210 protein-coding genes, 1 tRNA gene and 9 pseudogenes (2 of these 220 cut by a window edge) are annotated in these 228,696 nt (G+C 70.0%); 126 read left to right on the top strand and 94 right to left on the bottom strand.

The genetic code is table 11. From position 1 onward, the window contains the following. The 9 genes from QFZ67_RS07220 to QFZ67_RS07180 all read right to left on the bottom strand — a co-directional run. Positions 1–359 carry the 5' portion of a phosphatidylserine decarboxylase gene (locus QFZ67_RS07220; RefSeq protein WP_307660262.1) on the bottom strand. It extends 289 nt beyond the left edge of the window, so only the first 359 of its 648 coding nucleotides appear in the window; the start codon lies at positions 357–359; the stop codon falls past the left edge of the window. Between the two features lie 170 nt (positions 360–529). Then, the gene (locus tag QFZ67_RS07215) at positions 530–1,735 is read right to left on the bottom strand and encodes an acyl-CoA dehydrogenase family protein (protein ID WP_307660261.1); all 1,206 of its coding nucleotides are present in this window, start codon (positions 1,733–1,735) and stop codon (positions 530–532) included. A gap of 2 nt (positions 1,736–1,737) precedes the next feature. Next, positions 1,738–2,265: a MaoC family dehydratase gene (locus QFZ67_RS07210; protein WP_307660260.1), complete on the bottom strand. Its 528-nt coding sequence runs from the start codon at positions 2,263–2,265 to the stop codon at positions 1,738–1,740. A 5-nt stretch (positions 2,266–2,270) separates the two neighbouring features. Further along, on the bottom strand, positions 2,271–3,230 hold the full coding sequence (locus QFZ67_RS07205; RefSeq protein WP_307660259.1) for a CoA ester lyase: 960 nt from the start codon (positions 3,228–3,230) through the stop codon (positions 2,271–2,273). Further along, positions 3,227–5,239 carry a protein meaA gene (locus QFZ67_RS07200; RefSeq protein ID WP_307660258.1) on the bottom strand — a complete coding sequence of 671 codons (2,013 nt, stop codon included), beginning with the start codon at positions 5,237–5,239 and terminating at the stop codon, positions 3,227–3,229. Before QFZ67_RS07200 ends, QFZ67_RS07205 begins: the two co-directional genes overlap by 4 nt. Positions 5,240–5,249: 10 nt before the next feature. Next, entirely contained in the window at positions 5,250–6,587 is a 1,338-nt protein-coding gene (gene ccrA, locus QFZ67_RS07195; RefSeq protein WP_307660257.1) for a crotonyl-CoA carboxylase/reductase, read from the bottom strand. A gap of 364 nt (positions 6,588–6,951) precedes the next feature. Next, the gene (locus tag QFZ67_RS07190; protein WP_307660256.1) at positions 6,952–7,248 is read right to left on the bottom strand and encodes a helix-turn-helix domain-containing protein; all 297 of its coding nucleotides are present in this window, start codon (positions 7,246–7,248) and stop codon (positions 6,952–6,954) included. Between the two features lie 394 nt (positions 7,249–7,642). Continuing rightward, a complete protein-coding gene (locus QFZ67_RS07185) occupies positions 7,643–8,482 on the bottom strand; it encodes a TetR family transcriptional regulator (protein WP_307660255.1) in 840 nt (279 codons plus the stop codon). A 118-nt stretch (positions 8,483–8,600) separates the two neighbouring features. Beyond that, positions 8,601–10,382, bottom strand: a complete 1,782-nt coding sequence (locus tag QFZ67_RS07180) for a 3-hydroxyacyl-CoA dehydrogenase family protein (protein ID WP_307660254.1) — start codon at positions 10,380–10,382, stop codon at positions 8,601–8,603. Positions 10,383–10,703: 321 nt separating this feature from the next. On the opposite strand from QFZ67_RS07180, the gene QFZ67_RS07175 reads away from it, so the two are divergent. Continuing rightward, positions 10,704–11,267: an adenylosuccinate lyase gene (locus tag QFZ67_RS07175; protein WP_307660253.1), complete on the top strand. Its 564-nt coding sequence runs from the start codon at positions 10,704–10,706 to the stop codon at positions 11,265–11,267. On the opposite strand, the gene QFZ67_RS07170 is transcribed toward QFZ67_RS07175, so the two are convergent. Both QFZ67_RS07170 and QFZ67_RS07165 read right to left on the bottom strand, forming a co-directional pair. Then, the gene (locus QFZ67_RS07170; protein WP_307660252.1) at positions 11,264–11,683 is read right to left on the bottom strand and encodes a RidA family protein; all 420 of its coding nucleotides are present in this window, start codon (positions 11,681–11,683) and stop codon (positions 11,264–11,266) included. The two genes, QFZ67_RS07175 and QFZ67_RS07170, sit on opposite strands and share 4 nt — an antisense overlap. A gap of 43 nt (positions 11,684–11,726) precedes the next feature. After that, positions 11,727–12,761, bottom strand: coding sequence for an Rv2578c family radical SAM protein (locus tag QFZ67_RS07165; protein WP_307660251.1), 1,035 nt, complete (start codon positions 12,759–12,761; stop codon positions 11,727–11,729). Between the two features lie 136 nt (positions 12,762–12,897). Between QFZ67_RS07165 and QFZ67_RS07160 the strand changes: the two genes are divergently transcribed. From QFZ67_RS07160 to QFZ67_RS07115, 10 genes are all read left to right on the top strand, one after another. After that, the gene (locus tag QFZ67_RS07160) at positions 12,898–13,341 is read left to right on the top strand and encodes an SRPBCC family protein (RefSeq protein WP_307660250.1); all 444 of its coding nucleotides are present in this window, start codon (positions 12,898–12,900) and stop codon (positions 13,339–13,341) included. 189 nt (positions 13,342–13,530) lie between these two features. Continuing rightward, positions 13,531–15,909 carry an MFS transporter gene (locus QFZ67_RS07155; RefSeq protein ID WP_307660249.1) on the top strand — a complete coding sequence of 793 codons (2,379 nt, stop codon included), beginning with the start codon at positions 13,531–13,533 and terminating at the stop codon, positions 15,907–15,909. 131 nt (positions 15,910–16,040) lie between these two features. Further along, on the top strand, positions 16,041–18,476 hold the full coding sequence (locus QFZ67_RS07150; RefSeq protein ID WP_307660248.1) for a SpoIIE family protein phosphatase: 2,436 nt from the start codon (positions 16,041–16,043) through the stop codon (positions 18,474–18,476). 139 nt (positions 18,477–18,615) lie between these two features. Beyond that, positions 18,616–19,335, top strand: coding sequence for a class I SAM-dependent methyltransferase (locus QFZ67_RS07145; protein WP_307660247.1), 720 nt, complete (start codon positions 18,616–18,618; stop codon positions 19,333–19,335). A gap of 74 nt (positions 19,336–19,409) precedes the next feature. Then, a complete protein-coding gene (locus QFZ67_RS07140) occupies positions 19,410–20,243 on the top strand; it encodes a M55 family metallopeptidase (protein ID WP_307660246.1) in 834 nt (277 codons plus the stop codon). Continuing rightward, the gene (locus tag QFZ67_RS07135; RefSeq protein WP_307660245.1) at positions 20,236–21,570 is read left to right on the top strand and encodes a M20/M25/M40 family metallo-hydrolase; all 1,335 of its coding nucleotides are present in this window, start codon (positions 20,236–20,238) and stop codon (positions 21,568–21,570) included. Before QFZ67_RS07140 ends, QFZ67_RS07135 begins: the two co-directional genes overlap by 8 nt. A gap of 12 nt (positions 21,571–21,582) precedes the next feature. Then, entirely contained in the window at positions 21,583–23,622 is a 2,040-nt protein-coding gene (locus QFZ67_RS07130) for a prolyl oligopeptidase family serine peptidase (protein WP_307660244.1), read from the top strand. Continuing rightward, a complete protein-coding gene (locus QFZ67_RS07125; RefSeq protein ID WP_307660243.1) occupies positions 23,619–24,560 on the top strand; it encodes an LD-carboxypeptidase in 942 nt (313 codons plus the stop codon). The genes QFZ67_RS07130 and QFZ67_RS07125 overlap by 4 nt, the downstream gene beginning before the upstream one ends. 175 nt (positions 24,561–24,735) lie before the next feature. Continuing rightward, a complete protein-coding gene (locus QFZ67_RS07120) occupies positions 24,736–25,110 on the top strand; it encodes a hypothetical protein (protein WP_307660242.1) in 375 nt (124 codons plus the stop codon). Positions 25,111–25,322: 212 nt separating this feature from the next. Next, the gene (locus QFZ67_RS07115; protein ID WP_307660241.1) at positions 25,323–25,478 is read left to right on the top strand and encodes a hypothetical protein; all 156 of its coding nucleotides are present in this window, start codon (positions 25,323–25,325) and stop codon (positions 25,476–25,478) included. Here QFZ67_RS07115 and QFZ67_RS07110 read toward each other — a convergent pair. Further along, positions 25,475–26,572 carry an adenosine deaminase gene (locus tag QFZ67_RS07110; protein ID WP_307660240.1) on the bottom strand — a complete coding sequence of 366 codons (1,098 nt, stop codon included), beginning with the start codon at positions 26,570–26,572 and terminating at the stop codon, positions 25,475–25,477. The two genes, QFZ67_RS07115 and QFZ67_RS07110, sit on opposite strands and share 4 nt — an antisense overlap. A gap of 67 nt (positions 26,573–26,639) precedes the next feature. Further along, positions 26,640–27,389 carry a GntR family transcriptional regulator gene (locus QFZ67_RS07105; protein WP_307660239.1) on the bottom strand — a complete coding sequence of 250 codons (750 nt, stop codon included), beginning with the start codon at positions 27,387–27,389 and terminating at the stop codon, positions 26,640–26,642. A 259-nt stretch (positions 27,390–27,648) separates the two neighbouring features. Here QFZ67_RS07105 and QFZ67_RS07100 point away from each other — a divergent pair. The 5 genes and pseudogenes from QFZ67_RS07100 to aspA form a co-directional block, all read left to right on the top strand. Continuing rightward, positions 27,649–27,852: pseudogene (locus QFZ67_RS07100) on the top strand (DUF5107 domain-containing protein); the annotation flags it as partial. A gap of 226 nt (positions 27,853–28,078) precedes the next feature. After that, positions 28,079–28,816, top strand: a complete 738-nt coding sequence (locus tag QFZ67_RS07095) for a FadR/GntR family transcriptional regulator (RefSeq protein ID WP_307660238.1) — start codon at positions 28,079–28,081, stop codon at positions 28,814–28,816. Further along, a complete protein-coding gene (locus QFZ67_RS07090; RefSeq protein WP_307660237.1) occupies positions 28,813–30,360 on the top strand; it encodes an amino acid permease in 1,548 nt (515 codons plus the stop codon). The genes QFZ67_RS07095 and QFZ67_RS07090 overlap by 4 nt, the downstream gene beginning before the upstream one ends. Before the next feature lie 2 nt (positions 30,361–30,362). After that, positions 30,363–31,415 (top strand): asparaginase, encoded by a 1,053-nt coding sequence (locus QFZ67_RS07085; protein WP_307660236.1) that lies wholly within the window; start codon positions 30,363–30,365, stop codon positions 31,413–31,415. 111 nt (positions 31,416–31,526) lie between these two features. After that, on the top strand, positions 31,527–32,975 hold the full coding sequence (gene aspA, locus QFZ67_RS07080; protein ID WP_307660235.1) for an aspartate ammonia-lyase: 1,449 nt from the start codon (positions 31,527–31,529) through the stop codon (positions 32,973–32,975). A gap of 16 nt (positions 32,976–32,991) precedes the next feature. On the opposite strand, the gene QFZ67_RS07075 is transcribed toward aspA, so the two are convergent. Beyond that, positions 32,992–33,345, bottom strand: a complete 354-nt coding sequence (locus QFZ67_RS07075; protein WP_307660234.1) for a VOC family protein — start codon at positions 33,343–33,345, stop codon at positions 32,992–32,994. 89 nt (positions 33,346–33,434) lie between these two features. On the opposite strand from QFZ67_RS07075, the gene QFZ67_RS07070 reads away from it, so the two are divergent. Beyond that, positions 33,435–33,584 carry a hypothetical protein gene (locus QFZ67_RS07070; RefSeq protein WP_373429960.1) on the top strand — a complete coding sequence of 50 codons (150 nt, stop codon included), beginning with the start codon at positions 33,435–33,437 and terminating at the stop codon, positions 33,582–33,584. Between the two features lie 33 nt (positions 33,585–33,617). Here QFZ67_RS07070 and QFZ67_RS07065 read toward each other — a convergent pair whose 3' ends face one another. The 21 genes and pseudogenes from QFZ67_RS07065 to QFZ67_RS06965 form a co-directional block, all read right to left on the bottom strand. Further along, entirely contained in the window at positions 33,618–34,427 is an 810-nt protein-coding gene (locus tag QFZ67_RS07065; RefSeq protein ID WP_307660233.1) for a class I SAM-dependent methyltransferase, read from the bottom strand. A 239-nt stretch (positions 34,428–34,666) separates the two neighbouring features. Continuing rightward, positions 34,667–35,194, bottom strand: a complete 528-nt coding sequence (locus QFZ67_RS07060) for a transposase (protein ID WP_307660232.1) — start codon at positions 35,192–35,194, stop codon at positions 34,667–34,669. A gap of 205 nt (positions 35,195–35,399) precedes the next feature. Then, positions 35,400–35,687 (bottom strand): annotated as a pseudogene (locus QFZ67_RS07055) (transposase); the annotation flags it as partial. Between the two features lie 304 nt (positions 35,688–35,991). Beyond that, complete coding sequence (locus QFZ67_RS07050; RefSeq protein ID WP_307660231.1) at positions 35,992–36,936, bottom strand: ribose-phosphate pyrophosphokinase; 945 nt, start codon at positions 36,934–36,936, stop codon at positions 35,992–35,994. Between the two features lie 280 nt (positions 36,937–37,216). Beyond that, on the bottom strand, positions 37,217–37,504 hold the full coding sequence (locus QFZ67_RS07045) for an IS3 family transposase (protein ID WP_307660230.1): 288 nt from the start codon (positions 37,502–37,504) through the stop codon (positions 37,217–37,219). A gap of 208 nt (positions 37,505–37,712) precedes the next feature. Beyond that, the gene (locus QFZ67_RS07040) at positions 37,713–38,516 is read right to left on the bottom strand and encodes a lytic transglycosylase domain-containing protein (RefSeq protein ID WP_307660229.1); all 804 of its coding nucleotides are present in this window, start codon (positions 38,514–38,516) and stop codon (positions 37,713–37,715) included. Between the two features lie 471 nt (positions 38,517–38,987). After that, positions 38,988–39,152: a hypothetical protein gene (locus QFZ67_RS07035; RefSeq protein WP_307660228.1), complete on the bottom strand. Its 165-nt coding sequence runs from the start codon at positions 39,150–39,152 to the stop codon at positions 38,988–38,990. Between the two features lie 384 nt (positions 39,153–39,536). Further along, positions 39,537–40,493, bottom strand: coding sequence for a lytic transglycosylase domain-containing protein (locus QFZ67_RS07030; RefSeq protein ID WP_307660227.1), 957 nt, complete (start codon positions 40,491–40,493; stop codon positions 39,537–39,539). A 143-nt stretch (positions 40,494–40,636) separates the two neighbouring features. Beyond that, the gene (locus QFZ67_RS07025) at positions 40,637–41,107 is read right to left on the bottom strand and encodes a hypothetical protein (RefSeq protein ID WP_307660226.1); all 471 of its coding nucleotides are present in this window, start codon (positions 41,105–41,107) and stop codon (positions 40,637–40,639) included. A gap of 12 nt (positions 41,108–41,119) precedes the next feature. After that, on the bottom strand, positions 41,120–41,836 hold the full coding sequence (locus QFZ67_RS07020) for an ABC transporter ATP-binding protein (RefSeq protein WP_307665755.1): 717 nt from the start codon (positions 41,834–41,836) through the stop codon (positions 41,120–41,122). Beyond that, positions 41,833–42,669: an ABC transporter ATP-binding protein gene (locus QFZ67_RS07015; RefSeq protein ID WP_307660225.1), complete on the bottom strand. Its 837-nt coding sequence runs from the start codon at positions 42,667–42,669 to the stop codon at positions 41,833–41,835. The genes QFZ67_RS07020 and QFZ67_RS07015 overlap by 4 nt, the downstream gene beginning before the upstream one ends. Next, positions 42,656–43,759 carry a branched-chain amino acid ABC transporter permease gene (locus QFZ67_RS07010; RefSeq protein ID WP_307660224.1) on the bottom strand — a complete coding sequence of 368 codons (1,104 nt, stop codon included), beginning with the start codon at positions 43,757–43,759 and terminating at the stop codon, positions 42,656–42,658. The genes QFZ67_RS07015 and QFZ67_RS07010 overlap by 14 nt, the downstream gene beginning before the upstream one ends. Positions 43,760–43,821: 62 nt before the next feature. Then, entirely contained in the window at positions 43,822–44,718 is an 897-nt protein-coding gene (locus QFZ67_RS07005) for a branched-chain amino acid ABC transporter permease (RefSeq protein WP_307660223.1), read from the bottom strand. Further along, on the bottom strand, positions 44,715–46,163 hold the full coding sequence (locus QFZ67_RS07000; RefSeq protein WP_307660222.1) for an ABC transporter substrate-binding protein: 1,449 nt from the start codon (positions 46,161–46,163) through the stop codon (positions 44,715–44,717). Before QFZ67_RS07000 ends, QFZ67_RS07005 begins: the two co-directional genes overlap by 4 nt. Further along, on the bottom strand, positions 46,160–47,020 hold the full coding sequence (locus QFZ67_RS06995; RefSeq protein WP_307660221.1) for a hypothetical protein: 861 nt from the start codon (positions 47,018–47,020) through the stop codon (positions 46,160–46,162). Before QFZ67_RS06995 ends, QFZ67_RS07000 begins: the two co-directional genes overlap by 4 nt. A gap of 748 nt (positions 47,021–47,768) precedes the next feature. Then, positions 47,769–48,590, bottom strand: a pseudogene (locus QFZ67_RS06990) (MFS transporter); the annotation flags it as partial. A 310-nt stretch (positions 48,591–48,900) separates the two neighbouring features. Next, positions 48,901–49,374, bottom strand: a complete 474-nt coding sequence (locus QFZ67_RS06985; protein WP_307665754.1) for a transposase — start codon at positions 49,372–49,374, stop codon at positions 48,901–48,903. Positions 49,375–49,423: 49 nt separating this feature from the next. After that, complete coding sequence (locus QFZ67_RS06980) at positions 49,424–49,933, bottom strand: helix-turn-helix domain-containing protein (RefSeq protein WP_307665753.1); 510 nt, start codon at positions 49,931–49,933, stop codon at positions 49,424–49,426. Between the two features lie 168 nt (positions 49,934–50,101). Then, positions 50,102–50,638, bottom strand: a complete 537-nt coding sequence (locus QFZ67_RS06975; protein WP_307665752.1) for a GNAT family N-acetyltransferase — start codon at positions 50,636–50,638, stop codon at positions 50,102–50,104. A gap of 69 nt (positions 50,639–50,707) precedes the next feature. Next, positions 50,708–51,136: pseudogene (locus QFZ67_RS06970) on the bottom strand (N-acetyltransferase family protein); the annotation flags it as partial. Between the two features lie 97 nt (positions 51,137–51,233). Beyond that, positions 51,234–52,733: a bifunctional phosphatase PAP2/diacylglycerol kinase family protein gene (locus tag QFZ67_RS06965; RefSeq protein ID WP_307660220.1), complete on the bottom strand. Its 1,500-nt coding sequence runs from the start codon at positions 52,731–52,733 to the stop codon at positions 51,234–51,236. Between the two features lie 375 nt (positions 52,734–53,108). Here QFZ67_RS06965 and QFZ67_RS06960 point away from each other — a divergent pair, with 375 nt between their 5' ends. From QFZ67_RS06960 to QFZ67_RS06945, 4 genes are all read left to right on the top strand, one after another. Further along, on the top strand, positions 53,109–54,395 hold the full coding sequence (locus tag QFZ67_RS06960; protein ID WP_307660219.1) for an aspartate ammonia-lyase: 1,287 nt from the start codon (positions 53,109–53,111) through the stop codon (positions 54,393–54,395). Between the two features lie 177 nt (positions 54,396–54,572). Then, the gene (locus QFZ67_RS06955; protein WP_307660218.1) at positions 54,573–55,061 is read left to right on the top strand and encodes a hypothetical protein; all 489 of its coding nucleotides are present in this window, start codon (positions 54,573–54,575) and stop codon (positions 55,059–55,061) included. Between the two features lie 125 nt (positions 55,062–55,186). After that, positions 55,187–56,404 carry an aminotransferase class I/II-fold pyridoxal phosphate-dependent enzyme gene (locus tag QFZ67_RS06950; RefSeq protein WP_307660217.1) on the top strand — a complete coding sequence of 406 codons (1,218 nt, stop codon included), beginning with the start codon at positions 55,187–55,189 and terminating at the stop codon, positions 56,402–56,404. Between the two features lie 12 nt (positions 56,405–56,416). Continuing rightward, entirely contained in the window at positions 56,417–57,451 is a 1,035-nt protein-coding gene (locus tag QFZ67_RS06945; RefSeq protein WP_307660216.1) for an MBL fold metallo-hydrolase, read from the top strand. Here the strand turns inward: QFZ67_RS06945 and QFZ67_RS06940 are convergent. Together QFZ67_RS06940 and QFZ67_RS06935 are read right to left on the bottom strand one after the other, a co-directional pair. Then, entirely contained in the window at positions 57,431–58,087 is a 657-nt protein-coding gene (locus QFZ67_RS06940) for a DedA family protein (protein WP_307660215.1), read from the bottom strand. The two genes, QFZ67_RS06945 and QFZ67_RS06940, sit on opposite strands and share 21 nt — an antisense overlap. Then, positions 58,084–58,866 (bottom strand): MBL fold metallo-hydrolase, encoded by a 783-nt coding sequence (locus QFZ67_RS06935; protein WP_307660214.1) that lies wholly within the window; start codon positions 58,864–58,866, stop codon positions 58,084–58,086. The genes QFZ67_RS06940 and QFZ67_RS06935 overlap by 4 nt, the downstream gene beginning before the upstream one ends. Before the next feature lie 116 nt (positions 58,867–58,982). Here QFZ67_RS06935 and QFZ67_RS06930 point away from each other — a divergent pair, with 116 nt between their 5' ends. The 5 genes from QFZ67_RS06930 to QFZ67_RS06910 all read left to right on the top strand — a co-directional run bounded on the left by QFZ67_RS06930 (position 58,983) and on the right by QFZ67_RS06910 (position 63,405). Then, positions 58,983–59,387 carry a hypothetical protein gene (locus QFZ67_RS06930; protein WP_307660213.1) on the top strand — a complete coding sequence of 135 codons (405 nt, stop codon included), beginning with the start codon at positions 58,983–58,985 and terminating at the stop codon, positions 59,385–59,387. Between the two features lie 82 nt (positions 59,388–59,469). Next, on the top strand, positions 59,470–61,578 hold the full coding sequence (locus QFZ67_RS06925; RefSeq protein WP_307660212.1) for a phage holin family protein: 2,109 nt from the start codon (positions 59,470–59,472) through the stop codon (positions 61,576–61,578). A 69-nt stretch (positions 61,579–61,647) separates the two neighbouring features. After that, positions 61,648–62,700 (top strand): zinc-dependent alcohol dehydrogenase family protein, encoded by a 1,053-nt coding sequence (locus QFZ67_RS06920; protein ID WP_307660211.1) that lies wholly within the window; start codon positions 61,648–61,650, stop codon positions 62,698–62,700. Between the two features lie 102 nt (positions 62,701–62,802). Continuing rightward, positions 62,803–63,186: a hypothetical protein gene (locus QFZ67_RS06915; RefSeq protein WP_307660210.1), complete on the top strand. Its 384-nt coding sequence runs from the start codon at positions 62,803–62,805 to the stop codon at positions 63,184–63,186. A 57-nt stretch (positions 63,187–63,243) separates the two neighbouring features. Beyond that, complete coding sequence (locus tag QFZ67_RS06910; protein ID WP_307660209.1) at positions 63,244–63,405, top strand: hypothetical protein; 162 nt, start codon at positions 63,244–63,246, stop codon at positions 63,403–63,405. 27 nt (positions 63,406–63,432) lie between these two features. On the opposite strand, the gene QFZ67_RS06905 is transcribed toward QFZ67_RS06910, so the two are convergent. The 3 genes from QFZ67_RS06905 to QFZ67_RS06895 form a co-directional block, all read right to left on the bottom strand. Next, positions 63,433–63,870, bottom strand: a complete 438-nt coding sequence (locus QFZ67_RS06905; RefSeq protein WP_307660208.1) for a hypothetical protein — start codon at positions 63,868–63,870, stop codon at positions 63,433–63,435. An 88-nt stretch (positions 63,871–63,958) separates the two neighbouring features. Next, complete coding sequence (locus tag QFZ67_RS06900) at positions 63,959–65,371, bottom strand: tannase/feruloyl esterase family alpha/beta hydrolase (protein ID WP_307660207.1); 1,413 nt, start codon at positions 65,369–65,371, stop codon at positions 63,959–63,961. A gap of 33 nt (positions 65,372–65,404) precedes the next feature. Continuing rightward, on the bottom strand, positions 65,405–66,823 hold the full coding sequence (locus QFZ67_RS06895; protein ID WP_307660206.1) for a PHB depolymerase family esterase: 1,419 nt from the start codon (positions 66,821–66,823) through the stop codon (positions 65,405–65,407). A 350-nt stretch (positions 66,824–67,173) separates the two neighbouring features. Between QFZ67_RS06895 and QFZ67_RS06890 the strand changes: the two genes are divergently transcribed. Next, entirely contained in the window at positions 67,174–67,593 is a 420-nt protein-coding gene (locus QFZ67_RS06890) for a hypothetical protein (RefSeq protein WP_307660205.1), read from the top strand. Here the strand turns inward: QFZ67_RS06890 and QFZ67_RS06885 are convergent. From QFZ67_RS06885 to QFZ67_RS06875, 3 genes and pseudogenes are all read right to left on the bottom strand, one after another. Beyond that, positions 67,583–68,419: a helix-turn-helix domain-containing protein gene (locus tag QFZ67_RS06885; RefSeq protein WP_307660204.1), complete on the bottom strand. Its 837-nt coding sequence runs from the start codon at positions 68,417–68,419 to the stop codon at positions 67,583–67,585. The genes QFZ67_RS06890 and QFZ67_RS06885 overlap by 11 nt on opposite strands. A gap of 254 nt (positions 68,420–68,673) precedes the next feature. Further along, a complete protein-coding gene (locus tag QFZ67_RS06880) occupies positions 68,674–69,735 on the bottom strand; it encodes a phosphatidylinositol-specific phospholipase C domain-containing protein (RefSeq protein ID WP_307660203.1) in 1,062 nt (353 codons plus the stop codon). Positions 69,736–69,946: 211 nt separating this feature from the next. Further along, positions 69,947–70,096: pseudogene (locus QFZ67_RS06875) on the bottom strand (TetR/AcrR family transcriptional regulator); the annotation flags it as partial. Here QFZ67_RS06875 and QFZ67_RS06870 point away from each other — a divergent pair. Beyond that, on the top strand, positions 70,038–70,409 hold the full coding sequence (locus QFZ67_RS06870) for an SDR family oxidoreductase (protein ID WP_307660201.1): 372 nt from the start codon (positions 70,038–70,040) through the stop codon (positions 70,407–70,409). The pseudogene QFZ67_RS06875 and the gene QFZ67_RS06870 sit on opposite strands and share 59 nt — an antisense overlap. Positions 70,410–70,570: 161 nt before the next feature. Then, on the top strand, positions 70,571–72,109 hold the full coding sequence (locus tag QFZ67_RS06865; protein WP_307660200.1) for an ATP-dependent DNA ligase: 1,539 nt from the start codon (positions 70,571–70,573) through the stop codon (positions 72,107–72,109). Positions 72,110–72,155: 46 nt separating this feature from the next. Here the strand turns inward: QFZ67_RS06865 and QFZ67_RS06860 are convergent, their stop codons facing one another. Then, positions 72,156–72,662, bottom strand: coding sequence for an FBP domain-containing protein (locus QFZ67_RS06860; RefSeq protein ID WP_307660199.1), 507 nt, complete (start codon positions 72,660–72,662; stop codon positions 72,156–72,158). An 86-nt stretch (positions 72,663–72,748) separates the two neighbouring features. On the opposite strand from QFZ67_RS06860, the gene QFZ67_RS06855 reads away from it, so the two are divergent. The 4 genes and pseudogenes from QFZ67_RS06855 (at position 72,749) to QFZ67_RS06840 (ending at position 74,842) form a co-directional block, all read left to right on the top strand. After that, positions 72,749–73,054 carry a 4a-hydroxytetrahydrobiopterin dehydratase gene (locus QFZ67_RS06855; protein ID WP_307660198.1) on the top strand — a complete coding sequence of 102 codons (306 nt, stop codon included), beginning with the start codon at positions 72,749–72,751 and terminating at the stop codon, positions 73,052–73,054. A 100-nt stretch (positions 73,055–73,154) separates the two neighbouring features. Then, a pseudogene (locus QFZ67_RS06850) lies at positions 73,155–73,571 on the top strand (helix-turn-helix transcriptional regulator); the annotation flags it as partial. A 27-nt stretch (positions 73,572–73,598) separates the two neighbouring features. Continuing rightward, positions 73,599–74,462: a trans-aconitate 2-methyltransferase gene (locus tag QFZ67_RS06845; protein WP_307660197.1), complete on the top strand. Its 864-nt coding sequence runs from the start codon at positions 73,599–73,601 to the stop codon at positions 74,460–74,462. A 20-nt stretch (positions 74,463–74,482) separates the two neighbouring features. Continuing rightward, positions 74,483–74,842 carry a hypothetical protein gene (locus tag QFZ67_RS06840; RefSeq protein WP_307660196.1) on the top strand — a complete coding sequence of 120 codons (360 nt, stop codon included), beginning with the start codon at positions 74,483–74,485 and terminating at the stop codon, positions 74,840–74,842. On the opposite strand, the gene QFZ67_RS06835 is transcribed toward QFZ67_RS06840, so the two are convergent. From QFZ67_RS06835 to QFZ67_RS06825, 3 genes are all read right to left on the bottom strand, one after another. Then, complete coding sequence (locus tag QFZ67_RS06835; RefSeq protein ID WP_307660195.1) at positions 74,832–75,290, bottom strand: RICIN domain-containing protein; 459 nt, start codon at positions 75,288–75,290, stop codon at positions 74,832–74,834. The two genes, QFZ67_RS06840 and QFZ67_RS06835, sit on opposite strands and share 11 nt — an antisense overlap. Positions 75,291–75,401: 111 nt before the next feature. Beyond that, positions 75,402–75,830: a hypothetical protein gene (locus tag QFZ67_RS06830; RefSeq protein WP_307660194.1), complete on the bottom strand. Its 429-nt coding sequence runs from the start codon at positions 75,828–75,830 to the stop codon at positions 75,402–75,404. Between the two features lie 269 nt (positions 75,831–76,099). Beyond that, positions 76,100–76,936: an aldo/keto reductase gene (locus QFZ67_RS06825; protein ID WP_307660193.1), complete on the bottom strand. Its 837-nt coding sequence runs from the start codon at positions 76,934–76,936 to the stop codon at positions 76,100–76,102. A gap of 274 nt (positions 76,937–77,210) precedes the next feature. On the opposite strand from QFZ67_RS06825, the gene pqqA reads away from it, so the two are divergent. From pqqA to QFZ67_RS06765, 12 genes are read left to right on the top strand one after another with little or no spacing between them, the layout of a single operon-like run. After that, positions 77,211–77,321 (top strand): pyrroloquinoline quinone precursor peptide PqqA, encoded by a 111-nt coding sequence (gene pqqA / locus QFZ67_RS06820; RefSeq protein ID WP_307660192.1) that lies wholly within the window; start codon positions 77,211–77,213, stop codon positions 77,319–77,321. A gap of 11 nt (positions 77,322–77,332) precedes the next feature. Next, on the top strand, positions 77,333–78,229 hold the full coding sequence (gene pqqB, locus QFZ67_RS06815; RefSeq protein ID WP_307660191.1) for a pyrroloquinoline quinone biosynthesis protein PqqB: 897 nt from the start codon (positions 77,333–77,335) through the stop codon (positions 78,227–78,229). After that, a complete protein-coding gene (pqqC, locus tag QFZ67_RS06810) occupies positions 78,226–78,924 on the top strand; it encodes a pyrroloquinoline-quinone synthase PqqC (RefSeq protein ID WP_307660190.1) in 699 nt (232 codons plus the stop codon). Before pqqB ends, pqqC begins: the two co-directional genes overlap by 4 nt. Further along, positions 78,921–79,175: a pyrroloquinoline quinone biosynthesis peptide chaperone PqqD gene (gene pqqD, locus QFZ67_RS06805; RefSeq protein ID WP_307660189.1), complete on the top strand. Its 255-nt coding sequence runs from the start codon at positions 78,921–78,923 to the stop codon at positions 79,173–79,175. The genes pqqC and pqqD overlap by 4 nt, the downstream gene beginning before the upstream one ends. Beyond that, the gene (gene pqqE, locus QFZ67_RS06800; protein ID WP_307660188.1) at positions 79,172–80,302 is read left to right on the top strand and encodes a pyrroloquinoline quinone biosynthesis protein PqqE; all 1,131 of its coding nucleotides are present in this window, start codon (positions 79,172–79,174) and stop codon (positions 80,300–80,302) included. Before pqqD ends, pqqE begins: the two co-directional genes overlap by 4 nt. Beyond that, a complete protein-coding gene (locus QFZ67_RS06795; RefSeq protein WP_307660187.1) occupies positions 80,299–81,843 on the top strand; it encodes a glycoside hydrolase family 88 protein in 1,545 nt (514 codons plus the stop codon). The genes pqqE and QFZ67_RS06795 overlap by 4 nt, the downstream gene beginning before the upstream one ends. 7 nt (positions 81,844–81,850) lie before the next feature. Beyond that, entirely contained in the window at positions 81,851–82,633 is a 783-nt protein-coding gene (locus QFZ67_RS06790; RefSeq protein ID WP_307660186.1) for a Tat pathway signal sequence domain protein, read from the top strand. A 10-nt stretch (positions 82,634–82,643) separates the two neighbouring features. Next, positions 82,644–84,593 carry a glycosyl hydrolase family 28 protein gene (locus QFZ67_RS06785; protein WP_307660185.1) on the top strand — a complete coding sequence of 650 codons (1,950 nt, stop codon included), beginning with the start codon at positions 82,644–82,646 and terminating at the stop codon, positions 84,591–84,593. After that, complete coding sequence (locus tag QFZ67_RS06780) at positions 84,590–86,761, top strand: discoidin domain-containing protein (protein ID WP_307660184.1); 2,172 nt, start codon at positions 84,590–84,592, stop codon at positions 86,759–86,761. The genes QFZ67_RS06785 and QFZ67_RS06780 overlap by 4 nt, the downstream gene beginning before the upstream one ends. Then, the gene (locus QFZ67_RS06775; RefSeq protein ID WP_307660183.1) at positions 86,762–88,495 is read left to right on the top strand and encodes a CBM35 domain-containing protein; all 1,734 of its coding nucleotides are present in this window, start codon (positions 86,762–86,764) and stop codon (positions 88,493–88,495) included. It begins immediately after the preceding gene. A 5-nt stretch (positions 88,496–88,500) separates the two neighbouring features. Then, positions 88,501–88,674 (top strand): hypothetical protein, encoded by a 174-nt coding sequence (locus QFZ67_RS06770; protein ID WP_307660182.1) that lies wholly within the window; start codon positions 88,501–88,503, stop codon positions 88,672–88,674. 44 nt (positions 88,675–88,718) lie between these two features. Continuing rightward, entirely contained in the window at positions 88,719–89,822 is a 1,104-nt protein-coding gene (locus QFZ67_RS06765) for a sorbosone dehydrogenase family protein (RefSeq protein ID WP_307660181.1), read from the top strand. A 107-nt stretch (positions 89,823–89,929) separates the two neighbouring features. Here QFZ67_RS06765 and QFZ67_RS06760 read toward each other — a convergent pair whose 3' ends face one another. Beyond that, a complete protein-coding gene (locus QFZ67_RS06760; protein WP_307660180.1) occupies positions 89,930–91,729 on the bottom strand; it encodes a long-chain fatty acid--CoA ligase in 1,800 nt (599 codons plus the stop codon). Between the two features lie 331 nt (positions 91,730–92,060). Continuing rightward, a complete protein-coding gene (locus QFZ67_RS06755) occupies positions 92,061–92,933 on the bottom strand; it encodes a LysR substrate-binding domain-containing protein (RefSeq protein WP_307660179.1) in 873 nt (290 codons plus the stop codon). A 124-nt stretch (positions 92,934–93,057) separates the two neighbouring features. Here QFZ67_RS06755 and QFZ67_RS06750 point away from each other — a divergent pair, with 124 nt between their 5' ends. The 4 genes from QFZ67_RS06750 (at position 93,058) to QFZ67_RS06735 (ending at position 98,329) form a co-directional block, all read left to right on the top strand. Further along, positions 93,058–94,104 carry a bile acid:sodium symporter family protein gene (locus QFZ67_RS06750; RefSeq protein ID WP_307660178.1) on the top strand — a complete coding sequence of 349 codons (1,047 nt, stop codon included), beginning with the start codon at positions 93,058–93,060 and terminating at the stop codon, positions 94,102–94,104. 56 nt (positions 94,105–94,160) lie between these two features. Further along, the gene (locus QFZ67_RS06745; protein WP_307660177.1) at positions 94,161–94,568 is read left to right on the top strand and encodes a (2Fe-2S) ferredoxin domain-containing protein; all 408 of its coding nucleotides are present in this window, start codon (positions 94,161–94,163) and stop codon (positions 94,566–94,568) included. Positions 94,569–94,707: 139 nt separating this feature from the next. Further along, complete coding sequence (locus QFZ67_RS06740; RefSeq protein WP_307660176.1) at positions 94,708–96,615, top strand: LamG-like jellyroll fold domain-containing protein; 1,908 nt, start codon at positions 94,708–94,710, stop codon at positions 96,613–96,615. Between the two features lie 34 nt (positions 96,616–96,649). Beyond that, positions 96,650–98,329 carry a PHP domain-containing protein gene (locus QFZ67_RS06735; protein ID WP_307660175.1) on the top strand — a complete coding sequence of 560 codons (1,680 nt, stop codon included), beginning with the start codon at positions 96,650–96,652 and terminating at the stop codon, positions 98,327–98,329. Positions 98,330–98,405: 76 nt separating this feature from the next. On the opposite strand, the gene fdhD is transcribed toward QFZ67_RS06735, so the two are convergent. After that, entirely contained in the window at positions 98,406–99,245 is an 840-nt protein-coding gene (gene fdhD, locus QFZ67_RS06730; protein WP_307665751.1) for a formate dehydrogenase accessory sulfurtransferase FdhD, read from the bottom strand. A 76-nt stretch (positions 99,246–99,321) separates the two neighbouring features. Then, complete coding sequence (locus tag QFZ67_RS06725) at positions 99,322–100,320, bottom strand: 2-dehydropantoate 2-reductase (RefSeq protein WP_307660174.1); 999 nt, start codon at positions 100,318–100,320, stop codon at positions 99,322–99,324. A gap of 235 nt (positions 100,321–100,555) precedes the next feature. On the opposite strand from QFZ67_RS06725, the gene QFZ67_RS06720 reads away from it, so the two are divergent. The 18 genes from QFZ67_RS06720 (at position 100,556) to QFZ67_RS06635 (ending at position 122,870) form a co-directional block, all read left to right on the top strand. Continuing rightward, positions 100,556–101,503 (top strand): beta-ketoacyl-ACP synthase III, encoded by a 948-nt coding sequence (locus QFZ67_RS06720; RefSeq protein ID WP_307660173.1) that lies wholly within the window; start codon positions 100,556–100,558, stop codon positions 101,501–101,503. A 36-nt stretch (positions 101,504–101,539) separates the two neighbouring features. Then, a complete protein-coding gene (locus QFZ67_RS06715; protein WP_307660172.1) occupies positions 101,540–102,016 on the top strand; it encodes an NUDIX domain-containing protein in 477 nt (158 codons plus the stop codon). 92 nt (positions 102,017–102,108) lie between these two features. Beyond that, on the top strand, positions 102,109–102,786 hold the full coding sequence (locus QFZ67_RS06710; protein WP_307665750.1) for a GntR family transcriptional regulator: 678 nt from the start codon (positions 102,109–102,111) through the stop codon (positions 102,784–102,786). A 356-nt stretch (positions 102,787–103,142) separates the two neighbouring features. Continuing rightward, the gene (locus QFZ67_RS06705) at positions 103,143–104,324 is read left to right on the top strand and encodes an ROK family transcriptional regulator (RefSeq protein ID WP_307660171.1); all 1,182 of its coding nucleotides are present in this window, start codon (positions 103,143–103,145) and stop codon (positions 104,322–104,324) included. A 118-nt stretch (positions 104,325–104,442) separates the two neighbouring features. Further along, positions 104,443–105,966: a sugar ABC transporter ATP-binding protein gene (locus QFZ67_RS06700; protein WP_307660170.1), complete on the top strand. Its 1,524-nt coding sequence runs from the start codon at positions 104,443–104,445 to the stop codon at positions 105,964–105,966. After that, positions 105,963–106,997 (top strand): ABC transporter permease, encoded by a 1,035-nt coding sequence (locus QFZ67_RS06695; RefSeq protein WP_307660169.1) that lies wholly within the window; start codon positions 105,963–105,965, stop codon positions 106,995–106,997. Before QFZ67_RS06700 ends, QFZ67_RS06695 begins: the two co-directional genes overlap by 4 nt. Before the next feature lie 72 nt (positions 106,998–107,069). Further along, a complete protein-coding gene (locus QFZ67_RS06690) occupies positions 107,070–108,116 on the top strand; it encodes a substrate-binding domain-containing protein (RefSeq protein WP_307660168.1) in 1,047 nt (348 codons plus the stop codon). 46 nt (positions 108,117–108,162) lie between these two features. Next, entirely contained in the window at positions 108,163–109,413 is a 1,251-nt protein-coding gene (locus QFZ67_RS06685) for a Gfo/Idh/MocA family protein (protein WP_307660167.1), read from the top strand. 9 nt (positions 109,414–109,422) lie between these two features. Further along, positions 109,423–110,427: a sugar phosphate isomerase/epimerase gene (locus QFZ67_RS06680; protein ID WP_307660166.1), complete on the top strand. Its 1,005-nt coding sequence runs from the start codon at positions 109,423–109,425 to the stop codon at positions 110,425–110,427. A 339-nt stretch (positions 110,428–110,766) separates the two neighbouring features. Further along, positions 110,767–114,456 (top strand): ThuA domain-containing protein, encoded by a 3,690-nt coding sequence (locus QFZ67_RS06675; RefSeq protein ID WP_307660165.1) that lies wholly within the window; start codon positions 110,767–110,769, stop codon positions 114,454–114,456. Between the two features lie 70 nt (positions 114,457–114,526). Beyond that, positions 114,527–115,663 carry an inositol-3-phosphate synthase gene (locus QFZ67_RS06670; protein WP_373429958.1) on the top strand — a complete coding sequence of 379 codons (1,137 nt, stop codon included), beginning with the start codon at positions 114,527–114,529 and terminating at the stop codon, positions 115,661–115,663. A 41-nt stretch (positions 115,664–115,704) separates the two neighbouring features. Beyond that, entirely contained in the window at positions 115,705–116,826 is a 1,122-nt protein-coding gene (locus QFZ67_RS06665) for an SCO3242 family prenyltransferase (protein ID WP_373430210.1), read from the top strand. Beyond that, complete coding sequence (locus tag QFZ67_RS06660; protein ID WP_307660162.1) at positions 116,823–117,695, top strand: sugar phosphate isomerase/epimerase; 873 nt, start codon at positions 116,823–116,825, stop codon at positions 117,693–117,695. Before QFZ67_RS06665 ends, QFZ67_RS06660 begins: the two co-directional genes overlap by 4 nt. Further along, a complete protein-coding gene (locus QFZ67_RS06655) occupies positions 117,689–118,321 on the top strand; it encodes an EboA domain-containing protein (protein WP_373429957.1) in 633 nt (210 codons plus the stop codon). Before QFZ67_RS06660 ends, QFZ67_RS06655 begins: the two co-directional genes overlap by 7 nt. Further along, the gene (locus tag QFZ67_RS06650; protein ID WP_307660161.1) at positions 118,321–119,169 is read left to right on the top strand and encodes a TatD family hydrolase; all 849 of its coding nucleotides are present in this window, start codon (positions 118,321–118,323) and stop codon (positions 119,167–119,169) included. Before QFZ67_RS06655 ends, QFZ67_RS06650 begins: the two co-directional genes overlap by 1 nt. 12 nt (positions 119,170–119,181) lie before the next feature. Next, positions 119,182–120,399, top strand: coding sequence for a metabolite traffic protein EboE (eboE, locus tag QFZ67_RS06645; protein WP_307660160.1), 1,218 nt, complete (start codon positions 119,182–119,184; stop codon positions 120,397–120,399). Then, on the top strand, positions 120,396–121,796 hold the full coding sequence (locus tag QFZ67_RS06640) for a nucleotide pyrophosphatase/phosphodiesterase family protein (protein ID WP_307660159.1): 1,401 nt from the start codon (positions 120,396–120,398) through the stop codon (positions 121,794–121,796). The genes eboE and QFZ67_RS06640 overlap by 4 nt, the downstream gene beginning before the upstream one ends. Positions 121,797–121,829: 33 nt before the next feature. After that, positions 121,830–122,870 (top strand): sugar phosphate isomerase/epimerase, encoded by a 1,041-nt coding sequence (locus tag QFZ67_RS06635; protein ID WP_307660158.1) that lies wholly within the window; start codon positions 121,830–121,832, stop codon positions 122,868–122,870. Between the two features lie 85 nt (positions 122,871–122,955). Here the strand turns inward: QFZ67_RS06635 and QFZ67_RS06630 are convergent, their stop codons facing one another. After that, the gene (locus tag QFZ67_RS06630; protein WP_307660157.1) at positions 122,956–124,227 is read right to left on the bottom strand and encodes an OFA family MFS transporter; all 1,272 of its coding nucleotides are present in this window, start codon (positions 124,225–124,227) and stop codon (positions 122,956–122,958) included. Here QFZ67_RS06630 and sucD point away from each other — a divergent pair. Then, positions 124,212–124,955 (top strand): succinate--CoA ligase subunit alpha, encoded by a 744-nt coding sequence (gene sucD / locus QFZ67_RS06625; RefSeq protein ID WP_307660156.1) that lies wholly within the window; start codon positions 124,212–124,214, stop codon positions 124,953–124,955. The two genes, QFZ67_RS06630 and sucD, sit on opposite strands and share 16 nt — an antisense overlap. 218 nt (positions 124,956–125,173) lie before the next feature. Further along, positions 125,174–126,727 (top strand): aldehyde dehydrogenase family protein, encoded by a 1,554-nt coding sequence (locus tag QFZ67_RS06620; RefSeq protein ID WP_307660155.1) that lies wholly within the window; start codon positions 125,174–125,176, stop codon positions 126,725–126,727. Positions 126,728–126,733: 6 nt separating this feature from the next. Here the strand turns inward: QFZ67_RS06620 and QFZ67_RS06615 are convergent. Continuing rightward, a pseudogene (locus QFZ67_RS06615) lies at positions 126,734–128,045 on the bottom strand (DUF2254 domain-containing protein). Positions 128,046–128,233: 188 nt separating this feature from the next. Here QFZ67_RS06615 and QFZ67_RS06610 point away from each other — a divergent pair. After that, positions 128,234–128,318, top strand: a tRNA-Leu gene (locus tag QFZ67_RS06610). Positions 128,319–128,441: 123 nt separating this feature from the next. Here QFZ67_RS06610 and QFZ67_RS06605 read toward each other — a convergent pair. Continuing rightward, the gene (locus tag QFZ67_RS06605; RefSeq protein ID WP_307660154.1) at positions 128,442–128,852 is read right to left on the bottom strand and encodes a peptidase inhibitor family I36 protein; all 411 of its coding nucleotides are present in this window, start codon (positions 128,850–128,852) and stop codon (positions 128,442–128,444) included. Positions 128,853–129,136: 284 nt separating this feature from the next. Here QFZ67_RS06605 and QFZ67_RS06600 point away from each other — a divergent pair, with 284 nt between their 5' ends. Next, on the top strand, positions 129,137–130,132 hold the full coding sequence (locus QFZ67_RS06600) for a zinc-binding alcohol dehydrogenase family protein (RefSeq protein WP_307665748.1): 996 nt from the start codon (positions 129,137–129,139) through the stop codon (positions 130,130–130,132). Positions 130,133–130,359: 227 nt separating this feature from the next. Here the strand turns inward: QFZ67_RS06600 and QFZ67_RS06595 are convergent, their stop codons facing one another. The 4 genes from QFZ67_RS06595 to QFZ67_RS06580 all read right to left on the bottom strand — a co-directional run bounded on the left by QFZ67_RS06595 (position 130,360) and on the right by QFZ67_RS06580 (position 134,812). Further along, positions 130,360–130,587, bottom strand: a complete 228-nt coding sequence (locus QFZ67_RS06595; RefSeq protein ID WP_307660153.1) for a hypothetical protein — start codon at positions 130,585–130,587, stop codon at positions 130,360–130,362. Positions 130,588–130,609: 22 nt separating this feature from the next. Beyond that, the gene (locus tag QFZ67_RS06590; protein ID WP_307660152.1) at positions 130,610–131,578 is read right to left on the bottom strand and encodes a serine protease; all 969 of its coding nucleotides are present in this window, start codon (positions 131,576–131,578) and stop codon (positions 130,610–130,612) included. 554 nt (positions 131,579–132,132) lie between these two features. Continuing rightward, entirely contained in the window at positions 132,133–133,998 is a 1,866-nt protein-coding gene (locus QFZ67_RS06585; protein ID WP_307660151.1) for a long-chain fatty acid--CoA ligase, read from the bottom strand. Positions 133,999–134,080: 82 nt separating this feature from the next. Continuing rightward, positions 134,081–134,812 (bottom strand): CDP-alcohol phosphatidyltransferase family protein, encoded by a 732-nt coding sequence (locus tag QFZ67_RS06580; protein ID WP_307660150.1) that lies wholly within the window; start codon positions 134,810–134,812, stop codon positions 134,081–134,083. Between the two features lie 141 nt (positions 134,813–134,953). Here QFZ67_RS06580 and QFZ67_RS06575 point away from each other — a divergent pair, with 141 nt between their 5' ends. From QFZ67_RS06575 to QFZ67_RS06555, 5 genes are all read left to right on the top strand, one after another. Then, positions 134,954–135,946 carry a zinc-binding alcohol dehydrogenase gene (locus QFZ67_RS06575; RefSeq protein ID WP_307660149.1) on the top strand — a complete coding sequence of 331 codons (993 nt, stop codon included), beginning with the start codon at positions 134,954–134,956 and terminating at the stop codon, positions 135,944–135,946. 77 nt (positions 135,947–136,023) lie between these two features. After that, positions 136,024–136,422 carry a 6-carboxytetrahydropterin synthase gene (locus QFZ67_RS06570; RefSeq protein ID WP_307660148.1) on the top strand — a complete coding sequence of 133 codons (399 nt, stop codon included), beginning with the start codon at positions 136,024–136,026 and terminating at the stop codon, positions 136,420–136,422. Between the two features lie 53 nt (positions 136,423–136,475). After that, positions 136,476–137,546, top strand: a complete 1,071-nt coding sequence (locus tag QFZ67_RS06565) for a glycosyltransferase family 4 protein (RefSeq protein ID WP_307660147.1) — start codon at positions 136,476–136,478, stop codon at positions 137,544–137,546. Further along, complete coding sequence (locus tag QFZ67_RS06560; protein ID WP_307660146.1) at positions 137,543–138,379, top strand: class I SAM-dependent methyltransferase; 837 nt, start codon at positions 137,543–137,545, stop codon at positions 138,377–138,379. The genes QFZ67_RS06565 and QFZ67_RS06560 overlap by 4 nt, the downstream gene beginning before the upstream one ends. Beyond that, on the top strand, positions 138,376–139,494 hold the full coding sequence (locus tag QFZ67_RS06555) for a lysylphosphatidylglycerol synthase transmembrane domain-containing protein (RefSeq protein ID WP_307660145.1): 1,119 nt from the start codon (positions 138,376–138,378) through the stop codon (positions 139,492–139,494). Before QFZ67_RS06560 ends, QFZ67_RS06555 begins: the two co-directional genes overlap by 4 nt. On the opposite strand, the pseudogene QFZ67_RS06550 reads toward QFZ67_RS06555, so the two are convergent. Then, positions 139,483–139,980 (bottom strand): annotated as a pseudogene (locus QFZ67_RS06550) (RibD family protein); the annotation flags it as partial. The gene QFZ67_RS06555 and the pseudogene QFZ67_RS06550 overlap by 12 nt on opposite strands. Positions 139,981–140,126: 146 nt before the next feature. Continuing rightward, a complete protein-coding gene (locus QFZ67_RS06545) occupies positions 140,127–140,873 on the bottom strand; it encodes a creatininase family protein (protein ID WP_307665747.1) in 747 nt (248 codons plus the stop codon). A 127-nt stretch (positions 140,874–141,000) separates the two neighbouring features. Here QFZ67_RS06545 and ribA point away from each other — a divergent pair, with 127 nt between their 5' ends. Continuing rightward, complete coding sequence (ribA, locus tag QFZ67_RS06540) at positions 141,001–141,654, top strand: GTP cyclohydrolase II (RefSeq protein ID WP_307660144.1); 654 nt, start codon at positions 141,001–141,003, stop codon at positions 141,652–141,654. A gap of 25 nt (positions 141,655–141,679) precedes the next feature. Here ribA and QFZ67_RS06535 read toward each other — a convergent pair whose 3' ends face one another. From QFZ67_RS06535 to QFZ67_RS06520, 4 genes are all read right to left on the bottom strand, one after another. Beyond that, positions 141,680–144,640: an NHLP bacteriocin export ABC transporter permease/ATPase subunit gene (locus tag QFZ67_RS06535; protein WP_307660143.1), complete on the bottom strand. Its 2,961-nt coding sequence runs from the start codon at positions 144,638–144,640 to the stop codon at positions 141,680–141,682. A 1-nt stretch (position 144,641) separates the two neighbouring features. Then, positions 144,642–146,933, bottom strand: a complete 2,292-nt coding sequence (locus QFZ67_RS06530) for an NHLP family bacteriocin export ABC transporter peptidase/permease/ATPase subunit (RefSeq protein WP_307660142.1) — start codon at positions 146,931–146,933, stop codon at positions 144,642–144,644. Then, positions 146,930–147,736 carry an HlyD family efflux transporter periplasmic adaptor subunit gene (locus tag QFZ67_RS06525; RefSeq protein WP_307660141.1) on the bottom strand — a complete coding sequence of 269 codons (807 nt, stop codon included), beginning with the start codon at positions 147,734–147,736 and terminating at the stop codon, positions 146,930–146,932. Before QFZ67_RS06525 ends, QFZ67_RS06530 begins: the two co-directional genes overlap by 4 nt. A gap of 196 nt (positions 147,737–147,932) precedes the next feature. Then, positions 147,933–148,169, bottom strand: coding sequence for a type A2 lantipeptide (locus QFZ67_RS06520; RefSeq protein ID WP_307660140.1), 237 nt, complete (start codon positions 148,167–148,169; stop codon positions 147,933–147,935). A 701-nt stretch (positions 148,170–148,870) separates the two neighbouring features. Here QFZ67_RS06520 and QFZ67_RS06515 point away from each other — a divergent pair. Then, positions 148,871–150,739 (top strand): cellulase family glycosylhydrolase, encoded by a 1,869-nt coding sequence (locus QFZ67_RS06515; protein ID WP_307665746.1) that lies wholly within the window; start codon positions 148,871–148,873, stop codon positions 150,737–150,739. 1 nt (position 150,740) lies between these two features. Here QFZ67_RS06515 and QFZ67_RS06510 read toward each other — a convergent pair whose 3' ends face one another. The 7 genes from QFZ67_RS06510 to QFZ67_RS06480 form a co-directional block, all read right to left on the bottom strand. Next, entirely contained in the window at positions 150,741–151,553 is an 813-nt protein-coding gene (locus QFZ67_RS06510; RefSeq protein WP_307660139.1) for an N-formylglutamate amidohydrolase, read from the bottom strand. Between the two features lie 9 nt (positions 151,554–151,562). Then, positions 151,563–151,769, bottom strand: a complete 207-nt coding sequence (locus QFZ67_RS06505; RefSeq protein ID WP_307660138.1) for a DUF397 domain-containing protein — start codon at positions 151,767–151,769, stop codon at positions 151,563–151,565. Beyond that, entirely contained in the window at positions 151,766–152,623 is an 858-nt protein-coding gene (locus QFZ67_RS06500) for a Scr1 family TA system antitoxin-like transcriptional regulator (RefSeq protein WP_373429956.1), read from the bottom strand. The genes QFZ67_RS06505 and QFZ67_RS06500 overlap by 4 nt, the downstream gene beginning before the upstream one ends. Before the next feature lie 255 nt (positions 152,624–152,878). Next, entirely contained in the window at positions 152,879–153,703 is an 825-nt protein-coding gene (locus QFZ67_RS06495) for an SDR family NAD(P)-dependent oxidoreductase (protein ID WP_307660136.1), read from the bottom strand. Between the two features lie 35 nt (positions 153,704–153,738). Beyond that, positions 153,739–155,199, bottom strand: coding sequence for a hypothetical protein (locus QFZ67_RS06490; RefSeq protein ID WP_307660135.1), 1,461 nt, complete (start codon positions 155,197–155,199; stop codon positions 153,739–153,741). Positions 155,200–155,261: 62 nt separating this feature from the next. Continuing rightward, positions 155,262–155,885: a guanylate kinase gene (locus tag QFZ67_RS06485; protein WP_307660134.1), complete on the bottom strand. Its 624-nt coding sequence runs from the start codon at positions 155,883–155,885 to the stop codon at positions 155,262–155,264. Further along, entirely contained in the window at positions 155,882–156,484 is a 603-nt protein-coding gene (locus QFZ67_RS06480; protein ID WP_307660133.1) for an AAA family ATPase, read from the bottom strand. Before QFZ67_RS06480 ends, QFZ67_RS06485 begins: the two co-directional genes overlap by 4 nt. A 287-nt stretch (positions 156,485–156,771) precedes the next feature. Here QFZ67_RS06480 and QFZ67_RS06475 point away from each other — a divergent pair, with 287 nt between their 5' ends. Next, entirely contained in the window at positions 156,772–157,227 is a 456-nt protein-coding gene (locus QFZ67_RS06475; RefSeq protein ID WP_373429955.1) for an ATP-binding protein, read from the top strand. On the opposite strand, the gene QFZ67_RS06470 is transcribed toward QFZ67_RS06475, so the two are convergent. Next, positions 157,224–157,433 carry a hypothetical protein gene (locus tag QFZ67_RS06470; RefSeq protein ID WP_307660132.1) on the bottom strand — a complete coding sequence of 70 codons (210 nt, stop codon included), beginning with the start codon at positions 157,431–157,433 and terminating at the stop codon, positions 157,224–157,226. The genes QFZ67_RS06475 and QFZ67_RS06470 overlap by 4 nt on opposite strands. Here QFZ67_RS06470 and QFZ67_RS06465 point away from each other — a divergent pair. The 5 genes and pseudogenes from QFZ67_RS06465 to QFZ67_RS06445 form a co-directional block, all read left to right on the top strand. Beyond that, positions 157,386–157,532 (top strand): annotated as a pseudogene (locus QFZ67_RS06465) (alpha/beta fold hydrolase); the annotation flags it as partial. The gene QFZ67_RS06470 and the pseudogene QFZ67_RS06465 overlap by 48 nt on opposite strands. A 260-nt stretch (positions 157,533–157,792) precedes the next feature. Next, positions 157,793–158,605 (top strand): SAM-dependent methyltransferase, encoded by an 813-nt coding sequence (locus QFZ67_RS06460; protein WP_307660131.1) that lies wholly within the window; start codon positions 157,793–157,795, stop codon positions 158,603–158,605. A gap of 92 nt (positions 158,606–158,697) precedes the next feature. After that, the gene (locus QFZ67_RS06455) at positions 158,698–159,603 is read left to right on the top strand and encodes a LysR family transcriptional regulator (RefSeq protein WP_307660130.1); all 906 of its coding nucleotides are present in this window, start codon (positions 158,698–158,700) and stop codon (positions 159,601–159,603) included. A gap of 89 nt (positions 159,604–159,692) precedes the next feature. Beyond that, positions 159,693–160,271 (top strand): cysteine dioxygenase family protein, encoded by a 579-nt coding sequence (locus QFZ67_RS06450; protein WP_307660129.1) that lies wholly within the window; start codon positions 159,693–159,695, stop codon positions 160,269–160,271. After that, on the top strand, positions 160,271–161,326 hold the full coding sequence (locus QFZ67_RS06445) for a YeiH family protein (protein ID WP_307660128.1): 1,056 nt from the start codon (positions 160,271–160,273) through the stop codon (positions 161,324–161,326). The genes QFZ67_RS06450 and QFZ67_RS06445 overlap by 1 nt, the downstream gene beginning before the upstream one ends. 25 nt (positions 161,327–161,351) lie before the next feature. Here the strand turns inward: QFZ67_RS06445 and xylB are convergent, their stop codons facing one another. Beyond that, positions 161,352–162,827 (bottom strand): xylulokinase, encoded by a 1,476-nt coding sequence (gene xylB / locus QFZ67_RS06440; protein ID WP_307660127.1) that lies wholly within the window; start codon positions 162,825–162,827, stop codon positions 161,352–161,354. Between the two features lie 161 nt (positions 162,828–162,988). Here xylB and xylA point away from each other — a divergent pair, with 161 nt between their 5' ends. Beyond that, a complete protein-coding gene (gene xylA, locus QFZ67_RS06435; RefSeq protein WP_307660126.1) occupies positions 162,989–164,158 on the top strand; it encodes a xylose isomerase in 1,170 nt (389 codons plus the stop codon). Between the two features lie 157 nt (positions 164,159–164,315). Here the strand turns inward: xylA and QFZ67_RS06430 are convergent, their stop codons facing one another. From QFZ67_RS06430 to QFZ67_RS06410, 5 genes are all read right to left on the bottom strand, one after another. Continuing rightward, entirely contained in the window at positions 164,316–165,566 is a 1,251-nt protein-coding gene (locus QFZ67_RS06430; RefSeq protein ID WP_307660125.1) for an ROK family protein, read from the bottom strand. Next, positions 165,563–167,008 (bottom strand): NAD(P)/FAD-dependent oxidoreductase, encoded by a 1,446-nt coding sequence (locus QFZ67_RS06425; protein ID WP_307660124.1) that lies wholly within the window; start codon positions 167,006–167,008, stop codon positions 165,563–165,565. The genes QFZ67_RS06430 and QFZ67_RS06425 overlap by 4 nt, the downstream gene beginning before the upstream one ends. Continuing rightward, positions 167,005–168,192, bottom strand: coding sequence for an MAB_1171c family putative transporter (locus QFZ67_RS06420; protein WP_307660123.1), 1,188 nt, complete (start codon positions 168,190–168,192; stop codon positions 167,005–167,007). Before QFZ67_RS06420 ends, QFZ67_RS06425 begins: the two co-directional genes overlap by 4 nt. Before the next feature lie 3 nt (positions 168,193–168,195). Further along, entirely contained in the window at positions 168,196–168,726 is a 531-nt protein-coding gene (locus QFZ67_RS06415) for a toxin-antitoxin system, toxin component (RefSeq protein WP_307665744.1), read from the bottom strand. Between the two features lie 101 nt (positions 168,727–168,827). Beyond that, positions 168,828–169,460: a helix-turn-helix transcriptional regulator gene (locus tag QFZ67_RS06410; protein ID WP_307660122.1), complete on the bottom strand. Its 633-nt coding sequence runs from the start codon at positions 169,458–169,460 to the stop codon at positions 168,828–168,830. 309 nt (positions 169,461–169,769) lie between these two features. On the opposite strand from QFZ67_RS06410, the gene QFZ67_RS06405 reads away from it, so the two are divergent. The 17 genes from QFZ67_RS06405 (at position 169,770) to QFZ67_RS06325 (ending at position 189,925) form a co-directional block, all read left to right on the top strand. Then, positions 169,770–170,789: a helix-turn-helix domain-containing protein gene (locus QFZ67_RS06405; RefSeq protein WP_307660121.1), complete on the top strand. Its 1,020-nt coding sequence runs from the start codon at positions 169,770–169,772 to the stop codon at positions 170,787–170,789. Between the two features lie 333 nt (positions 170,790–171,122). Beyond that, a complete protein-coding gene (locus QFZ67_RS06400; protein ID WP_307660120.1) occupies positions 171,123–171,290 on the top strand; it encodes a hypothetical protein in 168 nt (55 codons plus the stop codon). Positions 171,291–171,475: 185 nt separating this feature from the next. Then, a complete protein-coding gene (locus QFZ67_RS06395; protein WP_307660119.1) occupies positions 171,476–173,296 on the top strand; it encodes a glycoside hydrolase family 15 protein in 1,821 nt (606 codons plus the stop codon). Between the two features lie 80 nt (positions 173,297–173,376). Continuing rightward, positions 173,377–173,577: a hypothetical protein gene (locus tag QFZ67_RS06390; RefSeq protein WP_307660118.1), complete on the top strand. Its 201-nt coding sequence runs from the start codon at positions 173,377–173,379 to the stop codon at positions 173,575–173,577. A gap of 49 nt (positions 173,578–173,626) precedes the next feature. Further along, positions 173,627–175,393, top strand: coding sequence for a fatty acyl-AMP ligase (locus tag QFZ67_RS06385; RefSeq protein WP_307660117.1), 1,767 nt, complete (start codon positions 173,627–173,629; stop codon positions 175,391–175,393). Beyond that, entirely contained in the window at positions 175,390–177,222 is a 1,833-nt protein-coding gene (locus tag QFZ67_RS06380) for an acyl-CoA dehydrogenase family protein (RefSeq protein ID WP_307660116.1), read from the top strand. The genes QFZ67_RS06385 and QFZ67_RS06380 overlap by 4 nt, the downstream gene beginning before the upstream one ends. Then, the gene (locus QFZ67_RS06375) at positions 177,216–178,958 is read left to right on the top strand and encodes an acyl-CoA dehydrogenase (RefSeq protein ID WP_307660115.1); all 1,743 of its coding nucleotides are present in this window, start codon (positions 177,216–177,218) and stop codon (positions 178,956–178,958) included. Before QFZ67_RS06380 ends, QFZ67_RS06375 begins: the two co-directional genes overlap by 7 nt. 30 nt (positions 178,959–178,988) lie before the next feature. After that, positions 178,989–179,318, top strand: a complete 330-nt coding sequence (locus tag QFZ67_RS06370; protein ID WP_307660114.1) for an acyl carrier protein — start codon at positions 178,989–178,991, stop codon at positions 179,316–179,318. Positions 179,319–179,320: 2 nt separating this feature from the next. Beyond that, positions 179,321–182,224, top strand: coding sequence for a beta-ketoacyl synthase N-terminal-like domain-containing protein (locus QFZ67_RS06365; RefSeq protein WP_307660113.1), 2,904 nt, complete (start codon positions 179,321–179,323; stop codon positions 182,222–182,224). After that, positions 182,221–183,273, top strand: coding sequence for a 3-oxoacyl-ACP synthase III family protein (locus QFZ67_RS06360; RefSeq protein ID WP_307660112.1), 1,053 nt, complete (start codon positions 182,221–182,223; stop codon positions 183,271–183,273). Before QFZ67_RS06365 ends, QFZ67_RS06360 begins: the two co-directional genes overlap by 4 nt. After that, the gene (locus tag QFZ67_RS06355; protein WP_307660111.1) at positions 183,270–185,192 is read left to right on the top strand and encodes an HAD family hydrolase; all 1,923 of its coding nucleotides are present in this window, start codon (positions 183,270–183,272) and stop codon (positions 185,190–185,192) included. The genes QFZ67_RS06360 and QFZ67_RS06355 overlap by 4 nt, the downstream gene beginning before the upstream one ends. Further along, positions 185,171–185,398, top strand: a complete 228-nt coding sequence (locus QFZ67_RS06350) for a phosphopantetheine-binding protein (protein WP_307660110.1) — start codon at positions 185,171–185,173, stop codon at positions 185,396–185,398. Before QFZ67_RS06355 ends, QFZ67_RS06350 begins: the two co-directional genes overlap by 22 nt. Beyond that, a complete protein-coding gene (locus QFZ67_RS06345) occupies positions 185,395–186,246 on the top strand; it encodes a 2-oxo acid dehydrogenase subunit E2 (RefSeq protein ID WP_307660109.1) in 852 nt (283 codons plus the stop codon). The genes QFZ67_RS06350 and QFZ67_RS06345 overlap by 4 nt, the downstream gene beginning before the upstream one ends. After that, the gene (locus QFZ67_RS06340) at positions 186,143–187,009 is read left to right on the top strand and encodes a 4'-phosphopantetheinyl transferase superfamily protein (RefSeq protein ID WP_373429953.1); all 867 of its coding nucleotides are present in this window, start codon (positions 186,143–186,145) and stop codon (positions 187,007–187,009) included. The genes QFZ67_RS06345 and QFZ67_RS06340 overlap by 104 nt, the downstream gene beginning before the upstream one ends. Beyond that, positions 187,006–188,262, top strand: coding sequence for an FAD-dependent oxidoreductase (locus QFZ67_RS06335; RefSeq protein ID WP_307660107.1), 1,257 nt, complete (start codon positions 187,006–187,008; stop codon positions 188,260–188,262). Before QFZ67_RS06340 ends, QFZ67_RS06335 begins: the two co-directional genes overlap by 4 nt. Then, the gene (locus tag QFZ67_RS06330; RefSeq protein ID WP_307660106.1) at positions 188,259–189,380 is read left to right on the top strand and encodes an alpha/beta hydrolase; all 1,122 of its coding nucleotides are present in this window, start codon (positions 188,259–188,261) and stop codon (positions 189,378–189,380) included. Before QFZ67_RS06335 ends, QFZ67_RS06330 begins: the two co-directional genes overlap by 4 nt. A gap of 167 nt (positions 189,381–189,547) precedes the next feature. Further along, positions 189,548–189,925 (top strand): DUF4260 family protein, encoded by a 378-nt coding sequence (locus QFZ67_RS06325; RefSeq protein WP_307660105.1) that lies wholly within the window; start codon positions 189,548–189,550, stop codon positions 189,923–189,925. 12 nt (positions 189,926–189,937) lie between these two features. On the opposite strand, the gene QFZ67_RS06320 is transcribed toward QFZ67_RS06325, so the two are convergent. After that, the gene (locus QFZ67_RS06320) at positions 189,938–191,140 is read right to left on the bottom strand and encodes a cytochrome P450 (RefSeq protein WP_307660103.1); all 1,203 of its coding nucleotides are present in this window, start codon (positions 191,138–191,140) and stop codon (positions 189,938–189,940) included. 126 nt (positions 191,141–191,266) lie between these two features. Here QFZ67_RS06320 and QFZ67_RS06315 point away from each other — a divergent pair, with 126 nt between their 5' ends. Further along, the gene (locus QFZ67_RS06315; protein ID WP_307665743.1) at positions 191,267–191,872 is read left to right on the top strand and encodes a DNA-binding response regulator; all 606 of its coding nucleotides are present in this window, start codon (positions 191,267–191,269) and stop codon (positions 191,870–191,872) included. 85 nt (positions 191,873–191,957) lie between these two features. Here QFZ67_RS06315 and QFZ67_RS06310 read toward each other — a convergent pair whose 3' ends face one another. The 4 genes from QFZ67_RS06310 to QFZ67_RS06295 form a co-directional block, all read right to left on the bottom strand. Further along, a complete protein-coding gene (locus QFZ67_RS06310) occupies positions 191,958–193,205 on the bottom strand; it encodes a sensor histidine kinase (RefSeq protein ID WP_307660102.1) in 1,248 nt (415 codons plus the stop codon). 115 nt (positions 193,206–193,320) lie between these two features. After that, positions 193,321–193,974: a YcaO-like family protein gene (locus tag QFZ67_RS06305; RefSeq protein WP_307665742.1), complete on the bottom strand. Its 654-nt coding sequence runs from the start codon at positions 193,972–193,974 to the stop codon at positions 193,321–193,323. Continuing rightward, positions 193,904–195,574: a TOMM precursor leader peptide-binding protein gene (locus tag QFZ67_RS06300; RefSeq protein WP_307660101.1), complete on the bottom strand. Its 1,671-nt coding sequence runs from the start codon at positions 195,572–195,574 to the stop codon at positions 193,904–193,906. Before QFZ67_RS06300 ends, QFZ67_RS06305 begins: the two co-directional genes overlap by 71 nt. Before the next feature lie 7 nt (positions 195,575–195,581). Further along, positions 195,582–195,941 (bottom strand): hypothetical protein, encoded by a 360-nt coding sequence (locus QFZ67_RS06295; RefSeq protein WP_307660100.1) that lies wholly within the window; start codon positions 195,939–195,941, stop codon positions 195,582–195,584. A 292-nt stretch (positions 195,942–196,233) separates the two neighbouring features. On the opposite strand from QFZ67_RS06295, the gene QFZ67_RS06290 reads away from it, so the two are divergent. The 3 genes from QFZ67_RS06290 to QFZ67_RS06280 all read left to right on the top strand — a co-directional run bounded on the left by QFZ67_RS06290 (position 196,234) and on the right by QFZ67_RS06280 (position 198,849). Then, the gene (locus tag QFZ67_RS06290) at positions 196,234–197,055 is read left to right on the top strand and encodes an AfsR/SARP family transcriptional regulator (RefSeq protein ID WP_307665741.1); all 822 of its coding nucleotides are present in this window, start codon (positions 196,234–196,236) and stop codon (positions 197,053–197,055) included. 118 nt (positions 197,056–197,173) lie between these two features. Further along, the gene (locus QFZ67_RS06285) at positions 197,174–197,935 is read left to right on the top strand and encodes a thioesterase II family protein (protein ID WP_307660099.1); all 762 of its coding nucleotides are present in this window, start codon (positions 197,174–197,176) and stop codon (positions 197,933–197,935) included. Between the two features lie 29 nt (positions 197,936–197,964). Beyond that, positions 197,965–198,849 carry an AfsR/SARP family transcriptional regulator gene (locus QFZ67_RS06280; RefSeq protein ID WP_307660098.1) on the top strand — a complete coding sequence of 295 codons (885 nt, stop codon included), beginning with the start codon at positions 197,965–197,967 and terminating at the stop codon, positions 198,847–198,849. Here the strand turns inward: QFZ67_RS06280 and QFZ67_RS06275 are convergent. Then, on the bottom strand, positions 198,733–199,491 hold the full coding sequence (locus QFZ67_RS06275) for a hypothetical protein (protein WP_307660097.1): 759 nt from the start codon (positions 199,489–199,491) through the stop codon (positions 198,733–198,735). The genes QFZ67_RS06280 and QFZ67_RS06275 overlap by 117 nt on opposite strands. Before the next feature lie 23 nt (positions 199,492–199,514). Beyond that, positions 199,515–200,897 (bottom strand): hypothetical protein, encoded by a 1,383-nt coding sequence (locus tag QFZ67_RS06270; RefSeq protein WP_307660096.1) that lies wholly within the window; start codon positions 200,895–200,897, stop codon positions 199,515–199,517. 358 nt (positions 200,898–201,255) lie between these two features. Between QFZ67_RS06270 and QFZ67_RS06265 the strand changes: the two genes are divergently transcribed. The 6 genes from QFZ67_RS06265 (at position 201,256) to QFZ67_RS06240 (ending at position 205,037) form a co-directional block, all read left to right on the top strand. Further along, the gene (locus QFZ67_RS06265) at positions 201,256–202,509 is read left to right on the top strand and encodes an aldehyde dehydrogenase family protein (protein WP_307660095.1); all 1,254 of its coding nucleotides are present in this window, start codon (positions 201,256–201,258) and stop codon (positions 202,507–202,509) included. A 339-nt stretch (positions 202,510–202,848) separates the two neighbouring features. Further along, positions 202,849–203,187 (top strand): TcmI family type II polyketide cyclase, encoded by a 339-nt coding sequence (locus tag QFZ67_RS06260; protein ID WP_307660094.1) that lies wholly within the window; start codon positions 202,849–202,851, stop codon positions 203,185–203,187. Further along, positions 203,184–203,444: an acyl carrier protein gene (locus tag QFZ67_RS06255; protein ID WP_307660093.1), complete on the top strand. Its 261-nt coding sequence runs from the start codon at positions 203,184–203,186 to the stop codon at positions 203,442–203,444. Before QFZ67_RS06260 ends, QFZ67_RS06255 begins: the two co-directional genes overlap by 4 nt. Beyond that, positions 203,441–204,196, top strand: coding sequence for an SDR family NAD(P)-dependent oxidoreductase (locus QFZ67_RS06250; RefSeq protein ID WP_307660092.1), 756 nt, complete (start codon positions 203,441–203,443; stop codon positions 204,194–204,196). The genes QFZ67_RS06255 and QFZ67_RS06250 overlap by 4 nt, the downstream gene beginning before the upstream one ends. After that, a complete protein-coding gene (locus QFZ67_RS06245; protein WP_307660091.1) occupies positions 204,196–204,576 on the top strand; it encodes a SchA/CurD-like domain-containing protein in 381 nt (126 codons plus the stop codon). The genes QFZ67_RS06250 and QFZ67_RS06245 overlap by 1 nt, the downstream gene beginning before the upstream one ends. A 5-nt stretch (positions 204,577–204,581) precedes the next feature. After that, entirely contained in the window at positions 204,582–205,037 is a 456-nt protein-coding gene (locus QFZ67_RS06240; protein ID WP_307660090.1) for a DUF1772 domain-containing protein, read from the top strand. Positions 205,038–205,095: 58 nt separating this feature from the next. On the opposite strand, the gene QFZ67_RS06235 is transcribed toward QFZ67_RS06240, so the two are convergent. Together QFZ67_RS06235 and QFZ67_RS06230 are read right to left on the bottom strand one after the other, a co-directional pair. Next, a complete protein-coding gene (locus QFZ67_RS06235) occupies positions 205,096–206,523 on the bottom strand; it encodes a multicopper oxidase family protein (protein WP_307660089.1) in 1,428 nt (475 codons plus the stop codon). A 10-nt stretch (positions 206,524–206,533) separates the two neighbouring features. Next, on the bottom strand, positions 206,534–206,920 hold the full coding sequence (locus tag QFZ67_RS06230) for a SchA/CurD-like domain-containing protein (RefSeq protein ID WP_307660088.1): 387 nt from the start codon (positions 206,918–206,920) through the stop codon (positions 206,534–206,536). Between the two features lie 180 nt (positions 206,921–207,100). Between QFZ67_RS06230 and QFZ67_RS06225 the strand changes: the two genes are divergently transcribed. The 11 genes from QFZ67_RS06225 to QFZ67_RS06175 are packed head-to-tail and all read left to right on the top strand — an operon-like array spanning position 207,101 to position 216,069. After that, positions 207,101–207,535, top strand: coding sequence for a cupin domain-containing protein (locus QFZ67_RS06225; RefSeq protein ID WP_307660087.1), 435 nt, complete (start codon positions 207,101–207,103; stop codon positions 207,533–207,535). After that, complete coding sequence (locus QFZ67_RS06220) at positions 207,532–208,809, top strand: beta-ketoacyl synthase (RefSeq protein ID WP_307660086.1); 1,278 nt, start codon at positions 207,532–207,534, stop codon at positions 208,807–208,809. The genes QFZ67_RS06225 and QFZ67_RS06220 overlap by 4 nt, the downstream gene beginning before the upstream one ends. After that, on the top strand, positions 208,806–210,044 hold the full coding sequence (locus QFZ67_RS06215) for a ketosynthase chain-length factor (RefSeq protein WP_307665740.1): 1,239 nt from the start codon (positions 208,806–208,808) through the stop codon (positions 210,042–210,044). The genes QFZ67_RS06220 and QFZ67_RS06215 overlap by 4 nt, the downstream gene beginning before the upstream one ends. 50 nt (positions 210,045–210,094) lie before the next feature. Beyond that, positions 210,095–210,562, top strand: a complete 468-nt coding sequence (locus QFZ67_RS06210; RefSeq protein WP_307660085.1) for an SRPBCC family protein — start codon at positions 210,095–210,097, stop codon at positions 210,560–210,562. A 10-nt stretch (positions 210,563–210,572) separates the two neighbouring features. Beyond that, positions 210,573–211,034, top strand: a complete 462-nt coding sequence (locus QFZ67_RS06205) for a DUF1772 domain-containing protein (RefSeq protein WP_307660084.1) — start codon at positions 210,573–210,575, stop codon at positions 211,032–211,034. A 35-nt stretch (positions 211,035–211,069) separates the two neighbouring features. After that, positions 211,070–211,822: an SDR family NAD(P)-dependent oxidoreductase gene (locus QFZ67_RS06200; protein WP_307660083.1), complete on the top strand. Its 753-nt coding sequence runs from the start codon at positions 211,070–211,072 to the stop codon at positions 211,820–211,822. Further along, positions 211,822–212,151 carry an antibiotic biosynthesis monooxygenase gene (locus tag QFZ67_RS06195; protein ID WP_307660082.1) on the top strand — a complete coding sequence of 110 codons (330 nt, stop codon included), beginning with the start codon at positions 211,822–211,824 and terminating at the stop codon, positions 212,149–212,151. The genes QFZ67_RS06200 and QFZ67_RS06195 overlap by 1 nt, the downstream gene beginning before the upstream one ends. Continuing rightward, complete coding sequence (locus QFZ67_RS06190) at positions 212,141–212,452, top strand: antibiotic biosynthesis monooxygenase (protein ID WP_307660081.1); 312 nt, start codon at positions 212,141–212,143, stop codon at positions 212,450–212,452. Before QFZ67_RS06195 ends, QFZ67_RS06190 begins: the two co-directional genes overlap by 11 nt. 13 nt (positions 212,453–212,465) lie before the next feature. After that, positions 212,466–214,202 carry an acetyl-CoA carboxylase, carboxyltransferase subunit beta gene (gene accD, locus QFZ67_RS06185; RefSeq protein ID WP_307660080.1) on the top strand — a complete coding sequence of 579 codons (1,737 nt, stop codon included), beginning with the start codon at positions 212,466–212,468 and terminating at the stop codon, positions 214,200–214,202. Continuing rightward, positions 214,199–214,723 (top strand): biotin/lipoyl-containing protein, encoded by a 525-nt coding sequence (locus QFZ67_RS06180; RefSeq protein ID WP_307660079.1) that lies wholly within the window; start codon positions 214,199–214,201, stop codon positions 214,721–214,723. Before accD ends, QFZ67_RS06180 begins: the two co-directional genes overlap by 4 nt. 2 nt (positions 214,724–214,725) lie before the next feature. Continuing rightward, complete coding sequence (locus QFZ67_RS06175) at positions 214,726–216,069, top strand: acetyl/propionyl/methylcrotonyl-CoA carboxylase subunit alpha (RefSeq protein WP_307660078.1); 1,344 nt, start codon at positions 214,726–214,728, stop codon at positions 216,067–216,069. Between the two features lie 76 nt (positions 216,070–216,145). Here the strand turns inward: QFZ67_RS06175 and QFZ67_RS06170 are convergent, their stop codons facing one another. From QFZ67_RS06170 to QFZ67_RS06155, 4 genes are all read right to left on the bottom strand, one after another. Beyond that, positions 216,146–218,254, bottom strand: a complete 2,109-nt coding sequence (locus QFZ67_RS06170; protein ID WP_307660077.1) for a multicopper oxidase family protein — start codon at positions 218,252–218,254, stop codon at positions 216,146–216,148. Between the two features lie 81 nt (positions 218,255–218,335). Continuing rightward, positions 218,336–218,962: a hypothetical protein gene (locus QFZ67_RS06165; RefSeq protein ID WP_307660076.1), complete on the bottom strand. Its 627-nt coding sequence runs from the start codon at positions 218,960–218,962 to the stop codon at positions 218,336–218,338. A gap of 38 nt (positions 218,963–219,000) precedes the next feature. Beyond that, on the bottom strand, positions 219,001–220,647 hold the full coding sequence (locus QFZ67_RS06160) for an FAD-dependent monooxygenase (protein WP_307660075.1): 1,647 nt from the start codon (positions 220,645–220,647) through the stop codon (positions 219,001–219,003). A 73-nt stretch (positions 220,648–220,720) separates the two neighbouring features. Next, the gene (locus tag QFZ67_RS06155; RefSeq protein WP_307660074.1) at positions 220,721–222,484 is read right to left on the bottom strand and encodes an MFS transporter; all 1,764 of its coding nucleotides are present in this window, start codon (positions 222,482–222,484) and stop codon (positions 220,721–220,723) included. 150 nt (positions 222,485–222,634) lie between these two features. On the opposite strand from QFZ67_RS06155, the gene QFZ67_RS06150 reads away from it, so the two are divergent. Further along, positions 222,635–223,117: a MarR family winged helix-turn-helix transcriptional regulator gene (locus QFZ67_RS06150; RefSeq protein WP_307660073.1), complete on the top strand. Its 483-nt coding sequence runs from the start codon at positions 222,635–222,637 to the stop codon at positions 223,115–223,117. Between the two features lie 79 nt (positions 223,118–223,196). Here the strand turns inward: QFZ67_RS06150 and QFZ67_RS06145 are convergent, their stop codons facing one another. The 3 genes from QFZ67_RS06145 to QFZ67_RS06135 form a co-directional block, all read right to left on the bottom strand. Continuing rightward, positions 223,197–224,258, bottom strand: a complete 1,062-nt coding sequence (locus QFZ67_RS06145) for a methyltransferase (RefSeq protein WP_307660072.1) — start codon at positions 224,256–224,258, stop codon at positions 223,197–223,199. Between the two features lie 29 nt (positions 224,259–224,287). Next, on the bottom strand, positions 224,288–225,295 hold the full coding sequence (locus QFZ67_RS06140; RefSeq protein ID WP_307660071.1) for a methyltransferase: 1,008 nt from the start codon (positions 225,293–225,295) through the stop codon (positions 224,288–224,290). Between the two features lie 93 nt (positions 225,296–225,388). Then, positions 225,389–226,186: an SDR family NAD(P)-dependent oxidoreductase gene (locus QFZ67_RS06135; protein WP_307660070.1), complete on the bottom strand. Its 798-nt coding sequence runs from the start codon at positions 226,184–226,186 to the stop codon at positions 225,389–225,391. 297 nt (positions 226,187–226,483) lie between these two features. Here QFZ67_RS06135 and QFZ67_RS06130 point away from each other — a divergent pair, with 297 nt between their 5' ends. Together QFZ67_RS06130 and QFZ67_RS06125 are read left to right on the top strand one after the other, a co-directional pair. Further along, the gene (locus QFZ67_RS06130) at positions 226,484–227,515 is read left to right on the top strand and encodes a methyltransferase (protein WP_307660069.1); all 1,032 of its coding nucleotides are present in this window, start codon (positions 226,484–226,486) and stop codon (positions 227,513–227,515) included. A 164-nt stretch (positions 227,516–227,679) separates the two neighbouring features. Then, positions 227,680–228,696, top strand: the 5' portion of a protein-coding gene (locus tag QFZ67_RS06125) for a cytochrome P450 (protein ID WP_307660068.1). The gene runs 192 nt beyond the window's last position; 1,017 of the gene's 1,209 nt are visible here — the first part of the coding sequence; the start codon lies at positions 227,680–227,682; the stop codon falls past the right edge of the window.

Here is a 228,696-nt window from a genome sequence, read left to right as displayed (position 1 = left end):
ACGTGCTCGACGGACGTCACAGTGCCCGCGAGGGGAGCGCGGTTGACGTGGACGTTCAGCGGGCTCATGAAGATCGCGACGCGAGTGCGTCCGTCCTTCCACGGCATGATGCTCTGCACCACACCGTCGGCGGGGGAGATGACCCGGCCCTGGGCGATCTCACGCTCGGGGTCGCGGAAGAACCACAGCATGCCCGCCGCGAGCGCGGTTGTGGGCACGGCGATGGCCGCGGCGCGCCTCGAACGGCGCGAGCGGGCCAGGCTGAGTGCAGCGGTGGCGACGGTCGGCAGAAGCCACGGCGATGCTCCGCGCGCAAGGCGGACGCGGCCGCGTGGTGCAGAGGTTTGGCTGTGGGGCATGGATGACCTTCGTAGCGGATGATGCCGCGCTGGCAACGGGGGGACGGCGGCTTTCGGGGGATGCTATCGGTTGTGAGCCACAACTGGGAAAGCCGACGGCCGAGTCGGCGGCCGGAAGACGATGACAGGGTGTGATCCTCTTCGCGGCCGTACCGACTCAAGTGCGACAATCAACCCTGGAACCGGTACTCCTCGAGCAGCCGACGACCGATGATCATTTTCTGGATCTCGGCGGTACCTTCACCGATCAGCAGCATCGGCGCCTCGCGGTAGAGGCGCTCGATCTCGTACTCCTTGGAGAAGCCGTAACCGCCATGGATTCGGAAGGCGTCCTCGACGACTTCCTTGCAGTATTCGGAGGCGAGGTACTTCGCCATCCCTGCCTCCAGGTCATTTCGCTCCCCGGAGTCCTTTTTGCGTGCCGCGTTCACCATCATCGCATGGGCGGCCTCGACCTTGGTAGCCATCTCGGCCAGCTTGAACTGAATCGCCTGGTGCTGAGCGATCGCCTTGCCGAAAGTGTGACGTTGCTGGGCGTATGACACGCCCAGCTCGAAGGCACGCTGCGCGACACCACAGCCACGGGCCGCGACGTTGACGCGGCCGACTTCGACGCCGTCCATCATTTGGTAAAACCCTCGGCCGGTGGTGCCGCCAAGTACCCGATTGGCCGGAATGCGCAGTCCGTCCATGATGAGCTCGGTCGTGTCGACGCCCTTGTAGCCCATCTTGTCGATCTTCCCGGGGATGGTGAGACCGGGGCGGACCTCTCCGAAGCCGGGCTCCTTCTCGACGAGGAAGGTCGTCATCGACTTGTGGGGGGCCGTGCCCTCCGGGTGTCCTTCGTCACTCCGGCACAGAACGGCGACCAGATTGGACGTTCCGCCGTTCGTGAGCCACATCTTCTGGCCGGTGAGGACGTACTCGTCGCCGTCCTTGACGCCCTTGGACGTGATGGCCGACACGTCGGAGCCCAGAGCCGGCTCGGACATCGAGAACGCGCCACGCACCTCTCCCAGCGCCATCCGCGGCAGGAAGGTGTCCTTCTGCTCCTGCGTGCCGTGCTGCTTGAGCATGTACGCCACGATGAAGTGCGTGTTGATGATGCCCGAGACGGACATCCAGCCGCGGGCGATCTCCTCGACGCACAGCGCGTACGTGAGCAGCGACTCGCCCAGACCGCCGTACTCCTCCGGAATCATCAGCCCGAACAGGCCGAGTTCCTTGAGGCCTTCGACGATCTGCGTCGGGTACTCGTCGCGGTGCTCCAGCTCGGTCGCGACCGGGAGGATCTCCTTGTCGACGAAGTCCCGCACGGTGGCCAGGATTTCCTGCTGGACGTCGGTCAGACCGTGAGTCTGGGCAAGTCGGCTCATGGTTACTTCTCCTGCGTCTTCTTCGGAGTGTCCAGCAGCTCCGGGCGGCCGGGCTGCTCGCCGCCGCCCTCCTTGATGTACGTCTCGGTCGGGACCATCACCTTGCGCCGGAAGACGCAGACGAGGGTGCCGTCCTGCTTGTAGCCCTTGGTCTCGACGTAGACGATTCCCCGGTCACTCTTCGAGCGGGAAGGCGTCTTGTCGAGGACCGTCGTCTCGCCGTAGATCGTGTCGCCGTGGAAGGTCGGCGCGACGTGCTTGAGCGACTCGATCTCCAGGTTGGCGATGGCCTTGCCCGAGACGTCCGGGACCGACATGCCGAGGAGCAGCGAGTAGATGTAGTTGCCCACGACGACGTTCTTGCCGAAGTCCGTCGTCTTCTCCGCATAGTTGGTGTCCATGTGGAGGGGGTGGTGGTTCATGGTGAGCAGACAGAAGAGGTGGTCGTCGTACTCCGTGACCGTCTTCCCGGGCCAGTGCTTGTAGACGTCCCCGACGGTGAACTCTTCGTAGGTGCGACCGAACTGCATGATGCTTACGCCTCCGGAGCTTCGAACTTGGACGTGCGCTGCATGCCGGCGGCCCGCCCCTTGCCCGAGATGACGAGCGCCATCTTGCGGCTGGCCTCGTCGATCATCTCGTCGCCGAGCATCGCCGAACCCTTCTTGCCGCCCGCCTCGGACGTGTAGTACTCATACGCGTCGAGGATCAGCTCGGCGTGGTCGAAGTCCTCCTGCGAGGGCGAGAAGATCTCGTTGGCCGCGGCGACCTGGTCCGGGTGCAGCACCCACTTGCCGTCGAAGCCGAGGGCGGCGGCGCGCTGCGCGACTGCGCGGTAGCCCTCCTGGTTGCGGATCTGGAGGTAGGGACCGTCGATCGCCTGGAGGTTGTGGGTCCGGGCGGCCATCAGGATCCGCATCAGGATGTAGTGGTACGCGTCTGCCGGGTAGCCGGGCGGCTGCTCGCCGACGACCAGGGACTTCATGTTGATGGAGGCCATGAAGTCGGCCGGGCCGAAGATGATCGTCTCGACACGCGGCGAGGCGGCCGCGATCTCGTCGACGTTCACCAGGCCCTTGGCGTTCTCGATCTGTGCCTCGATGCCGATCTTCCCGACCTCGAAGCCCATCGTCTTCTCGATCTGGGTGAGGAGCAGGTCGAGCGCGACGACCTGCTGGGCGTCCTGGACCTTCGGCAGCATGATGCAGTCGAGGTTAGGCCCCGCGCCCTCGACGACCGTGACGACGTCGCGGTAGGTCCACTCGGTGGTCCAGTCGTTCACCCGTACGACCCTGGTCTTGCCCGTCCAGTCACCCTCGTTGAGGAACTTCACGATGGTGTGCCGGGCCTCCGGCTTGGCGAGCGGCGCGCAGGCGTCCTCCAGGTCCAGGAAGACCTGGTCGGCAGGCAGGCCCTGGGCCTTCTCCAGGAAGCGCGGGTTCGAGCCGGGAACCGCCAGGCACGAGCGACGCGGGCGGAGACGGTTGACGGTCATGCGGGGACCTCCAGAGGGTCGAGCTTGTTCGCTTTCCGGATCTCGTCGACGATACGGCCGATGATCTCGGTGATGCCGAAGTCCTTCGGGGTGAAGACGGCGGCCACACCCGCCGCCTTCAGATCGGCGGCGTCGGCGTTCGGGATGATCCCGCCGACGATCACCGGAATGTCCGCCGCGCCGGCCTCGCGCAGCCGGTCCAGCACATCCGGCACCAGCTCGGCGTGCGAACCGGACAGGATGGAGAGGCCCACGCAGTGCACGTCCTCCGCGAGGGCGGCGTTGACGATCTGCTCGGGTGTCAGCCGGATGCCCTGGTAGACCACCTCGAAGCCCGCGTCGCGGGCGCGTACGGCTATCTGCTCGGCGCCGTTGGAGTGCCCGTCGAGGCCGGGCTTGCCGACCAGCAGCCGCAGCCTTCCGGAGCCGAGCTCATCGGCCGTACGGGACACCTTCTCCCGTACGACAGCGAGCGGCGTGCCCGCCTCGGCGGTCACCGCGACGGGTGCGCTGGAGACGCCCGTCGGCGCGCGGAACTCGCCGAAGACATCCCGCAGCGCCCACGACCACTCGCCGGTCGTGACACCCGCACGGGCGCACTCCACGGTCGCGGCCATGAGATTCTCGGACCCCGCTGCGGTCTTCTTCAGCGCGGCCAGGGCCTCCGTCGCCCTGGCCTCGTCACGGTTGTCGCGCCACTCGTGGAGCTTCGTGACGACGCGCGCCTCGTTCGCCGGGTCGACCGTCATGATCGCCGTGTCGAGATCCGCGGTGAGCGGGTTCTCCTCGGTGGTCTCGAAGATGTTGACGCCGACGATCTTCTCGTCGCCGGCCTCGATCCGGGCGCGGCGCTCGGCGTGCGAGGAGACCAGCTGCGACTTGAGATAGCCGGACTCGACGGCCGCCATCGCGCCGCCCATCTCCTGGATCCGGCCGATCTCGGCGAGGCACTCGGTGACCAGGGACTCCACCTTGGCCTCGATGACGTGCGAGCCCGCGAAGATGTCCTCGTACTCCAGCAGGTCGCTCTCGTGTGCCAGCACCTGCTGGATACGGAGCGACCACTGCTGGTCCCAGGGACGCGGAAGCCCCAACGCCTCGTTCCAGGCGGGGAGTTGTACGGCCCGGGCGCGTGCGTCCTTGGAGAGGGTGACGGCCAGCATCTCGAGGACGATGCGCTGGACGTTGTTCTCCGGCTGGGCCTCGGTCAGACCGAGGGAGTTGACCTGGACGCCGTAGCGGAAGCGGCGCTGCTTTTCGTTCTCGATGCCGTACCGCTCGCGGGTGACCTGGTCCCAGATGCGGCCGAAGGCGCGCATCTTGCACATCTCCTCGACGAAGCGGACGCCCGCGTTCACGAAGAAGGAGATACGCGCGACCACATCGCCGAACTTCTCGGCGGGCACCTGGCCGGAGTCCCGGACCGCGTCCAGCACGGCGATCGCGGTGGACATCGCGTACGAGATCTCCTGGACCGGAGTGGCTCCCGCCTCCTGCAGGTGGTAGCTGCAGATGTTGATCGGGTTCCACTTGGGGATGTTGGCCACCGTGTACGTGATCATGTCGGTGGTCAGGCGCAGCGAAGGACCGGGCGGGAAGACATGCGTCCCGCGCGACAGGTACTCCTTGACGATGTCGTTCTGCGTCGTCCCCTGGAGCTTGGTGATGTCGTCACCCTGCTCCTCGGCGACCACCTGGTAGAGCGCCAGCAGCCACATCGCGGTGGCGTTGATCGTCATCGAGGTGTTCATCTGCTCCAGCGGGATGTCCTGGAACAGCCGCCGCATGTCGCCGAGGTGCGAGACGGGGACCCCGACCCGGCCGACCTCGCCGCGGGCGAGGATGTGGTCGGGGTCGTAGCCCGTCTGTGTCGGCAGGTCGAATGCGACGGACAGGCCGGTCTGACCCTTGGCGAGGTTGCGCCGGTAGAGCTCATTGGACGCCTCGGCGGTCGAGTGACCGGCGTACGTCCGCATGAGCCAGGGCCGGTCCTTCTGACGCTCAGTCATCTATGAAACCTCAGACATTCCTGAAGCGGTTGATGGCGTCGATGTGCTTCTCGCGGAGCTCCTCGTCGCGCACGCCCAGACCCTCGCGCGGAGCGAGGGCGAGCACGCCGACCTTGCCCTGGTGGAGGTTGCGGTGCACGTCGTAGGCGGCCTGGCCGGTGTCCTCGAGCGAGTAGACCTTCGACAGGGTCGGGTGGATCTTGCCCTTGGCGACCAGGCGGTTGGCCTCCCACGCCTCGCGGTAGTTGGCGAAGTGCGAGCCCACGATCTTCTTCAGCGACATCCACAGATAGCGGTTGTCGTACTCGTGGTTGTAGCCCGACGTCGATGCGCAGGTGACGATCGTGCCGCCCTTGCGGGTCACGTAGACGCTGGCGCCGAAGGTCTCGCGGCCGGGGTGCTCGAAGACGATGTCCACGTCCTCGCCGCCGGTGAGTTCACGGATGCGCTTGCCGAAGCGCTTCCACTCGCGCGGGTCCTGGTTGTGCTCGTCCTTCCAGAACTTGTAGCCCTCGGCGTTGCGGTCGATGATCGCCTCGGCGCCCATCGCGCGGCAGATGTCCGCCTTCTGGTCGCTGGAGACCACACAGATCGGGTTGGCGCCACCGGCCAGTGCGAACTGGGTGGCGTACGAACCGAGTCCGCCGCTCGCGCCCCAGATCAGCACGTTGTCGCCCTGCTTCATGCCCGCGCCGTTGCGCGAGACGAGCTGACGGTACGCGGTGGAGTTGACCAGGCCCGGGGCCGCGGCCTCCTCCCAGCTGAGGTGGCCCGGCTTGGGCATCAGCTGGTTGGACTTGACGAGGGCGACCTCGGCCAGACCGCCGAAGTTGGTCTCGAAGCCCCAGATGCGCTGCTCGGGGTCGAGCATCGTGTCGTTGTGGCCGTCCGAGGACTCCAGCTCGACCGAGAGACAGTGCGCGACAACCTCGTCGCCCGGCTTCCAGGCGTTGACGCCGGGGCCGGTGCGCAGCACGACACCCGAGAGGTCGGAGCCTATGACGTGGTACGGCAGATCGTGCCGCTTGGTGAGCTCGGAGAGCTTTCCGTACCGCTCCAGGAAGCCGAAGGTGGCCATCGGCTCGAAGATAGAGGTCCAGACGGAGTTGTAGTTCACCGAACTGGCCATGACCGCCACCAGGGCCTCGCCCGGGCCGAGTTCGGGCACCGGCACGTCCTCCACATGGAGGGACTTGCGGGGGTCCTTCTCGCGGGTCTCGAGGCCGGCGAACATCTCGACCTCGTCCTTGTGCACGGTCACCGCGCGGTACGAGTCGGGGATGGGGAGTGCGGCGAAGTCGGCGGGCGTGCTGTCCGTCGACTGGATCGCGTCCAGGATTTCCTTCACGGGGTGCCTCCGGCGAAGCGCGTTGCGGGAACGCTGAGGGGAACGTCGGGGTGCTGCTGCTGTGGAGGTGTGCCGTCGGTTCGGCGGGTGGTGCTTGGCAGCGCTGGTGGGCGCGGGAGGTTGCCTGTGACGCAGGCGTCCGGGCGCGCATACACGATGGTTTGCGGGGACAGCCGACGTACGAATGGTCTCTGCACGCCGGCCGCCCGGACTCCTTCAACGTATGGCACGCTGTGCCAGCTCGCAAGACACTGGGTGCCAGGAATTTCTCTCAGCCGTCATCTGGCGGGCACGTATGAGCAACAATGGCCGCCTCTGGAGGGGTGACCGTTACATTCCGTGTGCTGTTGTGTGCGCTCAGATTTCACTCGGGCCGGGTGTCCAGCAGATCCCCAGACACGCCAGATAGAGCGCGATCGCCGCCCCCGGCTCGCGCACCCCGCTGCCCCGACAGCTGATCGATCTTGTCCAGCCGGTACAGCAGCGTATTGCGGTGCACCCCGAGCCGCTCCGCGCGCAGCAGGCTGAAGCCGCCCTCGGCCCAGGCGATCAGGGTCTCGCGCAGCGCCGGCCAGCCGCCGCGCTCGTGCAGGCTCCCGAGCACCGACTCGGTGTACCGGGACCGCTCCTGGCGCACCGCGGCGGCCACCAGCTGTGGCACCCGTAGCTCGGCGACCGCGAAGACCCTCGCCCCCGGGGCCAGCGCAGAGCCGATCCGCAGGGCCGCGGCCGCGAATCCCCGCGCTGGCTGATGAGCAAGGGCCGCGTCGAGGAGGCCAAGGCCGTTCTCAACCGGACCCAGGTCTCGCGGCGACGTTCGACCCGGCGCGGACGGCGCGGAGGCGGCGGGGCGGGCTGACGCCTGCGGCGGGGGTACGGCCTTCGGCCGTGTCCTCAATCTCCCCCAGAGCCCGTCCGGGGGGACCCCCAACGGGCTCCAATGGAGCCCCTCCGGCGATTGAGGAGCGGGGTCTGGGGCAGAGCCCCAGGTCGGACGGGGCCAATTTCAGCCTCGCCGGCGTTTGAGGCGCGGGGTCCGGGGCGGAGCGCCGGGGTCAGCCCCTGCTGTCGCCCAGCGCCCGCTCGATGGTGCGCATGACCTCGTCGAGCGGTGCGTCGGTACGGGCCACCGTCACCAGCACGTCGCCGCTGGTGCGCGTCGACACCGCCGCCGGACCGGTCCGCTCGGTCCGCTCGGGCCGCTCGCCCTGCGGGGCGCGGCCCGCGCCGATGCCCGAGCCGAACGTGTCGCGGACGATCGCGAACGCATGGTCCAGCTGGGACTCCACATCCCCCTGCCCGCCCGCCCGCAGCCAGCGGCGGAGCACATGGTTGTGCGCGGTGACGACCGCGGACGCGGCCACCTCCGCCAGCAGCGGGTCGTCGTTGCCGTCGTGGTGGTCGCGCTCGTCGAAATGGCCCAGCAGATAGCGCGTGAACAGCCGCTCGTAGCGGGCCACCGAGGCGATCTCCCGCTCCCGCAGGGTGGGCACCTCACGGGTGAGGCGGTAGCGCTCCACGGAGACCGCCGGGGAGGCCGCGTACATCCGCATGACCTCCTTGATGCCCCGGCAGACGGTGTCCAGCGGGTGCTCGTGGGCCGGGGCCGCGTTCAGCACCGCCTCGGCGCGTACGAGTGTGTCGTCGTGGTCCGGGAAGATCGCCTCTTCCTTGGAGCGGAAGTGGCGGAAGAAGGTCCGGCGGGCGACCCCGGCCGCGGCGGCGATCTCGTCGACTGTCGTCGCCTCGTACCCCTTGGTCGCGAACAGTTCCATCGCCGCGGCCGCCAGCTCGCGCCGCATCTTGAGGCGCTGCGCGGCGGCGCGACTGCCTGCGGCACTTTCCGGAGCGTCTGACGTGGCTTTGGCACGGGTGGGCTTGGCGGGCTGGGGCATGAGCTGAACGTACTGCATTCGTGCAGCCGAGCGCGCCTGCGGGCCGGGGAGGCCCCCACCCGATGCGGGGGGCGGGCCGTCCGAAGGATCAAGCAGCCCGCCCCAGCCCGCGGTGTGATCAGCGCCGGGCATATTCGCGGAAGCCACGCCCCGTCTTCCGGCCGAGGCAGCCCGCGGCCACCAGGTGCTCGAGCAGCGGCGCGGGAGCCAGGCCCGGGTCGCGGAACTCGCGGTGCAGAACCTTCTCGATGGCGAGCGAGACGTCGAGCCCGACCACGTCGAGGAGCTCGAAGGGGCCCATCGGATAGCCGCCGCCCAGCTTCATCGCGGCGTCGATGTCGTCCAGCGTCGCGTAGTGCTCCTGGACCATCTTGATCGCGTTGTTGAGGTACGGGAAGAGCAGGGCGTTCACGATGAAGCCGGCCCGGTCGCCGCAGTCCACCGGGTGCTTCTTGATCTTCGCGGTCACCGTGCGGACGGTGGCGTGGACCTCGTCGGAGGTAAGAACGGTACGGACCACCTCGACCAGCTTCATCGCCGGCGCAGGGTTGAAGAAGTGCATGCCGATGACGTCCTGCGGGCGCGAGGTGGCGCGGGCGCAGGCGACGACGGGCAGCGAGGAAGTGGTGGTGGCGAGCACCGCGCCCGGCTTGCAGATCTTGTCGAGGGTGGCGAAGAGCTGCTGCTTGACCTCCAGATCCTCGGCCACCGCCTCCACCGCGAGGTCGACCTCGGCGAACGCGTCGAGCGAGCCGGCCGGGGCGATGCGGGCCAGCGTCGCATCGCGGGCCTCGGCCGTCATGCGGCCCTTGTCGACCGAGCGGGAGAGGGACTTGGCGATACGGGACTTCGCCGTCTCAGCCTTCTCCAGGCTGCGGGCGGCGAGCACCACGTCGTAACCGGCCTTGGCGAAGACCTCAGCGATGCCGCTCGCCATCGTGCCTGAGCCGGCGACGCCGACCGAGCTGACGTCGCGGCCGGTCGCCGCCTCGGCCGCCGGCTGCGGGGTGAGGGCGTCCGGGACCAGGTCCGAGGTGCCGGAGGCGGCATAGGTGTAGAAACCGCGGCCCGACTTGCGGCCGGTCAGGCCCGCCTCGCTGAGCTGCTTGAGGATGGGGGCCGGGGCGTGCAGCCGGTCGCGGGACTCCGCGTACATCGCGTCCAGGACGGTACGTGCGGTGTCGATGCCGATCAGGTCGAGCAGCGCGAGCGGGCCCATCGGCAGCCCGCAGCCCAGCTTCATTGCCGCGTCGATGTCCTCGCGGGAGGCGTACTTCGCCTCGTACATCGCGGCGGCCTGGTTGAGATAGCCGAACAGCAGCCCGTCCGCGACGAAGCCGGGCCGGTCGCCGACCGCGACCGGCTCCTTGCCGAGTTCGCGGGCGAGCGCGGTGACGGCCTCGACGGCCTGCGGCGAGGTCAGCACCGAGGAGACGACCTCGACCAGCTTCATCGCCGGTGCCGGGTTGAAGAAGTGCAGGCCGAGCACGCGCTCGGGGTGGGCGGAGTCCGCGGCCAGCCGGGTCACCGAGAGGGCGTTGGTGCCGGTGGCGAGGATGGTGCCGGGGCGCACGATGGAGTCCAGGGCGCGGAAGACCTGCTGTTTGGCCTCGTACGACTCGGACACGACCTCGATCACGAGATCGGCGTCGGCGGCGGCCTGCAGGTCGGAGAAGGTGCGGAAGCGGGCGAGGGTGTTGCGCCGCTCCTCCTCGGTGATCCGCTCGCGCTCGACGGCGCGGGCGGTGGAGGCTTCGAGCGCGGTGACGGCCTGGTGGGCGGCGGCGTCGCTGATGTCGATGCCGATGACCTCACGGCCGGCGTGGGCGAGCACTTCGGCGATGCCGGTGCCCATGGTGCCGAGGCCGACGACGGCAATGGTGTGCAGAGGGGTGTCCATCGGGGGACTCCAGGGATGAGTGACGACTGATGAGGGGCGCGCGCGACCGAGAACGCCAAGGGGGGCGGGGCGCACGCCAATTGCGTGTCGTGGTGCGGGGCCGACGGACTCTGTCCCGGAGTCGCGTCGTACTCACGCATATGCGGAATTCATGTGCAGAACTACCGAACCGACAAGCACTCGCGGCGGCTGCGTCACCAGGCCACCGTGAGCTGTGCGGGGGTTACCCGCTCACTTGAGATTAACCCGCGAGTAACGAGCGCGCCAGACCTGGGCCGGTGTGATCTGGATCGCCGCGGCGTCGCCGATACGCTGGCCACCATGGATGAGGAGTTACGTTCGCTGGCGCGGCGGCTGCGGGCCGAGTCGGGCGGCTCGGTTGCGTACGAACGGCTGCTGGCCACGGAGGACCGGGAGGAGCTCGCAGGAGTCCTCACCGAACATGAACGGCCCCTGTGGGCGCGGGAGATTGCGGCCTTCCGGCTGGGTTGCGGGCGGGACCGGCGTGCCTTCGAGACGCTGGTGCTGCTCCTGAACCACCGCGACCCGGAACGCTGCGTCTCGGCGGCCCACGCCCTGTCCCGCCTGGCGGACCCCCGCACCCCCCGCGCGGCGGCGGCGCTCGCCACGAATGAGCTGCGCGTCGCCTATGCCCTGGTCCCGGTCCGGCTGCTCACCCGCCTGCGGGCCCCGGAGTCGGTCCCAGCACTGATCACGGTCCTCCGCCGCCGCCTGTCCCCGGGCGACCCCCACTGGCGCCTGGCCCTGGCCTGCGTCGAGGGTCTGGGCGCCCTGGGCGACAAACGAGCGGGGGACGTGCTGAGACTGGCACGCACACACCCCAGACTGACGGCAGCGGCGGAGGCGTCGCTGGCCCGCCTCTAGACGACCGGCTGGCCCTCCTCCCCGACCAGCGCGAACGCCTCGATCTCGACGAGCAGTTCGGGCCGGAACAGCGCGGCGACCTGGACCGCCGAGCTCGCCGGGAGCCGTCCGGCGTCGATCACCTCGTCGCGCGCTGCCCGGACCGCCGGGAGGTGTGCCACATCGGTGACGAAGTACGTCAGCTTGACCACGTCGTCGAAGGTCGCGCCCGCCGCCGCGAGACAGCGGCGGAGGTTTTCGAAGACCTGCCGCGCCTGCGCCGCCGGGTCGCCCTCGCCCACCACCTTGCCGTCCTCGTCGAAGGCGCACTGCCCCGATATCGCGACGAACCGCCCGGTCCCCCAGACCACATGGCTGTAGCCGGTACCGGGGGCGACGCCTTCGGGGGCCTTCACATGGGTGAGCTGAACAGTCATGCGGCCATCCTCGCGCACGCCACTGACAATCCGGCCGCCAGGCTCAGAGCAGGGTGAGCTGGGTCGGTTCAGGCCCCGCCGGATCCGGCTCCGGCGGCATCGGGATACGCCGCGGCACACCCCGGTCGGCCGGGCCTATCCCGAACTCCGCGGCCAGTTCGTGGACATGGCGGGTGATCCGGCGCTGGTACCACTTCGGCGCGTACGCCCCCTCCGCGTACAGCCGCTCGTACCGCCGCACCAGATGCGGATGGTGCTGCGCCACCCATGCCATGAACCACTCACGCGCGCCGGGCCGCAGATGCAGCACCAGCGGGGTCACCGACGTCGCCCCGGACGCGGCGATCGCACGTACGGTCGCGCGCAGCTGGTCAGGATGGTCACCGAGGAAGGGGATGACCGGCGCCATCAGCACCCCGCAGCCGATGCCGTGATCGGTGAGAGTGCGTACGACATCGAGACGGCGCTCGGGCGACGGCGTGCCCGGCTCGACCGTGCGCCACAACTCGGGGTCCGTGAAGCCGACCGAGACCGAGATCCCGACCTCCGTCACCTGTGCCGCCTGCCGCAGCAGATCCAGATCGCGCAGGATCAACGTGCCCTTGGTGAGGATCGAGAACGGATTCGCGTGGTCGCGCAGGGCCGAGATGATGCCCGGCATCAGCCGGTAGCGTCCCTCCGCCCGCTGATAGCAGTCGACATTCGTCCCCATCGCGATATGCGCGCCCTGCCACTGCCGCGAGGCCAGCTGCCGGCGCAGCAGCTCCGGCGCGTTGATCTTCACGACGATCTGGGAGTCGAAGCCGAGCCCGGTGTCGAGGTCCAGATAGCTGTGTGTCTTGCGGGCGAAGCAGTACACACACGCGTGCGTACAGCCCCGGTAGGGGTTGACGGTCCACTCGAACGGCATCCGTGAGGCGCCCGGCACCCGGTTCAGGATCGAGCGGGCGCGGACCTCGTGGAAGGTGATGCCGCGGAATTCGGGCGTGTCGAAGGTCCGGGTCGTCACCGCTGACGTACCGAAAAGCGCGGTGTCCCCGGCTGTGGTGGGGTTCTCGACCAGATTGTCCCAGCGCATGGCGCCTCCTGGGTAGCAGTGACCCCAGAATAGAACACTTGTTCCCTTGATCGCTGCAACCCCGATTTCTGTCGGCCGCACCCGAGGTGGTTGGCTAGCCGCAGCCCCCGAAGAACCGAGTGCTGGAGGAACAGGAATGGCGCAGGTCGAGGCCACCACGGAACGGATCATCTCGGCGGACGCGGAGAAGGTGTTCGACGCACTGGCCGACTACGAGAACACCCGCGCGAAGATCCTGCCCGAGCACTTCAGTGAGTACGAGGTCCGGGAGGGCGGCGACGGCGAGGGCACCCTCGTCCACTGGAAGCTCCAGGCCACCAGCAAGCGCATCCGCGACTGCCTGCTCGAAGTGGCCGAGCCCACCGAGGGACAGCTGGTCGAGAAGGACCGCAACTCCTCGATGGTCACCACCTGGACCGTAACCCCGGCCGGCGAGGGGAAGTCCAAAGCCGTCGTCACCACAGTCTGGAACGGCGCCGGCGGCATCGGTGGATTCTTCGAGAAGACCTTCGCCCCCAAGGGACTTGGGCGGATCTACGACGAGGTGCTCGCCAAGCTCGCCGCCGAGGTCGAGAAGTAGCCCGTCGGGATTATTCTCCCGCTCACCGTTTCGAGTGGTTTCCGTACGGGGGTTGTTGTACGCCGTAGGGGCTCCGACCGGCGCATAAGCCGCCACTCATGTCTCCCACAGCAGCTCGTCGCGCTTGCCCGCAGTTGTCGCGTAATGCGAGAAATGGGCCCGCGCAGGCGCGACGAGGGGAGCAGGGACGTGGGCGGGATCACTCTGGTGAAGGACGAGCGGGCGGCTCCGGCCGCGGCCGCACCGCCTCCGCATACCGATCCGGCCGAGGCCACCGCGCTCAGCCCGCGCCGCGTACGCCTCGTCTTCTTCGGCCTGATGCTCGCGCTGATGCTCGCCGCGCTCGAGCAGATGATCGTCGCCACCGCCCTCCCGAAGATCGTCGGCGAGCTCCAGGGCCTGGACCGGATGCCCTGGGCGATCACCGCCTATCTCCTCACCGCCACCATCGGCCTGCCGATCTACGGCAAACTCGGCGACCTCTTCGGCCGCAAGGGCGTCTTCCAGTTCGCGATCGTCGTCTTCGTCATCGGCTCCGCGCTTGCGGGCTGGTCACGCAGCATGGACGAACTCATCGCCTTCCGCGCCATCCAGGGCATCGGCGCCGGCGGTCTCCTGATCGGTGTGCAGGCGATCATCGCGGACATCGTCCCGGCCCGGGAGCGCGGCCGGTTCATGGGACTCATCGGTGCGGCCTTCGGACTCGCGTCCGTCGCGGGCCCGCTGCTCGGCGGCTTCTTCACCGACCATGTCTCCTGGCGCTGGTGCTTCTACTTCAACGTCCCCTTCGGCGTGGTGACCCTGCTCGTCGTCACCGTGGTGCTCAAGCTCCCCAAGCCCGCCGCGCGCGCCCGGCTCGACGTCCTCGGCGCGCTGTTCCTCGCCGCCGCCTCCACCTGCCTGGTGCTCCTGACCAGTTGGGGCGGCACGGAGCACGCCTGGGGCTCGCGCGTCATGCTGGGACTGGCGGCCGGCGCGGCAGGAACCATCCTGCTCTTCACGGTCGTTGAGCACTACGCGCCCGAACCGATCATCCCGCTGCGGCTGTTCCGCGACTCGATCTTCAACATCACCAGCCTCGTCGGCGCGGTCGTCGGCGTCGCCCTCTTCGGCACGGCCGGCTATCTGCCGACCTTTCTGCAGATGGTCGACGGCGTCAGCGCCACCGAGTCCGGGCTGCTGATGTTCCCGATGATGGGCGGCATCGTCGCCGCCTCGATCGTCTCCGGCCGGCTCATCAGCCGTACCGGCCGCTACAAGATCTATCCCGTACTCGGCAGCGCGATCTCGGTGGCCGGCATGTGGCTGCTGTCGCGGCTCGAGGCCGACACGCCCCGGCTCGAGTACAGCATCTGGCAGGCCGTGCTCGGCGTCGGCATCGGACTGGTGCTGCCGGTCCTCATCCTCGCCGTGCAGAACGCCGTGCCGCCGGCCGACCTCGGCGCCGCCACGAGCGCCAGTAATTACTTCCGGCAGGTCGGCGGCAGCGTCGGGGCCGCCGTCTTCGGCACGCTCTTCGCCGACCGCCTCACCGACGCGCTCGCCGACCGCCTCCCGGCCGGCGCGGGCCTGCCCGACCCGCAATCCATCACTCCGCAACTGGTCCACGCCATGCCGCCCGCCCTGCGCGACGGCTACATCCAGGCGTACGCAGACGCGATGCCGCGGATCTTCCTCCATCTGGTGCCGGTGCTCGCGCTCGGCCTCTTCATCGCCTTCTTCCTCAAGGAGAAACCGCTGGTGTCCTACAACGCATCCGCCGCCGAGACCGCATCCGTACCGCAGGCCCGCAGCGCACCCGCGTACACCTCGGGCGTCCCGGTCTGCGGCGTCGTCCAGCACCACGACGGCAGCACAGTGCCGCGCGCCGCCCTCACCCTCATCGACGTACAGGGACACCAGATCGGACGCGGCGCGAGCGGCGAGGACGGACGGTATGCGCTGAGCGTGCCCGGAGCCGGCTCGTACGTCATGATCGCGGCGGCCGGCGGGCACCAGCCACAGGCAGTCACCGTCACCGTCGGAGAGCGGCCGGTCGAGCTCGATGTGGTCCTGGGCGGCGCGGGCCGGCTCGCCGGGACCGTCGTGACGGCGGACGGCGCGCCCGTGCGGGACGCGGCGGTGACTCTCACCGACGTACGCGGCGATGTCGTCGCCACCGCCCGCAGCGGCCGTGAAGGCGGCTATGTGATCACGGAGTTGGTGGCGGGGGAGTACACCCTCGCCGCGAGCGCCCCCGCCTTCAGGCCCGCCGCGCTCCCGGTGAGCGTGCAGGCGGCCCGCGAGACCCGGCAGGACGTCGAGCTGGCGGGTGGAGCGGTGCTGCGGGGCACGGTGCGGGCCGGCGACGGCCGCCCGGTCGAGGAGGCGCGCGTCACGCTGCTCGACGCGGCCGGCAATGTGGTGGACACCCTCACCACGGGCCCCGACGGCACCTTCCGGTTCGTCGATCTGTCATCGGGGGAGTACACGGTGATCGCGGCCGGCTATCCGCCGGTGGCGACAGTCCTGCAGGTCGCCGGGGGCGGGCGCACCGAACGCGATCTCCAACTGGGGCACGAGGACTGATTACTGGTCAGTTGGCGCGGGCGCACGACCTGTTCCGCCTATTCCGCCGTTGCCCCGCGCGCGGACTGCACAGCGCCGTACCGTGGTGACAAGGCCGCAGATCCTGGCGGCGGGGAAGGAGCCCGACACCCATGGACAGTGGTGTTCCGCCGACACCGCCGCAGCAGTACGCCGTCGCCGGCCGGATTCCGCTTGCCGTGGTCGTCGTGGACGGCGACGGCCTGGTGTCGCACTGGTCGACGGGAGCGCGGCGGCTCTTCGGCCCCACCCGGGAGGAGGCGGTGGGGGAGCCCGTCATCGAGTTACTCCCCATCTCCGGCGCACTGGCGAGGGACGGCGAGTACGAGGGGTACGACGCCTACGGCGGTCTTGGCCCCGGACTCGACGCCTCGCTGAACGGCCTCACCGCCTTTCCGGCGGCCGGCCGGGCCCGCCTCTCAGAGCCGGGGCGCGACCAGGTCGACGTGCTGTGGTGGGCGTACCCCATGGTCGGACCCGGCCCCGAGCGACTGCTTGTACTGGCCGCGGACGCCGCGCAGTTCAGGGGCGGGGACGAGAGCGTCGAGCGCATCGCCCCCGGATTCGCCCTGCACACTGAATTCACGGAGTTCCCCGGCTTCGACGAGCTGGCGCGCAGACTCCCCGAGATCCTGCCGAACATGAGTGTCCAGGAGTCGACGCGGATCGTCTCCCAGGTCCTCGATCTGGGCTATCCAGTGCTGGAGTTCAGCCATCACGACCGGGTGCCTGTGACCCCCGACTGGGGTGTGCCACGGCGCGCGGAGCGCAAGGCGCGACAGCGCGCCGCCGAAGCGGCCGCAGCGGCTGGGCAGCCGGTGAACACGGCCGATCTCGAACAGGATCTCGAGTATGCCGCGGTGCGCGAGCGGCTCGAGTTCCTCAACGAGGTCAGCGGACGCATTGGTACGTCGCTCGACCTGGCCCGGACCATCCGCGAGGTCACCAGCGCCGCCGTGCCCCGGTTCGCGGACTTCGCCGGGACGCATCTGCGTGCGGCCGTGCTGGCGGGCGAGGGGTTCCCGGACGGTCCGCCGGGCGTGACGACCATCTGGCACCGCGTGTGGGTCGAGCACAACGACGAACCGAACCGCTGGGACGACACCGTTCCGGTCGGCGAAGCCATCGCCTTCCCCGAGCACACGCCGTTCTTCCAGTGCATGGTCACCGGAGAGCCGGTGCTCATCCCGCTCATCAGCGAGGAGATGGGCAACCGCATCTCCGGGCAGTTCGAGAAGCGGGATCTGCGGCCCCTCATCAACCACCGCTCGATGCTGATCGTGCCGCTCAAGGCGCGCAATGTCGTCCTCGGCTTCATGGTGCTGATGCGGCGGCCGGACCGGGAGGCGTTCAACGACATGGACCGGACGACCGGCGCCGAACTCGCCGCCCGCGCCGGTCTCGTCCTCGACAACGCCCGCATGTACACGTACCAGGAGAATGTGGCCGAGACGCTGCAGGACAGCATGCTGCCGCAGGTCGCCCCGCGCAGGGCGGGCTGCGACGCCGCCACCCGCTATCTGCCGGGCACCCGGCTCGGCCGGGTCGGCGGCGACTGGTTCGACACCATCAAACTGTCCGGCTCGCGCACCGCGCTCGTCGTCGGCGACGTCATGGGTCACGGCCTCAACTCGGCCGCGATGATGGGGCAGTTGCGCACCGCCGTACAGACCATGGCCGCCATGGAACTGCCGCCCGAGCAACTGCTCCGCAACCTCGACGACCTGGCACGGCGGCTCGGCGAGCAGTATCTGGCGACTTGTCTGTACGCCGTCTACGACCCGATCCGTTCCGAGCTTCAGATCTCCAACGCGGGCCATATCCCGCCCGTGCTGGTCCGGGCCGAGGACGGCCGCAGCGAGTTGCTCGAGCTGCCCACCGGCGCGCCCATCGGCGTCGGCGGGGTCCCCTTCGAGACGGTCCGAGTCCAGGTGGCGCCCGGCGACCGCCTCGTGATGTGCACCGACGGACTGGTCGAGGTGCGCGGCGAGGACATCGGAGTCGGCCTCGCCACGCTGTGCGAGTCCGCCGCTCACCCCGCCGCCTCCATGGACGACGCCTGCGACACCATCATCCGGGCGCTGAACACCCGGGGCGGGCGCAAGGACGACGTGGCCCTGCTGATGTCGCGGCTCAACGGCATCGCTGCCGAGGACGTCGCCGAGTGGCGGCTGTCGCCCGAGCCGCGCGAGGTGGGGCGGGCCCGGCGGCTGGTCCGCGAACAGCTCGTCGGCTGGGGTATGGCGGAACTGTCCTGGAACGTCGAGCTCATGGTGAGCGAGCTGGTGACGAACGCGGTGCGGCATGCGCACGAGGGCGATGTGGAGCTGCGTCTGGTGCGTTCCGACACCCTGCTGTGCGAGGTCTCCGACGACGATCACGCCTTGCCGACACTGCTCAGCGCGAGCACCGAGGACGAGTTCGGGCGCGGGCTACGGGTGGTGAGCAGCCTGGCGACGGAGTGGGGAAGCAGCCGCACGGCGGCCGGCAAGGCCGTCTGGTTCGAGCATGCGCTCCCGCGTCCGCAGCGGGGCGGACGCCGAGGGTGAAAGGGAACGCGCGAGGTCCCTTGTACGGTCAACTTCCGGACGGTAGAACGATCTTATCGTGATGTACCGGCGTACATCGGTACGCCGCCGTCGTATCCGTACGTCGTCGTCATCCGTGCCGGACCTGGGGAGCGCACGCATGAATGTGCCAGAGGACTACAGGAACGCGTGGGAAAGCTACTGGCGCGAGACGAGCGACGCGCCGGGCGAGGCCATCTGGGACTCCGACCCGTCACTGACCGCCGAGCCGCACACCGAACTGCTGCTGCCCTACGCGGACACGGCGCTGCCCATGGTGGATCTGGGCTGCGGCAACGGGACGCAGACCCGCTATCTGGCCGGACGGTTCCCGAAAGCGGTCGGCGTGGACCTCTCGCATGCGGCGATCGAGCACGCACGCCGCGCCGACGCCGCGGGGGTCGCTGAGTTCGAGCAGCTCAATCTGGTGGATGGGGCGGCGGTCAGGGAACTGCACCGGCGCCTCGGGGACTGCCACGTCTATATGCGTGCGGTGATCCACCAGAGCAGACCGGAGAACCGGGCGGCGGTCGCCGATGCGGTCGCCGAACTCGTGGGCACGCGCGGGCGCGCCTTCGTCGTCGAGCTGGTCTCGGCGTCCAGGGACGTACTGCGCCAGGCGGCCGAGGGACCCGACGGGCCGCCCCCCAAACTGCGCAGGGTCTTCGCACACGGGCTGAAGCCCGCGGACGCCTCGGACGAGGAGGTGCCTGCCCTGCTGGCGGAGGCGGGCCTGGACATCTTCACGAGCGGCTACACGGCACTCGCGCAGACGGAGTATCTGGCGGACGGCACCCGGATCGAGCTGCCGGCGCGGTGGTTCGTGGTCGGGCGGTCCTGAGCGGTATTCCGGGCGCTCCCGCCACTTATCCACAGGCCTGGTGGGGGTGGGAGGCGCCGCGTAACGTTCCGGGCATGAAGATCCTCATCAGTGCCGACATGGAAGGCGCCACCGGTGTGACCTGGCCGGCCGACGTGCTGCCCGGCACTCCCCAGTGGGAGCGCTGCCGGACCATGTTCACCTCCGATGTGAACGCAGCCGCTCTCGGCTTCTTCGACGGCGGCGCCGACGAGGTGCTCATCAATGAAGCGCACTGGACCATGCGCAATTTGCTGCTGGAGCGGCTCGACGAGCGGGTGGAGATGCTCACCGGCAAGCACAAGTCGCTGTCGATGGTGGAGGGCGTGCAGCACGGCGACGTGGACGGCATCGCGTTCGTCGGCTACCACACGGGTGCCGGCGCGGAGGGGGTGCTCGCCCACACCTACCTCGCCAACTCGATCACGGGGGTCTGGCTCGACGGCGCGCGGGCGAGCGAGGGCCTGCTCAACGCCCATGTGGTCGCCGAGTACGGCGTGCCGGTGGTGCTGGTGACCGGCGACGACCTGACCTGCGTGGACGCCGACGGCTATGCGCCGCAGGCCCGCAAGGTCGCGGTGAAGGACTACGTCTCGCGGTACGCGGCGGTGTGCCGCACGCCGGGCCGCACCGCGTCCGACATCCGCGGCGCCGCGAAGGAAGCGGCGGCCCTCGCCATACGGCACGAGCCGGTGCGGGGCGGCCCGTTCACCGTGGAGCTGGAGTTCGACGCGGAGCATCTCGCGGCGGCCGCCACCGTAGTGCCGGGCGTGGCGGGAAGCGGCGAGCGTCGCGTCGCGTACTCCAGCGAGACCATGTATGAGGGCATTCGCACCTTCAAAGCGGTCACGACGATCGTCTCGGCGGCAGTGGAGGAGCAGTATGGCTGACGTGACAACGCACATCGACGGCCAGGCACTCGACGAGGTGGTGACCTTCACCTCCGAGCTGATCCGTATCGACACCACCAACCGCGGCGGTGGCGACTGCCATGAGCGGCCCGCCGCCGAGTATGCCGCCGAGCGGCTGGCCGGCGCCGGCATCGAGCCCACCCTGCTGGAGCGCACCCCGGGGCGTACCAATGTCGTCGCGCGGATCGAGGGCACCGACCCGTCCGCCGATGCCCTGCTCGTCCACGGCCATCTGGACGTGGTCCCCGCCGAGCCCGCCGACTGGTCCGTGCACCCCTTCTCCGGGGAGGTCCGGGACGGAGTGGTGTGGGGCCGCGGCGCGGTCGACATGAAGAACATGGACGCGATGGTCCTCGCCGTCGTCCGGGCCTGGGCGCGCGCCGGCATCAGGCCCCGGCGCGACATCGTGATCGCGTACACCGCCGACGAGGAGGCCAGCGCCATCGACGGCTCGGGCTTCCTCGCCGACCACCACCCCGGTCTCTTCGAGGGGTGTACGGAAGGGATCAGCGAGTCCGGGGCCTTCACCTTCCACGCCGGACCCGGGATGGCGCTCTACCCGATCGCGGCCGGGGAGCGTGGCACAGCCTGGCTCAAGCTCACCGCGCACGGCAGGGCCGGACACGGCTCCAAGGTCAACCGGGCCAACGCCGTGAGCCGGCTCGCCGCTGTCGTCGCCCGGATCGGCGAGCACCAGTGGCCGGTGCGGCTCACGCCGACGGTGCGGGCCGCTCTGGCCGAACTCGCCGTGCTGCACGGCATCGAGACCGATGTGCACGCGGACGACTTCGACGTGGACGCTCTGATGGCGAAGCTCGGGCCGGCCGCCGCACTGGTCGAGCCGACAGTGCGCAACAGCGCCAACCCGACCATGCTGGAGGCCGGTTACAAGATCAATGTGATTCCGGGGCATGCCACCGCGTACGTCGACGGGCGGATGGTGCCCGGCGGCGAGGCCGAGTTCCGCGAAACGCTCGACCGGCTGACAGGACCGGACGTCGAGTGGGAGTTCCACCACGGCGAGGTGGCCCTGCAGGCTCCCGTCGACTCCCCGACATTCGCCAAGCTGCGCGCGGCTGTCGAGCGTTTCGACCCGGACGGGCACGTCGTGCCGTTCTGCATGCCGGGCGGCACCGACGCCAAGCAGTTCTCCCGGCTCGGCATCACCGGCTACGGCTTCTCGCCGCTGAAGCTCCCGGTCGGCTTCGACTACGCGGCACTGTTCCACGGGGTCGACGAGCGCGTTCCGGTCGAGGCGCTGCACTTCGGCGTGAAGGTTCTCGACCACTATCTGCGGTCCGCATAGGGGGAGTCGGTAATGGTACCCACGGGAGCCTACGGAACCTGGCCGTCACCCATCGACGCGGCGCTCGCCGCCTCGCACGAAGGGCGCCCGGAGTTCCTCGGCATGGTCGCCGACGAGGTGTGGTGGACCGCGCCACGCCCCACCGAGGGCGGCAGGCGAGCCCTGATTCGCCGACGGGCCGACGGCGGCGAGGAGTCGGTGCTCCCCGCCCCGTGGAATGTTCGCAGCAGAGTCATCGAGTACGGCGGGCACCCCTGGGCCGGGGCCGGCCGCGCCGACGGCGGCCCGCTCGTCGTGTTCGTCCACTTCCCAGACCAGCGGCTGTATGCCTATGAGCCCGACGTGCCCGACGCCGTGCCGCGTCCGCTCACCCCGGTGTCGGCGGTCGGCGGCGGGCTGCGCTGGGTCGACCCGCAGCTGCGGCTGGAGCGCGGCGAAGTCTGGTGCGTACTGGAGGAGTTCACGGGCGAGGCACCCACGGACGTACGCCGGGTGATCGCAGCCGTGCCGCTGGACGGCTCGGCTGCCGAGGACCGGGGAGCGGTGCGGGAGCTCTCCGACGACCGGCACCGCTTCGTCACCGGGCCGCGGCTCTCGCCGGACGGGCGGCACGCCGCCTGGATCGCCTGGGACCATCCGCAGATGCCCTGGGACGGCACGGTCGTGATGCTCGGCGAGGTGACGGCGGGCGGCCCGTTCAGCGGCGTGCGGCCGGTCGTCGGGGACACCGACGAGTCGGTTGCCCAGGTCGACTGGGCCCCGGACGGCTCTCTGCTCTTCGTCTCCGACCTCGGCAACTGGTGGGAGCTGCAGCGGATCCGGCCGGAGGCGCTGGTCCCCGGCGTCGCGCCCGGCGTCGTGCCCCGCGTCCCTCCCGGCGTCGTGCCGAGCACCGGCCTCTGTCCGGGCCGCGGCGAGGAGTTCGGCGGGCCGCTGTGGAAGATCGGCCTCAAGTGGTTCCACCCGCTGGACAACGGGCTGATCGCCGTCATCCACGGCAAGGGCGCCACTGCCCTCGGGATACTCGACCCGGAGACCGGCGAGCTCGTCGACGCCGCGGGGCCGTGGACCGAATGGGCGTCCACCCTCGCCGTGCACGGCGACCGGGTCATCGGGGTCGCTGCCAGCCCCCGCAGCGCGTACGAGGTCGTCGAGCTCGACACCGCCACCGGGCGGACCCGGGTCATCGGCTCGGCACACGACGACCCGGTGGACCCGGTGTACTACCCGGAGCCGCAGATCCGCACCTTCACCGGCCCCGACAACCGGGAGATCCACGCCCATATCTATCCGCCCCACAGCCCTGACCGGATCGCGCCCGACGAGGAGCTGCCGCCCTTCGTGGTGTGGGCGCACGGTGGCCCCACCAGCCATGCCCCGCTCGTCCTCGACCTGGAGATCGCCTACTTCACCTCGCGCGGCATCGGCGTCGCCGAGGTCAACTACGGCGGCTCCACCGGGTACGGCAGGGAGTACCGCGACAGGCTGCGTGAGCAGTGGGGCGTCGTCGACGTCGAGGACTGCGCGGCCGTGGCCGAGGCGCTGGCCGCCGAGGGCACGGCCGACCCGGCGCGGTTCGCCATCCGCGGCGGCAGCGCGGGCGGCTGGACCACCGCCGCCTCCCTCACCACCACCGATGTCTACGCCTGCGGCACCATCATCTATCCCGTCCTCGACCTGGTGAGCTGGGCCACCGACCAGACCCATGACTTCGAGTCGCAGTATCTTCAGTCGCTGGTAGGTCCGCTTGCCGAAGTCCCGGGCCGCTACCGCGAGCGCTCGCCGCTGCAGCACAGCGACCGGATCAGCACACCGTTCCTGCTGCTCCAGGGCCTGGACGATGTGATCTGCCCGCCCGTGCAGTGCGAGCGGTTCCTGGCGCGAATGGCGGGGCGCGGCATCCCGCACGCGTACATCGCCTTCGAGGGCGAGGGCCACGGGTTCCGCAGAGCCGAGACCGTGATCCGCGCCCTGGAGTCCGAACTGTCCCTGTACGCCCAGACCTTCGGCATCCGCCGCCCCGACGTCCCGCTGCTGGAGCTCAAGAAGTGACCCACACTCCCCTGACGCCCTTGACCCGCCCGGCGCGACTGCGCCCCGGGGCCAAGGTCGCCGTCGTGGCGCCCAGCGGCCCCGTACCCGGCGAACGGCTCGAAGCGGGCCTGGAGATCCTGCGCGGCTGGGACCTGGACCCGGTCGTACTGCCCCATGTCCTCGACCAGCACCCCGGGTTCTGGTATCTCGCGGGGGCCGACCGGGACCGCGCCCGCGATCTGACGGAGGCCTGGTGCGACCCGTCGGTCTCCGCCGTCATCTGCGCCCGCGGCGGCTACGGCGCCCAGCGCATGGTCGACCTTGTCGACTGGACCGCGATACGCGCGGCCGGCCCCAAGCTCTTCGTCGGCTACAGCGATGTCACCGCCCTCCACGAAGCCTTCGCCGTCCGGACCGGCCTGGCCACCCTGCACGGCCCCATGGTCGGCGCCGCCACCTTCCTCAAGGACGCCCCCACCCAGGAGTCGCTGCGGGCCACGCTCTTCGAGCCCGAGTCGGTACGCACCCTCGGCCTGGACACGGCCCGCACGATGGTGCCGGGACGCGCCCGGGGCATCACTCTCGGCGGCTGCGTCAGCCTGCTCGCCGCGGATCTGGGCACCCCGCACGCCAGGCCGTCCGCCCGCGGCGGCCTGCTGCTGATCGAGGACGTGGGCGAGGAGGACTACCGCCTCGACCGCATCCTCACCCAACTCCTGCGCTCCGGCTGGCTGGACGGGGTAGCGGGGGTCGCGCTCGGCTCCTGGGCCGAGTGCGGTCCGTACGAACAGGTGCGCGCGGTGCTGCTCGACCGGCTCGGCGGGCTGGGCGTCCCGGTGATCGAGGAGCTGGGGTTCGGGCACAGTGAGACGGCGCTGACGATGCCGCTGGGGGTTGCGGCAGTGCTGGACGCGGAGGCGAGGACGCTGACGCTGGACGAGCCCGCGCTGCTCTGACGCCGCTTGCGGGCCGGAGGCGGGCGGCCGCGGGCCCGGCCGGCACCTCGCCGGCAGCCCGCACCTGTTGCCGCGCGCCCCGGGGGGACGCCGGGAATCCTTGAACTACCAGTGGAAGGCGGGGCATTGGGCTGAGACGATGGGCTCGCGGGACTGTGCCGGTTATGGGGGGCCAATGCGGTTACGGGGGCAGGGCATTCCGGAGCATGTCGAAAACAGGTTCTCCGGAGGATCGGTCAGATGGCTCTTCCAGGCCGGCGTGGTCCATATCCATCTCCCGCCGCTGACCGTACGCTCGCTCACCCTCCGGGTGGTCGGCTTGGCGGCGCTCGGCAGCGCCGGCGCGGTCCTGCTCGATCAGCCAGGACTGCCGGGCCGTATTGCAGGCGTCCTGCTGGCGCTCCTCGCCCTGGGGCAGCTCATCGGCCTGCTGCGGGCGGTCCGCACCCGGCGCGAGCTGTCCGTACCGGAGAGCGAACTGACCGCAGCCGTCGCCCTCCTGGCCCGTCGGCTGCGTGAGTCGTACGACAGGGAGGAGCGGATGGGTTGAGGGGAAGGACGAGCCCGTTTACCTGAGGTGGTGGGCCGAGGTCGAGAAGTGCGGTCGGACTGCCTGCCCGGAGAAGCAGAAGGACGCCTTTGTCCGCGACTTCGACTGGTTCCATGTCAAGGACGCGGCGGCCTGGAAGCGGCCCGAGCGGACCATCACCTACACCGAGGCCACGCATGCTGTGGTGCCGAACGCGATGTTAAGGCGTACAGATGCTGCGCGGCTTCTACGTCGGCGACGAGCTCTACTACCTGGCCTTCCGGATGGAGATCGACCCCGCCCACGCCGACGTCGCCCGCAAGACCCTCAATGACCTCGTCGCCCAGACCGCTTCCGTCCAGACCGCTTCCGCCGACACCGGGTCCTAGACCGTGCCCGGGTCCTGGACCGTGCCCTGCTCCCGCAGTGCCGCGTACCCCGGCCGGACCACCTCGTCGATCAGTCGGCGGCGCTCCGGCAGCGGCAGGAACGCCGACTCGACCGCGGCGACCGTGAACGCCTCGAAGACCTCGGGGCCATAGCCGAAGGCGTCCGCCATGTGCTGGAACTCCTCGCTCATGGTGGTGCCGGAGACCAGGCGGTTGTCCGTGTTGAGCGTGATACGGAAACCGAGGCGGCGCAGCAGGTCGATGGGGTGCGTGGCGTAGTCCTTCGCCGCGCCCGTCTGGAGGTTGGACGTCGGGCAGACCTCCAGGGCGATGCGGTTGTCGCGTATGTACGCGGCCAGATGACCCAGGTCCGCCGTGCCGTCGTCGTGCACGGTGATGTCGTCCGTGATGCGGACGCCGTGCCCGATCCGCTCGGCGCCGCAGATCTGCACCGCCTCGTGGATCGACTCGGCGCCGACGGCCTCGCCCGCGTGGATCGTGAAGTGGCAGTTGTGCCGCTTCAGATGTTGGAAGGCCGGCAGATGGCGGGCCGGCGGGTTGCCGATCTCGCCGCCCGCGATGTCGAAGCCGGCGACCCCGCGCTCACGGTGGGCTACCGTCAACTCGGCTATTTCCAGGGAGCGTTCGGTGTGGCGCATGCCGGTGAGCAGGGCGCGGACCGTGATCCGGCCGCCGGCGCGGCGCTCGCCCTCCCGGAAGCCCGCGTTGACCGCGTCGACGACCTCGTCGAGGGTCAGGCCGCGCTCCAGATGCTGCTCGGGGGCGTACCGCACCTCCGCGTAGACGACGCCGTCCGCCGCCAGGTCCTCGGCGCACTCCGCCGCGATGCGCTCCAGCGCCTCGCGGGTCTGCATCACCGCGCAGGTGTGGGCGAAGGTCTCCAGGTAGCGCTCCAGCGAGCCGGAGTCCGCGGCGTCGCGGAACCAGGTGGCGAGCGCGGCCGGGTCCTCGGTGGGCAGCTCGCGGTAGCCGCACTCCCGGGCCAGTTCGATGATCGTGGCGGGGCGCAGGCCGCCGTCGAGGTGGTCGTGGAGGACCGCCTTGGGTGCGCGGAGGATGTCAGACAAGTGCATGCGCCGGAAGTGTACGGCACGCCTGAGAGATGCGCCGTGACGGCGGTCTCCCGCTCCGGCGCAGCGCTCAGTTCGACTGGAGTACGGGCATGGCGGGCGCTCCCGTCGGCAGCATGTGCTTCGCCGCCAGGATCGGGGTGTCCCCGACCCGTACCACCTGCGTGACCAGCACCGCGGGGGTGTCGGGCGCCCGGCCCAGCTGCTCGCCGCGCCGCTGTCCGAGCAGGGTCGCGGTCACCCCGCTGTGACCTGTTAGCGCCACCCCGCGGGAGGCCGCGGCCAGCACCGCGAGCATCGAGGTGGCCGGCGCGGCGGGCGTGGTCCGCAGTGCCTCGGCGAAGGCCGGATGCGCCCGGTCCAGGACCTCCTCGGCCGCCGCCCACTCCTGGCTGAGCGCCGCCGCCGTGGCGTCCCCGGCCAGCAGCGATTCCCAGAACCGCAGCTCGGCTCTGGCCGGGGCGAGCAGATGCTGGGTGGTGAAGTCGGTGGGTTCCTCCACGGCGCGCAGCAGCGGCCGCACCCGGAGCGGCGAGCCGGTGGACAGCAGCTCCTCCAGTGGCTGGATGTGCTCGTAACCACGCCGCGGAGGGCGGTCGTTGACGGTCCGGCCGACCCCCCGGCGTACCGAGAGCAGCCCGTCCTCCTGGAGCAGTAGCAGCGCCTCGCGCAGGGCGGGCCTGCTGACCCCGAGCTCGGCCGCGAGCCGGGGCTCCGACGGAAGTGTGGAGCCGGGCGGATAGGTGCCCTCGTGGATGGCGTCCGCGATCCGCTCGTACAGAACGACGACCGGTCTCCGCTGCTGCCCGCTGACTGCCACTGGCCCTCCTCGGCTCACTTGTCAGCAAGCTATGCGAAGCCCGCGCGGCAGGGCAACGTTGGCTGGACTCGGTATGACCTGCGATTTGTTGTTCATCCGCAATTCACGGCAGGAAGGGCTTGATACTCCACGCGAGTAGAGCGCGGTCGCAGTGTAAACGAACTTGTCTGACAAGGTGGGCCTTGTACGCGGCCATCACGCCGCTCGCGATCGGCTGACGCACCACACGCCTCACCCGTACGGCCCGTCGGCCGCCTTTGCCGAACACCGCTTCCGCCTGATCGACGCCCGACTGCTCATCGCCGAGGGCCGCCCGGAGCAGGCCCGCGCCGTCTTCGACGCGGGCTTCGAGGTGGCGGATCTGCGCGAGGGCGCGGAAATCCTCGGCGAGGTGTGGTCGCAGCTCACCGACGAGCCGCTGCCCGACGCGTACGACTACCGGATGCGGCCTCGGACGCCGTAGCCGTAGCCGTAGCCGTAGCCGTAGCCGTAGCCGTAGCCGTAGCCGTAGCCGGAGCCGGAGCCGGAGCCGGAGGGGGCGGGACGGGGCGGTGCCTCGCCCCGCCCCTCCCTCGCGAGGTCACGAAAAGGTAGTGGGGGTGCGCAGAGGGTAGTGGGTCGCGATCAGGCTCACTCGACTTGGTCCGCAGCCCTTGACAGGTTTCCCTTGTACGGAAGACGATCCCCGAGTGAACCTGTCAGACAGCCAGACAGCTGGCGATGTTCCTCGGCGGATCAGCGCGATGGAAGCGGTGCTGAGCCATCTCCGCGGCGCCATCGAGCGGGGCGACTACGCGGTGGGGGAGAAGCTGCCCTCCGAGGCGGAGCTCTGCCGCCGCCTGGAAGTGAGCAGACCCGTGCTCCGTGAGGCTCTGCGCGCCTTGCAGACGATGGGGCTCACGGCTTCCCGTACCGGCAAGGGCACCTTCGTCCTCTCCAACGGCCCGGTGGAGGACCCGACCTTCGGCGACTACTCGGCGAGCGACCTCCTCGAGGTCCGTCGGCACGTGGAGATCCCGGTGGCCGGGTACGCGGCCGCGCGTCGTACCCCCGAAGACCTCGATCACCTCTCTCACCTGCTGGAACGGATGGAGCAGGAGACCGACACCACCGCGTGGGTGGCGATGGACACCCTCTTCCACCTCGCCGTCGCCCAGGCGGCCCAGAACCCGGTCTTCCGCAGAGTCATCGAGGAGATCCGCGACGCGCTGGCCCGCCAGTCCGCGTTCCTCAACGAACTCGGCGGACGGCGCGAGCAGTCGAACCGGGAGCACCGGGCGATCGTCGAGGCGCTTGTCGACCGTTCCGAGCAAGACGCGGTGGAAGCCATGACGCACCATCTGGCCCGCGTCGAGTCGACCCTGACCAGCATCGTGCGGCCGCCACACCGCACCGACCCCTTCACGGAAGGCGAAGATCAGGCGTGAGCGAGCAATCCCTCCGAAAGACGGAACAGCAACGGCAGCAGGAGTTACAGCAGGAAGGGCAGGACGAACGGCAGCGGCGCGACGGTGGGCACGTCGATGCGGGCGACGCCGGGTACAGCAAGTCCCTGAAATCCCGGCACGTCAACATGATCGCCATCGGCGGGGCCATCGGCACCGGGCTGTTTCTCGGCGCGGGCGGCAGGCTCGCGAGCGCCGGGCCGTCCCTGGCCGTGGCGTATGCGCTCTGCGGCGTCTTCGCCTTTCTCGTCGTGCGCGCCCTGGGGGAGCTGGTCCTGTACCGGCCGTCGTCCGGAGCGTTCGTCTCGTACGCCCGTGAATTCCTCGGCGAGAAGGGGGCGTTCGTCGCGGGCTGGATGTACTTCATGAACTGGGCGACCACCGGAATCGCCGACATCACGGCGGTGGCGACCTACACGCACTACTGGGGCATGTTCACCGATGTCCCGCAGTGGGTGATCGCACTGATCGCGCTCGCGGTCGTGCTGACCGTGAACCTCATATCCGTGAAGATCTTCGGCGAGCTGGAGTTCTGGTTCGCGATCGTCAAGGTCGGGGCGCTGGTCCTGTTCATGCTGATCGGCATCTTTCTGCTGGTCACCCAGCAGCCGGTCGACGGCCACACCCCCGGTCCTTCGCTGATCGTGGACAACGGCGGCATCTTCCCGGCCGGGACGCTCCCGATGCTGTTGGTCATCCAGGGCGTCGTCTTCGCCTACGCCTCGGTCGAACTGGTCGGCGTCACGGCGGGTGAGACGGCGGAACCGGAGAAGATCATGCCCAAAGCCATCAACTCCATCATGTGGCGGGTGGCTCTCTTCTACGTCGGCTCAGTGGTACTGCTGACGATGCTGCTTCCCTGGAACGCGTACTCGGCCGGCGAGAGCCCCTTCGTGACCGTGCTGTCCAACATCGGGGTGCCGGCGGCGGGCGGCGTGATGAACCTCGTCGTCCTCACCGCCGCGATGTCCAGCCTCAACTCAGGGCTCTACTCCACCGGGCGCATCCTGCGCTCCATGGCGATGTCCGGATCCGCGCCGAGGTTCACCGGCGTGATGAACCGCAACCAGGTCCCGTACGGCGGCATCCTGCTCACGTCCTCCTTCTGCGTGCTGGGCGTGGGCCTCAACTTCGTCGTGCCGAGCGAGGCCTTCGAGATCGTGCTGAACTTCGCGGCGATCGGCATTCTGAGCACCTGGGCCATGATCATGGTCTGTCATCTCCTCTTCTGGCGGAAGGCCGAGGCCGGGCAGCTCCGCCGCCCCGGCTACCGGCTCCCAGGCTCGCCGTGGACCGAGATCGTCACGCTGGTCTTCCTCGCGTCGGTACTGGTCCTGATGTGGGCCGACGGCGGGGCGGGCCGCACGACTGTCCTGTCCCTGCCCGTGATCGCGGCGGCGTTGGTCGCGGGCTGGTTTCTTGTACGGGGCCGGGTCGGGGCTGTACGAGAGTCGGCGGCGCACGAGCGTCAGATCACCCAGCACAACAACACGCAGCACAACCGAACCGATAGCACCGAAGGCTGAGTATGAGTCATATCTCCACGCCACGCCGTACCCCGGCAGAGCCGCCCGCCGTCCGCGAACCCGCCCATGTCCCCCTCGCCCACGTAGTGCGCGGAGGCATCATCGAGGGAGTTCACCACGGCTCGGTCGTCGTGCTGGCGGCGGACGGCAGCGTGGAGTTCAGGGCGGGTGACATCGAGGCCTCGTTCTACCCGCGCTCGGCGCTCAAGCCGGTCCAGGCAGTCGGCCTGCTGCGCGCGGGACTGCCGCCGCTGGACGACGAGTGGCTGGCCCTCACCGCGGCCAGCCACTCCGGTGAGGAACGGCATCTGGCCACGGCCCGGCGCATGCTGCACACCGCCGGGCTGACCGAGGACGACCTGCGCAATGTCCCCGATCTGCCGTACGGCCCGGCGGTGCGCGAGGAGTGGATCCGCCGTGGCCTCGGCCCCACCCGGCTCGCTCAGAACTGCTCGGGCAAGCACGCCGCCATGCTGATTGCGGCCCGGGCCCGTGGCTGGTCGCTGGACAATTACCTCGACCCCGGACACCGGTTGCAGTGGGCCATCGCCGCGACCGTGGAGGACCTCACCGGGCAGGGCATCGCACGGGTGACGGTCGACGGATGCGGTGCGCCGCTGTTCTCCGTATCCCTGCACGGCCTCACCCGAGCCGTCGCCCGGCTGGCGACCGCCGCGCCCGACACTCACGAGGGCCGGGTCGCCCACGCCATGCGCGAGCACCCGGAGATGGCCTCCGGCAGCGGGCGGGACGTCGCCAGGCTGATGCAAGCGGTGCCGGGCCTGCTTGCCAAGGACGGGTTCGAGGGTGTGCAGGTCGCGGCGCTGCCTGATGGGCGGGCCGTCGGCGTGAAGATTGCCGACGGCGCCGACCGTGCCCGGATGCCGGTGACAGCGGCTGCCCTCGCGCTGTGCGGAGTCGACCCCCGGATTCTTGCCGGATTCGCGCAAACGCCGGTCATCGGGGGCGGGACGGCGGTCGGGAGCCTGCGGGCGGTGGGCGCGCTGGCCACCCTTTCCGCCCCGTCCGCTCCAGCGCCCTCTTCCGCCGCGTAACGCCCCTCATGTATTGCCCCTCACGTAACGCCCTCGCGTAACACCCCTCGCGTAAGCCGCCCTGCATCCGCGGGAACCACCCTCACCACCTCACGAAGGAACACCAGCACCATGACTCCCGTCGGCCACCGCCGCGAACACGACCTGCTCGGCGACCGCGACGTACCCGCTGATGCGTACTGGGGCGTCCACACCCTGCGTGCCTCGGAGAACTTCCCCATCAGCGGTACGGCGATATCCGCGTACCCGCATCTGATCAACGCGCTCGCCGCCGTCAAGGAAGCCGCAGCCCGCGCCAACGAAGAACTCGGGCTGCTCACACCCGGGAAGGCCGACGCCATCGCCGCCGCCTGCCGGGAGATCCGGGACGACGGCCGCCTGCACGACCAGTTCGTCGTCGACGTGATCCAGGGCGGCGCCGGCACCTCGACCAATATGAACGCCAACGAGGTGATCGCAAACCGGGCGTTGGAGATTCTGGGCCATGGCAAGGGCGACTACGGTCACCTGCATCCGAACGAGGACGTCAACCTCAGCCAGTCCACCAATGACGTCTACCCGACCGCCATCAAGGTCGCCACGATCATCGCCGTACGTCAACTGCTCGACGCGATGGGCGTCCTGCGTGAGGCCTTCGCAGCCAAGGCCGAGGAGTTCCGCGACGTACTCAAGATGGGGCGCACCCAGCTGCAGGACGCGGTGCCGATGACCCTGGGCCAGGAGTTCTCCACGTACGCGGTGATGCTGGAGGAGGACCACAGCCGGCTCGCCGAGGCCGTCATCCTGGTGCACGAGATCAACCTCGGCGCGACCGCCATCGGCACCGGCCTCAACGCCCCCACGGGCTACGCCGAAGCCGCCCGCCGCCACCTCGCCGCCATCACGGGTCTCCCTCTGGTCACCGCGGCCAACCTCGTCGAGGCCACCCAGGACTGCGGGGCTTTCGTCCATCTGTCCGGTGTGCTCAAGCGCATCGCGGTCAAGCTCTCCAAGAGCTGCAACGACCTGCGCCTGCTCTCCTCCGGCCCGCGTGCGGGCTTGGCGGAGATCAACCTGCCGCCGGTCCAGGCGGGTTCCAGCATCATGCCGGGCAAGGTCAACCCGGTGATCCCAGAGGTCGTCAACCAAGTAGCCTTCGAGGTGATCGGCAACGACGTCACCATCACCATGGCCGCCGAGGCGGGGCAGCTGCAGCTCAACGCCTTCGAACCGATCATCCTGCACTCACTGTCGGAGAGCATCACCCACCTGCGGGCCGCCTGCCTCACCCTCGCCGAACGCTGCGTATCCGGCATCACCGCCAACACCGAGACCCTGCGCGCGACCGTGGAGAACTCCATCGGGCTCGTCACCGCCCTCAACCCGCACATCGGCTACACCGCCGCGACCGGAATCGCCCAGGAAGCACTCGCCACGGGGCGCGGCGTCGCCGAACTGGTGCTGGAGCGCGGGCTGCTTCCCGCCGATCGGCTCGCTGCCCTGCTGCGCCCGGAGGAGGTCGCGGGCACGCGCTCTCCGGCAACCGGCAACGAGCCGGCGGCAACGGCCTCTCACAGCTGAGGGGCGACAAGCGAGGTCATTCGGCGGCCCTCCGGTCGACGTACTCGAAGACCGACCCGTCCGGGTGGACGGCGATCAGATTGCGGCCCACCGGGGTCGGCACCGGGCCCGCTACGACTCTGGCGCCGACCTCGGAGAGCGTGGCGTACGCCTCGTCCACGTCCTTCACCGCGATCGTCGCCGTCACCTTGCGCAGCACCTCCAGCTCCGACTCCGGGCCGCTCATCAGCAGGAAGCAGCCGACCGCGGCGACCGAGACCCCGCCGCGCTCGAAGCGCAGTGGTGTGGTGCCGGTGAGGCGTTCGTAGAAGGCCGCCGCGGCCTCCAGGTCGTCGACGCAGATGCGGAGCGTGGTTCCGAGGATCTCCATACGGGCGAGCGTAGTTGGCGGCAGCGGGAGGCGAAATCAGTTGCCCGATTGTGGGTGGCTCGGGCACCCGCGCAGTAGGGTGCCCGACCGTGACCGACCCAGACTTCCTCCGCAGCACCCGTGCGCCCTACGACGCCGTGGCCGCCGACTACGCCGAACGCTTCCGCGACGAACTGGCGGCCAAGCCACTGGACCGGGCGATGCTCGCCGGGTTCGCCGAAGTCGGCCATGACGCGTAGCGATCCCCACGCGGCACGCCGTTGACGCTGCGGTCATGCGCGGCAGAGCAATTCGCCGTGCGGAACCATGAACCAGGCGTCGGCCCGGCCGCCCCACTCCCGCCAGCCGTCGGCGATCGCCGCCAGCTGCCCGGCGGTGGTATGGCCGCCGTCGACCGCGAGCTTTGCGTACGCCGACGCGGTTGTACGGTCCGCCCACAGTCCGCTCCACCACGCGCGCTCGTCCGGCGCGGTGAAGCACCAGGCGGCGGCGGTGGCGGTGATGTCGGTGAAGCCTGCGGCGCGCGCCCAGGACAGCAGCCGGCGACCGGCGTCCGGCTCACCGCCGTTCGCCCGGGCAACCCGCTGGTAGAGCTCCTGCCACTCGTCCAGCGCCGGGACTTCGGGGAACCAGGTGAAGGCACCGTAGTCGCTGTCGCGCGCCGCGACGACGCCGCCGGGCCGGCAGACCCGCCGCATCTCACGCAGCGCTTGCACCGGGTCGCCGACGTGCTGCAGCACCTGGTGGGCGTGGACGACATCGAAGGAGTCGTCGGGGAAGTCCAGTGCGTGAACGTCGGCGACCGCGAAGTGGACATTGTCCAGGCCGCGTTCGGCGGCGGTCTCGCGCGCCTGGTGCAGTACGTCCTCGGCGGCGTCGACGCCCGTCACCTGCCCCGGCGCGACCAGCTCGGCCAGATCCGCGGTGATGGTGCCGGGCCCGCAGCCCACGTCCAACACGTCCAGTCCTGGGCGGAGTTCACCGATGAGGTACGCCGCGGAGTTGGCGGCGGTCCGCCAGCGGTGCGAACGCAGCACCGACTCGTGGTGCCCATGGGTGTAGACGGCGGTCTCCTTCGACATGGCCGGACTCCTTCTGCTGAAGCGGGTACGGCAACGGTACGCCGATGTTCCGCATCGCGAGACCTGCGTCTCGCAATATGGACGGCTCTGGTCGCGGCCGACGGCCCCTAGAAGGCTCATGAAGATCTTGCTCTGGCCGCCCACCTCGCCCCGTATTGCCGGTAAATGTCAATCGGCATGAACTGGTATAAGCCAGGCGTGGTTTCAAGATCTTCAGGACACTTCTAGTGCTGGATTCCTCAAAGGCAGTACACATATCGGCGTCGTAGTTGGCGGGTGGGCGGGGCTGGTCGGCCCCAGATCCATGGTCTGGCACGGGCGTTGAGCTGGGCGGTGGCCACGGCCGTGGCGTGGGTGATGTCGTCCGGGTTGGCGAAGGACCGGCCGGCCAGGGCTGTCTTGCGGAAGATCCGCCACCAGCCCTCCTGCAGGTTGAGCCAGCACGCGCCGACCGGGATGAACGCGTGCCGGATCCGCGGGTGATCCTCCAGCCAGGTCCGGGTGGACAGGCTGTTGTGGGAAGACAGGTTGTCGGTGACGATCCAGATCTCCCCGGTCGGGTTGGCGTCCTCGACCTGTTGCAGGAACTGCTGGTAGAAGGCGCTGTTGCGGGAGGATGCGGCCATGGTGATCTCCTGGCCGTCCCTCACGCGCAGGCCGCCGTATACCCAAGTCTTCTCCGGCCCGCGGCTGTAGTCGATCTCGTTCTTGATGCGGTGCCCGTCCGGCGACCAGCCCGGCGCGGGCGGGAAGGCGCGCGGGATCACCGGCCCAGCTCGTCGGCGCAGACGACCGTCGCACCGTCCGGCGGGTGGGTGTAGAGGCCGATGATCCGCGTCCTTTTGGGGCGAAGTCCGGGTCCTTCGAGCGGGTCCAGGAGCGGGTGCGGCGCCAGCGCACCCCTTCGGCCAGCAGGATCCGGCGGACCTGGGATCGGCCCACATCGATCCCCAGCCGCTGGGCGTCGGCGGCCAGGGAGTCCAACGTCCACTCCGACGCGCCGCCCTCGTCCGCGGCCCACAGGTCCCCGTATGGGTGCATCTCCAGCCTCCCGGGCGGCATCGTCTTCACCAGGGCGATGATCCTCGACCGCTCGGCCTCGGTGATCCGCCGCTTGCGGCCCTGCCCGCCGAGATCTTCCAGGCCCTCCAGACCGGCGCGGTTGAAGCGGTGCAGCCACCTGCGCACCGTCTTCTGACTGCAGCTCAGCTCATCCGCGATCACCGGCACCCGCTGCCCCGCCCAGCTCAGCTCGATCATCCGGGCCCGCATCACCACATCCCGGGGGCCTTGCGGGCTTGCGACAGTCGCACGGTTACAGGAGGTCGTGCAGACCTACCGGGCGAGCGGCGTGCAGGCGCACGCGCACCACGGCGGCGTTCTCGATGACGTGGTGGGGCGTGCGGTGCGGGAGCCGTTGTTCCTCTTCCTGGATCCATGCGGTTTGTGCCTGCCGCAGGACCGGCTCGTCGACGTGCTGGCCCGACGCCGACCCCAGAGGCGGCCGGCGACCGAGCCGTTGATGAACTTCAGCATGTGGAGGCCGGCTGACTGTTTATCGAGATCAGGGCGCGTCGAACAGCGCGCTCACTGATTCGCCGTTGTGGATGCGCCGAACCGCTTCAGCCAACGCCGGGGCGATCGACAGGACCCGCAATTTGTCGGTGCGGTGCTCGATCGGTATGGGCACGGTGTTGGTGCACACGATCTCCAGCACATCGGGCTGTTCTGACAATCGTTTGAGGGCTCCCGCCGAAAACAGTCCGTGCGTACAGGCAACGCGGATAGAACGCGCTCCCAACTCGCGTAGCCGGTCCAAGAGCTCAAGGACCGTACTGCCCTTGGCGATCTCGTCGTCCAACACGATGACATCCCGGTCGGCAATGTCCCCGATGACAGAGCTGATGCTCACCCGGTCATCGGCGAAGCGCTGCTTGGCCCCAGCAGCCACCTTCGTGCCCAACAGCCGGGCGAAGGCTGCCGCCTCCTTTGCGTTGCCCAGGTCCGGGGACACGACCGTCGTATTGGACAGGTCGTAGCGGCGGAAGTGCTGCGCAAGCTCCCTCAGCGCATGCAGGTGGTCCACCGGAACAGAGAAGAACCCGTGCACCTGCGGCGAGTGCAGCGTCAGTGCCAGAACACGACTTGCTCCCGAGGCGACCAGCAAGTCCGCCACCAGGCGTCCGCCGACAGAGATCCTTGGCGCGTCCTTCTTGTCGGACCGGGCATAGGCGTAATGCGGCATCACCACGGTGATACGGCTGGCGGAGGCCCCGCGAGCGGCGTCACACATAAGCAACAGCTCGACGAGGTTCTCCTGCACGGGAGTGACCAGCGGCTGGATCAGGAAGACATCCCGTTCGCGGCAGTTCGCCTGCAGTTGCACCTCGAGACAATCGTTCGCGAACCGGTTCACCCGCACCGGATTCAGAGGAACCCCTAGGTGGGCGCACACCTCGGCCGCCAGTTCGGGGTGGGCACTACCGCTGAACACGGCGATCTCTCGCACGACGCTCCTCGCTTGATCGACTCGGGTCATGCCACATGCTAATGGCCTCTCGACGTGGGCGGCCCCCAGATGGCGCAGCCGACGGCGAACCCTGTTCGTCGTGGGGATAGCCACCCGAAGGGCCCGCACACCTGACCTCGCCAAGCAAGCAGTGCTGTCCCTCGCCCGTCGCAGAGCCAGTGTTCTATGGGCGATGATCCGCGACGGAGCGTGCTACTAAGCTCGCCATGGCCATGCTCCTACTGCGACGCCTCGCAAGAACAGCCCGCTGACCGGCTTTTCAGACACCCTCTAGGCGGCCGCGCACCGCCTGCCAGAACTCGGCGGCCCCCAGCTCCACCGTGCCGTGGCTGACGTGGATGACTGATCCCAGGTCGAGTCCGGCGTGGACGCGGCGGGAGCCGTAGGTGCCACGGGAGGCGAGGTGAATGCCGGTAATGGCCTCGGTCGGCCAGGCGTCCCTGACCGACTGGGCCGAGGGCGGACGGTCCTTCCAGGTGTGGTAGCCCAACTCTGCGACGGGCAAGACGCGGGCGGCCAGCTGGACCGGCAGCCGCTCGGCGGTCATCACGGCGATGGCTGCGTACCGCCTGTGTCCGTCTTCAGGGTTCGCCCGCCAGGGCCGCGACCGCGATCTCACTCGGCCCGCTACCCTCGATGTGCTTGGTGCCGCTCCCGTCGCGCAATCCGCAGCCCGCCGGCACAGCGGTCAAGGCGCGGGCAGACGCGTAACGGGAAGCGGTGGTCAGGTGGCGTCTCATCAACTTCCCAACACATCAACCGGTGGTCCCAGTGTTGATGGTTGGCACAGTCGACGGAGGTGCCGGCGAGGTCGGGACGGGAGCCGGCAGGGTCGGTGCGTTGGGCGACGAAGGCGGGGCACCACCGGGGGCGCCGCCCCCCTCACCGCCCGGCGTACTCGTGCCCGGGGATGGCGCCGGAGCGGGCTGGTTGCCGGCGGGTCGCCCCGGTTCCAGAGTGTTGTCCGCCCTGCGTGGCGGTGGTGCGTGTTCCGGTTGCCGTGCGTGGCGGCGGGGCGCACTCGGTGCGGTGTCAGAATCCGAGCCCGGTGTGTCGGGCACCGCGACAGGGCCGCCGGAATATACGCGCATCCAGGCCAGTACCAGGTTGAGATAGGACTCTGAGTGGTTGTACGCGAGCACGGCCCGCCGCAGCCCCTCGGGTGTGGCCACATCATCGCCGGCCGCGCACAGGTACCCGCCTGCGGCCAGCGAAGCGTCGAAGACGTTGTTCGGATCGGCCCTCCTGTCGGCATTGCCGTCGGCGGCCCAGCTGCGCCAGGTGGACGGGATGAACTGCATGGATCCGACCGCGCGGTCCCAGACGGTGTCGTCGTCGTAGACCCCGTGATCCGTGTCGGCGATCGCCGCCACACCGGGACTGCCGTCCAACCGCGGTCCCAGAATCGGCGTCCGAGTGGTGCCCTGCGCGTCGACATCACCGCCCCGCGCATGCCCGGACTCCACCTTCCCGATCGCCGCCAGCAACGGCAGCTGGAGGTGGCAACCCGGCTCCGATGCCCTGGTGTTGTCCACCGCCCGCTGATAGGCCTGCAGCACCGTCGCCGGAATCCCCTGGACAACAGGCCGCGCCTGCCCCCGGCCTCTCCCGTTCCGCACGGCAGGGCTGTCGGTCACACTCGGCAGATCCGGCAGTGACACGAAATCGGGGTAAGCGGGATAGAGAGGGGTGCTTCCGCCGTCAGCACCCGGGTCCGTGACGACTCTCTCCTCAGCAGCGGCCGGAGCGAGAGCTGCCGAGGAAGGTACGACATGCTGCACCACCAGTATCGTCGACAGCGCTCTGGCCAACTTCTTCCAACGCGTCGTGCGGACATGGCGCTCCGGCCGTGTCGCGTGGGGATCGGACAGCGACATCACAGGGCGTCCGAGGCGGTCGTCATGACCGGATTGCTGCTTTCCTGGTTCCTGCATGGTCAACCTCACAATGTCTCAAGGCACTCGGTCGGCTATCGGCACATCAGGCGGTCGCCCCTGCGGGGCAACCCACTTTTCCTTTGTTCGTTCTCATCACGAACCAGCACCCGCGCCGCCGGCATGACCTGTCGTCAACGGCGTGCGGCCGCATAGTCGTTTGGTGATTTCGGCCGCCTGGCGCGGCAGCCCCGCGATCCGTTTCGCGTATGCCATGGCCTCGGCCAACGGATCGGCCACCACATGGTTGGCGAGCCCCATCGCGACGGCGCGCTCGGCCGGGATGCGTGCGCCGGTGAGTGCGTACTCCTTGGCGAGGAGCAGGCTGGTGTGCAGGGCGAGGTGAGCGGGCCGCCGTCGGCCGCGACCCGCCCGACCTGCACGTGTGGGTCGGCGAGGTAGGCCGTCTCGGTGGTGACCCGCGCCAATTGCACGCGGGGCTTCCCTCTTGATGGTGTACCGGTTTCCGGTACTCGTCCCGGCCGGCCCCGTGGCCGGTGTTCTCTGGCCCGGTCGAGCCGGTCGGGTCACCGCTCGCGCAGCGACCGTAACGCGGCTCGGCGTCGACGCGGCCGGGGAGAGTGGGCACCCTCTTCTTGCCAGGGGCCGGCCCGGCGGCTCCGCCGCCGGGTGCCTTCATACCGGCTACTCATCAGTGGTCAGCGGCAGATCCGGTACCTCCGGCTCGGATGGCTGATCCGACGGAGCGGGCTCGTCCGGCTCATGCCGCTCAGGTGGTCCGTCTGGGCTCGGGGCCGGGCTCTCCTGTCGCGGTGGTTCCTTGCCCTGCCGTGGAGGCTGTCGTGGTGGTTCCTTGTCCCGCCGTGAGAGCTCATCGCTGGGGCGCGGTTCCGGCGGCGCAGTGTGCGTCGGTTGCATGGCCGGCGAGGTCTCGACCGCCGCCGCCTCGCCCGCGTAGACGCGCATCCACGCCAGCACTAGGTCCAGGTACCGCTCGGAGTGGTTGTACGCGAGCACGGCTCGGCGCAGGCCGCCGTCCCGGCTCACGTCTCCTCCCGCGGCGCACAGGTAGTGGGCCGCCGCGAGCGTGGAGTCGCCCACGTTGTGCGGGTCGGCGGTGCCGTCGCCGTTGCCATCGGTTCCCCAACGGTGCCACGTCGAGGGAATGAACTGCATAGGACCGACTGCGTGGTCCCATACGGTGTCACGGTCGTAGACCCCGTTGTCCGTATCGCGGATCGCCGCCACACCGGGGCCGCCGTCCAGTCGGGGGCCGAGGATGGGGGTGATGGTCCTGCCGTCCGCATTGACCCGGCCACCGCGGGCGTGACCCGATTCCACGCGGCCGATCGCCGCCAGCAGCGGCCATCTGAGCCCACAACCAGGTTGCCGCTCGTTCAGCACGGCCACCGCATTCCGGTAGGCGGCCAGCACCCGCGCGGGGATCGCGACGGCCCCTACCGGCTGCATCCGATCCGTACGATCACGCTCGTCGGCGTGCGTCGCCGACGGAGCCGGTGAGGGCTCCAGCAACAGGGCGCCCACCGGTGGCGGCTCAGGGTACAGCGGTCTTCCGCCGTCAACCGCTCCCGCGAAGACCTGGCTGGCTTCGGCCGGCTGCGCGACCTGGTACACCGCCACACCGGTCGCCGCGGTGGTCGCGGCGACCGCCCCCGGCCACCGCGGGGGTGACCTTAATCCTCAACCACGGCCACTTGGTCAGAAGCACGTCAGCGTCTCTCCTCACGAGGCTCTCGTGTTGCGCACTTGTGGCAGGGCCCGCCTCAACCCTGCCGGGCGGGTATCGCAACGCGCGGCGGCGCGCAGACCCGGCAGGGCGCGAGGTTGCGATCGATCGCCTCCTCGATGCCGATCAGCTCGGCCTCGTCCCGCGCCTCCGACAGCTGGCAATCGACGCGGTGGTAGGACGCGGCGCCGGCCACCACGTAGCCGCTGAAGCCCGGACCCTGCGCGCCGGGACCGCCGAGCCCTTGTTTCTCTACGGCGACGGCCAGACGGTCGATCGCCGCCTCCAAACGCACCCGGTCCACCCGGTGGTTCTGCACGATGAGCATCGCGGCGCCCACCACCACGACCGCCAGGCCGATGACGCCGCCGGAGATCAGGTAGGGGAACTGCGCCGGAAGTGAGTTGTAGCTCGCCGCGCCGTTCCAGCCGAGGCACATCAGGACGAAACCGATCAGGCACAGCAGCACACCGAGCTGCCCGCCCAGCCGACCGAAATTGATCTGCATTATGTATTACTCCTATGCACCTGATCCGAGGTACGCCTCGCGCAGGTTGACGGTCCGCAACTCGTCTCCCACGCCGGTGTACACCAACGTTCCCTTTTCCATGATCAGCGCGCGGTCCGCGAACGGCAGCGCGCCTGCGTTCTGTTCCACCATCAGCACCGTGGTGCCGTCGGCCTTGATCCGCGAGGTGACCTCCCAAACCGTGCGCGCCACGGTGGGCGACAGGCCGAGCGAGGCTTCGTCGATCAGTAGCAGTTTGGGGCGGGACATCATCGCGCGCGCCACCGCCAGCATCTGCTGCTCGCCGCCGGACAGCGTGCCGGCGATCTGGTTCTCCCGCTCGGCCAGGCGCGGGAAGTAGTCCAGCACGAGGTCCATCTGCCGGTTGAGCGTCTTGGAGTCGCGGCGGCGGGACCACGCGCCGAGCTTGAGGTTCTGACTCACCGTCAGCCGAGGGAACAGCCGCCGGCCCTCCGGGCTGAGCGAGATGCCGCCGGCCACCCGCTGTGACGGCGAGCCCTTGCGCAGCTCCTTGCCGTCGAAGGTGATGGAGCCGGACTGCGGCTGCAGCATCCCCGCGACTGTGGTGACCGTGGTGGTCTTGCCCGCGCCGTTGAGGCCGAGCAGCACGCAGCACTCGCCCTGCTCGACGTCGAAGCTGACGCCGTGCAGCACCGGGTACTGGTCGTAGCCGACCACAAGGTCGCGCACTTCGAGCAGCGCCATCAGACGTACTCCTCCCTCGCCCGCTCGGTGGCCGGCGCGTCGGCCGCGGCGACCGTGGGTGCCTCAGGTTCCTCCGGGTCCTCGCCCAGGTAGGCGCGCACGACCTCGGGATGCCGCCGCACCTCGTCCGGTTTGCCTTCCGTCAGCACCTGGCCGAAATTGAGGCAGTAGACGTAGTCGGACACCCTGGTGACGAGCGGCACATGGTGGTCGATCATCACGATCGTCACGCCGAACTTCTCGCGCAGTTCGAGCAGCGTGTCGCCGAGCTGGTGGGCTTCCTCCGGGCCCATGCCCGAACCCGGCTCGTCCAGAAGCAGCAGGTCGGGGTCGGTGGCCAGCACCGCGGCGATCTCTACCTTCTTGAGCACGCCGTAGGGCAGGTCGGCCACTCGGGCCTGCGCGACTCCCTCGAGGTTCATCAGCTCGAGGATCTGGTGCGCCCGGTCGGCGAGCCTGCGCTCCTCGGCGAAAGTGGCCGGTCCACCGAGGATGCCGGCGAACGGGTCGTAGTCGGTCTCCAGGTGCTGGGCGGTCACCAGGTTCTCCAGCACGGTGGTGTTCTTCACCAGGCCGACGTTCTGGAACGTGCGGCCGATCCCGAGCTTGGTGCGCTCGTGCACCGGCTTGCCGGTGATGTTCGTGCCCCGGTAGCGGACGCTGCCGCTGGTGGGGCTGTAGAACCCGGTGATGCAGTTGAACAGCGTCGTCTTGCCGGCCCCATTCGGGCCGATGATGCCGACGATCTCCCACTCCCCAACCTTCAGGTCAATGTGCTGCAGCGCCTTCACGCCGCCGAAGTTGATACTGACGTTGTCGACCTCAAGCACGGACATCGGTGACCTCCACGTCCCGCACCTTCCCGGTGTGGATGTTGAATTTCCGGCCGAGCATCCATTCCTTGATCGGCGCGATCTGCTGTCCGATACCGCCCGGGTGGGTGGTCAGCGTCAGGATCAGCAGGATGGGGCCGAGGACATGTGGCACGAAGCTCAGCGGCAACCCGATGCCGTCCTCAATCAGCCAGTCCACGCCGACGGTGTCGAACAGCCAGGTCTTGAACAGCCAGCCGCCCTCCATGAGTGCGAAGAACGCCGAGCCGATCACCACTCCCGCACGGTTCCGCAAGCCGCCCACGACGGTCATCAAGATGAACGACAGCGCCAGCTCAAAGCCGAAGTTCTGCGGGACGATCAGGTCCTTGCCGTGCGCGAACAGCGCTCCGGCCACGGCCGCGAACACTCCCGAGGTGACGAACGCGAGCAACGTGTAGGCCTTGACGTTGATCCCATAGGAGGACGCCACCCTCGGGTTCTCCCGCAGGGCCTGCAGTGCCCGTCCGCCCTTCGTTCTGGTCAAACGCCAATCCAGCCACAGCACCACGACCACGAACCCGAGGCACAGGTAGTAGTAGGCCGAGGGGCTCTGGAACCCCATCGGCCGCGTGACCGCCTTGCCGGCGTCACCGCCCGTGAAGCTGATGATCCCGAAGATGCTCTCCTCGGTGAACACGCCATAGGCGAAGGTGACCAGCGCGAAGTACAACCCGGTGAGCCGCAGCGAAATCGCACCGAGCACCGCTGCCTGCACGCCACCCACGATCGCCGCGATCGGCACCGCCAGCCAGAAGTCGATCCCTAGGTCGACCTCCATGTAGGCCGCCATGAACGCCCCGATTCCCACGAACGCCTGGTGGCCGAGCGAGATGGTGCCGGTGTATCCGATCAGGATGTTGAGCGAGAGCCCGGTGATCACGAACACTGCAGCGGTGATCAGATGTCCGATGTCCTCGCCATCGAGGGCGAAGGGCGACAGGAAGTTGCCGGGAACCGCGAACACGAACCACGCCAGGGCCGCCCACGCCAAGCCGCGGGCGAACCACCCGGCGATGGTCGGCCGGAACCGTGACTCGGGCTTCCCCACCACGCTGGGCAGAACGAGCGTGCTCTCGGCGGACGCCTCCTTGCCGGGCGATGCCTGTACCGCACTCATGCGCCGACCACCTTTCGCGCGAACAGGCCCTCTGGGCGAAGCAGCAGGACTACCAGCAGGAACACGAAAAGGATCGCCGCCTTCGGCCCGGGCAGGCCGGCCAGCGCGCTGAGCGCCCCCAACTGCTCCACGAAGCCCACCAGAAGGCCGCCGGCCAGCGCCCCGGGCATGCTGCGCATCCCGGCGAGCACCGCGGCCATGAGGCCGGGCAGCAGCGCCGCACCGCCGCCGAAGGTGAGGAACGCCGCGGTGAAGGTGTCGTTGGGACCCGACAGGATCCCCGCCAGCCCACCAAGGGCCGCGGCGATTCCCCATGTCATCATCGACACCCGGCGCACGCTGATGCCCACCAGTTCGGCGGCGGTGGCCTCCTGCTGCGCGGCCTGGATCGCCAGCCCGGACGGCGACCGGAAGAACGCCGCCAGCGCCAGCGCCACCGCGATCAGTACCAGCACTGTGATCACCTTCTGGCTGGTGATGGCGACTCCCAGAACCGTGGCGATCGAGCCCTCGACGATCGGCGGCATCTCCCGGATCGGCTGCTCGTTGGTGAGCCAGAACTGGATGCCGATCGCGGTCGTCGCGACACCGGCGGTACCTACCAGCAGCGTCACCTTCGAGCTGTGCTGCAACGGACGGATCACCACTCGCTCCGTCACCAGCCCCATGACGACGGCCACGGATATGCCGAACAGCAGGCCCAGCGCGTAGTCCCAGTGCCACATTTCCACGGCCACGAAGGCTGCGAACAAGCCGGTGGTGCCGAACTCCGTCTGCGCGAAGTTGAACACACCGGTCGCGCGGTACACCAGCACGATGCCCAGCGCTACCAACGCGTACACACTGCCCCGGAACAACCCGTTGACCAGGGCGACGACCAGCTCCTGGCTCACTGCTTGTACCTCCCGGGCCGGGTCTTGTACTGCCGCGAACCACAGTCGGCTTCCAGCAGGTACATCGCGCTGCCGCCGAACTTCTTGTTCGGTGCGAACTTGGCCGACGGGAACACCCCGGAGTCGAAGGTCTTGCCACTGTTGAGCGTCGCCATGAACGTGCGGTGGCTCAGGTTCTTGCCGGCCGCCTGGAGCATCTGACCGACCAGCTTCTCGAGGCCCCAGGCATTGATTGCGATATCGTCCGGATCAGCTCCACCGTTCTTCGCCTTATACGCTTTCCGGAACTCGGGGTCGATCGCGTCTATCCTGTCCAGTTGCGGGAATGACGAGAAGAACCGGGCGCCGTTGATCTGCGGACATCCACCCGTGGCGACCAGGTTCAGCCCGCTCGTGTTCCCGGGACCGTAGAACTTCACGCTGCACGTCAGCGCCTTGGACACATTCACCAGGCCGCCAGGGCTCGCGTTCCACACGACCGCCTTCGCACCGCTGTTGCAAATCTTCGCCGCGATCGACGCCGCTTCGGACTGGATCTTCTTCGGAGCGCGGTCGTTCAGCACGAGTTTGGTTCCGAACGCCTGCTTCAGTGAATTGCCCTGTATCTTCGCGTAGTTGTCCAGATTATCGTTCTCCGCGACGATCAGCCCGACTTTCTGCCCGGAGAAGGCCGCCCTCATCTCACGTGTGATCATCGGCGCCTGCTGCTCGTAGGTGAGGTAGGCCGCGAAGTAAGTCCGCAGCGCGTTCAGTGAACCGAGACGCGGATTGGACTCATGCACACCGCCCGAGATGTAGGGCCACTGCCGGGAGTTCGCGTAGCGCGCGCAGGCGTCGATCTGGTCGGCACCGGCGGAACCGATGACCAGGAAGTACTTCTGTTCGATGAAGCTCTTGCACTTCGATACCGCAGTCGACGGGTCGAAGTTGTCGTTCTCGAGCTTGACCTGGAGCTTCCGCCCGTTGATCCCGCCCTTCTTGTTGATGTAGTCGGCGTACACGCCCACCGCGCGCTCGATCGAGTTCTGGGGGACCGCCGCCGCGCCTGTCACCGGTGCGTGCACGCCGATCTTGATCGGCTCGCCCGGCTTCAGCGGCGTGGCATCGCCGATACCCGGCGGCACCGGCCCGCTGGTGCCGCCACCGCTGCCGCCCCTGTCACCGGTACCCCCAGTGCCCGTCCCGGTCCCGGTACCGGGACCGGCGGCGTCTGTGCCAGCGCCCGCACCCACGCCCTGCGCGCCGGTGTCCAGGGCGCCTGGGTCAACCGGCTGACCGTCCGTACCAACCCCTCCGAGCGCACCTGCAGCGGTGCCCTGTCCACTCGGTCCATTCGGCCCGGCGTAAAGCCCGCTCACGCCCGGCTTCTGCCCGCAGCCCGAGACCACCGCAAACGCCAGCGCCACCGCTGCGATACCGATCTGCCTCGACCGTCGCCGGATCACTGCGCCTCCTTGAAAAACGTCTTGATCACCCGGAGTTGGTCGAGCGCGCGGCCCACACCGTGGCGCGCACCGGACAGCACCGGCTCACCGTTCGGGCCGAGCGCGAACATCACCGCATAGGCGAGCCCGAGCCCGACCGGGATCAGGAAGAGAACTCCGCCGGGGATGTCCTCCAGCATTGAGCCCACGTGCGTCACCGGGGTGGCCGCAGCCGGCGACCGCAGCCCGCTACTGCGGGCCACGTCCTGGGCTTCCGTGGCGGCCGGTGCCGTGGCGTCATCTGGCATGGTTCCTGCATCCGCCGGTACTTCCCCGGAGAAGTCCGTACCGGCACCTGTGTCGACCGCGCCCGAATCGCCCGTCGTCCCGCTGTCCGCCGGTATGGCAGCCGGCGGTTGAGGTGTCGCTCCCCCGGTCGCCACCAGCTTCATGCCGATGCCCTTGTCCGACGGCCCGTCCCAGGTCACCTGGAAACTCATCGGCGCCTCGACCTGCTCCACGAGGGCGATCGAGGTGGGTAGCTGACTGTCCTGTGCTAGCCAGAGCCGTGCGATCGACGTGAGGTCGAAGTGCCAGATCCCGTCCTTGTCGCGTTTGCCGGCAGCAGCGGCGCTTTCACAGTCGTAAGCTGGCCGCGACGACCACTTTCCACCCTCGGCCTTGGCCCAGAACGCATCCGTGACAGGGCACGCCACGACCTTGACGTCCTCGCCGTCGGAGTTCACGTTCGAGTCGGGGGCGGACGATTCCCTCAGCACCACATCGAACGAGGTCACATCCGCGCCCGGGCCGTACTTCAGCGCGAACTCGATGGCCGCGACCATCTCCTCGGCACCATTGACCGCCGCCACGGTCATCGCACCGGCCGGCACATTCGGCGGCGTCGGCTCAGGCCGAGCGACGAGGCCCGATTTGTCGATCTCGTTCTCGTCGTTGCTCCTCCACCACCAACCCGCCTGATAAACCTTTCCTCCGATGGAGGGGCCCGGCTCAACGGCGGGTGCCGCGCTGACCGGTGCGGCCGCACTGAGGAGTACGGCGCACGATGCGGCGAACCCGGCGCCGAGACTGCTGGGATTAGACATCTGTCTCCTTGGCTAGTCCAACTACACTGTTGAACTGAATTGCTTGGAGGCTGGCAAATTATGTAGCGGACCTAGTCGCGTCAACGAACAGTCAAGAGCCCGATTTCGGTCTCCCACGACTTGAGGTAGCACGCTGGCCCGCGGGCATCGAGGAACACCGGGTCACTGAGGCGACCCAGAAGTCTGCCCTCACTGGCGACATCCAGAGCGCATCCGCATCGTGGTCGCGCCGGGCCAGTCGGCGTCTTGCAGGCGACGTGCACCCGGAACTGACATACGCACTGGTCGACAAGGCCGTCGGCTGTTCCAGCATGAGTGGGCGCGCTGCGTACGGCGCCCACCATGGCGTCAGTTACACGCCTGCGACATCTTTTCGTAAAGTGCCGGGTCGTGGGCACAGATGATCGCCAGGTCGGGTTCTGCGCGCCGGTAGAGCTCGGCGATGCGGGCGTTGTTGTCGCGGACCTTGTTCAGGTCGAATGCGACAAGAGTTTCCATGGCGCGCAGGGCGGCGGGTACGGAAGGTGGCGGTATTCACGGCGAACGATCCGCCGGCCAGCAGCACCGTGCCGAGATGCCCGCGCAGGATGGTCCGCAGCATGGAGCTCTGCTCGCTCTTCTCCTTCTCGGTCAGGGCCCGTTCGGCGGCTCGGAACTCGGGAGTCTCCTCGACCCTGGTGTGGATGTAGCAGGCAAGGCCCAGCACGAAGAAACCGACGATGAACGGCACGCGCCAGCCCCAGGCGGCGAAGGCGGTTTCACTGGTGAACGCGCCGGCCAGTAGGAAGACCGAGTTGGCGGTCACGACGCCGATGGGAACGCCGAGCTGGACGACACTGCCGTAGACCCCGCGCTTCCCCTCGGGGGCGTACTCGGTGGCGAGCAGCATCGCGCCGCCCCACTGGGCACCGACGGCTATGCCCTGCATGACGCGCAACACGACGAGCAGCAAGGGGGCGGCGATGCCGATCGTGGCGTACGTGGGGAGCAGCCCGATGCCCGTCGTGGCGACGCCCATCAAGGCCAGCGCGAGCACCAGCATCGGTTTGCGTCCGCGCTTGTCACCGAGATGGCCGGCGATGACGCCGCCGAGGGGGTGGGCCAGGAAGCCGACGGCGAACGTGGCGAAGGAGGCCAGCGCCCCCGCGGTGGGGCTGCCAGCGGGGAAGTAGAGCTCGCCGAGGACGAGCGCCGCTGCCATGCCGAAGACGAAGTAGTCGTACCACTCGACGGCCGAGGCGAGAGCGGCGGCCGTGGCCACCTTGCGCCGTCTCCTTGCGTCGTCGGCCGCGGCCTTGCTGGGGAGGGGGTGAGCGGATACTGCGGAAGGCGCAGTGTCCATGGGTGCACACTCCGGTGGGCGGGGGGAAGGGAGGGGGATGTGGGGGGGGAGCGGGGGGGGGGGGGCGGCATCGCGACTGCAGGGAACGTACTGACCGGACGGTATGTACGTCAACGGGTTGTGCAGGAGTTCTTTCGCCTGTGCGGTATGGGTGGTTCGGGCCAGGACAGCACTGTGGGCCCGGCGTCATGGGACGCCGGGCCGGAGCCGAAGACGACCGCAGGAGGGCACCGCTCGGAGTGCCTGGGCTGAGCGGGCTGGGCGCGTGGACTCAGACGCCATCCGCTCAGAAGCACTAGTGCTGGATTCCTCAAAGGCAGTACACGTATCGGCGTCGTAGTTGGCGGGTGGGCGGGGCTGGTCGGCCCCAGATCCACGGTCTGGCACGGGCGTTGAGCTGGGCGGTGGCCACGGCCGTGGCTTGGGTGATCTCGTCCGGGCCGGCGAAGGACTGGCCGGCCAGGGCGGCTTTGCGGAAGATCCGCCACCAGCCTTCCTGCAGGTTGAGCCAGCAGGCGCCGACGGGGATGAAGACGTGCCGGATGCGGGGGTGGTCCTCCAACCATGTCCGGGTGGACAGGCTGTTGTGGGAGGACAGGTTGTCGGTGATCACGTAGATGTCACCGATGGGGTTGGCGTCCTCCACTTTCTGCAGGAACTGCTGGTAGAAGACGCTGTTCCGTGACGGTGCGGTCATGGTGACCTGCTGCCCGTCGCGGACGCGCAGGGCTCCGTAGACCCAGGTCTTCTCCGGCCCGCGGCTGTAGTCGAGTTCGGCTTTGATGCGGTGTCCGTCCGGCGACCAGCCCGGCGCCGGCGGGACGTCCGGGGGATCACCTGCCCGAGCTCGTCGGCACAGAGGACCGTCGCGTCGTCGGGCGGGCAGGTGTAGAGCTCGATGATCCGCGTCCTTTTCCCGCGAAGTCCGGGTCCTTCGACCTGGTCCACGACCTCGTGCGACGCCACCGCACCCCCTCGGCCAGCAGAATCCGCCGGACCTGGGACCGACTGACCTCGATCCCCATCCCGCGAGCGACAGCCGCGAGGGCATCGAGCGTCCACTCCGGCGCACCGGACTGATCTGCCGCTGCCAGGTCACCACCCGGCTGCACTGTCAAACGTCCCGGAGGCGGCGTCCTGACCAACGCGATAATCCTCGACCGCTCGATTTCGGTGATCCTGCGCTTGCGGCCCTGACCGCCCAGATCCTCCAGGCCTTCCACCCCTGACCTGTTGAACCGGTGCAGCCAGCACCGCACCGTCTTGGGGCTGCAGCCCAACTCCGCGGCGATCCCCGGCACCCGCAGCCCGGACCAGCTCAACTCGATCATCTGTGCCCGCATCACCAGGTCCCGCGGCGCCTTCCGAGCCCGCGCCAGCTTGCAGACCATCGCCTGCTCGTCCTCATCACGGCTCTGCCGTGCCCGTAACACCACCGTCCAGCACCCGCCCCCGAGTACCCGAACCACCCCGCCACCAGGACATATACCCAACCAAAGCGGAATCCAGCACTAGGCCCGGGCCCGGGTGCCAACCGGGAGAGCCGCCTGCCATCTCACCTCGCCGTCCTGTACCCGGTCGGTCGGTGTCAGCCCGGCCGCGGCGGCGACGGCCGCCGAGGCGAGATGGTCCGGGTGCACATGGGCGACCGCCGTGTGGACCGACCGCCCGGCGAGCCAGCCGACGAGCGCCCGCGCCGCCTCGGTGGCGATGCCCCGCCCCTGCCAGGGCGTGCCGACAAGCCAGGCGATCTCGGCGCTGCGGCCGCGTCCTGACGGGCCGACCGTCGCCTGGACCGTGCCCGTGAGACGGGACTCAGCCTCCAGCCTGATGACCCAGTTGCACCAGGACACGGCGGGATCGGGCGCGCCCGCGAGCATGCCGGCGTACCGCGAGCGCAGCGCATCGGCGGTCTCCGGCCCGCCGCCGATGAAGGTGTGCAGGGCCGGGTCGACGAGGACCTTCGCCATCTCGTCCGCGTGCGCGACGGCGAGCGGCAGCAGAACGAGCCGTTCGGTGCGGATGGGCTCGGCCCTGACGGTTCGCAACAGGGGCCGCTGGTAACGCAGTTTGATCAGCGGGCGGCCGCCGGTCGTGTCCACTTCGACCGCGCCGTCCGCACGCCAGCCCGCGGCCTCGTAGAACCGCCGGGCGCGGTCATTGGCCTCCAGCACCCACAGCTGTGCGCGCGTGCAGCCCGCCTTGGTGAGCTGGTCCACGACGGCCGCCAGCAGACGCCTGCCGACCCCCGTGCCCCAGAGCTCCGGCAGGGCGTAGAGCGTGCCGATCTCCGCTGTGCCTTCGGCGCGGGCCGGTGCGTAGCCGGCGAAGGCGACGATCCCCTGGTCGGTCTCGGCGACCAGCACCCCCGCGTCCGACCTGCGGGGCTCGGTGAGCCGGCCCGTCCAGACCAGGGCCTCCCGCGCGGGGGCGAGCGCGTCGAGATGCTCCTGCGGTACGAGACCGGTGAACGCCGCCTGCCAGGACCGTACGTGGACCGCGGCGATGCCTGCTGCGTCGTGAGTCTGTGCGCGGCGTATCTGCATGCGCTCATGGTGCGCGAAGCAGCCTGAGCCCGTCGATCGGGTTTTCCGCGGAAGCCCGCAGCGACCTGCGAGCGCTCGGAGCGGGGCTTGCGGGCGCTCAGAGCAGGGCTTGCGGGCGGTAGACCGTGAGCGCCTCGGCCTCCTTGTCCACCACCAACTCCGGCGGGGCCACCGTGACTTCACCGTCGTAGGCCAGCAAAGTGCCCGGCGCGAGCCCGGAGATCCGCAGCTGCCGCAGCTTCTGCGCCGCATGCACCGGCGAGCGGCTCAGCGGACCGGCGAGCGCGGCGGCCAGCAGCCGCAGCCCCGGCCAGCGGCCGCCGTGCACCACCCGGACATCGAGCAGGCCGTCCGCCAGATCCAGCCGGTGGCCGGGCGTCGGACCCACCCGTTGGTAGATGGAGTTCCCGGCGAACAGCAGCCACATGGGGCGTCGCCGACCCTGGACCTCGGCCTCCAGCGGATGCTCGCCGCGCAGCACAATCGCCGCCGCGAGCACCCCGGCGGGCCAGCCGCCGATCCGCGGCGACCAGCGCTCGCGGATGCGGACCAGCTCCGGATAGACGCCCAGGCTGAAGGTGTTCAGGAAGTGGCCCGCCCGCGTTCCGTCCGGGCCCGGCGTGAAGCGCCCCAGATCGACGCGGACGGCCTCGCCGCCCTCGACGGCCCGGCAGGTGTCGTGGACCGACTCGATGCCCAGGTCGTACGCGAAGTGGTTGAACGTGCCGCCGGGGAAGACGGCCAGCGGAATCCCCTGCGCGGCCGCGACGGTCGCCGCCTTGTTGATCGTGCCGTCTCCGCCCAGGATGCCCAGCGCCCGGCAGCGGCCCGCCGCCTTCTCCAGCTCCGCCGACAGCTCGTCGGGCGCGCACTCCACGACCTCGGCGAGCGGCATCGTCTCGCGCACGAGAGCCGCCGAACCCGCCGAGCCCGCATGCCGGTTGACCACGATCACCAGCCCTTCCCCGCCGGGCAGCGCGGACGCGTCGGTCAACGGCCGGCCCGGGGTGGGCAGCTGCGACCTGGTCGGCACAGCGCCCCGTACCGCGAAGGCCGCACCCACGCCCAGCGCCGCGCCCACCAGCACATCGCTCGGGTAGTGCACGCCCGTGTAGACGCGCGAGAGGGCGACGGCGGCGGCCACGGGCGCGACGACCGCGCCCCAGCCTTTCGACTCCAGCGCGACGCCGGTCGCGAAGGCCGCCGCCGACGCGGCGTGCCCGGACGGGAACGACGTCGTGAACGGCTGCCGCTTCAGCCGCCGTATCACCGGCACCGCGTCGAGCACCGGCCGCGCCCTGAGCACCGAACGCTTGCCGACGGTGTTGATGGTGGCGGAGGCGAGGGCGAGGGACGCCACACCCCGTACGGCGGCGCGGCGCGAGCGTGTCCCGCGTCCCAGCGCCACCATGCCGGCTGCCGCGCCGAACCACAGCAGGCCGTGGTTGGCGCTGCGGCTCAGCCGGGGCAGCACCGGCTCGGCGCCGGGCCAGTGCCGGGAGGCGACGGCGTGCAGGAGTTGCCGGTCCCAGCCGCTGAGCAGCGCCGCAACGTGCGCCCGGACCTGCGGATTTGTGTGTGCGTAGGTGTCGGACATGCATCGCGGGTACCCCGTGGACGCGGCCGCCACGCGGGACGGGTGCCGGCAGCCACCGCGGCGCCGAGGTCCGAGATGGCTTGATCACGCCGCCGTAGCCCTTGACAGCGCCTCCTGATGACCCGCAGGATCGCCCCGTAAACCTGTCAGACAGCCAGACAGGTGGGGCCGGGCGCGCCAGTCGGCGTTTCCCCTCCGAGCAGCGCGACCACGGTCGGCAGCCTGAGAGCTCTCGGGGCACTGGCCCCTGGCCCCCCGTCGTACCGCCGGCCTCTGGACGTAGGCACAGACCCTCGGGTGCAGGACCCGCCCGCAGCACCGCACGCGCAGCACTCGCAGCACTCGCACTACACCCGATCAAGGAGGACTGCACCGATGACTCCCGGCCACCGCACCGAACACGACTTGCTCGGGGACCGCGAGGTGCCCGCCGACGCCTACTGGGGCATCCGGACCCTGCGCGCGTGCGAGAACTTCCCCACCACCGGAACGCCGATTTCCGCTTACCCTCACCTCGTTGACGCGCTTGCAGCGGTGAAGGAGGCCGCAGCCCGCGCCAACGAAGAACTCGGCCTGCTCGCCACGGAGAAGGCACAGGCCATCGTCGCCGCCTGCCGAGAGATCCGGAACGGGCACCTGCACGGCCAGTTCGTCGTCGACGTGGTCCAGGGCAGAGCCGGGACCTCGACGAACATGAACGCCAACGAGGTGATCGCGAACCGGGCGCTGGAGATCCTCGGTCTCGCCAAGGGCGAGTACGGGAGCCTGCACCCGAACGAGGACGTCAACCTCAGTCACTCCACCAACGACGCCTACCCGACCGCGATCAAGGTCGCCACCATCAACGCCGTGAGTGAGCTGCTGGCCGCGATGTCGGTCATGCGCGAGGCTTTCACCGCCAAGGCCGAGGAGTTCCGCGACGTACTCAAGACTGTGCGCACCCAGCCGGAGGACGCCGTGCCGATGACCCTCGGCCAGGAATTCTCGCTGTACGCGGTCATGCTGGAGGAGAACCAGGGTGGGCTCGCCGAGGCCGTCAGCCCGGTGCACGAGATCAACCTGGGGATCACCGCCATCGGCACGGGGCTCAACCTTCCCGCCGGATACGCCGAGGCCGCCTGCCGCCACTTGGCCGACATCACCCGCCTGCCCGTGGTGACCGCCGGCAACCCGGTGGAAGCCACCCAGGGCTACGGTGCCTTCGTCCATCTGTCCGGCGTGCTCAAGCGCTTCGCCGTCAGGCTTTCCATGAGCTGCAACGACCTGCGCCTGCTCTCCTCCGGCCCCCGCGCAGAGCTGAACGAGATCAACCTCCCAGCCGCTCAGACCGGTTCCGGCACCATGCCGGTCGAGGTCACCGCGGTCATCCCGGAAGTCGTCAAGCAGGTCGCCTTCGAAGTGATCGGCAACGATGCCACCGTCACCATGGCCGCGGAGGCCGGACAGCTCCAGCGCAACGTCTTCGAACCGGTCATCTTCCATTCGCTCTCGGAGAGCATCACCCACCTGCGGACCGCGTGCCTCGTACTCGCCGAGCGCTGTGCGGCGGGAATCACAGCCGCCACCGGTGCCATGCGCGCTGCGGTCGTGCACTCCATCGGCCTAGTCACCGCGTTGAACCCGTACCTCGGCCACACCGCCGCCACCGGCATCGCCCCGTAGGCGATGCAAACCCAGACGATACGGCGCATCCATCCGGACCCGCCGGTCCGCGCACACCTGCCGACCTTCCTCTCGGTTGATGAGGCGTCGAGTTCGACGTTGGCCCGGAGGCTGGGGCATGCAGGTCTCGCCCTCGACGCCGCTGTTCGTTGGGGAAGCGAGTCGGCCTGCGCCTCCATGCTGGAACGAAGACCGGCGATGATCCTGCTCGATGTGCCCACGGCGGAGGCTGACGGGCTGGCAAGGCTCGTCCGGGCCGCGTCTTTGATCGCTCCCGTCGCCGTCCTGCGGCACGAAGGGCGGGATGCCGTCGCCGCTTTCACCGCCGGGGCGTTCGATGTCCTCGACCGGCAGAAACCGGCCGCTGAGCTGGCCTGGCGCATCCATGCCGACTTGAGGCGCTGCCCGCCAATGCCGGTGCCGCGTGCGTCCGCAGGGGGCACCGCCAGCCAGCGCCTCCTGTTCAACGTGATCACCAGAGCGCAGGCTCCCGTCTGCTGCCACCATCTGAGACTGCTCCTGGGAGCACCCTGCCTTCCCATGACGCTTCGGGCACTCAAGGCGCGGATCCAACGGCTGCTGCCCGTCTTCGCCGACCACGGACTGGCACTGATCGTGGATCAGCAGTGGGGGCTGGCGACCTACCGCACCCGGGCGGTGATCTGACGCCCGCCCGCCCGTCCGACGCCCGCCCGTTCGAAGCTCCCGCGCGGCGAGGTCGCGTAAACCTCCGTATAAAGGGCTCGTGGGCCGGGCAGTGGTTCCGGGATGCGAGCAGCGGAGGTGACGGCATGCAGCGGACGGCTCCGGAAGACCACGGCCCCGTCCGATACGGACCGCCCGCCCCCGAGTCCGGACTGCCCGTGCTGCCCGAGCTCGCCGCGGTGCTCGCGGCCGCGTCGGACCGGGCCGCCGGCGAGCCGCCCGGCGGCGGCCCCGAACTGCGGGAGGCGGCCTGCGGCTACTGGTGGCGGCGCGGGCTGCGCTCCCACCCCGAGGAGGTGGCGGCGGCGTCCGGCGCGCAGCCCCTGCTGTTCGCGCTGATCGGCGCGTACGGCGGGGATGTGCTGATGCCCCGCCCGTGCCCCGCCTGGTGGACTCCGCAGGCCCGGCTGCTCGGCCGGCCCGCCTACCATGTGCCGACCCCGGCGGAGTGCGGCGGCGTGCCCGATCCGTACGCGCTGCTCGAGACCGTACGCAGAGTTCGCGCCGAGGGCGGCAGACCCCGGCTGCTGCTGCTCTCCGTCGCCGACGACCCCACCGCGACCGTCGCCCCGCCCGAGACCGTGCGCGAGGCGTGCGAGGCCGCGGTGGGCGAAGGGCTGCACATCATCAGCGACGAGACCTGGCGGGACACCATCCACCAGCCGCACGAGACTGTGCTGGTCAGCCCCGCCGAGATGTGCCCCGGCGACGTCACCGTCATCAGCGATCTGGCGGGCGGGCTCACGCCCGACTCCTGGCCGGTGGCCATTGCCCGATTCCCGCCCACCGAGGAGGGCGCCGTCCGGCGGGCCAGGACCCTCGACATCCTCACCGCACTCGGCGCGGTGGTGGCGGAACCGATCGCCGCAGCCGCCGCACACGCACTGGACGAGCCGGGACCGGTCACCGACAGGGCAGAGCAGGCGGCCGCGCTGCACGCGCGCGTGGCGGCCGCGGCGCACCACGCGGTGCTCGTCTCCGGCGCGCTGGCCCGCCCTCCGCAGGCCGGCCGCCATCTGTACGCGGACCTCGGGCCGCTGCGTGCCCGTCTCGCCGACCGGGGCGTCACCGACTCCATGGAGCTGGAGGAGTATCTGACCCACCGCCTCGGAGCGCCCGTGCCCGGCGGACACCGGTTCGGCGACGAACTGGGCGCGCTGCGGGTGCGGCTGGCCACCGGGCCGCTGCTGGGAGCGACTCCCGAGCAGCGGCTGGAATCTCTCACCTCACCGGCACCACTGGAATTGCCGTATGTGGCCGGGGCGTTGAGCATTCTTGGAACGGCCTTCGACGAACTGCGTTGAACGGAGCCCCGGATGACGGAACAGACGGAGCAGACAGAGCACTCGGGACAGTCGACAAGCACACCGGGCGGCGTACGGCCCCGTTCCCGACCCCGCCCCCTCGGCGAGATCCGCCACTGGCCGAGATCCTTCGCCGACCGGCTAACCGCTCCGCTCCCCGGCGTAAGGGCCATGGCCCGCCTCGCCAGAGAGGGCGCGGTGCGCCCCGGCCCCGACGGCCTGAGGGACATTCCGCAGCTGCCCTTCGCTCCGGGGCCGCTGCCCGTCGTGGACACCACGACCGTCGCCGTCACCTGGGCCGGACACGCCAGTTGGGTGCTGAGCATCGGCGGGCTGACCGTCCTCACCGACCCCGTCTGGTCACGCCGGATCTTCGGCACCCCGGCCAGGATCACGCCCGTCGGGGTGCGCTGGGAGGACCTGCCGCCCGTCGACGCGGTGGTCATCAGCCACAACCACTTCGACCATCTGGACGCCCCCACACTCAAAAGACTCCCGCGCCATACGCCGGTGTTCGCCCCGGCCGGGCTCGGCCGCTGGTTCCGGCACCGCCGCTTCACCCGGGTGACCGAACTCGACTGGTGGGAGGGCGCGGAACTGGCCGCCGTCCGTTTCGACTTCGTACCGGCCCACCACTGGTCCAAGCGCACCCTCATCGACACCTGCCGCTCGCTGTGGGGCGGCTGGGTGCTCACCGACCCGCTCGGCCAGTCCGTCTACTTCGCGGGCGACACCGGATACGGCCACTGGTTCAAGGAGATCGGCCTCCGCCACCCCGGCCTCGACCTGGCACTGCTGCCGATCGGCGCCTATGACCCGCGCTGGTGGCTCAGCGATGTGCACACCGATCCGGAGGAGGCGGTGTGCGCCTTCGAGGACCTCGGAGCGCGGAACATGGCCCCGATGCACTGGGCGACGTTCGTGCTCTCCGCGGAGCCGGTCCTTGAGCCCCTCACCCGGGTGCGGGCCGCCTGGGAGCGCACCGGCCGCCCGCGCGAGCAGTTGTGGGACCTGCCGGTCGGCGGCTCACGCCTGCTGGCCGGGTGACCGCCGCACCCTGCGCCACAGCGCCGGAGCCCCGCTGATCACCACCGTCAGCGCCACCGCCGCCACCACACCCTTCCACGGCTCGTCGAACAGCGAGCCGCCCAGAATCCCGATCAACTGGTACGTCGCCGCCCACGCGAGGCACGCCGGGACGTCCCCACGGACGAACCGGCGCAGCGGCATCCTGGCGAGCAGACAGGCCAGCATCACCGGTATCCGCCCGGCCGGCACCAGCCGGGAGACCACCAGCACCGTCACCCCGTGCTCGTCCAGCTTGCGCCGCGCCTGCTCGATCCGGTCGGGCGCGGCACGGTCGCGCAGCGCGGCCAGCCACCGGGAGCCGTTCTTGGACCGGGTCCCGCGCTGCCCGAGCCAGTAGAGCGACACATCCCCCAGGAACGCGGCGAACGACGCCACCAGAAAGACGAACAGCAACGCCAGCGGAGCCGTTTGATGGAAGGCCACCACCGCCGCCGAACTCACCACCGCCCCGGTCGGCACCACCGGCACCAGCGATCCCAGCGCCACCAGCAGAAACAGCGACGGGTAGCCGACCGCCTGCTGTGTCGACTCCGGCGGCAGCCCGCCCACGACTTGCGACAGCTGCCCGAGGACATCCGACAGCTTGGAGCTCACCGGGCGGCCTCCGGTCTGACCCGCTCGCCGTGGACCAGCCGGTGCACCGCCACCTGCGGAGCCAGCCGCGCAGCCTTGCGTACGAACTCCTCGCCCGGAGCGTAGAACTCGTGCGGCCGGATCCCGTCCATCCCGATCGGCCAGTACGTGCCGTAGTGCACCGGCACGGCCGCGCGCGGCGCGAGCGAGGCCAGCGCCTGCGCCGCCCGGTCCGGGTTCAGATGCCCGTGCCCGAGATAGGGCCCCCAGCCGCCGACCGGCAGCAGCGCCACATCCACCCGGCCGACCTCATTGGCCATCGAGTCGAAGAGCCCGGTGTCCCCGGCGAAGTACGTACGCGCCTCACCGCTGATCACATAGCCGAGCGCGGGCGAACGGTGCGGCCCGACCGGCAGCCGCCGCCCGTCGTGCAGCGCCGGCACGGCCCGCACCACCAGGTCCTCGACCCGCACCTCGTCGCCCGGCGCCATCTCGGTGACCCGCAGCCCGGCGGAGCTGACGAGCCGCCGCAGCCCCGGCACCGAGCGCCCCGCACCGCTCGGCACCACCAGACGGGTTCCGGGCGCGAGCCGGGCCAGTGACGGCAGATGCAGATGGTCGGAGTGGAGATGGGAGACGAGGACGGCCTCGGCTCTCGCGGCCTCGGGCGGCGGCAGCTCACCGCGCCGCCTGCGCAGATGCGCTAGCCGGCGAACGAACAGCGGATCGGTCAGCACCCGGACGCCGGAGTCCTCGACCGTGCAGGTGGCATGACCCCACCAGGTGACCTCCACCGGCACGCAGTGCCTCCTCGTTCCCGCTCGCGATCCCGTTCGCCCGTCCCGTTCCTCGTACTCGTACGAGCGTAGATGCGGAGTAGGGTCGGCGGCGACGGCGAGCGTACGGGGGGATGTCCATGGGCGGCTTACAAGTGGCGGCGATCGCCAGCCTGACGCCCCTCGAGGAACTCGACCGTGATCCATTTCTGGTGGACACCCGCACGCAGCACGCGATGTGCGCCCGCTGGGCCGCCGACAAGGGCTTCGTCGTCACCCGGCAGCTGTTGTTCTACGGGCTGCGGCCCGACCACTGCGGGCTGTGGACCGATGTCGCGGCCGGCCACGTGGACATGTTCGTCGCGCCCAACGAGCGCGTGCTCGCACGGGCGTTGACGTCGGTGCGGGGCTTCGTCGCGGAGTGCGAGCGCAGAGGCGTGCCGCTGGAGACCGCGGGCCTGGACGAGCCGGCGTACGACGCGGCGATGAAGGCCAGTGTCCATCGCAGACTCTCCATGCCGACGGCCGGTTACGACGGCTGCTGAAGGTGCCGCCGGGCGCGCCACCGGATCGCGCCCGCCCCTGTGCCAGGCTGGAGGCCTGATCACAGGGTGAGGTGAAGACAGCGTGGGCGAAGGGCGATGGCGTACGGCCGGCAGAGCCCTGTTGCGCGTGATCGTGGTGTGGGCGGTGTCCACGCTGACGATGCTGGCGCTCGCCGGGCTGCTGCCCGACTTCCAGCTGCAGTCCGACGACGGCGACAGCATCACCAGGACCGCCGTCACCGCCGCCTGGGGCGCCGGCGCCTTCGGTCTCCTGACCGCGCTGGTCTGGCCGGTCGTCGTACGGGCCCTGCTGCTCGTATCCGCCCTGGTGCTCGGCCTGTTGGTGTTCTTCCTCAACGGCTCGCTGCTGCTGATCGCGCTCTGGCTGATCCCCGACGGGCGCGGCGCGGCCGACCCCGAGACCGCTGTCGTCGTCGCCGCCGTGATGTCCGCCGTCGCATCCGCGACCTCCACCGCGCTCGCCGTCCGCGACGACAACGCCTACCGGCGCAGGCTCTCCCGGCTCGCCGACCGGCGCAGACGGCGACGCGGCGAGGACGGCAGCCGTGCGGGACCCCCCGGCACGGTCTTTCTGCAGCTCGACGGGGTCGGGCACGAGGTCCTGCGGGGCGCGGCCGAGGACGGTCTCATGCCCACCGTCGCGGGCTGGATCGGCACGACCCACCGGCTCAGCCCCTGGCGCACCGACTGGTCCAGCCAGACCGGCGCCAGCCAGCTCGGCATCCTGCACGGCTCCAACCACGACGTCCCGGCCTTCCGGTGGTACGAGAAGGACAGCGGCCGGGTAATGGTCTGCAACCGGCCCGCGAGCGCCGCCGAACTCCAGCGCCGCGCCATCGAGCGCACCGGCGACGGCGGGCTGCTCACCGTCGACGGCGCCAGCCGCGGCAATCTCTTCAGCGGCGGCGCCGATGAGCTCGCGCTCGTGCTGTCCATGACCGCCAGACGCGGCCGGCCCAACCGCTCCAGAGCCGGCTACTTCGCGTACTTCTCCGACCCCGCCAACGCCGTGCGCACTGCGCTGTCCTTCGTCGCCGAAGTAGCCCGTGAGGTCGGCCAGTCGACGCGGGCGCGGCTGCGCGGCGACCGGCCGCGGGTCGGGCGCGGCGGGCTCTACCCCTTCATCCGGGCGTTCGCGACCGTCGTCGAGCGGGATGTGGTGGTCGCCGCGGTGATGGGGGACATGCTCGCCGGACGTACCGCCGTCTACGCCGACCTCGTCGCGTACGACGAAGTGGCGCACCACTCAGGGCCGCACAGCCGGGACGCGTCGCTGGTGCTCGAACGCCTCGACCGTTCGATCGCGCTGATCGCGAAGGTCGCTGAACATGCGCCCCGCAGCTACCGGATCGTGCTGCTTTCCGACCACGGCCAGAGCCCGGGGGAGACCTTCGAGGGCGCATACGGACTGACCCTCAAGGACCTCGTGCGCGCGGGTTGCGGACTGCCCGTCTCGCGCCGGGCGGAACGTTCCAAGAGCGGCGCGGAGGCCCGCGACGCGGCGGGCGACGCCCTGCGGAGCGCGCTGCACCGGCGGCTGGCGGATGGTGAGGACGAGCGTCCGGAGCCGGGCTCCGACCCGATCGTGCTCGCCTCCGGGAACCTCGCGCTGATCTCCTTCCCCGACACGGCCGAGCGCCTCAGCCGCGAACAGATCGAGCGCCGCCACCCGGCGCTGCTGAGCACGCTCGCCAACCACCCGGGCATCGGCTTCCTGCTGGTGGGCAGCGAGGAGCACGGCTCGCTGGTGCTCTGCCCGGGCGGCGCGGAGGTGCCCGTCACCGAGCTGTCCGACGACGGGCCGCTGGCGGCCTTCGGCCCGGGCGCGGCCGAAGCCGTACGCCGTACCGACAGCTTCCCGCACGTCGCCGACATCATGGTCAACTCGATGTACGACCCCGGGCGGGGCAACGTGCACGCCTTCGAGGAGCAGATCGGCTCGCACGGCGGGCTCGGAGGTGAACAGTCCCAGCCCTTCCTGCTGTCGCCGCTCGACCTGTCGGCGCCCCTCTCGCCGGGCGCGCCGGGTGAGCCGGGCGCGGAACTGGTCGGCGCCGAGCGCGTACACCGGGTGCTGCGGCGCTGGCTGCGCGAGTGCCAGGGTCCGCAGGTGCCGATCGGGCCGCTGGAGGCGGCCAGGCAGGACGGGCCAGGTCAGGGACTGCCGTAGAACCATCCGTCCGGATACGTTGAGACGGTTGAGCCCAGGCAGGATCCCCTGGACGAAGGAGTTGCCCCGTTGCGTGCTGTGGTGTTTGAGGAGTTCGGGAAACCGCTCGAGGTACGAGAGGTGCCAGAGCCTGTGCCGTCCCGCGCCGGTTCCGTGATCAGGGTCGAGGCGACGGGGCTGTGTCGCAGCGACTGGCACGGCTGGATGGGGCACGACACCGACATCACCCTCCCGCACGTCCCCGGCCACGAACTGTCCGGAGTGATCGAGTCCGTGGGTGACGACGTCGCCAATTGGCTCCCCGGGGACCGGGTCACGGTGCCGTTCATCTGTGCCTGCGGCCGGTGCGCGGCGTGCGCGCGCGGCGCCCAGCAGGTGTGCGAGCGCCAGGAGCAGCCCGGCTTCACCCACTGGGGTTCCTTCGCCGAGTACGTCCCCGTCCACCACGCCGACACCAATCTGGTCGCCCTGCCCGAGTCGATGTCGTTCGCCACGGCCGCGAGTCTGGGCTGCCGGTTCGCGACCGCCTTCCGGGCCGTTGTGGGCCAGGGCCGAGTGCGGCCGGGGGAGTGGGTCGCCGTGCACGGCTGCGGCGGAGTGGGCCTGTCCGCGGTGATGATCGCCGCGGCGTGCGGGGCCAGGGTCGTCGCGGTCGACGTCTCGCCGGGCGCGCTGGAGCTGGCCCGGACGTTCGGCGCCCAGGCGTGCGTGGACGCCTCCGCGCTCACTGGAAGCGTCGCCGATGCGGTCCGTGAGGCGACCGGCGGCGGCGCGCATCTCTCGCTGGACGCCCTTGGCGCACCGGTGACCTGCGTCAACTCCGTCCAGAGCCTGCGCCGCCAGGGCCGCCATGTGCAGGTCGGCCTGCTGCCCCAGGGCGTACAGCTGCCGATGGACCGAGTGGTTTCGCTGGAGCTGGAGATCCTCGGCAGCCACGGCATGGCGGCGCACGCCTACCCGGAGATGATGGCGATGGTCGCCTCCGGCGCTCTCCGTCCCGACCTGCTGGTGACGACGGCGATCGGCCTGGACGATGTGCCCGCGGCGCTGGCCGCCCTGGGCAGCGCCTCGGGGACCGGCGTCACCGTGATCACCCCGCACGCGGCGGTGAATTCGGCGTAATGGGTGTACCCCGGTAGGGCGGATCTCGGCCCTACCGCGGCACGGCGGGGCACTTCTCGGGCAGGCATGGGGCAGTGGACGCATCCAGGAGGTCGCGTCGCCATGAACCAGCCCCACTCCCAGCCTCTCGCCGCCTTCACGGCCCGCGCGGCTACGCGCCGGACCGTGGCGGTCGTCGTGCTGGTGCTGCTGGCTCTTTTCGGTACGTCCTTCGGCTCCGGCGTCGCGGCGGCAGGGGGCGCCGCGACCTGGGCGCCCGCCTCCGCGCCGTCCGGCCCGCCGGGCGGTGACCAGCCGGAGGAGGCCAACACGGACGTGTCGCCCTCGGGCCCGGTGAGGGCCCGTCCCGCGGCACGGTACGTGGCGCCGGACACCCATACGGATCCGGCGACGGCCGAGCCCGTCCCGTACCGCCCTGGCAGGAGCCGCTGGGCGGAACTCGCCCTCCCGCTGCGCGCCGTGCGCTGTGTGGTCCTGCGCTGCTGACAACCACCGAAAGCAGTCCGCAGCCATCAGCCACTTCACACCGCGAGGTGCACAGCCATGCCCATCGACCCTCTAGCAGCGCTCAACGCCATGATCCGCGCCGAAGCCGCCCGCTCCACGGAACCGGAGGACGGGCCCCATACCGCCGGTCCCGATACCGAAGCCGGCGGATCGGCGTCCGACGAACGCCGCGCGACATCCGACGACGGCGCCCCCTGACACCGGCGGCCATCGGCGGGTACTCCCTCACCCGGGGGTCGGGCCGCCTCTCGCGCCCAACGCCGGCAGCCTGAAGCCGGGGAGTGGCCACCACACCCCTGCCGTGGCCACTCCCCGCGTCGAGGGGCCGTTCTCCCACGCCTGCCATGCCGCGGCGGCTCCCGTATGGAAGACGAACCGTGGATCGTGGTCCGGCTCCCATCGGAGGCCGCCGGCCGGGCCGATGACGTGGAACCTCAGCTTCTTGCCGCTCGGAAACACGTCCCGTATCTCATCGAGGGTCAGCTCCCAGTCGTCGGCGAGGGTGCTGACATCCACGAAGAGCGCGCTGAACCCCTCGGCCTCACGGAGCCGCAGCAACTGCCTGAGCATCGGAGCCGTGGACCTGGCCAGTCGGCCGCTCACGGCGATCCACACCTGTGGCCCGTCCACCGCCAGTACTCGTACCCGTATGGTCGCTCGCACCTGTGCCCCCAGCAGCCGGGTCCGGCGCACCGCCGACCGGCGCGCTGCCGCACGACTGGTATTCGGGGCAGGGCGTGCTCGGGATTGCTCAGGATCCGGCCGCCCGGCGGCCGGGCGTACCGCCGAGCGGACAGTCGGTGAGCAGCGTGCGCGGATCGGCCGGTTCCGGGCGGGCCAGCGTGCGGCTGGACACCGGCTGCCTGCCGTGTCCGATCCAGGTCTCCAGGGCAGTGAACGCCGAGCGGTGACAGGGGGTCAACGGCCTCAGCCTGTCCGGAAAGACGTCGTAGAGCGAGTCGACGTGCGTGCCGCCTTCGACGCGGTAGTAGCGGAAGAGCCCGCCGCGTCCGGCTTCGCGCACCATCGTTGCGTACACATCGGAGTCACGGCCGATGGGCAGCAGCACATCGAGGGTGCCGTGCAGGGTGATCAGCGGTTTGCCGATCCGGCCGGTCAGCCCGATCGACGCTACGGCCCGGCGCACCTCGGGCGGCCGCGACGCGTAGTCGTAGTCCGCGTCGCACGCGTGCGTGCCAGGTGCGCAGTACGGAGTCCCCGCCTCGGTCTTGCCGTCGTAACCCGGGTCCAGCTCCTCCCGGTAGATCCGCTGGGTCAGGTCCCAGTAGTACTGATGGTGGAAGGGCCACAGAAACTCCGACCCCTCCGGATACCCGGCGGCGACCACTGCCCTGTGCGCCTCGTCCGCACCCGGGCCGCCGGAGGCGTACACGGGATAGTGGCGCAGCGCGGGCGGCAGGAAGGTCAGCAGATGCGGTCCGCTCGCCCGCCAGAGTGTCCCCTCCCAGTCGACGCCGCCGTCATACAGCTCGGGGTGGTTCTCCAACTGCCAGCGCACCAGATAGCCGCCGTTGGACATGCCGGTGGCGAGCGTGCGGGACGGTGGGCGGTGGTAGCGCTGGGCGACGACCGCGCGGGCGGCCCTGGTCAACTGCGTGACCCGGTCGTTCCATTCGGCGATGGCCGCGCCCGGCGCGGCGCCGTCGCGGTAGAAGCCCGCGCCCGTGTTGCCCTTGTCGGTGGCGGCGAACGCGTAGCCGCGGGAGAGGACCCAGTCGCCGATGGCGCGGTCGTTGGCGTACTGCTCGCGCACGCCGGGGGAGCCCGCGACGACCAGGCCGCCGTTCCAGCGGTCGGGCAGCCGGACGACGAACTGCGAGTCATGGCTCCAGGCGTGGTTGGCATTGCCGGTCGAGGTGTCGGAGAAATAGCCGTCGATCTGGATGCCGGGCACCCCGGTGGGCGTGGCCAGTCCCGCCGGGGTCAGCCCCGCCCAGTCGGCCTGATCGGTATGGCCGGAGGCGACCGTACCCGCCGTCGTCAACTCGCCCAGACAGGAGACCTCTTGGCGCTCGGCGCCGGGCACGTGCAGCCGCGCGATCCGCGCACAGTGGGTCTCCGTCTCCGGCTGCTGCCGGGCGACGGCCGGTGCGGCGGTGACGGCGAGCAGCAGTGCGGCCGCGTACGGAAGGGCGAAGCGCACAGGGAAACCTCCTGGGGGTGTACGGACCGTGGGTCAGGGGCAGTTGCCGTCGGCGACGACGTAGTAGTCGGCCGGGGATTCCTTGAGCGTGTGGGTGACGAAGGTGTTGTAGAGGCCCATGTTCTGCGCGGATCCCTTGGCGTACGCATAGCTGCCGTCGGTGGTGGCCCGCCCCGCCGCCACCTGGCGGTAGTTGTCGGCCGTCCAGCAGGCCGCCGCGGAGCCCGTGGTGGCAGCCGTGACCAGGCCGGAGCGTGTGCCTTCGGCCCCTGCCTGGTCGCGGGCGGCCACGCTGTAGCCGTGGCCCGTGCCCGGGCTCAGCCCCGTGTCCGTGAAGGGCGAGCCCGCCGGAGTGCCGACACGCGCCCCGTCCCGGTACACCGCGTAGCCCGCCGCGCCCTCAACCGCATTCCAGTTCAAGGTGATTGAGGTGTCGGTTGCTCCGGTGGCGGCGAGCCCGGCCGGGGCCGGCAGGCCGCCGGGATCCGGCGTGGAGCCGCCCAGGCCGAAGAACTCGGTGATCCAGTAGCTGGAGCAGATCGAGTCGATGAAGTTCGCGGTGCCGGTCTGCCCGCACTGCTGCGGCCCGCTGCCCGGATCCACCGGCGTGCCGTGGCCGATGGCGGGCACCCGGTCGACCTCGACGACGACCCTGCCGTCGGACCCCAGATACTGCTCCCGGCGCGTCTGGTCGGGCCCGATCGTGGACGTGCGGTCCGGATTCTGGTCCACGCCGTGCACAGCGGTCCACTGGTCCCGCAGCTCATCAGCGTTCTTCGGGACGACCTTCGGGTCATTGTCGCCGTGCCAGACCGCCACCCGGGGCCACGGCCCGGCGTACCCCGGATAGGCGTCGCGGACCCGCTGCGCCCACACCGCCGGCGTACGGTCCACGCCCGGGTCCATGCAGGTGAGGGCCCCCGTGTCCTTGGTGCAGTCGTACGGCAGCCCGGCGATCACCGCGCCCGCCTCGAAGACGTCGGGGTAGGCGGCGAGCATGACCGCGGTCATGCCGCCCCCGGCCGAGAGCCCGGTGACGTACGTACGCGCCGCATCGGCCCCGTACGCACTCTCCGCATGGGCGACCATCTGCCGGATCGACGCGGCCTCGCCCTGCCCGCGCCGGTTGTCGGTCGTCTGGAACCAGTTGAAGCAGCTGCTGATGTTGTTCGCCGACGTAGTCTCGGCGAGCACCAGCACAAACCCGTGCCGGTCGGCGAACGTCGTCAGTCCGGAGTTGTCGGCGTAGACCTGGGCGCTCTGGGTGCAGCCGTGCAGGGCGACCACGACCGGGGGATGCGCGGGGAGGGCGGCCGGCCGGTATACGTACATGTTCAGACCACCCGGATTGGCACCGAAGTTGCCCACCTTCTCCAGGGGTACGGCCGCATGCGCGGCGGGCGCGGGGGCGAGCCACAGAAGGGCCGCGAGCAGAGCGAGGACAGTGCCCATGCCGGCCGGCTTGGGGTATTTGCATGACCGCATCCGAGACCTCCCGCAGGCGTACCGATGTGCCGGTCACAGTAGGAACCGGCCGGTTGCCCGCGGAATGGTGACGCGACCCATAGCGAGGGCCGCGGCCGGCGGTGCGCGGACCGTTGCCCGTGCGGCGTACGCCTGCTAAGAGGGCGGCTCGCCTCCGCTCACCCATGAGCTGTCCGTCCCCTCGTCATTACCTCGCGAGTAATCGACGCCCCCTGCTTCGCTCGGCACCCTTGCGGTACCGGAACTCGGGCGGCGCACTCCGTCCGAGCTCCGGGTCCCCGACCAGCCCGTACGACCTCGATGGAGGCTGATCAGCCATGTCCGCAACTCTGCTCGCCGGGATCTCCCGCACCACCGAGCCGCAGACGATGCTGCGCCGGTTCCTTGCTCTCGACGCCCTCGTCACCGGCGTCAACGGACTGGCGTATGTCGCGGCATCCGGCCCTCTCGGGCGGTTCCTCGGCGTCGATGCCACCGTCCTGGTCGAACTGGGCGTATTTCTCGTGCTGTTCGGGGCCGGAGTCGGCTTTCTCGCCTACCGCCGGCAGCCGCCGCAGCTGCCTGTGAAGCTCGTCGTCGACGCGAATCTGCTGTGGGCCGTCCTCAGCATCGCCGCGCTCGCGCTCTGGCTCGAGCCGACGACCGCCGGTGCCGTCTGGATCCCGTTGCAGGCGCTGACCGTCGCCGGTTTCGCCGTCCTGCAGTGGTCCGCGCTGCGCGCTGCCACTACGGCGTGAGCGACTGCAGATACTTGGCCGTCGCAGGTTCGGCCGGGAGGAACGTCTCGATGGCCAGCTCGGCGACGGTCACATCCAGCGGGGTGTTGAAGGTCGAGATGGACGACACGAAGGACAGCACCCGGCCGTCGTGCTCGATCTGCAGCGGAAGCGCGAAGTAGGGATACGGGGTGGGGTCCTCCCGGTCCTCGGGACCGGCGCCGGTCTCCGTAGTCTTCGTAATCTCCGGGATCTCCGGAAGGGGATAGGCGGCGACCTCGTCGTACAGCTCGCGCAGCGGCTCGGAGCGGGCCAGTGCGATCTCGCGTTCCATCTGGGTCAGCAGATGGCCGCGCCACTCCCGCAGATTGCGGATCCGCGAGGACAGCCCCTCCGGGTGGAGCGTGATCCGCATGGCGTTCAACGGCGGCGTGAGCAGATGCTCCGGCAGGCCTTCGAGGAGCATCGTGATACCGCGGTTCGCGGCGACCACGGTGTACGTGCCGTCGACGACGACCGCCGGATACGGCTCGTAGCCCTGCAACAGCCGCTCCATGCCCTCGCGCAGCGCCCCCATCGCCGGGTCGTCGAGGGCGGTCTCGGCATACCGGGGCGCGTAACCGGCCGCCAGCAGTAGGGCGTTGCGCTCCCGTACGGGGACATCGAGGTGCTCCGCGAGGCGCAGGATCATCTCCGCGCTCGGGCGGGAGCGTCCCGTCTCGATGAAGCTGATGTGGCGTGCCGACGAGTCGGCACGCATGGCCAGCTCCAGCTGGCTGATCCGGCGCCGCTCGCGCCAGCCGCGCAGCAGCGGCCCTGCTCCCGTGCCGGACGCGACAGTTGTCATACCCCGACGGTAGTACGGCAGGAAAAGCCCCGGCCGGACGGGGGTTTCCGGCCGGGGCGGCAAGAGGTGGGCGCGGATGGCGGTCGCCTCTCGGCGAAACGCTCCACAGGGCTTCAGCCGAACGATCGTCCCTGTGGGCAAAAGGTGAGGCCCGGGGACACTGTCCCATCCACACCCACGTGTAGATGAACGGTAAACCATCGTGCTCTGTTCCGCGGGACCCCCGGGCCCCGCTGTGACATGCGTTACGCCCGTTACTGGCCGCCGCCTCGCTGGACCACAGTCGCCAGCGCCGACGGCAGCGGGTACCAGTCGGCCGAGACCACGCTCGCGTGGTGGCCCGCCAGCAGCGCGACCCGGTCCCTGGCCTGCGTCTCGGTCGGGTTCGTGCCGTCGATCGCGGGCGCCACATTGTGTGCGTCCGTCATGACGACGAGGTAGTGGTTCCGGTCGTACCAGCCGGTGTCGACGGTGCCGCCCGCGTACGTACCGGCGTCCCCGTCGAAGAGGACGAACCAGGGGCGGATACCGGCATCGGCGTACCGGGTGCGGGGGTCGCCGGCGGCCGCGCCGTGGACGGCCGGGAAGGCGGCCGCATCCCGGAGCTTGCCCGCGGCCGCGAGATTGCGCAGGTGGGTGGCGTACTCGCGGTCGGTCCACAGGGTGTCGGCGGGGTTGCCCTCCTCGACCGTGCCGGGGATCAGCTCGACCGCGAACTTGCCCGCGAGGGCGGACCGTGCGGGCCAGCCGTTCGTGCGTACCGCCGTGTCGAGTTCAGGGTGAGAGCCCGCCAGGTCGGCCGGGCGGAACAGGGCGTTGCCGAGTCGGGCGGAGAGCAGCGCGTCGAGCGCGGCGGGTCCGCGTCCGTTGTTGTTCTGGAAGCCGTCCTTCATCTCGATCTTGATCAGAATCGGACGATGGCCGGGGTGGGCGTCGTGCCACGCCTTCATGTCCGCGAGGCAGCCGCCGAGGTCCTGGTTTCTGGACTTGGTGCGCAGTTCTGCGGCGTTCGCCGCGTTCTCGCAGTTGTTGTTGTTGCCGAGAGGATTGTTGTGCGAGACCCGCCACGACCGGCCGAACGCATTGGTCCAGACGTCGAGTTCGAGCATTCCGGCGCCGGAGTCGAGAGCGTCGGCGAAGTACGAGTACTTCCCCTTCTCGTAGGCGTTGTGAACGCCCACCCAGGTGGCGGAGGAGTAGGGCAGTTGCCCCGGGTCCGCCGACCGGGGCGTGGCCGCCTCCGCCGGGGCGAGTGCGGCGGCGAGCAGCCCGGCCGCGACTGTCGTCGTCACGGCCGCGCGCGTGAGCTTCCCCATAGTCCCCTGCCTTCACGTCGGTTCGATCGTCTGATCGATCAAGTCGACGGAAGACTAGGGGAGTTGAGTGAACCCTGGGGAGACTGGACTCGGCCGTTACGGATGGGCTGAATGCGGGCCGTGGCCCAGGAATTCGTCGCGGCGATGAGCGTCACGAGCCCGGCCGGCCGGGCGAAGGGTGGCGCGTCAGGAACTCAAGACCGCCACGGTGTCAGTGCCTGTTGGTGCTCAGTCCGTCCAGGGTGAGGTCGAGGAGGCGTTCGGCCTGCTCTCGCTGTTCGGGTTTTCCGGAGGCGAGAGCGATGCCGGTGAGGCCGGCGAACATGTCGGTTGCGCCGATGTCCGACCGGATGGTGCCGGCGTACGGCGGCGCGAAGGCCGCGGTGCGCAATTTCATCCGGGCCTGGATCCAGGACATCAAGGGGTCAGGCATCCGGATGAACGTCCTCAGCCCCGGGGCGGTCGACACCGAGTCTCTCCGGCATGCTCTGGGGATGGCGCAGGGTGCCGATCAGGTCGACCCCGCGATCAAAGCCATGGGGGAGGGCAACCCGACCGGGCGGATCGCGGATCCCCGCGAGATGGGCAAGGCCGCGGTGTTCCTCTCCAGCGACGCGTCGAGCTTCATCACCGGCGTGGAGCTTTTCGCGGACGGCGGCATGGCGCAGGTGTGAGGCGTCGGCTCCCGCAAGCCGACCGGGTGCCGGTCCGGGGCACTCGCGGCCCCGCCCCGTCCTCGGTCCAGCTACTCCGTAACGCCCGCCGGGCAGCACGGCCCGCCCACCGGGCCCGCGCAACACGTGCGTCCCCCGCCCCCACCGTGCACCATGGCCACATGCTGCTGGCCCGGCTCGTCGACGTGTCCCGAGAAGTCGCCGCCACCTCCGCGCGGTCGCGGAAGATCGCCGCGCTCGCCGGGTTGTTCGCCGACGCGCAGCCCGACGACGTCGCCCTCGTCATCTCGTACCTCGCCGGGCGCGTCCCGCAAGGCCGCATCGGCGTCGGCTGGAGCGTGCTCAAGGAAGCCGTACCGCCCGCCGGCGTCCCGAGTCTGAGCGTCGCCGACGCGGACGCCGCGTTCACCCGTCTCGCCGAGGTCACCGGATCCGGGTCCCAGGCCGAGCGCAAGCGCCTCGTGCGGGAGCTCATGGCCCGCGCCACCGCCGAGGAGCAGGAGTTTGTGATGCGGCTGCTGATGGGCGAGGTACGACAGGGCGCGCTCGACGCGATCGCGCTGGAGGGCGTCGCCCAGGCCGCCGGGGCGCCCGCCGCCGATGTGCGGCGGGCCGTGATGCTGGACGGATCGCTGCCCCGCGTCGCCCGCGACCTGCTCGCCGAGGGGCCCGCCGCGCTCCAGCGGTTCCAGTTGCGCGTCGGCAGCCCCGTGCTGCCGATGCTCGCCCACACCGCGAAATCGGTCACCGAAGCGGTCGACGCGCTCGGCACGGCCTGCGTGGTCGAGGAGAAGCTCGACGGCATCCGCGTCCAGGTGCACCGCAGCGGTGAGGACATCCGGATCTACACGCGGTCCCTCGACGACATCACCGACCGACTCCCCGAAGTCACGGACGCCGCCCGGCAGATGACGGGCGACCGGTTCATCCTGGACGGCGAGGTGATCGCCCTGGACGCCACCGGCCGGCCCGTCCCCTTCCAGGACATCGCCTCCCGTGTCGGCTCCCGCGTCGACGTGGACGCGGCACGCGCCGTGCTGCCCCTGTCGCCCGTCTTCTTCGACGTCCTCGCCGCCGACGGGGAGGCCACGCTCGACCTGCCCGGCAGCGAACGGCGCACCGTCCTCGCCCGCCTCGTCCCCGAGCCGATGCGCGTGCGCCGCGCGGTCGTCGAGGACCCCGCATCCGCCCAACAGGTCGCCGCCGCCGAGGAGTTCTTCGCCGAGACGCTGCGCCGCGGCCACGAGGGCGTCCTCGTCAAAGCCCTCGACGCGCCGTACGTCGCGGGCCGCCGCGGCCGCTCGTGGCTCAAGGTCAAACCCGTCCACACCCTCGACCTCGTCGTCCTCGCCGCCGAGTGGGGCCACGGCAGACGCACCGGCCTGCTCTCCAACCTCCACCTCGGCGCCCGCGCCGCCGACGGTACGTACGTCATGCTCGGCAAGACCTTCAAAGGCCTCACCGACGAGATGCTGCGCTGGCAGACGCAGCGACTGCGCGAACTGGCCGTCGACGACGACGGGTTCACCGTCACGGTCCGTCCCGAACTCGTCGTGGAGATCGCCTTCGACGGCGTGCAGCGCTCCCCCCGCTACCCGGCCGGCGTCACCCTGCGCTTCGCCCGCGTACTGCGCCACCGCCCCGACAAGCCGGCCGAGCAGGCCGACACCATCGAGCAGGTCCTGGACACGCGCGGCTGAACCGCGCAGGTCCTGGACACGCGCCGCTGAACCGCACCCCCCGGACTCAGCGCAGGCCCATCACCTTGTCGGCAAAGGCGGTGAGGTTGCCGACCGTACGGGTGATCCGCTCATCCAGTGTGAGGGTCTCCTCGTGGAGGCCGCCGCGCAGCTTGGGCTGCCTTCTGCCGCGGATGTACAGCGAGCAGGCGAGGTCCGCACAGAGGTACGTGCCCACGGTGTTCCCCTCCCGCCCCGCCGCGCCGGCCAGCGGGGCGGCGAAGAGCGTCACCCCGGACGAGGCGTGTCCCGTGAGGCAGGCATGGCACATGCTGGACTTGACGGCGCTGGTCCGTCCGGTCGACGGCACCCGCAGGGTGACGCCGACAGGGCCGTTTGCCCGGGGGAGGACGATATGGGCCCGCAGCGGGGCACCCGGATCGGTCCAGCCGAGGAAGTCGAGCTCCTCCCAGGGGAGTTCGGCGAAGTCCATGGGGAGCTTCAGGCGGGTCGCCTCGCCTTTCGTGCAGTTGACGAAGGATCCGCGTATCTGTTTTTCGGTCAGAGCTTCCACCGGTGGAACGTACACAGAGCGCCGTCGGACGGGCATCCCATTTATGGTGGCCGAAGCCGCCGCCGTTTTCTGAAGGGATCCTGGTCATGCCCACAGAGCCGCTGTCGCAGAAGGACATCGAGGACCGCCTGAGCGAACTTCCCGGCTGGTCCCTGGAGGGCGACCGCATCGCCCGCACGTACCGCCTCGCCACGCACTTCGCGGCGACCGCGATGGTCGTGCACATCGCGCAGATCCAGGACGAGCTGAACCACCACTCGGATCTGACCCTCGGCTACAACACACTCGCGCTGTCGGTGAACTCCCATGACGCGGGCGGCGCGGTCACCGAGAAGGACTTCGAGCTCGCCCAGCGGGTGGAACAGATCGCCCCGGGGCACGGCGCGAACTGACGAGCCGCACGCGGCCGAGCGGTACGCCTCCGGATGCCGGTCAGGGGCCCGGGCCAGTACGGGCCCGGGCCCCCGCACCCTCCTGTCAGGCGTTCCACGCGTGATCGCCGTGGTGCGGGCCTGGTTCTCGCGCCCGGACGCCGCGGCCCCGGCCTGGTATCTGGCGATGGGCGACCCGGTGGTCGGCCGGGCGCTGCGGCTGCTGCAGGACGATCCCGCCCACCCATGGACGGTGGCCTCGCTGGCCGCCAAGTGCGGGGTCTCCAGAGCGGGACTCGCCCGCCGCTTCGACGAGTTGGTCGGGGAGCCCCCGATGGCGTACCTCACGGGCTGGCGGCTCGCGCTCGCCGCGGATCTGCTGCGGGACACGGACGCGACGGTCGAGGCGGTGGCCAGGAAGGTCGGCTACAGCGGCTCGTTCGCGCTGAGCGCGGCTTTCAAGCGGGTACGCGGCATCAGCCCACAGGAACACCGTGGAGGGGCCGTTTTGCCGGAACCGCAACAACAGTCGCCATAACCGCACCGCCGCGCGAACCTTGAGCCTATGAGCCATCACCACGACACGACGCATATCGACTGGGACGAACTCGGCCCGCTGCTGGAGCGCGGCGCGGAGCTCCAGAGTCCTCTGTACCGCCAGGCGGCGGCCTGGCTGGGGGAGCTGCTGCCTGCGGCCGGCGTCCGGCGGATCCTCGACATCGGCAGTGGCCCGGGAGTGCTGACCACGCTGCTCGCCGAGGCGTTCCCGTACGCCGAAGTGGTCGCCGTGGACGCCACCGAGCCGCTACTCGCCCGGGCCCGCGCACGGGCCGAGGGCGCCGGACTCGGCGACCGCATCCGTACACGCCATGCCGAACTCCCGGACGGAATCGAGGAGTTGGGCGAGGCAGACCTGATCTGGGCGGGCAATTCGGTGCACCACATGGGCGACCAGCGGGCCGCGCTCGCCGACTTCGCCCGGCTGCTGCGCCCGGGCGGGCTGCTCGCGGTGGTCGAGGGCGGGCTGCCCTCGCGCCACCTCCCGCGCGACATCGGCATCGGCCGGCCGGGGCTCGAGGGCCGGATCGACGCGGCCGCGGGCGAGTGGTTCACCCGGATGCGGGCGGAGCTGTCCGGCACGAAGGACGAGGTCGAGGACTGGCGGGCGCTGCTCGGCGCGGCAGGTCTCACGTCGAGCGGGACCCGTTCCTTCCTGCTCGACATCCCCGCGCCGGTGCCTGAGGTGGTGCGCGAACAGCTGGTCTCCGCCTTCGCCTGGCAGCGCAAGATCCTGGACGGCCTGCTGCCGGCCGAGGACCTCGCGCTGCTCGACCGGCTGCTGGACCCGGAGGACCCTCAGGGACTGCGGCATCGCCCGGACGCGTATCTGCTCACCGCGCGCACGGTGCACACCGCTCGCCGGGGCTGAATCAGGTGCAGGATGACCTCATGGCCAAGAAGTGCAAGAAGTCCACCAGGTCCATGAGGTCCACATCGCTGCTGTCCCTCTGGTCGCAGGACTCCGTGCTGTCGATCGGCTCCGTCGGGTCGGTGCTCTCCATCGGCTCCGTCGGCTCGGCGCTGTCGGTCGGCTCGGTCGGCAGCGCGCTGTCGGTCGGCTCGATCGGATCCACCCAGTCGCTGTTCTCGGCGGGGTCATGGATGAGCACGGGGTCGCTGCTGTCCGCGCAGTCGCGGTGGTCCGCGCTCTCCTGGCGCTCCTCCCACGGCTTCCTGGCCGCGGGTGCGGTCGGCGCGGGTGTGCTCGCCGTAGCCGTCGCCGGAGCGGTGCTCCTGGTCAGGGAGTGACGGGCTCCAACTGCCACCACTGTCCGGGCGAGTCGGTGTCCTCCCACTGCTGCACATTCGCGCCGTCGTCCGTGCTGCCGTCGGCGACCTCGAGCAGCAGCCCGCTGATGAAACTGACGATGGCGACGGTGCCCGGCGCGTCCAGGTGCTGCTCGATGATCCACTCCTGGGCGCCGAAGTTATTGGCCTTCCACTGCTGGATGTTGACGCCGTTCTCGGTCGCAGCGCCCGCGACGTCCAGCCGCTTGCCGCTCCCGGCGTTCACGAAGTGGTAGAGCCCGCTGCCGCCTGGCACGGGGTCGATCTGCCACTGCTGGGCCGGGGCCCCTGTCTCCTTGCCCTGCTGGACATTGGCGCCGCTGCCCTTGGCGCCGCCGTACACCTCGAGCAGCAGCCCGCTGCCGACATTGCGCACCAGGTAGCGGCCAGGTGTCAGTGCCCCGCTCAATGTCCGTACTCCTCGGTCGGCTGTGTGGCATGCGCGCACACCATGAACGTAACCCTCGCCGCCGCAAGGCGTTCGGCGAGGGCTACGTCCGCGCGATGAGCCGGGCCGGCCTCAGCGCACCGTGACCGTGAACTCGGGCGAGACGGTGCCGCCGCCGACGATCCGGAGCGTGTTGTAACCCTTGATGCCGAGGAGGACGCGCATCTTGAAGGTCGACTTGTGTGTCGTGTTCATGGACGCCGGCAGGGTCACCCACTCTGTGCCCTGCTTCTGCTGGAGAGTCACCTTGGTACCCGGGGGCAGGAGCTTGGTGGCTCCGTACACCCGGAACTGATGCCACGCCGGGACTTCGCTCACCGCGACTCTCGCCGACAGCTCTGGTCGTTCGGCCGCTGGTCGCTCATTGCCCGAACTGCCCGAGCCGTCGGCTGTCTGTACGGGAGGTGTCGGGGCGGCCACGGGCATGGCCATGCCGACCGACCCGGCCAGCACAACGGCTGTCGCGATTCCTGTCACCGACGCGCGTCTGAAACGCTCCATTTGGACTCTCTCCATGGGGAAGGGACTGCGGATCACCAACCCTAGGCGTATGGGTCGTAAATATGAGGAATCGACGCGCTCAGCTCGAAATGGCCTTTGGTTGCATTACGGATCAACAGTGCGAGCTGAGGATGGCTTGGGCGCGCGTCAACCGTCGTCGACGTGCCCTACCGACTGGATTCCGCCACCCGGCAGGCAGGAGCGCGCCCGCGAGAACGACATCGCCGCCCGGCACGAGCCGGGCGGCGACGGGGTCGTTCAGGCAGCGATCAGGCGCCGTAGGCGAACGTCGCAGGGTCGGGGCCGAGACGCTTGCCCTCGTCCAGCGCGGCGAAGGCCGCCAGATCGTCGGCGTCCAGCTCGAAGTCGAACACGTCCAGGTTCTCCTTGATCCGGGACGGGGTCACGGACTTGGGGATCGCGACATTGCCGATCTGCAGATGCCAGCGCAGCACCACCTGGGCGGGGGTGCGGCCGTGCTTCTGCGCCACGGCGACGACCGTCGGGACCTCCAGGAGGCCCTTGCCCTGGCCCAGCGGGGACCAGGCCTCGGTCCTGATGCCGTGCCTGTCGTGGAAGGCGCGCAGTTCGCCCTGCTGGAGCTGAGGGTGCAGCTCGATCTGGTTCACGGCCGGGACGACCGAGGTCTCGCCGATCAGGCGCTCAAGGTGCTCCGGAAGGAAGTTGGAGACGCCGATCGCCTTGGCGCGGCCGTCCGCGTAAATCTTCTCGAAGGCCTTGTACGTCTCCACATAGGCGTGCTTGGACGGCAGCGGCCAGTGGATGAGGTACAGGTCGATGTAGTCGATGCCCAGCTTGTCCAGCGAGGCGTCGAAGGCGCGCAGGCTCGAGTCGTAACCCTGGTCGCTGTTCCAGAGCTTCGTGGTGATGAAGAGTTCCTCGCGGGGGATGCCGGAGGCGGCGACGGCACGGCTGGTGCCCTCTTCGTTCTCGTAGATGGCCGCAGTGTCGATGCTGCGGTAGCCGGCCTCCAGGGCCGTGGCAACCGCCTTCGCCGCCTCGTCATCCGGCACCTGCCAGACACCGAAGCCGAGCTGCGGCATGGCGACGCCATTGTTGAGGGAGATGGAGGGGACCTTGCTCACGAGCGGTCGATCCTTACGTTGTCGATTGGTACTCCCACAGGATCAACGATCAACCCTGCGGACGCATTCCCGACCCCGAAGTTGGCCTGATACAGCTCCGACCTTATCGGTCCGGACCATTGACCGCGTCTCATCAAGACGCAACTCTATGGCACATAACTGAACGCCGGACACTCATGTGAACGGGCGTTCAGTCTTGCTCAATCATGCGTTACAGAGCAATCACTCCTGAATCACTCCTGACCCCCACATCTCAGGAAGGCAGGTACAGCTCATGCACGACAGCAAGGAAACATCGGAGGAGACCATCAACTGGCAGACTCCCGAGTTCGAGGTCGTCGAGACCGCGCTCGAAGTCACCGCCTACGCGCTCACCGACCGGTAGACCCCGCCGCCATGCTGCTGCAGGTGCTCGGCACCGCGGCGGGCGGCGGACTGCCCCAGTGGAACTGCGCGTGTCCCGGCTGTGCCGGGGCACGCGCACACCCGCACCGGCGCCGTCGTCATGCCTCACTCGCCCTTCGCGCGGACGAGGGCCGCTGGTATCTCGTCAACGCCACACCCGACATCGGCGACCAGATCGAGGACAGCCACGCGCTGCGGCCCGGGCCCGGGCCGCGCGAATCCCCGGTGGCCGGAGTGATCCTCACCGACGCCGAACTCGACCACACCCTCGGCATCGCCCGGCTGCGCGAGGCCGACGGCTTCGACATCCTCGCCACCCGGCCGGTACGGGACGCACTGCTCGGCCGGCTGCGCCTGGACGAGGTACTCGCCCCGTACACCCGTATCGAATGGCGCGAGTTGGGCCGCGAAGCGGAACCACTCGTCAAGGGCGGCACCGTGGAAATAGATGCCGTACCCGTTTCGGCCAAACGGCCGCGGTACGCCGCCGCCGGCGGACCCGACGAGCGCACCTGGGTGGTCGCGCTGCGGCTGCGCGAGACCACGACCGGCCGCAGCCTGCTCTACGCGCCCGCCCTCGCCCGCTGGACCGACGAGTTGCAGGAAGCGGCCGAGGAAGCCGACTGCGTCATCCTCGACGGCACCTTCTGGGACGACGACGAGCCGGTACGGACGTCGATCTCGGCCAAGACCGCAACCGGAATGGGTCATCTGCCGATCGCCGGGCCGAACGGCACCGCACGACGGCTCGCCGGGATGAACGCCCGCTGCCTCTATACGCACCTGAACAACACCAACCCCCTCGCCGACCCGGACGCCCCGCAGCACGCGCTGCTCGGCGAATGGGGACTCGAGGTCGCCGCCGACCGAATGGTGATCGAGCTGTGAGCACCACGATCTGGAGCCGGGAGGAGTTCACGGCGCGGCTGCGCGCCGTGGCCACCGAGCGCTACCACGACCGCCACCCCTTCAACGTACGGATGCACGAAGGCGCCCTGACCCCGGCCGAGTTGCGCCGCTGGATTCTCAACCGCTTCCACTACCAGCGCCACATCCCCGTCAAGGACGCCCTGATCCTCGCCAAGTTCGACGACTCCGAGCTGCGCCGCTCCTGGCTGCGCAGGATCCAGGACCACGACGGGGAGAAGGACGGCGACGGCGGCATCGAGCGCTGGCTGCGGCTCGGCGAGGCCGCCGGAATCGATCGCGCGCGGCTCGAATCGGGAGACGAAGTACTGCCCGGCGTACGGCTCGCGGTCGATGGATACGTCAACTTCTGCCGGCTCCACGGCCCGCTGGAGGCCGTCGCCGCCTCGCTCACCGAGCTGTCCGCGCCCGGCATCATGCGTACCAGGATCGCCGCGTTCGAGGAGCACTACCGCTGGATCGACGCCGACGGGCTCACCTACTTCCGCAACCGGATCGGGCAGGGCAGCCGGGACAGCGAGGAGGCGCTCGCGCTGGTCCTTGCGTGGGCTCGCACCCGGGATCAGCAGGAGGCGGCCGTCGCGGCGCTCGCCTTCAAGTGCGACGTGCTGTGGTCGCTGCTCGACGCCGTCGACTGCGCCGGGGAGCGGCCATGACCTGGAAGCCCGTGCTCTCGCTGTCCGTGGTCTTCCGGCACGACCGCGTGCGCGGCGCCGATCTGCTCGTACTGCCCGAGCGGGTGGTCGTACTCCAGGGCAACGCCGGATCCATCGTGCGGCTCTGCGACGGCCTGCGCGACGTCGACGCGATCGTCGCGGAGCTCGCCGAGCAGCATCCGGGAGCGCCCGTGGCCGAGGAAGTCCCGGTGTTTCTGGGGCGGTTGCGCAAGGAGGGCTGGCTGAAATGACCGATCGCACCGGAGTCACCCGAGTCAGCCGAGTCACCGGAGTCCAGCCACCGTGGGCACTGCTCGCCGAGCTCAGCCACGGCTGTCCGCTGCACTGTGCCTACTGCTCCAATCCCGTCCAACTGGTCGGTCGGTCAGATGAGTTGACCACCGCACAGTGGGCCGAGGTGTTCCGGCAGGCCGCTGACCTGGGCGTCGTGCAGTCCCATCTGTCCGGCGGAGAGCCTCTGTTGCGCCGCGATCTGACCGAGATCGTCGCAGCCGCTGACGACGCGGGCATCCACACCCAGCTCGTCACCAGCGGTGTCGGGCTGCACGAGAAGCGGCTCGCGGCCCTGACGGCGGCCGGTCTGCGCAGCGTGCAGCTCTCCGTCCAGCATGCCGACCCCCGTGCCTCGGAACTCATCGCGGGAGCCCGCTCCTTCGCCGCGAAGGAGCGCGCGGCCCGGCTCGTACGGGAGGCGGAACTGCCGCTGGGCCTCAATGTCGTACTCCACCGGGCCAATCTCGACGCGCTCGACGACCTCGTCGAACTCGGCCTGGCCTGGGGCGCGGAACGGATCGAGCTCGCCAACACGCAGTTCTACGGCTGGGCCCTGCGCAACCGGGACGCCCTGCTGCCGGACCGCGAACAGATCGCGCGGGCACGCGAAGGCGTCGAGCGGTGGCGGGGACGGCTGGCCGGCCGGATGGAGCTGGTGTGGGTCGTGCCCGACTACGTCGACGGCACCGCCAAACCCTGCATGGGCGGCTGGGGCGCGCTCTCGCTCACCGTCGCGCCCGACGGCACGGTCCATCCCTGCCCCGCCGCCGCCGCGCTGCCGGGACTGGACGCGCCGAACGTCAAGGACCACTGCCTGGAGTGGATCTGGCGCGAGTCGAAGACCTTCAACATCTACCGCGGCGAGGAGTGGATGCGGGACCCGTGCCGCAGTTGCGAGCTGCGCACCAAGGACTTCGGCGGCTGCCGCTGCCAGGCGTACGCCCTCACCGGCGACGCCACCCGCACGGACCCGGCCTGCCACCTCTCGCCGGACCACGCGCTCGTACGCGACCTCGTCGACCGCACGCGGATCCCCGAGCCGGTTGCCGCGCCCGCGTACGCCTACCGCAAGGAAGGACCATGAAGGGATTAGCCCCCCTGCTGCTGGCGGTCGCGCTCGCCGGCAGCACACTGTCCGCCGTGCCCACGGCGGCGGAGCCCGCCGCCTCAGCAGCCGTACGGTACGAAGCCGAGGACGCCGTCGTCCACCAGGGCGTCGTGGAGAGCAACCACACCGGCTTCACCGGATCCGGATTCGTCAACTACGCGAACACGGCCGGGAGTCACGTCGAATTCACCGTCGAATCCGACCGGGCGGGCACCACCGCGCTGGGCCTGAGATTCGCCAACGGGACGTCGGCGGACCGCCCCCTCGACATCACGGTCAACGGCCAACTGGTCGCAGGCGGCCTGGCCTTCGGCTCCACCGGCAGCTGGACCGGCTGGCAGACCAGGAACGTCACCGCCACTCTGAAGGCCGGGACCAATACCGTACGAGCCACCTCCGCCGGCGCGACCGGTGGCCCCAACCTCGACTCGCTCACCGTCGGCGACGGGCCGTCCGTCACGGACTGGTCGGTCGCGATGGTCGAGTCCACGATGGCGCGCTACTCACCCAGCTCCATCGGCGGCTGGTCCTATCCGGTCGGGCTGTATCTCTACGGCCAGTACCTCGTCTATCAGCGCACCCACGACGCCCGCTATCTCGCCTACATCAAGAGCTATGTCGACCGCTTCGTCGACAGCGCCGGAAACATCGGGCAGGGCTTCAACAATCTCGACAGCATGCAGGCGGGGCGGCTGCTGAACATCCTCCACCACGAGACGGGCCAGCCGCGCTACCAGAAAGCGGCGAAGAAGATCCGGGACCGGCTGAACAGCTATCCGCGCACCGCGGAGGGCGGCTTCTGGCATTCGACATCGGATTCCCGGCGCAGCCAGCTGTGGGCCGACGGCGTCTACATGGTGAATCCGTTCCTCGTCGAGTACGGAAAGGAATTCGGCGACGCGGCGTACGCGAGCAACGAGGCGACCAAACAACTCGCCGTCTACGGGAGCCATCTGCAGGTCGCGAACGGGCTGCTGAAGCACGCCTGGGACGAGTCGCGCGACGCGAGCTGGTCCGACCCGAAGACCGGTCTCGCGCCCGAGCACTGGTGCCGCGCGATCGGCTGGTACTCCATGGCGATCGTCAATGTCCTGGACGCCGTGCCGGCCGACCATCCGCGCCGCGCCCAGCTCCTCACCCTGCTGCGGAATCTCGCAGCCGGCATCGAGAAGTACCAGGACCCGGCCACCGGCCGCTGGTTCCAGGTGGTCGACAAGGGTTCGCACGGCGACAACTGGACCGAGACCTCCTGCTCCTCCATGTTCACCTTCGCCCTGTCCCGCTCGGTGCAGCAGGGATATGTCGACGCGCACTACGCACAGGTCGCGCAGCGCGGATATCAGGGTGTGCTGGGAAAGATCTCGGTCGGCGACGACGGCCGTACCAATCTCACCGACATCTCCATCGGAACGAATGTCGGGAACTACGGCTACTACATAAAGCGCGACCGGAAGACCAATGATTTCCACGGTCTCGGCGCCTTTCTCATCATGAACGAACAACTCCGGGCGAGGTGAAGGGAAAATGACCGCATCACGCAGAGCCGTACTGGGCGCAGCCATCGGCGGCGCCGTCACGGCGGGACTGCCGCAGCTCGCGACCCCGGCGAGCGCCGCCTCCTGGCAGCTGCGCTGGTCGCCGTCCGCGAGCAGCGACAAGCTCAAGGCTTTCGAGACCATCGAGGACGACCGGGCGGACTCCCACCCGGCCGCGGCGCCGCACATCTTCGCCGAGGGCGACAACTTCCGGTTCAACATGCACACCCAGGACCGGGACACCAGCACCGACCGGCAGCGCCACGAGGTCACCGGCTGCCGCACCGGCAGCTCCTACCTTCAGTGGAAGTCCGGCCAGACCTGGCGGGTCACGTACTCGATGTACATCCCCGGCACGCTGAAGGCGACAACCAGCTTCACGCACGTCATGCAGATGAAGCAGCCGGGCACCGGCTCGTCGCCGATCGTCGTGCAGTCGCTGCGACGCGTCAACGGAGTGCAGACCATCGAGCTCAAGGTCATCGAGGGCGATGTCCTCGTCGGCCGTACGGACCTGGAGCCGCTGCACAACAAGTGGACCGACGTCGACTTCCAGATCAAGATCGGCAACGGTACGTCGGGATCTGTCCGCTGGATCCTCAAGAGCGGCGGCACCACGGTGATCGACAAGTCGAAGTCCGGCGTCGACACCTTCCTCGCGGACCGGGTGCGCCCCAAGTGGGGCATCTACCGCTCCCTCGGCGACAGTTCGGGCTCCCTGCGGAACTGCCACATGCTCCTCACCAATCTGCGCGGCTATCAGCTCGTCTGAGGAGGACGACATGACCAGCTTACGGAGAACAGCCGCTACCGCCTTACTGGGCTTCCTGGTCGCGCTGGGCGTCGCCCAGCCGCCGGCCGCGGCCGAGCCGCCCGTACCACCCCCGCTCGCCGCACCGGCGGCCGCGACGGCACCCGCACCCGCCGCGGCCGAATTCAACGTCCGTGACTACGGCGCGGTGGGCAACGGCTCCACCAACGACACCTCGGCCATCAACAAGGCGATCACCGCCGCCAACACGGCCGGTGGCGGGATCGTCCGCTTCCCCTCGGGGACGTACGAGTCCAAGAACACCATCAAGATGAAGAGCAATGTCACCCTGCAACTGGACGCCGGGTCGACGATCAGCGGCAACGGCGCGGACACCTATGACCCGCCAGAGTCGAACCAGTGGGACGACTACCAGGACTACGGCCACAGTCACTTCCACAACGCCATGATCTACGGCGACAACCTCACCAACATCGGTTTCACCGGCTCCGGCGTCATCGACGGCGACGGCGCGCTGATCACCGGCAACCCGAAGTCGGGCGAGGCCGACAAGATCATCTCGCTGACCCGCTGCAAGAACCTCACCCTCAGCGGCATCACCCTGCGCGAGGGCGGCCACTTCGCGGCGCTCATCAACAACTGCGACAACGTCGTCTCCGACCGGCTCGTCATCGACACGGCGATGGACCGAGACGGCTGGAACATCATCTCGACCACCAACGTCGAGATCACTAATGCCCATCTGGAGGCCAACGACGACGCGCTCGCCTTCAAGAGCGACTACGCGCTCGGCGCCAAGCTCAACAACGGGCATGTCACCGTCACCGACTCCTATCTCTCCGCCGGCTGCTGCAACGCCCTGATGTTCGGCTCCGAGACCTGCGGCGACTTCACCGACTACCGCTTCGAGCGGATCACCATCAGGGGCTCCGACAAGTCCGGCCTCGGTCTGGTCTCCATGGACGGCGCGAAGATCTCCGACGTCCACTACAAGGACATCACCATGACCGACGTCCGCTCGCCGATCATGCAGAAGGTCGGTACGAGAAAACGGTGCGGGAACAACCCCGGCGTCGGCTCCATCAGCAACATCACCTACACCAACATCAAGGCCACCGGCACCACACCGTCCTTCTCGCCCACCCTGTGGGGTGAGTCCGGCAGCGGCCGCATCCACGACATCACCTTCACCAACGTCGACATCACCGTGCCCGGCGGCAACGGCACCATGTCCACCAACCCGCCGGGCAACGACCCCAAGGACTACAACCCCAAGGCGATCGGCACCCGCCCCGCCTACGGCTGGTACATCCGGAACGCCGACAACGTCCGCTTCATCGACAGCGAGGTGCGGTTCGCGGCCAACGACGGCCGGCCCGCCGTCATCGCCAACAACAGCACCGGCATCCGCTTCGACCGCTTCACCGCCCAGCGCGGCAGCAACAGCCCGTCCGACCTCCTCTTCCAGACCGTGAACGGCTACTGCGTGGCAAACAGTGCCAACACCGGCGGCGGCGCGCTGCGCGTCAGCCAGACCGGCTCCAGTCAGAACTGCGACGGCGGCGGCCCCTCGCCCACCCGGTACGAGGCGGAGAACGCCGCCTACTCCGCGGGCTCGACCGTCGACTCCGACCACACCGGCTTCTCCGGCACGGGCTTCGTCAACACGGCCAACGCGGTGGGCGCGTATGTGGAGTGGACGGTGAACGCCACCACGGCAGGCACCGCCGACATCGTCCTCGCCTACGCCAACGGCACCACCACCGCCCGGCCGATGGACATCACCGTCAACGGCGTCACCGTCGCCGCTGCCTCCCCCTTCGCGGGCACCGGCGCCTGGACCAGCTGGCGAACCGTCACCCTGCCCGTCGCACTCAAGGCGGGCGCCAACACCGTACGGGCCACCGCCACCACGGCGAGCGGCGCACCCAATCTCGACTACCTGGACGGCCCGGCATGACCAGACGCCTCTGGGCGTGTCTGCTGCTGGTGGGCGCGCTTCTCCTCGGCGCGCTCACCCTGCCCGGACCCGCGCGCGCCGACCTCCAGCACCCGCGCCAGGACTTCCTGCGCTCCTCCGTATCCGGTCTGTTCCTGCACTGGGGCCAGCGCACCGCCCCCTCCCACACCAGTTGCAGCGGCTGGGAGACGGATGTGACCAACGGCGGCTGGAACGCCGACTACTGGGTGACCGAGGCCCAGAAGCTGCACGCGCAGTATCTGGTCCTCGCCACCTTCCACAGCCGGCTCGGCTACGCACGCCCCTGGCCGTCCAGGATCCCGGGCAGCTGCGCCACCAAACGTGACTTCCTCGGTGAGCTGATCGCGGCGGCCAAGGCCAAGGGGCTCAAGACGATCCTCTATATGACCGACGACCCGCAGTGGCACGCCGAGGGTGGGAACGAGTGGCTCAACTCCAAGGCGTACTCGGACTACAAGGGCCGCACCGTCGATCTGCACACCCGGGACGGCTTCGGGGAGTACTCCTACGACCTCTTCTTCGAGGTCATGGACCGCTATCCGGAGCTCGGCGGCTTCTGGATCGACAACGACAACGCCTACTGGGAGCGGAACAACCTCTACGCCAAGGTCTACGAGCGCCGGCCGAACTACACCATCAGCAACAACAACGAAGACACGCCGATCATGGACATGATCAGCAATGAGCAGAAGACCGGCATGTCCCCGGCGTACGACTACCCGCAGGCGGTCTACACGGCAGCTCCCCGGCTGATCGAGGCCGACTTCAAGCTCCCCTCCAGCGGCTCCTGGTGGTACACCGGCTCCGACTCGTCCGTCGACCGTAAGCTCACCCTCGGCCGGCTGATCACCAACGCCGGATCGTCGGTCAAGGCCCTGATGGCCGAGACGGCGATGCTGAACGGCAGATTCCCGTCGAACCAGGCGAGCTTCAACAACTTCGCCGACGGCTATCTCGACCAGATCTGGGAGTCGCTGAACGGCACCGAAGGCGGCGGCTATCTGCACGGCGGTCTCGCGCCCGGCTTCTGGAACGACGGCGCGCACGGCGTCACCACCATCAGCAAGACCGACCCCGGCAAGCACTACATCCATGTGCTGACGCCGCCCTCCACCGCCACCCTGCGGCTGCGGGACAACGGCTACCGGGTGACGGGCGTGACCAACCTCCGTACCGGCGCGCCGATTGCGTACAGCCAGAGCGGCGGCACGCTCAGCCTGACCGGCCTCGGCGGCTGGGATGCGTACGACACCGTCTTCAAGGTCACCACCGGCGGCCGCGAAGGGATCATCCCCGCCTCCTCGTACACGATGAGCGCCAGTACTTCGGCGAGCGGTCATGGCGCCGCGGCCGCGGCCGACGGCGACTACCGCACCTACTGGGACAGCAACAAGACCACGCCGGTCTCGCTCCGCTTCGACCTCGGATCGGCCAGGCGGGTGCAGTATCTCGGCGTCAACCAGCGTGAGGACTCGGTGAGTTACGCACGCTCCGGCACCGAACAGTCCGCGCGGATCAGGGACTACCGCGTCTACGTCAGCAGCGACGGCGCCAACTGGGGGAGCCCGGTCAAGAGCGGCAGCCTGCCCAGCCGCCGCGGCGTCGCCGTCATCGACATCCCGGCGACCATGGCCCGCCATGTGCGCCTCGAAGTCGTCAACACCCATGCGGCGTCGAGCGATTCGACCCGCTACAAGCGGCTGCGGATCGACGAGGCGTGGATCGGGACCGCGTACGCGGGCGGCGGGACGCCGCCCGCACCCAACCGGTACGAGGCGGAGAGCGGGACCTACTCCGCCGGGTCCACCGTCGACAGCGATCACGCGGGCTACTCCGGTACCGGCTTCGTCAACACCGCCAATGAGACCGGCGCGTATGTGGAGTGGAGTGTGAGCTCGACGGCGGCGCGCAGCGCCGCCGTGACCATCCGGTACGCCAACGGCACCACCACCGACCGCCCGATGGATGTGTCCGTCAACGGCAACGCCGTCCAGGCGGGCAGGTCCTTCGGCCAGACCGGCGCATGGACCACCTGGACCGGCTCCACCCTCACCGTCCCGCTCACGGCAGGCGCCAACACCATACGGGTCACCGCCACCAGTGCGGGCGGCGCGCCCAACCTCGACCACCTCGACGTGGAGCCGTAGATGAAACGTCTGAGAACTCTCCTCACCGGGGCGCTCGGCCTCGCGCTCGCCACGGCGGGATTCCTGATGGCACCGCCGCAGCAGGAGGCCGCAGCCTCCGACAACGGACTGTCCGTCCGGCCCGCGATGGGCTGGTCCAGCTGGAGCTTCGTACGCCGCTGGCCCACCGAGGCCAAAATGAAGGCCCAGGCAGACGCGCTGGTCAGCAGCGGTCTCAAGGACCACGGCTACGTCTATATCAACCTCGACGACTTCTACCAGAAGTGCGACTCCAACGGCTTCGTCGTCGACCAGTACGGACGGTGGGCCGTCGACGAGGCGAAGTTCCCCTCCGGTATCAAGGCGCTCGCGGACTACATCCACTCCAAAGGACTGAAGTTCGGCTTCTACGTCACCCCCGGCATCGCCAAGAACGCCGTCACCAGGAACACGCCGATCGAGGGGACCTCGTACCGCGCGAAGGACATCGCCGACACGTCCAGGCAGGAGAAGAACTACAACTGCAAGAACATGTACTACATCGACTACAGCAAGCCCGGCTCCCAGGAATTCGTGAACTCCTGGGCCCGCCAGTTCGCTTCCTGGGGAGTCGACTACCTCAAGATCGACGGTGTCGGCAGCCATGACATCCCCGACGTCCGCGCCTGGGACAAGGCCCTGCGCGCCTCGGGACGGCCCATCAACTACGCGCTCTCCAACAACCTCGCCATCGCGGACGCGCCCACCTGGCGACAGCTCGCCAACAGCTGGCGCACCCAGGGCGATGTCGAGTGCTACTGCGGCTCCGGGCCCAACGGCAGCGGCTTTCCGCTCACCACGTGGGACAAGGTGACCTCCCGCTTCACCTCGGCCGCGAACTGGCAGCAGTACGCGGGGCCGGGCGGCTGGAACGACCTGGACTCCCTCGAGATCGGCAACGGCGACCAGGTCGGCCTCACCGCCGACCAGCGGCGCTCGCACATGACTCTGTGGGCGATGGCCGCGTCCCCGCTGCTGCTCGGCACCGACCTCACCGCGCTCACCGCCACCGACAAGGCGATGCTGACGAACGACCGGCTGATCGCGGTCAACCAGGACGGCGTCGCAGCCAAACGGATCGTCAACTCCAGCCCGAAACAGGTCTGGAGCAAGCGTGAGGCGGGCGGCGACTACATCGTGGCTCTCTTCAACACCGGCACCTCGGGCAACCAGACCGTCAGCGTGAACTGGTCGCAGGTCGGCTTCTCCGGGGCCGCCGCCGTCACCGACCTCTGGTCTGGCCAGAGCGGCGGCACCGTCAACGGCTCCTACAGCGTGACCCTGCGGCCGGGGGAGACCCGGCTGATCCGGGCCACACCGCAGTCGGGCACCACCGTGCGGTACGAGGCCGAGAACGCTTCGTACATCGCGGGATCGACCGTCGACACCGATCACGGCGGCTTCAGCGGCACCGGCTTCGTCAACACCCCGAACGCGGCGGGCGCCTATGTGGAGTGGACGGTCGAATCGGCGACCGCACGCGACGCGGCACTGACCATCCGATACGCCAACGGCACCACGGCGGGCCGCCCGATGGACGTCTCCGTCAACGGCACGGTCGTCTCGGCGGGCCGGGCCTTCAACGGCACGGGCGCCTGGACCACCTGGGCCGACTCCAGCCTCACCGTCCCGCTCAAGGCAGGCGCCAACACCGTTCGGGTCACCGCCACCACGGCGAACGGCGCACCCAACCTCGACTGCATCGACAGGGGATAACAGACGTGCGACCCCCCACCACTGTGCTCCGCAGGTCCGCGCTCGGCGCGGCGCGCTACGCCTTCTGGTCCGTGAACCGCGACCGCAGCTGCGGCTCGGGCGGCGCCGGCGACGCCTGCAGCGGCGTCTCCCAGTCGCCGTACGCCTACACCAAGATCGTCGCTCAGTACGCGGGCTGACACCGCACGGGCGGACACATCTCCCACCCCCCACGGAGGAATACATGCACCGCAGCAAGTCGAAGAAGGCCCTGTTCGGCACGGCCGCCGCGGCAGGCGCCGCGGCGCTCGTCGCCGGTCTCGTCCAGTCCGCGGGCGCCACCGAGCCGAAGGACGTCGGCGTCGCGGGCGCGCCGACCGCCATAACCACCATCTCCACCGGCTGGTCCATCCCCTGGGGCACGTACTGGATGCCCGACGGCTCCACCGCCCTGGTCACCGAGCGCAATTCCTTCAAGGTCTTCAAGGTGACGCCGTCCGGCGCGAAGACCCAGGTCGGCTCCGTCCCCAACTCCCAGACCACAGGCGGCGAAGGCGGGCTGATGGGCGTCGCCGTCGACCCGGACTGGGCGTCGAACCACTACGTGTACTTCATGCACACGTCGTCCGACGGCAATCGCATCGCGCGTATGACCTACGACGGCACGTCGCTCACCGGCTACAAGGCCATCCTTCAGGGGATCAAGAAGGCGAAGTACCACAACGGCGGCCGGCTGGCCTTCGGTCCGGACGGCTATCTGTACGCCACCACGGGGGACGCCCAGACCACCAGCCTCGCCCAGGACAAGAACTCCCTCAACGGCAAGATCCTCCGGCTGACGAAGGACGGCAAGCCGGCGCCGGGCAACCCGTTCAACAACCATGTCTTCAGCCTGGGCCACCGCAATCCGCAGGGCATCGCCTTCGACGCCCAGGGCCGCCTGTGGGAGGCCGAGCTCGGCCAGAGCTCCAAGGATGAGCTCAACCTCATCAAGTCCGGCAAGAACTACGGCTGGCCGACCTGCGAGGGCAACTGCTCCGTCTCCGGCATGACCAACCCGAAGAAGACCTGGGGCGTCGCCGAGGCCTCGCCCAGCGGCATCGCCGTCGTCGACGGCGCGGTCTACATGGCGGCGCTGCGGGGCGAGCGGCTCTGGCAGATCCCGATCAACGCCGGCAATGAGAACGTCGGCACGGCGAAGGCGCACTACGTCGGCACGTACGGGCGGCTGCGCGCGGTCACCAAGGTGCCAGGCTCGAACCAGCTGTGGCTCTCCACGACCAACGCGGACGGGAACGGAGGTGAGCCGGCCGGCTCGGACAAGATCTTCCGGGTGACGATCAGCTAGCGCCGCTGTGCAGAACCGGGCGGTGTTCGTGCCGAGGTACGCGTCGAGGTACGCGTCGAGGACCTTCGGGTCGGCGCGCGTACCTCGGCCGCCGCGCCACTGCGTGCTCAGCTGTAGAGCGCGTCCACCTCGACCGCGTACGCCGCCTCGATCGCCTTCCGCTTGAGCTTCAGCGAGGGGGTGAGCAGACCGAGCTCCTCGCTGAAGGGGTGCGCCAGTATCCGGAACGTACGGATCGACTCGGCCTTCGACACCAGGGTGTTGGCGGCCACCACCGCCCGGCGGATCTCCTTCTCCAGATCCGGGTCCCGCACCAGCTCGGCCGGTGGAAGCGGCGGTTTGTTCTGCATGGCGAGCCAGTGGTCGACAGCCTCCTGGTCCACGGTGACCAAGGCCGCGATGTACGGACGGTCATTGCCGACGACGATGCACTGGGCGACCAGCGGATGGCCGCGCACCCGCTCCTCCAGGCCCACGGGCGAGACGCTCTTGCCGCCCGAGGTCACCAGGATCTCCTTCTTGCGCCCGGTGATGGTCAGATAGCCGTCCTCGTCGAGCGCCCCGAGATCGCCGGTGGCCAGCCACCCGTCGTGCAGCACGGCGTCGGTGGACTTCGGGTCGCCCAGATATCCGGAGAAGATATTGGCGCCGTGCAGCCACACCTCGCCGTCCTCCGCGATGTGCACTGTGGTGCCGGGGATCGGCTGGCCGACCGTGCCGTACCGCGTGCGCTCGGGCGGGTTCGCCGTCGCCGCCGCGGTCGACTCGGTGAGTCCGTATCCCTCGAAGACGGTGACGCCCGCGCCTTCGAAGAAGAGGCCGAGCTGACGGTTCATGCCGGAGCCGCCGGACATCGCGTGCCGGACGCGGCCGCCCATCGCGTCGCGGACCTTGCCGTACACGAGCTTCTCGAACAGCTGGTGCTGTATCCGCAGTCCGGCGGTCGGGCCTGGGCCGAGCCCGAAGGCCCGGTGCTCCATCGCCTCCGCGTACTTCACCGCCACATCGACGGCCTTGTCGAAGGGGCCCGTCTTCCCCTCGGCCTCGGCCTTGCGGCGGGCGGCGTTGAAGACCTTCTCGAAGATGTACGGGACGGCCAGGATGAACGTCGGCCGGAAGGCCGCCAGATCCGGCAGCAGCGCGCTCGCCTGGAGCACCGGCTGATGGCCGAGCTTGACCCGGCCGCGTACCGCCGCGACCTCGACCATCCGCCCGAAGACATGGGCGAGCGGCAGAAAGAGCAGCGTGGCTGCCTCGTCGCCGGGCTTGGAGTGGAAGACCGGCTCCCATCGGTCGATCAGGGTGTCGGTCTCGAACATGAAGTTGGCGTGGGTGATCACACAGCCCTTGGGGCGACCGGTGGTGCCGGAGGTGTAGATCACGGTGGCGATCGAGTCGGGGGTCACCGCCCTCCGGTGCCGGTGCACCACCTCGTCGTCGATGTGGCCGCCCGCCTGGAACAGTTCGTCGACGGCCCCGGCGTCCAGCTGCCACAACCGCTTCAGCTGCGGCAGCCGGTCGATCACCGAGCCGATGGTCATGGCGTGGTCCTCGTGCTCCACCATGCACGCGGTCACCTCGGCGTCGTGCAGCATCCAGAAGACCTGCTCGGCGGACGAGGTGGGGTAGACCGGGATGGACTGGGCGCCGACCGTCCAGAGCGCGAAGTCGAAGAGAGTCCACTCGTAGCGCGTAGGGCACATCAGCGCGACACGGTCCCCGAACCGCACACCGTGCGCGATCAGTCCCTTGGCCAGCGCCAGCACTTCGTCGCGGAACTGCGCGGAGCTCACGTTCTGCCAGTTGCCCGCCGCGTCCTTGCGGCCGAGCGCGACCCGGTCAGGATCGTCCGCGGCATGGTCGAAGACCGCGTCCGCAAGTCCGCCGACCTGAGGCGCTGCGGCCATGGGTGGGACAGTGAACTCGCGCAATGGCTGCTCCTTGTGGTGCTCCCCGCACAGCGCCGTGACGGTACCCCACCCGGCCGCCGGGCGGGAGAGCCTTCGAGAACTGTGGACGAATGGCATCACCACAGGTCAGCGACGCATATCCGGCCACATGGGGAAGGCTCGGGCGAGTTTCTGACCGTAGAGTAAGTAAGCTGCGCCAGAATCTCCACCGAATCTGTACGGTGCGATCACTGTCGCTGTACAGGGGACGGGATCTTGGTCCGTACCTGCTCGGGACAACCGGGACAACGGGTGCGAGCGGGGCGGGCGGTGCGGACGGTGGTCGTACTCAGCGGCCGACCGGTCCGTGCAGCCGGTCGCCGCTCGCCAGGACCGCAGCGGCCAGTGCGTCCGCGGCCTCCTGCGCCGCGTTCCGGCGGCGGCCGTGCAGCAGTACGAAGTCCACCGTGCCCAGCTCCGGCAGCCCGGCGCGGTCGGGGACGGGCACCAGGCCCGGCGGGACCAGTCCGCGGGTGTGGGCCATCACGCCGAGACCCGCGCGGGCGGCGGCGACCAGGCCGCTGAGGCTGCCACTCGTGCACGCGATGCGCCACGGGCGGCCGTGCCGTTCCAGGACGTCGAGCGCACGGGCCCGGGTCACGGCCGGCGGCGGGAAGAGGATCAGCGGGACCGGGCGATCCGGATCGATGCGTACGCCGTCGGCCGCGATCCAGATCATGCGATCGCGCCAGACCAGCTCGCCCGGCGATTCGCCCGCCCGGCGCTTGGCGAGCACCAGATCCAGCCGGCCGGCCGCCAACTGCTCGTGCAGCGTGCCGGACAGCTCGACGGTGAGCTCCAGATCGACCTCGGGGTGATCACGCCGGAACGACTCCAGGATCTCCGGGAGCCGGGTCAGCACGAAGTCCTCGGACGCCCCGAAACGCAGCCGCCCGCGCAGCCGCGTACCCGTGAAGAACGCGGCCGCGCGCTCGTGCGACTGGAGGATCGTCCGGGCGAAGCCGAGCATCGCCTCGCCGTCCTCGGTGAGTTCCACGCTGTGCGTGTCCCGGGTGAACAACTGCCGCCCGGTCGCGTCCTCCAGTCGCCGCACATGCTGGCTCACCGTCGACTGCCGCAGCCCGAGCCGGCGGGCGGCCTGGGTGAAGCTCAGGGTCTGGGCGACCGCGAGGAAGGTACGGAGCTGGGCCGGGTCGTACATCCTTCGAGGCTAGCGTCCTATCGCGATTCGTGATGACAGTCAGAGTGGTATGCGGGATTCCCGATCGCGCCGATCCGGAGGAGCATGGGGAGGGCACGATCTGAACCGAGAGCAAGTGGAGCACATGAGCCGCCGCGCGTTGCAGTTCCCGTCCTGGCTGCCGATCGATCCGTACATCATGGCGCTGCTCGGGACCGTGGTCCTCGCGGCTCTGCTCCCGGCGTCGGGCGCGACGGCCGATGTGGTCGGCGGGGCGTCGACCGGGGCGGCGTCGCTGCTGTTCTTCCTGTACGGGGCGCGGCTGTCGACGCGCGAGGCGCTCGACGGGCTCAGGCACTGGCGGCTCCATCTGACGGTGCTGGCCGCGACGTTCCTGCTCTTCCCGCTGCTGGGCCTCGCGGCGCGGGGCCTCGAGCCGCTGGTGCTCACCCCGCAGCTCTACAGCGGTCTGCTGTTCCTCTGCCTGGTCCCGTCGACCATCCAGTCGTCGATCGCCTTCACCTCGATGGCCCGCGGCAACGTCCCGGCGGCGATCTGCGCCGGCTCCTTCTCCAGCCTCGCCGGCATCCTCGTGACACCGCTGCTCGCGGCCCTGCTGCTGGGCGGCGGCGCGGGCGGCTTCTCAGCGGACTCGCTGCTGAAGATCGTGCTCCAGCTGCTGGTGCCGTTCCTGGCGGGGCAGTTGCTGAGGCGGTGGATCGGCGGCTTCCTGACCCGCCACAAGAAGGCGCTCGGGTACGTCGACCGCGGCTCGATCCTGCTCGTCGTCTACACGGCCTTCAGCGAAGGCATGGTCGCGGGCGTCTGGCACCAGGTGACGCCGCTGCGGCTGGGGGCGCTGCTGCTGGTCGAGGCGGTGCTGCTGGCGGCGATGCTGGGGCTGACGTGGTACGGCTCGAAGCGGCTCGGCTTCGGGCGGGCGGACCGGATCGCGATCCAGTTCGCGGGCTCGAAGAAGAGCTTGGCGGCGGGGCTGCCGATGGCGAGCGTGCTGTTCGGGGCGCAGGCGAGCTTGGCCGTGCTGCCGTTGATGCTCTTTCACCAGATGCAGTTGATGGTGTGCGCGGTGATCGCGAAGCGGCGGGCGCGGGATACGGAGGCGGTGTCTTTCCCCTCCCCGCTCCCCTCCCGGCCGCAGTACGCGGGCGCTGACGCCCCTGTGCCCCGGTGAACGCCGCCGCCCACACACCCGGGCAACCCGCACCCCTCGTCTGACAAGATCGCCCGGTGACGACGACGTACGCCATACGCCCCTTCCATGCCCGTCCCTGCACTCTGGTCGTCTGCCGCGGATGCTGCTGCGGCGACGGCCGCAAGAACCCCGGCACCGACCACGAAGGGCAGTTGGCCAGGCTGCGCGCCGCCGCCGCGGGCTCCGGGGGACGGCTTGCCGTCCGGACCAGTGACTGCCTCGGGCCATGCGGGCAGGCCAATGTGATCGTGGTCCAGCCCTCCAGCGAGGGCCGACGCCGAGGGGCCCGCGCGGCCTGGGTCGGCTGGGCGCTCGACGACGACGCGACGGACGACGTCCTGGCGTGGGCCATCGCTGGCGGCCCCGGACTGGCCGAACCCCCGGCCACCCTGGCCCTCCAGCTGATCCCGCCGCCCTCCGACGCGCGCCGCCGTGCCCGCTGAGCCACCGTCACCCCGCCCCGCGCGGGGTGAGTCATTCATGGTTTCTTTGCCCGGACGTCGCCGACCCGGCCCCGTCGCGCCCCGGACCCTCGCCTACCGTGCACACGTTCACCCCGACGAACGCACCGCGGAGACGTCCATGTGCAGTCCGCTCCACCAGCCCGACGGCCCCCTCGCACCCGCCGCAAGCCGTCGTACGTTCCTGCGTGCCACCGGACTCACGGGCGCGGCCACCGCTGCCGCAGCCGCCGCCGGGGGACTGGCCACCGCGGCGCCCGCCGCGGCCCTGCCGCAGCAGAAGTCCGCTGACAACGTTGCCAGTTGGCGTCCCGACCCAGACAGTCCCAGATTCACGCTCGTCGTCATGCCGGACACCCAGTACCTCTTCGACGGCGCCAGCATCAACTCCGCGCCCGTCGAGGCCTCCCTGCGCTACATACTCGACCACGGGCGCGAAGAGAACATCGTTTTCCTGTCCCATCTCGGCGATCTCACCGAGAACGGGCAGCCGCGCGAATTCGGACCACTGAGCGAGGCCTTCGAGCTCCTGGACCGCCGGCGCGTCGGCTACAGCGTCGTCGCAGGCAACCACGACATCAAGTCCTCGACCGACGACCAGCGCGGCCGCACCCCCTACCTGGACGCCTTCGGCCCGCAGCGGATGAGCAGGCTGCCCACCTTCGGCGGGGCCACGCCCGACGGCTACAACACGTATCACCTCTTCCGCGCCGCCGGCCGCGAGTGGCTGGTCCTCGCCCTCGACTGGCGGCCGTCGGCGGCCTCCCGCGCCTGGGCCAGAGACGTCATCGCCAAGCACCCGAAGACGCCCGTCGTTCTGACCACGCACGAACTGGTGTACGCGGACCAGTACGGCGACGAGGCCGAGTTCTCCCCGCACGGCAAGCACCTGTGGGACGAGCTGATAGCCGACCACGACCAGATCTTCCTCACGCTCAACGGCCACTACTGGCCCGCCGCCCGCACCACCCGCACGAACACCGCCGGCCACGACGTGCATCTGCACATCACCAACTACCAGAACCGCTACTACGGCGGCAGCGCGATGATCCGCCTCTACCGCTTCGACCTCGCCAGGAACACCATCGACGTGGAAACGATCTCTCCGTGGATCCTCGGCCGCGCGGGCGACGGGCTCAACGAACTGGAGCGCCGCGAGATCGAAATGACCGGCCCCCAGGACAGCTTCTCCGTCCCCATCGACTTCGAGAAGCGCTTCGCCGGATTCGCGCCCGTCGCCGCCCGGGGACCCCGCCCCGCCGCGAAGATGCTCCTTCCCGGCACTGTCGCCTACTGGCGCTTCGACGGCACGCACCAGGACGGCTCCCCGGCCGACGCCGCGCTCCGCGTCCCCGACCTGTCGGGCAACCGCAACGACCTGACGAGGGAGACCGTCCCCGGCACCCCGGCCGACGCCCTGCGCTGGTCGAGAAGCCACCACCCCGACCAGCCGGGCCACGGCAGCCTCTACTTCGACGGCGGCAAGCCCCCGCTGCGCGGCGCTTATCTGCGTACGGCGGGCAACGCCCCGCTCAACGCCAAGACGTTCCGCTCCGGCTACACCATCGAGGCGTTCATCAAGCTCCCCGCCGACTGGGACGCCGGGCACCACGCCTGGGGTTCGATCCTCAGCCGCCGCGGCACACTCGGCGCCGCCGGAAAGACCGAAGGCGACCCGGAAGAGCCCGTCGGCACCCTCTCCCTGTCCGACGGACCCGGCCCGCAGTGGGCGGCCGCTCCGCTCAACCAGCCCGGAGCCGTCACCAACTGGGGCCATGAGCTGGAGCGCGAGGTCTGGTGGCATCTCGCCGTCGTCAACGACGGAAAGCACACCACGATGTACGTCGACGGCTGCCCGGTCGCCCGTAACCCCGCCACCCGCACCAGCGGCCTCGCCACCCTCGGCCTGCCCTGGCTGGTGGGCGGCTACGAGTACGGCGGCACCCTCGACCAGCTGCTGCACGGCTGGCTCGGCGATGTGCGCATCGTCGAACGTGCTCTGCCCGTACGTGACTTCATGATCGCCTGACCTGCCGAGCGCCGCCGAGAAGGAGAAGCACCTCATGCCGAGCCAGAGACCCATTCAGCCCCTGCCCCGCTGGGCGGACCCCGACGTACCCGCCGACTCGCTCGACCCGCAGGGACTCTCGCGCCGTGGACTGCTGCGAAGCGCGGGCCTGTTCGGCGCCGCGTTCGCCGGCGGCGCCATTCTCGCGCCGACCGCCGCCGAGGCGCACACCCCGGCCCTGGGCGACCCCGCCCTCTCCTATCTCGTCGGCGACCACCATGTGCACTCCGTCTACAGCCATGACGCGAAGTACACCTTCTCCCAACTGGCCACCGCCGCCTCCCGGTACGGCCTGGACTGGATGGTCCTGACCGAGCACAGCAACATAGGCCACCACAAGGCGGGCGGCGCCCAGGCCGAGCACGAGGAGATCCTCAAGGCCCGCGCCGAGAACCGGCGCATGCTGATCTTCCAGGGCCTTGAGTGGTACATCCCCGGCGCCGAGCACTGCACCGTCTTCTCCCCGCCGGGACGCCATGAGGTCGAACTGCTCACCCGCTTCGAGGAGGCCTACGACGGCAAACTCCTCGGCTACACCGCGGGCGGCCCGGACCACCCGGACACCCCGCGCAACGAGGCCCATGCCGTCGCGGCGCTCAAGTGGCTCGACCAGCAGCGCCGTTGCGGCTATGTGGACGACGTACTGGTCCTGGCCAACCATCCGCTGCGTCTCGGCATCGACTCCCCGCACGAGATGCGCGCCTGGCGGGACGCCGCCCCCGGCATCATGATCGGTATGGAGGGCGCGCCCGGCGCGCAGGCCGCCGCGTCGCCCGGCCGGCACGCCCCGACCAGCATCCGCGGCGACTACGAGAACTCTCCCTCCGCGAACTCCTTTCCCGGCTATCCGCGTGAGGCCTATCTGACTCACGGCGGATTCGACTGGGCGACCGCGACCGTCGGCGGACTGTGGGACGCCATGCTCGCCGAGGGCAAGCTCTTCTCGGTCACGTCCAACTCGGACGTACACCGGGTCACCTTCGACACCTGGAAGAACGGCGACTGGCTGCCGGGCCAGAACTTCGACAACACCGGCCGCCTCCCGGACCCGGTCAACACCACCGAGCCGCAGCCCGGCAGCGACTTCTGGCCGGGTCAGTTCAGCCGTACGCATGTGGGTGTGACCCGCTACGGCTATCGGCATGTGATGGCCGGACTGCGGGCAGGCCGGGTCTGGGTCGACCACGGCCAGCTGATCGACGGCATCGACGTACGCGTGAACAGGGAGCACGGCATCGGCCGTGGCGTGACGCTGGGCGGCCGACTGCGCGTACGCCGCGGCGAGAAGATCGTCCTCAACGTCACCGTCACCACCGCATCCCGCCCCAACCATCACGGTGAAGTGCCGCGCCTCGCCCACCTCGACGTGATCCGCGGCGCGGTGTGCGGCCCGGCCGCCGACCGTGACGAGTGGCGCGCACCCGACACCAAGGTCGTGCACACGGCCGATGTCCAGGGCCGCACGGGCCGGTACACGCTGCGCATTCCGGTGGGCAGGGCCGAGGAGTCCTTCTACCTGCGGCTGCGCGGCAGCGACGGCAAGCGCAACGGTCCCGGATTCCTCGGCGCTGCGATCGACCCGCACGGACCGATTCCGCACGAGCCGGGCAACGGCGATGCGTGGCTGGACACGTGGTGTTACACCAACCCGGTCTTCGTGGACGTGGTCCGCTGACCTGTCACGGAGGGGCCCGGCCGGCGCAGGGGGCGCTCCCCGCCGGCCGGGCCGTATCCCGTGCAGCGGTCGCGCTTCAGACCCCGGTGCTCAGGGCGATGCGCTCGTCGCCCGCGTACACGTTCATATTGGCGCCGCGCAGAAAGCCGACCAGGGTCAGACCCGTCTCGGCAGCCAGGTCCACGGCGAGCGATGACGGCGCGGAAACCGCGGCCAGCACGGGGATTCCGGCCATCACCGCCTTCTGTGCCAGCTCGAACGACGCCCGTCCCGAGACCAGCAGGATCACCCGGGACAGCGGCAGCCGGCTGTCCTGGAGCGCCAGGCCGACCAGCTTGTCGACCGCGTTGTGCCGGCCGACGTCCTCCCGGATGTCGAGCAGCTCGCCCTCCTCGGAGAACAGCGCGGCCGCATGCAGCCCCCCGGTCCGGTCGAAGACCCGCTGTGCCGCCCGCAGCCGGTCGGGGAGGCGGGCGAGCAGGGCGGGCTCGACGCGGACCGGGGGAGTGTCGGCGATCGGGAAGCGGGTGGTGGTGCGTACGGCGTCGAGGCTGGCCTTGCCGCACAGCCCGCACGAGGACGTGGTGTAGACGTTGCGCTCGAGCGTGATGTCGGGGACGGGCACGCCGGGCGCCAGCTGCACGTCCACCACGTTGTAGGTGTTCGACCCGTCGTCCGTGGCCCCCGCGCAGTACACGATGTTCCGCACCTCGGCGGCCGCGCCGATCACGCCCTCGCTGACGAGGAAGCCCGCCGCGAGCGCGAAGTCGTCGCCCGGGGTGCGCATGGTGATGGCGAGCGGCTTGCCGTTGAGGCGGATCTCGAGCGGCTCCTCGGCCACAAGGGTGTCGGGACGGGTCGACACCGCCCCGTCCCTGATGCGGATGGTGCGGCGGCGCTCGGTGACCCGTCCCATGGCGATCAATTCCGATTCTGTACGTGTTGGAAGCCGAAGCGACCCTTGACGACTTCATTCTCCTGCACAGGCAGACTCATGCTGCGGTGGTCCCTGGCGACGCGGTCGCGGTGGTGGTCGTCGCGAGCAGATCGGCGAGCGCGTGCACGGCGCACAGCTTCGGTACGGGAGTCCTCGTCAGAGCGGCCAGCTCGACGACGGCCGCGAGCAGCACGTCCAGTTCGAGCGGCTTCCCCTTCTCCAGGTCCTGGAGGGTGGAGGTCTTGTGGTCGCCGACCCGCTCGGCGCCGGCGATGCGCCGCTCCACGGAGATCTTGGGACGACAGCCGACCGCGGCCGCGACCTCGAGCGTCTCGCGCATCATCGTCTCGACCAGCGCCTTTGTGTCCCGGTGGCGGCAGATCTGCGCCATCGTGGCCCGCGAGAGCGCGCTGATCGGGTTGAAGGAGATATTGCCGAGCAGCTTGATCCAGATGTCGTTGCGCAGGTCGGGCTCGACGGGGCACTTGAGCCCGCCCGCCACCATCGCCTCGCTGAAGTCGAGACAGCGCCGCGACACGGTCAGGTCCGGATCGCCGATGGAGAACCGGGTGCCTTCCAAGTGGCGTACGACACCGGGGGATTCGAGCTCGGTGGCGGCGTAGACGACACACCCGATGGCGCGCTCGGGCGGCAGTGTCGCGCTGACCGCGCCGCCCGGGTCGACACTCTCGATGCGGCGTCCGGTGTACGGTCCGGGCAGGCCGTGGAAATACCACCAGGGGATGCCGTTCTGCGCGGCGATGACGGCCGTACGGTCGTGCAGCAGCGGATGCACCAATGGGCCCGACGCCGCATAGGAATTGGCCTTCAGACCGAGGAAGACATAGTCGACGGGCCCGACCGAGGCCGGGTCGTCGGTGGCGGCCGGCCGCGCGGTGAAGTCGCCGCGCGGGCTGAGCACCCGCACGCCGTCGCGGCGCATGGCCGCCAGGTGCGGGCCGCGGGCGATGAGATGGACCTCGGCGCCGGCGCGATGGAGCGCGGCGTCGACATATGGGCCGATGGCACCGGCGCCGACAACTGCGACTTTCACGGGGCTCTCCGTTCGGTTGAGCGACCGAGCGAGGGCGGGACGGTGGGAGGTGACACCTGGGTTAAGTCGACAGAATATTGTCTACAGTATGCCTTTCGGGGGGTCAAGGGTCGTCACATCCTTCGGGAAAGCTCCAAAGTCCGGCCCCCGAACCTGTGGGATCACATGCCGTCGTACCGGGTGGTAGCAGCCAAGACTGGGTAATTCCACTGTCCGCATCGAGGGGGAACCGCATATGACCGGCTCACGCATCGTCGCGCTCGGGCACTACCAGCCCGCCAAGGTGCTCACCAATGACGACCTGGCCGCCATGGTCGACACCAGCGACGAGTGGATCCGCAGCCGCGTCGGGATCGAGACCCGGCATGTGGCCGGACCCGACGAGCCGGTCGACGAGCTGGCCGGGCACGCCGGCGCGAAGGCGCTCGCCTCCGCGGGACTGGCGCCCGACGACATCGATCTCGTCCTGGTCGCCACCTCCACCGCGATCGACCGCTCGCCCAACACGGCGGCGCGCGTCGCGGCCCGTCTCGGCATGGGCTCGCCCGCCGTCATGGACCTCAATGTCGTCTGCGCGGGCTTCACGCACGCCCTCGCCACGGCCGACCACGCCGTACGGGCCGGAGCCGCGGCCCGTGCCCTGGTCATCGGCGCCGACAAGATGGCCGAGGTCACCGACTGGACCGACCGCACCACCTGTGTGCTCGTCGGCGACGGGGCGGGCGCCGCGGTCATCGAGGCGACCGGTCCCGGCTCGGACGGCGAGATCGGCCCCGTCCTGTGGGGCTCGGTCCCGGAGATGGGCCATGCCGTACGGATCGAGGGCACCCCGCCCCGCTTCGCGCAGGAGGGCCAGTCCGTCTACCGCTGGGCCACCACCCAGCTGCCGCCCATCGCCCGCAAGGTCTGCGAGCGCGCGGGCGTCACCCCCGAGGAACTCGCCGCGGTCGTCCTGCACCAGGCGAATCTGCGGATCATCGAGCCCGTCGCCCAGAAGATCGGCGCGGTGAACGCCGTGATCGCCCGCGATGTGGTGCATTCCGGCAACACCTCGGCCGCCTCGATCCCGATGGCGCTCTCCAAGCTGGTCGAGCGCGGCGAGATCGAGTCGGGCGATCCGGTGCTGCTCTTCGGCTTCGGCGGCAATCTCTCGTACGCGGGGCAGGTCGTCCGCTGCCCCTGAGGGCGGCGGTGCGGCCGCCGGGGCAGACTGAACCGCATGGCAGCTAAGCGAAGCGCCGGCCTGTTGCTGTTCCGCAGGCGCGGTACGGACACCGAGGTGCTCATCGGCCATATGGGAGGGCCGTTCTGGCAGTCCCGCGACGACGGGTCCTGGTCAGTGCCGAAGGGTGAGTACACCCCGGACGAGGAGCCGACGGCCGCCGCCCGGCGGGAGTTCGTGGAGGAGCTCGGTGTCCCGCCGCCCGACGGGGACTGGCTGCCTCTCGGCGAGGCACGGCAGGGCGGCGGCAAGATCGTCACCGTCTGGGCGCTCGACGGCGACCTCGACACGGGCCTGGTGGTGCCGGGCACCTTCGCCATGGAGTGGCCGAGGGGCTCGGGCCGGACGCAGGAGTTCCCCGAGATCGACCGTGCCGAGTGGATCTCCGTGGCGGAGGCGAGGGAGAAGCTGGTGACGGGGCAGCGGGTCTTCCTCGACCGGCTGGCGGAGCTGCTCGATTCCGGCCGAAGGTGACGCGGATCTCGGTCTGTTGGGGGATTGCGCTCGGTAGACTGTAGACGATAGCCAATTGTCGCTCACCGTTGCCGGCCAGGAGGGGGACCGTGATGTTGTCCGCAGGACTGCCGCAGGGAACCGTGCCCAAGCTGGAACGCCCCGGTCCGCTGCGTGAGCGGGTCTACGAGGCGCTGCTCGAACTGATCACGACCCGCGCACTGCGCCCCGGCCAGCACCTGGTCGAGAGCGAACTCGCCGGCCATCTCGGGGTGTCCCGCCAGCCCGTGCGTGAGGCGCTGCAACGGCTGAACACCGAGGGATGGGTCGATCTGCGCCCGGCACAGGGCGCGTTCGTCCATGAGCCGACCGAGGCGGAGGCGGACCAACTGCTCTCGGTCCGTACGCTGCTCGAGGCAGAGGCCGCCCGGCTCGCCGCGGCGAACTCCGGCTCCGCGGGCATCGCCTCGCTCGAAGAGCTGTGCGCACAGGGCGAACAGGCTGTCGCGGACGACGACGTCGACCTGGCTGTGGCCACCAATGCCGCCTTCCACGCCAAGGTGATGGAGCTCGCCGGGAACGTCGTACTCGCCGAGTTGGCGGCACAGGTGGACCGCCGGGTGCGCTGGTACTACACGCCCGTCGCGCGACAGCGCGGCCGCCAGTCGTGGATCGAGCACCGGGAGCTGATCGCGGCGATCTCGGCCCGCGACGAGCAGCGGGCGTCGGAGGTCATGCGGGCGCATACGGAGCACACCCGCAAGACCTACCACCAGCGCGAGCAGCCTTAACCGGGGCTCCGCCCCGGACCCCGCGCCTCAATCTCCCCCAGACTTCGTCCGGGGGACCCCCACGGGGGGCTGGATTTCCGCCGGTCCGGCGGAAATCCAAGCCCGTCCGGCGATTGAGGACACTCCCCCCCACGCCCGGTGGGCGTGGGGGGACCCCCAGAAGCGCGTACGGGGGTCTGGGGCTTGCCCCCAGCCACGGGAACGGGCGGGCAGGGAAAGACCTTTGTCCCGGGTGTGGAGAAAGTTGTGCCGGAACACTGCGCAAGTTCTTCCCACTCGGGGAAAGCGCTGCTACGTTCCCCTCGAAAGCCCGACGGAAGACGGCCTGGAATGGCGGGGAGGGGCACGTGAGACGCATGACCGCTCGACCCGCGAACGCGCACCAGGCGCGACTGCTCAGGCTGTTGCGCGACGGTGGGCCCAACTCCCGTGCCCAACTGGGCGATCAGGTGGACCTGTCCCGTTCCAAGCTCGCGGTGGAGGTCGACCGGCTCCTTGAGACCGGGCTCGTGGTCGCGGACGGCCTTGCCGCCTCGCGCGGCGGGCGGCGCTCCCACAACATCCGCCTCGCCCCCGCGCTGCGCTTCCTCGGCGTCGACATCGGCGCCACCTCGATCGACGTGGCCGTCACCAACGCCGAGCTGGAAGTGCTCGGCCACCTCAACCACCCCATGGACGTACGCGAGGGCCCGGTCGCCGTCTTCGAGCAGGTGCTGTCGATGGCGGCCAAGCTCAGGGCCTCCGGACTCGCCGAAGGCTTCGACGGCGCCGGCATCGGCGTCCCCGGCCCGGTCCGCTACCCCGAAGGCGTGCCGGTCGCGCCGCCGATCATGCCCGGCTGGGACGGCTTCCCGGTGCGTGAGGCGCTCAGCCAGGACCTGGGCTGCCCGGTCATGGTCGACAACGATGTGAACCTGATGGCGATGGGGGAACAGCACGCGGGCGTCGCGCGCTCCGTCGGCGACTTCCTCTGCATCAAGATCGGTACGGGCATCGGCTGCGGCATCGTCGTCGGCGGTGAGGTCTACCGCGGTACGACGGGCAGCGCCGGCGACATCGGCCATATCCAGGTCGAACCGGACGGCCGCGCCTGCGCCTGCGGCAACAAGGGCTGCCTGGAAGCCCACTTCAGCGGTGCCGCGCTGGCCCGCGACGCAGAGGACGCGGCCCGCACCGGCCGGTCGGAGGAGCTCGCCGCCCGGCTGGAGACGGCGGGACGGCTCACGGCCGCGGATGTCGCGGCCGCTGCCGCCGCTGGCGACGCCACCTCGCTCGACCTCATCCGCGAGGGCGGCAACCGCGTCGGCCAGGTCATCGCCGGACTGGTCAGCTTCTTCAACCCCGGTCTTGTGGTGATCGGCGGCGGGGTGACCGGCCTCGGCCACACGCTGCTGGCGAGCGTACGCACTCAGGTCTACCGCCAGTCGCTGCCGCTCGCGACCGGCAATCTCCCCATCGTGCTGGGCGAGTTGGGGCCGACCGCCGGAGTGATCGGCGCGGCCAGGCTCATCAGCGACCACCTGTTCTCGCCGGCCTGACACACCGGGCCGGACGATCGCACCACGCCAGGCGCGCCGCAAGGCGTGAGCTCCACCCGCAACAGCACAGCACAGCGCCCTGCCCGCTCACCGGCCGCACCCGCCGAGGGGATTCGTCATGGCACCAGAACCACCCCTGCTCACGATGTCCGGCATCACCAAGTCGTTCCCGGGCGTCCGCGCCCTCGACGGTGTGGACCTCGAGGTCCAGGCCGGCGAGGTCCACTGTCTCCTCGGCCAGAACGGCGCCGGCAAATCCACCCTGATCAAGGTGCTCGCCGGAGCCCATCAGCCCGACACCGGAGAGATCACCTGGCGCGGCGACGCGGTAGCCCTCAAATCGCCCATCGCCGCCATGCGCCTCGGCATCGCCACCATCTACCAGGAACTCGACCTGGTCGAAGGACTGTCCGTCGCCGAGAACGTCTTCCTCGGGCACGAGCCGGCCTCGGCCGGTTTCGTCGTACGCGGCAAAGAAGCCCGTTCGACAACTGCCATGATCCTCAAGCGACTTGGGCACCCGGAGATCGACCCGTCCCACCACGTCGGGGACCTCTCCGCCGCCCAGCAGCAGATCGTCTCCATGGCCCGGGCGCTCTCCCACGAGGTACGGCTCATCGTGATGGACGAGCCATCCGCCGCCCTCGACCCCGACGAAGTCGACAACCTGTTCCGTATCGTCGGCAATCTGACCGCCGAGGGCGTCGCCGTCGTCTACATCTCCCACCGGCTCGAAGAGATCCGCCGCATCGGCGACCGGGTGACCGTGCTCAAGGACGGCCGGGCGGTCGCCGTCGGCCTGCCCGCACGCGACACTCCCACCCGCGACATCGTTGCCATGATGACCGGACGGAATGTCGAGTACGTCTTCCCCGATCGGCCCGACCCGGCCCGCGCGGCGGACCAGCAACCGGTGCTGCGGGTCGAAGGGCTCGCCAGAGAAGGGGAGTTCGCGCCCGTCGACCTGGAACTGCGCCCCGGTGAGATCGCCGGGCTCGCCGGACTCGTCGGCTCCGGACGCTCCGAGATCCTGGAGACGATCTACGGCGCCCGCAAGCCCAGCGCCGGACGCGTACTCGTCGACGGCAGTCCGCTGCGCCCCGGCAGCGTCCGCTCGGCCGTCCGCGCCGGAGTCGGACTCGCCCCCGAGGAGCGCAAGGCGCAGGGGCTGCTGATGCTGGAGTCCGTCACCCGCAATGTCTCCGTCTCCTGCCTCTCCCGCTTCTCCCGCGGCGGCTGGCTCGACCGCCGCCAGGAGCGCACCGCCGCACAGCGTGCGACCAGGGAACTCTCGCTGCGCCCCGACAACCCCGACGCACGCATCCGCACCCTCTCCGGCGGCAACCAGCAAAAGGCCGTGCTCGCCCGCTGGCTGCTGCGCGGCTGCCGGGTGCTGCTCCTGGACGAGCCCACCCGCGGGGTCGACGTCGGCGCCCGCGCCGAGCTGTACGCCGTGATCCGCCGGCTGGCCGACGAAGGCCTCGCCGTACTTCTCGTATCCAGCGAAGTGCCCGAAGTGCTGGGCCTCGCCGACCGGGTGCTGGTGCTCCGCGAGGGCAGCGTCGTGCACACGGCCGACGCCCGGGAGCTCGACGAGCACCGCGTACTCGACCTTGTGATGGAAGGGAGCCCGACGGCATGACGCAGCCAGCCTCTCCGGCGCGGCAGGACGCGCCGATACCCACCGCCAAGTCCGCACCGGCAGGCAGAGGTTGGCGTCGCCCGCCCGGATTGCGGGCCGACGTCCGCAATCTCTCGCTGCTCGGCGTCCTCGCCGTACTGATCGCGGTCGGCGGCATCACCAAGCCCGATGAATTCCTCGCCATCAGCAATCTTCAGCTCGTCCTCACCCAGGCCTCCATCATCGGCGTCGTCACCGTCGGCATGACCTTCGTGATCACCAGCGGCGGCATCGACCTGTCGGTCGGCGCGATGGTGGCGCTGGCCTCGGTATGGGCGACGACGGTGGCCACACAGGAGTACGGCTTCGCGGGCATCCTCTTCACCGCGGTGATCGTCGGACTGGGCTGCGGTCTGGTGAACGGACTGCTCATCGCGTACGGCGGGATGGTGCCGTTCATCGCGACCCTCGCCATGCTGGCGTCCGCCCGCGGACTCGCCCTGCAGATCACGGACGGCAAGACCCAGATGGTCACCGTGAACTCCGTACTGGACCTGGGCATCAAGGACGCGTACATCCTCGGAATCCCGCCGCTGGTGCTGGTCTTCGCGGCGGTCACGGTCATCGGCTGGCTGCTGCTGAACCGTACGACCTTCGGGCGGCGGACCGTCGCGGTCGGCGGCAACGCGGAAGCCGCCCGCCTCGCCGGCATCGACGTACGGCGCCAGCGGCTCTATCTGTATCTGCTCTCCGGACTGTGCTGCGGAATCGCCGCCTTCATGCTGATCGTGCTGGCCGGCTCGGGTCAGAACACCAACGGCAATCTCTACGAACTCGACGCCATCGCCGCGGCGATCATCGGCGGCACCCTGCTCAGCGGCGGCCGGGGCACCATCGTCGGATCGGTCCTCGGCGTCCTCGTCTTCACCACCATCACCAACATCTTCGCCCTCAACAACCTTGAGAGCGCCGTCCAGCAGATCGCCAAGGGCGCGATCATCGTCGCCGCCGTCCTGGTCCAGCACCGAACGTTGCGCGGCGGCGAGGCCTGACCCCCGCCCCACCCCCGCTCCTCCCTCCACTTCCCCATCTGTCGAACCGCCCAGCTGAAGGGTTGATCCGTCATGCCAGAAATCCCGTCCACGAGCCGCAGAGGCCTGCTCTTCGGCACCGCCGCCGTCTCGGCCGGCGCGCTGCTGACCGCCTGCACCAGCAACGAGCCCAAGAAGTCGGAGGCGGCCACCAACAATGCCCCGGCCGCCGACGACAAGCCCGGCAAGGCCGTCACCATCGGCTTCGCCGGACCCCAGGCCGACCACGGCTGGCTCAACGCCATCAACGAGAACGCCAAGTCGCGCGCCAAGAAGTACTCCGAGGTGACCCTGGAGATCACCGAGGGCTCGAACGACACCGCCGCCCAGATCGGCCAGGTCCAGACGCTGATCAACAAGAAGGTCGACGTACTCGTCATCCTGCCCGCCGACGGAAAGGCGCTGACCCAGGTGGGCCTGCAGGCCATGAAGGCGGGCATCCCCGTCATCAACCTGGACCGGATCTTCGCCTCCCCGCAGGCGTACCGCTGCTGGATCGGCGGCGACAACTACGGCATGGGCCTCAACGCGGGCAACTACATCGGCGAGCAGCTCAAGAACAAGCCGAACGCCAAGGTCATCGAACTGGCCGGGCTCGACAATCTGGAGCTCACCAAGCAGCGCACCCAGGGCTTCGACGACGCCCTGAAGAACTACCCCAACATCAAGAAGGTGGCCCGCCAGGCTGCCGACTTCACCGTGGAGTCCGGCCAGGCGAAGATGGCTCAACTCCTCCAGGCGCAGAGCCAGTTCGACGCGCTGTGGAACCACGACGACGACCAGGGCGTGGGCGCGCTGCGCGCCATCGCACAGGCCGGCCGCAAGGACTTCCTGATGGTCGGCGGCGCCGGAGCAAAGTCCGCGATGGACGCCATCAAGGCCGACAACAGCGTCCTGAAGGCGACCGTCCTCTACCCGCCGACCATGGCTGCCTCCGCCATCGATCTCGCCCGCGCGCTCGGGCAGGGCAAGGGCGTCAGCGGGATGTCGGAGCTGGAGATCCCCGCCTCGATCACCCTCTACTCGGCCGTCGTGACCAAGGAGAACGTCGACGAGTACCTGCCCACCGGCTTCAGCTGACCGGCGCGCCCGCCCCCACCGAGCAGACCGACGAGGAGGAACCCGTATGGAACAGAGGGACAGTGAGGCCGCTGTGCCGACACTTGGCGTCGGCATGGTCGGATACGCGTTCATGGGCGCCGCCCACTCACAGGGGTGGCGCACCGTCGGACGCGTCTTCGACCTGCCGCTGCGGCCGGTCCTCGCCGCGATCGGCGGCCGTGACGAGGCAGCCGTGCGGGCCGCGGCCGACAGACACGGCTGGGCTGCGGCGGAGACCGACTGGCGCGACCTCGTGACCCGCGACGATGTGCAGCTCGTCGACATCTGCACACCGGGTGACAGCCATGCGGAGATCGCGATCGCGGCACTGGAGGCGGGCAAGCACGTCCTGTGCGAGAAGCCGCTGGCCAACTCCGTCGCCGAGGCCGAGGCGATGGTCACGGCGGCAGAACGCGCCAGGGAACGCGGTCAGCTGGCGATGGTCGGCTTCAACTACCGTCGGGTGCCCGCTATCGCTTACGCGCGCCGGCTGATCGCCGATGGCAGGCTCGGCACCCTGCGGCATGTGCGCTTCACCTATCTCCAGGACTGGCTGGTCGACCCTCAGTTCCCCCTCACCTGGCGGCTCAAGCGCGAGCACGCGGGCTCGGGCGCGCTGGGCGATCTGGGCGCGCACATCGTGGACCTGGCGCAGTATCTGGCGGGGGAGCCGCTGGTCGGGGTATCGGCGCTCTCGGAGACCTTCGTACGGGAGCGTCCGCTGCTCGCCGGCGCTTCGGCCGGTCTCTCCGCCTCGGGCGGCGCCGAGCGAGGCCCGGTCACCGTCGACGACGCGGCCGTGTTCACCGGGCGGCTCGCGTCGGGTGCGCTCGCTTCCTTCGAGGCCACCCGGATGGCGTCCGGCCGCAAGAACGCGCTGCGGCTCGAAATCAACGGCGAGCAGGGGTCGTTGGCCTTCGACCTGGAGCGGCTCAACGAGCTGTCCTTCCACGACCACACCGAGCCCGCCGCCTCATCCGGCTTCCGGCGGATCCTCATCACCGAGTCGGAGCATCCCTATCTGGAGGCGTGGTGGCCGCCCGGCCACGCGCTCGGCTACGAGCACACCTTCGCCCACCAGGCGCGCGATCTGGTCGTGGCGATCGCCACGGGTACCGACCCCGCGCCGTCGTTCGCGGACGGGCTGCAGGTGCAGCGGGTGCTCGCCGCGGTGGAGGAAAGCGCGGAGAAGAGCGCCGTATACACACCCGTACCGACATCCGTACCAGCATCCGCACAGACATCCGTACAGACATCCGTACAGGCACAGGTCTAGGAGGTCCGAATGCCACGTCCGTTCACGCTCTTCACCGGCCAGTGGGCCGATCTGCCGCTGGAGGAGGTCTGCCGGCTCGCCCGCGACTTCGGCTACGACGGCCTCGAACTCGCCTGCTGGGGCGACCACTTCGAGGTCGACAAGGCGCTCGCCGACCCCACGTACCTCGACGGGCGGCACGAGCTGCTCGAGAAGTACGGCCTCACGTGCTGGGCGATCTCCAACCATCTGGTCGGTCAGGCGGTCTGCGACAGCATCATCGACGAACGCCACGAGGCGATCCTGCCCGCCCGCATCTGGGGCGACGGCGAGGGGGAGGGTGTACGGCAGCGGGCAGCCGCCGAGATCAAGGACACCGCGCGGGCCGCGGCCGCCTTCGGGGTGCGTACCGTCATCGGCTTCACCGGATCGTCCATCTGGCATCTGCTGGCGATGTTCCCGCCGGTGCCCGAGCGGATGATCGAGCGCGGATACGAGGACTTCGCCGAGCGCTGGAACCCGATCCTCGACGTCTTCGACGCGGAGGGCGTGCGGTTCGCGCACGAAGTGCATCCCAGCGAGATCGCGTACGACTACTGGACCACCAAGCGCGCGCTGGAGGCGGTCGGCGACCGGCCGGCCTTCGGGCTCAACTTCGACCCGAGCCACTTCGTCTGGCAGGACCTGGACCCGGTCGGATTCCTGTACGACTTCCGGGACCGTATCTACCACGTGGACTGCAAGGAGGCGCGCAAGCGCCTCGACGGCCGCAACGGCAGGCTCGGTTCGCATCTGCCGTGGGGCGACCCGCGGCGCGGCTGGGACTTCGTCTCGGCCGGACACGGTGATGTGCCGTGGGAGGACGTCTTCCGGATGCTGCGCTCGATCGGCTACGACGGCCCGATCTCGGTGGAGTGGGAGGACGCGGGCATGGACCGCCTGGCGGGCGCCCCACAAGCGCTTGCCGATCTGAAGCGATTCGATTTCGATCCGCCCACGGCCTCCTTCGACGCGGCCTTCGGAGGTGGCGACTAAGGCATCGGTCCAGCTCCGAGCCCGGTGGTGGATCCGCGACCGGGCAGGTCCGGCCTGCCCGGTGACGGCTTTGTCCTGCGGTAGGAAAAAGTTGAAGTTCCCTGCTGCACAAGGGCTTTCCGTCCCGGACGAACCCCGATACGGTCCATGAGGTGTACAGGACATAGGTGGTCCCCGGCGTGACGGCGCACTCCGGTTCCCACGGCGATCAGCCCCGTGCGCGGTGCAGGACGAGCACCGCCCCGAGAGCGGAACGAACGCGCTCCACCCCAGCCCGACCGGCGATTGAGGGCAGAACACCGCCCCGCCCGTTCGACCGGCCCATCCCGGAGGACATTCGTGCACAGGAAAAGGCTCAGAGCCCGCAAGGCACTCGCACTCCTCACCGGCAGTCTTCTCGCCGCGACCTCGCTCGCCCTCACCGCGCCGCAGATCGCGGCCGCCGACGACCCCGGGCCGGCCGCGGCCGCCGAGGAATTCCAGCAGGTCACCCTCGCCAAAGGCGGTGAGGAGACCGGCGAACCGATGTCCCTGGCCGTACTGCCCGACCGCAGCGTGCTGCACACCTCACGCAACGGCGAGCTGCGGATGACCGACAGCGCGGGCAACACCCGTGTGGTGGGCACCATCCCCGTCTACTCGCATGACGAGGAAGGCCTCCAAGGCATCGGCCTCGACCCCAGGTTCGGCGAGAACCGCTTCATCTACCTGTACTACGCGCCCCCGCTGAGCACCCCCGCGGGCGACGCCCCGAACGACGGCACCGCCGAGGACTTCGCGAAGTTCGACGGCGTCAACCGGCTCTCGCGCTTCGTGCTCAAGGCCGACGGCACCCTCGACAACGCCAGCGAGAAGAAGATCATCGACATCCCGGCGACCCGCGGCATCTGCTGCCACGTCGGCGGCGACATCGACTTCGACGCACAGGGCAACCTTTATCTGTCTACCGGCGACGACTCCAACCCCTTCGCCTCCGACGGATACACCCCGATCGACGACCGGCCGGGCCGCAACCCCGCGTACGACGCCCGCCGCACCTCGGGCAACACCAACGACCTGCGCGGCAAGATCCTGCGGATCAAGGTCAACGACGACGCGAGCTTCTCCATCCCCGACGGCAACCTCTTCGCGCCCGGGACCGCCAAGACCCGGCCCGAGATCTACGCCATGGGCTTCCGCAACCCCTTCCGGTTCAGCGTCGACAAGAAGACCGGGATCGTCTACGTCGGCGACTACGGCCCCGACGCGGGCACGGCCGACCCCAAGCGCGGCCCGGGCGGCCAGGTCGAGTTCGCCAGAGTCACCAAGCCCGGCAACTTCGGCTGGCCCTTCTGCACCGGAAACAACAACGCCTACGTCGACTACGACTTCGCGACCAAGACGTCCGGAGCCACCTTCGACTGCGCGGCCCCCAAGAACGAATCGCCGTACAACACCGGCCTGGTCGACCTGCCGCCGGCGCAGCAGGCCTGGATCCCCTACGACGGCGGCTCCGTGCCCGAGTTCGGCACCGGCTCAGAGTCCCCGATGGGCGGACCCGTATACCGCTACGACGCGGCCTCCACGTCCCCGGTGAAGTTCCCGGAGGCGTACGACGGAGACTTCTTCGCCGGTGAGTTCGGCCGCCGCTGGATCAAGCGGATCGAGCAGGGCGCCGACGGCGCGGTCCAGTCCATCAACCCCGTCCCGTGGACCGGCACCCAGATCATGGACATGGCCTTCGGCCCCGACGGCGCACTCTACGTACTCGACTACGGCACCGCCTGGTTCGGCGGCGACGAGAACTCCGGCCTCTACCGCATCGAGAACGCCACAGGCGGACGCTCCCCGGTCGCCGAGGCAGCCGCGAACAAGACCTCCGGCAAGGCCCCACTGCGGGTCGCGTTCTCCTCGGCAGGCACCACCGACGGCGACGGAGACGCCTTGACCTACGCCTGGGACTTCGGCGACGGCGGCAAGTCCACCGAGGCCAACCCCACGTACACGTACAAGAAGAACGGCACCTACACGGCGACCGTCACCGCCAAGGACCCCAGCGGCCGCACCGGCTCCGCCAGCGTCCATGTCGTCGTCGGCAACACCGCCCCCAAGGTGACCCTCGAACTCCCGGCAGAGGGAGCGCTGTTCAGCTTCGGCGACGAGATCCCCTTCAAGGTGAAGGTCACCGACCCGGAGGACGGGACGATCGACTGCGCCAAGGTGAAGGTGACGTACATCCTCGGCCATGACAGCCACGGCCACCCCGTCACCTCGGCCAACGGCTGCACCGGCACCATCAAGACCTCGGCCGACGGCGGCCACGACCCGAACGCCAATATCTTCGGGGTCTTCGACGCCGAGTACACCGACGGCGGGGGCGGCGGCCAGGCCGCGCTCACCAGCCACGACCAGGCGCAGCTCCAGCCGCGCCACCGGCAGGCCGAGCACTACAACAACTCCTCGGGAGTCACGCTCCAGAACAAGGGCAGCGCCCACGGAGGCAAGACGGTCGGCGACATCCACAACAACGACTGGATCTCCTTCAAGCCCTACAACCTGACCGGGTCCACCAAGCTCACCGCCCGTATCTCCTCCGGTGGCGTCGGCGGCTTCCTCGAGGTGCGCACCGGATCGGCGGACGGCCAGATCCTCGGTTCGGCACCGGTGCCCGTCACCGGCAGCTGGGACACCTTCCAGGAGGTCGACGTACCGCTGCGGGCGGTGCCGAAGCGCACCACCGAACTGTTCCTGGTCTTCAAGGGTGGCGACGGAGCGCTCTACGACGTGGACGACTTCGAGCTCTCCAACACGCCCGTCGACCGCACCGCCAAGAGGGTTCTTGTCTTCTCCAAGACCGCCGGCTTCCGCCACGACTCCATCCCGGCAGGCATCGCCGCACTGAAGGAACTCGGCAGGACCAGCAACATCACGGTCGACGCCACCGAGGAGGCAGCCCAGTTCACCACCAGCAACCTCGCCCGCTACGACGCCGTCGTCTTCCTGTCCACCACCGGTGACGTCCTGGGCGCCGAGCAGCAGAAGGCGTTCGAGAACTACGTCGCCACCGGCGGCGGCTACATGGGCGTGCACGCCGCGGCCGACACTGAGTACGACTGGAAGTTCTACGGCGGGCTCGTCGGCGCGTACTTCGCCTCCCACCCGCAGATCCAGCCCGCCACCGTGCGGGTCGAGGACCACACCCACCCGTCGACCACGCACCTGGACGACGCCTGGGAGCGCACCGACGAGTGGTACAACTACCGCACCAACCCGCGTGGCAAGGCCCGGGTGCTGGCGACCCTGGACGAAACCACCTATCAGGGCGGCACCATGAAGGGCGACCACCCGATCGCCTGGTGCCAGACCTACGAGGGCGGCCGCGCCTTCTACACCGGCGGTGGCCACACCAAGGAGTCGTACGCCGAGCCGGCCTTCCGCCAGCATCTGCTGGGCGGCCTGCGCTACGCATCGGGCCAGGTCAAGGCCGACTGCAAGCCGCAGACCGGATACCGGCCGATCTTCAACGGCAAGACTCTGGACGGCTGGAAGCAGGCCGGGCCCGGAAAGTTCAACGTCGTCGACGGCGAACTGCGCACCGAGGGCGGCATGGGCATGCTCTGGTACCAGGCCAAGGAGCTGAAGTCGTACTCGCTGAAGCTCGACTGGAGGCTGGCGGGCGACGACAACTCCGGTGTCTTCGTGGGCTTCCCGGCCTCCGACGACCCCTGGTCGGCGGTGAACAACGGCTATGAGGTGCAGATCGACGCGACGGATGCGGCCGACCGCACCACCGGCGCCGTCTACGGCTTCAAGTCGGCCGACATCGAGGCCCGCGACCGCGTCCTGCGGCCCCCGGGCCAGTGGAACAGCTACGAAATCCGGGTGCAGGGTGAACGGCTCCAGGTCTTCCTCAACGGCGTGAAGATCAACGACTTCACCAACACCGACCCGGTACGCAGCCTGAAGAACGGCCACATCGGCATCCAGAACCACGGTGCCGACGACCAGGTGTCCTTCCGGAACATCCAACTCAGGGAGCTGCCCTCCTAGGCGCGCCCGTCAGACGACGGCGGGCGGGGTGGCGCCGTACCCCCCGCCCGCCGTCCTCCACCACACCGAAATGGCAGGGAGGCAGCCCGTGACGAATGGGAATGTACGCACCGGGGTCTGGTTCGTCGGAGCCCGCGGCTCCGTGGCCACCACGGCTGTCGCGGGGTGCGCGGCGGTCACCGCCGGGCTGTATCCGCCGACCGGCATGGTCACCGAGACGGCACCGTTTGCCGAATCCGGGCTCCCTGCCCTGTCCTCGCTGGTCTTCGGCGGTCACGACACCGCGCACTGTCCGCTGCCCAAGCGGGCCGAGGAACTCACCGCGGCCGGGGTGCTTCCGCACGGTCTGGCGGCGGCGGTCCGCGGTGAACTGAGCGCCGCGGACAGTGAGATACGCCCCGGTGGGCCGCAGTCCGGCGACATGCGCACCGACGAGGAACTCATCGCCGCCTTCGCCGCGGACCTGGTCGACTTCCGGGAACGACACGGTCTTGCCCGGGTGGTCGTCGTCAATGTCTCCTCCACCGAGCCGCAGCCCGCGCCGGACGCCGTACGGCTGCCGCCCAGTTCCCTGTATGGGGCCGCGGCACTGCGGGTCGGCTGCCCCTTCGTCAACTTCACCCCCTCCACCGGGCTGCGCACCGCGGCCCTCAAAGACGCCGCCGCGGCAAGTGGACTTCCCCACGCGGGCCGCGACGGCAAAACAGGCCAGACGCTGCTCCGTTCCGTACTCGCCCCGATGTTCGTGCAACGCGCCCTGTCCGTACGGGCGTGGTCGGGCACCAACCTGCTGGGGGGCGGGGACGGAGCGGCGCTGGCCGACCCGGCCGCGGCGGCCGCGAAGAACGCCGGCAAGGAACGCGTCCTCGCCGACACGCTGGGCCACACCCCGGAGGGCGAGGTCCACATCGACGACGTACCGGCGCTGGGCGACTGGAAGACCGCGTGGGACCACATCGCGTTCGAGGGCTTCCTCGGTTCGCGGATGATCCTGCAGACCATCTGGCAGGGCTGCGACTCGGCGCTCGCGGCGCCGCTGGTCCTGGACCTGGCACGACTGGTGTCCAGGGCCCACGAGGTGGGCCTGTCGGGACCGCTGCCCGACCTCGGCTTCTACTTCAAGGACCCGGACTGCGGCCCGGCGGGGCTCTCGGAACAGTTCGGGCAACTGCTGTCGTTCGCCGGCCGGCTGAGGGAGGCCAAGTGACCCTACGGGCCTGGGCGGAACTGCCGCGCGCACCCTTTTCGATGTGCCTCTCGCGCGGCTCGGCGCTGGGGCGCCTTCCCGGCTTCGAGCCACTGCGACGGACCTTGTCCGTCGGCGGGGACGGTGGCGGGGTGCTTCGGGCCTGGGCGGAACTGCTGCGCGTCTCGGCGCTCTTCACGGTCCCGGGCGACGCGCTGGCGGGTGCGGCCACCCTGGGCACCCGCCCCAACCGCGGCACGGCGCTCGCGGTGGGCGCATCCCTGTGCCTGTACGAGGCGGGCATGGCCCTCAACGACTGGGCGGATCGCGAGGAGGACGCGGTGGACCGCCCGCACCGCCCGATCCCGTCGGGCCGCATCACCCCGGCGGCCGCGCTCACGGCGGCCGGCGCGCTGACGGCGGCGGGCCTGGCCCTCGCGTCCCGCGCGGGCCGCCCGGCACTGGCAGTCGCGACAGCGTTGTCAGCGACGGTCTGGTCGTACGACCTCCACTTCAAACACACGCCCGGTGGCCCAGCGGCGATGGCTACGGCGAGGGGTCTTGACCTGGTCCTGGGGGCGGTGGCAACGGGCACGGCGCACCTGCGCGGGAGCCTGGGGCGCGGGCCCTTGTCGGAGCCGGCGGGCGGCGCGGGCGTGAGCGGGGCAGTACTTGTCGCGTTGCCGTCCGCCGCCGTGCTCGCGGCGCACACCTACGCCGTCACCACCGTCTCGCGACGCGAGGCGCAGGGTGGCTCGACCATCGCACCGCTCGCCGCCCTCGCAGCGACCCTCGGGCTCGGCGCACTCGCGGCCCGCGAGCGGCGGGCTTCGGGAAGGGACGGGGCAGGGGAGAGCCCCCAACGGCCCCCCGGAGCAACCGCAGCCGCACCCGCACCCGGATCCGCACCCGGATCCGCACCCGGATCCGCACGCGCACTCGCGCTCACCCCCGCCCGTCTCCTCGCCGCCACCTACATCCGTACCGCCGCCACCCCCCTCCTCCACGCCGCCCTCAACCCCTCCCCGCCGCTCACGCAGCGCGCTGTCGGCGGCGGCATCCGGGCCATGATCCCGCTCCAGGCCGCCCTCGCCGCCCGCGCGGGCGCCGACGCCACCGCCCTCGCGGTGATGGGACTCGTCCCGCTCGCCCGCAAGCTCGCACGGAAGGTGAGCCCGACATGAGCCCCGCCGCCCCCCTGCGCCTCGGCTACGGCACCAACGGCCTCACCGACCTCCGCCTCACCGACGCCCTCGCCCTCCTCGCCGACCTCGGTTACGACGGTGTCGGACTGACCCTCGACCATATGCACCTCGACCCGCTCGCCCCCGGCCTCCCAGCCCGCACCCGCCAAGTGGCCGAGCGGCTCCTCGAGTTGAACCTCGACGTCACCATCGAGACCGGCGCGCGCTACGTCCTCGACCCCCGCCGCAAGCACAGCCCCTCCCTCCTCGATCCGGACCCCGACGGCCGCGCCGCCCGCACCGCCCTGCTGACCACGGCTGTCCAGGTCGCCGCCGACCTCGGCGCCCACGCCGTGCACTGCTTCAGTGGCATCACCCCCGCGGACACCGCCCCGGACACCGCCTGGAAGCGGCTCGAAGAGTCACTCACCCCCGTCCTGGACGCCGCCGCCGACGCCCGCGTCCCTCTTGCCATCGAGCCCGAGCCCGGCCACCTCCTCGCCACCCTCGCCGACTTCCACCACCTCCGCGCCGTCCTCGGCGACCCCGAACCCCTCGGGCTCACCCTCGACATCGGCCACTGCCAGTGCCTGGAACCGGCGCCGCCCGCCGAATGCGTACGCGACGCCGCACCCTGGCTGCGCCATGTCCAGATCGAGGACATGTGCCGCGGCGTCCATGAGCACCTCCCGTTCGGGGACGGGGAGATCGACTTCCGGCCCGTACTCGAAGCCCTCGCCGCCACCGGCTACCAGGGGCTGACCGTCGTGGAACTGCCCCGCCACTCACACGCGGGCCCCGAACTCGCCCGTGCCTCCATCGAGTTCCTCCGCTCGCAGACGACGCTGAAGGGAGCACCGGCATGGTGACGCCGCCCCGCAAAGAACTCGACGCACAGCTCCCCGACGCCGCCCGCGCCTGGCTCGACGAGGCCCTCGCCGAGGCCGCGCACGCCGCCGGCAACGCACCCCGGGCCGCCCCGTCTCCGTACGCCGCACCCGCCTGGGAGCTCCGGTTCGCCGCCGCGGGCCGCCACTGCGGCCGGGACCACGCCGCCGACGCCGTACGCACCCTGCTCCTCGCCGAGGCCCGCGCCGACAGCGCCACCCTCACCCGCCTCTACCACCAGGGCACCGCCGCCGAACGCCGTGCCGTGCTCCTCGCCCTGCACCCCCTCGTCGAGAGCCCCGAAGCCCTGCCCCTCGTCGAGGACGCCCTGCGCACCAACGACATCCGGCTCGTCGCCGCGGCCGTCGGACCGTACGCCGCAGCCCATCTCGATCCGCACTCCTGGCGGCACGCCGTCCTCAAGTGTCTGTTCACCGGTGTGCCCGTCGATGCCGTCGCCGGACTGCGCAGCCGCGCCGCGGGCGACAGCGAGCTGGCCAGGATGCTCGCCGACTACGCCGCCGAGCGCACCGCCGCCGGCCGCGACGTCCCCCCAGATCTCAATCGCGTGCTGACCCTGACCGGCGAGCAGTCCGAGGAGTCCTGATGCGCATCTTCGACCCCCACATCCACATGACCTCCCGCACCACCGACGACTATCAGGCGATGTACGCCGCGGGCATCCGCGCCCTGGTCGAACCGTCCTTCTGGCTCGGCCAGCCCCGCACCTCGCCCGCCAGCTTCTTCGACTACTTCGACGCGCTGCTCGGCTGGGAGCCCTTCCGCGCCGCGCAGTACGGCATCGCTCACCACTGCACGATCGCCCTCAACCCCAAAGAGGCGAACGACCCCCGCTGCACACCCGTCCTCGCTGCCCTGCCCCTCTATCTCGAAAAGGACTCCGTCGTCGCCGTCGGCGAGATCGGCTACGACTCGATGACCCCCGCCGAGGACACCGCGCTCGCCGCCCAGCTCCAGCTCGCCGCCGAACACGGCCTGCCCGCCCTCGTCCACACCCCGCACCGCGACAAGCTGGCCGGCCTGCACCGCACCGTCGACGTCATCCGCGAATCCGCCCTCCCCACGGAACGCGTCCTGCTCGACCACCTCAATGAGACGACCGTAAAGCACGCCACTGACAGCGGCTGCTGGCTCGGCTTCTCCATCTACCCCGACACCAAGATGGACGAGGACCGCATGGTCGCGATCCTGAAGACCTACGGAACCGAGAAGGTACTGGTCAACTCGGCCGCGGACTGGGGAAAAAGCGACCCCCTCAAGACCCGCAAGGTCGCTGACGCGATGCTCGCCGCCGGATTCACCGAGGACGACGTCGACCTGGTCCTGTGGCGCAACCCCGTCGCCTTCTACGGCCTCAGCGGCCGCCTCCAGCTCGACATCGCCGAACCGGAGTCCCTGCACGAGGGCAACTCCATCCTCCGCGGCGGGGAATGAGGAGGCAGACGTATGCGCTTCCGCCACCCCGACGGCACCACCGTCCACCTCTCCTACTGCACCAACGTCCACCCCGCGGAGACACTCGACGGCGTCCTCGCCCAGCTGCGCGACCACTGCGAGCCGGTACGCAAACGACTCGGCCGCGACCGCCTCGGCATCGGCCTCTGGCTCGCCAAGGACGCCGCCCACGCGCTGATCACCGACCCGGCGGCGCTGCGCGGCCTGCGCGCCGAACTCGACCGCCGCGGGCTGGAGGTCGTCACCCTCAACGGCTTCCCCTATGAGGGATTCGGCGCCGAAGAGGTCAAGTACCGCGTCTACAAGCCGGACTGGGCCGACCCCGAACGCCTCGCCCACACCACGGACCTGGCCCGCCTGCTCGCCGCCCTCCTGCCCGACGACGCCACCGAGGGCACCATCTCCACCCTCCCGCTGGCCTGGCGCACCCCCTTCGACAGCGACCCGGACGCGGCCGCCACCGCCCACGCCGCGCTGACCACTCTCGCCGAGCGCCTCGACGCCCTCGAGGAACTCACCGGCAAGTCGATCCGGATCGCACTCGAACCCGAGCCCGGCTGCACCGTCGAGACCACCGCCGACGCGATCGCCCCGCTCACCGACGTTGCCACGGCAACTGCCGGAAACCGCATAGGCATCTGCATCGACACCTGCCATCTCGCCACCTCCTTCGAAGACCCGCACACCGCCCTCGCCGCCCTCGCAGCGGCGGGCGTCACCATCCCCAAAGCGCAGCTGTCCGCCGCACTCCACGCCGAAGAACCCCACCTCCCCGAGGTACGGGCCGCACTCGCCGCCTTCGCCGAGCCCCGCTTCCTCCACCAGACCCGCGCCCTTCCCCGAGCTCTCCGAGCAGGGGAGACCCCATCCGCCGCGGGACTGCGCGGAACCGACGACCTCGGCGAAGCCCTCGCCGGCGACGCGCTGCCCGACGGCGCCCCCTGGCGCGCCCACTTCCACGTCCCCCTTCACTCCCCGCCCGACCCGCCGCTCGCCTCCACCCTCCCCGTACTCCAGGAGACGCTGACCCAGCTCGTCGGCGGACCCACCCCCCAGACCCGCCACCTCGAGGTCGAGACCTACACCTGGCAGGCCCTGCCGCCCGAGCTGCGCCCCCGCAACCGCACGCAGCTCGCCGACGGCATCGCCGCCGAACTCACCCTCGCCCGCGACCTGCTGGTCGACCTCGGCCTCAAGGAGCTGCCATGACCGACGCCACGCACCCCACGCCCACCCCGCTGCTGGTCCTGGACGTCGTCGGCCTCACCCCTCAGCTTCTCGACCACATGCCGCACCTCAAGTCCCTGGCCCGGTCGGGCTCCCAGGCCCCCTTGTCCACCGTGCTGCCCGCCGTGACCTGCACCGCCCAGTCCACCTTCCTCACCGGCGCGCTGCCCGCCGAGCACGGCATCGTCGCCAACGGCTGGTACTTCCGCGAGCTCGGCGACGTCCTGCTGTGGCGCCAGCACAACGGCCTCGTCTCCGGCGACAAGATCTGGGACGCCGCCCGCCGCGCCCATCCCGGCTACACCGTCGCCAACATCTGCTGGTGGTACGCCATGGGCGCGGACACGGACATCACTGTCACCCCTCGTCCCGTCTACTACGCCGACGGCCGCAAGGAACCCGACTGCTACACCCGGCCCCCCGCCCTGCACGACGAACTCACCGAGAAATTCGGCACCTTCCCCCTGTTCCACTTCTGGGGCCCGGGCGCGGACATCGTCTCCAGCCAGTGGATCATCGACGCGACCCGCCACATCATGAGCACCCGCCACCCCGACCTGACCCTGTGCTACCTCCCGCATCTCGACTACGACCTACAGCGCTACGGCCCCGACGACCCCCGCTCCTACCGGGCGGCCGCCGAGCTCGACGCCGCCATGGCCCCGCTGCTCGACGACGCACAGCAGGAGGGCCGCACGGTCGTCGCCCTCTCCGAGTACGGCATCACCCGCGTCAGCCGCCCCGTCGACATCAACCGTGCCCTGCGCCGGGCCGGCCTCCTGGAGGTGCACACCCAGGACGGCATGGAGTACCTCGACCCGATGGCGTCCCGCGCCTTCGCCGTCGCCGACCACCAGCTCGCCCATGTCTATGTACGCCGACCGGAGGATCTCGAAGCCACCCGCGAAGCGCTGGCGGACCTTCCCGGCATCGAGCAGCTTCTCGACGACGAGGGCAAGAAGAGCCACGGCCTCGACCACCCGCGCTCCGGCGAACTCGTCGCCGTCGCCGAACCCGACGCCTGGTTCACGTACTACTACTGGCTCGACGACGCCCGGGCTCCCGACTTCGCCCAGCTCGTCGAGATCCACCGCAAGCCCGGCTACGACCCCGTCGAGCTCTTCATGGATCCCCTCGATCCGTACGTACGCGTCAAGGCGGCCAAGGCGATCGCCCGCAAGAAGCTCGGCATGCGCTACCGCCTCGCGGTCGTGCCCCTCGACCCCTCACCTATTCGCGGCAGCCATGGCCGCCTCCCCGCGAGCGACGACTGGGAGAACGGGCCGCTCATCCTGTGCTCCACCCCCCGCGCTGTAAGCGACCGCGTCGCGGCCACCGATGTGAAGTCCCTGCTGCTTCAACTCGCCGGTCTCCACTGAACCAGACGCCACTGACAACGAGGAGTTATCCACATGAGCCGCACGAGCAAGAACAGCGACCCCGAACTCACCCACAGGCTCAGCAGACGCGGCATGCTCGGTGTCGCAGCCGGTGCCACGGCCGCCGCGCTCCTGGGCGCGGCCGCTCCCGCCTCCGCCGCCCCCGCGGAGGCCGCCCAGACCAAGGGCCGCGGCCGCCCCGTCCTTCCCCCCGGCCGCCTAGGCATCCAGCTTTACTCGCTGCGAGACAAGGTCTCCACCCTCGGCTTCGCCAAGGTCTTCGCCGAGCTGGAGCGCTACGGATACGACGAGGTCGAGTACGCCGGCTACACCCAGGGCTCCGCGGGCGCCATCACCCTCGCCCAGCTCAGGCAGCTGACCCGCGACCATGGACTGCGTGCCATCGGCAGCCACGTCGGCTACTACTCCAGCGACCCGAACGCCTACACCTTCGCCCAGAACCTCGACAAGGTCCTCGACGACGCCCAGGCGCTCGGCCTCAAGCACATCGGCACCGCGTCCGGACCCTTCCGCTACGGCTCCACGGTGGACGGCTGGAAGCGGGCCGCCGAGGAGTTCAACACCTATGGAGCAGCCGCCAGGAAGCGCGGCATGAAGTTCTACCAGCACAACCATGCCGAGGAGTTCTCCTTCGCCACCGACAGGCCCGACGTCCGCCTCTATGACGTCCTGCTCGCCGAGACCGACCCCGACCTGGTCTTCCTGGAGATGGACATCTACTGGGCGTACGCCGGCCAGTTCCGCTTCTCCAGGCGCGTCGACGGCACCCCCGCCCCGTTCGACCCGCTGCGCTATGTCCTGGGGCAGCCCCACCGCTACCCGCTCTTCCACGTCAAGGACGGCGAACATGACGCGTCCGCCCGCGACGGCTACCGCATGGTCGACGTCGGGGACGGGGACATCGACTACAAGCGCTTCATCTCGGCGGTGAACAAGACTCACGGCGGCCGTCGCGACCATCACTGGCAGGCCGAACACGACAACCCCGTCGAGTCGTTCGCCTTCGCCCGCAAGTCCAGCGAGCACCTCCACTCGCTGCGTGAGGGCTGCTAGCAGCCCCCCTGAAACATGGTGGCAGCCCCGGGCCGAACGCCCGGGGCTGCCACCATGTCAGGCTGCTGTCACGCCAGTTCCCTGATCACGCCATTTCCCTGCCGATGGGATTCGGATTCGGCACGATCTTCCGTACCGACGGCCGCCCCGGAGCCCGTAGGAACACCGCGAGCACCGCCGACCCCAGCCCGATCGAACCCGCCAGCGCGAACGCCCCGCCATAGCCCCACGCGCTCACCGCGACCGCGCCCACACCCGACCCGACCAGGCCCGATATCAGCTTGGAGCTGTACACCATGCCGTAGTTGGAGGCATTGTTGTTCTCCCCGAAGTAGTCCGCGGTCATCGCCGCGAACAGCGGGAAGATCGCGCCGCCGCCGAAGCCGGAAACCATCGAGCAGAACAGGAAGAACGGCATCGAGCCCATGTCCCCGGAGAAGAACACGCCGAACTGCGCGCTGCCCAGCACCACACACACGATGATCAGCGTGTTCCGCCGCCCATAACGGTCCGAGATCCAGCCGATCACGCCTCGGCCCGTGCCGTTCACAATCGCCTTCAGCGACATGGCTGTCGCCACGATGCCGCCCGCGAAGCCCATCTCCTTCCCGAACGGCACCTGCATGGCGATGCCGAAGATATTGATGCCCGCAGTGCACAGCAGACAGAACCACATCATCCACAGCACCGGAGTCCTGGCCGCTTCCCGGGGCGTGTACTGCCTCACCGCCGGCGGGTTCTTCGCCAGCGCCCGCACGATTCGCGGGTCGTCGGACGTCTTGAGCGGATCGACCTCCGCGGGCCACCAGTTCTTCGGCGGGTCCCTGAAGAACCAGCCCGCCGCCGCCACGGCCAAGCAGCAAACCACGCCGACGAAGACCAGCACACCCTTGTAGTTCGTCAGATCCATGTACTGCGTGAAGAGGAACACGAACGGCACCGAGCCATAGGCGAAACCGCCGTTGACCATGCCCGTCTTGCCGCCCTTACGCTCCGGGTACCACTTGCCGACCATGTTCACGCATGTCGCGTAGACGAGACCGGCGCCGATGCCGCTGAACATGCCGAAGCCGAGATAGGCCACGAACACATGCGGCGCATAGGCCAGGGACAGATAGCCCAGTACGGTCCCGACCGCACCCAGCATCATCGCGCTGCGGGCGGGAAGTCTCCCGCTCTCCCTCAGCTGCCCCGCCGGGAAGGCGACAGCCGCCTGGAAGAAGACCCAGACGCCCATCAGCCAGAAGATGTGCCCGCTGCTCCATAGATGCGCCTCGTGCAGCGTCTCCTCGGCGGAGGTGAACGCGTACTCCGAGGAACTGATGCCCATCATGCCGATCCATGGGAACAGCACCATGGTCCGTCTTCGGCACGGTGCGCGAGGCCGTCGACGTCACCGGTGCCGACGTCACCGTCGTCTTCGTGCCGCCGCCGTTCGCCAAGGCCGCGGTGATCGAAGCCGCGGACGCCGGCATCGGTCTCGCCGTCGTCATCACAGAGGGCATTCCCGTTCATGACGCCGTGATCTTCCAGGCATACGCTGCGACGCGGGGCACCCGCGTCATCGGCCCCAATTGCCCCGGTCTCATCAGTCCGGGACAGGCCAACGCCGGCATCATCCCCGCCGACATCGCCGCCAAGCCGGGCCGCCTAGGACTCGTGTCCAAGTCCGGCACGCTCACCTATCAACTCATGTACGAGCTACGGGAGCTAGGGTTCTCGTCCGCGGTCGGCATAGGCGGCGACCCGGTCGTCGGCACTACTCACATCGACTGCCTCGCCGCCTTCGAGATGGACCCGGACACCGAACTCATAGTGCTCATCGGGGAGATCGGAGGTGACGCCGAGGAGCGCGCCGCGGCGTACATCGCCGACCACATCACCAAGCCTGTCATCGGATACATCGCAGGCTTCACCGCTCCGGAGGGCAAGACGATGGGCCACGCAGGCGCCATCGTCTCCGGCTCATCGGGAACCGCGGACGCCAAGAAACAGGCCCTCGAAGCGGCAGGTGTACGCGTCGGAGCGACGCCGACCGAGACATCCAGGCTGGTACTGGCTCGTCTTGCGGAGGCACACGGCTGACACCGACCATCTATGGGGGCGACCGGCGTGTGCGAGCCGGCCGCCCACCCTTCGGCGGGCATGCTCACAAGGCATGGCCCGCGGTGTACGGCCCGAGACCAAGGGCTCATGACACTCACAGCCACCAAGCGCTCATGACTCACGGCCCATGACTCCGGGCCGAAGCCCACCCATCACACGGCTTGACCCTCCCGCCCCTGACGAGCGGAGACCACCTCATGGCACCCACCCTCACCCCCAACCTCACCCTCAAGCCGGGCACCGCCTGGTCCGACGCCTGGCAGCGCTGTATCGCCGTGGCACCCGAGGCCTTCCGGGACGACCGCGTACTCAACCTCTGGGCCGCGCAGTGGCACCCCGACGGCCGCGCCCTGCCCGCCACCAGCCCCGTCGACCTCAGCCCCATCGCGGGACCGCCCCGTCTGGACGCGGCCACCGCGCAGCAGGCCGTACGCGCCTCGCTCGACCAGCACCGTGCCTGGCGGCACATCCCGCTGCCCGAGCGCCGCGCCCGCGTCGGCGCCGCCCTCGATGCCCTCACCGAACACCGGGAGCTGCTTGCCCTCCTCCTCGTCTGGGAGATCGGCAAGCCCTGGCGGCTCGCCCAGGCCGACGTCGACCGTGCGATCGACGGAGTGCGCTGGTACGTCGAGGGCATCGAGCCCATGCTCACCGACCGCTCCCCGCTGGACGGCCCGGTCTCCAACATCGCCAGTTGGAACTACCCGATGTCCGTCCTGGTGCACGCGATGCTGGTGCAGGCCCTGGCAGGCAACGCGGTGATCGCCAAGACCCCGACCGACGGCGGCGTCGCCTGCCTCACCCTGGCCAGTGCCCTCGCCGCCCGCGAGGGCATCCCGATCACCCTGGTCAGCGGCAGCGGCGGCGAACTCTCCGAGGCACTCGTCCGCTCCCCGGAGATCGGCTGCGTCTCCTTCGTCGGCGGCCGCGACACCGGTGCCCGTATCGCCACCGCGGTCGCCGACCTCGGCAAGCGCCACATCCTGGAGCAGGAGGGCCTGAACACCTGGGGCCTTTGGAACTACAGCGACTGGGACTCGCTCACCGCCGTGATCCCCAAGCTCTTCGACTACGGAAAGCAACGGTGCACGGCCTACCCGCGGTTCGTGGTGCAGCGCGAGCTGTTCGCCGACTTCCTGGCGGCCTACCTCCCCGCCGTACGCTCCATCCGTACGGGCCACCCCCTGGCCGTCGAGAACCCGACCGACCCCCTGCCCACCCTCGACTTCGGCCCGCTGATCAACGCGGCGAAGGCCAAGGAGCTGGGGGATCATGTGGCCGAGGCGATCGACCGCGGCGCGGTCCCGCTCCACCGGGGCGCGCTGGCCGAAGGCCATTTCCTTCCCGGCCAGGACACCTCCGCCTACCTCCCGCCCGTCACCCTCCTCAACCCGCCGCCGAGTTCCCCCCTCCACCACGCGGAACCGTTCGGCCCAGTCGACACGATCGTCCTGGTCGACACGGAGGCGGAGCTGCTCGCCGCGATGAATGCCTCCAACGGCGCGCTCGTCGCGACCCTCTCGACGGACGAACCCGAGACGTACGAGCGGCTGGCCCCCCAGATCCGGGCCTTCAAGACCGGCCACGGAAAGCCCCGCTCCCGCGGTGACCGCGACGAACTCTTCGGCGGCTTCGGCGCGTCCTGGCGGGGCGCCTTCGTCGGCGGCGAACTGCTGGTCCGCGCGGTGACGGAAGGACCGGCGGGGGAGCGGCTGCCCGGCAACTTCCCGGAGTACCAGCTCAACGCGTAACTGCGCCTATCCGATGCCCTGGCGGTCGGGTTCCAGTGCGAAAGCGCGCTCGGCCGCCTCGGGCAGGGCCCTCTCCACGGCCTGCACCAGCAGCGCCCGATGCCGCTCGAGCGGCTCGCGGCGCTCCGGCGGTACGAGCCCCAGCAGATCGTCGATCCCGGCGAGCATGCGCCGGGAAACCTGCGGGTTCCCCGGGGCGAACCCGCGGATCTCGGCGAACCCGAGATCGACGAGATCCCCCCACTCGGGCACGTCCTGGATCAGCCGCACGTCGCCCTTGCCGTCCCGGTGGTGCACGGCCCCCCAGCGGGCGTGCGGCGAGCGCCGCGAGAAACTGCACGATCCGGTCCAGGCACTGCACGGCAGTGGTCGGGTCGTTCACAGCCGGTGACAGCGCCCGCAGTGCGATGTCGGACAGCTGGCGCAGCCCGAACCCGAGGTCCTGGTGAAACGTACGCTCCACCCCTACCGACACCGCGGACTGCAAAGCCCACCGCGACGGCACCCGGTCGGGCTCCCCGTGCACGGCGAGGACGGGCATGCCCGGCACCACGAAGTCCCCGATCCGCGGAATCAGCCGCAGTACGACCCCCTTGCGCCGCGCGACCCGCATCAGCCGGGCGGCATGCACATCGCGCAGCGTCCCGGACCGCCCCTGATGACGCACGCGAGCGACCTCGGGAGGCAGGGGTGTGTCGTCAGCCCCCTGCACCGGCATCTTCGCCAGCACATGGAACGACTCCTTGGTCACCCGCGCCGCCACGGGCCCCACCTTCATCAGCTGCAGCGTCTGCGTCACATACGCGATGAACAGCAGCAGGCTGAGCCCCACCATGAGGAGGGTCATAGCGCTCTGCACGAGCGGGACCGAGGCCACCTGCCGCGGATTGGTCTCGCTGTCGTACGACGTCAGAACCAGCAACGACAGCAGAAATGTCGCCAGGAAGACGGAGAAGGTGAGCTTGCTGATCCGGCTCCGGATGAAGATTCGTACGATGCGGGGACTGAAGTTCCCGGCGGCCATCTGGACGGCCACCAGCGAGATGCTGAAGACCACACCGATGAAGGTCATCATCGCCGCGCTGACAGTGGTGACGATGGTCTTGGCGTCCTCGGCGACCCCGATGAGAGACCGGACGGTGCTGTACTCCCCGGCCTTCTGAAGCCCCTCCAAGATCGCGGTGTCGAGCGCGTCCGCCCCGCCCCACAGCACGCACACGAGGAAGAGCGCCAGGGTGGGCGCGAACCAGAAGGTGTCCCGCAAATGCTCGCGCAGAGGGGAGAGCGCACGGGGCCGTCGATACCTGCGATCACTCACACAGCTGAAGGTATCGTCACTGTGTGTTTGTGTGTGGATACACGCTGCACCGGCACCGGTGCGACGTGGACCGTGCACCCCGATCGGGGCGGCTGCACCCCACTGACCACCGGATATGCAGGTGAGGGGCACCTCGATCCCCTGGTATTGTTGTGCATGTCGCCGCGGGAAACCGGGGCGGTCACCTAGTCCGGGTGGCGGAATGGCAGACGCGCTAGCTTGAGGTGCTAGTGCCCTTTATCGGGCGTGGGGGTTCAAGTCCCCCCTCGGACACAGATCACAACCCAACTTGTGCGGGTCGAGGCGAGCCTCGGCCCGCACAGGCTGTTTTCGGGGTTCGTAGGTCAGCTTGAGCCCGAGGTTCTGTTCAGCGGTGCTACAGGCTCGTGCGGGGACTCAGCCGCAGGAACCGGAGATCCAGCGGTGGGAACGGACTTTGTACGTACCGGCGAGGTTGCCGCCGTGCTGCTGGCGGGTACAGCCCTTGCGGTCAACGTAGTTGGCGCCGCCGTAGTAGGCCACGCCGGTCGCGCTGGAGGTGCCGGCGTTGAACACCGACTTCACATTGCTCGTGGCCGACCACGAACAGCGGATGGATCCGCCCTGCCAGTCGGGGTCGGCGACATCCCACTGGCACTTGGAGCCCGTGAAGTTCGAGCCCGTCCAGAAGCACACGTACCCGCTGGGACAGCTCACCGCGGCACGGGCGAGATCGGCCTTGCTCACGACCGGGGCGGACTCGCTCGCCTGGGCGCTGCCAGGGGCCGCAAGGACCGCGGCTGTCGCCGCAGCCGCAGCGATCGCCACCGTATGCGTGCGAACTGATTTCAATATTTTCGCTTTCATATTTCCCCCTTTCGGTCAACGTTGTGCTGGCAATAGGAAGCTATTGGCCGGGCACGCCGCCCCCAAGGAGAAATCGCGTCACATGACGCGGCCACTCCTTCTCTGCCCAGGATTCGCCGTGCCTCCGCGTTGCGTTTGTATCGCGGCCGGCGCAGCCGCCGTGCAGGCGCGCCTCGACGGATCGGCCCCTCCGCGGTCTGATGGTGTGGAGGGAGGTGCCCCGGGTGGGCGGAATTCCTACGACGATGCGGGCATGGGTGGCCGATGCCGCCCGCAGCGGAGCGATCGAGCCCGTCGAGCTGCCCGTCCCGGTACCCGAGGCTGACGAAGTTCTGGTCCGGGTGCACGTATGCGGGGTGTGCCGCACGGATCTCCATGTCCGCGACGGCGATCTGCCGCCGCATCGCGAGAGGGTCGTGCCCGGCCACGAGGCCGTCGGCGAAGTCGTCGCGGTCGGCGCCGGGGTCACCGTGCCGAGAGTCGGTACCCGGGTGGGAATTCCTTGGCTGCGCCGGACGTGCGGAGTGTGCCGGTACTGCGCCCGAGGACAGGAGAACCTGTGCCCCTCGTCCGTCTACACCGGTTGGGACGCGCACGGCGGCTATGCCCAGTACGCCACCGTGCCCGCGACGTACGCGTACGAGCTGCCCGGCGGATACTCCGACGAAGAGCTGGCCCCGCTGCTGTGTGCTGGGATCATCGGCTACCGGGCGCTGCGCCGGGCCGACCTCCCTCCCGGCGGCCGGCTCGGCATCTACGGCTTCGGAGCCTCCGCCCATATCACCGCGCAGCTCGCCATCGCCGAGGGCGCCGTCGTCCATGTCCTCACCCGGTCCCCGGCCGCCCAGGCACTCGCCCTGGAACTCGGCGCCGCCTCGGCCGGTGACGCTCACGCCCGGCCGCCCGAACCGCTCGACGCGGCGATCCTCTTCGCCCCGGTGGGTGACCTCGTCCCCGTAGCCCTGGAGGCACTCGACAGCGGCGGGACACTGAGCATCGCGGGCATCTACCTCACCGACATCCCGCCGCTGCAATACGAACGGCATCTCTTCCGCGAACGCAGCGTGCGCAGTGTCACCGCCAACACCCGCCAGGACGGACGGGACTTCTTCGCCGCGGCGGCCGGCCACCGGCTCCGGGCCATGGTCACCCCGTACGACTTCAAGGACGCGGACACCGCCCTGGACGACCTCGCGGCGGACCGGATCACCGGGGCGGCGGTGCTGCGCATGCCCGCCTGACTCACGCACATGTCAGCCTCGGGCAGGAGCCCGGCACGGCGAAATGGCCTGCTGTGGGATTCGGGGGACGGGGCTCAGTGCCTGCGGCCTTCATGCCCGCTGGTGCGGGTGCCGCCGTCCGGGGCCGCATATCCCTCCCAGGCCGAACGGGCGCGGGGGGCACGGGAGTTGCCCGCACCACCCGCGCCCGTCATCGGCCCGGGGCCGACTTGTCCGGCCTGCCGTCCTCAGCTGTCTTCCGGCATGGGGGCCGGCCGGGCCCCCTTCGTCCGTTCCGGCGTCCAGTAGTCCCGCACCTCGTCGGGGCCCTGCCGCACATCGCTGCTGGTGGTCCCTGAGTCCGGCTGCGGCTTGGGGGCCGAGGCGGCCGCGGCCGTACGCCATGCGGCCACAGCCACGACAGCGGCGAGCAGGACGGCGGCGGTTCCCCATCGGCTCAAGCTACTGCGACGCATTGGACTGCTCCTTGTCAGGTTGTCAGGTGACGCTGCCCTGGGCGTCGAACATCGCCTTGACGGAGTCATCGAAGTACGAGCTCCGGTTCCAGCCGCCTGAGGCGAGCGTGCTCATCGCCCCGTTGACGGACCCCAGGCCGTTGGAGTCGTTGAACTCCCGCAGCCACGGCCCGCCGCTCGATCCGCCGCCGAAGTCACACTGGAGTTCTATGCGGCCGTCGCTGACCGCTCGCGTGGTGCCCTGGCAGGCCCACTGGAGCTGGCCGTTGTCGCGGTTGCCCGGGTAGCCCATCACGGTCATGGCCTGGGTGCGCGAGAAGTTCCAGCTCAGTCCGTGACCGCCGGTGACGTTGACGATCTTGTTGCCGTTGAGCGGCCAGGTGGTCACCATCGCCACGTCCCGGCCGAGGTCACTGTTGTTGATCCAGGCGTTGAAGGTGCGGAACTGCTTGGCCGCGTAGGTGCCGAAGGGGCGGACGCCGGTGCGGAAGCGCGGCGCATAGGTCCAGTTTGTCATCCAGGTGCCGCCGCTGCCCCCGTGTACGCAGTGCCCGGCGGTGATCAGCATCTGCTTGGAGGGACTGTTGATGGCACTGGCCGAGCAGGTGTAATTGAGTCCGTTGCTGGGGTTGGTGAAGAACACCTTGCCCACCGCGGCGGATTCGGTGACCAGCGGCCTGACCGTGTCCACCCGCCCCTGGGCGGGCGGGGTTGATCCCGGCTTCCCGGTGGGTCCGGCCTTGCTCTGGGCGGCGCGCTGCGACCCGGCTGTCCGGTCGAGCGGGATGGCCTTCTTCATCCGCTCCGGTGTCCAGTAGCGGGCCAGCGCGGCGGCGGCGGACGCCGAGTCGACCGGCGTGCCGTTGGCGAGCCGCGGAGTGGCGCCGGCGGTGGTGGCCCCGGCCGGGACGGCCCCGGCGGGGGCGGCGGATCCGGGCCCGCTGGGCGCGGGTCCCGCCGTGGCGGGACCCGCCCCGACCAATGCCAGCATTGCGGCAGTGGCCAGCGGTAGTAGTGCCTGTCTGAGACTGCGCACGAGTGGTACCCCCAATGGTCGATTCGGACCACATTGCTGCAGTTCGCCAGTCAATGTGCGGAGCAATAGCGACCGTAGGTCTGGCAAGTGCCCGCGTGATAGTCCGAAATGAGTCCCTCCGCTATTCACTTACCGTGCCGCGTCGCATTTCGGTCAGTCCGGACCCACCGCTTGCTTGCCGAATACTTGTGTGCTGGATGCTGACAAGTGCAGTGGCTTACGGGGCCTTGGTGCGGCGTCAGCAGGCGGGGGCGGGTGAACTCCCCGGCTTTCGCGGTATCTTGTGAAATCCGAGCAGACCTGCGGGCATGCTCGTGATGCGCCGCCGGACGCGGGATTTGATTTCTCTTTCCGCCAAAAAACGAGACACATTGCGGGCGAGTGATTCATGGCCCCAACGCCTGAAGATTTCTAGTTACGCTGAGGCGTAGACCTGAACGCAGACTCTTCCAGAGAGGCCGTTGCGTCGTCTCCCGTGAGGGCATGCGACCAGAACAGATCGAAACAGTTCAGGTGCTGGGCCATGTCCCCGGCGCGTAGGGCCTCCTCAGTGCGTACAGCGCATCGATGTCCGCCGCGTACGCTCCCGTGATCGCCCGGCGCCGCAGTTTCAGTGTCGGCGTCATCAGCCCCTCCGTCACGCTGAACTCGCTTGGCAGGATGCGGAACGCGCGGATGGACTCGGCCCTCGAGACCTGGGTGTTGGCCCGGGAGACCGCCCGCTGGATCTGCGCCCGCAGATCCTCGTCGTCGGTCATCGCCGACACGTCCGCAGGCTGCTTCCCCTTGAGGCTCTGCCAGTGCGCCAGCGCCTCCGGGTCCACCGTGATGAGCGCCGCGATGTACGGCTGGTCGTCGCCCACGACCAGGCACTGCGAGATCAGCGGATGGTGGCGCAACTGCTCTTCCAGGGGCAGCGGAGCCACGCTCTTGCCGCCGCTGGTGATGATGACGTCCTTCTTGCGCCCCGTGATGACGAGATAGCCCTCGTCGTCGAGATGGCCCGTGTCGCCGGTGGCGAACCACCCGTCGCGCAGCACCGCCTCGGTGGCCTTGGGGTTGTTGAGGTAGCCGGCGAAGACCGTGTCGCCGCGGACCCACACCTCGCCGTCATCCGCGATGTGCAGCGCGCAGCCGGGAATCGGCCGGCCCACCGTGCCGAATCTGACAAATCCCGGCGGCTGGGCCGTGATCGCACCCGCGGTCTCGGTGAGGCCGTACCCGTCGTAGACGGTGACGCCCGTCCCCGCGAAGAACAGTCCCAGCTCCCTTCGCAGCGTCGAGCCGCCGGACACCGCGTTGCGCACCTGGCCGCCCAGTACGGCGCGCAACTGGCTGTACACCAGGCGGTCGTACACAGCGTGCAGGACCTTCAGGGACGGGCTCGGGCCATGGCCCGAGCCGATGGAGCGTCGCTCCACGGCCTCGGCGTAGCGCACCGCGACGGCCGCGGCCTTGTCGAAGAGGCTGAGGTGTCCTGCGTCCTCGGCCACGCGGCGGGCCCGGTGGAAGATCCTCTCGAAGATGTACGGCACGGCGAAAAGAAAGGTGGGCTGGAAGGACGCCAGAGCGGGGAGCAGCGTCTCGGGCGTCAGCTCGGGCTGGTGGCCGAGGCGGATGCCGCCCCGCAGACAGGCGACCACGACCATCAGCCCGTAAATGTGCGCGACGGGCAGGAAGTTGAGGATCGACGGCTGCACACCCGGCTCGGCGAGGATCCCGCCCCAGCCTTCGATCAGGATGTCGCATTCGGCGGCCAGATTGGCGTGGGTGACGAGGCAGCCCTTGGGCGTTCCGGTGGTGCCGGAGGTGTAGCAGATCGCGGCGATCTGGTCCGGCAGAACAGCGGCACGGTGACGGTGGATCAGGTCATCGTCCACGCCGAGGCCCTGGTCGATCAGGGCCGCCACACAGCCAAGGTCCATTTGCCAGATCGCTGACAGCCGGGTCACCGCGTCGGAGGCCGCCGCCACGGTCATCGCATGGTTCTCGTTCTCGACCACGATGGCCCGGACCTGGGCGTCGTTCAGGATCCAGCGCACCTGCTCGATGGACGACGTGGGGTAGACCGGAACGATCTCGGCGCCGACGGACCACAAGGCGTACGCCAGAACCGTCCACTCGTAGCGAGTACGGGACATCAGCGCGACCCGGTCACCGAACCGGATGCCGCCGGCCAGGAACCCCCTGGCCACGGCCGTGACTTCGTCGCGGAACTGCTCCGCGCCGATCGGCTCCCAGTCATCCGGCCCTGTCCCCGTCCGGCGGGTGAGCTGCACCAGGGAGGGATCGCGATCGGCAGTCTCGTACACAGAGTCGGCCAGACCCCCCGAGCGCGGCCGTTCGGCACAGAATGGAGGACCGCTTCCTTGCATTGGGCCTCTCCCCTCCCCGTGTTGGGGCGCGCCGCACTGTGCAACTCAGGGAGCGAAAGGTACCTGTTGGAGGCAGTGTTGCCTAGTTTCCGTGGGTAAGCCGGTCCCTGACGCCCCACAGCCACCTGATGTCACGTCCGAAGGACCAGATGAGCAGGGCCAGCGCCGAGAAGACCGCCGCGTACGCCGGCAGGCGCGGGACGACTCCGGCGCCTACCACCAGAAGCACGATCCCCTGCAGCGCCGCCACCGTCTTGCGGCCCGTGCTCGGAGGCAGGGCGCCGTTCAGCCACGGCAGAACCCGGGCCGCCGCGACGAAGGCGTAGCGCATCGTGCCGATCAGCAGGACCCAGGGGCCCATCGACGTGGCGACATAAATGCTGAGTACCAGAATCAAGAAGGCATCGACTTCCATGTCGAAGCGCGCGCCCAGGGGGGAAGCAGTCCCGGTGCGGCGGGCGACCTGGCCGTCGACCGCGTCGAGGATCAGCGCCACCGTCGTGAGCGCGACCAGGAGCGTGACCGGCGGCGGACTCTCGAAAGAGTCCGCGACCAGGGCGGTCACGCCCCCGACGAGTGTCGCCCGCGCGAGGGTGACGCGGTTGGCGGCCCCGAAGGAGCTGAGCCACGAGCGGTGCACGGCGCGCGTGAGCACGGCCCAGGTCACGAGCGCGAACGCCAGGCCTGTCAGCCACCCCGCGGGCCCCAGGCCGATCGCCGTGCCGAGAAGGGTCAGCAGAAGTAGCTGCGCACCCGCTCCAGCGGCTGTCTCCTGGCGCAGCAGCCGCCTGTCGTACGTGTTGTTCAGGGCCACCCTTGCCGCCCTCCGGCTGCGTGACAGAGTCAATGGTGCCGCGTACCGTGGCCGCGGCTTGTTAAAGATCAGTACGTCAAACGTCGCCCGAATGTTCAGGAGCACGCACATGAAGCGCGCCGATTGTTCAGGAGTACGCAGATGAAGCGCGCCGCCCGTGCCTTCTGGCTCCGCTCTCCCGGCCACGGCGAGATACGGAACGTCTCCTTGCCCACGCCCGCCGCCGACGAGGTTCTGGTGCGCACCCTCTGTTCCGGCGTGAGCCGCGGAACGGAGACCCTCGTCTTCCGCGGTGGCGTGCCGGAGAGCCAGCACACCGCGATGCGGGCGCCGTTCCAGGACGGCGAGTTCCCCGGGCCGGTCAAGTACGGCTATCTCAACGTCGGCCTGGTCGAAGAAGGACCACAGCACCTCCTCGGCCGTACGGTCTTCTGCCTCTACCCGCACCAGACCCGCTACGTCGTCCCCGCGAGCGCCGTGACGCCCGTGCCGGACACCGTCCCCGCCGCCCGGGCCGTGCTGGCCGGGACGGTGGAGACCGCGGTGAACGCCGTGTGGGACGCCGCGCCCCTGATCGGCGACCGGATCGCGGTGGTCGGGGCCGGCATGGTCGGCGCCTGCGTCGCCGCCGTCCTCGCCCGGTACCCCGCCGTCCGCGTGCAACTCGTCGACGCGGATCCCATGCGTGCCGGGATCGCCCGCGCGCTCGGCGTCGACTTCGCGCTCCCCGAGGACGCCGCGGGCGACTGCGATCTCGTCGTCCATGCCAGCGCCACCGAGGACGGGCTCGCGCGCTCACTGGAACTCCTTGCCCCGGAAGGGACGGTTGTCGAGCTGAGCTGGTACGGCGATCGCCGGATCAGCCTGCCGCTGGGGGAGGCCTTCCACTCCCGCCGCCTGGTACTGCGCAGCAGCCAGGTGGGGATGGTGTCCCCCTCACGGCGCTCCAGCCGGACCTTCGCCGACCGCCTCGCGCTCGCGCTCGACCTGCTCGCCGACCCCGCCTTCGACGCGCTGATCACCGGCGAGTGCGCCTTCGACGAACTGCCGGAGGTGCTGCCGAGGCTCACCTCCGGGGAGCTCCCGGGGCTGTGCCACCGTGTTCTCTACGAAACCGCTGCTGACCCGGCCTGAACAACGAGAACAAGCCAGCCGTACTACAGGGTCCCAGTACAGGGTCCGATGTGCCGCCACACCTGGAGGGTCATCCGTTGTTCAGCATCACCGTCCGCGACCACCTCATGATCGCTCACAGCTTCCGTGGAGAGGTCTTCGGCCCCGCGCAGCGCCTGCACGGAGCGACGTTCCTTGTGGACGCCACCTTCCGCCGCGCCGAGTTGGACGCCGACAACATCGTTGTCGACATCGGACTGGCCACCCGGGAACTCGGCGCCTTGGTCGGCGAGTTGAACTACCGCAATCTCGACGACGAATCCGACTTCGCGGGCACCAATACCAGTACGGAATTCCTGGCGAAGGTCATCGCCGACCGTCTCGCCGACCGGGTGCACGCAGGGGCTCTGGGCGAGGGCGCCCGCGGCCTGGCCGGCATCACGGTCACCCTGCACGAATCACATATCGCCTGGGCGAGTTACGAGCGCACCCTGTGAACCGCGCCGATGTTCATGCGGCCGCCCCGCACTCGCGCTCGGTGCATATCGTCATGCCCGGGGGCGTCGACGATCCGGCCGCGCCGAGTGGCGGCAATGTCTACGACCGCCGTGTTTGCCAGGAATTGCCCGGAATCGGCTGGCAGGTCCACGAGCACGCCGTCGCGGGCAGCTGGCCCGAGCCCGCAGCGGCCGCCCGCGCCGAACTGGCGCGAGTCCTGGCGGAGTCGGCGGACGGCACCGTCGTCCTCCTCGACGGACTCGTCGCCTGCGCCGTTCCCGACATCGTCGTCCCCGAGGCCGAACGGCTACGCCTGGCGGTGCTGGTGCATCTGCCGCTGGGCGACGAGACAGGACTCGCCCCCGCCCGGGCGGCGGCCCTGGACGCCTTGGAACGCGAAACTCTGCGCGCCGTTCCGGCGGTCGTGGCGACCAGCGAGTGGGCGGCCCGCAGGCTCGTGGCCCACCACGGCCTCGCCTCAGGCCGGGTCCATGTCGCCGCCCCCGGCGTCGACATCGAGCCCCCGGCGCCCGGCACCGACGGTGTCTCGCGGCTCCTGTGCGTTGCGTCGGTGACTCCGCGCAAGGGACAGTACCGGCTGGTGAAGGCACTCGCGGCCGTCGCGGACCTGCCCTGGGACTGCGTGTGCGCCGGCGGCCTCGATCAGGACCCCGGCTATGTCGCCGGCCTGAGGGAGCTGATCGAGGAGTACGGCCTCGGCGACCGAGTGAGCCTCGTGGGACCCCAGGCCGGTGCGGAGCTCGACGCGAGCTACGCCGCCGCCGACTTCATGGTGCTCACCTCGTACGCCGAGACGTACGGCATGGCCGCGACCGAGGCGCTCGCACGCGGCATCCCCGTGCTGGCGACGGCTGTCGGCGGTCTCCCGGAGGCGGTCGGGCGCGCGCCCGACGGCAGCGTGCCGGGCATCCTCGTACCGTCGGAAGACCCGGCGGCACTCCCCGCGGCGCTGCGCCGCTGGTTCGGCGACCCCGGCCTGCGCCGTCGGCTGAAGGCGGCAGCAGGCGACCGGCGCACAGCGCTGGACGGGTGGGAGACGACATCGCGGAAGCTGGCCGGTGCCCTGGAACAGCTCATACTCGAACCCCGGAGGGCCGCGTGAGTACGACCGACGTGCCTCGTTATGCCCCCGAGTGGCTGGAGCTGCGGGAAGGCGCCGACGCCGCCGCCCGCGCATCCGGACTCCTCGAACCGCTGCTCAGGCGTCTGAAGCGAGAGGATGCGGGGCTGGTGATTCGCGATCTCGGCTGCGGCACCGGCTCCATGGGACGCTGGCTGGCGCCCCGGCTGAACGGCCCCCAGCACTGGATCCTCAACGACCGTGACCCCGCTCTGCTCGAACTGGCCGCCGTGCGGATGCCCCGTACGGCGGCTGACGGCAGCAGCGTGACGGTCGCCGCCGAACCCGGTGAAATCGGCCGCCTGACCGCTGAAGACCTGGCCGGCACCTCGCTGTTGACGGCGTCCGCTCTGCTGGACGTGCTCACCCGCGACGAGATGGACGGGCTCGCCAAAGCCTGCGCGAGGGCCGAATGCCCGGCACTGCTGGCGCTCTCCGTGGTCGGGCGGGTCAAGCTGACACCGGCCGAACCGCTGGATGCCGAGCTCGCCGCCGCTTTCAACGCCCACCAGCGCCGTAACGGCCTGCTCGGGCCCGACGCCGTAACGGCGGCCTCCGAGGCCTTCGCACGGCAAGGGGCGACGGTACGGGCGCACCCCAGCCCGTGGCGGCTCGGCGCCGATGAGTCGGCGCTGACGGCGGAGTGGCTACGGGGCTGGGTCGGCGCGGCCTGCGAGCAGCGCCCCGGCCTCGCCTCGCGCGCCGAGGCGTATCTGCGGCGCCGCCTGGCCGCGTGTGAGGCGGGCCAGTTGCAGGTGGTGGTGCACCACAGCGATCTGCTGGCACTGCCCGGGCCGGCGGGCGGGACCTCATGAGCGCGCAGACAGTACGGGCCCGTCTCGGCACGCTCGCCGGAGCGGGCATCCTCCTGGTGCTGGTGTGGCGGCTGGGCACCGGCGCCTTCCTGGACGGGCTGCGCAGGATTGACGGCCCCACCCTGCTGGCCGCCCTCGGCCTCGGCCTGCTCACCACTGTGTTCAGCGCCTGGCGTTGGTGCGTGGTGGCCCGCGGCCTGAGCATCCGGCTGCCGCTGGGCCGTGCCGTCGCCGACTACTACCGGGCGCTGTTCCTGAACGCGGCGCTGCCCGGCGGCGTACTCGGCGATGTACACCGCGCCGTGCGGCACGGGCAGGACACGCATGACGTCGGCCGTGGTGTGCGCGCGGTCGTCCTCGAACGCACCGCGGGCCAGGTGGTCCTGATCGCGGTCGGCGTGACGGTCCTGCTCGCCCAGCCGTCCCCGGCCCTGGCGGGGCCCCGCGACCTGGCCGCGTCGCCGGGGACCGCTCTGGCTCTCGCCGTGGTGGTCGCCCTGACGATCGCGGTCGCCGTCCGGCTCCGCGGGAAGCCAGGCACATCGCGATGGCGCCGCGCGGTCCGCGCCGCGCTGGCCGAAGCGCGGCTCGGACTGCTCGCCCGCAGAAGCTGGCCGGGAGTGGTCATCTCGTCCGTCGTGGTGCTGGCCGGGCACCTCGGCACGTTCCTTCTCGCCGCCCGGGCCGCCGGGTCAACGGCGCCGTTCGCCGAACTCGCGCCCCTGATGGTGCTGGCGCTGCTCGCCATGGCGCTGCCGCTGAACGTCGGTGGCTGGGGGCCCAGGGAAGGCGTCACCGCGTGGGCCTTCGGAGCCGCCGGCCTGGGCGCGGCCCAGGGTCTGACCGTCGCCGTCATCTACGGAGTGCTCACCTTCGCCGCGAGCCTGCCCGGTGTCGGGGTGCTCGCCGGCCAGTGGCTCGCCCGTCTTCGGCGTCCCCAACTCCAGCTCGAAGAGCGTGTCCTCGCCGAGGGCGGCGCGTCGCACCGGCGGGCGGAGCGCGTCCCGCATCACCGGCGTACCGGCGAAGCGGAGCCCTGGGACACCGTCGCCGAGCAGGACCGGCGCCACCGTGACGTAGAGCCGGTGCAGCGCCTGCTCGTGCAGGAAGCGTGACACGGTGACGCCGCCGCCCTCGATCAGTACCCGGCCCAGACCGCGCCGCGCGAGCGCCTGCACCAGGCGGCCCGGGGCGAACGCATCGCTGTCCGGCAGTGTCAGTACATCGACGCCGTCCGGGGCGGACTTGCCGCGGTCACTGCCCTCGCCCACCACCCACAGCGTCGGCGCTGATCCGTCGGTGAACACCCGGTGCCCCGGCGGTACGCGGATGTGCGGATCGAGCACGACGCGCACCGGGTTGGCCCCGGGGCAGGCACGCACCGTCAGTTGCGGGTCGTCCGCGACCGCTGTGCCCGCCCCGACGACCACCGCGTCGGCGAGCGCACGCAGGCGGTGCAGATGAAGGCGGTCCTCCTCGCCCGTGACGTAGTCGGCGTCGCCGGTACGCGTCGCTATGAAACCGTCCAGGCTCTGTCCGAGCTGTGCGAACGTAACGTGCGGACCGGCCAGGCACAGTGGCAGATAGCGGTTGGCGAGCATCTCCGCCTCGGGCGAGGCGTCCTGCTTCCAGCGCCGGCCGCCGTCCGCGCCCGGGACAAGGCCGGCGGCCTCGGCGTCCGCCTCCGACCGGATGCCCCGCAGCCGCTCCCAGCCTTCTGCCGCGTCGAGTACGCGGCTGCGGCCGGTCATCGCGTCGCCTGCCGGGTGAGCAGTGAGACGTACTCACCGAAGGATTCGACCAGTGCCGCCAGAAGTTCTTTTCCCTTATCGGCGGACGCCATTGACGGACGGCCGATGACACCGGACTCGGTGTATGCCGTCATACCCAGAGTGAGCAGATGCTTACGGTCGTCGACCAGGAAATCGGAGGTCTCATAACCGGGGCGGACCAGTTCGGGATGGGCGTGCAGCAGGATGGACGTCTCCACTTCACCCGCGTGCATATCGCTGTGTGACGGGGTCTGGACACCGGCCCTGGACCGTGCCGCATCCCAGTCTGCCGAGCCGGGGAAAAGCGCCATACGTATCCCGCTGCCGACGGATTCCTGAACTACGTTACGCAGCACGTAATTTCCGCCGTGTCCGTTGACCAGAATCAGGGAACCGACACCGGACCGGCGGAGCGAGTCGGCGATGTCCCGTACGACGGCGTGGAGGGTCGCGGCGGAAATGCTGACGGTTCCCGGCCAGGCCGCATGCTCGTGCGAACAGGAGATCGTGAGAGGAGGAAGGTGGTGAACCGGGTGGGCTGCGGCGATCTCCCGGGCGATGGTGCAGGCGACGACCGTGTCGGTCACCAGGGGAAGGAACGCACCGTGCTGCTCGAAGCTGCCTATGGGAAGGACGGCGACATCGGCCTGCCGGGACCGCACGTCCTCCGTGGAGTCCCATGGCAACAGGCCCGATGCCTGTGGCGTTTGTGAACCACTCATTGTTTTAGGGCCTTTCGTTGTTCGCTCCGCGCGTCCATGGTCGAACGTGATGAAACGGGCAGTCAGTTGATGCTTCTTCGTCATTTTGACCTACGCCGCCCAGAGATTGCCAGATAGGATCGGGGTCATGACAGAAAGTGATGGCGTGTTCGGCGACAGTGTTCGTCCTTCAGGTGTCGAACGAGTGGTGGATGTCCGGCTGTCCACCACGCACGGCGATTTCCTCGCTGTCGGCTACCTGGACCGCGAAAGCGGGGACGAACAAATGGTGCTGGTATACGGCGATGCCGAGAAAGAGGGAGCACTTACCCGCGTGCATTCGGAGTGTCTGACCGGAGATGTCTTCGGGTCCAAGCACTGTGAATGCGGCGATCAGCTGTCCGCCGCACTGCACGCCATCGTGACGGAAGGGCGCGGCATTCTCGTCTACCTCCGGGGGCACGAGGGGCGAGGGATAGGCCTGTTGGCCAAGCTGCGGGCCATGAAGCTCCAGGCGGAGGGGCTGGACACGGTCGAAGCGAATCTCGCCCTCGGGTTCCCGGCCGACGCCCGCGACTACCGGGTGGCGGCGGAGATCCTGCACGACCTCGGTGTGCAGTCCGTGCGGCTGTTGTCGAACAACCCGCTCAAGCGCGAAGCACTGCTGCGGCACGGCATCAAAATCACCGAGCAGGTTCCGCTGCTGATACCGCCGCGCGAGGAGAACATGTCGTATCTGTTGACCAAGCGGGAACGCCTCGATCATTACCTGCCGCACCTGGACGGCGTGACCGGTCAGTGACGACCGGTTCCACGGGTCCGCCGGCTCAGGTCATCTGCCGTCGCACCAGTTCGTGAAGCGCGCCGCCCGCGTTGGTCAGCAGGTCAGCCGGGCGGCCCTGCTCCACGACGCGGCCGTCCGACATCACGATCACGCGGTCGGCGTCCATCACCGTCGACAGCCGGTGGGCGATCACCACGCGGCTGGCGCTCAGTTGGCGGGTGGACTCGATCACGATGCGCTGGGTCTCGTTGTCCAGCGCGCTGGTCGCCTCGTCGAAGAACAGGATGCGCGGGCGGCGGATCAGGGCCTGGGCGATCATCAGGCGCTGGCGCTGGCCGCCCGAGATCGCGCCACCGGCCGAGATCATGGTGTGCAGGCCCATCGGCATGCGCTTGATGTCCTCGGCCAGGCCCGCCATCTCGGCGGCCTCCCACGCCTCTTCCTGGGAGAAGGATTCGGCGCCGCAGATGCAGTCCAGGATCGAGCCGGTCAGCGGCTGTGCGTTCTGCAGGACGACACCGCACTGGCGGCGGACGGCGGCCTGGTCCAGGGCCGCCAGGTCCTGGCCGTCGTACAGAACGCTGCCCGAGGCCGGCTTGTCGAAGCCGATGAGGAGGCGGAGAAGCGTCGACTTGCCGCATCCGCTGGGGCCGACGATCGCCACGAACTCGCCCGGACGCACCTGGAGAGACACGTCGTCGAGGACCAGGGGACCGTCGTCGGAGTAGCGGAAGGAGAGCTTCCTGGCCTCAATCGCACCGGTCAGGGTGCCGGGCTGGGCGCTGGCGCCGCGGACCTCAGGGGCCTCGTCGAGTACCGGCTTGATCTGTTCGAACATGGGCAGGACGGCGGCGGCCGAGACCAGCGCCCCGGAGACCTGCGTGACGGAGGTCAGCAGCATGGTCACGGAGGTGTTGAAGGTCAGGAACTCACCGGCCGACATGCTGCCACGGGCAGGGCCGGCCAGCAGCATGAACATGGTGAGCGAACAGAGCGGCAGATAGACCGCGTCGAGGACCGTGGTCAGGTTCCTGATCCGGCCGGCGCGCTGCTGCAGTTCACGGGAGCGGGCGAACTCCCGCGCCCAAGCGGCGTACGCGAAGCTCTCCGCCGCGGCGACGCGCAGCTTGGGCAGCCCGCGCAGGGTCTGGAACGCCTGGTTGTTGAGCTTGTTGCCGAGCTCGACGAGCTGCCGCTGCCACCGCAGCTGCCACAGGCCCATCCCGAGGAACACGGCTCCGATGAGGATCAGCATGGCGATCGCGGCGAGCGCCAGCGGAACGCTGTAGCAGAGCAGCAGTACGAGGTTCATCGCGCCGACCGTGCTCGCCTGCACGGCCACCGGGCCGATGCCCGACAACACCCGGCGAATGGCGCTGATGCCCATCGCCGCACTCGCCAGCTCTCCGGTCGAGCGCTCGGTGAAGAACCTGGTCGGCAGCCGCAGCAGCCGGTCCCACACGGCCGGTTGCAGCGCGCTCTCGATACGTCCTTCCATCCGCAGAATGGTGAGGTTCTGCAGCAGCATGAAAGCTGCGGAGACGACCCCGGCGATCATTACCGCGAGTGAGACCTGGACGATGAGGTTCTTCTCGGCCGTCGGCACATACACGCCGAGCACCTGTCCGGTCGCGATCGGCACCAGCGCGCCGAGGCCCACAGTCACCAGCCCGGCGAACGCCAGATTGCGCAGGTCCATGCGGGTGTCGCGCAGGCTGAAGCGCATCAGCTGCCAGGCGGTCATGGGCCGTTCCGGCAGCGGGCGGTAGAACATCACGGCGCGCGGTTCGAGTTCCTCCGCGCTGTTGCTGCCGATGCGTATCCGCAGTCCGGAGGCCGGGTTCACCGCTTCGTACCGGCCGCGACGCCACAGCAGCGCGACCGGGGCACCCGACTTGGCCCAATGGCCCACCAGGGGGCCGGTGTTCGTACGCCACCAGCGACCGTCGAGTCTGACCGCGCGGGTACGGATCCGCGAGCCGACCGCTATCCGCTCGACGGGACTGACGCGGTCGCCCACCGCACCGCTCTTCGACGGCTCGGAGAGCGTGATCCCGGCGGCCTCCGCGACCCGTCGGCAGACGGCGAACGTGGCGTCGTCGGTCGCCACGTCAGCGCCGGTGGATGCCCGGCCGGCCCGTTCCGGCCTGCCGATGGAGGCCAGCAGCGCCTGGTCGGCCCGGGCGCGGACAGTCTCGCCCGCCTTGATACCGGCGGCCGTTCGGTCCTCGTGCGCGCGCTCCAGCTCTTCGATCCAGCGGTCCACCGCGGACAGCAGCCGGTACTGCTGGTTGACCATTTGCTGCCACAACGCAGCGTCGACCAGCAGGTCCCCGGCCGCCTCCGCGCTGTACGCGGCGCCGTACTGGACGCTGCCGGGGGAGACCGGCATCCACAGGATGTCGTCGTCGGCCACGGCCCCGTCGGTCGCGGGCCGGCCGTCGAGCGGAGCCTGGAACAGGACGCCGAGGCCCCGCCCGGTGCCGAGAGCGAAGGCGTACTCCAGGGGACTGGGCGCCTCGTAGCCGGTGTCGGATGTTTCGTAGCCGGTGTTGTATGTGCCGGACGCAGTGTCGTACGTCCCGGACGCAGTGTCGTACGTCCCGGACGCGGTGTTGTACGTGCCGGAGGCGGTGTCGTACATCCCGTACTCAGTCTCGTACGTCTCGTACTCCGGCCGGTACAGCTCCCGCAGCGGGATCCGGCGCAGCAGACAGTCCTGCGAAGGCCTGCCGAGCAGGGTGTGCCGCGGGCCGTCCACCGGGCCGAGCAGCAGTGTGCCCGCTTCGAGACGGCCGAGGAAGTGCCAGTGCCCCTGCTGGGCCGCGTCGACCGCGAAGAGATCCAGCGCCCCGCCGACGACGAGCCACAGCACCTGCGGCCCCTCCAGCGCCAGGCTGCGCAGGCCGGTGCAGTCGACGGGCGCGCCGAGGCCGCCCAGCGCGTGGGTCACCGCGTCGGTCTCGCCCGGTCCCGCGACCGCGGACGGGTGAACGGATGCCACGTCAGTGCTCCTTGACCAGGTCGGCGTACGGACCCCCGGCGGCGACCAGCTGCTCGTGCCTGCCGCGTTCGACGACCGAACCATGGTCGAGTACCACGATCTCGTCGCTGTCGCGCACCGTGCTCAGCCGGTGGGCGATCACGACGCAAGCGCAGCCGCGCCGCCGCAGATTATCGATGATGACCTGCTCGGTCTGTGCGTCCAGGGCGCTGGTGACCTCGTCGAGCACGAGGATGCTCGGCCGCCGGACCAGCGCCCGGGCGATCTCCAGCCGCTGGCGCTGACCGCCGGAGAAGTTGCGGCCGTCCTGCTCGACCCGGCTGTGGATGCCGTCGGGCCGCCGGGCGATCACGTCGTCGTAGAGCGCTGCGTCCTTGAGCGCGGTGACGACGGCCTCGTCCGGTATCGACGGGTCCCACAGCGCCACGTTGTCCCGGACGGTGCCTTCGAAGAGGAAGACGTCCTGGTCGACGAAGGAGACCGAGGCGGCCAGCGCGCTGCGGGGAATGTCCTCCAGGCGCTGCCCGTCGATACGGATCGTCCCCTCCCACGGGCTGTAGAGGCCGGAGATCAGCCGGGAGACGGTGGACTTGCCGCTGCCCGACCCGCCGACGAGCGCCACCTGCTGCCCAGGTCCCACCGTCAGCGAGAACTCGCTGAGCAGCGGCTTGTCCAGCGGGCTGTAGCCGAAGGTGATGTTCTCCAGCGTCACATGGCCCTTGAGCCTGCGGGTGCTCGCGTCCTGCTCCCGGCGTGAGTACAGCGCGTCGACGGGAAAATTCTCGACATCCTTGAGCCGGGCCACATCGGCGGCGAAGTCCTGGATCCTGCCCGCCACTCCGTTCAGCCGGGTGATCGGCGCGGTGAAGCGCGTCACCAGCGCCTGGAAGGCGACGAGCAGACCGATCGAGATATGGCCCTCCACCGCCCGCAGTCCTCCGATCCAGAGGATCAGCGCGCTGTTGAGCATCGCGAGGGTGGGCGCGACGACTGCGAGGGCGGCGCTCGGCACACCGAGCCGCTGCTGTACCTCCAGCGTGGTCGCGTGCTGCCCCGCCCAGCGCCGGAAGTACCCGTTCTCACCGCCGGTGGCCTTCATGGTCTCGATCAGCTGAAGACCGGTGTACGAGGTGTTGGTGAGCCGGGCGCTGTCCGCGCGCAGCTTCTGGGTGTTGGTGGCCCGCAGCCTGATCACGATGCGCATTGCGACCACATTGAGCAGCGCGATCAGCACGCCGATGACGGTGAGTTGAGGATCGTACGTCCACAGCAGGACGGCGTAGAGGATGACGACGACGCCGTCCACGCCCGCGGCGGCGAGGTCCCGCGCCAGAGTCTCGGCGACCGCGTCGTTGGACTGCAGGCGCTGCACCAGATCGGCCGGACTGCGCTGGGCGAAGAACGTGACCGGCAGTCTCAGCAGATGCCGCAGGAAACGGGCGCTGCTGAGCGTGGACGAGATGATGCGGCCGCGCAGCAGGTTCGCCTGTTGCAGGCCGGTGAGCACGGCGGTGAGCGCCACCATCACGGCCATCGACGCGAACAGGGGTCCCAGCAAGGAGGTCTGATTGCCGATCAGGAACATGTCGATGTACGTACGGCTCAGCGCCGGCACCGCGGCGCCGACCGCGACGAGCAGCAGGCTGGCGAGCAGAGCCGCCAGCAGAGTGCCCGTCGTACCGCGCAGCCGCGCGGGCACGGCGCCCATGATCCCCGGCTTACGGCCGCCCCGGCGGAAGCTGTCGGAGGGTTCGAAGATCAGCGCGACGCCGGTGAAGCTGGTGTCGAAGTCTTCCGTCGCCACAAAGCGGCGGCCCTTGTCGGGGTCGTTGATGTGCACGCCCCGGCGGCCGAACCGGCGTTCCATGCCGTCGTAGACGACATAGTGGTTGAACTCCCAGAACAGGATCGCCGGCGCCCGCATCTCCGCCAGCGCCGCCGACTCCATCTGCATGCCCTTGGCCTGGAGACCGTAACTGCGCGCCGCTTTGAGCAGGTTGCTGGCGCGCGAGCCGTCGCGGGAGACACCGCACGCGATACGCAGCTCCTCGAGCGGCACATGCCGCCCGTAATGCGCGAGCACCATGGCCAGTGAGGCGGCGCCGCACTCCAGCGCCTCCATCTGGAGGACGGTGGGGGTGCGAACGGCCTGCTGCTTCTTGGCCTTCTTGGCTTTGGGCGGGGGGCCGGCGCGGCGCGAGCCGCGCCGGGAGGCCGGCGTTCCCTCCGGGCGATGGCGTCCGCGGCCGCCCGCCGGCGGGGGCAGCTGTTGCTTCTGCTTCTGCGCGGTCACGGCAGCAGCCAATCGATCGGGTGCTGCTCGGACAGCCTGATGGAGCCGGTGGTCAGGGTCATGGAGTCGACGGCGTACGGCGGACCGTCCGCGGACGACCAGGTATAGCCGGACTCGGTGCGCGAAGACGGGTCGAGGCGTACCAGGACCGCCACGGGCTGACCCTTGTTCGAGAACTGCTCGCCCAGCTGACTGCTGCCGAGGAAGCCGGTGATCCGCTGGCGGGTCTGGGCGGTCCGGCCGACGGCCTTCACCCGGCCGCGCAGTACTCCGTACTGCTGGGTGGGCACCGACTGGACGGTGAGATCGACCGAAGCGCCCACGGGCACCGTCGATCCGCTGTCGGCGGGCACATACAGGACGGCCATCAGGGGGTCGTCCGGCTTGTCGATCCTCTCCACGGCCGCCACATCCGCTCCGGTCGTGACCACGGAGCCGATCGTGGCGACGAGTGCGGTCAGCCGGCCCGCGGCGATCGTACGGACGACGGTGCTGCCCTCGGCGGTACGGAGCTTCACCAGGGGAGCGTTGGCGGAAACCCTCGCGCCCTCTTCGGCGAGCACATCCGTGACCTGGCCCGCGACGGGGCTCTGCAGGACATAACTGCCCTGGGCGTGGGTGAGGATTCCGGGCGCGCCGAGTGTGGAGGTCAAGGTTCCGGTGACCGCCCAGGCGGATGCGGCGATCATGACGACGACCGTGACGGCCAGGACGAGCCACCCCTGCGGGCGGGCGAAACGCACCGGCAGATCGATTTCTTCCGGCGATTGCAGCTTGGAAAGGGCCTGTTGGCGGAACTGCACGACACTCTTCCCTCAACTGCGATGGTGCTGGCGGGTATTCGGCGCGGCTCGCTTGGCGAGCCCGCCGGGCGGCGGCCGTATGCCCCGGACCCTGGTTTGGATCCGGGGCATACGGTCCGGCCGGTCGGCAAGGAGGGGGAGCCGACGAGCCGTAGTCACCGCTTGGGGATGCGCCGCTGAGCGGCACACGACCGGCTCAGAGACCGGCGACCAGGCCCGTGACGCCGGAGGTGTCCAGGCCGGTGAGGCCCTCGGCGGTACCGACCACGGAGCCGACGGTGCCGGACGCGGCGCCGACGACGCCGGAGACCGGGATGACGGAGTCGACGGTGCCGAGCGCGGCGCCGGCAGCCTGGCCCACCAGGCCGCCGGACACGTTGTCCAGGTCGCTGTCGGAGATTTCCTGGGTCTGAACCTGGGGGGTGGAGTTCATGAGGGGGTTCCCTTCGCATGGATATCTCGAGTGCTGCGACTGAGTCTTTCGGCTCCCGCAGTGCGAAGGATCAAAGCACGCAGGCGCGTTGCGCAGCCAATCGGACAACTGCTGATGCGGTCGAAAGGCAGCCGTTGAATTACCTGACGTGCAGGTGTGTCCATGGCTTGGTGGCATCTTCTTCACACAGTGAGCCACTGTAATTCCCTTGAGCTGACTCCCACTTGGTTAAAAATTGGACATTCCGCATCAAAGGGTAGATGTACTGGTCAGGGCGGGGGAGGTCCGCGGGAGGCGATGTGACGTCTGCGCATTCGGTGTGCAGATTCACCGAAGGAAGCAACCTCGTGTCAGGTGTCGTACGCACCGCAGCGTCTATGTGTAGGGAGTGTTTCCGGGGCGTGTGCAGAAGGTGTTAGGCGGTGCTAAGGGTGTGGCATTGCGGGGGAAATGGCTCGGCGGCTCGGAGAAGCGAAGATAACCGCATAACGGAGATGCGCCGGATGCGAGGGGAATGGTCGATTACCTGCGGATACCTCGGTTACCTGTCGATACCCCGGTTACCTGCGAATACCTCGGCCTTTGGCACCACTCGGGGTCGGTGCTGCCTCGGTGCTCCTTCGGGCTCCCCTTGTCGTGTCCCGCGTCGCCCGTGGTGCAACCATTGACAGTCTGACGGTGTGTCAGGAACTGTGATGGGCATGGCGAAGATGCGCGCACGTCTGATCGGTCTCGTCATCCTCATGACCGCGTCCCTGACCACAGGGAGCGTGCCGTCCGCCGCGGCGCCCGCCCCGGACTCCCTCTGGTTCGACGAGCAGGCCGCGTCCGCCTTCACGGTCGAGGGCGGCCGCTTCAAAGACGGACTCGGCCGCGAGGTGGTCCTGCGCGGGTACAACGTCTCCGGCGAGACCAAGCTGGAGGAGAACGGCGGACTGCCCTTCGCATCCGTCGCCGACGCCGAAAAGTCCGCGACCGCGCTTCGTGCGCTCGGCGGCGGCAACGCCGTCCGTTTCCTGCTGTCATGGGCTCACGCCGAACCCGTGCGGGGGCAGGTGGACCGGGCCTATCTCACCGCCGCCACCGCACAGTTGCGGGCTTTCCTCAAGACAGGCATCCGCGTCTACCCCGACTTCCACCAGGACCTCTACTCCCGGCACCTCTTCAACAAAGGCAGCTGGTACACCGGCGACGGTGCCCCCAAGTGGGCAGTCGAGGCCGGCGGCTACCCGCGGGAGTCGTGCGGGATCTGCCTGTTCTGGGGACAGAACATCACGCAGAACGAAGCCGTGAAGCGGGCGACGTACGACTTCTGGCACAACAAGGGCGGCGTCCAGGACGCCTTCCTCGCGACCGCCCAGACCACCATGGCGTACTTCGCCGAGCACCTCAGCGCCGCTGAGTTCGCGGCGGTCGCGGGCTTCGACCCGTACAACGAACCGCACGCGGGCTCGTACGACTCCGGGCAGTCCAGCCGGGCCTGGGAGCGCGAGCTGCTCTGGCCCTTCTACGAGAAGTTCCGCGCCCGCATGGACGCGGCCGGCTGGCAGAGCAAGCCCGCCTTCGTCGAACCGAACCTCTTCTGGAACTCCAACCTCGCCTTTCAGAAGCAGGAGGGCGGGCTGCTCGACGCCGGCACCATCGGCCCGCGGTATGTCTTCAACACCCACTTCTACGACCACAAGGCCATCTCCGGCATCTTCATGTGGGGCAAGGCCGCCGACGGCCAGTACGCCGGAGACTTCGGCGCCGTCCGCGACCGCGCGGCCGGCGCGGGCACGGCGGCGGTCGTCAGCGAGTTCGGCCATCCGCTGACCGGGAGCGTCTCCGACAAGGCCCCGACTGTCGGCAAGGCGATGTACCAGGCCCTGGACTCCCGCCTGCCAGGTGCCGCTTGGTGGTCCCGCCTTCAGGACTCGGGACCGGTGCTGTCCGGCACACAATGGCAGTGGGACATCTACAACGGCCGCCACCACGAGCTGATGAACGGCAACCCCGACAAGGTCCTGACCGCCGCCGACGCCTGGAACGACGAGGACCTCTCGGCCGTCCGCCTCGACGACTCGGGCACGGCGCTCCTCCGACAGGACGCCCGGCTGCTGGACCGTCTGTACCCCAGCGCCACCGCGGGCCGGGTGATGGCTTTCACGTATGAGGACAGGTCCCGCGACGGCTCGAAGACCCTGACGTGGAATCCCGTACCGAAGTCGCTCCCGCGGGTCGCCGAGCTCGTCGGCTCGGGCCAGTACGGCCTCCTCCTGTGGCGCTCGGACGGCACCGCCGCCCCCACCGAACTGCACCTGCCTGCGTCCTTCGACACCCCCCGCACGACGGTGGTCTCCGACCTCGGCGCGGTCGCCGGACCTCCCGCGTACACGAGAAGCACACCGATCGCCGTCGCCCCGGAGCCGGGCGGGACAGGCAGCCGCCGCCTGCTGCTCACCGCGCAGAACGCGGACGGCGTGCACTATGCCCTGGTGACGAACGGAGCGACGGCGCCCTCGGCCGCCATGTTGAAGGGTGCCCAGGACGAACTCGCCGCGTGGGCGGCGGGGCGGGCGTGGTCCTGACTCAGACCGACAGCGCGTCGACCAGACCCGCCAGCGCGGCGGCGAGGGCGGTGAGGCCGGGGCCCGCCGCCCCGCCCGGTTCCGACATGTACGTGTCCCGGCGGATCTCGATCATCAGGGCACTGACGCGCGGGTCCTTGCCGTAGAACTTCAGCGGTACGTAGGTGCCTGCGAATGGGCTGTTGATCCCCGTGCCGCCGAACCCGGCGAATGCCGTCTGGGCCAGGGCGATCAGCTCGGGCGAAGTGTGGAAGTCGTCCGTACCCAGGCAGATGGGCGGCCGCCGCCCGTCGCCGTGCAGCTCGTAGGGCAGCGGCTCGGTCGGATACGAGTGGACGTCGATGACGAAGGCACGCCCCGTCGCCGCCAGCCGCTCGCCGACCGCCGCGGTCATCGCCTCGGCATAGGGATGGAAGTAGCGCTCGATCAGCGGCCGGGGATGCGCCGGCGGGCGGAGCCGCTCGCGGTGCGTGGTGTGGGTATAGACCGCGCCCATGCCGACGGCCAGCATCTCCTCGCGCTCGTCGGGGAAGCGCTCGGGATCGATGACCAGACGGGAGAGCTGGTTGACGAAACGCCAGGGGGTGACGGTCGCGGCTCCCACTGCGGCGGCGGCGATCTCGGCCGTGTGGGAGTCGGTGATGTGGTCCAGCTCCAGCTCGAGCGCACGGTCGTCCAGGACGATGCCTTCACGCACCGACTCGGGAATGACCCGCGAGGAGTGCGGGACGTGCAGGATTACCGGAGAGTCGGCGGCGCCGGGAAGGAGCTGGAAGGAAGCCGGGGTGTCGTCCGGCCACGTGCGGCTAGCCATGAGGGGGAGTCAGGCTCCTGCCACGTACCGAACGAACCGCGCCCAGCCGGGGTGGCTGACGGACAGGTGGGGCCGGGTGACGTCATTGGAGTCGCGGACACTCACCGCCTGCTCACTGGCAGCGACTTCGACGCACTCGCCGCCTTCGTTCGAGCTGTACGAGCTCTTGAACCAGGATAGGTCGGCTGCTTCATGAGTGCGCACTTCGGGTGTCATTGCTCGTTCAGCAACCTTTCGATCAACACCAGGGACTCACGCGGCGTGAGTGCCTGAGACCGGATGCATCCGTACCGTGCTGCCAGGATACGGACCTCTTCCAGGTCAGTGATCAGACGGCTGATGTTCTGCACTTCCACGTAGCCGACCTGCGGTTTCCCTTTGGGTGTCAGCAGCGTGAACGGACCACCCATGCCTGCGTGTTCGGGGCGGTCCAGAGGCATGACCTGGAGTTCGACGTTGCGCAGTCGGCCAAGCCGCGCAACCTCCGCCAGCTGTTCTTTGTGAACGCTCCATTCACCGATGGGGCGCCGGAGAATGGCCTCTTCGATGACGCAGTTCACCATCGGGACTGGGCGACTCGTCAGCACCACCTGGCGAGCCATCCGCGCCGACACACGCTGCTCGATCAACTCGTCATCGAGGAGTGGCTTGCGCATCCCGTAGAGCGCGCGTGCGTGGGCCTCGGTCTGGAACAGACCGGGGATGTTGTGGTTGCTGTAATAGGAGAGCTCGTTGGCGTCCGCCTCCACCTTCGCATAGTCCGTGAACCACGTCGGATGCTTCACCCGCGCCCGGGTCTTCGCCCTCGCCACGTCCTCCTTCGCCGCCCGCAGCAGCCCGCCCGCGCCCAGCCTCTCGTCCGCCGCGTCCAGGAACTCCGGCTGAGGCGTCCTGCGCCCCCGCTCCAGCGACCGGATCAGCTCCTCGCTGTACCCGACTTGCTCACCCAGCTCCCGCTGCGTGAGACCAGCCCGCTCCCGCAGCAACCTCACCTGGCGGCCGATCACACGGAAGAGGTCCGCAGCGTTTTCCACGTCGTCGTTGTCGTCCACCGGACCCGTGAGCTCCATCGCCCGCCCCCGTTCTGCGCGCTGCCTGCCCGTACCGGTACCTATACGCTGTGTACCGGTCCCCTCCGGCAGGCTACGGCTCGGCGGCAAGGCCGCACGGTGTAAGGGCGAAGCCGCACTCCTTCGTGTGGCGGTCAGGACCTCTACGCGGCGCTACGGGCGCGCACCAGAAGCTTGCCCAGCTTGCCGACCTCGGGCGCTTCGAGGACGCAGGCGTCGATGTCCGTGAAGGTAACCACCGTCACCGTTACCACCTCACGAGGCATCATCGGCTCTCTGAGCGGGAGTTGCGCCGAGGCCGGCCTGTGGCTGGCCGCCGTCGACCGGGATGTGGGCCCCGTTCAGGGCCTCGGAGGCGGGGGAGAGGAGGAAGCCGATGACCTGGGCGACTTCCTCCGCGTTCAGCAGCCGCCCGTTGGGGTTGCGTTCCGCGTACGCGGCGTACGTCTGCGGGTCGCGCTTTCGCAGGCGGTCCCAGCTCTTGCCCGGCAGGAGGATCGAACCAGGGCTGACGGTGTTGACCCGGACCCGGTAGGGGGCCAGTTCTTGGCACAGTGCGCCCGCGAGGTAGATCTCTGACGCCTTGGCCGCCCCGTACTGGGCGGGGAAGCGCGGTTTCCAGCCGGAGATGGAGGAGACGAGCACCACTGAACTGCCCGGTCTGAAAGAGCCGAGCGCCGACCGTATGGCCCGTACCGCGTGCCCGCCGTTCAGTTCCCAGGTCGCCTGCCAGTCCTCGCGGGTGGATTCGAGGAGTCCACCACCGCGTTTGCCGCCGATGTTGGCGACCAGGCCGTCGAGTCCGCCGAGTGCGCGACCGGCTTCCTCGGCGAAGTCCTCCAGTTCGTCCAGCGCGAGGACATCCACGGACCCGGTCACGACCCGGGCGTTGAACTCTCCCTCCAGCGCCGACGCGGCACGGGCCAGACTGTCGGGGTCCCGGCCGCAGATCGCGACGGACGCCCCCTCGGCGGCGAGAAGGCGGGTGACCGCGTATCCGAGCCCGCGGCTTCCGCCGGTCACCAGGAACGACCGCCCGCGCAAGCCGTAGGTGACGGTGGGTGCTGTGCTCTCTTCCATGGACGTCACTTTGTCATCCGGTCGTCCGAGGGCGCTCAACGCACCAGTTTGCGGATGACGATGCCCACGATGAGCGTGATGAACAGCATCCCCGCCGAGGTGAACGAGACGGCCAGAGTGGACCATTCAGCTGTCTTCAGCTCCGATGGCATGCCGGTGCCGACGTTCAGCCACAGGGCGAGGGCCAGTACGAAGGACTTCGCCGCCACGGTCACGTCCGTCAGCCCCTGCCCTGGGCCGCGTAACGCGCCCGCCAGATGGAGCCCGACAGCCGTGAGCAGGACACCTGCGACAAGGATCCGGGCCGGGTTGCGTGCGCGCACACCCCAGCCGAGGACACCCCCGAGAATGCCTTGTGCGATGCCGCGCCGCAGAGGTGGCAGGAGAGCGGCCTCGCGTTGCCGGGCGAGATAGTAGAGCTGGTCGACCTCGCGGTTCCGGTTTCTTCTGGCCAGGGCGGACCGTACTGACTCCAGTGCCCCGGCAGTCACTTCGGTGAAGGAACGCTCCAGGAAGGAGACGATCTGGCGGCCGTCACGGAAGACCTGGCCGGCGAGTTCCATGTCACCGATGCTGGAGGAGTCGTCGAGGCTGTAGCGGGAGCTGCCGACCGGCAGCCCGAGGGTTCCGGTGACCGAGGAGCCGTACAGGCTGATCACCGACGATGCTTCGGAGGCCGAGGTCAAGGACAGCACTGTCGTGTTGTGAAGTGAGAGGCGAGCGGTCGTGCCGGTGCGGTCGCGGTCGGCACCGTCGCAGACTTTGAGCTCGCGTACCTCTACCGGCCCGCGGACGGTGCTGTTCGTGATCGTGCTGTCCTCGGCGGGGATCACGAGTCCATTCACCCGCACGGTTTCGCTGCACCGCAGCTCGTTTGCCCGCAAGGGCTGGTCCAGGCGGACACGCTGCAGGTTGAGCTCCGGAGTCTCGACATCATCGAGCTCGAGGGCGGACAGCCAGAGATCGTCGAACGTGATGTCCTCGCGGGCGCGCAATCCTCTGGCCTCCACACGCGGACGCCCGAGGCGGCCTCCGGTGACCTGACTCCGGACCGTCAGGGACGACACGCGGGTGTTGCTGATACTGACCGGCCCTCGCAGGGCGTTGACCTGTATCAGTTCCTCCACCCGCAGGCGCTCCAGCCGGGTGGTGCCGCAGGAGTGCAGAGCGAGGAAGTCCAGTGAGGTGTCGATGACCGTGACATCGCAGCCCATCGAGGCGTTGCGGATGGTCAGGCGCCCGATCCGGGAGTTGATCACCAGGAGAGCGTCCGCCTGCACATGGTCGACGACGAGTTCGTCGATGTGACAGGAACGCACGGTCAGCGCCCCGTCGATGCTCACGCGGTCCAGGAAGACACGGTCGGCGGACACGGTGTCCAGGAGGAGGTCCGCACCGACCTCGTCCTGGCGCAGGTGCACGCTGCGGTCGGTGACGGTCCGCTGCCGGCCGATTCTGGCCAGGTCCTCGAGCGTCCGGATGACTCCCACAGGCATCCCCCTGCTGCTTGTGGCGGCGGTTGTTCGTGTTCGGCGGCGTGATCACGCCGCGGCCGGCATCACATACCGGGCCGCGGGTGTCTTGCGGGATCGAGGTCCAGGGCTGCCAGCAGATCCTCGGTACGCAGGGGGTCGGCCGACCCGTCCAGGGCGGCGGCAATCAGCTTGGCCGTCTGACCGGCATCGGCCTCGTCGGTGCGTACCACCAGGTCGAACAGGCCCTGCAGATCGGAGCCGAGGAGGTCTTGTGCGGTCTCGTCCCAGGCGGTGAGCCGCTTGGCTGTGTCGGTGTCTCCCCGCTGCCGTGAGCGTGCCTCGCACACCTCTCTCGGTACCCACAGAAGGACGCGCAGCCACGGGGTCTGCGTCTTGGTCAGCAGTGTGCGCATGTCGGCAACGTTGCCGATGTGTGTGACCGGCACCAGACCGTGGGCCTGCGGCTCCGTCAGGGAGTGCTGATCGACCGCGTAGACGTTGCCGTAGCGCCGGGTCTCCACGACGATCCGCCCCTGTCGGCGCAGCGCGTCGAGCTCCTCCGTCGAGACGAACCGGTAGCCCGCCGATCGTCCGGTTCCCTGCTTGAGTTTGGTCACCAACTGAAACCGGGGGTCGAGGGCGCGCAGAGCTGCCGTCACGGTGTCCTTGCCCGAAGCGGGCGGTCCGTACAGGACGACTGCGCTCACGCGTCCCCCAGAAGTCGTTGCGCGATGGACTCGACCTGCTCGGCCAGAGGGCGGGACGCGCCGATACGGTTGTCGATCACGTGGTGGGGGACAACCGGCCGGAGGCCGGTGTCGATACTGCCCGAGTACGTCGGCCAGTGGGTCAGTTTCCAGGTGTCGCGCGAGGCGTCGCGTGAGATCAGGCGGTCACGCATGGACTCAACGTCACTGTCCACCCACAACGTTTCGAAGCGGGCCCCGATTCTGCCGCAACGGCGCGCCACCCGGGAGGTCCACTGTGCGTCGGCGCTCTCCGCGAGGAAGGGCGCGACCGCCACCACGGAGATGCCGCACTCGAGGTTCTCCCAGACGGCCTTCATCAGGCACGCGTACTCCAGGGGCCTGGCGTGCTCGAGGTAGGTCGGGCTGTGCCGGTCGTCCGGGTCGCCGCCCAGAGCCTGCAGAAGTCGCTCGGTCATCGGCCGGCTGAGCGTGTCCTTGTCGAGCATCGCCCAACCGGTGGCGGCTGCCAGCAACTTTCCGGCCTCGGACTTGCCCGACCCGGCATAGCCCGCCACCAGGGCAAGGGTGATCGTGCTTGTGCCTAACGCTGTGGTCACTGGGCCGGCCCCCGGAAGTCTTGAACACCTGTGCTCAGCTTAGGGGTCGGACGGAGCTCCTGGCGATCAGAAACTTCTGGCCAGGTGAGGGGAGTTGACCGGTCCTGACCCGGGATCAGTGAGGCACACACCGCACGAAGCGCGGCGTAGCTCCGGAACGTGCAGCGTCCGGCTGTGCGCGTCATGGGGGGACTACCGGTACCCGGTGCCATGCGTACCGGTACGCGCCCGCTACGTACCGCTGTCGTTCCTGGTCAGCGTACGGGCACACGGCCACGCTGAGTGGTGTGAAGAGCGAATCCGTACAGATGGACATGCCTCAATCGGCAACACCCGCAGCACAGTTCACACAACTGCTGAGTGCCACCCGGCGCGGTGCCCGCCTCGCACGACTGCTTACCGTCGAGCAGATCGCCCAATGGGGGTGGCCGCGGGACAGCGAACACGCCGACGCGGCCGCGCTCATTGTCGCCGAGCTGGCGGCCAACGCCGTCACGCACGGACGCCTGGCTGGGCGGTGCTTCCGTCTCAGCCTCGCCCTCCTGCCGGCCGCGCGTCTGCGGATCGAGGTCACGGACCCGCGCGGCGAACGTCCGCCCACCGTGACCCGTCGGGCCGATGAGGGGGGCCGTGGCCTGATCCTGGTCGACGCCCTCGCCGCCGACTGGGGCGTACGCCCGTATCCGCCCTCAGGGAAGACCGTCTGGGCAGAGGTCTCCGCAGCGCGTCCGACCGGCCGTTAGCCCGCGGCCTTCCCCGGCCCCTCCGGCGGCTTCAACGTTCCCGCTGTCAGGCCGCCCGTGAGGATGTCCGCCGACCGGAAGGCGGGTTCGGCAGCGTGGTGCGCGGCGGGGCGTAGCTGGCGGATGGCCACGCTCGCCTCGACCCTCCCAAAGCCGGAGACCACCGCGACACCGGCCGTTCCTCCACCGTCGACTTCGCCACCCACCCGTACACGGTCGCCGACATGGCCGCCGACGCACTCGCCGTCCTGGATGCGTTCGGCGTCGAGCGGGCCCACCTGGTGGGCGCGTCCCTCGGCGGCATCACCTCACGGTGATCACGCCACCGCCCGCCCCGCTTCGGCGTCCGGTCCGGCAGCAACGGCTCAATCCGCGCCCACTGGGCGACGCCCTCCTAGCCGAAGGCGTTGACCTCCTGCCGCAGTCTCTGCGCATGCCTTGGCCTGCGTCGAACTCTCCTTCTCGGGACAGGAGTTACTTGCCGGAGGCCTGCCCTCCTGCGAGGATCACATGATCGACTGACCGAGAATTCCTGAGCAATTCCTGAACATTTAGGGAGCTTCGTATGACCGGGAGCGAGCCCGCCGTCCCCAGGATCGACACCAGCAAGCCGCATCCGGCGCGCGTGTACGACTGGTTCCTGGGCGGCAAGGACAACTACCCGGTCGACGAGGCGCTGGGCCGGCACATCATGAGCATCGACAACCGCGCCAAGCATGTCGCCCAGACCAACCGGTGGTTCATGCAGCGAGTGACGCGGTGGATGGCGGGACAGGCGGGTGTGCGCCAGTACCTCGACATCGGCACCGGCATCCCCACCGAGCCCAATCTGCACCAGATAGCCCAGGGCGTCGCCCCCGAGTCCCGGGTCGTCTACACCGACAACGACCCGATCGTGCTGACGCACGCGGAAGCGCTGCTGCGCAGCACCCCGGAAGGCGTCACCGACTACATCCAGGCGGATGTACGCGAGCCCGACCGGATCCTCGAACAGGCCAGGAGGATCCTCGACTTCAAGCAGCCGATCGCCCTCTCGCTGGTGGCGTTGCTGCACTTCGTGGGCGACGAGCACCGGCCGCACGACCTGGTGCGCCGGCTCGTGGACGCGCTGCCGTCCGGGAGCTATCTCGTACTGTCGCAGCTCACCGCCGACTTCGACGCGCTGGCCGTGCAGCGCGGCGTCGACATGTACGCGGCCGGGGGAGTCACGCTGATGCCGCGCTCGCACGCGGAAGTCGGCCGTTTCTTCGAAGGGCTCGAGGTGGAGGAGCCCGGCATCGTGCGGCTGACGCAGTGGCACCCGGAGCTCGGTGTCGACGAGGTCGTGGAAGGGGACGAGGCGGCGTCGCTGTACGCGGGCGTGGGGCGCAAGGCGTAGCCGCCGGCCGGTGTCCGGTGGGCGTCCTGGGGGCGTTCGGTGGGGCTCGGCCGGAGCCCCCTCGATACCCAAATTCTGCTTATGATGCGCGGGTGTTCGACTCCCGGCACATCAAGACGTTCCACGAAGTTGTCAGGGCCGGTTCGTACTCCGCGGCCGCCCGGGCGCTCGGCTATACGCAGCCCGCGATCACCCAGCAGATGAAGGCCCTCGAACGGGACGTCGGCACACCGCTGTTCATCCGCGTCGGCCGCGGCATGCGCCTCACCGAGGCGGGGGAGGCGCTGTCGCGGCACGCCGCGGTCATCCTCGACAGCATGTCGGCGGCCCAGCAGCAGATGAGCGCCCTCACCCGGCTGCGCGCGGGACGGGTCCGCGTCTGCGCGTTCCCCAGCGCCAATGCCACGCTCATCCCGGAGGCGATGGCCCGGCTGGCCGCGGCCCACCCCGGCGTCCGGGTCGACCTGCTGGAGAGCGAGCCGCCCGCCTCGCTCCAGCGGCTGGTGCGCGGGGAGTGCGACATCACGCTCGCCTTCACCTACCCCGGCCTGCACGAGGAGGTGCCGGAGGGGCTGGTGGAAATCCCGCTGCTCGAAGACCAGTTGACGGTGCTGCTGCCGACCGGGCATCCACTCGCGCGGCGGCGGGCGGTGCAGTTGGCGGATCTCGCGGAGGAACGCTGGATAGCGGGGTGCCTGCGCTGCCGCGCCAATCTGCTGCACGAATGCGCGGAGCAGGGCTTCGCGCCGGACATCGCCTTCACGACGGACGACAATCTCGTGGTGCAGAGCCTGGTCGCGGAGGGCCTTGGGGTCGCGATGATCCCTGCGCTCGTACTGAACTTCCTCTGCCACCGGAAGGTGACGGGTCGGGTGCTTCAGCCCGCGTCGCGGCGGCAGATCTCGGCGTACGTGCTGCGGGAGCATTTGCGGATCCCTGCGACGGCCCGGGTGCTCGACGAGCTGAAATCGGTCGCGGCGAACAAGGTCGGCTGCTGAGGTAGCGTCCCCAACCCATAAGCGGAGCTTGGGAAGTAGCCAAGAATCTGTCGTTGGACGTATGGGTCCGACGGCTCGACGCTGCCCGTATGACCACATCGACCGGATCGACCGCCTTCAGGGCCGCGCGTACGACCGACCGCCTCGACAGTCTGGTCGCCGAGGTGCGCGACGCCGTCGGGCGCGGACTGCCACCCGATCTGACGGCGTATCTGGTCGGCGAGCGCCTCGCGCCGCACCTCGGCGCGGTCGATCTGCTCACCGATGAGCAGTGCGGGAGCGACACCGCGCGCTACCGCCAGCACCTACTTCACGCCGAACACGACGGGAGCTTCTCGGTCGTCGCACTGGTCTGGCTGCCCGGCCAGGGAACCTCCGTGCACGACCATGTGTCGTGGTGCACGACGGGCGTGCACGAGGGCCAGGAGTACGAGCGGCGCTACCGCCTCCTCCCGTCACCGGCGACGGGCCGGGCCGCGCGCCTCGTCGCAACCGGCGATGTCGTCAATGCCCAGGGCGCGGTGTGCGGTTTCGCGCCGCCCGGCGATATCCACCGGGTCTGGAACGCGGGCGCCGGCCGGGCGATCTCTCTCCATGTCTACGGAGCGGACATCTCCCGTCTCGGCACGAGTGTCCGCCGCGTCTACGAACTCCCGGCCGACCGCTGATGGCGCTGCTCCGGGAACGGGCGGCGTCGGCCTCCCCGTCGTCCGGCCCGTCCGCGCCGGGCATCCGGCCCGGTCTCGCGCTGGCCGTCGTCGGCGTTGCCGTCGCCTGGGCGGTACATCAACTACTGCCGGACATACCGATGTTGACCGCGTCCGTGGTGCTTGGCATCGTCGCGGCCCATCTGCCGGGAGTGCGCTCGGTCGTACGAGGAGCGGCCCGCCCCGGACTCTCGTACGCCGGAAAGCGGCTGATGCGCATCGGCATCGTCCTGCTCGGCCTGAAACTGAGCCTCAACGATGTGCTCGGCCTCGGCTGGGCGACGGTCGCCATGGTTCTCGGCGTCGTCGCTGCGACCTTCCTCGGCACCTGGTGGCTCGGCCGCCGGATGGGGCTGCCCGGCGACCAGCCGCTGCTCATCGCCGCCGGGTACGCCATCTGCGGGGCGTCCGCGATCGGCGCGGTGAGCGAGGCGACGGACAGCGACGAGCGCGACGCGGCTGCCTCGGTGGCGCTGGTGACCCTGTGCGGGACGCTCGCGATCGCCGTACTGCCCCTGCTTCAGCAGCCGTTGGGGCTGAGCGACGCGGAGTTCGGCCGGTGGGTCGGCGCGAGCGTCCACGACGTGGGCCAAGTCGTGGCCACCGCGCAGACCGCCGGATCCGGTGCCCTCGGGGAAGCGGTCCTGGTCAAACTGATGCGGGTGGCGCTGCTCGCCCCGCTCGTCGCGGCCGTGGCCCTGTCGGTCCGCCGCAGTCGGCGGGCCGGGACGACGGTCCAAAAGCGGCTGCCGATCGTCCCGCTCTTCGTGGTCGGCTTCCTGGCCATGGTGGCTCTGCGCAGCACAGGTCTGCTTCCGTCCACCGCGATCGACGCGGCCCAGCACGCCCAGGAAGTCCTCCTCGCGGCCGCGCTGTTCGGCCTCGGCGGTGCGGTCGACCTGCCGACCCTGACCCGCACGGGCGGCCGGGTCGCCGCGCTCGGGCTGTGCGCGTGGGTGGTGGTGGCGGGGGTGTCGTACGCGGGGGTGCTGCTGGTGACGGGCCCCATCAGCTGAGCAGCGTGGGCGCCGCCTGTGCCCGTCAGCTGAGCAACGTGGGCGCTGCCCGCTCAAGCACCCCCGAGACCCGCTCCCATGTCTCCAAGTCCCGCTCCACAGGCGGAAGTTCCACCGCCGCGCCGCCCTGCCAGGCGGCCGCCACTGCCACCGGGTCCTCGCCCGTCGCCGCGCTCGCCGCGAGGGCCGCCGCGCCCAGGGCGACCAGTTCGGTGCTTTCGGGGATCAGTAGTGGGCGGCCGGAGAGGCGGCGTACCGTCTCCACCCAGTGGCGCCCCCTGGCCCCGCCGCCCACCAGGCGCAGGGGGCGGGCGGCCACAGCCTCGTCGGACGGGTCGAGGCCGCAGGCGCGCAGGACCTCGTCGAGGGCGCGCAGGACCGTGACGACCGCGCCTTCGTAGGCGGCACCCAGGAGTTGCTGCCGGGTGGTGGTGTGCCGCAGGCCCGTGAGCAGGCCCGAGGCCGCGGGCAGATCGGGGGTGCGCTCGCCGTCGAGGTACGGCAGGAGCACCACCTCCCCGCCCGCCTCCGCGGCGTCGCGGCCCAGGCCCAGCAGGGCGGCGATCTTGTCGACGGCGAGTGTGCAGTTCAGGGTGCATGCCAGCGGCAGGTACGTACCGTCCGCGGCCGCGAATCCGGCGAGGGCCGCGGAGGCGGGCCGGGTGCGACTGGCCGCGAAGACCGTGCCCGAGGTGCCGAGGCTGAGGGCCGGGTGGTCGAGCAGGCCGGCGCCGCCGAGGCCGAGGCCGACCGCGGCGGCCATGTTGTCGCCGGTGCCCGCGGCGACCGCGATGCCGGCGGGCAGGCCCAGGTCGTCCGCGGCCGTGGCGGTCAGCGAGCCGATGCGGGCGGCGCCGGTGGCGGCCACCGGGGGCAGCAAATCGGCGTCCAGGCCGATGAGCCGGAGGAGTTCGGGGTCGTACGCGCCGGTGGCTGTGGAGTACCAGCAGGTGCCCGACGCGTCGCCCGGATCGGTGGCCGCGGTGCCCGCGAGACGTTCGGTGAGGAAGTCGTGGGGGAGGCGTACGGCGGCTGCGGCCGAGGCCGCCCGGGGCTCGTTCTCGCGCAGCCACTGCCACTTCGCGGCCGTCATCGACGCGACCGGCACCGATCCCGTACGGGCCGTCCACGCCTCCGGGCCGCCCAGTGCCTCGGTGAGTGCGGCGGCCTGCGGTGCCGAGCGGGTGTCGTTCCACAGCAGCGCGGGCCGCACCGGAAGCCCGGCCCGGTCGAGGACGACGAGGCCGTGCTGCTGCCCGGCGACCGCGATGCCGATGACGGCGGACGGGTGCAGGCCCGATTCCTTGAGCCCGGCGGCGACGGCCTCGCGCAGCGCGTGCCACCACACCTCCGGGTCGCTCTCGCGCGCCCCGCCCTCGCCGCCGACGTGGTGCGGGGCCCGGCCGACCGCGAGCGTACGGCCGGTGGCCGCGTCGATGAACGCCGCCTTCGCGGACTGGGTCGAGCTGTCCACGCCGATCACGACCGGCTGCACGGGCATTGCCCCCACCTCTCCCTACCGGCCCATTTGGCCGTCCGCGAAACAAATTACGTCAAGCGGCCCCGCGCGAACAGGTGTTGGCGGGGTCTTCTGTGATGCCGCGGACGCATGCATTATTAGTAAGGTCAGCAAACAAACTGTGTTCGAAGGCGGCTATGGCGATGACGGAACGCTTCACCCCCACCCCCGAGGACAAGTTCAGCTTCGGTCTCTGGACGGTCGGCTGGCAGGGCAGGGACCCCTTCGGGGACGCGACCCGGCCGCCCCTGGACCCCGTCCAGTCCGTGCAGCGGCTCGCCGCACTCGGCGCATACGGCGTCACCTTCCACGACGACGACCTGATCCCCTTCGGCGCCTCCGAGTCCGAGCGCGAATCGCACATCAAGCGCTTCCGGCAGGCGCTGGACACGACCGGCCTCGTCGTGCCGATGGCCACCACCAATCTCTTCACCCACCCCGTCTTCAAGGACGGCGGCTTCACCGCCAACGACCGGGACGTACGCCGGTACGCGCTGCGCAAGACGATCCGCAACATCGACCTGGCCGCCGAGCTCGGGGCGCGTACCTATGTCGCCTGGGGCGGCCGAGAGGGCGCGGAATCGGGCGCGGCCAAGGACGTGCGCACCGCCCTCGACCGGATGAAGGAGGCCTTCGACCTGCTGGGGGAGTACGTCACCGAGCAGGGGTACGACCTGCGGTTCGCCATCGAGCCCAAGCCCAACGAGCCGCGCGGCGACATCCTGTTGCCCACCGTCGGCCACGCGCTCGCCTTCATCGAGCGACTTGAGCGGCCCGAGCTGTACGGAGTCAACCCCGAGGTCGGCCATGAGCAGATGGCCGGGCTGAACTTCACCCACTCCATCGCCCAGGCGCTGTGGGCGGACAAGCTCTTCCACATCGACCTCAACGGGCAGAACGGCATCAAGTACGACCAGGATCTGCGCTTCGGCGCGGGCGATCTGCGGTCCGCCTTCTGGCTGGTCGACCTGCTGGAGACCGCGGGCTACGAAGGGCCGCGGCACTTCGACTTCAAGCCGCCGCGGACCGAGGACTTCGACGGGGTGTGGGCGTCGGCCGCGGGCTGTATGCGCAACTATCTGATCCTCAAGGAGCGGGCAGCGTCCTTCCGCGCCGATCCGCGGGTCCGGGAGGCGCTGCGGGCGGCCCGTCTCGACCAGCTCATGCTGCCCACCGCGGCGGACGGGCTGTCCGGGCTGCTTGCGGACCGCGGTGCGTTCGAGGAGTTCGACGTGGAGGCGGTGGCCGAGCGGGGGATGGCGTTCGAGGCGCTTGACCAGCTGGCGTTGGATCACCTGCTCGGGGTGCGGTGACAGCTCGGGCCGCCTGCTGGGGGCGCTGCCCCCAGACCCCGGTCCTCAATCGCCGGACGGGCTGGAAAGGCGGTCCTCAAACGCCGGACGGGCTGAGGAGCGTTCTCGAGCGCCGGGCCAGTTGGAAAGCGTCCTCAAACGCCGGACGGGCTGGGATTCAGCCCGCCGCGCGCTGCGCGTACGCCAACGGGTCCGCCAGCACGTCCTGGACCACCAGCGCCGCCGCGCCGCGCACCGCGTCCGCCGCCGGGGACGAGGCGCGCAGCCGGCCGCCGTCCAGCGGCCACAGCCCCGACACCACCCGGCGGGACAGCTCGCCGCCGGCCGGCGGCGAAAGCCAGGGCAGCAGCGGCCGGTAGATCCCGCCGAGCACCACCGCGTCCGGGTCGAAGAGGTTCACCGCCCCGGACAGCACCCGGCCCAGCATCAGCCCGGCCTGCCCGAGCGCCGCCACCGCGCGGTCCTCGCCCGCCCGGGCGCGCAGTTCCAGCTCGGCCACGCCTGCCGCGCCGGTCCGCTCGTCGATGCCCGCCGTCCGCAGCAGCGCCGACTGGCCCGCGTACTGCTCCAGGCAGCCGCGCGAGCCGCAGCGGCACTCGGGGCCGTCCGGGTCCACCAGGACATGGCCGATCTCCCCGGCGAATCCGTTCGCGCCGCGCAGCAGTTCACCGTCCAGGACCAGCGCACCGCCGACCCCGATCTCGCCGGTCAGATACAGAAAGCTGCGTACGTCGCCGAGGCCGCCGAACCACAGCTCGGCCAGGGCCGCCACATTCGCCTCGTTCTCCGAACGCACCGGCAGCGGCGGCAGTCCGGGCCGCAGCGCCGCGAGCGCCTCGGCGAACGGGCCCTCGGCCGCGACCCGGGTCCAGCCGAGGTTGGGCGCGTGCCGGACCGTGCCCGCCGAGATCAGCCCGGGCAGCGCCAACTCCGCGCCGGCCGGCCGCAGTTCCTGCTCGGCAGCCGATGCCAGCGCCCGGGCGGCGATCCCGGCCGCCCGGCCGAGCACCCGGTCGGGCGGAGCACCGCGGTTGTCCAGGTGCTCGACGAGCCGCACCCGGTCGGTGCCCGCAAGATCCACCACGCACACCGACACATAGTCGACGTTGATCTCGACCCCGATGCCGGCGACGCCCGTACGGGCCACCTTCAGCACCGTGCCGGGCCGGCCCGCCAGACCGCTGAACGTCTTGCCCGACTCCGAGAGGAAGCCGCTCTCCAGCAACTGCTCCACCAGTGAGGAGACGGCCGCCCGGGTCAGCCCCACCCGCGCCGAGACCCCGGCGCGGGTCGCCTCGCCCTCGTCGCGGACCGCCCGCAGCACCAGGCTGAGATTGTGCCGTCGCACCGTCTCCCGGTCGGCCTTGGGCTCCAGCGGGATCCGGCCGCCCGCGCCGGGCAGCCTCACGCGTCTGCCGGATCGGTCTCGAGTGCGCCGCGCGGCTCCTTCGCGACCCGCAGCTCCTCGTCGGTCAGCGGCGGGCCCGGCAGCTGCGGCAGTTTGGGCCCGCGCAGTACGGCCAGCACGATCTCGGGCTTGAGCAGCGAAATGGTCGGCGCCGACAGGGTCATCACGTCGAACAGCGCGCGGGTGATCAGGGGGCGGCCGGTGGCGGTCAGCATCAGCCGGTCCACATAGCTGCGCAGCACCGTGGCGGACGCGCCCGGCTCCTTGCCGACGGCTCCGGGGTAGAGGATGTCCTGCCCGGTGGCCAGGTCCCAGGCCGTGCCGACCGGTCCGGCCACCGCGCGCTGCACCCGCCGGGCGAGGCCGGGGGCGGTGAGGCTGTGCGCGTGGAGCTCCTTGCGCAGCGTGAGGACGCCCTGGGCCGCGACCGACATGCCGTGCCCGTAGACCGGGTTGTACGTGGCCACGGCGTCGCCGATGGCCACGAAGCCCTCCGGCCAGTCGGCGATCTTCTCGTAGAAGCGCCGCCGGTTGACGGTGCTGCGGGAGACGACGACATCGGTGAGCGGCTCGGCGTTGCTGATCAGCTCAGCCACGATCGGATGCCGGACGCCGCGGGCGAAGTCCTCGAACTCGGCGGCGGAGTTGGTGGGCTGACCGCCACGGGTACCGGACAGCGTCACCAGCCAGCGGCGTCCCTCGATGGGCACGATGGTCGCCGTCTGGCCGGGCCGCGGCTCGCGCGCGTCGGCCTGCACATTGACGACGGGATACTCCTCGGTGCCCTCCGGCGCCCGGAAGATCCTGCTGGCGTACGCGAGACCCGAGTCGACCTTCTCCTCGTGCACGGCGGCGACGCCCAGGGAACGCAGCCAGTCGGGCGCCCGCGAGCCGCGGCCACTGGCGTCGACAACCAGATCGGCGTCCAGGACGAGTTCGCTCCCGTCCTCGGAGCGCACCCGCACCCCCTTCACCCGGCCCGCGTCGCCTTCGAGGCCGAGTAGTTCGGTGCCCGGCAGGACGGTGACCCCGGGGCGGCCGACGACCTCCTCCCGTACCACCCAGTCGAGCAGATCGCGGCTGCAGGCGATCAGGAACTGCATCTCGGGCCAGCGGCGGAACCAGCCCTGCGCGGACATGGAGACCAGGCCCGTCGGCAGCGGGATCCGGCGAGCACCCGCCGCCAGCCAGCGATCGGTGACACCGGGCAGCAGGGCCTCCATCGCCCGCGCCCCGCCCGACCACAGCAGATGCGCGTGGTGCGCCTGCGGGAGGCTCTTGCGCGCTTCGGGGCCGGACGGCAGAGTGTCGCGGTCGACGAGCGTGACATCGTCGGCGTACTCGGCGAGGACGGCGGCCGCCAGCATGCCGGCCAGCCCTCCGCCGATCACGACGGCCCGGCGCACAGCCGTGCTCCGGCGGGTTCTCACAGGATCGCTCATAGGGAGCCGCTCTCTGACCTGGCCGCACGCCGGCGGGCTGCTTCAACGACGGGTGAATGGCGCAGCGCGAGGGACATGCGTACCAGATCGCGCGGTCCTTCGGCTGCTTTGGGGGTGTAAGCCTGGGCCGAGCTTATGATCTTGCCGTCCGGGTCGGCCGTCCGGGCCCGCAGCGCCGCCGCGACCATCGCCGCGTCGGCGATGGCCTGGGCCTGCCGCGGATCGGAGCCGGCCTCGATCGCCGCGTCATGGGCGCCTGCGCGTAGCGCGGGGTCGAAATAGGGGTCCAGATGGAGCATCCCGTCGTGGATGTCGGACTCGCGCTGGGTGACGCGCAGGTCCGCGGACGACCACCAGGAGATGCGTACGGAAGGGGTGCCGGCGGGCACGACCGTACGCAGTTCGTGCCAGAGCGTGCCCAGCTGCCGGTATGTGGTCCAGGTGTGCCAGTTGTCGGACAGCCGCTGGGCGATCAGCGGCAGGATGAAGCCGACGGCGCTGAACAGTGCGCCCAGCGACGCCAGGGGCGGCGCGGCCAACGTGCTCAGACCGTCCCAGTCGTGGCCCGCCCAGCGGGCGAACACGGCGGCGAACTTGCTGGCGCCGTAGCCCAGATTGAACAGCGAGCCGACCACGATGGTCACCAGACCGGTCCGCAGCCAGCCGCGCACCTGCAGCGACCAGCGCCAGCACAGGGCGGTCATCCCGACGGCGGCGACGCTGTGCGCCGTCAGGTACAGCACGATCATTTCGCGGATGTACGGCGTCGTGGCGTAGTACGTGTCCAGATCGCGCAGCCGCTCCACCGGGGCGTCGCCGAGTACGAACAGCACCACCAGCGCCGCGACCACCATGGCGTAACCGATCACCCAGCGGCGGGAGATCTGCCGGGTCTCCTCCGGTGGCCCGCCCCGCCAGTTGACGAGCAGCACCAGACAGGAGGCGCTGAAGGCGGTCAGGATGCAGTAGACCAGCGGCGCCGAGATGTTGCAGACGCCGGTGAGCCTGTTGACCTCGGCGATCGTCGGCGGCGCGGCGAAGAAGAAGGTGCAGGCCGCCAGCACGAGCAGGGCGCAGACGGAACGCAGCAGCGGATCACGCCAGTCGCGCAGCATCCCGGGGAGCTTGAACACGAGTGCGAAGCCCAGCGCGGCGGCTGGGATGTAGTAGTCCTGACCGTCCACGCATCAGCCCTGTGGCCCGCGGTACCCCAAGGACGCCTCGATCCGGCCCGCGAGTCCGTCCCGCCGCAGGTGTCCGCGGCCCGTCGAACCGGCCAGCCAGGAGCGGCACTTGCTGCCGAGCAGCAGGCCGAAGCTCTCGGCTTCGTTCTCCTCGGCCTGGTCGAAACGGGTCCTGGCGGCCACCTTCAGCACCGTCGCCTGCAGGTCCGCCTCGTCCGAGAGCAGCCGGGCCGCGACGGCCGCGCCGTCGACATGGTGGGTGCAATGCCCGGCTTTCATGTGCCACAACTCGTGGCCGAGGATCACCAGTTGATGGTCGGGTGCGGTGCGCTCCTCGATGACGATCAGATCCTGGTCCGTCATGTCGAGCCAGAGTCCGCTGGCCGTGCCGGGCGGGAACGTCGCTAGGCGGTACCGGACGGGGCGGCCGCGGCGCTTGCTCATTCCGCTGCACAGGGCGGCATAGAGATCGGCGGGCTCAGCCGGTGCGGGCAGATCGATTCCGGCTACCAGCTCGCCGCACAGCCGACGCATCTCCTTGCCTATGCTCACCGTTCTCCTCTCCCCGTCAGCAGCTGTGCGCACACGCGTGAATCCAACCCTGTCCTGAAATCAGGGTTCCGTGCATCAAAGCATCAATGTTCCGTCGGCTTGACGCTTTCCAGGAGCATGTCGAGCCACTCGGTGACCTTGTCCCGGTGTTTGTCCGTGGGCAGTTGAGCGGCACGCCAGGCGATGCCCCGTACGCCATGGTCCTGCAGCAGCCGCTCCAGCGGGTCGCCCTCGCCGGCGTAGTCGTGGAGCAGTCGCTGCTCGGTGCGCTGGAGTGCGCCGTTGAGCGCGTCCGCGTCCTCGGCGGTGAGGAATCCGGCGTGCACATTGAAGAACCTCTGGATGGCATCGCAGTGCTCCATGGTCGGCCTGCGGTCGCCGTTGATGAGAGCGCCCGCCTGCTGCCGTGACATGCCCGCGCCGTCGGCGATCTCCTGCTGGGTGTACCGGCGCCCGTTGGGCTTCAGCCGGGTCCTGCGCAGCAGGTCGAAGCGCTGCAGAAAGCGCGCCTGTAGGTCGGGTTCACCGGCGGGCTGCCCGTCCAGCAGCGCGGTGACCACGTCGGCCGGTACGCCCGACGCCTCGGAGAGCTGGTGTACGTCGAAGATCTCGCCGTAGCTCAGTCCGAGCTTGCCGGCGAGTTCGGCGACGCGGGCGACGGACGCCGCCAGGGGGCCTGTGGCCGTCGGGCCCGGAACCAAGAAGCCGTCTGTCACCAGTAGGTCTCCTAGATCACGCGAGGTCGCTCCGCACACAGTGGGCTGCCGGGAGATTAACCGTTTCGGTGGAGTACAGCCAGGTCTTGCCACAGCTGTGGCGCGATTTGAGCGTTCAGCGGCGTGGAATGCCACGATAGTTGACATGGTCGCGTTTGCGGTAGCAGGATCGCCACGCGGTATAGAAGATCCAAAGGGCGCTGCCGCAGCGGGACTTCGAGAAGGGTGGCGTTCTCGATGACACATGAGGCAGGCGTTGAACGGCCTGGTGTCCACGGGCGTCGAGGGTGCGCGGGGACGACCCGTGGCGTGCTCCGGGCGAAGCGGCTCACCGATGTCCTCAGAAGGCGCCGGGAGGAGCTCGGCCTGAGCGTCGAGGACGTGGCCGCGCGGCTCGACATCAGCACCGTCGCGTACGGCAGCTGGGAGCGCACGCCCGCCCAGGACTGGACCGACGAGAAGCTCTGCGCCCTGGTCAAGGCCCTGGAGATGAGCGACCAGCAGGGCGGCTGGTTATTCCGCCTCGCCGTCGACCGGGACCCGCCGCAGGCCTGGAACAGGCCCGTCGGGGCATCCCGGCCCGCGCCTCCGTCCGGTCCCGCGCGCCCGTCGGGACCGGCCTTCCCGTCCGGGCCCGCGCGCCCGTTCGCGCCCGTAACCGCGCCCGCGCCGCCCGCCCTGCCGGTGGAGCCGGCCGACCCGTCGGAGCCCGCCGGTCCGGACCACTCGGACCCCGAGACGCAGGCCTACCTGCGCGACTTCGCCGCGATGATGGACGCCGTACCGCTGCCCTCGGTGCTCTTCGACCGGCGCTGGGACGTGACACACGCCAACCACGCCTTCGAGGCGCTGTTCCACGGCGTCGGACCGCACCCCACGGCCATGCCGGCCCAGAACTTCCTCCGGTTCGTGCTGTTCCACCCGGACGCGGGCACCGTGCTCGGCGACCGCGAGACGAGTTGGTGCCTGCCCCTGCTGGCGCAGCTGGACGCCGCCCTGGAGTGGTACCGCGAGGACCGAGTCCTTCAGGCCATTCGTGACGACATCGCCGATGACCCGATCATGGACGTTGCCTACCGGTGCGGGCTGCCGCACTGGATGCGGGCCATGGGAGCGGCGGCGCTGCACCACGACGGAGCCGTACGACCGCTGAACCACCCGGATCCGCGGTGGGGCCGCACCGAGTGCCGGATCGTCGACGAGACCCCCGCGACCCTTCAGGACAGGGGATTCACACGGATGACGCTGGTGCTGCGGGAGACGCGGGCGGCCGTACCGCCCGATGTACGGCGCGGCAAGCCGCATCTGAGGGCGGTCTCCAACGGCTGAACCGGAGCCGGGCGGCGGCTGCCGGCAAATCGGCGGTGACTGCCGAGAGGACGGTCCCTTGTCAGGGGTTGGCGCGTCCATGACGATTACCTCATGTCGCAGCAGACGCCCGGAAGCACCGGCGGCCCACCGACCCCACCAACTCCCGGGGCGCCGAGCGCACCCCCGACCGGGAGCGCACCCCCGACCGTGACCGCCCCGCCACCGCCCAGTCCCCCACCCGTGAACTGCGCGCGCTCCTGGCCGAGATCGACCGCGACCGCATCGAGGCGATCAACGCCACCGAGCTGGTGTGGGAACGGGGCACGGAGCCCCGACCTCGCCGGGTACGAGGTGGTCTGGCGCGAGACCACGGAGCCGGGGTGGACCCATGTCGTCAGAGCCGGTGACACCACCCGGCACACCGTGGACCTGTCCAAGGACAATGTCTTCTTCGGCGTCCGCGCGGTCAACCGGGCGGGCCTGCGCAGCCCCGTCGCGTTCCCCGCTCCCCAGCGCTGATTCCGCAGCGTTGCGGAGCGTTCATATCGGAGCGTTCATATCGGAGCGCTGATTTCGGAGCGCTGATTTCGGCGGCCAGCCGAGACTCGAGGTGTCACGCGTAACGTGCCCGAATCCCCTGCGTTCCGCTGGGGATTCGGGGGTCCGCCTCCGGGGACGGTTGCGACGGTGTTCCGGGAGTTCGTGTGGCTGCGCTCATCGAGGACTATGCACTGATCGGGGACATGCAGACCGCGGCCCTGATCGCAAGGGACGGTTCGGTCGACTGGTTCTGTCTGCCGCGCTTCGACTCGCCCGCGGTCTTCGCCGGGCTGCTCGGCACACAGGACCACGGCTTCTGGCGGCTCGCCCCCGCGGGGCTCGCCGAGGGCGAGGGGGCCGCCACCCGCCGCCGCTACCGCGGTGACTCACTCGTCCTGGAATCGGAGTGGGACACCCCCGAAGGAACGGTCCGGCTGATTGATTTCATGCCGCCCAGGGGAGCCGGCCGCGGTAGGCCGGATGCCGCACCCACTCTCGTACGAATAGTGGAGGGCGTCTCAGGGCGGGTCCGCATGAGTTCTTCACTGCGGATGCGCTTCAGCTACGGCCGCATCGTGCCCTGGGTGCAGCGCGAGCACGGACCGGGCGGCCGGGACAGGCTCGTCGCCGTCGCCGGGCCCGACGCGCTGTGGCTGGACGCCGACGTCGACACCTACGGCAGCGACCTGACCACCCACGCGGCCTTCAGCGTCGGCGCGGGCGAGCGGGTCACCCTCACGCTCAGCTGGCAGCCCTCCCACGGCGACGCGCCGCCGAGGCCGGACGCGGCCAGGCTGCTGACCCACACCGAGCAGTTCTGGTCGCAGTGGACCGGCCAGTGCAGCTACGCGGGCCCCTGGCGCGAGGCCGTGGTCCGATCGCTGATCACCCTCAAGGCGCTCACCTACGCCCCGACCGGCGGCATCGTCGCGGCCCCCACCACCTCCCTGCCGGAGGAGATCGGCGGCGTACGCAACTGGGACTACCGCTACGCATGGCTGCGCGACGCCGCCATGACCCTCACCGCCCTGCTGCGCACCGGCTACCGCGAAGAGGCCCGCCGCTGGCGCGAATGGCTGCTGCGCGCCGTGGCGGGGGACGCGCAGAACCTCCAGATCATGTACGGGGTCGCCGGCGAGCGTGAGCTGCCCGAGGCCGAACTGCCATGGCTGCCCGGCTACGAGAAGTCCGGACCGGTCCGCATCGGCAACGGCGCCGCGAACCAGCTCCAGCTGGACGTCTACGGCGAGGTCGTGGACGCCCTGTGGCTCGGCCAGACCTCCGGGCTCTCGCGCGACGACAGCACCCACATTCTGCAGATGAAGCTCATGAACCACCTCGAGTCCAACTGGCGCGAACCGGACGAGGGCATCTGGGAAGTGCGCGGCCCGCGCCGCGACTTCGTCCACTCCAAGGTGATGACCTGGGTCGCCGCCGACCGCACCGTGCGCAGGCTGAGCAGGCTTCCGCTGGAGAGCCCGGTGGAGCGCTGGCGCGCGCTGCGCGACGAGATACACCGCGACGTCTGCGCCCACGGATACGACCCCGAACGCAACACCTTCACGCAGTACTACGGCTCGCGCGAACTCGACGCCTCGCTGCTGCTCATCCCGCAGATGGGCTTTCTGCCGCCCGGCGACCCACGGGTCGTCGGCACCATCGAGGCCGTCCAGCGGGAGCTGTGCGACGACGGATTCGTCCGCCGCTACCCGGTGCCGGGCGGCGGCTCGGACAGAGTCGGCGGGGACGGACTGCCCGGCGGCGAAGGCGTCTTCCTCGCCTGCTCCTTCTGGCTCGCCCACGATCTGGCCCTGATCGGCCGCCGGGACGAGGCACGGCAGCTGTTCGAGCGGCTGCTGGCGCTCCGTACCGATCTCGGTCTGCTGGCCGAGGAGTGGGACACCGGGCGCGGCCGGCTCGTGGGGAACTTCCCGCAGGCCTTCAGCCATGTGCCGCTGATCGACACGGCCCTGCGGCTGTCCTGAGCGCGCTTCTGGAGTCAGAGTCGACCGGCAAGGCGCATGGTCGTACGGCACCGGCAGTTCCGCACAGAGGAGAACCGGCCATGTCGTCGTTGCGAAGCTTCCTGCTCGTCAAAGTGCTGCGTCCGGTGGGCCGGGCACTCATCGCATATGGGATGTACTGGGTGTGGATTCCCGGGGTCGACCATGAGGAAATCCTGCCGAAAGACAGTTTTCCCCGAGAAGACAGCGAGGAATATCTCACCCTTTTCGGCGAGGTTGAGCCGCCTTCAAGGTGGTCTTGAGACGGATTTCCCAAGCTCTGGCCATAAGTACGCGGCTCTGGGGGAAAAGATGGCTGCACACCGGAACTTCACCGAACTCGCGTTGCACAGAACATCGGAACTCGCCTGCCAGGAGGCCTACTTCTGCGTAAGCGCGAATCAGCAGGGTGAGCTGGAATCCGATGTGCTCAGCTATGGCGAACTCGGCGAACGGGCCAAACGGCTGGCGTCCTGGCTCCAGGACCGCGGGTCACACGGGCACCGGGTGCTCATTCTCCAGAGCGACGTACGGGAGTTCATGAGCTGCTTCCTCGGCTGTCTGTACGCCGGGGCGGTGGCCGTGCCCGCACCGGCTCCGGTCGGCTCCCGGCAGAACGTCGAACGGGTCGCCAACATCGTCAGGGACGCCTCGGTGAGCTACATCCTCACCGACTCCTCCCTCGCCTCGACCGTCTCCCAACTGCTGGCCAACATCGGCCATCCCGAGATCGCGTGCCTGGCCACCGACCGGGCGGAGGTCGGCGATTCGGACGCCTGGCAGATGCCGGGCCTGTTCCCCGACGACGTGGCCTTTCTGCAGTACACCTCGGGATCGGTGAGCGAGCCCAAGGGCGTGATGGTCACCCACCGCAATCTGCTCGCCAACCAGCGCGCCATCCAGCAGGCGATGCGCACGACACGCGAATCCCGGGTCGGCGGCTGGCTGCCCTTCCACCACGACATGGGGCTCGTGGGCCATCTGCTGCACCCGCTGTGGCTCGGCAGCGCCGGTGTGCTGATGCCGCCGATGACCTTTGTGAAGCGGCCCCTGCGCTGGCTGCAGATGGTCGACCAGTACGGCATCACCACCGGCGGCGGCCCCAACCTGGCGTACGACCTGTGCCTGCGGCGGATCAAGGACGACCAGATCGCGCAGCTCGACCTCTCCCGCTGGGAGACGGCCGTCAACGGCGCGGAGCCGGTACGGGCCGAGACCATGGACGCCTTCGCCGAGCGCTTCGCGCCCGCCGGTTTCCGTAAGGAGGCGTTCTACCCCTGCTACGGACTCGCCGAGTCCACGCTGCTCGTCAGCGGCATGGAGCCCGGCAAGCAGGCCGCCACCCGCGTGGTGGACGCCGCCGACCTCGAACACCACCGGCTGCGGCCCGCTCACGAGGGCAGGCCGGCCAGGACGCTGGTCAGTTCCGGCAGCCCACACCAGTGCGACGTGGCCATCGTCGACCCCGCGAACTGCAGAAAGCTCCCGGCCGGGGAGGTGGGCGAGGTGTGGATACGCGGCGAGAGCGTCGCCCGCGGCTACTGGAACCGCCCTCTGGAGAACGCCCACGCCTTCAAAGCCGCCACCGAGGACGGCGAGGTGGGCTATCTGCGCACCGGGGACCTCGGCGCCATGGACGGCGACGAGCTCTACATCACCGGCCGGATGAAGGACATCATGATCGTCGCGGGCCGCAACCTCTACCCGCAGGACATCGAGCGCAGCGTCCAGCGGGTGAGCGCCCTGTTCGGCTCCAGCGCCGCGTTCGCGGTCGAGTCGGACCGCGACCATGTCGTCGTCGTCCAGGAAGTGCGCACCGGATCCGGCTTCGAGGCCGAACTGGCCTCGCTGTCGGCCGCCGTACGGATGTGTGTGTCCAAGGAGTTCGAGGTCGCCGCCGAGAACGTCCTGCTGGTCCGCCCCGGCACCGTACGCCGCACCACCAGCGGCAAGCTCCAGCGCACCGCCATGCGCCAGCTCTTCCTCGACGGACGCATCCAGCCGCTGCACGAAGTGCTGCACCCCGAGGTCCGCGAACTGGTCTCGGTGGGCGCCCTGTCCGACGGGCAGGGCGGATGACCGCGACCACCGAACGCGCCGGCATCCCGCTCACCGAGGAGCCCACCGGTCTGCGGTGGCAGCTCGCGGAACAGCTGGACCAGCGCCTCGGCGACCCCAACGGCACGGGCCCGCTGTCCTACGCACGCGCTGCGAGCGAGGACGCGGCCGAGGAGTTCCCGGCAGCGGCCTGCGAACTCCTCGGCGCCCTCGGCATCCACCACTACTACATCCCCGCGGAGTACGGCGGCGCGCTCACCGACTTCCCCCAGCTGCTCGAAATCGTCCGCACCATCGCCCGCCGCGATCTGACCACCGCCATCGGACACGGCAAGACGTTCCTCGGCGCGGTCTGCGTCTGGGTCGCCCAGGACTTCGCCGGAGCCGAACGTCTGGCATCCCTCGTGGGTGCCGGCGAGCCGGTGTCGCTCGGACTCACCGAACGCACCCACGGCAGCGACCTGATGGCCGGTGAGGTCGTCGCCGAGCGCACCGACGGCGGCTATGTCATCAGCGGCGAGAAGTGGCTGATCAACAACGCCACCCGGGGCCGTCTCGTCTGCCTCCTCGCCCGCACCGCCGCCGAAGGAGGCCCGCGCGGCTTCAGTCTGCTGCTCGTGGACAAGAACGAACTCCCCGAGGACACCTACCGCACCCTGCCGAAGGTCCACACCCTCGGCATCCGCGGCGCGGACATCAGCGGCATCGCCTTCGACCGCGCGCCCGTCGACGCCCGCGGACTGATCGGCCGTGAGGGCGAAGGCCCCGAGACGGTCCTCAAAGCCCTGCAGATCACCCGGTCGCTGTGCACCGCGCTCTCGCTCGGCGCGGCCGACCACGGACTGCGCGTCGCCTACCGGTTCGCCGCCGAGCGCGAACTGTACGGACGCAAGCTGCTCGACCTCCCGGCGGCCCGCAGAACCCTCGCCGAGACCTATGCCGACCTGCTGGCGATGGAAGCGCTCAGCACGGTCGCCGCCCGCTCCATCCACACACTGCCGGGCGAGCTCAGCGTCACCTCCGCGGTCGCCAAGTACCTGGTGCCGACCGTGGCCGACGACATCCTGGGCCGGCTGCGCGGCGTGCTCGGCGCACGCGCCTTCCTCAGCGACTACTACGCCAACGGCCGCTTCCAGAAGCTGGAGCGCGACCACCGCATCGTCGGCATCTTCGATGGCAACACCATGGTCAACCTGTATGCGCTGACCGCCCAGTTCCGCACCCTGGCCCGGTTCCACCCGGTCCACGACAGCCCCCCGGCCACCCTCGCCGCCACCTTCAGCCATGGCCACGGACTGCCCGGCCCGCGCCCGGCACAGCTCAGCCTGCTCGCGCGGCGCGGCAGCACCGTACTCGGATCGCTGCCGAAGACCGCCGAGGTGCTAGGGGCGCAGGCGTCCCGGGAACCGGAACTCGCCCGCGCCGCCACGCTCGCCCGCACGCTCGCCGTCGCCGCGGACCAGCTGCACACCAGAATGCGGGCCGCGCGACCCGTGCCAGGCGGCGCCCCCGTGGAGAGCTTCGACCTGGCGCGCGGCTACAGCGTCTGCTTCGCGGCCGCCTGCTGCCTCGGCGTATGGCGGCACAACCGGCGGCCCGCGCAGGAGACGCGCACCGCCGGGCACTGGAGCGGGGGCCTGTGGCTGGAAGCGGTCCTGGCCCGGCTGGTCGACCGTCTCGAGCAGGCGGTCCCCGGCATCACAGGACCGCAGCCACGGCCGCCCGCCGCCTACGACAGCGAACTGGAGTCGCTGTTCGAGCGGTTGCTGGCGCGGCTGACCGAACAGTACGAGGCGGGAGAGCTGTTCTCCCTGTTGCCCGGCCGTATCGCAGAAGGACCGCCATGCTGACCCCGAGCCCGGAAGAAGTCCTCATCCAGCAGCGCGTCGCCGACCTGGAGAGGCGACTCGGCGACCCCGGGGACGCCGACAACCCGCTCGGTCTGGACGCCCTGCTCGCCGCCGACGAACGCGGCGAGCTGCTCGCCGAAGCCGAACAGGCCCTGGCCGACTTCCGGCTCAACGCGGAGTTCGTACCGACCGAGCTCGGCGGACGCCTGGACCGCATCGACACCCTCGGCCGGGTGCTGCGCGGCGTCTTCCGCCGGGACGCCAGCCTGGGACTCGGCTACGGAGCCACCACCTTTCTCGCGGCGATCGCGATCTGGGCGGCCGGCACCCCCGAACAGCAGCGGCGGGTCGCCGATCTGCTCCTGGCCGGCGGTCGGCTGGCCATCGCGTACCACGAACTCGCCCACGGCAACGACTTCGTACGCAATGAATTCCGGGCCACCCCGACCGCCGACGGCTTTGTGATGTCCGGCGAGAAGCACGTCATCAACAACGTCGAACGGGCCGAGGCGCTCGTGCTGTTCAGCCGCACCGAGGACACCGTCGGCAGCCGCAGCCACTCCGTGCTCCTGGTCGACAAGGCCGCTGTGCCCGCCGACCGCTACAGCTATCTGCCGCGGTACGAGACCGTCGGCGTACGCGGCTGCCGGAACGCGGGCGTGCGGTTCACCGACTGCCCGCTGCCCGCCGACGCGCTCGTCGGCAAGCTCGGCGACGGCGTCGAACTGGCCCTGCGCTCCTTCCAGATCACCCGCAGCGTGCTGCCCTCCATGATCCTCGGCGGCGGAGACACCGCGCTGCGCACGGCGGTCTCCTTCGCCCTGGACCGCAAGCTCTACCACCGCTCCGTGCTGGAGATCCCGCACGCCCGCGCCACCGTCGTCGGAGCCTTCAGCGATCTGCTGATCAGCGACTGCCTGGCGCTGACCGCCACCCGGGCCGTGCACCTGGTCCCGGAGGCCACCAGCGTGTACGCGGCAGCCGTGAAATACCTGCTGCCCAAGCTGCTCACCGAGACCGCCTACGACCTGTCCATCGTGCTCGGCGCCAACTTCTATGTACGCGACGGGGCCTACGGAGCCTTCCAGAAGCACGTCCGCGATCTGCCCATGATCAGCCTCGGCCACGCGGGCACCGCGGCCTGTCAGGCCACGATCATCCCGCAGCTGCCGCGCCTCGCCCGCACCGCCTGGTTCTCCGGAAAGCCCGCGCCCGAAGGCCTGTTCCGGGTTCGCGACGGGCTTCCGCCGCTCGACCCCGCCCGGCTGGTGCTGGTGGCCGGCAGCGACGCGCTGATCGCATCGCTGGACGGTGCCGCCGAGGCCATCGCGGGCGCCGCGGGCTCCCGGGCCGGCGAATACGCCGACGCCCTCACCGCGCTGGCCGCCGCTCTTGAGGACGAGCTGCGCAGCCTGCAGAGCGAGTGCCGGGACATGTCGCCCAAGGACCGCACGGTGCTGGCCAGCCCCAAGGCGTACGCCATCGCCGACCGCTACACGCTGCTGCTGGCGGGCGCCGCATGCCTGGGCGTCTGGCGGCACCAGGAGCCGCAGGACGACCCGTTCCTCGCCTCGCCCGCCTGGCTCGCCGCCGCGCTCACCCGCCTGGTGAAGCGGCTCGGCCACCCGCTGCCGAAGCTCCCGGACGGCTGGGAGGACCAACTGCTCGACGAGGTTCTCAACCGCTATCACGAAGGCCGCAGTTACGACCTGTACGACACCCCGATCGTCGGCTGACCGCAGAGACACGTTGCTGAGGAGCATCAGATGGTGCCGCATCCCACCGGGCCAGACGCCCTGGGCCCCTGGTCGGCCAAGCCTGTGGCCGAGTTCGACGAACGCGACTTCAGGCACTGGCTGATCACCCGGCTCAGCGAGTATCTCCAGCGCCCCGCCGACGAGATCGGTGCGCACACCCCCTTCGCGGAGTACGGCCTGGACTCGGTGGCGGCGCTCAGCCTCTACGGAGACATCGAGGAGGAGTTCGGGCTGTTCCTCGAACCGACCGTCGCCTGGGACCACCCCACGGCCGACGATCTGGCCCACCACCTCGCCGAAGAGTTCACCAAGGCCGGCGGCGAGCACCGGGAGGTATGACCATGGGCCGTCCATCGGGCCCGTCCCGACACCCGGTCGCGGTGGTGGGTCTGGACTGCAGATTCCCGGGCGCGCCCGGGCCGGATGCGTACTGGCAGCTGCTGATGAGCGGGGCGAACGCGATCGGTGAACGCCCCGCCTCGCGCGGCCCGTCCGCCGTGCCCGGCGGCTTCCTCGCCGACGCCGACGCCTTCGACCGGTCCTTCTTCGCCGTCCCCACCGCCGAGGCGAGCGCGATGGACCCGCAGCAGAGGCTGCTCCTCGAATGCTCCTGGCGGGCCATCGAGGACGCCGGAATGTCCCCGACCCGGCTCGCACGCGGCTCGGTGGGCACCTATGTGGGCTCCATGTCCGACGACTGGATGCGGCTCAGCATCGCCGCGCCCGACGGGGTCACCCCGCGCACCGGCACCGGCAGCGGCCGCTCCATGCTCGCCAACCGCGTCTCCTACCAGCTCGATCTGCGCGGCCCCAGCCTCACTGTGGACACCGCGTGCTCCTCGTCCCTGGTCGCCGTGCATCTCGCCTGCACCGCGCTGCGTGCCGGGGAGTGCGACATCGCGCTGGCCGGCGGCGTCAACATCGTCGTCGGCCAGGTGCTCGACGAGATCTACGCACAGGCCGGACTCGCAGCCCCCGACGGCCGGTGCAAACCCTTCTCCGCCGCAGCGGACGGCATCGGCCGCGGTGAGGGCGTCGGCGTGGTCGCGCTGCGGCTGCTGGAGGACGCGGTGCGCGACGGCGACCCCGTCCACGCGGTGATCCTCGGCAGCGCCGTCAACCAGGACGGCCGCAGCAACGGCATCATGGCCCCGCACCGCGCCTCCCAGCGCGAGGTGATCGCAACCGCCTGCCGCCGGGCCGGGGTCGCCCCCCAGGACATCCGCTTCGTCGAGGCCCATGGCACCGGCACCCCGCTCGGCGACCAGATCGAAGTGCTCTCGCTCGGCGACGTGTTCCGCGACACCCAGGGCGTACGGAAATGGCCCCTGGCCATCGGCGCGGTCAAGGGCGCCATCGGTCACACCGAGGGCGCGGCCGGAATGGCCGGCCTGATCAAGACTGTACTGGCGCTGCGGCACGGCGTCGTGCCGCGCAGCCCCGCGTACGGCGAGGAGAACCCGCGGCTGGGACTGGCCCGCCGCTCCATGGAGCTGATCACCGAGCCGCTCGAACTGCCCGCCGACGGCTGCCGCGCGGGCGTCTCCAGCTTCGGCATGGGCGGAACCAATGCCCATGTGGTGCTCGAAACCGCACCGCAGAGCGCCGCGCCGGCCGCCGGGTCCGGCCCGTGCGCGGGGGTCTTCACGTTGTCCGCCGACACCCCCCGGGCGCTGCGCCGCAATCTGCGCATCCAGGCCGTCGACGTCGCCGGCCGCACCGGCGACGAGCTCGCCCGGCTGTGCTGGACCAGCAACCGGTCCCGCGCCGCCCTGCCGTACCGCTTCGCCACCGCGGCCGACAGCACCGAGGAACTCGCGTCCCGGCTGTTCGCCGGCGCCGAGCTGGAGACCGAGTACGCCGAGGCCGCCGAAGAGCCGGTCCTGGCCTTCGCGTTCACCGGACAGGGCGCCCAGTACCCGAGGATGACCGCCGGTCTCTACGAAGGCTCGAGCGTCTACCGGACCTTCCTGGAAGAGGCGTCCAAGGCACTGCAGCCGTACACCGTCACCCCCGTCCACGAGGCAATCCTCGCCGGGGACCCCGTCATCCACCGGACCGGCACCACCCAGCCCGCCCTGTTCGCCGTGGAGTACGCCCTGGCCCGCACCCTGATGGAGCTCGGGGTGCGGCCCGCCGCGGTCATCGGGCACAGCATCGGCGAGTTCGCGGCCGCCGTCGTCGCCGAGGCGCTGGACCTGGCGGACGCGGCCAGGCTCGTCGCCGTACGCGGCGCCTTTATGCAGCAACTGCCCGAAGGCGGCGGCATGCTGGCCACCAGGGCCCGCCCCGCGGAGGCCGCAGCCCTGGTCGCGGACGAGCCCGCCGTCGGCATCGGCGCGCTCAACGGGCCCGGCGCAACCGTGCTCTCCGGCGACCTCGCAGCCCTCGGCCGGATCCGCGCCCGGCTCGAGGAGCGCGGCCTGGCCTGTACTCCGCTCAAGGTCTCGCACGCCTTCCACTCGCCGCTGATGACACCCATGCTGGGCCGTTTCGAGCGGGTCGCCTCACGCATCCCCGGCGGGCGGCCGCGGCTGCCCTTCCACTCGACGGTACGCGGCAGACTCCTCGCGCCCGGCGAGGAACTGGACGCCGCCTACTGGACGGAACACGTCTCTGCGACCGTACGGTTCGAGGACGCCGTCACCTCGCTGTGCGGCCGGCCGCCCACCCATGTCGTCGAGATCGGGCCGGGGCCGGTGCTCAGCAATCTGCTCCGGCGGATCGGCGCGGCCCGCGACATCCCCGCCCTCGGCGTCTGCCGGGGCGAGGGCTCCGGGCCGCGGGAGGTCGGCGAACTCCTCGCCCGGCTGCACCAGGACGGACTCGACCCCGCCTGGGACACCTTCTACCCCGACGCCGGGAAACGGGCCGTGCGTATGCCTGCCCATGCCTTCTCCACCGAGTGGCGGTCCTGGCACCAGCAGCCGGCGGTCTCCGCCCCCGCCGCCCGGCCGTCCGGCGCGCCCGCCACCGGGCCCGATCCCGACCGGGTGCGCCAGGGGGTGCGCGAGGCCGTCGTCATGGTCAGGGGCGGCCGCCACGACGAACTCGACGACGGTCTGCGCTTCTACGACGACCTCGGCTTCGACTCCGTCATGCTGATGGAGCTCAAGTACCGGCTGGAGGTGCGGTTCCCGGAGATCGGCGAACTGTCCATGCCGGAGATGCTCTCCAGCCTGGTCACCGTCGAGTCCCTGATCGGCTATCTGAGCGAGCAGCTCAACGCGGCGGTGGCGCCATGACCTGGCCCGCGGGCCGCGTGGGGCCCGTCCAGCTGGCCGGGGTCGGCACCGCCCTGCCCGGCGAGCCGGTCGACAACGCCGCGCTGTCGCGGAGGCTCGGCATCGCCGCGGAGTGGGTGGAGACGTTCATCGGCACCAGGACCCGGCACTTCGCACGCGACCTCGACGGCGGCACCGTCCGATGGACCCTGGAGGACCTGTGCACCGACGCCGCCGACCGGGCGCTGGCCGACGCCGGAGCGGATTCCGACGATGTGGCCTTCGTCGTGCTGGCCACCGCGACCCCGGACGCCCTGATGCCGACCACGGCCGCGCTGGTCGCCGACCGGCTCGGCATCGACCAAGTGCCCGTCTACCAGCTCCAGTCCGGCTGTTCGGGCGCGGTGCAGGCGCTGGCGCTCGCCTCGGCCCTGCTCGCGTGCGGGCCGCGCGGCGGAAAGCCGGTGGGCCTGGTGATCGGCGGCGACGTATGCAGCAAACACCTCGATCTGCGCCAGGACTTCCGGGAGTTGCCGCCCTCCCAGCTCGTCAACTACGTCCTTTTCGGCGACGGCGCGGGAGCTGTCGCCCTCAGCCGCGAACCGGGTGCCGCCCGGGCCGTATTGACCCTGGCCGAGCACTGGCTCAGCGGCCTCGGCCGCGCGCCGGGACAGCGCGTCGAATGGTTCGGACTGGCCGACCGCCATACGGACCTGCCCGCCGTGACGGAGGACTACAAGGCCGTCGAGACCATGGTCCCCGTCATGTCCCAGGAGGTCCTCGACACCCTGCTCGACACCCTCGGCTGGCCCGCCGCGACCCTCGGCCATGTCCTTCCGCCACAGCTCAGCGGCAGGATGACCGAGCGCATCACGAGGGGTCTGCGGCAGGGCCTCGAGTGGGAGGAGGTCTCCTGTGTCGCGGACACCGGAAACAACGGAAACGCGCTGGTCTTCTTCCAGCTGGAGCGGCTTCTGCCGCGGCTGGGGGCAGGCGGGCGGGCCCTCGGCATCGCGATCGAGTCCAGCAAATGGATCAAGTCCGGCTTCGCAGTGGAGGCGACGGAATGAGCGCGCGAGGCGAAGCACAGCAGGAGTTGCGTGCCCTCCACGAAGAGGGCCGGCTCGCCCACGCGTACCCTCGAGTTCCCGCGCTGCTCGCCCGGCTCGACGACGACGCACTCGACCACGCGGGACGGCTGCTTGCCCGGCTGAGCCCTGCCGATGTGCTCACCGCCCACCCCGAGACCCCGGCCGTGCGCATCGCGGTGACCGGGCGCTCCACCACCGCCGGACTCGTGCCCGCGCTCACCGCCCAGCTCGCCCGGCACGGACTGCTCCTGATCCCGTACGCGGCAGGCAGCGGCGGCTATGTCCAGGACCTCGCCGACCCGGCATCCGCCGTGTACGCGCACCGGCCGGACCTCACCCTGTGCGTCCTGGACCCGCTGACCGTCTGGGACCGGGTGCGGCCGCCCTGGCAGCCCTACGGCGTGGCCCTCGAAGCCGAACGGCAGCGGCTGCTGCTGGCCGAACTCGCCGCCACCCACGCCGCACACGCCCCCCAGGGGGCGACCTTCGTACTGAACACCGTGCCGCTGCTGCGGCGCTTCACCCACCAGCTGACCGGACTCGCACAGCGTGCAGAACTGGGCGCCATCTGGCGGGAGTTCAACGCGGACCTGCTGCGGATGTCCGACCCGGCGGCGGGCGTGGCCGTACTCGACCTGGAGCCGCTGACCGCATCGGGGGTGCGCGCCGACGATCCGCGTCTGGGCGCGTACGCCGATGCGCACTGCACCGCCGGGCTGCTGGCCGGGTACGCCCGCGAGGCCGCCCACCTCGCCAGGGCGCAGCGCGGCGACGCCAAGAAGTGCCTGGTCCTCGACCTCGACGGCACCCTGTGGGACGGCATACTCGCCGAGGACGGGCCCGAGCGGGTGCGCGCCGCCGACTCGCTGCGTGCGGGCGCGTTCGCGGACTTCCGGCGGACGGTCGAGCAGCTCGCCTCGCAGGGCGTGCTGCTCGCCGTATGCAGCAAGAACGACCCGGAACCGGTCGCCCGGGCCCTGGCCGCCCACCCCGACTGGCCGTTGAGCACCGACGACTTCGTCACCATCGTCGCCGACTGGGGCTCCAAGGCCGAGAGCATCCACAAGATCGCGGCCGGTCTGGGCATCTCGCCGTCAGCCGTCGTCTTCGCCGACGACAGCCCCTTCGAGCGGGAGGTCGCACGGGCCGGAGTGCCGGGGGCCGCCGTCCTGCCGCTGGACGCCGAACCGGCCCTCCACAGCGAACACCTGCTGGCCGACGGCTGGTTCGACGTCCCCTTCGTCACCGACGAGGACCGCGGCCGGGCCGCCCGCTACCGGGAACGCGAACAGCGCGACCGCCGGCGGGCCGGCGCGAAGGACTACGAGAGCTTCCTGCGCGGCCTCGGCATCGAGGTCGACGTCGGCCCCGCGAAAAGCCACGAGACCGCCAGGATCGCCCAGTTGAGCCTGCGCACCAACCGCTTCAATCTCAGCGGAGAGCGGCTGACCGGCGCACAGATCAAGCGCCTTGGCCAGGACCCGGATGCGCTCGTGCTCGCGGTGCGCGCCGCCGACCGCTTCGGCGACGACGGAGTGGTCGGCGCGGTCTTCGCCCGCAGGGACGGCGCCGGACTGCATCTGGAGAACATGGTCGTCAGCTGCCGGGTGCTGGGCCGCGGCATCGAGGACGCCGTACTGGCCGGACTGCTGCACGCCGCACGGCAGGCCGCGCTGCCCGCCGTGCACGCGCTGTGGCGGCAGGCCGCGGCCAACGAGGCCCAGCACGCCTTCTACCCGGCCCACGGCTTCGAGACGGCATCTCGGACCGGTGGCGCGATCCGCTACCGGCACGCGCTGGAGCAACTTCCGCCCGTCCCTTCCCATGTGCGGCTGCGGCTGCGCCTCGCGCACGACCGGGCACAGGAGGTGGAGTCATGCACACCGTCATCGATCTGATCTCACTCGCCAACGAACACCTGGGCACCGACCTGGAACCGGACGACGCGGGACGCGAGCTGACCGAGCTGCCCTGCTGGGACTCGGTCCATCTGCTGCGCCTCGTATCCCTGCTGGAAACGGAGCTGGGCAGGCCGGTCCCGGTCGCCGAAATGCTCCAGGCACGCAGCATCAGCGAGATCTGGACCGTAGCGGTGGCGACATGACCGTGTCCCGGGACCGGGCCAGGCGCCATACGCGCTACTTCCTCAGCTGGGCGCGGGCCGCCGCCCCCGTCCACCTCGGCGCCGACGTCGACATGACCCGCGTCGAGGAGCACCGGGCCGCCGGACGCGCGGCAGGCCGGCGGTACTCGGTGGTGAGCTATCTGCTGCACGCCGCCGGGCGGGTCGTCGCCCGGCACCCCGAGGCCCGCGCGATGGCGCGGGGCGTGCTGTGGCCGCGTACCGCGCCACTGCCGGATGTGGCGGCCAAGCTCGCACTGGACCGCAGGACCGAGGGCGGCGAGCGCGTGGTGCTCACCGCCGTGCTGCCGCGCATCGCCGTGGCGACCCATACGGAGATCCAGGATTTGGTGGACCTGTGCCGCGAGAGCGACCCGCACGACCTGCCAGGCGCCGCGGCGGTGCGGCTGCTCAACCAGCTGCCGCCGCCCGTCGGGCAGTTGGCGTTCCGGCTCGGAGTACGCAGTCCGGGCACCAGGGCCCAGCGGCTCGGGACCTTCGCGGTGAGCTCGCTCGGGCACCGCGCTGTCGATGTCTTCCACTCCTACGGCGGCACGGCACTCACCTTCTGCGCGGGGCGGGTGAGCGACCGTGCCGTGGTGCGCGGCGGCCGGATCGTGGCAGCGCCGGTCATGCGCCTGGGGCTGACTTTCGACCACAGAGTGCTCGACGGAGCTGCCGCGGCGGACGTACTCGACGGAGTGGTGAAGCGGCTGGAGGGCTGGCATGGTGATCTTTCCGGGACCCGTGACGAACCCCGCGACGGAGCAGGGATTCGCCCGACCCGTGCGGGTGACCGGCCCCGAGGGCCCCTGGGAGCAGGTCCGTGACGCGGTACGGGAGTACGGCAGCGTGGTCGTCCACGCGCAGCTCGACGACTGGCTGCCCGCCGACCTGGACGCGCCCGAACTGCGCCCGCTGCTCGGCCGCGACTACACGCGCTTCGCCGCCATGACGCATTATCAGATCCGGTCCCGCTTCGTGTCGTCCAGGCTGCTGCTCAAACATGTCGCCTGCGCGATCATCGAGGCATCCCCGCAGTCCGTCGAGCTCGCCTACAAGCCGGGCGGACGCCCGTATCTGCGCGGCCTCGACCAGATCGACATCAGCCTCAGCCACACCGACACACTGCTTCTGGTCGGACTGACCCGCCGCGGCTGGATCGGCGTGGACGCCGAACTCAGGGACCGGCCGATGCTCGGACTCGGCACCGAGAACCAGGTGTGTACGCCGCACGAGCGCGAGGCCCTCGCGCAGATCGCCGACGAGCGGCGCAACGGCGCGCTGGTGCGTCTGTGGACGCTGAAGGAGGCGTACAGCAAGGCGATCGGTCAGGGCATGCGGTTCCGCTTCACGGAGTTCGGCTTCGGGCCGCAGGAGCGCAAGGTGCAGGTCCTGAGACCGGACGGGTCGCGCGGCACCGGCGATGAATGGACCTTCCACACCTGCCTGGTGGACCGCCGGTACACGGTGAGCGTGGCCCTGTTCGACGCGGGCTTCGGCGACACCAGCGACACCGCCGCGTCCACCATGCTCGACGCCGGCCTCATGGAGGCGCTGGCGAACACCGGACTGGACGAGGCACCGACATGACGATCACGACAGAGGTCTGTGTGGTGGGCGGCGGGCCCGGCGGCCGCGCGCTCGCCCTCGCGCTGGTGCGCCTCGGCCGGCAGGTGGTCCTGCTGGAGCAGCGTACGGGCGGAGCGCGCGCCTTTCGCGGCGAGTCCGTGTCGCCCGACGGAGTGCGGCTGCTCGCCGGACTCGACGTACTCGACCGGGTACGCCGGCACACCCACCAGGTGCGCCGTCTTGAGATCGCCGACGGCGGCTCCCGGGTACTCGACGTACGCTTCGATACCTTCCCGTACGCCTACCGCCACCCGGTCGAGCTGGCCCAGCCGGTGCTGCTGTCCGCGCTGGCCGACGCCGCCGAAGAGCAAGGCGGCTGCACCGTACTCGAACCCGCCTCCGCTGTCGGGCTGCTGCGGGACGGCGGCGCGGTACGCGGAGTGCGCGCCAAGACCCCTGACGGGGTGGTGGAGATACGGGCCGATGTGACGGTCGGCGCGGACGGCAGATACAGCGCCGTTCGCCGGATGTCCGGCCTCGGCGCCGTGCGCACCCCGCTGGAGCGGGACGTGATCTGGCTGAAGCTGCCGTTCCCGGCCCCCTGGGACCGGCGGACCTACCGGGTGCGGATCAGCGCGGGCCGCCACGGGCTCTTCCTGCCCAGCACCGACGGCACCCTGCGGGTCGGCCTCAACATCCCCAAGGGCGGTCTGCGCGAGCTGCGTTCGGGCGGCATCGGACAACTGCACGCGCGGCTCGCGGAGCTCGCCCCCGAGCTGGAGCGGGAAGCGGCCGAGGGCATCAGCGACTGGTCCGACACCCATCTGCTCGACATCTTCACCACCGATGTACGACGCTGGTCGGCCCCCGGAGTCGTCCTGCTCGGCGACGCCGCGCACACCCTCTCGCCCATCCTCGGCCAGGGCGTCAACCACGCCCTGGCCGACGCGGTCGCCCTCGCCCCGCTGCTCGCCGACGCGCTCGATGCGCCCCGCAGCGGACGCCGGGCGGCGCTCGGCGGCGCCGTGCTCGCATTCCAGCGGGACAGGGAGGGCGCGGTGCGCCGCTCCCGGGGGCTGCAACTGCGCCAGGAGCGGATGTTCAGCCTCTCCGCACCGCCGGCTGTGGCCCTGCGGCGCACCGTCTACCGTGCACTGAACGCCAGCCCCGCACTCCAGCGCAGGGTGCTCGCCCCCGCCTACTTCCCCGGCCGGCAGGCCGACCCCGGTGCACGGCCCGCCAGGACGGAGCACCGGACGGAGCAGCGGACATGAACGGCACACCGTCCGGACCCGAACTCCCGGAGCTGCGCCGCTATGTGCTGCTGCACGCCCGCGCACAGGGACTCGCCCCCGCCCGCTGCCGCGAGATGCTGAACGAGGTGGCCACCGCGCACGGGGGCGGCCACGAATCCTGGGCCGCCGTCTGGAGCCGCGCCGGCGACCTGCTCGCAGGACGCGGCCGACAGCTGGAGGCCTGCCGCCACTACGGCCTCGCCCGCTTCCCGTACGCGGCGGCTGACGATGTCGTCCGCCGCCGCGCGCAGCTGCTGTGCGTCCAGTCCTTCGACCAGTGGCGCCGGGCGCGCGCCGGCCTCGACCGCATCGACATCGCCCTGCCCGAGGGCAGGTTCGCCTGCTGGACGGCCGGACTCTCGGCGGCTCAGCCGCGTCCGCTGATCGTCGTCATGGGCGGCATCGTCAGCGTCAAGGAACAGTGGGCCCCGATCCTGGCGCGGGCCGACGCCCTCGGCGTGGCCCTTGCGGTCACAGAGATGCCCGGCGTCGGTGAGAACACCCTGCCGTACCGCGCGGACAGCCACCGCATGCTCACTGCCCTGCTCGACACGGTCGCCGACCGGGCCGACGTACGGCGTACCTGCGCGATCGCGCTCAGCTTCGGTGGCCATCTGGCACTGCGCGCCGCCCTGGTCGACGGGCGCGTGCGCGGGGTGGCCACGGTGGGCGCGCCGCTGCGCCACTTCTTCCTGGACCGGGACTGGCAGCGCCGCGTCCCGGACACCACGGTGCTCACGCTCGCGCACCTCATCGGCTGCGCGCCGGGCGGTGTCTTCGACGCCGTACGCGAATGGGCGCTGACCGAGGACGAGTTGGGGCGGCTCGAAATCCCGGTGACGTACGTGGCCGCCCTGCGCGACGACATCGTGCCGCTCACCGAGACGGCCGAGCTGCTGCGCGACCGCATGGCCCGGCGGGACGTACTGCTCCTCGACGACGAACACGGCGCGCCCGCGGAGGTTGCCCGGGTACGGGTCGCGTTGCTGCGTGCCGCACTGCGTGCGGTCGGGGCCCATCCGGTGCGCCGTGCGCTCCTGGGCGCGGTCGGCGGAACGCAACGGATGCTAAGCAGGAGAGGACGGCTGACTGTATGAACGGCGCTTGCGGCGGGCCCACGCGGCGGAGCCGCACATCGGACACGGCCCCCACCCCGCCCCTTCCCGTAACCGGGGCAAGCCCCGGACCCCGTACCGCCCTTCGGGCGGTGTCCTCAATCGCCGGACGGGCTCTTTTGGAGCCCCGCCGACGATTGAGGCGCGGGGTGGGGGGACGCTCCGGCTGGACCTACCACGACCCCGTCGGGCGGGCCCTGAGCGGCGCGGTAGGGGCGGCCGCTCTGGTCACCGGCGCGCGGGTCGGCGGGGCCCGCAGCCGTGTGCTGTGGACGACCGCGGTGCTCCCCGACATCGCCCTGCTGTACGGCATCGAGGCCGCCCCGGACTTCGAGCGCCTGCCCGGCTACGCCGTACGCCCCTACAACATCCTGCACTCGCCCGCCGTACCCGCCGCCCTGCTCACCCTCGCGGCCGTCACCCGCAGTCGGCGCACGGCCGTCGCAGGCCTCGGCTGGCTCGGGCACATCGCCGTCGACCGGGCGTTTGGATACGGGCCGCGCAGGCCGGACGGACTGCGGTACTGAACTCCCGTCGCATCAGCCCCAGTTCACCGGCAGCGACTCCAGCCGGTTGACGATCAGCCCGGTATGCATCCGGACCTCGTCCACCGGCACGGCGAGACGCAGGTCCGGGAACCGGCGGGCCAGCGCGGACAGCGCGATCTGCAACTCGGCCCGGGCAAGCGGCGCGCCCAGACAGTAGTGCGGGCCGTGCCCGAAGGCCAGATGCGGGGCGCCCCGGCGGCAGGGCTCGAAGCGGTCCGCGTCGGGGAACCGGCTCTCGTCCCGGTTGGCGGAGCAGATCGCCCCGATGACCGCGCTGCCGGCCGGCACCGTCGTGCCCGCCACCTCGATCTCGGCGGTGGTGACCCGGAGCGGACCGCCGTCCCCGATCGGGTTGATCCGCAGCAACTCCTCCACGAGCGTGGCCAGCGCCTCCGGCTCCGCGGGCACCAGACCCATGCCGCCGTCGTGCCGCAGCAGCGTGAACACCGAGTTGCCCAGCACCCCGACCGTCGTCTCGTGCCCGGCGATCAGCAGCGTCATCGCCATCGTGATCAACTCGTGCTCGGTCAGCGGCCCTTCCTCGTCCCGGATCCCCACGAGCGCGCTGAGCAGATCGTCGCCCGGCTGCTGCCGCTTCTCCTCAACAAGCTGCTGCAGATAGCCGACGAGCGCCAGCTTGCGCTCCAGCATCTGCTCGGGGGTGTGCGCGGTGAGTGACAGGACGGCGTCCGACCAGCCCCTGAACAGCTCCCGGTCGGCGAAGGGCACCCCCAGCAGCTCGCAGATCACGGCGACGGGATAGGGAAAGGCGAACGCCTCGTTGAAGTCGACCGGACCGCCGCCCCGCTCAGCCATCCGCTCCAGCAGCCCGTCCGCCAGCTCCTGGATGCGCGGCCGCATCAGGTCAACCCGGCGCGCCGTAAAGGCACTCGACACCAGGGAGCGCAGCCGGGTGTGCTCGGGCGGGTCCATGGTGAACAGCCCGCCCGCGTCGAACGGGACGGCCGTGAGCCTGGGCGACTCGGGAAGCGCCGTCGCCGCTCTGCTGCACCGGGCGTCGGAGAGCACCGTACGTACATCCTCGTACCGGCTGAACAGATACGCTCCGTCACCACTGGGCATCACGACGTCTGCCGCCGGAGTGTCGCTGCGCAGCCGCGCATACTCCTCGGGGATGTCGGTCGCCGAGCGGCGAGGGGGCGGATAGCTGCGCACGGCGGAGTCCTGAGGCATGACCACACCGTCCGACCTGGTACTCGGGATGTGCTCGAGCCGGTGTTCAGAGTGACTCGGAGAGGTATCCTCAGCCTTCGCTGACGGCAGGCTGGGGGAGGCCGAGTGCTGCGTGAACCATCGCACATGATCAGAGTGGTCCTTGCCGAGGATATGCACATGGTTCGGGGAGCGCTGGTTGCTCTGCTCAACCTCGAGGTCGACATCCAGATCGTGGCGGAAGTCGGTACGGGGCGGGACATCGTGCCCGCCGTGATCATGCACGACCCGCATGTGGCGGTGCTCGACATCGATCTGCCGGGCATGGACGGCCTTTCCGCCGCCGCCGAGGTGCACGCCAAGCATCCGTCCTGCCGCACCCTGATCCTGACCGGCCTCGGCCGCCCGGGCAATCTGCGCCGGGCGCTGGAGGCCCAGGTGTCCGGGTTCATCCTCAAGGACGCACCGCCGAGCCAACTCGCCGACGCCATAAGACGGGTGGCGGTGGGGGAGCGGGTGATCGACCCGCAGCTGGCTCTTGATGCGTGGGCAGCCAGGGACAATCCGCTCACCGCCAGGGAGACCGAGGTGCTGCGGATGGCCGCGGACGGGGCGGAGGCACCCGACATCGCGGGACGGCTCTATCTGACCGTCGGGACCGTACGGAACTATCTGACGACGGTCGTCACCAAACTGGGCGCGCGCAACCGCGTCGACGCGATCCGCATCGCGAGGGATCAGGGCTGGCTCTGACCGCCGCGTCCCGGCTCCGGTCCCGGCTCTGGGATCCGGTCCCGGCTCAAGGATTCCGGCGCGGAGAATGCCCGCGCAGAAACGTTCAGACGGCGCTGCGCGTACCGTCGTCGGACTTCGTGGTCCGCTGGTCCACCAGCAGCCGCGGCCGGGGCACCCGACGGCTCACCCCGAAGTCCAGCGGCACCTTCGCCACCAGATGGAAGCAGCCGTCCTCCCGTACGCCGGCGGTCAGTCCGCCGCCGATCGCGGAGACGCGGGCTGAGAGATTGCCGATGCCGCTTCCGTTGTACGACGACAGCTCGTCAAGGTGGGCGGCCACCCCGTCGTTGCGCACATGCAGCTGGACCGACCCGTCGCCCGTGCGGCGAGCCTCGATACGGCAGCGCCGCACGGTGCTGTGCCGCAGGATGTTGGTGATCCCTTCCCGAAGCACGGTCGCCAGGACCGTGCCCACCTGATCGGGCAGGTCCACCAGCGTGCAGTCGACCTCGATGTCGATGCCGGCCGCGCAGAACACCGAGCGCGCCGAGGCGAGTTCGGCGGGGAACGACATGTCCCGGTAGCTGCGGGCGACCTGCCGGGTGTCGGCGAGCGCCTGCCGGGAGATCTCCAGCACCGTCGAGAGCTCTTCCCGCGCCCGGGCCGGATGCTGGTCGACCAGGCGCAGAGTGAGCTCGCTGCGAAGCGTGATCGCCGAGAGGCTGTACCCCAGCAGATCGTGCAGATCGCGGGCGAACCGCAGCCGCTCCTGCTCCACGGCGAGCCGGGCGATCTCCTCTTGTGCGCTGCGCAGTTTGAGCACCATCTCGGAGAGCGCGGTCAGTCCGTAGACGAGACTCGCGATCATGACGGTGGAGATGCCGATATAGGCGACGTCGAGGTAGGTCTTGCCGGACCAGCCAGTCGTCAGGCTCATGGTGCTGACGACGGTGAGTCCCGCGGTCACCCATGACCAGGGTGGCCGCAGGACCAGCAGCAGCGATCCCGCGAGGAAGCCGGTGATGCCCACCCATGCGGTGCCCATCAGCAGGATCGGGGGGTAGCTCAGTGCCACCTGGACGGCCAGGATCCAGTACTGCTGTCTGCGCCCCAGCCGCACCCGTCTGGGCGCCGACAGCACCACCTGGCAGGCGAACATTCCGATCAGGGCCGCCGCGCCCGCGATGAGTTCGGACAGGCTCTGCTGCACCGTGAGCAGATGCAGGGCCGCGGCGGCCAGGACGCTGCCCAGGGCGACGAGCAGGATGCCCAGGGCGATCTTGGGAGCCAGACCCGCGTTGTTTCCACCGCGCTGAGGCATGGCCGGATCGCGGTGGTCTGGACTGTGCAAGTGCTGTCTCTCCTGGGTGCGATTCACGTCAAGCATGTGACCCCCGTTTGCACTGCTTGCACTGCTACGCGTGCCTCGATCCTAGGCGAGCGCCGCGGGGACGTGACTGTCATTACTAGACAAACAGCGGGATGGGGTTGAGTTGCTCGTAGGGGATCGGGGTGGTCCTCCGGCCAAGACGCACGGGTACGTCGTAGAGCCGGCCGTGGCCGAACCGCGCCCAGAAGTGGCGCAATCCGGGTACCAGCACCTTCACCGCCGGGAGTCCCAGATCGGGCCGGGTCTGGTCGAGGACCAGCAGTTCCAGGCCGTGTACGCGCAGCAGCTGCTCCGCGGCCCGGATGTCGTCGAGGAGGTCCGCACGCAGCGTGTAGCCGTAGTCGGCGCGGCGCTTCGCGGGGATGCTCCGGTCGGGGCCCAGATAGGGCTGGTTGGCGAGGGTACGGCGAGTGCACCAGTCGAGAAGTGCGGGGTCGTCGGAAGGGGTCTGAAGCACTGCGGGCAGCAGCTGGTTGAGCTCGGTGAGAGCACGCCGCAGCGCGATGCCGGGATCGAAGTGGCAGCCGAAACCGAACATGATGTCCTCGGCCGGCTTGTCGGTACGGCGCGAGAGCGCGGCCATCGCCGGAATACCCAGGTCGGAGGTGAGATCGAGAACCCAGAACTCCCGCTTGAGCGAGGCGTACTGGGCGTGCATCTCATCGATCCAGGGGTCCGGGAAGGAGTCCAGGTCGACCGCCGGCTGAGGGGTGCGGTTGTACCACCACAGGGCGACCGCATCCCGCTCGACGAGCTCGAAGAAGCCTTGCAGGATGGCGTCCCTCGAGGCTGCTGCCCGCCGCGTTGCCATTGGAATCGGCCACGGTGAAGCACGGGCCCTTCGAGGGCGCCGGGGCGAAGTAGAGCATCCCGGTCGGCAGCAGCCGCTGCCTGCCGTGGGTGACCGACCAGACCGGTGTCCAGTCGATGGGAGCGTTCTCGTCGAACTGGTCGCAGATGTACTGGAACGGCGGCTGTACGGCGTTCCACTGCAGACGGCCCGCGAACTGCCGCTCGTGGTACAGCTGGCATTCATTGGGGTGGACCGCGTCGTCGCCCAGTTCCGTGAGTGTGCCGCGGATCCGGGGTTCATCGCCGTGCAGGGTCGCGGAGTACCGCTCCACCGCCTCGCAGAGCGCGCCGACCTTGGCATCCAGCGCGGTGACCCCCTTGCCGCCGCTCTGACTGCGCAGCCCGGAACGGAACGCCGCGAGGCTGCGCCGGGTCAGTGCCGGATTGGGGCCCGAGTGGTACGAGTTGAGGAAGTCGGGGCCGCCGGGCGCGCGCTGCAGCGAGCTGACGACTCCGGTGACCCGGCCGACCAGGTGCTCGTAGCGTTCAAGAACCTGCTCGGCCGTAAGGGCCCGGTGACCGTTTCCGGTGAGGGTCTTCTTGGGTCGCGAAGTGAGGGCGATGGGCTGCTGCACCCGGTCCCCGACCAGCTGAGGGTCCCCGCATACAGGACATTGCGGCCGCTGTCCGACCGGGTGCGCCCGGATACCGAGCTGAAGAGTGTCCAGAACTCGTATGGCCAACTGGCTCTTGTCGCGGTAGCCGGCAATCCACTTGGCCGCCTCCACGGCGATCGCCTGGAGCGCCAGTGAGCGGCTCGCGGCGATGGTCGCACGCGGCGGCGCCGGCGGCGAAGCCAGGCCGAGCGCATCCCCCACATGCTGCTCCGGCTGACGGTGGTGGTTCAGCCGGTGTGCCATACAGTTCCAGCAGGCCCCCTCGCCCGGCTGGAACACCGGCCCGATCCACGGTTCGACGCCGTGTGGTTTGGCCAGCAGCCACGGACTTCCGCTCCTGCGCTGTTCCTCGTCGATGTCCCGCAGCTCAGGCAGGAGATAGTCGTCGCACAGGACGACCGTCAGATCACAGCCGCCGGGGCCGCTCAACGCGACCCCGGCGGTGAAGAAGGCGTCCCGGGCGGCGGGCCCGCCGATGGCGCCCAGGTCCAGCAACCGGACCCGGCCCTCGGTCAGGGCTCTTCCCGCATGCGTCGCTTCAAGACCGGCGGCTTCCCAGAACGCCGAGGCGTCCGTGTCCGTCGAGTCGGCCTGAGGCGGCGCGGCGCACCCGGTGACCAGGTTCGCCTGCGTCAGCTTCCCGAGGAGACTGCCGAGTTCGGTCGGCGACAGCAGTCCCTGGGTGTCCCGCACAAGAGCGGGCAGGTCCCTGCTGCCGTCCAGCAGAGGAGCGAGGGCCGCTACGGCCTCGCCCTCGATCGCGGTGACACCCTGTTCGGAGACCAGATAGGTCCCCTCGCCGGGTACGACGGCGGTGGTGAGGTGTCGCCTGAACCCGATCCGTGGCCACAGGGAATCCATGTGTCCCTCACATGGGCAGGGTGCCGACGGCGCCCTGTCGGTCCGGCTCGGGTGCGAAGGTGGAGCAGACGCAGGGCTGAGGTGTCACGGGAACGGCGAACGCGGGGTCGATCTCCCCGGAGAAACTGAGATTGATGATCGTCACTTCCGTGTCGGCATCCGCCGGCAGCGCGGGTATGGAGCTTTCCGGCGTTGTCGGAATGCCGAATTCGGCGAGAACATTGCGCGGCTCCAGCGCGTACCGCAGGGCGAGCTCAGGCTGTATGTAGCTGCGGGCGACGAGTTCGGCGAAACGCCAGTCGTGTTCCACGGAGCCGGTGCAGGCCTCTTGAGCTGCGGTTCCGCTGGGCGCGTAACCAGACATCATGGTGCTCCCATCGTGATGTGAACGGTGCCGGGTGGTTCATTTCCCGTGCGGATGTTCGGCTGCGCATACGAGAGCAGTGTGCTGTCGGGTGACTGGAATCGAACAGTGGACACGTCATCTCCCTGGATGTGAAGATTTCATAGGCCCGAACCAGGTGATCTCCATGCGCGGCTTGTGAGCTGGTCACTGTTCTTGCCCCTGCGCTGCATGGGACTCTCCCGGAAACAGCTTTCGCCACAGCGGGGCTGTCCGACGGGGTAAGGAAAAGGCCATGCCTGACAGGGGGCGCACCATGCGTGTCGAGGTACTGGGAACTCTCCGCGGTGAGGCCGCGGGAGTCTCGGTGCTTCCCAGTGCCTCCAAACCACGGCAGATCCTCGCCCTCCTCGCCCTCAACGCGCAGCACATCGTGCCCGTCCCGGTCCTCATGGAGGAGCTCTGGGGCGCGGGACCGCCGCGCAGTGCGCCGACGACGCTGCAGACGTACATCCTTCAGCTGCGGCGCAGACTGCGCTCCGCGATCCCCGGGGCAACAGGCGTCTGGGACAAGAACGTGCTGGTGACACGGCACGGCGGTTATCTGCTCGACGCGGACCCCGCCGATGTCGACGCCCTGGAGTTCGACCGGCTCACCGGCGCAGGCCACACCGCCTACGAGGTCGGCGACATGGCCGCGGCATCGGGCAATCTGACCGCGGCCCTGGAGCTGTGGCGCGGGCCCGCACTGGCCGACGTGCCCCATGGACGTCACCTCGGCATCGAGGTGACCCGGCTGAAGGAGAGCCGGCTCGGGGCGCTGGAGCGGCGCATCGGCGCCGACCTGCGGCTCGGCCGGCGTCGCGAAGTGCTCGGCGAGCTGTGCGCGTTGTGTGAACGCCACCCGCTCCACGAGAGCCTGCGGGCGCTGCAGATGCTGGCCTACTGCGCGGACGGCCGGTCATCCGATGCGCTGATCGCCTACAAGCGCCTTCGCGAAACCCTGGTCGAGGAGTTGGGCCTTGAGCCCTCTCCCCGTATTCAGCGGCTTCACCAGGCAATCCTCCGAGGTGAGGAAGCCATGGATGTGTGGAACGGTCACGGACGCCTGGGCAGTGACGGCGAGCTCACCGGCTGACGCAGCGCCCGGCACAACCGCTCCACCTCACTCCAGCTCCGATCAAGCGGCCTTCCAGCGGCGGTCGTGAGGATCGGGGCCCGCGTAGTCGAGAACCGGTGCGGTGTGAGGAGGCGGCGTGAACCACTATCTCGCGGTGTCGCCCGGAATCATGGAGCTGCCCGAGCCGGCACTCCGGCTGTTCTGCTTCCACCACGCGGGCGCCGGAGCGCTTACCTTCGCCCGCTGGCGGGCCCGTTTCGCCGCCGACGTACACGTGCTTCCGGTGCGGCTGCCGGGCCGCGAGACCAGACTGCGGGAGCCGCGCATCGTCGACTCCGAGCAGCTGCTCGGTGAACTCGACACATATCTGGGCCCGTTGCTCGATGTGCCGCACGCCTTCTACGGGCACAGCCTCGGCGCGCTGGTCGCCTACCGCTTCGCGCTGCGGCGCACCCGCGGCGGACACCGGCCGCCGCTCCTGGTCGGCGTCGGCGCCTGCGCCGCGCCCCATCTGCCCACCCCGCTCGTCGAGCAGCCGGATCTGCCCGACGACAGACTGCTGGCCGCGCTCGCGCGGTACGGCACCCTGCCGCCGTACCTCTTCGAGCGGCCCAAGTGGCTGAGCATCCTGCTCTCCACCATGCGCGACGACCTCCAGCTCGCCCGCAGTCTGCGGGACGGATCGGGCGAGCGGCTGTCCAGCCCCCTGTACGCGTACGCGGGCGCCGAGGACAAGGTCGCGACCGCCCAGGCGGTCGCCGCATGGAGCCGCTACACCAGCGCCGGCTTCGATCTGCGGACCGTTCCCGGCGGCCACTTCTTCGTACGTGACGCGGAGCTGCCCACCTTGCTCGCGGCAGAGCTGCGCCGTCTTGCCACACCTCATCCGATCGCCTGAGCCTGAACGCCTCGAAGGGAGTAGCGGATATGGACATCAGCGTGCTGGGGCCGTGCCGGGTCGTCCAGTCGGGGGTTTCCGTTGTCCCCACTGCAGTCAAACCACGCAAGGTCCTTGCCCTGCTCGCCATGCACCCCGATCAAGTGGTGTCGGTGGGCTCGCTGGTGGAGGAGCTGTGGGGCGAAGCACCGCCGCGCAGCGTCCAGACCACCTTGCAGACCTACATACTTCAGCTGCGCAATCTGATCGCCGCCGCCATCGGCGGGTCCCGCAGGCCCGAGCTGCCGAACGGCGCCAAGAGCATCCTCGTCACCGAGTCGGGCGGCTATCTGCTCGACACCCAGGGCGGTGTGGTCGACGTCAGTGAGTACGAACGGCTCGCCGGGACCGGTCATCGCGCCCTGGAGAGCGGCAACTGCTCGGTGGCGTCCGACTCCTTCCGCAGGGCGCTCGCCCTGTGGCGCGGCCCCGCACTCGTCGACGTACAGTGCGGAGCGCTGCTGGAGATCGAGGCAACCCGGCTCGAGGAGTCGCGCCTGAGCATCCTCAACCAGCGCATCGAGGCGGATCTGCGGCTCGGCCGTCACCATGAACTGGTGGGCGAGCTCTCGGGTCTCGCCGCACAGCATCCGATGCACGAGGACACCCAGGGGCAGTTGATGCTCGCGCTCTACCGCTCCGGCAGGCGCGGAAACGCCCTTGAGGTGTACCAGCGGCTGCGTTCTGTGCTCTCCCAGGAGCTGGGGCTCGACCCGTCGCCCCGACTCCAGCATCTGCAGCGCGCGATGCTGGAATCCTCACTCGAACTGGAGATCCAGCCGGAGCCGGTGCGGGTGGGAGTGGGCGCGGGAATGGGCGCAGGAATGGGCGTGGGAGCGGGAATGGGCATCGAGCGTGCCCTGCGGGCGCGCTGAAGTCACCCCTCCGCGCGGGGTTCCGACGCCGTCCGCCGAGCCCCGCGCGTACACGGCGTCGGCCGGATCCTCCCGGCGGCGCAGCGCCTGCGCCGCGTGCCACATCCGCGCCGCCGCCCGGGCGGTCCCCGCGCCGCTGAACCCCTCGCACAGCTGGGGCAGATGGGGCCGGAGCCCTTCCCGTAGGGAGGGGGAGAAGTGCACATCGCCGTCCGGGTCGATACGCACCCCCTCGGCGAAGGTGAGCCGCTCGTTACAGGCGACGGCGTCCGACAGCGTGAGCCCGTACGGCAGATCGAGTTCGACCCGCCGCCGGGTGACGCGGGCGGGATAACCGCCGGGCAGCCCCTGCGGCCCCGGTACGGCGGTGCGCAGTTCGGGGCCGCCGTGCAGTGCGGTGAGCAGGCGGGCCACCGTGTGCCCGGTGACCGGGTTGAGGGCCTCACGCGGCACACCGCGCTGCTGGGCCAGGAGCTGTCCGACCCCGCCCAGTTCATGGTTGCCGAGCCAGACCCTGGCCTCGTCGTCCGGATGGTCGGGCCGGTGCAGATGGCGGTGGTGGGCCAGCACCCGCAGGCCGCGGCGGGCAGCCGGACCGAGCGCCGCCTCCACCGACGCTGTGATCAACGTGCCGTTGCCCACCCCGCACACGACCGGCCCGCATCTCAGGCCCAGGTGAGGACGGCGTTCTCGGTGGCGCTGTACTCACCGACACTGATCTTTCCCTCGGAGCCGGCGCTGCCGTCCGGAAGGAACCGGGCCCAGCAGCCGCCGGCCCTGCCGTTGAAGAGCATGGGGCTGAGCACCGGCGAGACGGGCGCGGTCCAGGTGGCCCGGCCGTCGGTCAGCTCCAGCGGGCAGGACAGCGGCTCGACATACTCCTGCACGATGCTGTCGCCCGCCTCGAACGCGCCGTTGACGGCCTCTTCCCAGGCCTGTTGTCCGGTGTGGCGGCCGATGAGAACCTCCCGCCCCGTCTGGCCGATGGCCCGCTTCAGGACGAACCGGTCGCGCTCGCGGAAGAGCAGGGCGGGCAGGTCGTGTTCGCCCTGCTGCCAGTCGGTGCGGCCGGGGATGGTCATACGGGTCCAGGGCAGGTGCCGCTCGACCGTGCGGCGCTCGGCGCGCGTCATCCAGGGGCGCCCCTCTGAGACCAGGGCCAGTGCCTTCTTGTTGGCGAGCAGACCACTGCTCTGCGGTGGCAGCAGCAGGAGACCCGAGCGCTGTGACTGATGGACGGGTTCGATGCCGATGCCACGCTCCCGCCAGTCGAGCAGGGCGAAGTTGCGCAGACCGAGCGGATAGCGCAGGGCCCCCGGGCGGCCGAGCGCGTCGGGGAGTTCGTGCGGTTCGAAGAAGTCCGCGGTGAAGCCACGACGCCTGAACTGGTCGAGCGTGAGTTGGTGGAAGCGGATGTCGGAGTCTTCGAGCAGATCGCCCAGACTGCCGACGACGGCGACGGCCTTCGGCAGATTCCGCCGGGTACAGACGTCCTCATAGGCCTGGACCCGGGCAACGAGCGGGTCGGACCCCGTGAACGGCGTCCGGCCGTCGTCCTGGTGGGTCCGCTGCCAGACCGCGGCGAGAGCGTGGGTCTCAATGGGTCCGCCGAAGGTCCCGCTGACATTGAAATCCAGCAGCTGCGGGCCCCGTTCGCCGATGACGATGTCCGGGCGGGCCATCATCGCGCAGTACTCGGTCTCGGTGTTGTCCTGACCGGACAGCAGGGGGTAGTCGTCGGGGTCGGCGCCGAGCGCCTCGGCGCGGGCCGGCCAGCTGCCGCCCTGGGCCAGGACGGCCCGGCGTACCAGCGACAGCAGCACTCGGCTGACCTCGAACAGCTCGTCGTAGGAGCTGCGGGGCAGGACGAACGGCTGCGCGGGAAGGGCGGGTCCCGGGAGCGAGATGCTCAGCCCGGCCGTCTCCCGGCGCAGCAGCTCGTGCGTCTCGGCGCCGGACAGCCGCCGCAGGTCCGACGGCTTTGGCCGTCCCTCCTCGTGGAACCAAGGGTGCACTGTGCCGGCTGAGGCAGGAACGGTGCTGGTCATGATCGGCCTCCTCAATGGGGTGCGGGGGTCGCCGGGCGGCCGGTATTCCAGGAGTCTTCGAGCCGGGGCTGAGCGGGCGGGTATTTCAATGGAGGGAATTCCCTGCCCGGAATTCTCTTCAATGTCTGCTGGACATGCATTCGTCCGGCTGCCTATTCTGTCAATCATCGCTGCATCGGGCCGAGTTCCTGCCGAGTCCGGCCGAGTTCCGAACGATTTCCGAACGATTTCCGAACGACAATGCCAAGTGGCGGCAGGAAGAATAGTCGGACGGTCTCGAGAACTACTGGAGACCTTCGGCTGCCACCGGTTCCGTCGGCCCCCACCCGACATCCCCGTGCCGCGAGGAGACAGCCCGATGAGCCACCCGTCCATGCCGGTTCTGGAGTCCTTCACCCGTACCTGGCCCAACCTCGAAGCCGCGCACGAGAAGGCGATGAGGACGGCCTCCGCCCTGCTGAGCTGCCGCGACGAGCTGCTGTCGCTGCTGACGCGGGTCGCCACCTACAGCAGCGCCCGCGATGAACTCCTGCGATCCATAGGCGCGTTGACCGGTGCGCCCTGGGAGCTGGCGCGCAACTGCCCGCCCCAGCTGTCCCGGCTCTCGGTGTTCCTGCCGTCGAACAACATCCTCTACTCGTACGCGCTGTTCGGCCTGATCCCCGGGCTCTACTGCGACGAGGTGGTCATCCGCCCCTCGGCACGCACCCGGGACACCGCGTACGCCGTGCACAAGCTGATCAGTACTCGCATCGACCCGGACCTCGCCCGGCGGATCAAGATGGTCGACGTCTCCCAGCGGCAGTTCAAGCCGATCTGCTCGGCGTCCGACGCGGTGGTCTTCACGGGGCAGCCCACCAATGCCCAGGACGTGATGAAATCCGTCGGCGACCGGCCGCTGTTCCTCGTCATGGGCTCGGGACCCAACCCCCTTGTCATCGGCCCCCGCACCGACCCGGGCGCCGCCTGCCGGGCCATCCTGCGCGCCCGACTGTACAACTCCGGCCAGGACTGCCTGTGCCCGGACGTCATTTTCGTCCACCGGCTGCGGCTCGACGCGGTCGTGGAACAACTGCGCGCCGAACTGTCCGTGCTCACCGTCGGCGCGCGCAGCTGGCCCGATACCGTGCTGACTCCGCTGGCCTACGAGGACGCCGTGGAGGGTGCGGCGGAGTTCCTTGTCCAGAACGCCGACCATGTGGTCAGCGGCGGGGAGGCGGACCCGGAGCGGATGCTGGTCGAGCCCTCACTGCTGGTGTTCCCGGAGGGCGTGGACTTTCATCCGCCGGAGCTCTTCTCGCCGGTCTTCTGCATCGTGCCGTACGAGGACCCGGAGATGCTCCGCGAATGGGCGCGCACCCCCGAGGAGCTGGAGCGGGGCATGTACGTCTCCGCGCTGGGCGAGCCGCGACTGACCGGGGAGACCCTGGGCACCGGCGTCATCAGCCGCAACGCCACCACGCTGGACGCCGAGGACGGCAACCAGCCCTTCGGCGGATACGGCGTGCACGCCAGCAGCATCCGGCGCGACGGCCGGCTGATCGGCCGGCCGCTGCTGCTGTCCGCGGAGGCCGGGCTGCGGCAGTCGGTCATCACCGGGCCGCTGCGGTGAGCGTCGCGACGCGGCCGTACAGCCTTTTGGCTGGGTTCGCGCGGGCGCCGGGCGGCCGGGACCGGGACCGGGACCGGGACCGGGACCGGGACCGGGACCGGGACCGGGACCGGGACCGTACAGCTGGTCACGCGCGTCCTCGGCGCGTTGGTCGCGGACTCGGCTCCGTCATCGCAGGACGCACCCATCGCGCTTGCGCATCGCCGACCTCGATGAATTCCTCTCGGCCGGACCCAAGTTGGACAGTGGATCGAGCGGCGCTCCAGCGCTGCCTGTCACGGTTGCGACAAGCCCGCCAACCGCAGGGCTTCCCAGTACATTCCACGAAGGAGGCCGACGGTGGCACACCGGACGCTCATAGTGGCTCGGATGGAGCCGGGCAAGGCCGGCGACATCGCCAAGATCTTCGAGGAGTCGGACTCGAGTGAGCTGCCCCACATGATCGGTGTGACGAGGCGTTCGCTGTTCACCTTCCACGATCTCTACTTCCATCTTGTCGAGGCCGACGCGGACATCGGCCCGCGCCTGTATCAGGCCCGCAGCCACCCGCTCTACGACGACATCAACACCCGGCTCGCCGAGTGCGTTTCGCCGTACGACCCGAACTGGCAGGAACCCAAGGACGCGATGGCGCAGTCCTTCTACATCTGGACCAAAGAGGGAGGCCGGATCCAGTGAGCGAGTTCACTCTGCCGGAGCTTGCCGAGCAGCTCCGCGAATGCGCCGGCGAGTCCGAAGGCATCGACCTCGACAGCGACGCCGTGCTGGACGTGCCCTTCATGGACCTCGGTTACGACTCCCTCGCGCTGCTGCAGGTGACCGGAGTCATCAAGCGCGAGCGTGGGGTCGAGCTCTCCGACGACGCGGTCGTGGAGGCCGAGACCCCGCGCATCCTGCTCAAGATGATCAATGCCAACCTCCCCGAGGCGGCATGAGCACGGAGGATGCCCTCACCTCGGGTCTGGCCGGCAAGCGCGTGCTCATCACCGGCGGCACCCGTGGCATCGGACGGGCGGCGGCTCTGGCCTTCGCCCGTGCCGGGGCCCAGGTGGTTGCGGGCTACAGCAAGGACGGCGAGGCCGCCGAATCGCTCGCGCGGGAACTGGACGAGTTCGGCGGGGGTCATCTGACCGTGCGCGCCGACGTCACCACCGCGAGCGGGGCCGAGACGCTCGCCGACGCCTGCCGGGACGGGCTCGGCGGGCTCGAGGTGCTGGTGAACAATGTCGGCATCGACGGGCACGCGAAGTTCGGCGACCTCGAAGCGGCTGAGTGGCAGCGGCTGTTCGACCACAATGTCACCTCCGCGTACCTGGTCACCCAGGCCGTGCTCGACCTGCTCTCCGAGGGCGCGTCGATCATCAACATCGGCTCGTCGGCCGCTCTGCGCGGCCGCCCGTTCAGCGCCCACTACACCGCCTCCAAGGCAGCCCTCGTCGGCTTCGGACGGGCGCTCTGCAAGGAGCTCGGGCCGCGCGGTATCCGCGTCAACACCGTGGCCCCGGGCGTCACGGAGAGCGAGACCGGCGGGGATCTGCCGCCGCAACTGCGGGAGCGGATCGCCTCGATGACCGCCCTGGGCCGGCTCGGCCGGCCCGAGGACGTGGCCGGGACGGTGCTCTTCCTGGCGGGGGACGCCTCCCGCTATGTCACCGGTGCCACGATCACCGTCGATGGAGGAATCTGATGCCGTACGCAGCGATCACCTACCGGGTCAAGCCCGGCCACGAGGACGAGATCGCGGCGATATTCGCCAAGTTCACCCGGGTTGACACCCCCGACTTCAAGGGCGAGGACGGCTCGGCCGCCGGTCGCCTGCTTGGCACCGGGGTGTTCATCAAGGACGACGTGATGGTGCGCGTCATCCACTACGAGGGCGACTTCGCCGCCGTCGGCCGGCACATGGCCACGCAGAAGGGCGTGCACATCCTGGAGGAGAAGCTCCAGCCGTATCTGGCCGAGGAGCGGGACACCTCCTCGCCGGCCGGCTTCGCGGCGTACTTCCGAAACGCCACGATGCGGTCCATCGCCCAGCTCACCGTCGACTCCCACCCGGCACAGGCCTGAGCGCCATGACCGAGGTGCTGGGGATAGCGGTTCTCCTCGGCAGCGGTGTCACCGCGGGGGTGCTCTTCGCCGTCGCGCTGAGCGTGCTTCCCGCGCTCTTCGCCATGGAGACGGGCACCTACGTGTACGCGCACAAACTGCTGGGCCGTAACTGGGACCCGACCATGCCGGTCGTCGTCCTCACCTCCACGCTGCTCGCCGCGGTCCTAGCCGTGACCGCGGACGACGGCGCGGCCCGGGCGCTGTTCGGCGTCGCCGCGGTGCTGCTGCTGGGTGTGTCCGCCGTGTCCCATCTGTGCAATGTGCCGATCAACCGCCGGGTCAAGTCCGTCGAGAACCCCGACGAGCTGCCCGCCGACTGGGAGGACCCGCGGCCCCTGTGGCGGCGCTGGCACCTGCTGCGTACCCTGCTGGCGGTGCTGGCGCTGGCGCTCAACGCCGCGGCGGTCACCGCCCTCTGACACCACAAGGCCCTGTACGGAAGCCCCCACCGGGGGCTTCCGTACAGGGCCTTCTTCCTTACTTCACGATCTCCATCTGGCCCATCATGCCCATCATCTGGTGGCCGAGCATGTGGCAGTGGTACATGTACGGGCCGGTGTAGTCGGTGAACCGCAGCATGATCTCCGCGGACTGGCCGGCCATCACAGTGATCGTGTCCTTCAGCCCCGCCTCCTCGGGCCCCGGTGCGTGGCCGTCGCGGCTCAGCACCCGGAACTGCTCCAGGTGCGGGTGGATCGAGTGCGGAATGCCGAGGGTGTCGGAGTTGCGGATCGTCCACACCTCGGTGACGTCCAGCCGGGGACGGATGTCGATGCGGTTGATGTCGAACGGCTTGCCGTTGATGAGGTGTTCGCCGCTCGCCGGGTCGAAGGCGAGGTGGAACTCCCGCCGCACCTTGGCCGTGCCGAGGTCCGGCACGGGACGCAGCGCGGCCGGCACCGAGCTCGGGTCCGAGGCCGTGCGCACCACGTCGAACCGCATGACCTCCGGGGTCTCGCCCTCGAAGGCGGCCAGATTCTCCAGCACCAGCTTGGTCCCCACCGGGTAGCGGGAGAAGTCGACGACGATCTCGTTCCGCTCGCCCGGCCACAGGCCCAGTGCCCCGGCGGGCGCGGGCGCCGGCAGCAGGCCTCCGTCGGTCGCGATCTGCACCAGCTCCGCGCCTGCCTGCGTGCCGTCGTTGAGCCGCAGGAAGAAGCCCCGCTCATTGGCGGTGTTCACCAGCCGCAGCCGGTATTTGCGGGCCGCCACCTCGAAGTACGGCTTGGGGCGGCCGTTGACGAGGATCGTCGGCCGGTCCTCCGGCTTGTGCATGTCGTAGACGAAGGCGCCGTTGTCGTCGAACTTCGCGTCACGCAGCTGCAGCACCACGTCGTACTGGCCCTTGGGCAGCGGCAGTCGCTCCTCGAAGGTGTCGGTGAGCAGATACGTCGCCGCGAGACCGCGGTAGATGTTCTCCGCGTGCGCGTGGTGGGTGTGGTCGTGCAGCCACAGCGTCGAGGCCCGCTGGGTGTTGGGGTAGTAGTAGCTGCGCCGGCCGCCCGGGCCGATCTGGTCCTTGGGGTGGCCGTCCGAGCGCACCGGCACATGTCCGCCGTGCAGATGCAGCGCGAACGGGTCGGCCAGCTCATTGCTCAGCTCGACCACGACGGGACGGTCCCGGCGGGCCACGATCAGCGGGGCGAGCGCACCGCCGAAGCCGCGGATCCTGGTGCGGGTGCCCGGCAGGATCGTCACATCCGCTTCCCGCGTCGCCAGCCGGTACAGATCGTGGCCGGCCAGCCGCGTCGGCCGCAGCGGCTTCGGCACCGCCAGCGGCACCGTGAACGGCGCGGTGGCCGCCACGGCCCTGCCGGGCCGCCCGCCCACGATCAGCCCGGCGGGTGCGGCGACCAGCAGCCCCGCTGCCGCGCCTCCTCTGAGTAACTGCCTGCGGTTGAGCACGAATTCTCCCTCAGTTCGCTGACGGCGCAGCCGCGTCGCGTACGGACATCTGCGCCATGCACGTGAGCAGGGACCGCTTGAAGGTGGCCACGAAGCCCTCGACCGTGCCGGTGTCCCGGGGCCTGGTCAGATAGGGGGCGAGCTTCTCCTCGACCTCCCGGACGCCGGGCTGGGTGGCCATGTGCCGGGCGATGGCGTCCAGATCGCCCTCGTACTCGATGACCCGCACCATGGTGTCGTCGCGGATGAAGACGGCGGTGGCCAGAATGCGCGCCGTCTCCCCGCCTCCCTCGCCCTTGACGACGGGGGAGCCCACCCGGCGGAAGTTGCCGAAGATCTCGGTGATCTCCTTCTCGTATCCGGCCTTGATGTCGTACGTGATCGCGGCGAACGGCATGCCAGCTCCTTCCGGCGGACGAAGTCTTGCCTCGCCAGGACGCCGCATCCCACTCGCCGGGTACTTGAGCGCGAGTACACCGATTCTCGGCCGTTTCCCGTCAACGCGAGTTCGAGCCGCCCTGTAGGTACGACTGCGAGCGTGCTGTCGCTGGAGAACAGGCTGTTGAGGAGGCGGGCAGTGACCACCGAGATCACGCGGACCGTCCGGGTTCACGCCGACGAGGTCGAGCACAACACTCGGCGCGGCGGCGATATCCGGACGACGCTCAGCCCCAAGACCGTGGGGTGCACCTCCGGTTTCGGCGGAGTGCTGAGCCTGGAACCGGGCGACTTCATCACCACGCACTACCACCCGTACTCCGAGGAGTTCCTGCACGTCGTCACCGGGGAGCTGGAGATGACGCTGGACGGGCAGCCGATCAGCCTCGGCCCCGGGGACTCGCTGCTGGTGCCCATCGGAGTACGCCATCGACTTGTCAACACGGGGAAGGAGACGGCACACGCCGCCTTCCATCTCTCCCCGCTCGCCCCGCGCCCGGAACTCGGGCACGTGGACATCGAGGAGGTCCAGCGGCCGCAGGAGCCCAATCCGCAGGTGGGCGGTGCCGCGTGAGCCGCAAGGCCGTCATCACCGGAATCGGGGTGGTGGCGCCGGGCGGAGTGGGCCGGGAGGCCTTCTGGGACCTGCTCTCCGCCGGCCGCACCGCGACCCGCAGAATCTCGCTCTTCGACCCGTCGGCCTTCCGGTCCCAGGTGGCCGCCGAGGCCGACTTCGACCCGGTGGCCGCGGGTCTCGCCCCGCGCCAGGTGCGGCGGATGGACCGGGCCGCGCAGTTCGCGGTGGTGTGCACCCGGGAGGCGGTCGAGGACAGCGGATACGACTTCGCGAACACGCCGCCCGAGCGCATCGGCGTCAGCATCGGCAGCGCCGTGGGCTGCACCATGGGCCTCGAGGAGGAGTACGTCCTGCTGAGTGACGCCGGCAAGCACTGGCTGGTGGACCACACCTATGGAGTGCCGCATCTGTACGGGTACATGGTGCCCAGCACCCTCGCCGTCGAAGTGGCGTGGGAAGTGGGCGCGGAAGGACCCGTCGCGCTGATCTCCACCGGCTGCACCTCGGGCCTGGACTCCATCGGCCACGGCGCCCAGCTCATCGAGGAGGGCACGGCCGACGTCGTGCTCGCGGGCGCCACCGACGCCCCGCTCTCCCCGATCACCTCGGCCTGTTTCGACGCCATCAAGGCCACCTCCCCCAGCAACGACGATCCCGAGCACGCCTCGCGGCCGTTCGACCAGAACCGCGACGGGTTCGTCCTCGCCGAGGGCTCGGCCGTGCTGGTCCTGGAGGAGAAGGAGGCCGCCGAGGCCCGCGGCGCGCGGATCTACGGCGAGCTCGTCGGCTTCGCCAGCCGCAGCAACGCCTTCCACATGACGGGCCTGAAGGCGAACGGCCGCGAGATGGCCGAGGCGATCCAGGTGGCGCTGGACCAGGCCAGGCTCGCCCCCACCGCCGTGGATTACATCAACGCCCACGGCTCGGGCACCAAGCAGAACGACCGGCACGAGACCGCCGCCTTCAAGCGCTCGCTGGGCGAGCACGCCTACGACGTGCCGGTCAGCTCCATCAAGTCGATGGTGGGCCACTCGCTGGGCGCCATCGGTTCCATCGAGGTCGCCGCCTGCGCCCTGGCGCTCGACCGCCAGGTGGTGCCGCCCACCGCCAATCTGCACACCTCCGACCCCGAGTGCGATCTGGACTATGTGCCGGTGACCGCTCGCGAGCACCGGATGGACGTGGTGCTCAGCGTCGGCAGCGGCTTCGGCGGCTTCCAGAGCGCCATGCTGCTCGCCCGCCCGGGTGTGGTCCGAAACGGGAGGAGCTGACGGTGAGTGCCACCGCTGCCAAGGCCCCGGTCGTCACCGGACTCGGGGTCGTCGCGCCGACCGGGCTCGGTGCCGAGGCCCACTGGGCCGCCGTACTCGCGGGCAAGACGGCCATCGGACGCATCAGCCGCTTCGACCCGTCCACCTACCCGGTGCGCCTGGCGGGCGAGGTGCCGGACTTCGTCGCCAAGGAGCAGGTGCCCAGCCGGCTGATCCAGCAGACCGACCGCTGGACCCATCTCGGCCTGGCCGCCGCCGAGGCGGCGATCGCCGACGCCGACGTCACCCCGTCCGAACTGCCCGAGTACGAACTGGCCGTGGTGACCGCGAGCTCGTCCGGCGGCACCGAGTTCGGCCAGAAGGAGATGGAGAGCCTCTACCAGCACGCCCCGGACTGGGTCGGCGCCTACCAGTCGATCGCCTGGTTCTACGCGGCGACGACCGGCCAGGTCTCCATCCGGCACGGACTCCGCGGCCCCTGCGGAGTGATCTGCAGTGAACAGGCCGGCGGCCTCGACGCCATCGGCCAGGCCAGGCGGCTGATCCGGGGCGGCTCCCGGCTCGTCGTGACCGGCGGGACCGACGCTTCCCTGTGTCCCTACGGCCTGACCGCGCAGCTCTCGACGGGCCGGCTCTCCACCGTGCAGGACCCCACCCGCGCCTATCTGCCGTTCGACTCCGAGGCATCGGGCTATCTGCCCGGCGAGGGCGGCGCGATGCTCCTCGTCGAGAGCGCCGAGGCCGCCGAGGCCCGCGGCGCACAGCAGATCTACGGCCGGGTCCTCGGCTACGCGGCAGGCTTCGACCCCACACCGGGGTCGGAGCGCCCGCCGGCCCTGCGCCGTACCATCGCCGCCGCGCTCGCCGACGCCGAACTCGAACCGGGCGCCGTGGACGTCGTCTTCGCCGACGCGTTCGGAGTCCCGGGTGAGGACCTCGCCGAGGCCGAGGCACTCACCGCGGTCTTCGGCTCGCGGGGCGTCCCGGTCACCGCGCCCAAGACGCTGACAGGCCGGCTGTACGGAGGCGGCGCCGCACTCGACGTCGCCACCGCGCTGCTCGCCCTGCGCGACCAAGTCGTCCCGCACACCGTGGGACCCACTGCCCCGGCTCCCGGCATCGAGATCGATCTGGTGCTGGGCGAACCGCGCCGCCAGGAACTGCGTAACGCGCTCGTCGTCGCCCGCGGCCACGGCGGCTTCAACGCCGCGCTCGTCCTCGGGCGGGCGGACTGACGCACCGGCCGACCGACACACGCCACACCGACTACCGGGAGGAGGCCGCCATGGCGGGCCACACCGACAACAGCATTGTGATCGACGCGCCCATGGAACTGGTCTGGGACATCACGAACGATCTGAAGGGCTGGCCGCAGCTGTTCAGCGAGTACGCCTCCGTCGAGGTGCTGGAGGAGAAGGGCCGGGAGATCACCTTCCGGCTGACCATGCACCCGGACGAGGACGGCAATGTGTGGAGCTGGGTCTCCCGGCGGATCCCCGACCCCGAGGCGAAGACCGTGCACGCGCACCGGGTCGAGACCGGGCCGTTCGAATTCATGCGCATCTACTGGGAGTACACCCAGGAGAAGGCCGGCGTACGGATGCGCTGGGTGCAGGACTTCCATATGAAGCCCGAGGCCCCGGCGAGCGACTCCGGGATGACGGAGCACCTCAACCGCAACACCGCCATCCAGATGGACCTCATCAAGCAGAAGGTCGAGGCCGCGGCCGCCCGCCGGGCCCAGGCGGGCTAGGAGGCCGAACGTGCTCGCCTTCCTGGTCCCGGCAGTCGTGCTGCTCAACGGCCTGGCGGCCGGGGTGCTGTTCGGCACCCAGCTGGGCGGCTGGCCGCTCCTCGCGGCGCTCCCGGCCGACCGCTATGTGCACGCCCACGCCTTCTTCGCCACCCGCTACGACCCGGCGATGCCGCTGTGCCTGCTCGGCACGCTGATCGGCGACGTCGTACTGGCCGTGATCGCCCCGGACTTCGCCCCCCGCCTGCTGTTCATCGTCGGGGCCGTACTGGCGGCGGTCACGGTCACGATCTCGCTCACCAAGAACGTCCCCGTCAACAAGTGGGTGCAGACCCTCGATCCGGACAATCTGCCGGACGACTTCGAGGCCAACGACCCCCGCTGGAACTGGGGCGCCTGGAACCACCGGCGCAGCGTGATCACCGTGCTCGCCCTCTTCGTCAACTGCACCGCGCTCGCCCTGCTGCTCTGACGCCTGTGACGCTTGTGACGCTTACGGAGGAAACCATGGATCTCGGTCTCAGGGGCAAGAAAGCCCTGGTCACCGGCGGCACCCGCGGGGTGGGCCGGGGCATCGTACGGGCACTGGCACAGGCCGGCGTCGATGTACTCACCTGCTACCGGCAGGAGAGCGAAGCCGTGACCTCGCTGGAGAACGAGCTCAAGGAGACCGGCGGCGCGCACCATGTCGTGCGGGCCGACGTCGCCGACCCCGCGGACGTCACCACCCTGGTGGAGCACGCCCGTAGCCACTACGGACATCTCGACCTGGTCGTCAACAACGCGGGCGCCATCAGCCACATCCCCTACGAGGACCTGCCCCTGGAGGAGTGGCGGCGCATCGTCGACACCAACCTCACCGGCTCCCACCTGATCATCCAGGGCACCCTGCCGCTGCTCCGCGCCGGCTCCTCGGTGATCGGCATCGGGTCGAAGGCCGTCGACGCCGGCATACCGCTGCGCTCCCACTACACCGCGACCAAGGCGGCACTGGCCGGCTTCAACCGGTCCCTGGCCAAGGAGTTCGGCGGCCGGGGCATCCGGTTCAACATCGTCGCGCTCGGTGTGGTGGAGACGGAGAACCTGTACGCGCTCCCCGAGGACCAGCAGAAGCTCATGATCGAGCGGTACAGCGCGAAGACCGCGCTCGGCCGGCTCGGCACCCCGGACGAGGTCGCCGGCGCGGTCCTGTGGCTCACCAGCGATCTGGCCCGCTATGTCACCGGCGCGACGATCAGTGTGGACGGAGGTATCTCCTGATGGCCTCCACCGTCTTCCGGGTGCTGCTCCGCATGGACATCGAGCCCGGTCTCGAGGAGGAGTTCGAGAAGGAGTGGCTGGCGGGCACCGACGCGGTGACCGGCCACCCCGCCAACCTCGGCCAGTGGCTGTCCAAGGCCACCGACGCGCAGAGCAGCTACTACATCATCAGTGACTGGGTGGACGAGCCGCGCTTCCGGGCTTTCGAGGAGAGCCCGGCCCATCTGGAACACCGCGCCAAACTCCACCCCTACCGCCGCGGCGGCGAGTTCCACACCATGCGCGTCGTCACGCACATCGAGGGCAAGGCGTCCGCTGATGCCCGGTGAAGTGAGGGTGCTGGTCTACCAGGTGGCCCACGACGAGGAGCAGCTCCAGGCGGTGCGCGAGGCGTACCACCTGGTCAGCAAGCGGCTGGCGGAGGTCCCCGGGATGCTCGGCAACGAGCTGCTGCGCTCTCCCGCGGACCCCACCGCCCTCATCGTCGTGAGCCGCTGGGCGGATCTGGCCGCATTCCGGCGCTGGGAGCAGGGCGCCGAGCACCGGGAGGACACCGCACCCCTGCGTCCCTACCGCGACACCCGGCTCGCCGTGCCGTTCGGCATCTACGAGGTCGACGCGTCCTACTGAAGGGCAAGTTCCGATGACCACCACCGCACGACCGGCCAGGACCGCCGCGGAGAGCGAGCCGGCGGCCTGGGTGACCTGTTCCCAGTGCCGCTCCCTGGTCTACGGAAAACGATATATACGCCTGTTGCAGGTCTGCCCCGAGTGCGGCGCCCATGCCCGCCTCGACGCCCCCAGCCGGATCAGCCAGCTCTTCGACGGGGGCAGGGCGCAGCCCGTCGCCGTGCCCAAGACCCTCACCAACCCGCTGGACTTCGTGGACCAGCGGCCCTACGGAGAACGACTCGACCAGGCTCGCCGCAAGACCGGTCAGCAGGACTCGGTCCTTGTGGTTCGCGGCCGTATCGAGGGGCGGCCGCTCGTGGCCGCCGTCATGGACTTCCGGTTCTTCGGCGGCAGCCTCGGCGTCGCCGCCGGAGAGGCGATCACCACCGCGGCCGAGACCGCGCTGAAGGACCGTACGCCCCTGCTCATCGTCACCGCCTCCGGCGGGGCGCGGATGCAGGAGGGCGCACTGTCGCTGATGCAGATGGCCAAGACCAGCAACGCGCTCGCGGAACTCGACGAGGCGGGGCTGCTCACCGTCACCCTGGTCACCGACCCCACCTACGGCGGAGTCGCCGCCTCCTTCGCGACACTCTCCGACGTGGTCGTCGCCGAGCCCGGGGCGCGGATGGGCTTCGCCGGGCCGCGGGTGATCGAGCAGACCATCCGGCAGAAGCTCCCGCCGGGCTTCCAGACCGCCGAATTCCTCCTGGAACACGGCCTGGTGGACGACGTCTGGCAGCGCACCGAGCTCCGCGGCCGCCTCAGCCGTCTCCTTGCGGCCACCGAGATCCCCGGCCCGAGCTGGGGCGAGGGTGAGGACGACCCGGTGGTCCGGGACAGCCAGCTCCTCGATCAACTGCCCGCCTGGGAATGCGTACAGCTCGCCCGCGAGGCCGGCCGGCCCACGGCGCTCGAGCACATCGGCTACTGGCTGGACGGCTTCGTCGAACTGCACGGCGACCGCGCCGGCGAGGAGTGCCCGGCCATCGTCGGCGGAATCGGCCGCCTCGACGGCCTCCCGGTGATGGTCATCGGCCACCAGAAGGGCCACACCACCGCCGAACTCGTCGGCCGCAACTTCGGCATGCCCTCGCCCGCCGGCTACCGAAAGGCCGCCCGGCTGATGCGGCTCGCGGCCAAGCTGGGCATGCCCGTGGTCACCCTCATCGACACCCCGGGCGCCTACCCCGGGCTCACCGCCGAGGAGAGCGGCCAGTCCAACGCCATCGCGGAGAACCTGCGGCTGATGGGTTCGCTGACCGTCCCGGTGGTGGCCGTGGTGACCGGCGAGGGCGGCAGCGGAGGCGCGCTCGCCCTCGGGGTGGCCGACCGGGTGCTGGTGTGCGCCAACGCGACCTACTCGGTGATCAGCCCGGAGGGATGCGCGGCGATCCTCTGGAAGAACGCGGCCGAAGCCGCGGTGGCAGCCGACGAACTCGGCCTGGACGCAGCCTCGTTGCTGCGCCTCGGCGTGGTCGACGGAGTCATTCCCGAGCCGGAGGGCGGCGGCCACACCGACACCACGGTGATGAGCGACGCGGTACGCCGCGCAGTCGTCGTGGCGCTGCGCGAACTGCGCGGCACGACCGGCTCCAGCGCAGCGCGCCGCGCCCGCTTCCGCGCCTTCGGGCTGGCGGACGGCGCGCATCTGCAGACGTCAACAGGCGCAACCGCAACGGCAGGTACTACGGAGAGAGACCGATGACCGAAGTCACCAAGGACAGCGTGCGCAGCGGTTCCGGCGACCCGCTCGCCGGACTGGACTACGACACCAGTGGGCTGGCCCTCACCGACATCTGCCGCAGCATCGCGGAGGTCGTACGGGTCGGACCGAGCCACCCGCGCCGGGTACGGGTGGCGCTGGGCGCGGCCAGCGTGGAGGTCGAGTGGGACGAGGGGCAGCCGCCTCCCGGTCCCGGTGCCCCCGCGGCACCGCCCCGCGAGGAGGAGGCGCTCGACGGCTTCCGCGAATGCGCGCCGCTTGTCGGCACGTTCTATGCGGCGCCGTCACCGGGAGCACCGCCCTTCGTCCGGGTCGGCGACCATGTCGAGGTCGGACAGCAGCTCGGCATCATCGAGGCGATGAAGCTGATGAACCCGCTCGAGGCCACCCGGCCTGGGCGCGTGGTCGAGGTGCTGATCCAGGACGGGGAGCCGGTCGAGTACGGACAGCCCCTGGTTCTCCTCGACCCCACCGATTTCCCCGGCACGGACAAGGAGGACTGACCGTGGCCCTTGACACGGTCCTGGTGGCGAACCGGGGTGAGATCGCCCTGCGGGTCATCAGGACATGCCGCGAGATGGGCATCCGCACGGTGGCGGTCCACTCCACCGCCGACCGGGACAGCGCCCATGTGCGTGCGGCCGACACCGCCGTCCAGATCGGCCCCGGCATGCCCCGCAAGAGTTATCTGTCCGCGCCCGCGGTGATCGAGGCCGCACTGCGCACCGGCGCCGACGCGGTCCACCCCGGCTACGGATTCCTGTCCGAGGACCCGGACTTCGCCGAGATCTGCGCCGACAACGGTCTGGTCTTCATCGGCCCGCGGCCCGAAGTCCTGTCCCAGCTCGGCGACAAGGCCGTCGCCCGGGCGCTGATGACGGACGCAGGGCTGCCGGTCCTGCCCGGCAGCCCGGGCACCGTCGACAGCGCGACCGAGGCGACCGACCTCGCGAACCGCATCGGCTTCCCGCTCATCATCAAGGCCGCGGCGGGCGGCGGCGGCCGCGGGATGACCGTCGTACGCCAGTCCTGCGACCTGCTGCCGGCCTACCGGCAGACCCGCGCCACCGCGCAGGCCGTCTTCGGCGACAACCGGGTCTATCTGGAGCGGTTCTGCGACAGCGCCCGCCATATCGAGGTCCAGGTGCTGGCGGACGGCCACGGCACGGTTCTGCACCTCGGCGAACGCGACTGCTCCGTACAGCGCCGGCACCAGAAGCTCATCGAGGAGAGCCCGGCGCCCGGGCTGCACCCGGGACTCTCCGAGGCCATGGCCAAGGCGGCGGTGCGCGGCGCCCGCGCGGTCGGCTACACCGGCGCGGGCACCTTCGAGTTCCTCGTCCACGACGAGGGCTTCTCCTTCATGGAGATGAACTGCCGTATCCAGGTGGAACATCCGGTGACCGAAGCCGTGTTCGGCGTCGACCTGGTACGCGAACAGATCCGCGTCGCCGCGGGGGAGGCGCTCGGCTTCAAGCAGGAGGAGCTGATCCCGCGCGGCACGGCGGTGGAATGCCGGGTCAACGCGGAGGATCCCGCTCGTAACTTCGCCCCGTGCCCGGGCATGCTCGACGAGTTCGTTCCGCCGGGCGGGCCCTTCGTCCGGGTCGACACCCACGGCTATGCGGGCTGGCGGGTGCCCTCCCAGTACGACTCGCTGCTGGCCAAGGTGATCACCTGGGCGCCCGAGCGGGGCCAGGCCCTGGACCGGATGGACCGGGCGCTGGCCGAGTTCCGCGTCGTAGGGCCCGGAGTGCACACCACGATCCCGTTGCTGCGGGACGTACTGGCCGACCCGGTCTTCCGGGACGGCAAGCACAACACCTCGTTCCTCGACGAGCGTCGCTGAACGGGCACAGAAGCAGAAGGCGCGGCAGGAAGGCCCGGGCCCCTTTCGGGGACCGGGCCTTCGGCTTGCGCGCGTCTCACTCGGGCCGGTTGTGTGCCTTGCCGCCGACCGAGTAGGGCGTGGTGACCCCTTCGTACGTCAGATGCATCACCATGCCGAGACCGGTGTGGACGAAGTTGTGGCAGTGGTCCATCCAGATGCCCGGGTTGTCGGCCTTGAAGGCGACCTCCCATTGTTCGCCCGGCCGGACGTTGATGGTGTCCAGCCAGACGGGGCTGCCGGTGCTCTTCTTGCCGTCCTTGCTCAGCACCAGCATGTGGTGGCCGTGCAGATGGATCGGATGGTCCTCCTCACCACGGTTGATGAACCGGGTGCGGACCAGGTCGCCTTCCTTGACCATAAGCATCGGCGCGTCCGGGAACACCTTGCCGTTGATGGTCTGCCGCAGGCCGAACTTGCCGTTGTAGAAGCCCAGCCAGTCGTCGAAGACCAGGCTGAAGTTGCGGCCCGCCTTGCTGCCGGCGTCGAAGGGCGTGTCGGTGGCCTCGCCGTAGCCGGTGAGGTCGAACTCCTGCCCGTCCAGCTTCGGTTCGATGTCGCCCTTGCCGTCGGGGGAGAACACGATCCCCGCGCCGGCCGCCGCCGAGTCCGTCAGCCGCACCGGCGAGCTCGGCATGGTGAACTCCACGTCGGCCCGCTGGGCGCCGCCCACCACCAGGAGCTCGTCCTTGATCTCGCCCGGCTTGTTGATGTCGGTTCCGTCCAGCGCGGTGACCTTGAACGGGACGCCGGTCAGGGCGAACGTCTTGGTCACGTTGGAGCTGTTGACCAGCCGCAGCCGGACTTTCTCGCCCGCTTTGGCGGTGCGCCGGTCCAGTTTGTCGGAGGTCCCGAACGCCGGGAAGGTGCCGCCGGGCGTCTCCCAGTCGTGCGCGACGACCGTGACGTCCTTGTCGACGGGGCGCGTCTGCTCGGCCGGCTCGATCACCAGCGGGCCGAACAGGCCGCGCTTGACCTGCTCGGAGGCCTGCTGGTGGGAGTGGTACCAGCGGGTGCCCGACTCCTCTACGCGGAACCGGTAGGTGTACGACTGGCCGGGCTGCACCGCGTCCTGGGTGGCTCCGGCCACTCCGTCCTCGCCGTTGGGGACGTCCAGGCCGTGCCAGTGGATGGTGACCGGGATCGCTCCTGGCAACCGGTTGGTGAGTTTGACTTCCACCAACTCGCCTTCCTTCATCCGCAGTTCCGGACCGGGGATCTGCCCGTTGTACGTCCATGCGGTGAAGCTCTTGCCGGAGGCCAGCGTGACCTTCTTCTCCTGCGCGGTGAGGTTGAAGACGCGGTCGGGCTTGCCCTCCCGCGGCCCCTTGAGCGAATCGACGCTGACGGCGGCGGCGCTGCCGGACCCGCCGTGCAGGTGCTGGCCGCCGGCCAGGTGGTTGTGGCCGCCGGCCGGACCGCCGCCGTAGTCGGGCTCGCCCTGCATCATCGAGAAGGTGCCCGGCAGTTTGCTGTTGCTCAGCCCGAAGGAGACCAGGCCGAACACCGCGCCGAGTGCCACGACGGCGGTGCCCAGACGCACGCCCCAGGTGCGGCCTGCCGAACGCCGGGCGGGCGTGACGCCCTGCGCGAGCCGGCGGACCCGGCCCCTGGCGCGGACCGTGAGCAGCGCCGTGAACAGCGCCAGGAGCCCGATGCCCACCGCCAGGTTCAGCAGCGTCGACCGGTGCGGGGGCAGGAACTTCTCGAAGAAGCCCGCCAGGGCGCCGACCGCGGTGATCTGCGGCGGCAGCACGGTGCGTACGGACGCCGCCCGCGCGCGCTCCGCGTCGGACAGGGCGGCCTCACGGTCCTCCGGCCGCCGCCTGGCCGCGGAAACGACCCGGGGCAGTGTCAGGACGACGGTCGCGAGGACAGCGGGAAGGAGCAGCGCCAGCAAGGTGATCGAGCGCCGGTCCGAGACGAACACCCAGTCCATGGCGGCCAGTTGGACGAACACCACGAGCTTGGCGACGGTCGTGAGCAGGGCGAGCGACAGCACTACGAGAGCGATCCGGGCGGTGCGACGAGCTCGTCCGGCCGTGGGCCGGCCGGCCTGCCGCCGCACCAGTAACGCCGCGGCGAGCCACGCGGGGAAGAGGACGAGGCCCAGGATGAAATCCAGCCTCGAGAGGGTCAGATACATGTCAGTACTCCGGTCGAGGGCGGTCGCCCCAAAGCGGTCCGGGGTGTTCCCGGACCGCCTCGGACGCCTGTGTCCCTGGTGTTAGGGGCGGTCGACGGTGAGGGAGCTTGCGCCTCCGACGACCTCGATGTCGTACCGGTCTTCGGCGGTCTCGAACTCCGGAAGGGCCAGCTCGAGTCCGCCGCCGACGGCGTCCAAGTGCTGGCTGTCGAGGGTCAGATGGGAGGCGCCACCGGTGACCTTCACCCGCGCGGGCACGTCCTGCGGCCGGCGGAGCGTGACATTGCTCGCCCCGCCCGCGATCCGGATGCGCACCGTACCGCTGGGCCTGGGCAGGACGATCGACACATGGCTGGCGCCGCCGCCGAGGTCGAGCCGGGTCAGCTGGAGCGACGACAGGTCGCCGGTGACCCGCCCGGCGCCGCCGTCGATCTCCACCGCCCACGGCACCGACGCGTTGACGGTCAGCTGCCCGTTGTGCCGGCGGATCGTGAACGGGTGCAGGCGGCGCGGGTAGCGCACGGTCACCACGCCGGCGGCTGCGTGCACTTCGGGGACCAGCCCGGAGAAGCGCCCGCGGTACAGATCGTCGCTGTTCTTCTCCTCGGCGGCGAGGGTCAGTTCGGACGCCCCTCCGACGAACTTCAGCAGCCCGGTCGTGACGGACCCCAGAGCCTCGCTGAACTGCTGTTCCTGGTCCTTGGCCATGATGGATCAACCCCTTCTGTCTCTTCACACGTCTTGCTTCACACGAGCCGGTCGAGCACCTGGCCCAGGACCTTTTCGAGTTCCTGCTGCGGCTCGGCGGCAGCGCCGTCGCTGCGCCAGGCCACAAATCCGTCCGGCCGCACCAGGACCGCTCCGTCCTGGCCCACCGGGTAGGTGGCGGTCCAGGAGTCCTCCGGGTCCGCGGGCGCTATGCCGTTGCCCACCCGGTGGACGTCGAGGTCGACGCCCAGCCGCTGTGCGGCGGGTCCCGCCGCGTGCTCCCAGCCGGTCCCCTCGGGGCCGGTGAGCAGCACCAGCGAGTCGCCGAAGAGGTCGAGTACGGACAGCTCCTTGCCGTCGCGGCGCAGCGCCAGGTGGGGCGCGCGGGTGCCGGGGCGGCCAAGACGGCGCGGGTCCGTCGCGGGCGGCGCCTGCTCGTCGCCCTTCTCGGGAAGGAGTGCGCCCGTCCCGTAGCGGTAGCCGAGAATGGCCGCGGCGTAACTGACCTGCTGGCCGTCCTCGCTGCCGTCGCCGGAGCGGCCCTGCAGTTCGGCCAGCGCGTAGTCGATGGTGAAGCGGGCGACCGGACGGCGCTCCGCCTCGTATGTGTCGAGCAGCCCGGGTCCGGCGGTGCGGTCGAGCACGGCGGCCAGCTTCCAGGTGAGGTTGTGCGCGTCCTGGATTCCGGTGCTGGCGCCGAACGCACCGGTGGGCGGCATGGAGTGGGCCGCGTCGCCGACCAGGAAGACCCGGCCGTCGCGGAACCGCTCGGCCAGCTGGGCGGCGATCTCGAAGCCGAGAATCTTCTCGCCGGTCTTGTCGATCTGCACCTCGAGGCCCTCGACATGCAGGTCCGGAACACCGACGGCCGCGCGGATCGCCTCGATGCAGCGGGCCTCGTCGAAGTCCTCGAGCCGCTCGCCCCGTTCGGGGTGGTACGGCGTGTAGAAGACCCAGCGGGAACCGTCCAGCGGCATCAGCAGGGTGCCGGTGTCGGGCTGGTCGAAGTAGCCGAGCCCGAGGTCACGGCCGCGCAGCGGACCGGTCAGATCGGCCTTGAAGACCACGCTCACGGTGTGCACCAGGATGCCGGGGCCCTCGGCGGCGATGCCGAGCCGGTCCCGTACCGCACTGCGGCTGCCGTCCGCGCCCACCAGGTAGTCGGCGTGGACGGTGTACTCCTCGCCGGTGACGGTGTCGCGGATGACCGCGGACACCTTGTCGCCGTCTGCGGGCTGCTCGAAGGAGACCAGCTCGGTGGACCAGCGGATGTCGGCGCCCTCGTCGGCGGCGCGGGCCGCCACGATCCGCTCCAGTTTGTCCTGGTCGATGGAGCACCAGGTGACGGGCGTGACCGCGGAGTTCAGCTCCGGCGCCTCGTCCTGCATGGGGGCGGAGAAGATCTCGGGGCCCGTCAGGTTCTCGGCGCGGACCATGAGCTTGACGCTGAGATCGGATGTCAGGGACCGGTCGGCGAAGATCGCGTCCTCGAGGCCGGCCGATCGGTAGACCTCGACGGTACGGGGGTTGATGACCCGGGCCCGCGGGTGCAGGAGGGCGCTGGGGTGGCGCTCGACGAGCAGGGTGCGTATGCCCTTGCGGGCGAGGAACAGCGCGGTGGACACTCCGACGACCGCGCCGCCGACGATCAGCACCTGAACCTGTTCCGTGTTCTGTTCCGACATGGGGTGGACCTCCTCGACGGGGGTGGGAGGGGTCCCGCGGACATCGCCGCGGGACCCCGAGGGGTTGGGCGGGTCAGGACGTGCTCTGCGGGGACGGTGCCGTGGTGGATTCGGAAGCCTGGCCCGGGACGTGCGCGGCCTCGCCGGCCTCCTCCTCGTCCTCGAAGGTCTCCTCGTGGTGCCGGGCCTTGCGAGGCAGCAGGAAGATCAGCAGGAAGACCAGGGCGACAAGGCCGATCTGAGCGAGGATCGTGCGCTGAAGGGCGGTGCTGAAGGCGATCCGCCGTGCGTCCTGAGCCGCTTCGCCGATCGCGGCCTGAACGCCCGCGCCCTGCACGGAGTTCAGGGCCTCGCAGCTCTTCGGAGTCTCGCTCGGGTCCGCCGCGGAGGTGCGGTCCGTGAAGCACTGGGCGAAGGAGGTGGTGATCTCGCCCCGCTTGCTTTCCGCGACCGCGGCCTTCTCCAGACCGGCCCGCAGCTGTGGCGTGACGTCCTTGGTCGCGCTGTCCGCGGCGCCGCCGAGGAAGCCGAGGAAGATCGCGCCGATGACGGCGATGCCGATGGCTCCACCGACCTGCTGGACTGCGTTGACCACACCGGAGCCGGCGCCGGAGTGCTCCGGCGGCACATCGGAGAGGATGAAGTCCAGGATCGGGGCGATGATCATGCCCATCCCCAGACCGCCGACGAGCAGGGTCGGCAGCAGCCACCACGAGCCGATCTGGTCGCCGCGCCACTCGACGGTCAGCGAGATTCCGTACAGACCGGCGGCGAGCAGCACCGCACCGATGACCAGCACCTTCCGGCCCAGCTTGGCCGTGAGCACGGTGGCCGAGAACGCGGCGCCGAAGCTGACACCGAAGGACCACGGCAGACCGGTCAGACCCGCTCGCAGCGTGGAGAACCCGAGGCCCGTCTGCAGGAAGATGATGAAGATCAGGAAGTGCCCGATCACCACGGCGAAGAAGACGATGTTCGCCACCAGGCCCGCGGAGAACGAACGGCTGCGGAACAGACCCGGCAGGATCAGCGCCGAACCGCTGGAGGCGTGCCGCCGCTTCTGGTGCAGCGCAAAGATCACCAGCACCGGCGCCGAGGCCACCAGGGAGACGAAGGCCCAGGCCGGCCAGCCCGCCTCACGCCCCTGTACGAGCGGGAACAGCAGCAGCAACAGCCCGACGGTGACGAGCAGGGTGCCGACGATGTCGAGCTTGATGGGCTGCGGGGACTTGGAGTCGCGTACCACCGCGGAGGCGGCGACCAGCAGCAGGATGCCGACGGGGATGTTGAGCAGGAAGATGACCCGCCAGCCGAGGTCGAAGAAGTCGGCGTTGATCAGTACGGCGCCGACGATCGGTCCGCCGACGGTGGCCAGACCGGCGACGCCGCCGAATGCGCCCAGTGCCGCGCCGCGTTCCTTCGGAGGGAAGGTCGCGGTGATGATGGAGAGCACCTGCGGCACCATCAGCGCCGCGGACGCGCCTTGCAGGGCACGGGAGGTGATCAGCATCTCCGGGCTCTGGGCCATTCCGCACAGTGCCGAGGTCACGGTGAACGCGGCGACGCCGATCAGGAACAGCTTCTTGCGGCCGAACATGTCGCCGAGGCGCCCGCCCAGGATCAGCAGCACGGCGAAGGACAGCAGATATGCGGCCACGACCCACTGCACGGCCGCGTAACTCGCGCCCAGGTCCCGCTGGATCGGCGGGATGGCGATGTTGACGATCGTGGAGTCGAGGAGATCCATGAACGCCGCGAAGAGCACCACGATGAGCGCCTTCTTGCGCTGTGGATCAGCCCCGACGGCGGATGCCTGAACGGCAGGGGACTCGGACATGATGCGACCTTTCGGTGATCTTCACTGCGTCCGGTGGGGAAACGCCCGGCACTAAACTGGGCGAGTAGGTCAGCGACTAAAAATCTCTCAGTGAGAGTATCTTAGTTACTAAGAGAATCACTTGGCTAGATGATACGGAAGGCGGGACACATGTCAAGCGAGGGCGGCCGTGAGGCACTGGTGCGCGAACTCGACCGGGAACTTCGCAACTTGGTGTCCCGCTCTGTGCTCTTCCAGCAGGCGGTCGCCGACCGCCTCAAGGTGAGCGTTCTCGACCTCAACTGCCTCGGCGCGCTGGTCCAGCGGGGCCCCATGACCGCTGGGCAACTGGCCGAGGAGAACGGCGTCACCACCGGTGCGATCACGGGTGTGATCGACCGGCTGGAAAACGCCGGTTTCGTCCGCCGGGACAAGGACCCCAAGGACCGCAGGCGGGTCATCGTGACCCCGCTGCCCAACCTCGAGGCGCAGATCTTCCCGCTCTTCGAAGGACTCGCGACCTCGCTCGTCCAACTGTCCGAGAAGTACGGCGAGGAAGAGCTGCGGACCGTCGTCGACTTCATGCGCGGCGCCGCCCCGCTCACCCAGGAGGAGACCGCGAAGCTGAGGTCCGTCGGCCGGGCGAGGAAATGACCAGCGCAAGGCGGCCGGTGCGCCCCGAAGGGTGCACCGGCCAACGCGTCGCGCTCCATGAACCCGGATAAGCCGTTCACTACGGGATCCTGCCCTCGATCAGCCGAAGCGGCGTACCCGTGGGAGTGACGCCGGTGAACTCCATGCCGGCCCTTTCGAACATGACGCGGTACTCGTCCGCCGTGCGTTCCCAGCCACCCATCACCAGCAGCATGTGCAGGTCCATCAGGGCGTCCCAGGGAGTCTCCGGCGGGTCCGCCACCAGCTGCTCGAGGAGCACCACCCGGCCACCGGAGTGCCCGGCGGCCACGCAGTTGCGCAGCACCTTGTCGCAGGCGTCGTCCTCCCACATGTGGAGCACCTGGCGGATCAGATGGACGTCCGCCGCCGGCACCCGCCCGAAGCAGTCGCCGATCACGAGTTCACAGCGCCCGCCGAGCGAACCGCCCTCGCGCAGCTCGGGCAGCGCGGCGTCGATCGCGTGCGGCCGGTCGTACAGCACCGCCTTCACATGCGGATTGCCCTCCAACAGGCTCCGCACCAGGCTGCCGTGACCGCCGCCGACATCGCAGAAGGTCTTCGCACCGCTCAGATCGAGCGCCTTGACGACCCCCGGATTCATCGCCTGGGACTGCGCCGCGTAGCCGCGCAGGCACTGCTCGCCCGCCGCGTTGTCGTCCTCGTGGAAATAGGTGAACAGGTCCTTGCCGTACGTCTCCTGGAAGGCGCACTTGCCGCTGCGGACGCTCTCGGCGAGCTTGCCCCACATCGCCCAGCCCCAGCTGCCGCCGGTCAGCATGATGTCGGTCAGCGACGCCGGGGCGTCCGAGCGCATCGCGCGGGACGCCTCGCTGTGCGAGTACCTGCCAGGTCCCTCCTGACGGAAGATGCCGAAGCCGACCAGCGCCCGCATCAGCCTGGTGAGCGCCGGGGCATCGGCGCCGACGGCCGTCGCCAGCTCCTCCACCGTGACCGGTTTGTCGTCCACCGCGTCCGCCAGGCGCAGTTGGGCCGCGGCCTGCACGGTCGCGCTCGCCCACATGCCCCAGCCGAGTTCGGCCACCGCCTGCGCGGGCGGCGGCCCTATCACCGGAGCGCCCTCGCACGCGGGAACCTGACGTGCCGTCACTTCACTGGTCATCACATACCACCTCTGATTCTCCTCCGGCCTCAGGGGCGGACGGATTCGAGCAACACGATGGGGGCCCGCTCATGGCCGGCCAGGGGCAGCCTCCTGGCCGGGCCGAACCCGGCCTTGGCCAGCAGGCCTTCGTACTCGTCAGGCGTCCGCGCACGGCCTCCGGTCAGCACCATGAACTCCACGTCATTGGCGTGGACGTGCGAGGAGTGCTCGGTGTACTCCCAGTCCAGGAGCAGCAGCCGGCTCCCCGCGGGCGCGGCCTCGAAGACATTGGCCAGCAGTCGCGCGGCGCCCGCGTCGTCGAGATCGCACAGCACGTTCTTCAGCAGATAGTGCGAGCCGCCGGCTGGCACCTCGCTCAGGAAGTCCCCGGCGATGACGTCGGCCCGGCCGTCGAAAGCGCCCAGCGTCTCTTCGGCGTACGGCACCGCCCAGTCGAGGTCGAGCAGCACCCCGCGGGCGGCCGGCACCTCGCCGAGCAGCCGGTTCAGCACGGTGCCCGGGCTGCCGCCGATGTCCACGATCGTCTCCGCGCCGGCGAAGTCGTAGCTCGCCACCAGCGCGTCGGCGGCCTCCAGGGACAGCGACGCCGAGGTCTCGGCGTAACTGCGCGCCTCCTCGGGATTGGCGGCGTAGTACTCCCAGTGGTCCATGCCCCACACCGCCCGCGTGGCCGGCTCGCCGGTACGCACCACCTCGGCGATCCGCTCCCAAGGGCGGGTCATTCCGGGAGCGTTGACCGCGATGGAGAACCCGCGCAGCGACGGCACGTCGGAACGCAGCAGTTCACCCGCGCCGGTCAGCTGCCAGCCGTCCGGGGCGACCGGGACGATCAGTTCATGCAGTTCGCACACCCGCAGAAAGCGGGTCAGGCTCGGCTCGTGCGCGCCGATCGCGGCGGCCAGTTCGGAAGCCGTACGCGGCTTCTCGGCCAGGTGGTCGGCGATGCACAGCTCCGCCATGCCGCGTATGACCAGGCCGGCGGACCAGTGGAAAGGGTTGAGCCGGCGCAGCGCGCCGAGCGGGGAGAACGTCACTCGTGACCTCCTGTCGCCTTTCTCGTCGGCACGGTGTGTGCGGACTTCGGCACTGTCCTTTGGAGCGGTCGTGAACGGCTCGCGGCGCGGTGATCAGTGGCCGCCGTCGACGTTGATCACATTTCCGGTGATGTTGCCGTTGGCCGCGGAAGCCAGGAACAGCACCGTGTTGTTGACGTCGTCGACGGTGGAGAACCGCAGATGCGGCATGCCCTCGTTGAGCAGGCGCTTGGCCTCCTCGGGAGTGACGTCCGCGATGCGCTGCCTGAGGCTGTCCGGAAGCTTGCCGAGCAGCCCTTCGGTAACCGTGGGCCCAGGGGCCACCACATTGCTGAAGATGTTGTCGGTGAACAGCTCGGTGGCCAGGGTGCGGCTGAGCCCGTGCAGCGCCGCCTTGCTCGCCGTGTAGGCCTCTTCGCCCTTGCGGCCGCGGTGCACGATGCTCGCCGACATGAACACGATGCGGCCCCAGTCACGGGACTTCATCACCGGCAGCACCGCCTGAACCGTGTGGAAGGCGCCCTCCACCTCGGAGCGCAGCAACGGCAGCCAGGTGTCTGGCGAGATCTCCTCGAACCCCACGGGCTTGGGGTTCGGGCCGCCGGTCGCCGATGCGTTGACCACGAGGATGTCGATGCCGCCCCATCTGTCCACGACATGCCCCACGGCGGCGTCGATGGACTGACGGTCCGTCAGATCGAGCTGGACCGGCAGCGCCTCGCCGCCTGCCTCCTCGATCGACGCCGCCACGTCCTTGGCGGCGTCCGCACGCCGCAGATAGGTCAGCGCCACCCTGGCGCCCTCCCGGCCGAAGGAGCGCGCGAGAGGTCGGCCGATACCGCCGCTGCCCCCGGTGAGCAGCACGACCTTGCCGGTCAGTCCCAACTCCATGCCATGCTCCGTCTTCCCGGCCGCGGCCGGCTCGGCAACAGGTCCAGCCCCGGCCGTTACCGGGCACGGAGCTGATTCATGGCTACCGCAAGGCGCTGGAGATCCACTCGAGGACCGATGGACCCGTCAATCGACCGATATCGGGACCACTCAGGTGCGCGGGGTTCTGTCCGGTCTCCAGGGGTCTTCGAGGCGCGCCGCCAATAGTGCTCCCGGCTCTCACAGCGCCGTCTTCGGCGTAGCGGGAGGCCACGGCGCAGACACGTCTCTCCGTCACACCGGGAAAGGACCTGGCGCATGACAAGCACACCCGAAAAGCAGGGTTCGCTGAGCCTCCAAGACATCGTCGGACTGGGCATGGCCTTCGGAAGCGCCAAGGTCCTGCTGACGGCCACCGAACTCGAGCTCTTCACCAAGCTGAGCGAGACCGGGCCTGCGACCGAGGGGGAGATCCGCGAGCGGCTGGGTCTGCACTCGCGCGGCTCCCGTGAGTTCCTCAACGCGCTGGTCCGGCTCGGACTGCTCGAGCGCAAGGACGGCAAGTACGGCAACACCGAGTCGGCCGAAACCCACCTGGTCAAGGGCAAGCGCACCTACGTCGGCCGCTTCCTCGACCGCTCGAACGCCGTCCTGTACCCGGCGTGGGCCGGCTTCACCGAGTCGCTGAAGACCGGTGAGTCGCAGATCGAGGGCCACGGCGACGACAACATGTTCAAGCACCTGTACAAGAGCGAAGAGCAGATGCGCGACTTCGTCGCCATGATGGACGCGCTCAACTGGGCCGTCGGCCCCGAGCTGGCCAAGGAGTTCGACTGGAGCTCCGTCAAGACCGTCACCGACGTCGGCGGCGCGCGCGGCAACCTCCTCGCCACCATCATCGACGCCCACCCGCACCTGACCGGCACCGTTTTCGACCTGCCGACCGTGCAGCCGGCGTACGAGGACCACATCGGCGGACTCGGTCTCAAGGACAAGATCGCCTTCCACGGCGGCGACTTCTTCGCCGACCCGGTTCCGACGGCGGACGTCGTCATCATCGGACACGTCCTGGAGGACTGGTCCCCCGAGCGCCGGCAGCAGCTGATCAAGAGTGCGTTCGCCGGTCTGAAGCCGGGCGGCTTCCTGCTCGTCTACGACCCCATGCTGGACGACGAGCTCTCCCCGCTGAACAACCTGCTGACCAGCCTGACCATGCTCGTGGTCACCCACGGCGGGTCGGAGTACCACGTCGACGACGCCAGGAAGTGGTTCGACGAGGCAGGCTTCGCCGAGGTCACCGCAAAGCTCCTGGCCACCAACGACATCCTCCTGGTCGGCCGCAAGAAGTGAGGGTTGCCGCGTCCCGGCCGCCGTCCGGCGGCCGCCGCGGCACTCTTCACCGAGGTCACCTCGCGATGCCGGGCCGGCCGGCCCGTCGGCCTGCTCTTCTGGCCGGGGGCCAGGGGGCCCGCCCCCGGGATGACACAGCACCGTAAGACAGAGAAGGGGTAGCGATGTCGATCGACGAGGAGCTCCTCGCGTTTCCGTTCCCGGCGCCCCCGCCCGAGGGCTTCGAGCCGCCGGAGGAGTTCTCCCGCCTGCGCGACAAGGCACCGGTCAGCCGGGTGACCCTGCCGACCGGTGACCGGGCGTGGCTGCTGACCCGTTACGCGGACGTGCGCCAGGCGCTGGTCGACCCGCGCCTGAGCCGCGCCGCGGCCGAGCAGTCCGGCGCGCCGCGGATGGGCAACACCAGCCCCGGGCCCAAGACCATCCTCGGCATGGATCCGCCCGACCACTCCCGGCTGCGCCGCCTGGTGATGCAGGCCTTCACCGCCCGCCGGGTGGAGTCGCTGCGGCCGCGGATCCAGCAACTCGCCGACGAGCAGGCCGGACTGGTGCTGGTGGCCCCGCACCCGGTCGACCTGATGTCGTGCTTCGCGCTCAGCCTGCCGATCAAGGTCATCTTCGAACTCCTCGGAGTCCCGTACGAGGACTGCGACCGGCTGCACGCGTGGAGCGAGGTCATCTTCAGCCTCGGCGGCCACACCCGGGAGGAAGTCGGCGACGCCCGGGGCAACATCGTCGGCTATCTGCGCGGCCTGATCGAGTCCCGCCGACAGGAGCCCACCGACGATCTGCTCGGCGTCCTGGTGCACGCCCGCGACGAAGGACAGTCGCTGTCCGAGGAAGAACTCCTCGACTTCGCGATGATCCTGATGACGGTGGGGCACCAGTCCACCTCCAACTCCCTCGGCATCGCCCTGTTCACCCTGCTCCAGCACCCCGAGCAGCTGGAACTGCTGCGCAAGAAGCCGGAGCTGGTGCCCGGCGCGGTCGAGGAACTGCTGCGCCACAACCCCTTCGTCTTCACCGGCACCCAGCTGCGGGTCGCCACCGAGGACGTCGAGATCGGTGGCGTGACCATCCGCGAGGGCGAAGCGGTGATCGCCGCGCTCGGATCGGCCAACCACGACGAAGAGATCTTCGCCGACCCCGACCGGTTCGACGTGGAGCGCACCCCGAACGTC

Source organism: Streptomyces sp. V1I1 (assembly GCF_030817355.1).
In the GTDB taxonomy this organism is placed as follows: domain Bacteria; phylum Actinomycetota; class Actinomycetes; order Streptomycetales; family Streptomycetaceae; genus Streptomyces.
Note: the sequence above shows the minus strand (reverse complement) of the source record. Positions and strands in the feature narration are given on the sequence as shown.

Excerpts from the sequence above, each read along its gene's own strand:
- QFZ67_RS07215 (WP_307660261.1), bottom strand. The coding sequence starts at position 1,735 with ATGAGCCGACTTGCCCAGACTCACGGTCTGACCGACGTCCAGCAGGAA.
- QFZ67_RS07210 (WP_307660260.1), bottom strand. The coding sequence starts at position 2,265 with ATGCAGTTCGGTCGCACCTACGAAGAGTTCACCGTCGGGGACGTCTAC.
- QFZ67_RS07205 (WP_307660259.1), bottom strand. The coding sequence starts at position 3,230 with ATGACCGTCAACCGTCTCCGCCCGCGTCGCTCGTGCCTGGCGGTTCCC.
- QFZ67_RS07200 (WP_307660258.1), bottom strand. The coding sequence starts at position 5,239 with ATGACTGAGCGTCAGAAGGACCGGCCCTGGCTCATGCGGACGTACGCC.
- QFZ67_RS07185 (WP_307660255.1), bottom strand. The coding sequence starts at position 8,482 with ATGCCCCAGCCCGCCAAGCCCACCCGTGCCAAAGCCACGTCAGACGCT.
- QFZ67_RS07180 (WP_307660254.1), bottom strand. The coding sequence starts at position 10,382 with ATGGACACCCCTCTGCACACCATTGCCGTCGTCGGCCTCGGCACCATG.
- QFZ67_RS07175 (WP_307660253.1), top strand. The coding sequence starts at position 10,704 with ATGGATGAGGAGTTACGTTCGCTGGCGCGGCGGCTGCGGGCCGAGTCG.
- QFZ67_RS07170 (WP_307660252.1), bottom strand. The coding sequence starts at position 11,683 with ATGACTGTTCAGCTCACCCATGTGAAGGCCCCCGAAGGCGTCGCCCCC.
- QFZ67_RS07165 (WP_307660251.1), bottom strand. The coding sequence starts at position 12,761 with ATGCGCTGGGACAATCTGGTCGAGAACCCCACCACAGCCGGGGACACC.
- QFZ67_RS07160 (WP_307660250.1), top strand. The coding sequence starts at position 12,898 with ATGGCGCAGGTCGAGGCCACCACGGAACGGATCATCTCGGCGGACGCG.
- QFZ67_RS07150 (WP_307660248.1), top strand. The coding sequence starts at position 16,041 with ATGGACAGTGGTGTTCCGCCGACACCGCCGCAGCAGTACGCCGTCGCC.
- QFZ67_RS07145 (WP_307660247.1), top strand. The coding sequence starts at position 18,616 with ATGAATGTGCCAGAGGACTACAGGAACGCGTGGGAAAGCTACTGGCGC.
- QFZ67_RS07140 (WP_307660246.1), top strand. The coding sequence starts at position 19,410 with ATGAAGATCCTCATCAGTGCCGACATGGAAGGCGCCACCGGTGTGACC.
- QFZ67_RS07135 (WP_307660245.1), top strand. The coding sequence starts at position 20,236 with ATGGCTGACGTGACAACGCACATCGACGGCCAGGCACTCGACGAGGTG.
- QFZ67_RS07130 (WP_307660244.1), top strand. The coding sequence starts at position 21,583 with ATGGTACCCACGGGAGCCTACGGAACCTGGCCGTCACCCATCGACGCG.
- QFZ67_RS07120 (WP_307660242.1), top strand. The coding sequence starts at position 24,736 with ATGCGGTTACGGGGGCAGGGCATTCCGGAGCATGTCGAAAACAGGTTC.
- QFZ67_RS07115 (WP_307660241.1), top strand. The coding sequence starts at position 25,323 with ATGCTGCGCGGCTTCTACGTCGGCGACGAGCTCTACTACCTGGCCTTC.
- QFZ67_RS07110 (WP_307660240.1), bottom strand. The coding sequence starts at position 26,572 with ATGCACTTGTCTGACATCCTCCGCGCACCCAAGGCGGTCCTCCACGAC.
- QFZ67_RS07085 (WP_307660236.1), top strand. The coding sequence starts at position 30,363 with ATGAGTCATATCTCCACGCCACGCCGTACCCCGGCAGAGCCGCCCGCC.
- aspA (WP_307660235.1), top strand. The coding sequence starts at position 31,527 with ATGACTCCCGTCGGCCACCGCCGCGAACACGACCTGCTCGGCGACCGC.
- QFZ67_RS07075 (WP_307660234.1), bottom strand. The coding sequence starts at position 33,345 with ATGGAGATCCTCGGAACCACGCTCCGCATCTGCGTCGACGACCTGGAG.
- QFZ67_RS07065 (WP_307660233.1), bottom strand. The coding sequence starts at position 34,427 with ATGTCGAAGGAGACCGCCGTCTACACCCATGGGCACCACGAGTCGGTG.
- QFZ67_RS07045 (WP_307660230.1), bottom strand. The coding sequence starts at position 37,504 with ATGACCGCCGAGCGGCTGCCGGTCCAGCTGGCCGCCCGCGTCTTGCCC.
- QFZ67_RS07035 (WP_307660228.1), bottom strand. The coding sequence starts at position 39,152 with ATGGGGCTCGCCAACCATGTGGTGGCCGATCCGTTGGCCGAGGCCATG.
- QFZ67_RS07025 (WP_307660226.1), bottom strand. The coding sequence starts at position 41,107 with ATGCAGATCAATTTCGGTCGGCTGGGCGGGCAGCTCGGTGTGCTGCTG.
- QFZ67_RS07015 (WP_307660225.1), bottom strand. The coding sequence starts at position 42,669 with ATGTCCGTGCTTGAGGTCGACAACGTCAGTATCAACTTCGGCGGCGTG.
- QFZ67_RS06995 (WP_307660221.1), bottom strand. The coding sequence starts at position 47,020 with ATGACCGTGGCGGCGGTCAATGGTGCCGAGGAGATGGTCGCGGCCATC.
- QFZ67_RS06980 (WP_307665753.1), bottom strand. The coding sequence starts at position 49,933 with ATGCGGGCACAGATGATCGAGTTGAGCTGGTCCGGGCTGCGGGTGCCG.
- QFZ67_RS06965 (WP_307660220.1), bottom strand. The coding sequence starts at position 52,733 with ATGTCCGACACCTACGCACACACAAATCCGCAGGTCCGGGCGCACGTT.
- QFZ67_RS06960 (WP_307660219.1), top strand. The coding sequence starts at position 53,109 with ATGACTCCCGGCCACCGCACCGAACACGACTTGCTCGGGGACCGCGAG.
- QFZ67_RS06955 (WP_307660218.1), top strand. The coding sequence starts at position 54,573 with ATGCTGGAACGAAGACCGGCGATGATCCTGCTCGATGTGCCCACGGCG.
- QFZ67_RS06950 (WP_307660217.1), top strand. The coding sequence starts at position 55,187 with ATGCAGCGGACGGCTCCGGAAGACCACGGCCCCGTCCGATACGGACCG.
- QFZ67_RS06945 (WP_307660216.1), top strand. The coding sequence starts at position 56,417 with ATGACGGAACAGACGGAGCAGACAGAGCACTCGGGACAGTCGACAAGC.
- QFZ67_RS06930 (WP_307660213.1), top strand. The coding sequence starts at position 58,983 with ATGGGCGGCTTACAAGTGGCGGCGATCGCCAGCCTGACGCCCCTCGAG.
- QFZ67_RS06915 (WP_307660210.1), top strand. The coding sequence starts at position 62,803 with ATGAACCAGCCCCACTCCCAGCCTCTCGCCGCCTTCACGGCCCGCGCG.
- QFZ67_RS06910 (WP_307660209.1), top strand. The coding sequence starts at position 63,244 with ATGCCCATCGACCCTCTAGCAGCGCTCAACGCCATGATCCGCGCCGAA.
- QFZ67_RS06895 (WP_307660206.1), bottom strand. The coding sequence starts at position 66,823 with ATGGGCACTGTCCTCGCTCTGCTCGCGGCCCTTCTGTGGCTCGCCCCC.
- QFZ67_RS06890 (WP_307660205.1), top strand. The coding sequence starts at position 67,174 with ATGTCCGCAACTCTGCTCGCCGGGATCTCCCGCACCACCGAGCCGCAG.
- QFZ67_RS06885 (WP_307660204.1), bottom strand. The coding sequence starts at position 68,419 with ATGACAACTGTCGCGTCCGGCACGGGAGCAGGGCCGCTGCTGCGCGGC.
- QFZ67_RS06880 (WP_307660203.1), bottom strand. The coding sequence starts at position 69,735 with ATGGGGAAGCTCACGCGCGCGGCCGTGACGACGACAGTCGCGGCCGGG.
- QFZ67_RS06870 (WP_307660201.1), top strand. The coding sequence starts at position 70,038 with ATGCCGGTGAGGCCGGCGAACATGTCGGTTGCGCCGATGTCCGACCGG.
- QFZ67_RS06865 (WP_307660200.1), top strand. The coding sequence starts at position 70,571 with ATGCTGCTGGCCCGGCTCGTCGACGTGTCCCGAGAAGTCGCCGCCACC.
- QFZ67_RS06855 (WP_307660198.1), top strand. The coding sequence starts at position 72,749 with ATGCCCACAGAGCCGCTGTCGCAGAAGGACATCGAGGACCGCCTGAGC.
- QFZ67_RS06845 (WP_307660197.1), top strand. The coding sequence starts at position 73,599 with ATGAGCCATCACCACGACACGACGCATATCGACTGGGACGAACTCGGC.
- QFZ67_RS06840 (WP_307660196.1), top strand. The coding sequence starts at position 74,483 with ATGGCCAAGAAGTGCAAGAAGTCCACCAGGTCCATGAGGTCCACATCG.
- QFZ67_RS06830 (WP_307660194.1), bottom strand. The coding sequence starts at position 75,830 with ATGGAGCGTTTCAGACGCGCGTCGGTGACAGGAATCGCGACAGCCGTT.
- pqqA (WP_307660192.1), top strand. The coding sequence starts at position 77,211 with ATGCACGACAGCAAGGAAACATCGGAGGAGACCATCAACTGGCAGACT.
- pqqB (WP_307660191.1), top strand. The coding sequence starts at position 77,333 with ATGCTGCTGCAGGTGCTCGGCACCGCGGCGGGCGGCGGACTGCCCCAG.
- pqqD (WP_307660189.1), top strand. The coding sequence starts at position 78,921 with ATGACCTGGAAGCCCGTGCTCTCGCTGTCCGTGGTCTTCCGGCACGAC.
- pqqE (WP_307660188.1), top strand. The coding sequence starts at position 79,172 with ATGACCGATCGCACCGGAGTCACCCGAGTCAGCCGAGTCACCGGAGTC.
- QFZ67_RS06795 (WP_307660187.1), top strand. The coding sequence starts at position 80,299 with ATGAAGGGATTAGCCCCCCTGCTGCTGGCGGTCGCGCTCGCCGGCAGC.
- QFZ67_RS06790 (WP_307660186.1), top strand. The coding sequence starts at position 81,851 with ATGACCGCATCACGCAGAGCCGTACTGGGCGCAGCCATCGGCGGCGCC.
- QFZ67_RS06785 (WP_307660185.1), top strand. The coding sequence starts at position 82,644 with ATGACCAGCTTACGGAGAACAGCCGCTACCGCCTTACTGGGCTTCCTG.
- QFZ67_RS06780 (WP_307660184.1), top strand. The coding sequence starts at position 84,590 with ATGACCAGACGCCTCTGGGCGTGTCTGCTGCTGGTGGGCGCGCTTCTC.
- QFZ67_RS06775 (WP_307660183.1), top strand. The coding sequence starts at position 86,762 with ATGAAACGTCTGAGAACTCTCCTCACCGGGGCGCTCGGCCTCGCGCTC.
- QFZ67_RS06765 (WP_307660181.1), top strand. The coding sequence starts at position 88,719 with ATGCACCGCAGCAAGTCGAAGAAGGCCCTGTTCGGCACGGCCGCCGCG.
- QFZ67_RS06760 (WP_307660180.1), bottom strand. The coding sequence starts at position 91,729 with ATGGCCGCAGCGCCTCAGGTCGGCGGACTTGCGGACGCGGTCTTCGAC.
- QFZ67_RS06755 (WP_307660179.1), bottom strand. The coding sequence starts at position 92,933 with ATGTACGACCCGGCCCAGCTCCGTACCTTCCTCGCGGTCGCCCAGACC.
- QFZ67_RS06750 (WP_307660178.1), top strand. The coding sequence starts at position 93,058 with ATGAGCCGCCGCGCGTTGCAGTTCCCGTCCTGGCTGCCGATCGATCCG.
- QFZ67_RS06740 (WP_307660176.1), top strand. The coding sequence starts at position 94,708 with ATGTGCAGTCCGCTCCACCAGCCCGACGGCCCCCTCGCACCCGCCGCA.
- QFZ67_RS06735 (WP_307660175.1), top strand. The coding sequence starts at position 96,650 with ATGCCGAGCCAGAGACCCATTCAGCCCCTGCCCCGCTGGGCGGACCCC.
- fdhD (WP_307665751.1), bottom strand. The coding sequence starts at position 99,245 with ATGGGACGGGTCACCGAGCGCCGCCGCACCATCCGCATCAGGGACGGG.
- QFZ67_RS06720 (WP_307660173.1), top strand. The coding sequence starts at position 100,556 with ATGACCGGCTCACGCATCGTCGCGCTCGGGCACTACCAGCCCGCCAAG.
- QFZ67_RS06715 (WP_307660172.1), top strand. The coding sequence starts at position 101,540 with ATGGCAGCTAAGCGAAGCGCCGGCCTGTTGCTGTTCCGCAGGCGCGGT.
- QFZ67_RS06710 (WP_307665750.1), top strand. The coding sequence starts at position 102,109 with ATGTTGTCCGCAGGACTGCCGCAGGGAACCGTGCCCAAGCTGGAACGC.
- QFZ67_RS06705 (WP_307660171.1), top strand. The coding sequence starts at position 103,143 with ATGACCGCTCGACCCGCGAACGCGCACCAGGCGCGACTGCTCAGGCTG.
- QFZ67_RS06700 (WP_307660170.1), top strand. The coding sequence starts at position 104,443 with ATGGCACCAGAACCACCCCTGCTCACGATGTCCGGCATCACCAAGTCG.
- QFZ67_RS06695 (WP_307660169.1), top strand. The coding sequence starts at position 105,963 with ATGACGCAGCCAGCCTCTCCGGCGCGGCAGGACGCGCCGATACCCACC.
- QFZ67_RS06690 (WP_307660168.1), top strand. The coding sequence starts at position 107,070 with ATGCCAGAAATCCCGTCCACGAGCCGCAGAGGCCTGCTCTTCGGCACC.
- QFZ67_RS06685 (WP_307660167.1), top strand. The coding sequence starts at position 108,163 with ATGGAACAGAGGGACAGTGAGGCCGCTGTGCCGACACTTGGCGTCGGC.
- QFZ67_RS06680 (WP_307660166.1), top strand. The coding sequence starts at position 109,423 with ATGCCACGTCCGTTCACGCTCTTCACCGGCCAGTGGGCCGATCTGCCG.
- QFZ67_RS06670 (WP_373429958.1), top strand. The coding sequence starts at position 114,527 with ATGGCAGGGAGGCAGCCCGTGACGAATGGGAATGTACGCACCGGGGTC.
- QFZ67_RS06665 (WP_373430210.1), top strand. The coding sequence starts at position 115,705 with ATGTGCCTCTCGCGCGGCTCGGCGCTGGGGCGCCTTCCCGGCTTCGAG.
- QFZ67_RS06660 (WP_307660162.1), top strand. The coding sequence starts at position 116,823 with ATGAGCCCCGCCGCCCCCCTGCGCCTCGGCTACGGCACCAACGGCCTC.
- QFZ67_RS06655 (WP_373429957.1), top strand. The coding sequence starts at position 117,689 with ATGGTGACGCCGCCCCGCAAAGAACTCGACGCACAGCTCCCCGACGCC.
- QFZ67_RS06650 (WP_307660161.1), top strand. The coding sequence starts at position 118,321 with ATGCGCATCTTCGACCCCCACATCCACATGACCTCCCGCACCACCGAC.
- eboE (WP_307660160.1), top strand. The coding sequence starts at position 119,182 with ATGCGCTTCCGCCACCCCGACGGCACCACCGTCCACCTCTCCTACTGC.
- QFZ67_RS06640 (WP_307660159.1), top strand. The coding sequence starts at position 120,396 with ATGACCGACGCCACGCACCCCACGCCCACCCCGCTGCTGGTCCTGGAC.
- QFZ67_RS06635 (WP_307660158.1), top strand. The coding sequence starts at position 121,830 with ATGAGCCGCACGAGCAAGAACAGCGACCCCGAACTCACCCACAGGCTC.
- sucD (WP_307660156.1), top strand. The coding sequence starts at position 124,212 with ATGGGAACAGCACCATGGTCCGTCTTCGGCACGGTGCGCGAGGCCGTC.
- QFZ67_RS06630 (WP_307660157.1), bottom strand. The coding sequence starts at position 124,227 with ATGGTGCTGTTCCCATGGATCGGCATGATGGGCATCAGTTCCTCGGAG.
- QFZ67_RS06620 (WP_307660155.1), top strand. The coding sequence starts at position 125,174 with ATGGCACCCACCCTCACCCCCAACCTCACCCTCAAGCCGGGCACCGCC.
- QFZ67_RS06600 (WP_307665748.1), top strand. The coding sequence starts at position 129,137 with ATGCGGGCATGGGTGGCCGATGCCGCCCGCAGCGGAGCGATCGAGCCC.
- QFZ67_RS06595 (WP_307660153.1), bottom strand. The coding sequence starts at position 130,587 with ATGCGTCGCAGTAGCTTGAGCCGATGGGGAACCGCCGCCGTCCTGCTC.
- QFZ67_RS06590 (WP_307660152.1), bottom strand. The coding sequence starts at position 131,578 with ATGCTGGCATTGGTCGGGGCGGGTCCCGCCACGGCGGGACCCGCGCCC.
- QFZ67_RS06585 (WP_307660151.1), bottom strand. The coding sequence starts at position 133,998 with ATGCAAGGAAGCGGTCCTCCATTCTGTGCCGAACGGCCGCGCTCGGGG.
- QFZ67_RS06575 (WP_307660149.1), top strand. The coding sequence starts at position 134,954 with ATGAAGCGCGCCGCCCGTGCCTTCTGGCTCCGCTCTCCCGGCCACGGC.
- QFZ67_RS06565 (WP_307660147.1), top strand. The coding sequence starts at position 136,476 with ATGCCCGGGGGCGTCGACGATCCGGCCGCGCCGAGTGGCGGCAATGTC.
- QFZ67_RS06555 (WP_307660145.1), top strand. The coding sequence starts at position 138,376 with ATGAGCGCGCAGACAGTACGGGCCCGTCTCGGCACGCTCGCCGGAGCG.
- QFZ67_RS06545 (WP_307665747.1), bottom strand. The coding sequence starts at position 140,873 with ATGAGTGGTTCACAAACGCCACAGGCATCGGGCCTGTTGCCATGGGAC.
- ribA (WP_307660144.1), top strand. The coding sequence starts at position 141,001 with ATGACAGAAAGTGATGGCGTGTTCGGCGACAGTGTTCGTCCTTCAGGT.
- QFZ67_RS06520 (WP_307660140.1), bottom strand. The coding sequence starts at position 148,169 with ATGAACTCCACCCCCCAGGTTCAGACCCAGGAAATCTCCGACAGCGAC.
- QFZ67_RS06515 (WP_307665746.1), top strand. The coding sequence starts at position 148,871 with ATGGCGAAGATGCGCGCACGTCTGATCGGTCTCGTCATCCTCATGACC.
- QFZ67_RS06510 (WP_307660139.1), bottom strand. The coding sequence starts at position 151,553 with ATGGCTAGCCGCACGTGGCCGGACGACACCCCGGCTTCCTTCCAGCTC.
- QFZ67_RS06505 (WP_307660138.1), bottom strand. The coding sequence starts at position 151,769 with ATGACACCCGAAGTGCGCACTCATGAAGCAGCCGACCTATCCTGGTTC.
- QFZ67_RS06500 (WP_373429956.1), bottom strand. The coding sequence starts at position 152,623 with ATGGAGCTCACGGGTCCGGTGGACGACAACGACGACGTGGAAAACGCT.
- QFZ67_RS06495 (WP_307660136.1), bottom strand. The coding sequence starts at position 153,703 with ATGGAAGAGAGCACAGCACCCACCGTCACCTACGGCTTGCGCGGGCGG.
- QFZ67_RS06490 (WP_307660135.1), bottom strand. The coding sequence starts at position 155,199 with ATGCCTGTGGGAGTCATCCGGACGCTCGAGGACCTGGCCAGAATCGGC.
- QFZ67_RS06460 (WP_307660131.1), top strand. The coding sequence starts at position 157,793 with ATGACCGGGAGCGAGCCCGCCGTCCCCAGGATCGACACCAGCAAGCCG.
- QFZ67_RS06450 (WP_307660129.1), top strand. The coding sequence starts at position 159,693 with ATGACCACATCGACCGGATCGACCGCCTTCAGGGCCGCGCGTACGACC.
- QFZ67_RS06445 (WP_307660128.1), top strand. The coding sequence starts at position 160,271 with ATGGCGCTGCTCCGGGAACGGGCGGCGTCGGCCTCCCCGTCGTCCGGC.
- xylB (WP_307660127.1), bottom strand. The coding sequence starts at position 162,827 with ATGCCCGTGCAGCCGGTCGTGATCGGCGTGGACAGCTCGACCCAGTCC.
- xylA (WP_307660126.1), top strand. The coding sequence starts at position 162,989 with ATGACGGAACGCTTCACCCCCACCCCCGAGGACAAGTTCAGCTTCGGT.
- QFZ67_RS06425 (WP_307660124.1), bottom strand. The coding sequence starts at position 167,008 with ATGAGCGATCCTGTGAGAACCCGCCGGAGCACGGCTGTGCGCCGGGCC.
- QFZ67_RS06415 (WP_307665744.1), bottom strand. The coding sequence starts at position 168,726 with ATGCGTCGGCTGTGCGGCGAGCTGGTAGCCGGAATCGATCTGCCCGCA.
- QFZ67_RS06390 (WP_307660118.1), top strand. The coding sequence starts at position 173,377 with ATGTCGTCGTTGCGAAGCTTCCTGCTCGTCAAAGTGCTGCGTCCGGTG.
- QFZ67_RS06385 (WP_307660117.1), top strand. The coding sequence starts at position 173,627 with ATGGCTGCACACCGGAACTTCACCGAACTCGCGTTGCACAGAACATCG.
- QFZ67_RS06380 (WP_307660116.1), top strand. The coding sequence starts at position 175,390 with ATGACCGCGACCACCGAACGCGCCGGCATCCCGCTCACCGAGGAGCCC.
- QFZ67_RS06375 (WP_307660115.1), top strand. The coding sequence starts at position 177,216 with ATGCTGACCCCGAGCCCGGAAGAAGTCCTCATCCAGCAGCGCGTCGCC.
- QFZ67_RS06370 (WP_307660114.1), top strand. The coding sequence starts at position 178,989 with ATGGTGCCGCATCCCACCGGGCCAGACGCCCTGGGCCCCTGGTCGGCC.
- QFZ67_RS06365 (WP_307660113.1), top strand. The coding sequence starts at position 179,321 with ATGGGCCGTCCATCGGGCCCGTCCCGACACCCGGTCGCGGTGGTGGGT.
- QFZ67_RS06360 (WP_307660112.1), top strand. The coding sequence starts at position 182,221 with ATGACCTGGCCCGCGGGCCGCGTGGGGCCCGTCCAGCTGGCCGGGGTC.
- QFZ67_RS06355 (WP_307660111.1), top strand. The coding sequence starts at position 183,270 with ATGAGCGCGCGAGGCGAAGCACAGCAGGAGTTGCGTGCCCTCCACGAA.
- QFZ67_RS06350 (WP_307660110.1), top strand. The coding sequence starts at position 185,171 with ATGCACACCGTCATCGATCTGATCTCACTCGCCAACGAACACCTGGGC.
- QFZ67_RS06345 (WP_307660109.1), top strand. The coding sequence starts at position 185,395 with ATGACCGTGTCCCGGGACCGGGCCAGGCGCCATACGCGCTACTTCCTC.
- QFZ67_RS06340 (WP_373429953.1), top strand. The coding sequence starts at position 186,143 with ATGGTGATCTTTCCGGGACCCGTGACGAACCCCGCGACGGAGCAGGGA.
- QFZ67_RS06335 (WP_307660107.1), top strand. The coding sequence starts at position 187,006 with ATGACGATCACGACAGAGGTCTGTGTGGTGGGCGGCGGGCCCGGCGGC.
- QFZ67_RS06330 (WP_307660106.1), top strand. The coding sequence starts at position 188,259 with ATGAACGGCACACCGTCCGGACCCGAACTCCCGGAGCTGCGCCGCTAT.
- QFZ67_RS06320 (WP_307660103.1), bottom strand. The coding sequence starts at position 191,140 with ATGCCTCAGGACTCCGCCGTGCGCAGCTATCCGCCCCCTCGCCGCTCG.
- QFZ67_RS06315 (WP_307665743.1), top strand. The coding sequence starts at position 191,267 with ATGATCAGAGTGGTCCTTGCCGAGGATATGCACATGGTTCGGGGAGCG.
- QFZ67_RS06300 (WP_307660101.1), bottom strand. The coding sequence starts at position 195,574 with ATGGATTCCCTGTGGCCACGGATCGGGTTCAGGCGACACCTCACCACC.
- QFZ67_RS06295 (WP_307660100.1), bottom strand. The coding sequence starts at position 195,941 with ATGATGTCTGGTTACGCGCCCAGCGGAACCGCAGCTCAAGAGGCCTGC.
- QFZ67_RS06290 (WP_307665741.1), top strand. The coding sequence starts at position 196,234 with ATGCGTGTCGAGGTACTGGGAACTCTCCGCGGTGAGGCCGCGGGAGTC.
- QFZ67_RS06280 (WP_307660098.1), top strand. The coding sequence starts at position 197,965 with ATGGACATCAGCGTGCTGGGGCCGTGCCGGGTCGTCCAGTCGGGGGTT.
- QFZ67_RS06270 (WP_307660096.1), bottom strand. The coding sequence starts at position 200,897 with ATGACCAGCACCGTTCCTGCCTCAGCCGGCACAGTGCACCCTTGGTTC.
- QFZ67_RS06265 (WP_307660095.1), top strand. The coding sequence starts at position 201,256 with ATGAGCCACCCGTCCATGCCGGTTCTGGAGTCCTTCACCCGTACCTGG.
- QFZ67_RS06250 (WP_307660092.1), top strand. The coding sequence starts at position 203,441 with ATGAGCACGGAGGATGCCCTCACCTCGGGTCTGGCCGGCAAGCGCGTG.
- QFZ67_RS06245 (WP_307660091.1), top strand. The coding sequence starts at position 204,196 with ATGCCGTACGCAGCGATCACCTACCGGGTCAAGCCCGGCCACGAGGAC.
- QFZ67_RS06240 (WP_307660090.1), top strand. The coding sequence starts at position 204,582 with ATGACCGAGGTGCTGGGGATAGCGGTTCTCCTCGGCAGCGGTGTCACC.
- QFZ67_RS06230 (WP_307660088.1), bottom strand. The coding sequence starts at position 206,920 with ATGCCGTTCGCCGCGATCACGTACGACATCAAGGCCGGATACGAGAAG.
- QFZ67_RS06210 (WP_307660085.1), top strand. The coding sequence starts at position 210,095 with ATGGCGGGCCACACCGACAACAGCATTGTGATCGACGCGCCCATGGAA.
- QFZ67_RS06200 (WP_307660083.1), top strand. The coding sequence starts at position 211,070 with ATGGATCTCGGTCTCAGGGGCAAGAAAGCCCTGGTCACCGGCGGCACC.
- QFZ67_RS06195 (WP_307660082.1), top strand. The coding sequence starts at position 211,822 with ATGGCCTCCACCGTCTTCCGGGTGCTGCTCCGCATGGACATCGAGCCC.
- QFZ67_RS06190 (WP_307660081.1), top strand. The coding sequence starts at position 212,141 with ATGCCCGGTGAAGTGAGGGTGCTGGTCTACCAGGTGGCCCACGACGAG.
- accD (WP_307660080.1), top strand. The coding sequence starts at position 212,466 with ATGACCACCACCGCACGACCGGCCAGGACCGCCGCGGAGAGCGAGCCG.
- QFZ67_RS06180 (WP_307660079.1), top strand. The coding sequence starts at position 214,199 with ATGACCGAAGTCACCAAGGACAGCGTGCGCAGCGGTTCCGGCGACCCG.
- QFZ67_RS06170 (WP_307660077.1), bottom strand. The coding sequence starts at position 218,254 with ATGTATCTGACCCTCTCGAGGCTGGATTTCATCCTGGGCCTCGTCCTC.
- QFZ67_RS06165 (WP_307660076.1), bottom strand. The coding sequence starts at position 218,962 with ATGGCCAAGGACCAGGAACAGCAGTTCAGCGAGGCTCTGGGGTCCGTC.
- QFZ67_RS06160 (WP_307660075.1), bottom strand. The coding sequence starts at position 220,647 with ATGTCGGAACAGAACACGGAACAGGTTCAGGTGCTGATCGTCGGCGGC.
- QFZ67_RS06155 (WP_307660074.1), bottom strand. The coding sequence starts at position 222,484 with ATGTCCGAGTCCCCTGCCGTTCAGGCATCCGCCGTCGGGGCTGATCCA.
- QFZ67_RS06150 (WP_307660073.1), top strand. The coding sequence starts at position 222,635 with ATGTCAAGCGAGGGCGGCCGTGAGGCACTGGTGCGCGAACTCGACCGG.
- QFZ67_RS06145 (WP_307660072.1), bottom strand. The coding sequence starts at position 224,258 with ATGACCAGTGAAGTGACGGCACGTCAGGTTCCCGCGTGCGAGGGCGCT.
- QFZ67_RS06135 (WP_307660070.1), bottom strand. The coding sequence starts at position 226,186 with ATGGAGTTGGGACTGACCGGCAAGGTCGTGCTGCTCACCGGGGGCAGC.
- QFZ67_RS06130 (WP_307660069.1), top strand. The coding sequence starts at position 226,484 with ATGACAAGCACACCCGAAAAGCAGGGTTCGCTGAGCCTCCAAGACATC.